Annotated in this window: 228 protein-coding genes, 3 pseudogenes and 1 riboswitch (2 of these 232 cut by a window edge); of the genes and pseudogenes, 123 read left to right on the top strand and 108 right to left on the bottom strand. The window is 67.7% G+C overall.

What is annotated here, in order from left to right; all coding sequences use genetic code 11:
- Positions 1-358, bottom strand: the beginning of a protein-coding gene (locus AB0H76_RS13330; protein WP_357322092.1) for an alpha/beta hydrolase fold domain-containing protein. The gene continues 611 nt to the left of window position 1, outside the view; 358 of the gene's 969 nt are visible here — the first part of the coding sequence; it begins with the start codon at positions 356-358; the stop codon falls past the left edge of the window.
- A 199-nt stretch (positions 359-557) separates the two neighbouring features.
- Between AB0H76_RS13330 and AB0H76_RS13325 the strand changes: the two genes are divergently transcribed.
- From AB0H76_RS13325 to AB0H76_RS13250, 16 genes are all read left to right on the top strand, one after another.
- Complete coding sequence (locus tag AB0H76_RS13325; protein WP_357322089.1) at positions 558-1163, top strand: TetR family transcriptional regulator; 606 nt, start codon at positions 558-560, stop codon at positions 1161-1163.
- Positions 1164-1179: 16 nt separating this feature from the next.
- Positions 1180-1809 (top strand): TetR/AcrR family transcriptional regulator, encoded by a 630-nt coding sequence (locus AB0H76_RS13320; protein ID WP_357322087.1) that lies wholly within the window; start codon positions 1180-1182, stop codon positions 1807-1809.
- Positions 1810-1900: 91 nt separating this feature from the next.
- Positions 1901-3415: an NAD(P)/FAD-dependent oxidoreductase gene (locus tag AB0H76_RS13315; protein ID WP_357322084.1), complete on the top strand. Its 1515-nt coding sequence runs from the start codon at positions 1901-1903 to the stop codon at positions 3413-3415.
- Between the two features lie 59 nt (positions 3416-3474).
- Entirely contained in the window at positions 3475-4269 is a 795-nt protein-coding gene (locus tag AB0H76_RS13310; protein WP_357326150.1) for an ABC transporter permease, read from the top strand.
- 11 nt (positions 4270-4280) lie between these two features.
- Positions 4281-5111, top strand: a complete 831-nt coding sequence (locus tag AB0H76_RS13305; RefSeq protein WP_357326147.1) for an ABC transporter permease — start codon at positions 4281-4283, stop codon at positions 5109-5111.
- 10 nt (positions 5112-5121) lie between these two features.
- Positions 5122-6162 carry an MlaD family protein gene (locus AB0H76_RS13300; RefSeq protein ID WP_357322081.1) on the top strand — a complete coding sequence of 347 codons (1041 nt, stop codon included), beginning with the start codon at positions 5122-5124 and terminating at the stop codon, positions 6160-6162.
- Complete coding sequence (locus AB0H76_RS13295; RefSeq protein WP_357322079.1) at positions 6159-7160, top strand: MCE family protein; 1002 nt, start codon at positions 6159-6161, stop codon at positions 7158-7160. Before AB0H76_RS13300 ends, AB0H76_RS13295 begins: the two co-directional genes overlap by 4 nt.
- Entirely contained in the window at positions 7157-8149 is a 993-nt protein-coding gene (locus AB0H76_RS13290) for an MCE family protein (RefSeq protein WP_357322076.1), read from the top strand. The genes AB0H76_RS13295 and AB0H76_RS13290 overlap by 4 nt, the downstream gene beginning before the upstream one ends.
- Position 8150: 1 nt before the next feature.
- Positions 8151-9194 carry an MCE family protein gene (locus tag AB0H76_RS13285; protein WP_357322074.1) on the top strand — a complete coding sequence of 348 codons (1044 nt, stop codon included), beginning with the start codon at positions 8151-8153 and terminating at the stop codon, positions 9192-9194.
- 5 nt (positions 9195-9199) lie between these two features.
- Positions 9200-10192 carry an MlaD family protein gene (locus tag AB0H76_RS13280; protein WP_357322071.1) on the top strand — a complete coding sequence of 331 codons (993 nt, stop codon included), beginning with the start codon at positions 9200-9202 and terminating at the stop codon, positions 10190-10192.
- Complete coding sequence (locus AB0H76_RS13275) at positions 10189-11133, top strand: MlaD family protein (protein ID WP_357322068.1); 945 nt, start codon at positions 10189-10191, stop codon at positions 11131-11133. The genes AB0H76_RS13280 and AB0H76_RS13275 overlap by 4 nt, the downstream gene beginning before the upstream one ends.
- 9 nt (positions 11134-11142) lie before the next feature.
- On the top strand, positions 11143-11685 hold the full coding sequence (locus AB0H76_RS13270) for a hypothetical protein (protein ID WP_357322065.1): 543 nt from the start codon (positions 11143-11145) through the stop codon (positions 11683-11685).
- A gap of 27 nt (positions 11686-11712) precedes the next feature.
- Positions 11713-13335 (top strand): alkaline phosphatase D family protein, encoded by a 1623-nt coding sequence (locus AB0H76_RS13265; RefSeq protein WP_357322062.1) that lies wholly within the window; start codon positions 11713-11715, stop codon positions 13333-13335.
- Between the two features lie 116 nt (positions 13336-13451).
- Entirely contained in the window at positions 13452-13931 is a 480-nt protein-coding gene (locus AB0H76_RS13260) for a hypothetical protein (RefSeq protein WP_357322060.1), read from the top strand.
- A 357-nt stretch (positions 13932-14288) separates the two neighbouring features.
- Positions 14289-14939 (top strand): class I SAM-dependent methyltransferase, encoded by a 651-nt coding sequence (locus AB0H76_RS13255; RefSeq protein WP_357322057.1) that lies wholly within the window; start codon positions 14289-14291, stop codon positions 14937-14939.
- 74 nt (positions 14940-15013) lie between these two features.
- On the top strand, positions 15014-16795 hold the full coding sequence (locus tag AB0H76_RS13250) for a BTAD domain-containing putative transcriptional regulator (protein WP_357322054.1): 1782 nt from the start codon (positions 15014-15016) through the stop codon (positions 16793-16795).
- On the opposite strand, the gene AB0H76_RS13245 is transcribed toward AB0H76_RS13250, so the two are convergent.
- From AB0H76_RS13245 to AB0H76_RS13200, 10 genes are all read right to left on the bottom strand, one after another.
- Positions 16768-18336, bottom strand: a complete 1569-nt coding sequence (locus AB0H76_RS13245) for an FAD-dependent monooxygenase (RefSeq protein WP_357322051.1) — start codon at positions 18334-18336, stop codon at positions 16768-16770. The genes AB0H76_RS13250 and AB0H76_RS13245 overlap by 28 nt on opposite strands.
- Positions 18333-18791, bottom strand: coding sequence for an SRPBCC family protein (locus AB0H76_RS13240; RefSeq protein WP_357322048.1), 459 nt, complete (start codon positions 18789-18791; stop codon positions 18333-18335). The genes AB0H76_RS13245 and AB0H76_RS13240 overlap by 4 nt, the downstream gene beginning before the upstream one ends.
- 21 nt (positions 18792-18812) lie before the next feature.
- Complete coding sequence (locus AB0H76_RS13235) at positions 18813-19571, bottom strand: cyclase family protein (protein WP_357322046.1); 759 nt, start codon at positions 19569-19571, stop codon at positions 18813-18815.
- Entirely contained in the window at positions 19568-19813 is a 246-nt protein-coding gene (locus tag AB0H76_RS13230) for an acyl carrier protein (RefSeq protein ID WP_357322044.1), read from the bottom strand. The genes AB0H76_RS13235 and AB0H76_RS13230 overlap by 4 nt, the downstream gene beginning before the upstream one ends.
- A gap of 15 nt (positions 19814-19828) precedes the next feature.
- A complete protein-coding gene (locus tag AB0H76_RS13225) occupies positions 19829-21037 on the bottom strand; it encodes a ketosynthase chain-length factor (RefSeq protein WP_357322041.1) in 1209 nt (402 codons plus the stop codon).
- Positions 21034-22287, bottom strand: a complete 1254-nt coding sequence (locus AB0H76_RS13220) for a beta-ketoacyl-[acyl-carrier-protein] synthase family protein (protein ID WP_357322038.1) — start codon at positions 22285-22287, stop codon at positions 21034-21036. The genes AB0H76_RS13225 and AB0H76_RS13220 overlap by 4 nt, the downstream gene beginning before the upstream one ends.
- A gap of 10 nt (positions 22288-22297) precedes the next feature.
- Positions 22298-23056: a glucose 1-dehydrogenase gene (locus AB0H76_RS13215; protein ID WP_357322035.1), complete on the bottom strand. Its 759-nt coding sequence runs from the start codon at positions 23054-23056 to the stop codon at positions 22298-22300.
- Position 23057: 1 nt separating this feature from the next.
- Positions 23058-24095: a methyltransferase gene (locus AB0H76_RS13210; protein ID WP_357322032.1), complete on the bottom strand. Its 1038-nt coding sequence runs from the start codon at positions 24093-24095 to the stop codon at positions 23058-23060.
- A gap of 128 nt (positions 24096-24223) precedes the next feature.
- A complete protein-coding gene (locus AB0H76_RS13205) occupies positions 24224-25015 on the bottom strand; it encodes a class I SAM-dependent methyltransferase (RefSeq protein ID WP_357322029.1) in 792 nt (263 codons plus the stop codon).
- A 3-nt stretch (positions 25016-25018) separates the two neighbouring features.
- On the bottom strand, positions 25019-25369 hold the full coding sequence (locus AB0H76_RS13200; RefSeq protein WP_357322027.1) for a DoxX family protein: 351 nt from the start codon (positions 25367-25369) through the stop codon (positions 25019-25021).
- Positions 25370-25511: 142 nt separating this feature from the next.
- Here AB0H76_RS13200 and AB0H76_RS13195 point away from each other — a divergent pair, with 142 nt between their 5' ends.
- Together AB0H76_RS13195 and AB0H76_RS13190 are read left to right on the top strand one after the other, a co-directional pair.
- Positions 25512-25976, top strand: a complete 465-nt coding sequence (locus tag AB0H76_RS13195; RefSeq protein WP_357322024.1) for a hypothetical protein — start codon at positions 25512-25514, stop codon at positions 25974-25976.
- Positions 25973-26290: a transcriptional regulator gene (locus AB0H76_RS13190; protein WP_357322021.1), complete on the top strand. Its 318-nt coding sequence runs from the start codon at positions 25973-25975 to the stop codon at positions 26288-26290. Before AB0H76_RS13195 ends, AB0H76_RS13190 begins: the two co-directional genes overlap by 4 nt.
- 34 nt (positions 26291-26324) lie before the next feature.
- Here the strand turns inward: AB0H76_RS13190 and AB0H76_RS13185 are convergent, their stop codons facing one another.
- A complete protein-coding gene (locus AB0H76_RS13185) occupies positions 26325-26738 on the bottom strand; it encodes a hypothetical protein (protein WP_357322018.1) in 414 nt (137 codons plus the stop codon).
- Between the two features lie 197 nt (positions 26739-26935).
- On the opposite strand from AB0H76_RS13185, the gene AB0H76_RS13180 reads away from it, so the two are divergent.
- The gene (locus AB0H76_RS13180; RefSeq protein ID WP_357322016.1) at positions 26936-27169 is read left to right on the top strand and encodes a hypothetical protein; all 234 of its coding nucleotides are present in this window, start codon (positions 26936-26938) and stop codon (positions 27167-27169) included.
- A 72-nt stretch (positions 27170-27241) separates the two neighbouring features.
- Positions 27242-27706 (top strand): hypothetical protein, encoded by a 465-nt coding sequence (locus AB0H76_RS13175; RefSeq protein ID WP_357322013.1) that lies wholly within the window; start codon positions 27242-27244, stop codon positions 27704-27706.
- A 57-nt stretch (positions 27707-27763) separates the two neighbouring features.
- Here AB0H76_RS13175 and AB0H76_RS13170 read toward each other — a convergent pair whose 3' ends face one another.
- Complete coding sequence (locus AB0H76_RS13170) at positions 27764-30247, bottom strand: arylsulfatase (RefSeq protein WP_357322011.1); 2484 nt, start codon at positions 30245-30247, stop codon at positions 27764-27766.
- 95 nt (positions 30248-30342) lie between these two features.
- Positions 30343-31254, bottom strand: coding sequence for a formylglycine-generating enzyme family protein (locus tag AB0H76_RS13165; protein WP_357322008.1), 912 nt, complete (start codon positions 31252-31254; stop codon positions 30343-30345).
- Positions 31255-31537: 283 nt separating this feature from the next.
- On the opposite strand from AB0H76_RS13165, the gene AB0H76_RS13160 reads away from it, so the two are divergent.
- Positions 31538-32389: a hypothetical protein gene (locus AB0H76_RS13160; RefSeq protein ID WP_357322005.1), complete on the top strand. Its 852-nt coding sequence runs from the start codon at positions 31538-31540 to the stop codon at positions 32387-32389.
- Here AB0H76_RS13160 and AB0H76_RS13155 read toward each other — a convergent pair.
- The 4 genes from AB0H76_RS13155 to AB0H76_RS13140 all read right to left on the bottom strand — a co-directional run bounded on the left by AB0H76_RS13155 (position 32380) and on the right by AB0H76_RS13140 (position 36743).
- A complete protein-coding gene (locus AB0H76_RS13155) occupies positions 32380-33627 on the bottom strand; it encodes a hypothetical protein (RefSeq protein ID WP_357322002.1) in 1248 nt (415 codons plus the stop codon). The two genes, AB0H76_RS13160 and AB0H76_RS13155, sit on opposite strands and share 10 nt — an antisense overlap.
- A gap of 24 nt (positions 33628-33651) precedes the next feature.
- A complete protein-coding gene (locus tag AB0H76_RS13150) occupies positions 33652-35541 on the bottom strand; it encodes an alkyl sulfatase dimerization domain-containing protein (protein ID WP_357322000.1) in 1890 nt (629 codons plus the stop codon).
- Positions 35542-35619: 78 nt separating this feature from the next.
- On the bottom strand, positions 35620-36264 hold the full coding sequence (locus AB0H76_RS13145) for a hypothetical protein (RefSeq protein WP_357321997.1): 645 nt from the start codon (positions 36262-36264) through the stop codon (positions 35620-35622).
- Positions 36265-36356: 92 nt separating this feature from the next.
- The gene (locus tag AB0H76_RS13140) at positions 36357-36743 is read right to left on the bottom strand and encodes a hypothetical protein (protein WP_357321994.1); all 387 of its coding nucleotides are present in this window, start codon (positions 36741-36743) and stop codon (positions 36357-36359) included.
- 193 nt (positions 36744-36936) lie between these two features.
- Between AB0H76_RS13140 and AB0H76_RS13135 the strand changes: the two genes are divergently transcribed.
- From AB0H76_RS13135 to AB0H76_RS13125, 3 genes are all read left to right on the top strand, one after another.
- Entirely contained in the window at positions 36937-37161 is a 225-nt protein-coding gene (locus AB0H76_RS13135; RefSeq protein WP_357321991.1) for a hypothetical protein, read from the top strand.
- Between the two features lie 734 nt (positions 37162-37895).
- Positions 37896-39167 (top strand): hypothetical protein, encoded by a 1272-nt coding sequence (locus tag AB0H76_RS13130; protein ID WP_357321988.1) that lies wholly within the window; start codon positions 37896-37898, stop codon positions 39165-39167.
- 208 nt (positions 39168-39375) lie between these two features.
- Complete coding sequence (locus AB0H76_RS13125) at positions 39376-40686, top strand: hypothetical protein (protein ID WP_357321985.1); 1311 nt, start codon at positions 39376-39378, stop codon at positions 40684-40686.
- Here the strand turns inward: AB0H76_RS13125 and AB0H76_RS13120 are convergent.
- The gene (locus AB0H76_RS13120; RefSeq protein WP_357321982.1) at positions 40683-41108 is read right to left on the bottom strand and encodes an anti-sigma factor antagonist; all 426 of its coding nucleotides are present in this window, start codon (positions 41106-41108) and stop codon (positions 40683-40685) included. The two genes, AB0H76_RS13125 and AB0H76_RS13120, sit on opposite strands and share 4 nt — an antisense overlap.
- 64 nt (positions 41109-41172) lie before the next feature.
- On the bottom strand, positions 41173-41850 hold the full coding sequence (locus AB0H76_RS13115) for a TetR/AcrR family transcriptional regulator (protein ID WP_357321980.1): 678 nt from the start codon (positions 41848-41850) through the stop codon (positions 41173-41175).
- A 342-nt stretch (positions 41851-42192) separates the two neighbouring features.
- On the opposite strand from AB0H76_RS13115, the pseudogene AB0H76_RS13110 reads away from it, so the two are divergent.
- The 9 genes and pseudogenes from AB0H76_RS13110 to AB0H76_RS13070 all read left to right on the top strand — a co-directional run.
- Positions 42193-42618, top strand: a pseudogene (locus AB0H76_RS13110) (TetR/AcrR family transcriptional regulator C-terminal domain-containing protein); the annotation flags it as partial.
- Positions 42619-42858: 240 nt separating this feature from the next.
- Positions 42859-44214, top strand: coding sequence for an MFS transporter (locus AB0H76_RS13105; protein ID WP_357321977.1), 1356 nt, complete (start codon positions 42859-42861; stop codon positions 44212-44214).
- Positions 44211-45245: a PHB depolymerase family esterase gene (locus AB0H76_RS13100; RefSeq protein ID WP_357321974.1), complete on the top strand. Its 1035-nt coding sequence runs from the start codon at positions 44211-44213 to the stop codon at positions 45243-45245. Before AB0H76_RS13105 ends, AB0H76_RS13100 begins: the two co-directional genes overlap by 4 nt.
- A gap of 44 nt (positions 45246-45289) precedes the next feature.
- Positions 45290-45919 carry a TetR/AcrR family transcriptional regulator gene (locus tag AB0H76_RS13095; protein WP_357321971.1) on the top strand — a complete coding sequence of 210 codons (630 nt, stop codon included), beginning with the start codon at positions 45290-45292 and terminating at the stop codon, positions 45917-45919.
- Positions 45916-47394 carry an AMP-binding protein gene (locus tag AB0H76_RS13090; RefSeq protein ID WP_357321968.1) on the top strand — a complete coding sequence of 493 codons (1479 nt, stop codon included), beginning with the start codon at positions 45916-45918 and terminating at the stop codon, positions 47392-47394. The genes AB0H76_RS13095 and AB0H76_RS13090 overlap by 4 nt, the downstream gene beginning before the upstream one ends.
- Complete coding sequence (locus AB0H76_RS13085; protein WP_357321965.1) at positions 47375-48199, top strand: alpha/beta fold hydrolase; 825 nt, start codon at positions 47375-47377, stop codon at positions 48197-48199. Before AB0H76_RS13090 ends, AB0H76_RS13085 begins: the two co-directional genes overlap by 20 nt.
- 153 nt (positions 48200-48352) lie before the next feature.
- Positions 48353-48571, top strand: a complete 219-nt coding sequence (locus AB0H76_RS13080; protein WP_357321963.1) for a hypothetical protein — start codon at positions 48353-48355, stop codon at positions 48569-48571.
- Positions 48572-48698: 127 nt separating this feature from the next.
- A complete protein-coding gene (locus tag AB0H76_RS13075) occupies positions 48699-49124 on the top strand; it encodes an STAS domain-containing protein (RefSeq protein ID WP_357321960.1) in 426 nt (141 codons plus the stop codon).
- A gap of 62 nt (positions 49125-49186) precedes the next feature.
- A complete protein-coding gene (locus tag AB0H76_RS13070) occupies positions 49187-49525 on the top strand; it encodes a hypothetical protein (RefSeq protein WP_357321957.1) in 339 nt (112 codons plus the stop codon).
- 20 nt (positions 49526-49545) lie between these two features.
- Here the strand turns inward: AB0H76_RS13070 and AB0H76_RS13065 are convergent, their stop codons facing one another.
- Positions 49546-49674, bottom strand: a complete 129-nt coding sequence (locus AB0H76_RS13065; RefSeq protein ID WP_357321955.1) for a hypothetical protein — start codon at positions 49672-49674, stop codon at positions 49546-49548.
- Positions 49675-49753: 79 nt separating this feature from the next.
- Here AB0H76_RS13065 and AB0H76_RS13060 point away from each other — a divergent pair, with 79 nt between their 5' ends.
- Positions 49754-50374: a QsdR family transcriptional regulator gene (locus AB0H76_RS13060; RefSeq protein WP_357321953.1), complete on the top strand. Its 621-nt coding sequence runs from the start codon at positions 49754-49756 to the stop codon at positions 50372-50374.
- 106 nt (positions 50375-50480) lie between these two features.
- Positions 50481-51353, top strand: a complete 873-nt coding sequence (locus AB0H76_RS13055; protein WP_357321950.1) for an alpha/beta fold hydrolase — start codon at positions 50481-50483, stop codon at positions 51351-51353.
- 88 nt (positions 51354-51441) lie between these two features.
- Here the strand turns inward: AB0H76_RS13055 and AB0H76_RS13050 are convergent, their stop codons facing one another.
- On the bottom strand, positions 51442-51828 hold the full coding sequence (locus AB0H76_RS13050; RefSeq protein ID WP_357321947.1) for a hypothetical protein: 387 nt from the start codon (positions 51826-51828) through the stop codon (positions 51442-51444).
- 63 nt (positions 51829-51891) lie between these two features.
- Positions 51892-52467, bottom strand: a complete 576-nt coding sequence (locus tag AB0H76_RS13045) for a GNAT family N-acetyltransferase (RefSeq protein ID WP_357321945.1) — start codon at positions 52465-52467, stop codon at positions 51892-51894.
- Between the two features lie 103 nt (positions 52468-52570).
- On the opposite strand from AB0H76_RS13045, the gene AB0H76_RS13040 reads away from it, so the two are divergent.
- The 3 genes from AB0H76_RS13040 (at position 52571) to AB0H76_RS13030 (ending at position 54658) form a co-directional block, all read left to right on the top strand.
- Positions 52571-52741: a hypothetical protein gene (locus AB0H76_RS13040; protein WP_357321942.1), complete on the top strand. Its 171-nt coding sequence runs from the start codon at positions 52571-52573 to the stop codon at positions 52739-52741.
- A 112-nt stretch (positions 52742-52853) separates the two neighbouring features.
- Positions 52854-53438 (top strand): hypothetical protein, encoded by a 585-nt coding sequence (locus tag AB0H76_RS13035; protein ID WP_357321939.1) that lies wholly within the window; start codon positions 52854-52856, stop codon positions 53436-53438.
- Positions 53439-53575: 137 nt separating this feature from the next.
- Positions 53576-54658, top strand: a complete 1083-nt coding sequence (locus tag AB0H76_RS13030) for an LLM class flavin-dependent oxidoreductase (RefSeq protein ID WP_357321937.1) — start codon at positions 53576-53578, stop codon at positions 54656-54658.
- Here AB0H76_RS13030 and AB0H76_RS13025 read toward each other — a convergent pair.
- Positions 54645-56897 carry a CocE/NonD family hydrolase gene (locus AB0H76_RS13025; RefSeq protein WP_357321934.1) on the bottom strand — a complete coding sequence of 751 codons (2253 nt, stop codon included), beginning with the start codon at positions 56895-56897 and terminating at the stop codon, positions 54645-54647. The genes AB0H76_RS13030 and AB0H76_RS13025 overlap by 14 nt on opposite strands.
- A gap of 217 nt (positions 56898-57114) precedes the next feature.
- Between AB0H76_RS13025 and AB0H76_RS13020 the strand changes: the two genes are divergently transcribed.
- The 3 genes from AB0H76_RS13020 (at position 57115) to AB0H76_RS13010 (ending at position 62247) form a co-directional block, all read left to right on the top strand.
- On the top strand, positions 57115-58437 hold the full coding sequence (locus tag AB0H76_RS13020; protein WP_357321931.1) for an MFS transporter: 1323 nt from the start codon (positions 57115-57117) through the stop codon (positions 58435-58437).
- 432 nt (positions 58438-58869) lie between these two features.
- Positions 58870-59997 carry a cytochrome P450 gene (locus AB0H76_RS13015; protein WP_357321928.1) on the top strand — a complete coding sequence of 376 codons (1128 nt, stop codon included), beginning with the start codon at positions 58870-58872 and terminating at the stop codon, positions 59995-59997.
- A 477-nt stretch (positions 59998-60474) separates the two neighbouring features.
- Positions 60475-62247, top strand: coding sequence for a hypothetical protein (locus tag AB0H76_RS13010; RefSeq protein ID WP_357321926.1), 1773 nt, complete (start codon positions 60475-60477; stop codon positions 62245-62247).
- A 7-nt stretch (positions 62248-62254) separates the two neighbouring features.
- Here the strand turns inward: AB0H76_RS13010 and AB0H76_RS13005 are convergent, their stop codons facing one another.
- From AB0H76_RS13005 to AB0H76_RS12985, 5 genes are all read right to left on the bottom strand, one after another.
- Complete coding sequence (locus AB0H76_RS13005) at positions 62255-63562, bottom strand: cytochrome P450 (protein WP_357321923.1); 1308 nt, start codon at positions 63560-63562, stop codon at positions 62255-62257.
- 310 nt (positions 63563-63872) lie between these two features.
- Positions 63873-64265, bottom strand: a complete 393-nt coding sequence (locus tag AB0H76_RS13000; protein WP_357321920.1) for a hypothetical protein — start codon at positions 64263-64265, stop codon at positions 63873-63875.
- A 77-nt stretch (positions 64266-64342) separates the two neighbouring features.
- Positions 64343-65029: a hypothetical protein gene (locus AB0H76_RS12995; RefSeq protein WP_357321917.1), complete on the bottom strand. Its 687-nt coding sequence runs from the start codon at positions 65027-65029 to the stop codon at positions 64343-64345.
- An 8-nt stretch (positions 65030-65037) separates the two neighbouring features.
- Complete coding sequence (locus tag AB0H76_RS12990) at positions 65038-66429, bottom strand: condensation domain-containing protein (protein WP_357321916.1); 1392 nt, start codon at positions 66427-66429, stop codon at positions 65038-65040.
- Between the two features lie 28 nt (positions 66430-66457).
- Complete coding sequence (locus AB0H76_RS12985; RefSeq protein WP_357321913.1) at positions 66458-72835, bottom strand: SDR family NAD(P)-dependent oxidoreductase; 6378 nt, start codon at positions 72833-72835, stop codon at positions 66458-66460.
- Between the two features lie 260 nt (positions 72836-73095).
- On the opposite strand from AB0H76_RS12985, the gene AB0H76_RS12980 reads away from it, so the two are divergent.
- Positions 73096-75300, top strand: coding sequence for an MMPL family transporter (locus AB0H76_RS12980; RefSeq protein WP_357321910.1), 2205 nt, complete (start codon positions 73096-73098; stop codon positions 75298-75300).
- Between the two features lie 9 nt (positions 75301-75309).
- Here the strand turns inward: AB0H76_RS12980 and AB0H76_RS12975 are convergent, their stop codons facing one another.
- Both AB0H76_RS12975 and AB0H76_RS12970 read right to left on the bottom strand, forming a co-directional pair.
- Positions 75310-76731 carry an MFS transporter gene (locus tag AB0H76_RS12975; RefSeq protein ID WP_357321907.1) on the bottom strand — a complete coding sequence of 474 codons (1422 nt, stop codon included), beginning with the start codon at positions 76729-76731 and terminating at the stop codon, positions 75310-75312.
- On the bottom strand, positions 76728-77720 hold the full coding sequence (locus AB0H76_RS12970; protein WP_357321904.1) for an alpha/beta hydrolase family protein: 993 nt from the start codon (positions 77718-77720) through the stop codon (positions 76728-76730). Before AB0H76_RS12970 ends, AB0H76_RS12975 begins: the two co-directional genes overlap by 4 nt.
- A 318-nt stretch (positions 77721-78038) precedes the next feature.
- Between AB0H76_RS12970 and AB0H76_RS12965 the strand changes: the two genes are divergently transcribed.
- Positions 78039-78752 carry a hypothetical protein gene (locus AB0H76_RS12965; RefSeq protein WP_357321901.1) on the top strand — a complete coding sequence of 238 codons (714 nt, stop codon included), beginning with the start codon at positions 78039-78041 and terminating at the stop codon, positions 78750-78752.
- Between the two features lie 70 nt (positions 78753-78822).
- Entirely contained in the window at positions 78823-79680 is an 858-nt protein-coding gene (locus AB0H76_RS12960) for a class I SAM-dependent methyltransferase (RefSeq protein ID WP_357321898.1), read from the top strand.
- Here the strand turns inward: AB0H76_RS12960 and AB0H76_RS12955 are convergent.
- Positions 79677-81620, bottom strand: a complete 1944-nt coding sequence (locus AB0H76_RS12955; protein WP_357321895.1) for an FAD-dependent oxidoreductase — start codon at positions 81618-81620, stop codon at positions 79677-79679. The two genes, AB0H76_RS12960 and AB0H76_RS12955, sit on opposite strands and share 4 nt — an antisense overlap.
- Positions 81621-81729: 109 nt before the next feature.
- Here AB0H76_RS12955 and AB0H76_RS12950 point away from each other — a divergent pair, with 109 nt between their 5' ends.
- The 4 genes from AB0H76_RS12950 (at position 81730) to AB0H76_RS12935 (ending at position 84148) form a co-directional block, all read left to right on the top strand.
- Positions 81730-82065, top strand: a complete 336-nt coding sequence (locus AB0H76_RS12950; protein WP_357321892.1) for a YciI family protein — start codon at positions 81730-81732, stop codon at positions 82063-82065.
- The gene (locus tag AB0H76_RS12945; protein ID WP_357321889.1) at positions 82062-83279 is read left to right on the top strand and encodes a DUF6596 domain-containing protein; all 1218 of its coding nucleotides are present in this window, start codon (positions 82062-82064) and stop codon (positions 83277-83279) included. Before AB0H76_RS12950 ends, AB0H76_RS12945 begins: the two co-directional genes overlap by 4 nt.
- A 98-nt stretch (positions 83280-83377) precedes the next feature.
- Positions 83378-83872 carry an SRPBCC domain-containing protein gene (locus AB0H76_RS12940; protein WP_357321886.1) on the top strand — a complete coding sequence of 165 codons (495 nt, stop codon included), beginning with the start codon at positions 83378-83380 and terminating at the stop codon, positions 83870-83872.
- A 24-nt stretch (positions 83873-83896) separates the two neighbouring features.
- Complete coding sequence (locus tag AB0H76_RS12935) at positions 83897-84148, top strand: hypothetical protein (protein ID WP_357321884.1); 252 nt, start codon at positions 83897-83899, stop codon at positions 84146-84148.
- A 55-nt stretch (positions 84149-84203) separates the two neighbouring features.
- On the opposite strand, the gene AB0H76_RS12930 is transcribed toward AB0H76_RS12935, so the two are convergent.
- Complete coding sequence (locus AB0H76_RS12930) at positions 84204-85025, bottom strand: NADPH-dependent oxidoreductase (protein WP_357321881.1); 822 nt, start codon at positions 85023-85025, stop codon at positions 84204-84206.
- Between the two features lie 222 nt (positions 85026-85247).
- On the opposite strand from AB0H76_RS12930, the gene AB0H76_RS12925 reads away from it, so the two are divergent.
- The 3 genes from AB0H76_RS12925 to AB0H76_RS12915 all read left to right on the top strand — a co-directional run bounded on the left by AB0H76_RS12925 (position 85248) and on the right by AB0H76_RS12915 (position 89464).
- Positions 85248-87443 (top strand): MMPL family transporter, encoded by a 2196-nt coding sequence (locus AB0H76_RS12925; RefSeq protein ID WP_357321878.1) that lies wholly within the window; start codon positions 85248-85250, stop codon positions 87441-87443.
- A gap of 96 nt (positions 87444-87539) precedes the next feature.
- Positions 87540-88775 carry a sensor histidine kinase gene (locus AB0H76_RS12920; protein WP_357321875.1) on the top strand — a complete coding sequence of 412 codons (1236 nt, stop codon included), beginning with the start codon at positions 87540-87542 and terminating at the stop codon, positions 88773-88775.
- Positions 88772-89464, top strand: a complete 693-nt coding sequence (locus AB0H76_RS12915) for a response regulator transcription factor (protein WP_357321872.1) — start codon at positions 88772-88774, stop codon at positions 89462-89464. Before AB0H76_RS12920 ends, AB0H76_RS12915 begins: the two co-directional genes overlap by 4 nt.
- A gap of 22 nt (positions 89465-89486) precedes the next feature.
- Here AB0H76_RS12915 and AB0H76_RS12910 read toward each other — a convergent pair whose 3' ends face one another.
- On the bottom strand, positions 89487-90689 hold the full coding sequence (locus AB0H76_RS12910; protein ID WP_357321869.1) for an NADH:flavin oxidoreductase: 1203 nt from the start codon (positions 90687-90689) through the stop codon (positions 89487-89489).
- The gene (locus AB0H76_RS12905; protein ID WP_357321866.1) at positions 90686-91264 is read right to left on the bottom strand and encodes a TetR/AcrR family transcriptional regulator; all 579 of its coding nucleotides are present in this window, start codon (positions 91262-91264) and stop codon (positions 90686-90688) included. The genes AB0H76_RS12910 and AB0H76_RS12905 overlap by 4 nt, the downstream gene beginning before the upstream one ends.
- A gap of 144 nt (positions 91265-91408) precedes the next feature.
- Between AB0H76_RS12905 and AB0H76_RS12900 the strand changes: the two genes are divergently transcribed.
- From AB0H76_RS12900 to AB0H76_RS12890, 3 genes are read left to right on the top strand one after another with little or no spacing between them, the layout of a single operon-like run.
- Positions 91409-91840: an SRPBCC domain-containing protein gene (locus AB0H76_RS12900; protein WP_357321863.1), complete on the top strand. Its 432-nt coding sequence runs from the start codon at positions 91409-91411 to the stop codon at positions 91838-91840.
- The gene (locus AB0H76_RS12895; protein ID WP_357321860.1) at positions 91830-92159 is read left to right on the top strand and encodes a metalloregulator ArsR/SmtB family transcription factor; all 330 of its coding nucleotides are present in this window, start codon (positions 91830-91832) and stop codon (positions 92157-92159) included. The genes AB0H76_RS12900 and AB0H76_RS12895 overlap by 11 nt, the downstream gene beginning before the upstream one ends.
- Positions 92160-92172: 13 nt before the next feature.
- Positions 92173-92685: an SRPBCC domain-containing protein gene (locus tag AB0H76_RS12890; RefSeq protein ID WP_357321857.1), complete on the top strand. Its 513-nt coding sequence runs from the start codon at positions 92173-92175 to the stop codon at positions 92683-92685.
- 9 nt (positions 92686-92694) lie between these two features.
- Here AB0H76_RS12890 and AB0H76_RS12885 read toward each other — a convergent pair whose 3' ends face one another.
- On the bottom strand, positions 92695-93297 hold the full coding sequence (locus AB0H76_RS12885) for a sensor domain-containing protein (RefSeq protein WP_357321855.1): 603 nt from the start codon (positions 93295-93297) through the stop codon (positions 92695-92697).
- A 150-nt stretch (positions 93298-93447) separates the two neighbouring features.
- Between AB0H76_RS12885 and AB0H76_RS12880 the strand changes: the two genes are divergently transcribed.
- The 6 genes from AB0H76_RS12880 (at position 93448) to AB0H76_RS12855 (ending at position 101112) form a co-directional block, all read left to right on the top strand.
- Positions 93448-93810, top strand: a complete 363-nt coding sequence (locus AB0H76_RS12880) for a PH domain-containing protein (protein ID WP_357321852.1) — start codon at positions 93448-93450, stop codon at positions 93808-93810.
- A 21-nt stretch (positions 93811-93831) separates the two neighbouring features.
- Complete coding sequence (locus AB0H76_RS12875) at positions 93832-94188, top strand: hypothetical protein (RefSeq protein WP_357321849.1); 357 nt, start codon at positions 93832-93834, stop codon at positions 94186-94188.
- Between the two features lie 94 nt (positions 94189-94282).
- Positions 94283-96436, top strand: coding sequence for a choline BCCT transporter BetT (betT, locus tag AB0H76_RS12870; RefSeq protein WP_357321846.1), 2154 nt, complete (start codon positions 94283-94285; stop codon positions 96434-96436).
- Positions 96429-97949 (top strand): aldehyde dehydrogenase family protein, encoded by a 1521-nt coding sequence (locus tag AB0H76_RS12865; RefSeq protein WP_357321843.1) that lies wholly within the window; start codon positions 96429-96431, stop codon positions 97947-97949. The genes betT and AB0H76_RS12865 overlap by 8 nt, the downstream gene beginning before the upstream one ends.
- Positions 97930-99483, top strand: a complete 1554-nt coding sequence (locus tag AB0H76_RS12860) for a GMC oxidoreductase (protein ID WP_357321840.1) — start codon at positions 97930-97932, stop codon at positions 99481-99483. The genes AB0H76_RS12865 and AB0H76_RS12860 overlap by 20 nt, the downstream gene beginning before the upstream one ends.
- A gap of 57 nt (positions 99484-99540) precedes the next feature.
- Positions 99541-101112 carry a Na+/H+ antiporter gene (locus AB0H76_RS12855; RefSeq protein ID WP_357321837.1) on the top strand — a complete coding sequence of 524 codons (1572 nt, stop codon included), beginning with the start codon at positions 99541-99543 and terminating at the stop codon, positions 101110-101112.
- A gap of 3 nt (positions 101113-101115) precedes the next feature.
- Here the strand turns inward: AB0H76_RS12855 and AB0H76_RS12850 are convergent, their stop codons facing one another.
- Positions 101116-101934, bottom strand: a complete 819-nt coding sequence (locus AB0H76_RS12850) for a response regulator transcription factor (RefSeq protein ID WP_357321835.1) — start codon at positions 101932-101934, stop codon at positions 101116-101118.
- 52 nt (positions 101935-101986) lie between these two features.
- Positions 101987-103297, bottom strand: coding sequence for a preprotein translocase subunit SecY (gene secY / locus AB0H76_RS12845; protein ID WP_357321832.1), 1311 nt, complete (start codon positions 103295-103297; stop codon positions 101987-101989).
- A gap of 206 nt (positions 103298-103503) precedes the next feature.
- Between secY and AB0H76_RS12840 the strand changes: the two genes are divergently transcribed.
- Positions 103504-104457 (top strand): NAD(P)-dependent alcohol dehydrogenase, encoded by a 954-nt coding sequence (locus tag AB0H76_RS12840; RefSeq protein ID WP_357321829.1) that lies wholly within the window; start codon positions 103504-103506, stop codon positions 104455-104457.
- Positions 104458-104466: 9 nt separating this feature from the next.
- Here the strand turns inward: AB0H76_RS12840 and AB0H76_RS12835 are convergent, their stop codons facing one another.
- Positions 104467-105348 (bottom strand): alpha/beta hydrolase, encoded by an 882-nt coding sequence (locus tag AB0H76_RS12835; protein WP_357321826.1) that lies wholly within the window; start codon positions 105346-105348, stop codon positions 104467-104469.
- Positions 105349-105454: 106 nt separating this feature from the next.
- Here AB0H76_RS12835 and AB0H76_RS12830 point away from each other — a divergent pair, with 106 nt between their 5' ends.
- From AB0H76_RS12830 to murQ, 6 genes are all read left to right on the top strand, one after another.
- Positions 105455-106057 carry a TetR/AcrR family transcriptional regulator gene (locus AB0H76_RS12830; RefSeq protein ID WP_357321823.1) on the top strand — a complete coding sequence of 201 codons (603 nt, stop codon included), beginning with the start codon at positions 105455-105457 and terminating at the stop codon, positions 106055-106057.
- 33 nt (positions 106058-106090) lie between these two features.
- Positions 106091-107014 (top strand): BadF/BadG/BcrA/BcrD ATPase family protein, encoded by a 924-nt coding sequence (locus AB0H76_RS12825; RefSeq protein WP_357321820.1) that lies wholly within the window; start codon positions 106091-106093, stop codon positions 107012-107014.
- Between the two features lie 73 nt (positions 107015-107087).
- Entirely contained in the window at positions 107088-108617 is a 1530-nt protein-coding gene (locus AB0H76_RS12820) for a sodium:solute symporter (RefSeq protein ID WP_357321817.1), read from the top strand.
- Positions 108617-109777 carry an anhydro-N-acetylmuramic acid kinase gene (locus tag AB0H76_RS12815; RefSeq protein WP_357321814.1) on the top strand — a complete coding sequence of 387 codons (1161 nt, stop codon included), beginning with the start codon at positions 108617-108619 and terminating at the stop codon, positions 109775-109777. Before AB0H76_RS12820 ends, AB0H76_RS12815 begins: the two co-directional genes overlap by 1 nt.
- Positions 109774-110646 carry a MurR/RpiR family transcriptional regulator gene (locus AB0H76_RS12810; RefSeq protein ID WP_357321811.1) on the top strand — a complete coding sequence of 291 codons (873 nt, stop codon included), beginning with the start codon at positions 109774-109776 and terminating at the stop codon, positions 110644-110646. The genes AB0H76_RS12815 and AB0H76_RS12810 overlap by 4 nt, the downstream gene beginning before the upstream one ends.
- Positions 110643-111560, top strand: coding sequence for an N-acetylmuramic acid 6-phosphate etherase (gene murQ, locus AB0H76_RS12805; protein ID WP_357321808.1), 918 nt, complete (start codon positions 110643-110645; stop codon positions 111558-111560). Before AB0H76_RS12810 ends, murQ begins: the two co-directional genes overlap by 4 nt.
- 10 nt (positions 111561-111570) lie before the next feature.
- On the opposite strand, the gene AB0H76_RS12800 is transcribed toward murQ, so the two are convergent.
- From AB0H76_RS12800 to AB0H76_RS12775, 6 genes are all read right to left on the bottom strand, one after another.
- A complete protein-coding gene (locus AB0H76_RS12800; RefSeq protein ID WP_357321806.1) occupies positions 111571-112200 on the bottom strand; it encodes a glyoxalase in 630 nt (209 codons plus the stop codon).
- A 158-nt stretch (positions 112201-112358) separates the two neighbouring features.
- Positions 112359-114059, bottom strand: a complete 1701-nt coding sequence (locus AB0H76_RS12795; protein ID WP_357321803.1) for a hypothetical protein — start codon at positions 114057-114059, stop codon at positions 112359-112361.
- Between the two features lie 129 nt (positions 114060-114188).
- Entirely contained in the window at positions 114189-115058 is an 870-nt protein-coding gene (locus tag AB0H76_RS12790; protein ID WP_357321800.1) for an alpha/beta hydrolase, read from the bottom strand.
- A 122-nt stretch (positions 115059-115180) separates the two neighbouring features.
- Positions 115181-115594, bottom strand: a complete 414-nt coding sequence (locus AB0H76_RS12785; RefSeq protein ID WP_357321798.1) for a hypothetical protein — start codon at positions 115592-115594, stop codon at positions 115181-115183.
- Between the two features lie 55 nt (positions 115595-115649).
- Complete coding sequence (locus AB0H76_RS12780) at positions 115650-116474, bottom strand: SAM-dependent methyltransferase (protein ID WP_357321795.1); 825 nt, start codon at positions 116472-116474, stop codon at positions 115650-115652.
- A 32-nt stretch (positions 116475-116506) separates the two neighbouring features.
- Positions 116507-117400: a helix-turn-helix transcriptional regulator gene (locus tag AB0H76_RS12775; protein WP_357321793.1), complete on the bottom strand. Its 894-nt coding sequence runs from the start codon at positions 117398-117400 to the stop codon at positions 116507-116509.
- Positions 117401-117556: 156 nt separating this feature from the next.
- Here AB0H76_RS12775 and AB0H76_RS12770 point away from each other — a divergent pair, with 156 nt between their 5' ends.
- The 3 genes from AB0H76_RS12770 to AB0H76_RS12760 all read left to right on the top strand — a co-directional run bounded on the left by AB0H76_RS12770 (position 117557) and on the right by AB0H76_RS12760 (position 120117).
- A complete protein-coding gene (locus AB0H76_RS12770; RefSeq protein ID WP_357321790.1) occupies positions 117557-119002 on the top strand; it encodes a helix-turn-helix transcriptional regulator in 1446 nt (481 codons plus the stop codon).
- A gap of 53 nt (positions 119003-119055) precedes the next feature.
- On the top strand, positions 119056-119664 hold the full coding sequence (locus AB0H76_RS12765; protein ID WP_357321787.1) for a hypothetical protein: 609 nt from the start codon (positions 119056-119058) through the stop codon (positions 119662-119664).
- 129 nt (positions 119665-119793) lie between these two features.
- Complete coding sequence (locus tag AB0H76_RS12760; protein WP_357321784.1) at positions 119794-120117, top strand: hypothetical protein; 324 nt, start codon at positions 119794-119796, stop codon at positions 120115-120117.
- A gap of 21 nt (positions 120118-120138) precedes the next feature.
- Here the strand turns inward: AB0H76_RS12760 and AB0H76_RS12755 are convergent, their stop codons facing one another.
- A complete protein-coding gene (locus AB0H76_RS12755; protein ID WP_357321781.1) occupies positions 120139-120678 on the bottom strand; it encodes a hypothetical protein in 540 nt (179 codons plus the stop codon).
- A gap of 152 nt (positions 120679-120830) precedes the next feature.
- Here AB0H76_RS12755 and xylA point away from each other — a divergent pair, with 152 nt between their 5' ends.
- Both xylA and AB0H76_RS12745 read left to right on the top strand, forming a co-directional pair.
- Positions 120831-122012: a xylose isomerase gene (xylA, locus tag AB0H76_RS12750; RefSeq protein ID WP_357321778.1), complete on the top strand. Its 1182-nt coding sequence runs from the start codon at positions 120831-120833 to the stop codon at positions 122010-122012.
- 83 nt (positions 122013-122095) lie between these two features.
- Positions 122096-122353: a hypothetical protein gene (locus AB0H76_RS12745; protein ID WP_357321776.1), complete on the top strand. Its 258-nt coding sequence runs from the start codon at positions 122096-122098 to the stop codon at positions 122351-122353.
- Between the two features lie 10 nt (positions 122354-122363).
- On the opposite strand, the gene AB0H76_RS12740 is transcribed toward AB0H76_RS12745, so the two are convergent.
- The 3 genes from AB0H76_RS12740 to AB0H76_RS12730 form a co-directional block, all read right to left on the bottom strand.
- Complete coding sequence (locus AB0H76_RS12740; protein ID WP_357321773.1) at positions 122364-122993, bottom strand: 3'-5' exonuclease; 630 nt, start codon at positions 122991-122993, stop codon at positions 122364-122366.
- A gap of 153 nt (positions 122994-123146) precedes the next feature.
- A complete protein-coding gene (locus tag AB0H76_RS12735) occupies positions 123147-123638 on the bottom strand; it encodes a hypothetical protein (RefSeq protein ID WP_357321770.1) in 492 nt (163 codons plus the stop codon).
- Between the two features lie 230 nt (positions 123639-123868).
- Positions 123869-124042 (bottom strand): CsbD family protein, encoded by a 174-nt coding sequence (locus AB0H76_RS12730; protein ID WP_357321767.1) that lies wholly within the window; start codon positions 124040-124042, stop codon positions 123869-123871.
- Positions 124043-124250: 208 nt separating this feature from the next.
- Between AB0H76_RS12730 and AB0H76_RS12725 the strand changes: the two genes are divergently transcribed.
- From AB0H76_RS12725 to AB0H76_RS12700, 6 genes and pseudogenes are all read left to right on the top strand, one after another.
- Entirely contained in the window at positions 124251-124673 is a 423-nt protein-coding gene (locus AB0H76_RS12725) for a hypothetical protein (protein ID WP_357321764.1), read from the top strand.
- A 226-nt stretch (positions 124674-124899) separates the two neighbouring features.
- A pseudogene (locus AB0H76_RS12720) lies at positions 124900-125238 on the top strand (hypothetical protein); the annotation flags it as partial.
- Positions 125239-125406: 168 nt separating this feature from the next.
- A complete protein-coding gene (locus AB0H76_RS12715) occupies positions 125407-126201 on the top strand; it encodes a hypothetical protein (RefSeq protein WP_357321762.1) in 795 nt (264 codons plus the stop codon).
- 42 nt (positions 126202-126243) lie between these two features.
- Positions 126244-127830, top strand: a complete 1587-nt coding sequence (locus AB0H76_RS12710; RefSeq protein ID WP_357326144.1) for an NAD(P)/FAD-dependent oxidoreductase — start codon at positions 126244-126246, stop codon at positions 127828-127830.
- Positions 127831-127871: 41 nt separating this feature from the next.
- Complete coding sequence (locus tag AB0H76_RS12705) at positions 127872-129473, top strand: NAD(P)/FAD-dependent oxidoreductase (RefSeq protein ID WP_357321759.1); 1602 nt, start codon at positions 127872-127874, stop codon at positions 129471-129473.
- 44 nt (positions 129474-129517) lie between these two features.
- Positions 129518-130399 (top strand): SDR family NAD(P)-dependent oxidoreductase, encoded by an 882-nt coding sequence (locus AB0H76_RS12700; RefSeq protein WP_357321757.1) that lies wholly within the window; start codon positions 129518-129520, stop codon positions 130397-130399.
- 28 nt (positions 130400-130427) lie between these two features.
- Here AB0H76_RS12700 and AB0H76_RS12695 read toward each other — a convergent pair whose 3' ends face one another.
- From AB0H76_RS12695 to AB0H76_RS12635, 13 genes are all read right to left on the bottom strand, one after another.
- The gene (locus tag AB0H76_RS12695) at positions 130428-131078 is read right to left on the bottom strand and encodes a TetR/AcrR family transcriptional regulator (RefSeq protein WP_357321755.1); all 651 of its coding nucleotides are present in this window, start codon (positions 131076-131078) and stop codon (positions 130428-130430) included.
- Between the two features lie 94 nt (positions 131079-131172).
- A complete protein-coding gene (locus tag AB0H76_RS12690; RefSeq protein WP_357321752.1) occupies positions 131173-132546 on the bottom strand; it encodes an AarF/ABC1/UbiB kinase family protein in 1374 nt (457 codons plus the stop codon).
- Between the two features lie 26 nt (positions 132547-132572).
- On the bottom strand, positions 132573-133523 hold the full coding sequence (locus tag AB0H76_RS12685) for a hypothetical protein (protein WP_357321749.1): 951 nt from the start codon (positions 133521-133523) through the stop codon (positions 132573-132575).
- 6 nt (positions 133524-133529) lie between these two features.
- Entirely contained in the window at positions 133530-133745 is a 216-nt protein-coding gene (locus AB0H76_RS12680) for a hypothetical protein (RefSeq protein ID WP_357321746.1), read from the bottom strand.
- Between the two features lie 57 nt (positions 133746-133802).
- Positions 133803-134858, bottom strand: coding sequence for an alpha/beta hydrolase (locus tag AB0H76_RS12675; protein ID WP_357321743.1), 1056 nt, complete (start codon positions 134856-134858; stop codon positions 133803-133805).
- A gap of 11 nt (positions 134859-134869) precedes the next feature.
- On the bottom strand, positions 134870-136411 hold the full coding sequence (locus AB0H76_RS12670; RefSeq protein WP_357321740.1) for an NAD(P)/FAD-dependent oxidoreductase: 1542 nt from the start codon (positions 136409-136411) through the stop codon (positions 134870-134872).
- Positions 136408-137286, bottom strand: a complete 879-nt coding sequence (locus AB0H76_RS12665) for an SDR family NAD(P)-dependent oxidoreductase (RefSeq protein WP_357321737.1) — start codon at positions 137284-137286, stop codon at positions 136408-136410. Before AB0H76_RS12665 ends, AB0H76_RS12670 begins: the two co-directional genes overlap by 4 nt.
- Positions 137283-138143: an SDR family NAD(P)-dependent oxidoreductase gene (locus AB0H76_RS12660; protein ID WP_357326141.1), complete on the bottom strand. Its 861-nt coding sequence runs from the start codon at positions 138141-138143 to the stop codon at positions 137283-137285. Before AB0H76_RS12660 ends, AB0H76_RS12665 begins: the two co-directional genes overlap by 4 nt.
- Before the next feature lie 48 nt (positions 138144-138191).
- On the bottom strand, positions 138192-139796 hold the full coding sequence (locus AB0H76_RS12655) for an NAD(P)/FAD-dependent oxidoreductase (protein ID WP_357321734.1): 1605 nt from the start codon (positions 139794-139796) through the stop codon (positions 138192-138194).
- Positions 139793-140422, bottom strand: coding sequence for an SRPBCC family protein (locus AB0H76_RS12650; RefSeq protein ID WP_357321732.1), 630 nt, complete (start codon positions 140420-140422; stop codon positions 139793-139795). Before AB0H76_RS12650 ends, AB0H76_RS12655 begins: the two co-directional genes overlap by 4 nt.
- A 101-nt stretch (positions 140423-140523) precedes the next feature.
- Positions 140524-141537, bottom strand: coding sequence for an alpha/beta hydrolase (locus AB0H76_RS12645; RefSeq protein ID WP_357321730.1), 1014 nt, complete (start codon positions 141535-141537; stop codon positions 140524-140526).
- 115 nt (positions 141538-141652) lie between these two features.
- Positions 141653-143605 carry a hypothetical protein gene (locus AB0H76_RS12640; RefSeq protein ID WP_357321726.1) on the bottom strand — a complete coding sequence of 651 codons (1953 nt, stop codon included), beginning with the start codon at positions 143603-143605 and terminating at the stop codon, positions 141653-141655.
- A gap of 37 nt (positions 143606-143642) precedes the next feature.
- Positions 143643-144683, bottom strand: coding sequence for a carboxylate--amine ligase (locus AB0H76_RS12635; RefSeq protein WP_357326138.1), 1041 nt, complete (start codon positions 144681-144683; stop codon positions 143643-143645).
- 470 nt (positions 144684-145153) lie between these two features.
- Here AB0H76_RS12635 and AB0H76_RS12630 point away from each other — a divergent pair, with 470 nt between their 5' ends.
- Complete coding sequence (locus AB0H76_RS12630; protein ID WP_357321724.1) at positions 145154-146014, top strand: 3-hydroxyacyl-CoA dehydrogenase; 861 nt, start codon at positions 145154-145156, stop codon at positions 146012-146014.
- Positions 146015-146036: 22 nt separating this feature from the next.
- Here AB0H76_RS12630 and AB0H76_RS12625 read toward each other — a convergent pair whose 3' ends face one another.
- Genes AB0H76_RS12625 through AB0H76_RS12615 form a run of 3 tightly spaced genes read right to left on the bottom strand, consistent with a single transcriptional unit; the run spans position 146037 to position 149648 of the window.
- A complete protein-coding gene (locus AB0H76_RS12625) occupies positions 146037-146480 on the bottom strand; it encodes a transcriptional regulator (protein ID WP_357321721.1) in 444 nt (147 codons plus the stop codon).
- Positions 146477-147268, bottom strand: a complete 792-nt coding sequence (locus tag AB0H76_RS12620; RefSeq protein ID WP_357321718.1) for an alpha/beta hydrolase — start codon at positions 147266-147268, stop codon at positions 146477-146479. The genes AB0H76_RS12625 and AB0H76_RS12620 overlap by 4 nt, the downstream gene beginning before the upstream one ends.
- A 49-nt stretch (positions 147269-147317) precedes the next feature.
- On the bottom strand, positions 147318-149648 hold the full coding sequence (locus tag AB0H76_RS12615) for a pyruvate dehydrogenase (RefSeq protein ID WP_357321716.1): 2331 nt from the start codon (positions 149646-149648) through the stop codon (positions 147318-147320).
- Between the two features lie 284 nt (positions 149649-149932).
- On the opposite strand from AB0H76_RS12615, the gene AB0H76_RS12610 reads away from it, so the two are divergent.
- Complete coding sequence (locus tag AB0H76_RS12610) at positions 149933-150373, top strand: DoxX family membrane protein (protein WP_357321713.1); 441 nt, start codon at positions 149933-149935, stop codon at positions 150371-150373.
- On the opposite strand, the gene AB0H76_RS12605 is transcribed toward AB0H76_RS12610, so the two are convergent.
- Entirely contained in the window at positions 150361-151011 is a 651-nt protein-coding gene (locus AB0H76_RS12605) for a GntR family transcriptional regulator (RefSeq protein ID WP_357321710.1), read from the bottom strand. The genes AB0H76_RS12610 and AB0H76_RS12605 overlap by 13 nt on opposite strands.
- A gap of 316 nt (positions 151012-151327) precedes the next feature.
- Here AB0H76_RS12605 and AB0H76_RS12600 point away from each other — a divergent pair, with 316 nt between their 5' ends.
- The 5 genes from AB0H76_RS12600 to AB0H76_RS12580 all read left to right on the top strand — a co-directional run bounded on the left by AB0H76_RS12600 (position 151328) and on the right by AB0H76_RS12580 (position 155966).
- On the top strand, positions 151328-152179 hold the full coding sequence (locus tag AB0H76_RS12600; RefSeq protein ID WP_357321707.1) for a fumarylacetoacetate hydrolase family protein: 852 nt from the start codon (positions 151328-151330) through the stop codon (positions 152177-152179).
- A 61-nt stretch (positions 152180-152240) separates the two neighbouring features.
- Positions 152241-152813 (top strand): VOC family protein, encoded by a 573-nt coding sequence (locus tag AB0H76_RS12595; protein WP_357321705.1) that lies wholly within the window; start codon positions 152241-152243, stop codon positions 152811-152813.
- 6 nt (positions 152814-152819) lie between these two features.
- Positions 152820-153266 (top strand): hypothetical protein, encoded by a 447-nt coding sequence (locus tag AB0H76_RS12590; RefSeq protein ID WP_357321702.1) that lies wholly within the window; start codon positions 152820-152822, stop codon positions 153264-153266.
- A 10-nt stretch (positions 153267-153276) separates the two neighbouring features.
- The gene (locus tag AB0H76_RS12585) at positions 153277-154284 is read left to right on the top strand and encodes an alpha/beta hydrolase (RefSeq protein ID WP_357321700.1); all 1008 of its coding nucleotides are present in this window, start codon (positions 153277-153279) and stop codon (positions 154282-154284) included.
- Complete coding sequence (locus AB0H76_RS12580) at positions 154281-155966, top strand: FAD-dependent monooxygenase (protein ID WP_357321697.1); 1686 nt, start codon at positions 154281-154283, stop codon at positions 155964-155966. Before AB0H76_RS12585 ends, AB0H76_RS12580 begins: the two co-directional genes overlap by 4 nt.
- Before the next feature lie 18 nt (positions 155967-155984).
- Here the strand turns inward: AB0H76_RS12580 and AB0H76_RS12575 are convergent, their stop codons facing one another.
- Positions 155985-156512 carry a GNAT family N-acetyltransferase gene (locus AB0H76_RS12575; protein ID WP_357321694.1) on the bottom strand — a complete coding sequence of 176 codons (528 nt, stop codon included), beginning with the start codon at positions 156510-156512 and terminating at the stop codon, positions 155985-155987.
- A 55-nt stretch (positions 156513-156567) separates the two neighbouring features.
- On the opposite strand from AB0H76_RS12575, the gene AB0H76_RS12570 reads away from it, so the two are divergent.
- Together AB0H76_RS12570 and AB0H76_RS12565 are read left to right on the top strand one after the other, a co-directional pair.
- Positions 156568-157071 carry an adenylate kinase gene (locus tag AB0H76_RS12570; protein WP_357321692.1) on the top strand — a complete coding sequence of 168 codons (504 nt, stop codon included), beginning with the start codon at positions 156568-156570 and terminating at the stop codon, positions 157069-157071.
- 149 nt (positions 157072-157220) lie between these two features.
- On the top strand, positions 157221-158216 hold the full coding sequence (locus AB0H76_RS12565; protein ID WP_357321691.1) for a diiron oxygenase: 996 nt from the start codon (positions 157221-157223) through the stop codon (positions 158214-158216).
- Here AB0H76_RS12565 and AB0H76_RS12560 read toward each other — a convergent pair whose 3' ends face one another.
- Genes AB0H76_RS12560 through AB0H76_RS12550 form a run of 3 tightly spaced genes read right to left on the bottom strand, consistent with a single transcriptional unit; the run spans position 158217 to position 161419 of the window.
- The gene (locus AB0H76_RS12560; RefSeq protein ID WP_357321688.1) at positions 158217-158942 is read right to left on the bottom strand and encodes a TetR/AcrR family transcriptional regulator; all 726 of its coding nucleotides are present in this window, start codon (positions 158940-158942) and stop codon (positions 158217-158219) included.
- A 35-nt stretch (positions 158943-158977) separates the two neighbouring features.
- Positions 158978-160306, bottom strand: a complete 1329-nt coding sequence (locus AB0H76_RS12555) for an acyl-CoA desaturase (protein ID WP_357321685.1) — start codon at positions 160304-160306, stop codon at positions 158978-158980.
- A 15-nt stretch (positions 160307-160321) separates the two neighbouring features.
- Positions 160322-161419 carry a ferredoxin reductase gene (locus AB0H76_RS12550; protein WP_357321683.1) on the bottom strand — a complete coding sequence of 366 codons (1098 nt, stop codon included), beginning with the start codon at positions 161417-161419 and terminating at the stop codon, positions 160322-160324.
- Positions 161420-161792: 373 nt separating this feature from the next.
- Here AB0H76_RS12550 and AB0H76_RS12545 point away from each other — a divergent pair, with 373 nt between their 5' ends.
- Complete coding sequence (locus AB0H76_RS12545) at positions 161793-162968, top strand: cytochrome P450 (protein ID WP_357326135.1); 1176 nt, start codon at positions 161793-161795, stop codon at positions 162966-162968.
- 10 nt (positions 162969-162978) lie between these two features.
- Positions 162979-164196: a cytochrome P450 gene (locus AB0H76_RS12540; protein ID WP_357321681.1), complete on the top strand. Its 1218-nt coding sequence runs from the start codon at positions 162979-162981 to the stop codon at positions 164194-164196.
- Between the two features lie 55 nt (positions 164197-164251).
- Here the strand turns inward: AB0H76_RS12540 and AB0H76_RS12535 are convergent, their stop codons facing one another.
- The 3 genes from AB0H76_RS12535 to AB0H76_RS12525 all read right to left on the bottom strand — a co-directional run bounded on the left by AB0H76_RS12535 (position 164252) and on the right by AB0H76_RS12525 (position 167297).
- Complete coding sequence (locus AB0H76_RS12535) at positions 164252-165424, bottom strand: lipase family protein (protein WP_357321678.1); 1173 nt, start codon at positions 165422-165424, stop codon at positions 164252-164254.
- A gap of 83 nt (positions 165425-165507) precedes the next feature.
- On the bottom strand, positions 165508-166272 hold the full coding sequence (locus tag AB0H76_RS12530) for an AAC(3) family N-acetyltransferase (RefSeq protein ID WP_357321676.1): 765 nt from the start codon (positions 166270-166272) through the stop codon (positions 165508-165510).
- An 83-nt stretch (positions 166273-166355) separates the two neighbouring features.
- Complete coding sequence (locus AB0H76_RS12525; RefSeq protein ID WP_357321673.1) at positions 166356-167297, bottom strand: alpha/beta hydrolase; 942 nt, start codon at positions 167295-167297, stop codon at positions 166356-166358.
- A gap of 105 nt (positions 167298-167402) precedes the next feature.
- Here AB0H76_RS12525 and AB0H76_RS12520 point away from each other — a divergent pair, with 105 nt between their 5' ends.
- From AB0H76_RS12520 to AB0H76_RS12505, 4 genes are all read left to right on the top strand, one after another.
- The gene (locus AB0H76_RS12520; protein ID WP_357321671.1) at positions 167403-168056 is read left to right on the top strand and encodes a helix-turn-helix domain-containing protein; all 654 of its coding nucleotides are present in this window, start codon (positions 167403-167405) and stop codon (positions 168054-168056) included.
- Positions 168057-168181: 125 nt separating this feature from the next.
- Positions 168182-168469, top strand: a complete 288-nt coding sequence (locus AB0H76_RS12515) for an antibiotic biosynthesis monooxygenase (protein ID WP_357321668.1) — start codon at positions 168182-168184, stop codon at positions 168467-168469.
- A 104-nt stretch (positions 168470-168573) separates the two neighbouring features.
- Positions 168574-168927, top strand: coding sequence for an HNH endonuclease signature motif containing protein (locus tag AB0H76_RS12510; RefSeq protein ID WP_357321665.1), 354 nt, complete (start codon positions 168574-168576; stop codon positions 168925-168927).
- A 107-nt stretch (positions 168928-169034) separates the two neighbouring features.
- Positions 169035-169976 carry an alpha/beta hydrolase family protein gene (locus tag AB0H76_RS12505; RefSeq protein WP_357321662.1) on the top strand — a complete coding sequence of 314 codons (942 nt, stop codon included), beginning with the start codon at positions 169035-169037 and terminating at the stop codon, positions 169974-169976.
- Between the two features lie 63 nt (positions 169977-170039).
- Here the strand turns inward: AB0H76_RS12505 and AB0H76_RS12500 are convergent, their stop codons facing one another.
- On the bottom strand, positions 170040-170438 hold the full coding sequence (locus AB0H76_RS12500; RefSeq protein ID WP_357321659.1) for a DUF4870 domain-containing protein: 399 nt from the start codon (positions 170436-170438) through the stop codon (positions 170040-170042).
- A gap of 62 nt (positions 170439-170500) precedes the next feature.
- On the bottom strand, positions 170501-171733 hold the full coding sequence (locus AB0H76_RS12495; protein ID WP_357321656.1) for a PQQ-binding-like beta-propeller repeat protein: 1233 nt from the start codon (positions 171731-171733) through the stop codon (positions 170501-170503).
- A gap of 286 nt (positions 171734-172019) precedes the next feature.
- Positions 172020-172083: riboswitch (guanidine-III (ykkC-III) riboswitch) on the top strand.
- Between the two features lie 9 nt (positions 172084-172092).
- On the opposite strand from AB0H76_RS12495, the gene AB0H76_RS12490 reads away from it, so the two are divergent.
- Together AB0H76_RS12490 and AB0H76_RS12485 are read left to right on the top strand one after the other, a co-directional pair.
- Positions 172093-172407, top strand: a complete 315-nt coding sequence (locus AB0H76_RS12490; RefSeq protein ID WP_357321653.1) for a multidrug efflux SMR transporter — start codon at positions 172093-172095, stop codon at positions 172405-172407.
- Positions 172408-172614: 207 nt separating this feature from the next.
- On the top strand, positions 172615-172995 hold the full coding sequence (locus tag AB0H76_RS12485) for a DUF393 domain-containing protein (protein ID WP_357326132.1): 381 nt from the start codon (positions 172615-172617) through the stop codon (positions 172993-172995).
- 33 nt (positions 172996-173028) lie between these two features.
- Here the strand turns inward: AB0H76_RS12485 and AB0H76_RS12480 are convergent, their stop codons facing one another.
- From AB0H76_RS12480 to AB0H76_RS12465, 4 genes are all read right to left on the bottom strand, one after another.
- Positions 173029-173754 (bottom strand): SDR family oxidoreductase, encoded by a 726-nt coding sequence (locus tag AB0H76_RS12480; protein WP_357321650.1) that lies wholly within the window; start codon positions 173752-173754, stop codon positions 173029-173031.
- A 108-nt stretch (positions 173755-173862) separates the two neighbouring features.
- Positions 173863-174075: a hypothetical protein gene (locus AB0H76_RS12475; RefSeq protein ID WP_357321647.1), complete on the bottom strand. Its 213-nt coding sequence runs from the start codon at positions 174073-174075 to the stop codon at positions 173863-173865.
- Between the two features lie 61 nt (positions 174076-174136).
- Positions 174137-174679 (bottom strand): hypothetical protein, encoded by a 543-nt coding sequence (locus AB0H76_RS12470; RefSeq protein WP_357321645.1) that lies wholly within the window; start codon positions 174677-174679, stop codon positions 174137-174139.
- A gap of 57 nt (positions 174680-174736) precedes the next feature.
- Entirely contained in the window at positions 174737-175171 is a 435-nt protein-coding gene (locus AB0H76_RS12465) for a hypothetical protein (RefSeq protein ID WP_357321642.1), read from the bottom strand.
- A 131-nt stretch (positions 175172-175302) separates the two neighbouring features.
- On the opposite strand from AB0H76_RS12465, the gene AB0H76_RS12460 reads away from it, so the two are divergent.
- Entirely contained in the window at positions 175303-175935 is a 633-nt protein-coding gene (locus tag AB0H76_RS12460; protein ID WP_357321639.1) for a TetR family transcriptional regulator, read from the top strand.
- Between the two features lie 30 nt (positions 175936-175965).
- Here AB0H76_RS12460 and AB0H76_RS12455 read toward each other — a convergent pair whose 3' ends face one another.
- Positions 175966-176577 carry a YdeI/OmpD-associated family protein gene (locus AB0H76_RS12455; protein WP_357321638.1) on the bottom strand — a complete coding sequence of 204 codons (612 nt, stop codon included), beginning with the start codon at positions 176575-176577 and terminating at the stop codon, positions 175966-175968.
- 178 nt (positions 176578-176755) lie between these two features.
- Here AB0H76_RS12455 and AB0H76_RS12450 point away from each other — a divergent pair, with 178 nt between their 5' ends.
- Positions 176756-177223 (top strand): hypothetical protein, encoded by a 468-nt coding sequence (locus AB0H76_RS12450; protein ID WP_357321635.1) that lies wholly within the window; start codon positions 176756-176758, stop codon positions 177221-177223.
- Positions 177224-177315: 92 nt separating this feature from the next.
- On the top strand, positions 177316-177516 hold the full coding sequence (locus AB0H76_RS12445; protein ID WP_357321634.1) for a DUF664 domain-containing protein: 201 nt from the start codon (positions 177316-177318) through the stop codon (positions 177514-177516).
- Positions 177517-177731: 215 nt separating this feature from the next.
- Here AB0H76_RS12445 and AB0H76_RS12440 read toward each other — a convergent pair whose 3' ends face one another.
- Positions 177732-178079, bottom strand: coding sequence for a hypothetical protein (locus AB0H76_RS12440; RefSeq protein WP_357321631.1), 348 nt, complete (start codon positions 178077-178079; stop codon positions 177732-177734).
- 480 nt (positions 178080-178559) lie between these two features.
- On the opposite strand from AB0H76_RS12440, the gene AB0H76_RS12435 reads away from it, so the two are divergent.
- Together AB0H76_RS12435 and AB0H76_RS12430 are read left to right on the top strand one after the other, a co-directional pair.
- Positions 178560-179516: an NADP-dependent oxidoreductase gene (locus AB0H76_RS12435; RefSeq protein ID WP_357321628.1), complete on the top strand. Its 957-nt coding sequence runs from the start codon at positions 178560-178562 to the stop codon at positions 179514-179516.
- Between the two features lie 529 nt (positions 179517-180045).
- Positions 180046-180864, top strand: coding sequence for a PE-PPE domain-containing protein (locus AB0H76_RS12430; RefSeq protein WP_357321625.1), 819 nt, complete (start codon positions 180046-180048; stop codon positions 180862-180864).
- 55 nt (positions 180865-180919) lie between these two features.
- Here AB0H76_RS12430 and AB0H76_RS12425 read toward each other — a convergent pair whose 3' ends face one another.
- Positions 180920-181504, bottom strand: coding sequence for a hypothetical protein (locus AB0H76_RS12425; protein ID WP_357321623.1), 585 nt, complete (start codon positions 181502-181504; stop codon positions 180920-180922).
- A gap of 314 nt (positions 181505-181818) precedes the next feature.
- Here AB0H76_RS12425 and AB0H76_RS12420 point away from each other — a divergent pair, with 314 nt between their 5' ends.
- From AB0H76_RS12420 to AB0H76_RS12405, 4 genes are all read left to right on the top strand, one after another.
- A complete protein-coding gene (locus AB0H76_RS12420) occupies positions 181819-182175 on the top strand; it encodes a DoxX family protein (protein WP_357321620.1) in 357 nt (118 codons plus the stop codon).
- 151 nt (positions 182176-182326) lie between these two features.
- Entirely contained in the window at positions 182327-182503 is a 177-nt protein-coding gene (locus AB0H76_RS12415; RefSeq protein WP_357321618.1) for a hypothetical protein, read from the top strand.
- Positions 182504-182566: 63 nt separating this feature from the next.
- Positions 182567-183250 carry a PAS and ANTAR domain-containing protein gene (locus AB0H76_RS12410; protein WP_357321616.1) on the top strand — a complete coding sequence of 228 codons (684 nt, stop codon included), beginning with the start codon at positions 182567-182569 and terminating at the stop codon, positions 183248-183250.
- A gap of 165 nt (positions 183251-183415) precedes the next feature.
- Positions 183416-183832 (top strand): DoxX family protein, encoded by a 417-nt coding sequence (locus tag AB0H76_RS12405; RefSeq protein ID WP_357321614.1) that lies wholly within the window; start codon positions 183416-183418, stop codon positions 183830-183832.
- Positions 183833-184065: 233 nt separating this feature from the next.
- Here the strand turns inward: AB0H76_RS12405 and AB0H76_RS12400 are convergent, their stop codons facing one another.
- Positions 184066-184497: a MarR family winged helix-turn-helix transcriptional regulator gene (locus AB0H76_RS12400; RefSeq protein WP_357321611.1), complete on the bottom strand. Its 432-nt coding sequence runs from the start codon at positions 184495-184497 to the stop codon at positions 184066-184068.
- A 22-nt stretch (positions 184498-184519) separates the two neighbouring features.
- Between AB0H76_RS12400 and AB0H76_RS12395 the strand changes: the two genes are divergently transcribed.
- Positions 184520-185014, top strand: a complete 495-nt coding sequence (locus AB0H76_RS12395; protein WP_357321608.1) for a heme-binding protein — start codon at positions 184520-184522, stop codon at positions 185012-185014.
- 48 nt (positions 185015-185062) lie between these two features.
- Here AB0H76_RS12395 and AB0H76_RS12390 read toward each other — a convergent pair whose 3' ends face one another.
- On the bottom strand, positions 185063-185878 hold the full coding sequence (locus tag AB0H76_RS12390) for an NmrA family NAD(P)-binding protein (protein ID WP_357321605.1): 816 nt from the start codon (positions 185876-185878) through the stop codon (positions 185063-185065).
- Positions 185879-186007: 129 nt separating this feature from the next.
- On the bottom strand, positions 186008-186445 hold the full coding sequence (locus AB0H76_RS12385) for a nuclear transport factor 2 family protein (protein ID WP_357321603.1): 438 nt from the start codon (positions 186443-186445) through the stop codon (positions 186008-186010).
- Positions 186446-186626: 181 nt separating this feature from the next.
- Between AB0H76_RS12385 and AB0H76_RS12380 the strand changes: the two genes are divergently transcribed.
- On the top strand, positions 186627-187199 hold the full coding sequence (locus AB0H76_RS12380; protein WP_357321600.1) for a hypothetical protein: 573 nt from the start codon (positions 186627-186629) through the stop codon (positions 187197-187199).
- 233 nt (positions 187200-187432) lie between these two features.
- On the opposite strand, the gene AB0H76_RS12375 is transcribed toward AB0H76_RS12380, so the two are convergent.
- The gene (locus AB0H76_RS12375) at positions 187433-188236 is read right to left on the bottom strand and encodes a class I SAM-dependent methyltransferase (RefSeq protein WP_357321597.1); all 804 of its coding nucleotides are present in this window, start codon (positions 188234-188236) and stop codon (positions 187433-187435) included.
- A 153-nt stretch (positions 188237-188389) separates the two neighbouring features.
- On the opposite strand from AB0H76_RS12375, the gene AB0H76_RS12370 reads away from it, so the two are divergent.
- Positions 188390-189334 (top strand): oxidoreductase, encoded by a 945-nt coding sequence (locus tag AB0H76_RS12370; RefSeq protein ID WP_357321594.1) that lies wholly within the window; start codon positions 188390-188392, stop codon positions 189332-189334.
- A gap of 48 nt (positions 189335-189382) precedes the next feature.
- On the opposite strand, the gene AB0H76_RS12365 is transcribed toward AB0H76_RS12370, so the two are convergent.
- The 4 genes from AB0H76_RS12365 to AB0H76_RS12350 form a co-directional block, all read right to left on the bottom strand.
- Positions 189383-190207, bottom strand: coding sequence for a DUF1206 domain-containing protein (locus tag AB0H76_RS12365; RefSeq protein ID WP_357321592.1), 825 nt, complete (start codon positions 190205-190207; stop codon positions 189383-189385).
- 90 nt (positions 190208-190297) lie between these two features.
- On the bottom strand, positions 190298-191830 hold the full coding sequence (locus tag AB0H76_RS12360) for a PQQ-binding-like beta-propeller repeat protein (RefSeq protein ID WP_357321589.1): 1533 nt from the start codon (positions 191828-191830) through the stop codon (positions 190298-190300).
- 60 nt (positions 191831-191890) lie between these two features.
- Complete coding sequence (locus tag AB0H76_RS12355) at positions 191891-192208, bottom strand: DUF222 domain-containing protein (protein WP_357321587.1); 318 nt, start codon at positions 192206-192208, stop codon at positions 191891-191893.
- A gap of 9 nt (positions 192209-192217) precedes the next feature.
- Positions 192218-193138: a LysR family transcriptional regulator gene (locus tag AB0H76_RS12350; RefSeq protein WP_357321585.1), complete on the bottom strand. Its 921-nt coding sequence runs from the start codon at positions 193136-193138 to the stop codon at positions 192218-192220.
- Between the two features lie 111 nt (positions 193139-193249).
- Between AB0H76_RS12350 and AB0H76_RS12345 the strand changes: the two genes are divergently transcribed.
- Positions 193250-194464 carry an MFS transporter gene (locus AB0H76_RS12345; RefSeq protein WP_357321583.1) on the top strand — a complete coding sequence of 405 codons (1215 nt, stop codon included), beginning with the start codon at positions 193250-193252 and terminating at the stop codon, positions 194462-194464.
- Between the two features lie 7 nt (positions 194465-194471).
- Here the strand turns inward: AB0H76_RS12345 and AB0H76_RS12340 are convergent, their stop codons facing one another.
- Together AB0H76_RS12340 and AB0H76_RS12335 are read right to left on the bottom strand one after the other, a co-directional pair.
- A complete protein-coding gene (locus AB0H76_RS12340) occupies positions 194472-195431 on the bottom strand; it encodes a neutral zinc metallopeptidase (RefSeq protein ID WP_357321581.1) in 960 nt (319 codons plus the stop codon).
- A 62-nt stretch (positions 195432-195493) separates the two neighbouring features.
- A complete protein-coding gene (locus AB0H76_RS12335) occupies positions 195494-195871 on the bottom strand; it encodes a VOC family protein (RefSeq protein ID WP_357321579.1) in 378 nt (125 codons plus the stop codon).
- On the opposite strand from AB0H76_RS12335, the gene AB0H76_RS12330 reads away from it, so the two are divergent.
- Together AB0H76_RS12330 and AB0H76_RS12325 are read left to right on the top strand one after the other, a co-directional pair.
- On the top strand, positions 195870-196850 hold the full coding sequence (locus tag AB0H76_RS12330) for a LysR family transcriptional regulator (protein WP_357321577.1): 981 nt from the start codon (positions 195870-195872) through the stop codon (positions 196848-196850). The two genes, AB0H76_RS12335 and AB0H76_RS12330, sit on opposite strands and share 2 nt — an antisense overlap.
- A 178-nt stretch (positions 196851-197028) precedes the next feature.
- The gene (locus tag AB0H76_RS12325) at positions 197029-197430 is read left to right on the top strand and encodes a hypothetical protein (RefSeq protein WP_357321574.1); all 402 of its coding nucleotides are present in this window, start codon (positions 197029-197031) and stop codon (positions 197428-197430) included.
- Between the two features lie 98 nt (positions 197431-197528).
- Here the strand turns inward: AB0H76_RS12325 and AB0H76_RS12320 are convergent, their stop codons facing one another.
- Complete coding sequence (locus AB0H76_RS12320) at positions 197529-198158, bottom strand: class I SAM-dependent methyltransferase (RefSeq protein WP_357321572.1); 630 nt, start codon at positions 198156-198158, stop codon at positions 197529-197531.
- 149 nt (positions 198159-198307) lie between these two features.
- On the opposite strand from AB0H76_RS12320, the gene AB0H76_RS12315 reads away from it, so the two are divergent.
- The 3 genes from AB0H76_RS12315 to AB0H76_RS12305 are packed head-to-tail and all read left to right on the top strand — an operon-like array spanning position 198308 to position 199983.
- On the top strand, positions 198308-198643 hold the full coding sequence (locus tag AB0H76_RS12315) for a metalloregulator ArsR/SmtB family transcription factor (RefSeq protein ID WP_357321569.1): 336 nt from the start codon (positions 198308-198310) through the stop codon (positions 198641-198643).
- 11 nt (positions 198644-198654) lie between these two features.
- Positions 198655-199149: an SRPBCC domain-containing protein gene (locus AB0H76_RS12310; protein WP_357321566.1), complete on the top strand. Its 495-nt coding sequence runs from the start codon at positions 198655-198657 to the stop codon at positions 199147-199149.
- 12 nt (positions 199150-199161) lie between these two features.
- Complete coding sequence (locus AB0H76_RS12305; protein WP_357321564.1) at positions 199162-199983, top strand: alpha/beta hydrolase; 822 nt, start codon at positions 199162-199164, stop codon at positions 199981-199983.
- Here the strand turns inward: AB0H76_RS12305 and AB0H76_RS12300 are convergent.
- Together AB0H76_RS12300 and AB0H76_RS12295 are read right to left on the bottom strand one after the other, a co-directional pair.
- Positions 199973-201136: an epoxide hydrolase gene (locus AB0H76_RS12300; RefSeq protein WP_357321562.1), complete on the bottom strand. Its 1164-nt coding sequence runs from the start codon at positions 201134-201136 to the stop codon at positions 199973-199975. The genes AB0H76_RS12305 and AB0H76_RS12300 overlap by 11 nt on opposite strands.
- 164 nt (positions 201137-201300) lie before the next feature.
- Positions 201301-201858 (bottom strand): TetR/AcrR family transcriptional regulator, encoded by a 558-nt coding sequence (locus tag AB0H76_RS12295; RefSeq protein WP_357321559.1) that lies wholly within the window; start codon positions 201856-201858, stop codon positions 201301-201303.
- A gap of 86 nt (positions 201859-201944) precedes the next feature.
- Here AB0H76_RS12295 and AB0H76_RS12290 point away from each other — a divergent pair, with 86 nt between their 5' ends.
- Positions 201945-202541, top strand: coding sequence for a hypothetical protein (locus tag AB0H76_RS12290; protein ID WP_357321557.1), 597 nt, complete (start codon positions 201945-201947; stop codon positions 202539-202541).
- Positions 202538-203335 carry an SDR family oxidoreductase gene (locus AB0H76_RS12285; RefSeq protein ID WP_357321554.1) on the top strand — a complete coding sequence of 266 codons (798 nt, stop codon included), beginning with the start codon at positions 202538-202540 and terminating at the stop codon, positions 203333-203335. Before AB0H76_RS12290 ends, AB0H76_RS12285 begins: the two co-directional genes overlap by 4 nt.
- Positions 203336-203386: 51 nt before the next feature.
- Here AB0H76_RS12285 and AB0H76_RS12280 read toward each other — a convergent pair whose 3' ends face one another.
- Positions 203387-204037, bottom strand: a complete 651-nt coding sequence (locus tag AB0H76_RS12280) for an HIT family protein (RefSeq protein WP_357321551.1) — start codon at positions 204035-204037, stop codon at positions 203387-203389.
- 167 nt (positions 204038-204204) lie between these two features.
- Here AB0H76_RS12280 and AB0H76_RS12275 point away from each other — a divergent pair, with 167 nt between their 5' ends.
- The 3 genes from AB0H76_RS12275 (at position 204205) to AB0H76_RS12265 (ending at position 206358) form a co-directional block, all read left to right on the top strand.
- A complete protein-coding gene (locus AB0H76_RS12275; RefSeq protein WP_357326129.1) occupies positions 204205-204804 on the top strand; it encodes a cadmium resistance transporter in 600 nt (199 codons plus the stop codon).
- A 243-nt stretch (positions 204805-205047) separates the two neighbouring features.
- Positions 205048-205461, top strand: coding sequence for a hypothetical protein (locus AB0H76_RS12270; RefSeq protein WP_357321548.1), 414 nt, complete (start codon positions 205048-205050; stop codon positions 205459-205461).
- Positions 205462-205725: 264 nt separating this feature from the next.
- The gene (locus tag AB0H76_RS12265; RefSeq protein ID WP_357321546.1) at positions 205726-206358 is read left to right on the top strand and encodes a DUF3558 domain-containing protein; all 633 of its coding nucleotides are present in this window, start codon (positions 205726-205728) and stop codon (positions 206356-206358) included.
- On the opposite strand, the gene AB0H76_RS12260 is transcribed toward AB0H76_RS12265, so the two are convergent.
- Positions 206342-206518, bottom strand: coding sequence for a hypothetical protein (locus tag AB0H76_RS12260; protein ID WP_357321544.1), 177 nt, complete (start codon positions 206516-206518; stop codon positions 206342-206344). The two genes, AB0H76_RS12265 and AB0H76_RS12260, sit on opposite strands and share 17 nt — an antisense overlap.
- Positions 206515-207285 (bottom strand): MerR family transcriptional regulator, encoded by a 771-nt coding sequence (locus AB0H76_RS12255; protein ID WP_357321541.1) that lies wholly within the window; start codon positions 207283-207285, stop codon positions 206515-206517. Before AB0H76_RS12255 ends, AB0H76_RS12260 begins: the two co-directional genes overlap by 4 nt.
- A 71-nt stretch (positions 207286-207356) precedes the next feature.
- Between AB0H76_RS12255 and AB0H76_RS12250 the strand changes: the two genes are divergently transcribed.
- Positions 207357-208661, top strand: a complete 1305-nt coding sequence (locus AB0H76_RS12250) for a QsdR family transcriptional regulator (RefSeq protein WP_357321538.1) — start codon at positions 207357-207359, stop codon at positions 208659-208661.
- Positions 208662-208705: 44 nt separating this feature from the next.
- Here the strand turns inward: AB0H76_RS12250 and AB0H76_RS12245 are convergent, their stop codons facing one another.
- The gene (locus AB0H76_RS12245) at positions 208706-210208 is read right to left on the bottom strand and encodes an AMP-binding protein (protein WP_357321535.1); all 1503 of its coding nucleotides are present in this window, start codon (positions 210206-210208) and stop codon (positions 208706-208708) included.
- A gap of 43 nt (positions 210209-210251) precedes the next feature.
- Positions 210252-211235, bottom strand: coding sequence for an NADPH:quinone oxidoreductase family protein (locus AB0H76_RS12240; RefSeq protein ID WP_357321532.1), 984 nt, complete (start codon positions 211233-211235; stop codon positions 210252-210254).
- A 248-nt stretch (positions 211236-211483) separates the two neighbouring features.
- Here AB0H76_RS12240 and AB0H76_RS12235 point away from each other — a divergent pair, with 248 nt between their 5' ends.
- The 3 genes from AB0H76_RS12235 to AB0H76_RS12225 all read left to right on the top strand — a co-directional run bounded on the left by AB0H76_RS12235 (position 211484) and on the right by AB0H76_RS12225 (position 215511).
- Positions 211484-212521, top strand: coding sequence for a phosphotransferase family protein (locus tag AB0H76_RS12235; protein WP_357326126.1), 1038 nt, complete (start codon positions 211484-211486; stop codon positions 212519-212521).
- 11 nt (positions 212522-212532) lie between these two features.
- On the top strand, positions 212533-213753 hold the full coding sequence (locus AB0H76_RS12230; protein ID WP_357326123.1) for an acyl-CoA dehydrogenase family protein: 1221 nt from the start codon (positions 212533-212535) through the stop codon (positions 213751-213753).
- A gap of 246 nt (positions 213754-213999) precedes the next feature.
- The gene (locus AB0H76_RS12225; RefSeq protein ID WP_357321530.1) at positions 214000-215511 is read left to right on the top strand and encodes a DEAD/DEAH box helicase; all 1512 of its coding nucleotides are present in this window, start codon (positions 214000-214002) and stop codon (positions 215509-215511) included.
- 48 nt (positions 215512-215559) lie between these two features.
- Here AB0H76_RS12225 and AB0H76_RS12220 read toward each other — a convergent pair whose 3' ends face one another.
- Positions 215560-216282 (bottom strand): GTP pyrophosphokinase family protein, encoded by a 723-nt coding sequence (locus tag AB0H76_RS12220; RefSeq protein WP_357326120.1) that lies wholly within the window; start codon positions 216280-216282, stop codon positions 215560-215562.
- 124 nt (positions 216283-216406) lie between these two features.
- Here AB0H76_RS12220 and AB0H76_RS12215 point away from each other — a divergent pair, with 124 nt between their 5' ends.
- Positions 216407-217123, top strand: coding sequence for an alpha/beta hydrolase-fold protein (locus AB0H76_RS12215; RefSeq protein WP_357321527.1), 717 nt, complete (start codon positions 216407-216409; stop codon positions 217121-217123).
- 97 nt (positions 217124-217220) lie between these two features.
- On the opposite strand, the pseudogene AB0H76_RS12210 reads toward AB0H76_RS12215, so the two are convergent.
- The 7 genes and pseudogenes from AB0H76_RS12210 to AB0H76_RS12180 form a co-directional block, all read right to left on the bottom strand.
- A pseudogene (locus AB0H76_RS12210) lies at positions 217221-217931 on the bottom strand (terpene synthase family protein); the annotation flags it as partial.
- 32 nt (positions 217932-217963) lie between these two features.
- On the bottom strand, positions 217964-219079 hold the full coding sequence (ispG, locus tag AB0H76_RS12205) for a flavodoxin-dependent (E)-4-hydroxy-3-methylbut-2-enyl-diphosphate synthase (protein WP_357321524.1): 1116 nt from the start codon (positions 219077-219079) through the stop codon (positions 217964-217966).
- On the bottom strand, positions 219076-220890 hold the full coding sequence (locus AB0H76_RS12200; protein WP_357321521.1) for a 1-deoxy-D-xylulose-5-phosphate synthase: 1815 nt from the start codon (positions 220888-220890) through the stop codon (positions 219076-219078). The genes ispG and AB0H76_RS12200 overlap by 4 nt, the downstream gene beginning before the upstream one ends.
- Positions 220887-221855: a 4-hydroxy-3-methylbut-2-enyl diphosphate reductase gene (gene ispH / locus AB0H76_RS12195; protein WP_357321518.1), complete on the bottom strand. Its 969-nt coding sequence runs from the start codon at positions 221853-221855 to the stop codon at positions 220887-220889. Before ispH ends, AB0H76_RS12200 begins: the two co-directional genes overlap by 4 nt.
- Positions 221856-221860: 5 nt before the next feature.
- Positions 221861-222880, bottom strand: a complete 1020-nt coding sequence (locus AB0H76_RS12190; protein WP_357321515.1) for a polyprenyl synthetase family protein — start codon at positions 222878-222880, stop codon at positions 221861-221863.
- A gap of 130 nt (positions 222881-223010) precedes the next feature.
- Entirely contained in the window at positions 223011-224420 is a 1410-nt protein-coding gene (locus AB0H76_RS12185) for a family 2B encapsulin nanocompartment shell protein (protein ID WP_357321512.1), read from the bottom strand.
- Between the two features lie 102 nt (positions 224421-224522).
- Positions 224523-225656, bottom strand: the 3' portion of a protein-coding gene (locus AB0H76_RS12180; protein ID WP_357321509.1) for a germacradienol/geosmin synthase. The gene runs 1092 nt beyond the window's last position; only the last 1134 of its 2226 coding nucleotides appear in the window; its start codon lies off the right edge, out of view; the stop codon is at positions 224523-224525.

Raw genomic sequence — 225656 nt, 5'->3', positions numbered from 1 at the left:
CCGCCATGCCGCGGAAGGTGCGCAATCCCCCGGCGGCGAACGCGCCGCCGTGAAAGTACAGCACCGCCCCGGCCGCCGATTCCGGCGTCGCCGCGGTCGAGTGCCATACCCATTCGAGATCGACATCCGCCAGGTGCACCGGCCGCTGCGACAGTCCCGCGGGTGCTCGTTGCAGGACTCCCGCGTAGTCGGTCATGGCGGCCAGTCCGACATTCCACGGGCGCGCGAGCACCGAGGAGATCTCGACGATCGTGCGCACGACCGGCCGCAGGACCGTGGTCGCCACCCGGGTTCGCCGGCTTGCGGGGCCGAACCGCTCGATCACCAGGCTGTCCAACGAAGTGCTGTCTACCGTCACGAAACGTGACAATATGACACTGCCGTAAGCAACACAAGAGTCCGCCGTTCAGAGGGCGAAGAAGCGCCGATGGCCGGGTGATAAGGTCGGGTTCGCCTGTTTGCAGGCGGTGGCCAGGAGGCACACTCGGAGTCGACCGGAAGAGGTGGCCGTGACGGCGGGGCGAAACACTCGCGCCAAACGGCGATACGCACCGCGGTTGACCCTCCCCGAGCGCCGCGAGCAACTGATGGACGCCACCATGCGCCAGATCGCCGAGTCCGGCTTCCAATCGGTGAACGTCATGGCCGTAACTCGCCGCGCCGAAGTAACCCGCCCGGTTTTCTACGACGCCTTCCAGGGCACCGACGACTTGCTGCGAGCTTTGCTGGAACGCGAGGGGCTGCGCGTCACCGCACAGATCGACTCGGTCTTCCCCGTCGAAATCGCCACCCGGGTAGCCGATTTCGATCTCGACAGCATCATCGGCAACTTCCTGGCACTGGTCGTGCGCCACCCCGATACCTGGCGCCTGGTGTTCTCCGGAGCGGCCGGCCTGCCGGACACCGTGCGGCAGTGGATCTCCGCGCACCGCGAGCGCCTGCGCACCCGGCTCGCGGCGGTACAGACCGAACTCGCCGCCACCGGCCGGGTGCCCGCCGACCTCGATGTCGAGGTCGCCTCCCACCTGGTGATCGGCTTCGCGGAGATGGCGAGCCGGCTGGTACTCGAAGACCCCGACCGCTATCCCCCGGAGCGGGTCGTGGACTTCTACTCGACGACCATCACCGCGGCGGGGAAGTTGCTCGCCGCCGATCCGGACTGAAAGGGGCGAATCAGCGATGCCACCCGCGGGCCGGACCGAGCGCCCCCGTTACACGGCGCGCCAGCGACGCGAGCAGATTCTCGATGCCGCGCTCGATCTCGTTGTGGCACAGGGATTTCCAGGCTGCACGATGCAGTCCATCGCGCGTAGTCTCGGCGTCACGCGCCCCGCCCTGTACGAGTACTACCGCGATCACGAGCAACTCCTCGCCGACCTGGTCGCCCGCGAGCACCAGAAGACGGTCGAGCTGGTCATGCGCTGCACCACCGCCGCCGCGGCGGACCACGACGATCCCGAGGGTTTGTTCGTGGCGTTCCTGCGCGAATATCTCGACAGTGTGGCCGGGGCGCCACGCACCTGGCAGTTCATGCTGACCTCGCCACTGGGTGCGCCGCTGCAGGTCCGCGACGATATCGACGCGTTGCGCCGCCTGGTCCTCGAGCAGGTGCGCTTCGCGGTGCGATCGCTGCCCGAACCCTACGGCGGAGCCGACCTCGACGCCGAGATGGCGGCGCTGTCGATCATCGCCGGCGCCGAGTCCGCGGCCCGGCTGGTGCTCGAGGACCCCGAGCGCTTCCCGCCCGAGCGGGTCGCCGCGGTGATCTCGGCGCTCGCCGGGCACGTCGCCCGGGCGTGGCCGCGCTGAGAGCGCGGCACTCCCAACCACATTCACCTGTTGACCTCCTCGACGGCGGCCTTTACTGTCCAATATGACACCGCCGTAAGTAGGAGCGTTCATGATCCCAACAGCTGCACCCGAGTACGAAGTCGCCGTTCTCGGCGCAGGACTCGGCGGGCTCGGTGCCGGCGCGATGCTCACCCGAGCGGGAATCGACGACTTCCTGATCGTCGAAGGCACCGGCGCCCTGGGCGGCACCTGGCGCGACAATGTCTATCCCCAGGTCGCGGTCGACGTGCCGTCCCTCGCCTACCAGTTCTCCTTCGACAAGTATTCGCAGTGGACGCGCGTCTACGCCCCCGGCGAGGAAATCCGCAGGTACATAGAGTATTTCGCCGACAAGTACGCACTGCGGGAACGCTGCCGGTTCGACACGACGGTCGAGCGCATCGAATACGACGAGGACAACCGGTGGTGGCGGGTGCGAACCTCGGGCGGTGTCATCACCGCGCGATACGTGATCTCGGCGCTGGGCGGGCTCACCGAGCCGAAACTGCCCGACATCCCCGGTCTCGACTCCTTCCAGGGTCCGGTGGTGCATTCCGCGCGCTGGCCGGCGGATCTGGAAGTTCCCGGTCGGCGCATCGCGGTGATCGGTACCGGCGCCAGCGCCGTGCAGATCGTGCCGTGGCTGGCCGAGCATGCCGCGGCCACCTACGTCTACCAGCGGACACCCATCTGGGTCATGCCGAAGGCGGACCTGCCGATCCCGCGACTCGCGCGCACCGCTCTCGACCGGGTTCCCGGCCTGCATACCGGCTTGTACCTGCTCATGTCGGCGGCTACGGAGGCGCTGATGACGTTGGGCGCGGTGTACAACCGGCAGTTGAAACCGCTGACCAACGCGGTCCAGGCGCTGGGCCGGCTCTACCTTCGGACGCAGGTGCCCGATCCACGGCTGCGGGCGCGGCTCACCCCGCACTACGGCTTCGGTTGCAAGCGACCGACGATGTCCAACAACTACTTCCGGGCTTTCGGTCGCGGTGGCGCCGAGCTGGTCACCGCGCCGATCGAGGGCGTGACGGCCACCGGCATTCGCACGGCCGACGGGGTGCACCGGGAGGTCGACGCGATCGTCTGCGCGACCGGTTTCCTGGTGACCGAGGCGGAGAACATGCCCAAGGTGCCGACCATCGGCCGCGGCGGGCAGGACCTCGGTAAATTCTGGGAAGAGCAGCGGTTGCAGGCCTACGAGGGCAATACGGTGCCGGGATTTCCCAACCTCTTCCAGACCTTCGCCCCGTACTCGGTGATCGGCACGTCGTGGCTGTTCATGATCGAATATCAAGTCACCCATGCGATCCGGGTGATCACTGAGACCCGGCAGCGCGGTGCGGTCAGCGCCGAGATCCGGCAGGAGCACCACGACGAGTACTTCCGGCGCACGCTGCGCCGGATGCGCAACACGGTGTTCTTCGCCAACGACTGCGCGGGCTCGCACAGCTACTACTTCGATCGGCACGGCGACGCCCCGCTGCTCCGCCCGTCGACCATGCTCGAAGCCTGGTGGCGAGCAAGGCATTTCGATCTCGATCACTATCGGTACCGCACCGATGAGCGGATCACCTCGTGAGCGGGGCCGGCGCGCCGCCGTCGTTCGCCGGGCCGGACCCGGACTGGTCGCCCGACCCGCTGACCGCCCTCCGCACACGCACTTTCGACGCGATTCGCACCCTGGGCCGGGCCCTGCAGATCGGTCTCGGCGCCCTGCGCTACCTCGCCGCCGACCTCCTCGGCCTACGGCATCCGATGCGCGAAACCCTCACCCAGGCCTGGTTCATCGTGAGCGTGACCGCGATTCCCGCGGTCTTGGTGTCGGTGCCGTTCGGGGTGATCGTGACGGTACAGGTCGGCAGCCTGACCCAGCAGATCGGGGCCACGTCGATGGCGGGCGCGGCCGGCGGCATGGGCGTGATCCGGCAGGGCGCGCCGATGGTGTCGGCCCTGCTGCTGGGCGGTGCCGCGGGCTCGGCCATCGCCGCCGACCTCGGCGCCCGCACCATTCGCGACGAGATCGACGCGCTGCGGGCCATGGGTATCGACCCGGTGCGCCGTCTGGTGGCGCCGCGGCTGGCGGCCATGGTGGCCGTCGCGCCCCTGCTGTGCGCGCTGGTCGTCTTCATGGGCCTGGCCACCGGATTCGTGATCAATGTCGAGTTCCAGGGCGGCACGCCCGGTAGCTACCTGAGCTCTTTCGCGGCCTTCGCGTCGCTGACCGATCTGGGCATCGCCGTGGCCAAGGCCGTGGTGTTCGGCGTGATCGTGGTGATCGTGGCCTGCCAGCGCGGACTCGAAGCCGCGCACGGACCCCGCGGGGTCGCCAACGCCGTCAACGCCGCGGTCGTCCTGGGCGTGATGGCGGTGTTCGGGGTCAATCTCGTGCTGACCGAACTGATTTCGGTGTTCCTGCCGACGAGGATCGGCTGATGTCCGGCGTGATGCGGCGCACGGCCGCCGCGACCGTGCGAACGCCGCTGTCGACAGTGGAAGCCCTCGGGCACCAGCTGGCCTTCTGCTGGCAGGTGCTGCTCGCGGTACCGCACACGCTGCGGCACTATCGGCGCCAGACGATGCTGGTGCTCACCGACATCACCTGGGGCAGTGGTTCACTCATCGTGGGCGGCGGCACGGTGGCGGTGCTGGCCTTTCTGGGCATCGCGGTCGGGGCTTCCATCGGCGTGGAGGGGTACACCGCGCTGAACATGGTTGGTATGGCGCCCCTGACCGGGTTCATCTCCGCCTACGCCAACACCCGGGAGATGGCGCCGATGGTCGCGGCGATCGGTTTCGCCGCCCAGGCCGGGTGCCGGATGACCGCCGAGATCGGCGCCATGCGCATCTCCGAGGAGATCGACGCCCTGGAAGCCGCCGCGGTGCGGCCGATTCCGTTCGTGGTGACCACGCGCGTGCTGGCCGGCGTGGCCACCATCGTCCCGCTGTATCTGCTCACCCTGATCCTGAGCTATCTGTCGTGCACGATCGTGCTCGACCTCGCGCACGGTCAGTCGGCGGGCACCTACGACCACTACTTCGACAGCTTCGTCCAGGTCTCGGATGTGCTGTGCTCGCTGATCAAAGCCGTGGTGTTCGTGGTGCTCGTCATCGTCGTGCACGGCTACCAGGGCTTCTACGCCACCGGCGGCCCGGAGGGAGTGGGCCGGGCGTCGGGGCGCGCGATCCGGGCCAGCCTCATCGGTGTCGTCGTCGCGGACATGGTGCTGACCCTGCTCTTCTGGGGTCTCGATGTCGGCGTCCGGATCTCGGGATAGGAAGCACGCGATGCCAGTCTTCATCGATCACTCCGGCCGCAGCGCCGGACCCCCGGCCCTGCGCTTACTCGGCGTGCTGGTCACGGTCGCGGTGGCGGCGACAGCGGTCGTCCTCACCGGGTACGGCCAGGGCCGCTTCTCCGACACCTTCACCCTGCGCGTCGACACCGCCGCGGTCGGTGAGGGGCTGGCGCCCGGAGCCGAAGTCAAGCTGCACGGGTACACCGTCGGCGCGGTGCGGCGCGTCGACACACTCGGGACGAACCATCAGCTGTTGCGGCTGGAACTCGAGCGCCGGGCGGCCGACCAGCTGACCGATCGAATCACCGCCCGCTACAGCTCCTCGAACCTGTTCGGCTCGACCGCCATCGAGCTGGTTCACCTCGGAGGCGGAAAGCCCCTGCGCGACAACATGATCCTGCCCATCGCCGCCGACAGTCCCAGCGCCACGGTCTCGGCGATCCTGCGCCGCGCCGGGCACCTCACCACGGTGCTCGACACCGAGTCCAGCCGGGCCCTGTTCGACCTGCTGACCAGCTTCGGCGGCGCCGTGGGCGGCACATTGCGGTCGGTCTTCGACATCGCGGCCATCCTCACCGAGGACCAGCGCGGATCCCTCGGCCACTACCTGGGCACCACGGCCGAACTCGGCGAGGGCGCCGCCGCGCTGACGCCGCCGGTCATCGATCTCATCGGCCAGATGCTGGACAGCAGTGCCTATTTCGGCGAACCGGGCAATCGCGAGCGCACCAACCGAGCCACCAACGGACTGGTCGAGGACATGCTCGCGCCGCTCGCCGGGATCCTCACCGAGCACAACGGGCAGCTGGCCACCGTGATCGCCACCACCATGGACCTCGCCGTGCCGATCGTGATCTCCCTCGGCAGTATCGCCCCGGCCTATCAGCGGCTGCCGCGCCTGTTCGACCACATCGAGCAGGCTTTCCCGATCGTGGGTGACCGGGTCCAACTGCAACTACAGCTCCAGCTGGTCGCCGACCGCTTTCCCTACCTACTCGATTCCGCTCTATCGCAAGGAGGTTCGCGATGATCGGGCCCCGTGCCGCCGCGCTGCGCTTGGCGCTCTTCGCCGTGATCGTGGCGCTGTGCACCGCCGTGGTGGTCACCGCGCTGCGCCCACCGGTAACCGGCCGGCAGGACAGCTACGACGCGATCTTCGCCGATGTCTCCGGGCTGTTCGCCGGTGACGACGTCCGCATGGCCGGGGTGCTGGTCGGCATCGTCGAATCGGTGGCGCTGGACGGCACCCGCGCCCGGGTTCGGCTGACCGTCCGGCGCGGCCACGACCTGTTCGACAACACCGGGGCCGCAGTGCGGTACCAGACGCTGATCGGCCAGCGCTATGTCGAGCTGATCCGGCCCGACCGGCCCGGGCGGGCACTGCCCGCCGGCGCGACGATCCCGCTCGAGCGGACCATCCCGAGTTTCGATGTGTCGAAACTGTTCAACGGTTTCAAGCCACTGTTCGACTCGCTGGAACCCGAGCAACTCGATCGCTTCGCCGAGCACGTCGTCCAGGTGCTCCAGGGCGATGGCGCCGGGATGGGCGCGGTCATGGCCGATCTCGACGTCTTGACCAGGTTCGCGCGCAGCCGCGAGGCGGTCGTCATCCTGCTGATCCGCAATCTCGGCGAGCTCTCGGCGCAGATCGGCGGCAAGTCGGCACAGGTCGGCGATCTGATAGCGCAGCTCGGCGGGGTGCTGGATCGGTTCGCGTCCCGGTCCGGCGACATCGCCGAGGCCACCGCCACCGCCAACACAGTCCTCGGTCCCGCCGTCGACTTGCTCGAGAGCCTCCGATCGACCTACGACACCGGCTATCTGCCCATGGACGCGCTGCTGCGGCGGCTCGTTCCGCAGACCGGGCAGCTGGTCGAGTTGCTCGGCCTGGTTCCGGCGCTGCTGCACAATCTCGACCAGCGCATTCCGGCCGGCGAGCAGACCTACGCCTGCTCGGCCGGAAGCCAGGACATTCCCGGTATCGGGCAGATCGTGCTCGGCAACCAGCGACTGGTGGTGTGCAAATGATCCGGCCACGCACCCAGCACACCGAGGAGGCCGGCCAATTACGGTGGGGCGCACTGGGAATTCTGGCCGCGGTCCTCGGGCTGCTCGTGTCCGCGGTGCTGTACGCCGCACCGTTCGGCAGCACCGTCTACGTCGCGGACCTGCGCAACTCCGGGGGCGTCCGCAGCGGAGACGAGGTACGGATCGCCGGAATCAAGGTCGGCACGGTCACCGCGGTCCGGCTTTCCGGTGACCATGTCGAACTCCACTTCCGGGTAGCCGACGACATCCCGGTGGGCGACACCTCCGAGGTGGAGGTCAAACTCCTCACCCCGATCGGCGGCCACTATCTCGCCCTGCGCCCCGCGGGCGCGAAACCCCTGGGCCGCGAACACATTCCCAGGGAGCGGACCATGACGCCGTTCGAACTGACCGACGTGCTGGAGCAATCCGTGCCCGCCCTCGAGGGTATCGACGGGACTGCGCTGCGCGCGACCATCACCGAGATCAACCGCGCCCTGCTCGGACAACCCGACGCCGTTCGCAATCTGCTCGGCAGTGTCAACGACCTGACCGGTCTGCTGGCCGACCGCACCGACCAGCTCGACCGCGCACTCGACGTCACCGACGAATACGTCGGCGCCATCGCCGCCGATGAAGCCGTGCTGCTGAACTTCGTCCGCAAACTGGGCGTGATCGCCGTGCAACTCGGCACGCAGAAGCACAGCGTGTCCGCCACCTTTCAGCTGCTGCGACGACTCGCGGCCGTCGTGCACCGCCCGATCACCGGTTTCGAGCAGGCGCTGGAACCGGCGATCACCGACCTCGACGACATCATCACCAAGGTGCTGGCCAGTCAGAACCACATCGACGAGGTCATCGTCACCATCAAGGACTTCCTCGGCGAACTCGCGACCCTGCTCGGCGCCGACGGCCTCGTTCTCGACCAGTCCCGCAGCGTCGTCACCGGCACCGCGATCTGCGTTCCCGCCCCTGGAAGGACCTGCTGAGATGCCCCTCGGACGAAGAGCCGGCTACCGGATCGCGGCCACCGCCGCCGTGGTCGTACTCGGTGGCGTCACCACCGCGGCCGCCGCGATACTGCCCGCGTCCGGTCGCGCGGCCTGCGCGGAATTCACCGACGCGGTCGGCCTGTATCCGGGCAACGACGTCAGCCTGCTGGGCGTTCGGATCGGCCGGGTCACCGCCATCGAGCCCCGCGGCGATCGCGTGCTGGTACGCATGACCCTCGACCGCGGCAGCACGCTGCCCGCCGACACCGGCGCGGTCACTCTCTCGACCTCCATCGTCACCGACCGTCGCGTCGAACTCACCACGCCGTACACCGGCGGGCCGCACCTGGGCGAGGACTGCATTCCGCTCGCGCGCACCAAGACTCCGCTCGGAGTGAGCCGGGCGCTGGAGTCCGTCGACCGGCTCAGCACCGCACTGGTCGGTCCCACCGAGCCGGACGGCACCATCCCCGGAGCGCAGCTGCTCGGTGACACGCTGCGCGCCGCCGACGCGGTCACCGCGGGCACCGGTGCGGAGTACAACCAGCTGTTGCACCGGACCGCTCTGCTCATGGCCGATCCGGCCGCCATCGATGGCCGAACGCGCCGCCTGGTCGACAATCTGAACCGCCTCACCGGATCCTTCGTCACCAACTGGCCCGATCTGCAGGCCGTCCTCGACCACCTGCGCGACACCATCGAGATGATCGCCGGCGTATCCCAGGGCCTCGGTCACGCCCTGGATCAAGCCAACGATCTGTTGCCGGTGCTGACCCGTACCGTCAGCCGATTCGACGACCGAGCCTATGCCCTGCTGGACCAAGCCGTGCCCCTGACTCAACACCTGCTCGCGCGCACCGGTGACATCCGCGAGGTCCTGGCCCTGCTTCCGCAGACCGCGCAGGCGATGCGCACCCTGCTCCCCCTGACCGGCGAGGGCCTGCACGTCCGATACCGGCCGCCACAGTTCGAAGTCACCGTCGACGGCACACCACAGCGCGTCGACCTGCTGGCGTGGCTGCTCGGCCTCCCGGAGCGGTGAGCGCGATGCGGCGAATCCTGTTGGCACTGCTGGTGACAGCGCTCGGCACGGCGACCGGGTGCAGCTTCGATGCCGCGGACTTCCCCCTGCCCGGAACCACCATCTCGGGGGCGAAGTACAGCGTCGGGATCGAGCTGTCGAGCGTGCTGAACCTGCCCGGCAAGGCGAAAGTCTTCGCGCACGGGGTGGACGTCGGCCGCCTGCAACGCGTCGACCTGAGCGACCGTGGCGCCCTGGCCACGGTCGACATCCGGGCCGGCGTCCAGCTGTCCACCGGGACGCGTGCCGAAATCCGCCAGGCGTCGTTGCTGGGCGAGACCTACATCGCGCTGCTGCCGCCCACCGCGGCCACGCGAGAATACTTGCGCGACGGCGACACGATCCCCCTGGCGCAGACCGCCGCCGCCACCAACATCGAGGACATGCTGCGCGGCATGGCCGAGGTGGTCAGCAGCGGCCGCGTCGGGCGCCTGGCCGAATTCGTACGCAGCGTCAACGCCGCATTCCCCGGCAGCACCGCGGATTTCGCGCGGATCGCCGCCGCCGGACGGGCCACCGCCACCGATCTGGCGGCACACACCGACGACATCGACCGCATCCTCGACGCCGCGGCGGCGATAACCAGCACGCTCAACGCCCATCGCGGCCTGGTCGACGAAACCCTGCAGTACGGGCCGCAGCGGGCCGTCGGGCAGAGCGAGGTGCTGTTCGGCGTCGTGAACCTGCTGATCGCGGTGCGCAACCTGACGGTCCCGATCGGTGGCCTGCTCCTGCCGGTCGCCCCCGAACTCCGCCAGATCGTCGCCACTTTCACCCCGGCGGTGCTGACCATCGCCGCCTCCGACAGCACGCTCCCGTACACCGTCGATCGCCTGAACACCCTGTTGCGCGATCGGCTGATCCCCTTCTTCGCCACCACCCCCAACGTGCGCGTCACAACTCCGGACGGGCCCGATCAACTGATCCGCACTCTCCGATCGATCGGAATGCTTCCATGAGAATCCCCGCCTGGGCCTCCCTGTCCATGCTGACAACAATGACGCTGGCCGGCGCCGGGTATCTCACGGTCACGGTGCTGGACATCGACCCGCGCACCGAATACGCCACCGTCACCGTGGTTTTGGCATCCTCCGGCGGTTTGATGAACACCTCCCCGGTGACACTGCGGGGCGTCGAGATCGGCGAGGTGACCGACATCGCGGCCACACCCGATGGGCTGATCGCCACACTGCGGCTCGACACCGGCTACCCGGTCCCCGTCGACAGCGCCGTCGAAATCGCCAACCTGTCCGCGGTCGGCGAGCAATACCTCGACTTCCGTCCCGTAAGCACCGCCGGACCGTATCTGCGCGACGGCGCGGTCATTCCGGTTGCTCAGGTCCATGTCCCGGCGACCGTGGGGCAGGCCCTCACCCGCGTCGACGCCTTGCTCGGCCAACTGGACCCGGATTCCCTTGCCCGTCTGCTGGACACGTTCGCCGTCGGCTATCACGGCAGTGCCGCCGATGTCGCCACCATCAGCCGCGCCCTGGAGCTCCTCGGCCATACCCTCGCCGACAAAAAGGACGCGATCCGGCTGCTCTACGTCAACGCCCAAACGCTGACCGCGAACTTCGAAGGCTACGGCGGCACGCTCGGCGACATCGCACCGGATATCCAGGCGGCGATCTCCGACCTGGTGCTGGTCAACACCGGATTCGAGGAATATTCCTACCTCGGCGACGGCAGTTGGGCAGACCCCTACGGCGTCATGAACGAGAAGATCGACCACTACCTGAAGGCGCTCGCCCCCGACCTGGCTCGGCTCGCGACGGCGCTCGCACCGACCACCGCACCATTGCGGTCGCTCCGCGTCGACGCCGGCTCGCTGATGGAGCTGCTCGAAACCGTTTTTCCCGGTGGCGCCGCCCGCGTCACCCTCGAACTGCCCCCCAAGTGAGGTCACAGCATGCTTTCTACCGAAAATCCCGACCCGGTCGTAACCGGTCTGCCGCACGGGCGACTGCACCGAGCCCGAGCAGCGGGCGTCGTCGTTCTATTCGCGATCGCGGCCTTCGGCGGATGGCAATGGCACAGCGCCGCAGCCGAATTGACCGCCCGCGAGACCCTTGACGCCGACCGGGACGCCGCGGTGGGGATCGCCCGGGACTACGCCACCCGCTCCCTCAGCTACGACTACCGCGACCTCGAAGCCTTCTTCCACGGCGTCACCGACGGTGTCGATCCCGCGCTGCGGAACCGCTACGCCCAGGTGCGTGACACGCTCTCCCAGATCATGACCCAGGCCCAGGTGGTCGCCACCGGCACCGTCGTCGCGTCCACCGCCACGCCCGACGGCCCGCTCCGCTACAAGGTCACCGTCTTCGCCACCCAGCAAACCCGCAACGCGCAATCCCCGGAACCGGGGACCGTGCCCAACCTGCTGACCGTCACCGTGTCCAAGCACGAGAACCGCTGGCAGGTAAGCGATTACGGAGCCGAGGCCGGATAGCTGTTCAGGAATCTCAGGAAGGAAGAAATGACATATTCACGCCGAGCCGTGCTCCGGGGCGGGCTCGCCGCAGCGGGTGCCTCCGTGCTCGCGGCCGCCCCGGCGCGAGCGGACCGAGGACCATTCCGCCACGGCGTGGCCTCCGGTGACCCCCTACCCACGGGAGTGATCCTCTGGACCCGCGTATCCCCCACCGCCGCAGCACTACCCGGCTCCGGCGTCGGTGATCCCCTCGCGGTCGGCTGGGAAATCAGCCTCGACGAGGACTTCGTCGAGATCCGTGCCGCCGGAACCGAACTCGCGACCAGCGCTACCGATCACACCGTGAAGGTCGACGTCGATGGACTGGAACCGTATCAGGACTACTTCTATCGCTTCACCGCCGACGGGCACACCTCGGCGATCGGGCGAACCCGTACCGCCGCCGCGACCGAACAGCACCTCGACCGGCTGCGCCTGGGTGTCGTCTCGTGCGCGAACTGGGAGGCCGGTTTCTTCAGCGCCTACCGGCACCTCGCCGCGCGCGACGACCTCGACGCGGTCGTGCACCTCGGTGACTACCTCTACGAATACCCGCGCGGACTGTACGGCGGCCGTAGCGGATCCGTGCGCTACCACGAACCGGCCCACGAGACGGTCACCCTGGCCGACTATCGGATCCGGCACGGCCAATACAAGACCGATCCCGATCTCGCGGCTCTGCACGCGCGTGTTCCGTTCATCTGCACCTGGGACGACCACGAGATCGCCGACAACGCCTGGTCCGGCGGGGCGGGCGTCCAGATCCCCTACCTCACGCCCGACTGGCAGCAGCGCCGCACCGCGGCGCTGCGCGCCTACCTCGAGTGGATGCCGGTGCGCGCCAACGGAACCAGCGCCGATCCTCGGCTCTATCGGCGACTGCGCTTCGGCGACCTCGCCGAACTGTCGATGCTCGACCTGCGCAGCTATCGCAGCCGGCAGGCTATCCCGGCGGTCGGATGGCGCACGGTCGAGGATCCCACCCGGTCGATCACCGGCAAGGCCCAGATGGAATGGCTGATCGCGGGCGTAGTGTCCAGCCCGGCCCGGTGGCAGCTCGTCGGCAATCCGGTCATGATCGCGCCGATCGTGCTGCCACCGATGAACCCCGACATCGCCGCCGCGCTGCACAGCGTCATCGGCCTGCCGACGGCCGGTATCCCCGCACTGGTCGATCAGTGGGACGGCTATGCCGCCGACCGCCGCCGCCTGTTCGAGGCGATCGACAACCATCCGAGCGACGTCGTCTTCCTCACCGGCGACATCCACAGCTCCTGGGCCGCGGACCTGCCACTGGACCTCACCCGCTACCCCGAGGGCCCGCGGGCCGGCGTCGAATTCGTCGTCCCTTCGATAACCGCCAAGGGTTTCGGCGAAGCGCTCCCGAGCGCACCCCGCACAGCGTCGGTGCCGCTGGAGGACGCGATCAGATCGGCCAACCCCCACCTGCGCTACGTCGAATTGGATTCCCACGGCTACGGCGTGCTGCACCTCGACCCCGATCGCGCCCAGATGGACTGGTTCTACGTCGCCGACGTGGCCGACCCCGGCACCGGCGTCCGCCGAGCCGCATCGTTCGCCGTCGACAGCACAGGTGCCCTGGCCCAGGTCCCGCACACAACAGAATGAGCCGCTCGCGGGTCGCGCCGCCGCCAGGGCTGCACTTCGAGGCGGGGTTGGCCAGCCCATGAAAGTGAGGGCTCGGGATGCGATAACGGCGTCCATACGTAGGACGACAGAGGGGCATGAGTCTGAAAAACGTTTCGCTACAACAGTTCACGTTCCGAACCGGTGTGGTCGTGGCGGCGACGGTGGCCGTGTGCGGCGGGTTCGCCGGGCCTGCCGCCGCCAGTCCTGCCGATCCGGTTGCCCAGTTCAGCCCCACCCTCACCAAGGTTCCCGGCCCCAACTGTGCCGCGATCATCAATGCCGAGACCGTGGCGCAGCCGCAGGCCGGTGTGTTCGGTGTCCGGGTGAAGACCACGCAGACCGGGGAGTTCTGCGGGGCCTACTACCTCACCGTGCATTGGCGCAACCTCGACACCGGCCTGACCAGCGGACAGTCACAGCGCGTCGAAGGCGCCACCGACACCGTGATCGTCGGCATGGGCATGGGGCCCGGGGTCGGGAAGGTGGAGGCGTGGATCGACACGTACTCCGAGGTGTACCCGCAGAATGTGGATCTGGAGCACATCGCGGGTCGCACGACGTTCACGCTGGGCTGAGCGCCCGGCGGTCGCGTGTGATGTAAGAACCGAATACTGATGATGTTGCCCGCCCCAGCACACGGGGCGGGCAACTTTTCTCGCCGCCGCGCCGATGACGTGTCGTCCATTGACGAACGCGGCCAAGATCCTGTTGAAACTGTTGTCCGGGACAGGAATTCGAATACCTCGTTTACGATGGATTCGGTGCTCGCGATATCTCCGGTATGAACCCCGGGGATCTGCGCACCATCGCCTGTCAGCCGAATCGCCTGGGGCGGTCTGCGTTTTCGGGAAGCGGGGGCCACAGTGGAGCGTGACGGCCGCGACCCGGCGGAGGCTCGGATACACGCCGGTATCGAGCCTTATCATCGCCGCATGCTGGCGGTCTACGACTGGCTGGTGCTGGGGCTGGTGTGCCGGTGGATCTGGCGGTGCCCGCGGTCGACGATGCTGGCGCACTACAACGCCCAGGTGGGGGCGCATCACCTCGACCTCGGCCCCGGTACCGGCTGGTTTCTGGACAACTGCCGCTTCCCCACCCCGGCCCCGTCGATCACGCTCGTCGACCTCAGCGATGTCGCCCTGGCGACCGCGGCGAAGCGCATCGCACGCTATCGACCGGCCACTCGCGGCGCTGATGTCTTCAAGCCGCTGAATCTCGGTGCGACGCAGTTCGACTCGGTGGGGCTGAATCTGCTGCTGCACTGCCTGCCCGGTTCGTTCCAGCAGAAGGCCGTCGTATTCGACCATGTGACACCGTATCTCGGTGCGAACGGCCGGGTCTTCGGCAGTACAATTCTCGGTATCGACAAGCGGCACACCGTGATATCCAGCGCGCTGGTGCGCCGGCTCAACGGCAGCGATTCCTTCGACAACGCCGCGGACCGTGTCGAAGACCTCGCCCGTGAACTGGAGGCCCGTTTCACGGAGGTCCGGATCGCGCGCGCGGGGGTCATCTGCCTGTTCTCGGCGCGACATCCGCGCCCGGCGGCTCCCGCGCAGGGAGGCCCCGGCACCCTCCGATAGTCGAACCACCCGGCGCTATCGACGCTGATGACAACGAGCTGAGTGGGCGGATTCCCTGTGAACAGAGGCACCACATGCAAGTCACGGTTCTCGGTGAGTTCTCGATAGCGCTCGACGATATCGACCTCACGCCACGGCAGTCGAAAATCCGGAGCATGCTGGCGCTGCTGACCATCGAGCACGGACGCACGGTGCCGATGGAGTGGATCGTCGACGAGCTCTGGCATCGTCCTACCTCGGCCAAGCCGATCAAGACGGTGCACACCTACATCTACGCGCTGCGAAAGGCCCTGGAACGCTACGGCGCGAACCCGATCGTGACCCAGCACGGCGGCTATTCGCTGGTCCTGACCGACGCCTATGTGGACTCCGACGAGTTCGAGACGCTCGCCGACAGCGGCGCAAACCTGTTGCGCGTGGGTATCAGCGAGGACTGCCCGGAGAAACTGTCCGAGGCCAGTGACAATCTCGGCCGGGCCATGTCGTGCTGGCGGGGCGAGCCGCTGCGCAACGTGATTCTGGGCAAGCGGCTACACACCCGGGTGGCGTGGCTGGAGGAACGCCACCGGCAGGTGGTCGACATGCGGCTGCGCGCCGAGATGCGGCTCGGCCGCTTCGATCAGGTGATCGGCGAACTGACCTCGCACATCGAACAGAATCCGTTCCACGAGGGTTTCCACGAGACGCTCATGGCCGCGCTGGCGCAGTCGGGCCGGCGCGCGGACGCGCTGAATGTCTACCGGGACTTACGCGCCCGGCTCGCCGACGAGATGGGGATCGAGCCGGGCAAGTCGGTACAGCGACTCCATCTCGACATTCTGCACGGCATGGGCTCGACCCGCACCGCGCCCGCCGGCGCCGGCGAGTCGGTCAAGCTGGCTCAATTGCCGCCGCTGGTACCGGATTTCGTCGGGCGCGGGCAGACCATCGACACGGCGGTCGACTTCCTGACCAGGAAGGCCAAGCCCGCGACGATCTGCGTGCACGGCATGCCCGGGGTGGGCAAGAGCGCGGCGGCGCTGACCATCGCGCACGCGGTGGCCGAGTCGTTTCCCGACGGCCAGCTGCATATCGACCTCGACGGCGCGGACCGCTCCGGCCTCGCCGCGTTCACCGACCTGCTGCGCGCCCTGGGCATCGGCGCGCGCGAACTGCCGACCACCCTGGCGGGCGCGGTGGCGCTGTTCCGCTCGATCACCCGGGGCCGCCGCATCCTCGTCGTCCTGGACAACATGCCCCGCACCGCCGACATCGTGGGCCACCTGCCGCTGGGCTCGGCGACGATCATCACCGCCCGCCGCCCGCCGACCGGCCTGTTCGGTGTCGAGAAGTATCTGCTGGACCCGCTGAGCACTCCCGAAGCCCTGCGGCTGCTCGCCGCCATCGTGGGCAGCACCCGCATCGAGCGGGAGGAGCGCGCGGCCGAGCAGCTCGTCGAAACCGTCGGCGCGCTGCCCCTGGCCATCCGCTTCATCGGCGATCGCCTCACCTGCTCACCCTGGTACCCGCTCGACCTGCTCTCCCGCCGGATAGCCAATCCCGTTGACGCCGTTGCCCTTTCCGACCTCGCGAATCTGGGATTCGACCTGTTCTATCGCATCGACGCGGTCTATCGGGATCTGGATACCGTCGAGCGCATCGTCTTCCGGAGCATGGCCGCGCTCCGCGATCGCCCCTTCGGCGTCGGCGACGTGGTCGCGCTCGCGCCGACCACGCCCGCGCAAACCGAGGTCGCGCTGTTGAGCCTGATCGATACGGGCATGCTGACCGTGCTCGGCCCGTGCACCGTGCTGTCCAATCCAATCGTGGTGCACCCCATGGTCTCGCGCTATCTGACCGAGCTGGAGACCGGTTGAAGGAGTGCTCGCAGCACGGCGGTCAGGGTGTCCTGGTTGTCCGCCGAACGGCTGCGCCAGGCGATGAAGCCGTCGGGGCGGACCAGTACCGCCCCCGCCTCGGTGACCCCGTACGCCGCGGCCCAGCGCGCCGCGGCGCTCGCGCCGATCCGGTGCACCACCACGCCCGCGTCCGCGCCCGCCCGCTCCCAGCCGTCCTCGCCCGTGAGCAGCACGAAGCCCTTGCCGAAGAGGTCGATGGTGGAGCCGCCGTCGACGAGGACGTGCGCCGCCCGCGTCCCCGGACGGCCGGTCGGAGTCCGTGGATCCTCGGTAGGCCCGCCGGTCTCGGGCTCCTCGGCGATCAGCGCACCCGCGCGATATCGGTAGCCCAGGCAGATGGCGGCCTTGCTCGGCCGGTCGGCGGGCTGGTGGGAGCCGCCCTCCGCGGCGCCGGCCAGCAGCAGACCCGCGCGCACCACCGAGTCTTCGATGAGCAACTGCGCGACCGGTTTTCGTTCCTGCTCATAGCTGTCGAGCAGGCCCGGCCCGGCGGTGCCTCCCAGCACGGCCGCGATCTTCCACGCCAGATTGTGGGCGTCCTCGATGCCGGAGTTGCCGCCGTAACCGCCGGTGGGCGGCAGGGTTTTGGCCGCGTCGCCGACCAGGAACACCGGACCGCGCCGGAACGAGTCGGCCAGCAGCGCCCGCATCTGCCAGATGTCCACGCCGAGCATTTCGACGTCGAGGTCGGGCACACCCACCGCGCGGCGGATCAGCTCGGTGCAGCGGGTCACCGAAAGTTCCACGTCGAGTTCGGGATCGTGCGGGATGCTGAGCGTCCAGCGGCCCAGATTGCGGCGCAGCAGCACATTCAGGCGCATGCCCGGGGCGGCGTCCTGAAGTTCGTCGACCATGCACAGCACGAAACTGCGGCCGCGCAACGCCGCGGTCAGGTCGGCGCGGAACAGGATGCCGGCCTGCAAGGCCAGCAATCCCGGTCCGGCAAAGCCGATTCCGAGCCGCTCGCGCACGGGGCTACCCGACCCGTCGCAGGCGATCAGGTAATCCGCGAGTACGGTGCCGGGCTGCCCGGTCGCCGTGTCGCGTAAGTCGGCCCGCACCAGCCGGTCCGACTGCTCGAACCCCGTCAGCTCCACCCCGAATCGCAGGTCCGCGCCCAACTCGGCGGCGCGATCCCGCAGGATCGGTTCGAGCTGATCCTGATCGCACCACACCTGCCGCTCCGGCGTGATGCCGCCGAATTCCTCCGGACCGCCCATCGGGAGCCGGTCGTGTTCCCGCCCGGCGAGGCTGTCGACGCGCAGGATCATGCTGTCGCGGTCTTCGTCACACCGTCGCACCCGGTCCTGAATTCCCAAGCCGCGCAGCAGTTCCATCGCGCGCGGCCCGATATCGTTCATCCGCGGATGCGCCGAGTGGTGCGCGCGCCGCTCGACGAGGCGGCACTCGATGCCGTGCTGGGCCAGGAAGGCGGCCATGGTCAATCCGCTCACCGCGCCGCCGACGATCAGCACCGGCACCCGCTCCACGGCGTTCACCGCACACCCGGCGCATACGGCTGCGCGACAAGGGATTCGATGTATTCGCGCATCGCTTCCTGGTTGGCGGCGGTGTGCTCGGCCATGCGCTCACGCCACTGCGGCTCCTCGTCGCGCTTGTCCTCGGCCAGCTCGAAACACATGTCCCAGGTCATCTGGCTGCGATATCCGGGCAGCGGCTGATACACCCAGGTGAGGTGATTGAACGTGAACGGCGCCAGCGGGTCGAAGCGCTCCGCGTAGGAGATCAGCGGCGGGTACAGCATCCGCCACGACACCCAGGAGGCGTTGTCCGCGTTGGTCAATCGGAACCAGATCTTGCGGCCTTCGCGGCGCAGGATCTCCGCCTTCAGATATTCGGGGATCATCTCGGGCCACTGATCGATGCGGTTGGAGATCTCGTAGACCAGGTCGACCGGAGCGTCGATGATGACCGAGCGCGTGATGACTTGCATGGTGATACCTCAGATCAGGGACTAGACGAGGGCGATCGCGCGGGTCCACGCTGCCGTGGCGCCCGCGATCAGGACGGGGAGCGCGATGACGAAGAACCCGGTGGCCGGGAGCCGGTCCAGATTCGCCAGGCGCTCGATTTGGTAGTACGGCCGTCGGCGCCCGAGGACGTGCGCCGGCCACAGCGCGTCCCGGTCGCCCGCTGCCAGGAAGCGTTCGATCATCGGCTCGAAGGGGCCGTCGAAACTGGCTCCGTCGGTGCCGATCACGTCGATGCCCGCGTCCAGCAGGTATTCGATGACCTCCGCCGCGATCGCCTTGTCACCGCCGGTGCGGATCAGGACGATGGTGCCTGGCTCGGTCCCCTCGGGCAGGACGATGTCGGCCCGCGTGACCACCCCGCCGTCCAGCGCCGCGACGTCGAAGAACAGCCCGGGTCCGAGGAAGGAACGCAGTGGCGCGCTGTTGATTTCGCGCTGCACGCCGTCGGCGGCGGGGCCGTAGTGTCCCGGCGCGTCGATGTGCGAGCCGGCGTGCACCGAAGCGTGCACCATCTCGTGCCGGAGGAACGCCCCGTCCGGAAAGTCCGCCGCCCGCATCCGGCCCACCGCGTGCGCGGCGATCTTGGGCAGCACGTTCTCGCAGAAGAACGCGGCGCCGGGCTCGGGCTCGAGGGCATCGATGCGGGTGGTGAAGGGGCCCTCGGCGTGGTTGCCGATATCGCTGGAGATGTCGACCAATTCCGCGTCCCCGAGCAGCCGGGCCCAGTCGCCGGGCTTCACTTCGCGCCGCCGCGGTCGGCTACCAGGCTCAGCACCTCGCGCGGGGTGCTGGTGGCGTCGATGGCGTCGTCACCGAGCTTGATGCCGTAGGTGCGCTCGAGATCCGAGGTCACTTCGAGCAGTGCGACCGAGTCGTAGCCGAGGGCGTCGAATTCGGTGTCGATGATGGTGTCGTCGAGCACCACCTCGTCGTCGACGCCGGCGCAGCGGCGCAGAACCGCGATGAGTTCGTTGAGTCCCATGGGTTTCTCCTGTTTCTAACGGTGGGTCGGGCGGCGCACGACCATCGCGGAGTTGAATCCGCCGTGGCCGCGCGCCAGAATCAGCGCCGCGCGCAGCGCCGAGGGCCGGGCCGCGCCGACGACCAGGTCGATGCCGTGTTCCGGCGCGGGCGTGACGTGCGGGGTGGGCGGAACGACGTTGTCCCGCAACGACAACAGCGCGGTGGCCAGGTCGAGCGCCGCCCCGCCCGCCCCGAGCCGGCCGGTCAGGGTCTTGGGTGCGGTCACCGGAACCCCACGGGGGCCGAAGATTTCGCCGATCGCCCGCGCTTCCGCGGCGTCCAGCGGCGTCGACGCCGCGGCGTCGGCGAAGACCACGTCGATCTCCCCCGGGTCCGCATCGGCGGTCGCGATCGCGGTTTCGATCGCACGGCGCAGGCCGCCGGCGTCCGCCGCCTCCGGGTCGAATGTCGCGCCGTACCCGGCGATCTCGCCGTAGCAGCGCGCCGCACCGCGCCGGGCCGCATGGTCGGCGTCCTCGAGGATCAGCAGTGCGCCGCCCTCCCCCGGCACGTAGCCGCCGGCTCGGGCGTCGAAGGGCAGATAGGCGGCACCGGGATCGACGGCATCGCTGAGCTGACCGCGCGCGAGGTGACCGGCCCAGCCCCACGGGCAGACGATGCCGTCCACGCCGCCGCACACGACCACCGGTGTGCCCCGGCCGACCAGGCGGCGGCCCTGGGCGACCGCCTCCAGTCCGCCCGCGTCCTCGGCGACCAGCACGCCGCCGGGTCCGCGCAGGCCGCGCCGGATCGAGATCTGCCCGGTGTTGACGGCGTAGAACCACGCAAATGACTGGTAGGCACTGACATACGAGCTGCCCTTGCTCCAGAGGTTCTGCAATTCGCGCTGCCCGAACTCGAAGCCGCCCGCCGAACTCGCGGTGACCACACCGACGTCGAACCCGTCACCGGTGATCTCGATCCCGGCATCGGCGAACGCCCAGTCGGCCGCGCTCAGGGCGAGCCGCGTCATATGGTCGGTCTGCGGCAGCAGGCGGCCCGAAAGCTGCTCCTCGGCAACGTAATCGAGGACCTCACCGGCCAGCCGCGCCGGATATCGGGCCGGGTCGAACCGGCGCACCGGCCGAATTCCGCTGGCTCCGGACAAGATCGCCGACCAGTACCGTTCGACGCCGAGGCCGTTGGGCGCCACCACACCGAGTCCCGTCACGACCACGCTCACGGCGCTACACCCGGCGCGCACAGCACCATCGCCGATTGGAACCCGCCGAAGCCGCTGCCGACGGTCAGCACGCGATCGGTCCGCCACTCACGCGCGGTGTGCGGCACGTAGTCCAGATCGCAGGCCGGGTCGAGCTCGTGCAGATTCGCCGTCGGCGGGATCACGTTGTCGCCGATCGCCAGCACGCACGCCGCGATCTCCAGCGAGCCGATCGCGCCGAGGGAGTGACCGATCATCGACTTGATCGAGCTCATCGGCACCGCCGGCGCGCGGACGCCGAAAACCCGCTTCACCGCGTTGGTTTCGTGCAGGTCGTTCTGCTTCGTGCCGGAACCGTGCGCGCTGATGTAGTCGATGTCCTGCGTGGCGACCCGCGCCTGGTCGAGCGCGGCCCGGATCGCCGCCGCCATTTCCCGCCCATCCGGGCGCAGACCGGTCATATGGAAGGCATTGCAGCGCGTCCCGTGCCCGGCGATCTCGGCGAGGATCTCGGCGCCGCGCGCCGCGGCGGCGGTGTACTCCTCGAGAACGAAGACGGCGGCCCCTTCACCGAGCACGAATCCGTCACGGGTCCGGTCGAACGGCCGCGAGGCGTGCTCGGGATCGTCGTTGCGCCGGGTGGTGGCCTTGATCGCGTCGAAGCAGGCCGAGGTGATCGGGGAGATCGGCGCGTCGGTCGCGCCGGCGATCATCACCTCGGCGGTGCCCTCCCGGATCAGTTCGGCCGCGTGCGCGACCGCGTCGATACCGGAGGTGCAGCCGGTCGACACCACCGCGACCGGCCCCTGCGCGCCCACCCGGCGGGCCACCTCCGCCGCGATCGAGCTGGGCACGAAGTAGTCGTAGAGGTGCTCGGCCGCCAGCCGGTGATCGACCAGCCAGTCCCGGCCCTGCGTGCTGACGATCCGGTATTCCCGTTCCAGGCCCATCGTCGCGCCCACCGCCGTGCCGATCGTCACGCCGGTGCGGTGCGGATCGAACGGGAAGCCCGGCCCCAGCGCTTCACCGACCGCGGCCAGCGCCAACTGGGTCGCCCGATCGAGCCGGTTCGCCTCCTCCGGGCCGATACCGTGTTCGGCTGGGCTGAAGTCGATTTCGGCGGCGACCTGGGAGCGGAAGGGGGCCGGGTCGAACAGCGAGATCCGCCGGGTCGCGGTGCGCCCGTCGCCGAGCAGCTTCCAGAACTCCCCGACCCCGACGCCGCCGGGCGCCATTACTCCCATACCGGTGATCACCACACGCCGTCGCATGCCGGCCGCCTTACCGAGCCACCAGGCCGCCGTCGACCACCAACGGATGACCGGTCACATAGGAGGACTCCGGCGCGAGCAGCCACAGCACCGCCTGCGCGACCTCCTCCGGCGCGGCCATCCGGGCCATCGGCACGATCGCGGTGTAGCGGGCCTCCACCTCGGGGACGCCGCCGGTGAAGCGCTCGAGGAAGGGGGTCCGTACGACGCCGGGGCAGACGGCGTTGACCCGGATCCCGTGTTCGGCGTACTCCAGGGCCGCGGTCTTCGTCAGCCCCAGAACCGCGTGTTTGCTCGCCACATAGGAGCCGTTCTTGTCGAAGGCGACCAGTGCGGCGACCGAGGCGCCGTTCACGATCGTCCCGCCGCCCGCCGCCAGCATGGCCGGAATCTCGTATTTCATGCTGAGCCAGACGCCCTTGAGGTTGACCGCGAGCGCATCGTCCCAGGCCTGCTCGTCGGCCTGGTGGATCTCGCGTTCGGCCATGCCCTCGATGCCCGCGTTGTTGAACGCGCAGTCGAGGCGCCCGAAGTGGGTCACCGCGCGATCCACCATGGCCTGTGCGTCGGCGGTGCGCGACACGTCGGCGTGCACCGTGATCGCTTCGCCGCCAGCGTCTTTCACCGCCCGTTCGACCTCGGCGCAGTCCGCCACGTCGGCGAGGACCACCCGCGCGCCCGCCGTGGCGAGCGCGACGGCCGCGGCCGCGCCGATCCCGGAGGCCGCGCCGGTGACCAGCGCCACCCGATCATCGAGTCGAATTCCCATGTCACCGCTCCGTTTCCGAGACGGTGCCCGCGGCCAAGGCGAGGAATGTCCCGGTCTGGCGGACGCCGTCGAAGGTGATGCCCGCGCGCTCGAACAGGTCGGCCACATGGCGCGAATCATGTTTACGGCCACCGACATTGAGCAGCAGCAGGAGATCGAGCGCGGAGGTCACGGCCGGTTCGGGGGTGTGGTCGGTGAGTGTCTCCACGACCAGCACGCGCGCCCCGGGCCCGGCGTTGCGCCGCACGTTCTCGAGCGTGCGCAGGGTGCTCGCGTCGTCCCATTCGAGGATGTTCTTCAGCACGTAGACATCCGCGCGGATGGGAATGTCCTCGCGGCAGTCCCCGGCAAGGACCGTGGCCCGTTCCGCCAGCGCACCCCCTGCCCGAAGCTCGGGAAGCGCCTGAGACACAACCCCTTCCAGGTCCAGCAGGTAACCGCGCACCCTCGGGTGGGTTTCCAGGACGGTGCGGAGCAGCCGCCCCTGGCCGCCGCCGATGTCGGCCACCGTCTCCGTTCCGGTCAACCCCAGCGCCTCCACGACCGCACTCGCGGTGTGCGCGCTCGCCTGGGTCATCGCCGCGGTGAACACCGACACCGCCTCGGGTTCCCGGGTGTGGATGTAGTCGAAGAATTCGCCGCCGAGCACCGCGGCGGACTGGGCTTTGCCCTCCCGCACGGCCCCGAGCAGGTGCGGCCAGAGCCGCCAGAAGATCGGATGCCCGATCCAGCGCACCAGGTAGGTGAGACTGTTGGGATCGTCCTCGCGCAGCAGTCTCGACAGGGAGTTGTTGCGATAGGCGCCATCCGGGTCCTGCTCGAAGACCCCGTGGGTGGCCAGCGCGTTCAGCAGCTGCGCCAGCGCGACGGGATCGGCGTCGAGCTCCTTGGCCAGAACCGCCGCCGAACGGGGTCCCGATTCCAGTGCGCCGGCGATGCCCAGGTCGACGGCCGCGACCAGCGCCGCCGTCGAAACCAGGCCCCAGGCCACCTCTTTGAGACGAGAAATATCGGATTGCACTGCGGATCTGCGCGTCATGCTTGGCCTTCCTCACGGTCGATCAGCCAATCCTGACGACGGCGGCTCCAGCCGGAATCAACCTCTGCTCGAGTGGAACTCAGCCGGGCGCAGGCGCACTCGAGCGAAAGATGAGCGGTGTCAGTGGTTTAGGAGGTGCGTGTGTAGACCACGGTCAGCAGGAATCCGAACAGCGCTGCACTACGCGGGAATTCGACGCTCAAGCCTGGGTGAGCGGCGCGGCCGAGGGCGCGGAAGGCCGATCGGCTGTAGGAACGCAGCAGGCTGATGACGGCGTCGTGCACGATCGCGGGCACGGCCGACCGGGGTGCGAAACACAGGGCCAGCGTGGTCATCATCAGCACGATCAGCGGAAAACACAGCAGCAGCACGGCGGTCGGCGGCCGTTGCGCGTCGACGACGAGGAACCTGCGGCCGACGCGGGTGGCCTCCGCGATGGCCCGGCAGGCCGCCTGCGGGGGCAGATGATGGAAGCCGTCGACGAAGACGACCAGGTCATAGCTCTGGTCCGGGGCGTCGATCGCCGTCGCGTCGACGACATCGGTGCGGACGCGCGGATCGCCGCCGAGCGCACCCGCCGCGATCCGGTCCACCGAGACGGGGTCGAGGTCGGTCACGGTGAGCAGTGCGCCCGGATGGCTTCGCAGGATCTGCTCGGACACCCGGCCGTGGCCGGCTCCGATCTCCATGATTCGCGGGCGCTCGAGCCCCGCGACCAGGCTCAGCGCCAATCCCGCACTTCTGGAATGGATTCCGAGCCGCGCGCCGCCGCGGTCCAGGGCCGCGATCACCTGCTGACGCAGGTCGTCGGGCACGTCACGGCGATCGGTGTACTCGAGCCGGTCGGTGGCGAACAGCCGATTCAACCGCGAGGCCGCCGGGCCGCCGCGCGGCATCGCACCGATCCCGTCGAACACCATGCGTCACATGGACAGCAGGCGCAACGTCAGCGCGGCCGCCGCCAGCAGCAGCACCACCAACGGCACCGGAAGATTCTTCCAGTCCTTGTCCTTGATGTGGAATCCGCAGGCGGCGATGAAGTACAGGACGAGCCCCACCGCGGCGGCCACCCCGAGCGGCGCCCACCACAGCCCCACGACCAGCCCGGCCCCGCCCGCCAGCAGCACCGCCGCGAGTGGATTGAGCCAACTCTCCGGCACCCCGGCCGCGGTCATCGACTCCACGATCTGCGGCTTGCGGGTGATCTTGAAAATGCCGGACATGCAGACGAAAGCGGCCAGCAGAATCGAAACGACAACAGTGGCGATGAACATGACGCCTCCTCGGGTGCCCTCCCGGACAACCCAATAACTGTATGTCACCGGCGGACAGCTCGGCCAGGGTCCGCAACCGGCCCCTTGACTTTCCCGGTAGGAAAGTGGAGTCTTACTTTCCAAGTAGGAAAGTGAGGACATCATGGACAACGTAGCTCCGGATCAGGCCCGCGCCGCCCTGGACGCGGTCGAACGGGCCCGTCAGCGAGTAGCCGAGGAAGTCGGCCTGCCGCGCGGATACTGGTGGGCGATGGCCGCCGGCTGGGTCGCGCTCGGCGTGATCGGGGATCTCGGGCCGCAATGGCTGGTCATCGCCGCGACGCTGCTCTTCGGCGCCGGGCACGCGTTCGTCGCGTCACGGCTGCTCAACGGGCGCCGGCGCACCGATCAGGTACGAGTGAGCGCGGACGTGGCAGGGCGGCGCACGCCGATCGTGGTGGTGGGCATGCTGGTCGCGCTGGTCGTGCTCACCATCGGCGTGGCGATGGCGCTGCACGCCGACGGCGACCGCAACCCCGGCATCTGGGCGGCCGTGCTGGTCGCGGCCGTCATCGGCTTCGGCGGCCCGGAAATCCTGCGCGTGCTGCGGCGTTGGTCACGGGCATGAGCCGGGCCCGCTTCGATGAGCTCATTCATCCGAGCACCCGGCTCGCCCTGGTCGCGACGCTGGCCGCCGCGGACTGGGCAGAGTTCGCCTTCCTCAAAGACCGTCTGGGGCTGTCGGATTCAGCGCTGTCCAAACAGCTCGCCACGCTCGAGGACGCCGGCTACGTCACCACCGAACGTCGCCTCGAGGGCAGCCGCCGCAAGGTCCGTGCCCGGTTGACCGAGCACGGACGGGACGCCTTCACCGGCCATGTCGCCGCCCTGCAAGAAATCGTCGCCACCGCGGCCCCGGCGGACCCGGCCACGCCGGCCTGACCCGAACGGCGCATGACCTCGGGAGGCCTCCCGTTCAAGTGGTCTTCTCCCGGTCGGCAAGGAACCTGTCGAGCAGGTCGAACAGGACCTCGAGGACGTGAAGCTCCTGCTCCGATGTGAGGACGGCCTCGAAGTCCCTGTCCGGCAACGCGATCTGAGTAATCATGGCCGACCAGGCGAAGCTGCTCTGACCAACATAGTTGTCTATCAACCACTCCGGAAAGCCCTGGAGACCTGGCCCGCCATGCCGCTGTGCCGCGAGGTCGTAGCCGTTCAGGAAACTCGTGACACCGCGGAGGTCGGTGTAGCCGAGGTACAAGCCGGGCCGGGCGGCGAACAGGCGCAGGTACTCGCGCTCGGTGAGGTCGGCCGGATCAGCCGCGACGGGAGTGCCTGCCTTCGCGCGCTCGGCGAAGTACTTATCGAGGTCGGCTCGAGATCTGCTCACGCCGCCACTTCATCACGGCACTCCCGCCGTGCACAGCCGGTGCGGCTTCCTTGTCGCCACGGCCACCCGGCGGTGGCCGCTCTCGACAGAGCAGTTCGAAACAGTCCCATTGTTGGTCGCTGGGACGATGCTGGCTTGGTCAGTCGAATCTTTTCCGAGCGTCTTGCCGTGGTTCTCGATTCGAAGGAGTGGATCTCATGTTCGCAGGATTGGCCCGCTCGGCAGCAGTCACTGCGATTGCTGTGCCGCTCGTCGTCTTCGCCGCACCGGCCGCCTTCGCGGACGAGCCGGCAGCAACTCCCGGCCGGCATGCGGTATCCAAGGCCGACCAGCCGTTGCGAAAGAACGTGGACGCGCCCTACATCTGGGTGAACATCTGTGTCCACATCCCGACACCCGGATCGGCGACGCTGGACTGGTGCTGGCCCTGAGCGCGATTCGAACCTCCGATGCATTTCGGCCGGGCACCGCCGGGCCGAACCTCGACGCGGAAGGAGCAATACATGAAGCATTTCGCACGCGTGGTTGCCGGTGCGGCACTTGTGGGCGGCACGCTGCTGTCCAGCGGTGTGGGCAGCGCCGATCCGGATCAGCCGCTCCCGCAGTGCACGGTGCCCGACCAGGTGGTGGGCAAGTTCCTGATTCTGCGCGGCACCACCCCGCCCACTCCGCTGGCCCCACCGGGTGACTCGATGGTGGTGGTCCGGTTCCCCACCGCGGAATCCCTGCAGTACATGGTGGTCGGCACCGGCGTCTGGCACGACGGCAACTACACCTACACCGTGCCCGAACCGGGGCAAGCCGTCATCGACAGCACCCAGACCGACACTCCCGAACCGATCACCTATTCGCTGGCACTGCGATGCCGCGACCACGTCTCCGGCGACTATCGGTACACCCTCGGCGACTCACCCGATCCCGGTCCGGAGCATCAGGCGACGTACCGGTTCCAGAACTCCAGGCCCTAGCGGCTCGCGACCGGTGCGAGGCCGCCCCCGCCCCCGCACCGGTCGCGGCAACGAACCCTAGTTCCGCGACATAGCCGCGCCGGCCTCCTTCTGGAGGTCGGCGTAGGAGTCCTTACCGGTGTCGATGGTGACGCTGTTGATGGTGCCGCCGGAGAACGTGCCCGGCGTCTTGTACTGCGAAGACACCGCATCTCCGCTGTCGTAGCCGACGCACAGCCCGTCACCGGCCAGCGTGAACTTGCCGGTCTGCGCGTGCATCGGCCCCTCGCCCACCGGCTTTCCGTCGAGATAGAGCTTGGTGGTACCGACGGATTCGCCGTTCTCCCCGGCCTTCTCGCGGGTGAACTCCATCCCGAGGGTGTGCTTGCCGGGCGTCAATGGAGCCGACGCCGTGAAGTCCTGCTCGGGGGCGATACCCAGGAAGTTGTAGACGTAGTGCATCTGCCCGTCCTTGACGAACAGGCTGTGTCCGCCGAAGCGGGACCCGTGTGCGAAGACCACGCCTTGGGCGTTGTCGGCGACGTCGATATCGGCCAGGACCTTGTAGGACTTGCCGCGAATGTTGACCGCGACCCCTTCCGGGACCGGCGAGGTGCCGGGGTAGTAGACGTAGCGGTCCCGCGGCGGTTCGGCCTGCGGGCGTTCGTTGCCCAACTGCTCGACCGCGGTGCGATCATCCAGTGGGAGCACGTAATTGTTCTTTGCTTCGGTGTTCCACGCGTCGATCAGCTCTTTGAGCTTGTCGGGGTTGTCCTCGGCGAGGTTCTTGGATTCCGAGCGATCCTCGTCGACGTGGTACAGCTCCCACTTGTCGTCGTCGAAGTGTCCCTTGTCCGACAGCGCGGCGTGCACCGAGGACGCTTTCCAGCCGTCGACCCAGATGCCGCGGGTGCCCAGCATCGCGTAATACTGGCGTTCCTTCTTGGTCGCCGCTTCGGAGTCGTCGAAGCTGTAGCGCATCGAAACCCCGTTGAGCGGATACTGTTTCACCCCGCGATAGGTCTCGGGCATCTGCACGCCGGTGACGTCGTAGATGGTCGGCACGATGTCGGTGCAGTGGTGGTATTGGTGGCGCAGTTCGCCTTTGGCCTTGATGCCCTTGGGCCACGAGATCACCAGCGAGTCGCAGGTGCCGCCGGAGAACTGGGCGTAACGCTTGAACATCTGGAACGGGGTGGAGAACGCCGCCGCCCAGCCGGTCGGGTAGTGGTTGTAGGTATCTGGAGTACCGAGGGTGTCGATGTATTTCATGTTCTCGGCCAGATCGTCCGGGTAGCCGTTGAAGAATTTGTTCTCGTTCACCGACCCGTTCGGTGACCCTTCACCGGACGCTCCGTTGTCGGCGGCGAACATCACCACGGTGTTGTCGAGTTGCCCGGTTTCATCCAGGAAGTCGATGATCCGGCCTACCTGGGCGTCGGTGTATTCGGAGAACCCGGCGAATACCTCGGCCATTCGCGCGAACAGCCGCTTCTCGTCGGCGTTGAGCGAATCCCAGGGACGCACCGTATCGGCCTCCACCGCAACATCTTTCGGCAGCGGATTCAGCGGAGTCAGCTCGGTGCCCTTGGGCATGATGCCCTTGTCGATCATCCGTTTCAGCGCCCAGTCACGATAGGCGTCGTAGCCGTCGTCGAACTGGCCCTTGTACTTGTCGGCGTACTCCTTGGGGCTGTGGTGCGGAGCATGATTGGCGCCGGGACAGAACCACATGTACCAGGGCTTGGACGGGTTCGACGAGCGCTGATCGCGGATCATCTTGATGGCGTTGTCGGCCAGGTCCTTCGACAGGTGGTAGCCGTCCTCGGGACTGGCGGGCTGTTCGATGAAGCGGTTGTCCTCGACCAGGTCGGGGTACCAGTTGTTGGTTTCCCCGCCGAGGAAGCCGTAGAAGCGGTCGAAACCCTTCGCCAGCGGCCATTCCGATTTCGCGCCACCGCTGGAAACGTCTTCTTCGGGGACGTTGTGGTTCTTGCCGACCCAGAACGTGCTGTAGCCGTTGTCCTGAAGGATCTGACCCACCGTTGCGCACTGGGTCGGCAGGCGACCCGCCGCGCCGGGAAAACCGTTGGTGCCCTCGGTAATCGCGGCGAAGCGATTCACGTGATGATTGCGCCCGGTCAGCATGGTGGAGCGGGTCGGTGAGCAGAGCGCGGTGGTGTGCCACTGGGTGTAGGTCAGCCCGTTGTCGGCCAGGCGCTGCAACGTCGGCATGTTGATCCGCCCACCGTAGGGCGACCAGGATGCCAAGCCGGTGTCGTCGAAGAGCACCACCAGCACATTCGGTGCCCCGTCCGGAGCCTTCTTGACCTCGAAAGGCTTCCAGTCCGGCTTCGAATCACGGATATCGAGTTCGATATCGCCGTCGAAACCGTCGTTGATGCCCGTGCCGTAGCCGGGCGGACCGTTCTTGTCGTCGCTGCCGCACGCACCGAGTAAAGGCAGTGCGGCGGCGCCGACACCTGCTGCGGCGAAGCCACCCAAGAGCGAGCGACGTGACCATCGCTCCTTCTGCGAATCCCGCTCATCAGACGAAGTCATAGCCGCAGACTATGACTCCGAGGGCGGCGTCGGGCGGCGCCACTCCGGCACCCTCTTCGACCGCGAACCGGGACATAGATGCTGCTCAGCGCCTATCAGTCGCGGATGCAACGGAAGCCGAGGTGGCACGTCGCGGTGTCCTCGGACTGGCTTTGCCGGGCGGCGGGCCGGTAGCGCAGGCAGTAGTTCGGTGCGCACAGGTACGAGCCGCCCTTGATCACCCGGCGTGGAAAACGCTCACCCGGCTCCGGTGCGACCGGGGCGCAGCACGAGCCGGCGGGGCCGTGCTGTCCGGTCCGGTAGTAGTCCGTCGTCCATTCCCAGACGTTGCCGGTCATATCGAAGAGCCCGTACCCGTTGGGCGGGTATGCGCCGGCTTTCGTCGTGCCCGGGCGCGCGGATTGATTTTTGCCGGGCAGAAACTCCCACGGGAACCGGCCCATCCAAGTATTGGCCATCCGGCGGCCCCGTGGCGCGAACTCCGCACCCCAGCTGTAGGTCGCCGCTACCAGCCCGCCCCGGGCGGCGAATTCCCATTGCGCCTCACTCGGCAAGGCCTTGCCCGCCCACTCGGCATAGGCCGCCGCGTCGGAGTAGGCCACGTGGGTCACCGGATGGCGGTCGCGCCCGTCCAGATTCGTTCCCGGCCCGCCGGGACGGCGCCAGGAGGCGCCCGGAACATAGGACCACCACTGCCGCCAATCATCGAGCGGAACAGGGCCATTCGTGCCACGGAACACCAACGCGCCCGGCTCGAGATCGGCCGGATCAGCATCGGGAAAGTCGTCGGGGTCGAGTTCGCGTTCCGCGACGGTTATATACCCCGTGTCGCGAACGAAGCGGCCGAACGCGGCGTTGGTGACCGGGGAACTGTCCATCCAGAACGGCTCTACCACGACTCGGCGGACCGGTTGCTCCTCGGGAAAGAAATCCCGCGAGCCCATCGCCAGCTCACCACCAGGAATCGCCACCATGCCCTTGCGTGCCGTGATTACCGCACCCGCCATTACCCACCTCTCGAATGATCGATCGAACCTCGAGAACACCGCGCGGATACCGCCGCGGCGAGATCGGAACACCGTAAACGACAGGTGTGCTCCGCTCGGCACGGACTACGCCATTCCCCCCGCCAGCAGGTTCGCTCGTCGGCGGTTCACCCGTTGCGGGTGAGGCGCGCGGAACGGTCAGCAGGGAAGAGTCGATCGAATACCCGCTTCACCAGAAAGGCTGCGCCATGACAGACGCACCATTCGATGTCGCGACGCTGCTCGTCGAGTTTCTGTCGCGCGGATGAAAGCGGTCCGCGTGGCGCCGACGATCGCCCGGCTCCGCGGCACGCCCGCCGGCCGGACGCTGTGGCGCGTTGTCGACGGCCTCGTCGAGATCCAGGTCGTCGATCGCGCACTCGCGTTGGCCGCGCAGATCTTCACCTCGGTCTTGCCGGTGATCATCGCCGCGTCGGTGTTCAGCGGCTGGCACACCGCCGCCGATGTCATCAGCGATCAATTCGGCTTCGATACCCGGACTTTGGAACTGGGTGACGCGGCTACCTCCTCGGATCCGTCGCTGGCCGCTTTCGGCGTGGCCGGATTCGTGATGGTCGTGCTCAGCGGGACCTCGTTCGCGCGGGCGCTCGGCCGGGTCTACGGCGCGGCCTGGCAGGTGCCCTCGATGGGGCCGCGGGACGCATGGCGGTGGCTCGCGACGCTCTTGGCGGTCGCGCTGGCGGTCGGGCTGGTCGGGCAGACCCGCGATCTCGCGGGCCTCGACTACGCGGGGCGTCCGCTCGCGCTGCTCGGCGAGACCGCGATTTGGACGCTGGTCTGGACGCTCGTCCCCTTCCTGCTGACCAAGGGCGCGCTGTCCGGACGCGTGCTCTGGGCGACCGGACTTCTCAGCGCCGCCGGTTTGACCGTGGTGCATGTCGCGGGCCGCATCGTGCTGCCGCGGACCACGGCCAGCGCCCAGCAGCACTTCGGTCCCCTGGGCCTGGCTTTCACCTCGGTGAGTTGGCTTTTCGTGATGTCGGTGGTGATCGTGGGCGCGGCGTCGGTCGTCGGGGCGCTGGCGGCGGACGAGTCGGCGATCGGTCGTTTCCTGCGTGGCCCGGATCGGATCGACGGAACTCCGGCTCAGGGGTGAACTTCCGGCGGTCTGGCCACCCGTTCCACGGCAATCAAGGCGACGACCGCGGCCAGGACGGTAAGGACGATCACCAGCCCCGTCGGATATCGCCAGAACACGACGACGACCGCCGCGGCGAGGACGATGCCGACCCGCAGCGGGCCACGAACCCGCCAGACGGCGGCTCCTACCGACTGCGCGATGTGGCCGGCGCTCCGGGACCGCGCCCGACCGAACATCCCACTGATGGATCCGCGGATGGCGACCGCAAGCCTGGCGGGACCGAGCAGGAAGCCGACGAGCGCGGTGACCACGGCGAGCACGAACACCGCCCGCAGCGTGTTCCGCAGCGGCACGAGCAGCGCGTCGATCACCACCGTCGCCGATTCCCGGGACAGCACACCGGCAGGCAGCGCCTGCAAATATGCCGAGCGCGCGACGGCGATCGCCACGGCCAGCAGTGCCATCGCAGCCACCATTACGACGCCCACCCACGAAAGAGCGCGCAGGCGGCGACCTTTCGGCGCGACCAGCACAGCACCCACCGCGGCGAGCAGGGTGACCCAGGGCAGCACGCCGGCGACCCGATCGCCGAGTGCCACCCAGCGCCGCGCTTCGACGAGTTCAGGTGATCGGAACACGACGAACGATTTGTCGATGGCCGGTACCTGCTCGGCGAGGGTGAAACCCCGCGCGAGCAAAGCCGTCCGCACGCGTTCGATCATCGGAGCGAGGGACACGCTCACCGCTCCGCTGTCATCGGCGCTGAGGGCCGCGGGAGCGTCGCCGGCCAGGACCGCGGCCAAGCGGCGGTGTGCCTGCCGGTTGACCTGCACCCACAGGTCACCGAATTGCTCCGAGGTCACCACCGATTCCGCGGTGTCGTGCACGAAGTCGCGTGCCTGCGTCCCGATCACCGGGGCCAGGCCGATGACGGCGGGTGGGATGCGCGGGCGGTCCGCGGCCAGCTCGGCCAAGGCCTGAGCGGCCAGGGTTTCGACGTCGAGACGTTCCATGATCGCGTCGGTGATCCGGTCGGCCAGCCCGGCTTGCACAGCGGGATCGGTCGCCAGCGGCGCGACGGTCTGGACATAACGATCGGTATCGAGCAGCTCGCCGCGGGCGAACCGTGCGAGGACAGCGGCCGTTCCCAGGATCGCCACCAGGACCAGCAGAACCGCGGTGGCGGTCCAGCGCAGCCGTGCGCCGCCCGTCGCCCGAGACGCAGCGAGGTCGCTCGGGGACTCGGGGTCCATGCCGCCTCCGATTCTTCCGACGCGTCAGGGGGTGACGATCGAGAAGTCCTTGTCGCCGGGATCCAAGAGCGCCACCAGGCGCTGGAAGGTGGAGTTATCGCCCGTGAGAGTGCTTCCGGTGTCGGCGAGCCTGCTCTCGGAGAGTCCACCCAGCAGCAGCGCGGACAGGTTCGTGCTGGTCGTGGTCAACGTCGCCTCGGCTTCGCCCGGCTGCGGGCGGGCGCTGTAGGTGAGCACGCCGTTGGCCAGCGTTACCCGGTAGCGCTCGTCGGTATCGGTGAGCACGATGTCGATCGCGAGCTTCTCGTCCCACGCCTTGGGCCCGTCGATCTGGATGGCGAAGGCGTCGAACAGCATGGCCGGGGTGAGCTGGGCGAGCACGTCGGGTGCGTTGGTCTCGGTGGGCGTGCCGAACTGGCCGTCCCGCAATTCGGTCGCACCGGAGAGATAGAAGTTGCGCCAGGGCCCGTTCTCGGCACCGTAGCCGAGCTGTTCGTAGGTGTCGGCCAAGAGCTCCCGGGCCTGGGCGTGGTCCGGGTCGGCGAAAATGACATGGTTGATCACTTGGGCGACCCACCGGTAGTCGCCGGCGTCGAAGGATTCGCGAGCCTTGGTGACCACCGCGTCGGCGCCACCCATGAAATCGACGTAGCGCTTGGACTGTTCGACCGGGGTGTGCTCCCACAGGCTGGCCGGGTTGCCGTCGAACCAGCCGAGGTAGCGCTGGTAGATCGCCTTGACGTTGTGGCTCAGCGATCCGTAGTAACCGTGTGCGCACCAAGCGTTTTCGAGCGCGGGCGGCAGCTTGATCTCCTCGGCGATTTCGGGGCCGGTCAGGCCTTTGTTCATCAGCCGCAGCGTCTGGTCGTGCACGTAGGCGTACAGGTCGCGCTGGGTGGCGAGGAAGGCGCGTACCCGGTCGTTGTCCCAGACCGGCCAGTGGTGCGAGGCGAAGACGACTTCGGCGTCCCCGAACAGGTCGATGGTCTCGGTGATGTAGCCGGCCCAGCCGTGCGGGTCACGTACGACCGCGCCGCGCAGGGTCAGCAGGTTGTGGAACGTGTGGGTAGCGTCCTCGGCCGCGCACAGCGCTTTGAAATCCGGGAAGTAGACCAGCATTTCCGACGGCGCCTCGGTGTCGGGGGCCATCTGGAAGATCATCCGGACACCGTCGACGGTTTCCTCGTGCCCGGTGGTGGTGATGAAATCGGTCGGCGCGATGAGCGAGACCGTGCCCGTGGAGATCGTCTGGCCCAGTCCCCCGCCGACCTGTCCCTGCGGGCCGCGAGCGAGCGCGGCGCCGTACATGTACGCGGCGCGCCGGTTCATCGCCGTTCCGGCGTAGACGTTCTCGGCCACCGAATGCTCGACGAACCCTTCGGGTGCGAAGATCTTTACCGTGCCGTCGTCCACTTCCTGCTGGGAGACAAAACCTTTCACGCCGCCGAAGTGGTCGGCGTGGGAATGGGTGTAGATGATCGCCTTCACCGGGCGATCGCCCCGGTGCTGCCGATACAGTTCCAGCGCCGCCCGGCCGGTCTCGACCGAAAGCAGGGTATCGACCACGACAACACCCTCATCGCCTTCGATGAACGAGGTGTTCGACAGATCCAGGCCGCGCACCTGATAGATGCCGGGCACGACCTCGAAGAGCCCCTCGATCGCGGCGAGGGTGGACTGCCGCCACAGACTCGGGTTGACCGTGTCGGGCGCCTCGCCTTCGAGGAACGAGTAGGTGTCGTTGTCCCAGAGGACGGTGCCGTCCCCATCGGTGACCGCGTTGGGGGAACGCCGGGCGATCAACCCTCGGGTGGCATCGTCGAAGTCCTGGGTGTCGGCGAACGGCAGCTGCCGCAGCAGCGCCTTGTTCTGGCGGACGATGGACTCGGATGCCGGTTTCGGTGTCGCAGCCATATCCACAGCTTGCGGGGCCGGCGAGTCGCTTTCCTCACCCGAAAAGGATGAAATGGGTCCGGGCCGCGGCTCGGGGCTTCAGCCGCCGGCGTGGAGCTGGGGATGAGCGCCCTCGGGGGTGTCATCGTGCGCGAAATGGTTGATGATCGCGTAGAGGGAGTAGGCCACTGTCGCGCTGGCCGCCAACGGCCAGGCCAGATTCGCGTACCAATCGGCGATATGGCGGCTGTCGAGGAATGGATAGGCGATCCGCTGCAGTCCGCAGCCGGTACCCACCGCTGCGGCGAACAGCAGCACGGACAGCGCGATGTGGTCCGAACGGCTGATGTCGTCGAACCTGAGTGTGCTTGCGGTAGCGACGAATACGACCACGTTGGCGACGATCATGGCCGCGGCCGCCACCATCACATAGATGGCGGTGGTGCCCCCCATGTGCGCGACGAAGTGAACAGGCACACCCCGGGCCGGTGATACGGCGTAGGCGCTGTACATCACGATCGCGGCCGCGGCTCCGCCGCCGACGATCCACGGCAGGTATCGCCTCCGAACGCCGTACGCGGTGGCTACATGCAGGCACAGACAGCAGGCCGAGAAAAGCAAGAACGCATCCGCGACCAGAAGACCGAGGTTGGCAATCGGCATGCGACCCTGCAACGCGTCCGCCACCGGCTTGCAGCGCAGGATCCCATACGCGAACGCGATCGATGCGAGCGCCAAAGTCATAGGGCGAGACGAGGCCTCGCGCCACCGCCTGGCCCTCAGGATGACGGCTGTCCCCGCGAAGGCAAGGGCGATCGGCGGATAGACGTAGGCGTTCAGGCTCGCATTCCCTTCGCTATGCGGCGGTGTTGACGGCCGCTCGGGCTGTCCAGCGTCTCCTGTTGTCCGGTGGGGTAGATAACGTCGACATCTGCTGCAACTCTGTTGCCGAGCTCAGCGAGAAGCTGCATCGTGGTGGCTCCGGTCAGCGCGTCGCTATCATAGCTGCGCCGCTGCTCTTCCTTGGTGATCCAACCCGCCGCTACCAGGCCTGTTATCGGATTCGCACCGTAGGCTCGGGCTATTGCGATGATCGTCGCGGGGTTGTTCGCGGACAGATGGCGGGCGAGGGTGTTCCGGTCCATGCCCATTTTCGCAGCAATGGCCACATCAGCATCTCCGCTGGTCGTGACATCTTTCCATTGCCTCAAGCGGTCATCCATGCGATCGAGTGTGCGTTATATCTGAGCGGGTGTCAAACAGGTATATACGCAGCTCAGTTGGACAAAACCCTTCGCATACCAGTCATGTTCTGCTCACAATTCGAGCAGTTTTGCTTGCTTTGTGCAGCATCCAGTGGTCTACTTGTAGGGAGCGAAGCACACGGGGCATCCACACAAGCAAAGGAAGCGAGACATGAACAAGCGCCTCAGGCTCAGCTTCAGACCGGGCCTGCTCGACCTACTGAAGAGCCATTACGGCTACTGCTCGGATTCCGCCTTCAGCGCATACATAGGCGTCGATCGCAACAAGCTGAGTCGCGTACGCAAAGGGCAGCAGCCACCGTGCGCCTACATGATCACACAGGTCGCCAAGCTGCACGGCAGCCCGGATCTGAACGCCATCCTTGTCATAAAGTGATGCGCCACAATTGCCCCGAGGATTGTGAACCGGTTCGACTCCGGTAAGGGCAGCCACACCACCGGCTTCCGCGGCACCGCCACTCGTCGATCCGAGCGTGCCGCAGCGAGTTCCCCTGCCTATGCCAAAGAATGCCGCCCGTTCGAGTCGGGCCATGGGCGCGCGCAATAGACAGCAATCATCACTCCCAGAAATTTGCTCATCATGGATGCAAACGAAGCCGCTGTATGGACTCTCTACATTCAGAGTTCACCGAGGCCGGCGTCATGCAGTGGGCAGCCATTACAACGCTGGCAGCCCGCTCACAAAATAGATCGAAATGTCATGAAATCCCCGCGGACAACCCTCGATACTCTGTATTGGATGCAGTTCTTGGGTTCGCGATACGGCGCCGAACCTTGCCGATGCGGCTGCACTCACCGCCGCACAATCTACCGATCATGAGGTAATCACCATGAGTAACGACCTTTTTCGCGCAGCGATGCGGGCGCGTCGACACCAGCAGAGATTCGCCATCTCATCCGAGAGCGGAACACGGAATCGCAACTGGCTCAACCACTCTCATCGCTATCCGCCGCCGGTCAACGATCACATTCGGCAGACATACAGCGAATTGTCGGAAGACCGAGAAAGGTTGCTGAGCCCACGGCACAAATTCGACAAAAGACTACTCGATCGCCGGAGTCCCAATGAATAAGTGCCGTCTTCTTATCAGCGACCCCACGGCCTGACCGATGGCAGTCACGACAATCCAGACCTTGCTCGCGCGCCGCATCTCGACCATCACGATCTTCCTGTCGACCGCGGTCGCGGCCATCGCACTGATGGTGCCCGCCGACGCCCGCCGGGTCACCTCAGGATCCGCTTTGGAATTGCAGCTACTGGTGAACAACGCTTCCTGGGCGGTCACCTCCGGCGCACTGGCGGCCGCGGTCTGTGCGGTGCTGGTCAGCGTGTTCGGTCAACGTGGCGGCTGGCTGATCGCAGTGGTGGGCATGTCCACGACCGCGGTAGCGCACACCGTGTCCCGAGTGCTGCCCACCTTCTCGTTGACGGACTTGAACTACATCGATTCCGTGGCGGCCGGTGCGGTGATCGGGGCGCTGGGCGCCGTGACGATCTCCCGGCGGGACGCGCCCTTCGGCTTCCTCTTGGGCCTCACATCCGGCGTGCTTCTCGCCGACTTCACCCGACTGCCGGTCAGGATCGTCGACGGCGCACCGGCGGTCAATTGGTCATCGATGTCCATGCCCCCGACACTGCTGGTCATGGGCTGTGTCGCGCTCCTCGCAGTGTGCTTTCACAGAGCTCCCCGCAACCAGAAACTGGCCGACATCACACCCTGCGAAGTCCCGGTCCCGCCCGTCGCCGCAGCCCTGATCGCCACGGTGACTTTGCTCTTCGCGACCGAGCACCTCTCGAACAACGCCAACGGAATCACTCACATCGTTCTAGCGGTGGCGGTGCTGATCCCGACGCTGCTGGTCGCCGCATTGATGTTGCCGAACCGCGACGGCAGCGCCCTCTTGATCGCGATCATGGTCTCGACCGCGGGGACCGCCGTCAACGTCGCACGGCAATCGCTGTGGGCGACGCCCGTAATCATCGCGGCCGTGGCGCTCGGACTGTTCGCGGGCCGCGGCCGATCGATCTGGACCGCTGCCGCCGCCGCCACGACAGCGGCCCTCTACGCGGCGCTGACCGCCGATTCCACCGAGTCGTGGTGGCCGATCGCCGGCATCATCCTCGTCGCCACTCTCACCGGCCTGTGTTTCGGCTCGGCCATCACGACGGTCACCCCAGGCGCCCTGGTGGCGTCGGCCATGTTCTTCGTCCCCTCGCTGGCGATCGCGGCATACTGCCCCTCCGGCAAACTCATGGAAGGGCCGGTCCTGGGCCTCGATGACCGCTTCCGGCTCGACTCGAGCACCCCGGGACTGGTCGCCCTCGCCGTGTGCGCCGCATGCGCCTCGAATCTGCTCCTGCTCAGGCGGATTCGCACCTGAGCGGAAGGGCACGGCTGATGTGCGCGCGTCTTGTCGTCCGTCGGCGATCAGAATCGGCGAAACGTCCAGCTCCATCAGGAGGTGAGCGGCCAAGCGGTGTGAGATCCCCGCCCGCCGCGAGTTCGATTGCCGGAAATTAGCCACGTGTCGTAGGGTCGGCGCAGGCAGTTTCTGGGATCGAGGCCAGCCGATGACCTGGAGGCCACGGATGCGGGTGGATCGCCGAATCGTCGCGAAAAGCGGCGGCACGGACTGGCGCGGGCCGGCGCGGATTGCCGCGCAGTACGCGGCGGTCACCACCGCGGGTCTGGCACTCATGATGCCGATCAGCTACGGCTGGTTCGGGTTGGCGCCCTACAAGATCGACCTCATGGTTCGCGAAGTGCCGCGCGCGATGGAGGCGGGCGCCATGGTCGCGGTGCTGACCGCGGCGATGGTGATCACCGCGGGCAGTGGCCGCGCGGCCTGGTACCTGGCGGCGCTGGCGTTGCTGGGCATGCTGGCCAATCACACCGGCCTGCCGTGGATCGAAGTCGACTCACTGACGACGATCAACTACATCGACTCGCTGTGGGCCGGGGTCGTCATCGGCAGTCTCGCCCCCGTCGCCTGGACGAGTGCGGTCACCACGAGCGTCTTTCTGTTCGCCTGCCTCAGCGCCGCGATTCTGGGCGACATCGTCCAGCGGCCGACCGGCGGCCGAGCGGCCAACCCGCTGGAACGACTGCTCGGTGGCGCACCGCCGATCTGGCTGATCCTGACGGCTTTGGTCTTGGTCGGCCTCTGTGTGGTCGCGCGGTCGGTCGACGTCCCGGTCGCCGAGATCGACCACCAGTTCCCGCTGCGCAAAGTGCTGTCCGGTGTCGTGCTCATCATGACCGTCGCGTCGATATCGCGCTGGCTCGCACACAGCACCGGCACCTTCCTGATCGTCGCCGCCGCGATAACCCTGACAGTCCTGGGTTGCACCGTCGCCGCCCTGCTCCTGCCCGGGCGCGACGGCGTCGCGGTGCTGTTGCTGGTGGCGTTCGCCGCGTCGTCCAGCGCGGTGATCACAGTTCCGCGACCGTGGTGGGCCGACCTGCTCGCGGTGGCGGCGGTCGGGTTCGGTGTCGTCGCGGGGCGGCGATGGCCGTTGCCGGGCGTGGCGATCGGGTTCTCGCTGGCTTTGGCCGCCGTCGCGGCGCTGCTCGCGCTGCATACGACACCGAACCAGTTCGCTTCCGTGCTCGGCGTGTGCGCTATCGGCCTGGTCGGCGGCTACAGCGCCGCCGCCGCCGTGCCGCCCCGCGCGGCCAGTGCCGTGGTGGCCATCGCCGCGCTGTTCGTGCCCTCGGCCGCGGTAGCCCTGCGCGGCCGCTCCTTCGGGCAGGTCGCCTACTCCACCGAGTGGTATCGCTTCGCTCCGGACACCCACGACGCGGTGCCTGCCTACGCCGCGCTGGGCATAGGTGTGGGCGCCGGTGCGGCGATCTGGCTGATCCGGCGGCTTCGACAGCCGGAAAGAGCTGATTCCTAAGCGGTTTCGCTGCGGGCCGTCCGCAGTTCGGCACACGCTTCGGCGACGGTCGGGCACACGGTCAGCAGATCGACCAGCCCGGTCAGTTGCATCGGACGCAGCACCGCCGAGTGGTTCGCGACGATCACGATCCGGCGGTCCTGAGGGTTGGGCCGGGCCTCTGCCCCCAGCACCGAAAGCCCGGAGGAAGCCAGAAACGTCACTGCCTGTAAATCGACGGCGATGCCGCGGGCAGACCTGTCGTCGTTGCCGGCCAGCGCGTCATCGATGGCCGCACGAAGCTGCGGGGCGGTGAGCACGTCGACCTCGCCACTGACGCGCAAGACAGTCACGTCATCCAGTGCGGTCGATTCGATCGAGAGCAATGTCCCGGCTGTACGAAGGTCTCGCTCATCCTTCTGTTCAGCGCTTTTATCGGTCACCACGGGGAGTTTACATTGTATCCGCGACCGTGACGGTCGTCCTCGCGTGAGGTTCGGTACACCGTCAATCGGTGGGGAGCGAGTGCTCGAGCCGGTCGAGCAGGGCTTCGAGCGACTCTTCGAACTCGAGGGCGCTGTGATCCTCGGCCAGCTTCGATTCCAGACGGGACAGATTCGGGAACTCGGACAATTGATCGCCCCCCGATCGTTCCGGCTCCGCCGCCACGACAGTGCCACGGGCGGCGACCTCGAGCAGCAACTGCCCCAGCAGGAAGGTCGTGTACGTCCGGTAAGCGGAGACCGCGGCGTCGTCGCCGAACCCGTAGGACAGCAACGTGTCCAGAAAGGTCTCCATCCAGCGCAGGCTTCGCAGCGGCGGGCGAACCCAAGGCGCCTCCGGTGCGCGGGTCGCCACCAGCGGAAACAGCTCGGGATGGTCCAGTGCGATCTGACGGACACCGTGCGCGAGCCGAACCAGGAAGTCCTGCCACCCGTCTTCCTGGCGCCGCGCGGCGAGTTGATCGGCGTGCAGGTCGTCGACCAGGAGGGCAACCATGCCGCTGAGCAGGTCTTCGCGACTGTGCACGTAACGGTAGAGCGCCATGGCTTCGACACCGCAGGCCGACCCGAGTCGGCGCATGGTCAGCTTGCGCAGGCCTTCCTGGTCGACGAGGTCGATGGCCACCTCCAGGATGAAGCGGCGGCTCAACGGGGCGCGCGACTCGTCGTGATGTTCGTCCACCGAAACATCCCCTCACTACACGCGTTGAAGCAAGACCAACGGTCAGACTATTTCACTGCCAGCGCAGTCCCTAAACCGACGACCTCGCGATCTTGTCTCCCTGTACTACCCGAGCGGCGCGCGGCGGACACCACACCTGCGCACGGCGCGCCGACACGGTCGCCCAGGCCCACCTCGCCGCCTGCGTTCCTTGTCGAGAACAACCGGTGAGCTGTGAAGTTTACAAGGTAAACGCAGGCCGCTAGATTGTGTCGAATGTACGGTGAGGGTTCCGTCGGCGAACGTGACACCGAGGCCGACGATGCGATCGGCAAATGCCTGCTGGAAGCGTCATCGTCCGCCGGCTGGCAGGACTTCCTGGTTCGATTGGCGCACGGAATTCGTCGCCGGGTCGCCCTGGCCGAACCGAGCCTGTTTTCGCTGGCGGTAGCGCCGGCCCCGGAGGCGCCGTGGGCGCGGCCGCCGCTGGGCAATCTGCGATGGACGGAAAACTTCCTCGACGCGCTGCTGTCCTACGGCTTCGACGACGACGAGGCGGTCGCGGTATACCGCTCGTACACCACATTTCTGCTGGGGCAGTTGCTGCTCGAAGTCGCGGGCCGCGCCTCGGCTCCGGGCGCCGAGCCGACTCCTACCGGCGCGCTGTCGCAGTACCCGAACCTGTATCGGCTGCAGACCAAGCTGTCCCGAGACCACGGCGCGGCCGAGTTCGAGGACGCCCTGGAGGCGCTGCTGGACCGGATCGAACGCATGCGCGCGACACGCTGAATTCGACCGTGGCGCACGTTCGCCGGTAATTCACTCCGCCCCAAAGGAACCCACACTTCGGTAAGCGTCAGCCTGTTCCGGCTGCCGGCCGTCGCCTGATCGCGCGACGTCCGATCTCGAAACATTTCTCCAGCATCTGCCTGGGCGCGGCATGCCGTCCCTTGACGGTTACAGCTCGTATACTTATAGTTACGCGCTGTAAAGTTACAGTGACGGCAGTCACGCAGCTCGAAGGACGCCATGCCGATCAGCAGGACCGTTCCCCCGCCCGACCCGACCGCCGGCGACACCGTGCCGCCCGCTATTCCGCCCTACGCCTGGCGCCTCGTGGGCCTGCTGGCGGTGGCCAATGTGCTGAACTTCTACGACCGCGCCCTCCCGACGATCGTGGCCGAGGACATCAAGGCCGAGTTCGCGCTCAGCGATACCCGGCTCGGGGTGCTGATGAGCGGCTTCACCGTCGTGTACGCCCTCGCGGGCATCGTGCTCGGACGGATGGCGGATCGCCGGTCGCGGCGGGTGATCATGGCCGGCGGCCTCGTACTGTGGAGCATCCTCACGGCAGCCAGCGGTGGGGCGTGGAGTTTCGCGTCGCTGCTGATCTTCCGGCTGGGCGTCGGCGTCGGCGAGGCGTCGTATGCCCCGGCCGCCAACGCCACCGTCTTCGACATGTTCCCGGTCGAGAAGCGTTCGCGGGCAACGGCGGTGCTGCAACTCGGCCTGCCGCTGGGTCTGCTGCTGGCCTTCTTCACCACCGGCCCGCTGGTCGAGGCGTTCGACTCCTGGCGGACGCCGTTCTATCTGGCCGCGATCCCCGGCCTCGTGGTCGCCGGACTGCTGCTCGTCGTGCCGATGCCCGAGCGACCGCAGGCGACCGCCCAGCAGCTCGAGCAGGAACGTGGCGGTCGAGCGGTCTGGTCGCTGCTGCGCATCCCGACGATGTGGTGGCTGATCCTGGCCGGCATCGGCCTGCAGATCAGTAGCTATTCGGTGGCGACCTTCCTGGTTCCCCTGTTGCAGCGCTACTTCGGATTGAGCCTGTCCGCGGCCGGGATGGGCGCCGGCCTCGTCATGGGTGTCGCGGGCCTGGTCGGCCTGCTGATCGCGGGACCGATCGCCGACCGGGCCCGCCGCCGCTCCTCGGTCGCCCGCCTCGCCGTGGCCGCCATCGGCATGGCCGCCGCGGCCCCGCTCGCCTGGGCGGCATTCGGCCTGTCGCCGGGCAGCGCTGTCGCCTTCATCGTCCTGCTGTCGCTCGCCTCGGTCTTGATCAACATGGTGCAGCCGGTCGCGCTGCCCGCGGTCTCGGAGATCGTCGAGGCGCGTCGGCGCGCCTCCGCCGTCGCGATCTACTTCGGCGCCTTCTATTTACTCGGCGGCGCTTTCGGCCCGGTACTGACCGGCGCACTGTCGGAGCACTTCGCCGACGGAGCCAGCGCCACCGCCGAGATCACCGCCTCGGCGATCGGCCTGCACACCAGCATGGGATGGCTGATTCCCCTGTCCTGCTTGACCTGTGCGCTCGGCGTCGCCGGCGCGATGACCACTATCGAGCGCGACCGCCGCAAGGCCGCGCAACCGGAGGTAACCCGATGAAGAACCGGCACACCATCCGAGCCGTCCTGGCTCGGACCGGCCTCACGGCCGCACTCGCCGTCATGCTCACCGGCGTGAGTACCGCGCACGCGGCACCCAGCGCACCGGGATACGACCGCACCGCGGTCTTTCTCGGGGACGCGGGCGCGGTGAGCTATCAAGTCCATGTTCCGCCCGCACACTCCCCCGATCGCGCCCTGCCCTTGGTGGTCGCGGTGCACGGGTGCGGGATGACGGGCTACAGCCTGAACTCGATGAAGGACATGACCGCTCTCAACGCGGTGGCCGACCGCGAAGGTTTCCTGGTGGTCTACCCCTCCCAGGATCTGTCCCGCGGCATGCGCCTGAACTGCTGGAACGGCGACAACGCTGCCCATCAACGGCGTGGGGAGGGCGAGCCCGCGCTGATCGCGGGCCTCACCGAGCGGGTGATCACCGAGTACGGGGCCGACCGCGCCCGCGTGCACGTGCTCGGCGCCTCGTCGGGTGCGGGCGTCGCGGTGATCATGGGCGTCACCTACCCCGATGTCTACGCCACCGTGATGTCGATGGCCGGAGCGGAGTACAAGATCAACGAGGCCGGCACGAACGCGGCCGGTCAGCTCGACCCGGTCGATCTCGGACCCGTGGACACCGCGAAGCGAGCCATCGACGAAATGGGCCCGCGGGCCCGCCCGGTACCGGTCATGGTGGTCCAGGGTGACCGCGACACCACCGTGCCGCCCCTTTTCGCCACGCGTCTCGTCACCCACTGGGCGGCCATCGACGACCTCGCGATGAGCGGCAACCTCGACGGGCCGGTCGATGATGTCCCGGAATCGGTGGTGACGGTGAACGACCCGAACCAGCACTCGTACACGTACTCGAAGTACTACGCGCGCGGCGGCGACACCTCCCTGATCGACTACGTACTGGTGGCCGGAATGGCACACCGCTGGCCCGGCACCGGCTCCGGACCGCTCGTCGACAACCAGGGCCCCGATCTCGCCACCCTGTGGTGGGACTGGGCGAAAACCCGGAGCATGGCGTGATCACCGGCCTCGAGTGCCTGCCACTGTCGGGCAGACTGACCGGCGTGGACACTCCGGCACCCCAGCGACGCACCCGCATGTCTCGCGAAGCCCGCGCGGCCCAGCTGCTCGACATCGCCGAGCATCTGTTCGCCACCCGCGGCTTCGAGAACACCTCGATCGAAGACATCGCCCGCGAGGCGGGGGTGACCCGCCCGATCGTCTACTCGCACTACCAGAGCAAAGACGCGATCTTTCTCGAGTGCGCACGCCGGGCCCGCGCGGAACTCGAGTACCGAGTCCGCGAGCCCGAGGTACTCATCGAGGCCGGAGCCAGCATCGAGGTCGTGATGCAGCGCGCGGGCGAGATCTTCTTCGACCTGCTCGAGCGCGACCCGCGCCGCTGGATGGTGCTGTTCAACCCCAGTACCGCACTCGCACCCGAGTTCACCGAGCAGCTGGGCGAGCTGCGTAAGCACACCATCGAGCGCATCGCCGAGATGGTCGCGCACTTCTCGGGCGGCGACGCGATCGATACCCCCTTCGCCTACGCCATCAGCGGCGTCGGCGAACAGCTCGGGCGCTGGTGGCTGGCCAACCCCGACATTTCCAAGGCCCACGTCGTCGCGCTCTATCGCGATTTCATCACCGGCGGCCTGGCCACCCGGCTCGGCGCGGAAAGAAGCGGGAAATGACCTCTACCGCACTAACATTCGGCGAAGTGCTCGCCGCCCACGCGGCGGTGCGCCCGGACTCCCCCGCCGTCACCTGCGGCGCGGAAACCCGCACCTGGGCCGAACTGGATCGCGACAGCAATCGACTGGCCCGCACCTGGACTCGGCTGGGTGTCGCCCCCGGCTCCTACGTCTCCATCATGCTCGACAACTCCCCGGCATTCATGACGGCGGCGTTCGCGGCATGGAAGCTCGGCGCCGTGCCGCAGCCCCTGTCTTCGCGGATCACGTCGACAGAACTGCATGCGATCCTCGAGGTGGTAGATCCGGCCGGCGTGGTGGGGCTGCCCGACGGCACCGCGGACCGGGTGCGATTGCCTTCGGCGGCCGAACCGGCCGAGTCCGCGGACCCGCTGCCGCGGCACGTCTCGCCCGCGTGGAAGGCCCCCGCCTCGGGCGGCAGCACCGGCCGTCCCAAGGTGGTCGTGGCCGGCAATGCCGCGCTGCTCGACGAGGTGATCGGGTTCGCCGACGTGCTCGGCATACCCACCGAAGGCACCGTGGCCGTACCCGGGCCGCTACATCACAACGCGCCCTTCATGTTTGCGGCACTGGCGCTGCTGCGCGGCTCGCACGTGGTGCTGCAAGGTCGCTTCGACGCCCCAACGCTGTTGGCCGACATCGCCGCTCACAAAGTTCAGTGGCTCTACGCCGTGCCCACGATGATGCAGCGCATCTGGCGTCTCGACCCCGAAGTGCGTGCCGCGCACGACCTCTCGGCGCTGGACCTGGTGGTGCACATGGCCGCACCCTGCCCGGCCTGGCTCAAGCGCGCCTGGATCGACTGGCTCGGCGGCGAACGGATCCTCGAGGTCTACGCCGGCACCGAGGCGCAGGCGGCCACCGCGATCACCGGTGACGACTGGCTCGAGCACCCCGGATCGGTCGGCCCCGCGGTGCTCGGGGAGATCACGGTGCTCGGTCCCGATGGCGCCCCGCTCCGGCCCGGCGAGGTGGGCGAGGTGTGGGTACGCCGCAGCGCGAGCGCTCCGGCCGCCTACACCTATCTCGGCGGCGAGGCCCGCACCCGCGAGGGCGGCTGGGAATCGCTCGGTGACCTCGGCAGTCTCGATGAGGAGGGCTACCTCTACCTCACCGACCGCAATACCGATGTCATTCTCGTGGGCGGATCCAACGTCTATCCCGCCGAGGTCGAGGCCGCGCTCGCCGAACACCCCGACATCGACGACGCGTGCGTCGTCGGGCTGCCCCACGAGGATCTCGGGGCGGTGCCGCACGCCATCGTGCACTCGGCCGCGCGACTCGAACTCGACTCCGTTGTCGCGTTCCTGCGCGAGCGGCTCTCGCCCTACAAACTGCCGCGGAGCCTCGAGGTCGTCGACCATCCGCTTCGCGACGATGCCGGGAAGGTGCGCCGCTCGGCGCTGCGTGCGCAAAGACTCGAGGGAGCGAACAATGCCGTACACGATCAGTGACACCCCCACCGGGCGAGTGCGCCTGCACTGGGAAGAACGGGGTTCGGGCGAGCCGGTAGTGCTCGTCATGGGCCACCTCTTCTCCAGTGACATGTGGTACCCGGTGCTTCCGGCGCTGGCCGAGCACTACCGCGTGATCTACTTCGACAACCGCGGCACCGGCAGCAGCGGCGCGACCAGCACCGCGACCGTCGCCGACCTCGCCGCCGATGTCCGCGCGGTGATGGACGCCGCCGGTGTCGGCAGCGCGCACCTCTACGGCGTGAGCATGGGCGGCGGGGTCGTCCTGCAACTCGCCCACGACTCCCCCGAGCGGGTGCGCTCCATGGTGCTGGGCTGCACGGCGATGCGCAGCCCCGAGCATCCGTTGCCCCGGCCTCCGGGTTTCCTGGCCCGGCAGCTGAAGTATCGCGTCCCGGTACGTCTGCTGAAACCCCTGCTGCGCAAGCGTTTCTACGGTCCGCTGGCCACACCGGAGGCGATCGAGCGCGACCTCGCCGTGCTCAGCCGGATGCGTTTCTCCGCGCGCGGCGTCTACGCCCAGGACCTCGCCATCGCCGGCTACGACCTGACCCCCGACAAGGTCGCCGGTCTGGCGGCGCCCGCGCTCGTGCTGCACGGCACCGCGGACGAGGCGGTGCCGTACGCCGCGGCGGTGCGGCTGACCGAGACGTTGCCCGAGGCGCGGCTCATCACCTACGAAGGAGCCGGTCACAACTATCCGGTCGACGTCGGCGCGCGCGCCAACGCTGATGTGCTGGCGTTCTTGGCTGATCGAACTCAGGAGATGCACGACAGAACGTGAAGCTCACGTCGAACCCAGCGGAGATCTTGTCTAAGAATCGCATCGACTGCATAGATGCGCATATCTCATTATGGATATGGGTTGACTCGCTACTAAGGTTCGGTTGCTCCGCCGAACCGCTAATTGTCAGTACGCCCGGGGAGACTCACCGGCATGAGTCAGCCCGACCGTCGCGTGCGCCCTCCCCGACTGCCCGGCGCTCTGATCGTCCAACTGGTCGAAGCACACCAGCGTGGCGCCCTGCACCTGCCGATATTCCACGCCGAGGACGTCCTGCCACTGCTGGACGGGCACGACCGCGAAATCGCCGCCGCCGCAGTGCTACTGGAAGCAAACCGCGTCTTCTACCCGGCGGCGCCGGACGGCTCTTGACCGCCTCGTAGACCGCGAAGCGCTACCCGACGCGCCGCCCCCGGGGTGCCGCCGGAGCCTTGCCCCGCGGCGGGCCGACACCAACGGGGGAACAGCCATCGCACGCTGTGGCAGCAACACTCGAACGATGAGGAAACTACCGACGTTGCGTCCTGATCCGGCCGAGGGAGTTCTCCGAGTGCAGCACGGGCCGGGCTGCCTGCTGACAGTCCAGGTCGTGGACCGGCACGAGTACGGGCAGATCATCGCCGCGGCCGGTGAAGTGGACGCGACGACGGCACCTCAGCTGGCCGAGGCGCTGCGACGAGTCCTGGCCGAGCAACCCTCGCGGGTCGTAGTGGATCTGAGCGAGGTGACATTCATGGACGCCGCCGGCACCACGGTTCTGCTGCAGGCCAACACCGCGGCCTGGCCGGATATGGTCTTCGTCGTGATCGCCTGTGGCGCCGCCGCACGACCGCTGCAGCTGGCCGGCCTGGAATCCACGATGGCGGTCTATCCGCACCGGGCCCTGGCATTGGCGTGCACCGCGGATCTGCTGCCCGCCTACTGACTTTCGTCACCGCCGGGCCGCGCTTCCTCGAAAGAACCGTCTTTGTCTGGCACTGTCAGGGTGTGGGCGACTTCGGCACGGACATCCAGCTGACCTATTCGGTGCAGATCTCCGTTCCGGGCGCCTACGAGAGCTGCTGGTGGCAGGTCAGCAACTCCGGGTCCCCGGCCCAGGTCGCCGCGGCGATGAACGAACTGGCCGCCCGCCTCGCGCGCGATCTGCACTACCCCATCCGCCGAGATCGCCGCTTGCGGAGCCTGTTCCGATGCGAGCTCCGCACACCCGACGGCGTCATGATCGAATGCCCCCAAGGACCCGCGCCTATCCACCACCTGCCCGCGGTTCTACGCGGACTGGCTTTGAGCGTTGGCTCGATGCCATTCCGTGCTTGCACTCTTTGATCGCACCCGAAAGGGTGGGGTCAGATCTTGTCGTCGCCCTTGTTGGCCGACGGATTGCCGGTCGAGATGTCCCGCTTGCCGGATCGCTTCCGATTCAGCAGGACCACGGCGACGACTACGACCAGGGCGATGATCAGGATTATTTCCATGACCCCGCAGTACCCAGCAAATTTACTGCTACACGCCGGGCTGCCAGGAACCGGGCATAGCGAGACTATTGTGCGGTTCATGCGTGCTTCGACCGAGGAGATCGTTCAGTTCGCCGCCGGGTTGATCGTCGACGGGGTGCGGCTGGACACCCGGGAGCTCGCACTCCGGTTCGAGATGTCGCGCACCACGCTGTTCCGGCGAGTGGGCAACCGCGAGGAGCTGATGGGCAAGGCGCTGTGGTGGCTGGCGGATCGGGCCCTCGAACGTGCTGTCGCCCGCTGGGACGAGCAGTACGGGCAGGCACTGCACGATGAACGAGACGTGCTGCGCTGCTTGCGCATTCTGGAATTCTACGGCGAAGTCGCGGTCAACGACGCGGGCTTCGTGGGGTTGCTGGAGAACGAGCCGGTGGTGGCGATGCGGGTGCTGACCGACCCGCACGGGCAGGTGCAACCGCGCGTGGTGGCCGCGCACGTGGCGCTGTTCGAGCGTGATGCCGCCGACGGCGGATTCGTGCCGCTGGTCGATCTGCCAACCCTGGGATACGCGGCCGTGCGCCTGCAGGAGGCGATCCTGTACTCCGACGTATTAACTGGTCACACCGCGAATTTCCCCACGGCGGTCCTGCTGGTCCGCAAACTCGTGGAAGGTGTCCTGCGGGGACCGAGTGGCGATATCGCCCGGTCAACCCTTGTGTAACACTTCGCCTGGGTGTTTCATATGAGTGTCACAGACCACATGCCGTAGGGCCCACGGCGCGGTCCCCCAGCGGCCAATTCCCTGGCCCGATCCATCGGAGACGCCCATGAGACCCCCTCGCTGGCTCCTCACCACGCTCACCGCCGCCTGCCTGACGGGAACCGCGATGAGCGCCGCCCCCGCACACGCCGACACCGCCCCGCCGGCCGCCAACGACTGGAACTGCAAACCCAGTGCCGCCCACCCCAATCCGGTCGTGCTCGTCCACGGCACCACCGCCAACTCCGCCCTCAACTGGTGGACGCTCTCCCCCGAGCTCGCCGGCGCCGGATACTGCGTGTTCACTTTCGACTACGGCATGACCCTGTTGTCGTGGGGCTTGATCGGCGGACTCGGCGACATCCCCCGATCCGCCGAGACCATGCGCGTCTTCGTCGACAAGGTCCTGGCCGCCACCGGCGCGGCCGAGGTCGACGTCGTCGGGCACTCCCAGGGCGGCATGATGCCCAACTACTACCTCAAACGCCTCGGCGGCGCCGCCAAGGTCGGCACGCTCATCGGCCTGGCGCCCAGCAACCACGGCACCACCGCCGGCGGCTTGGTCGAACTCACCGACGCCGCCCGGCTCAGCGGTTGGATCAACGGCTTCTACACCTTGCTGGGCTACCCCGCCTTCACTCAGCAGGCAGCCGGGTCGGACTTCCAGAAGGCCCTGTTCGCCGACGGGGACACCGTGCCCGGCGTCCGATACGTCGTCATCCAGACCCGCAACGACCGCGTCGTGACCCCCTACACCAATGCCTTCCTGCAAGGCGACGACGTCACCAACATCCTGATCCAGGACCACTGCCCCAGCGATCCGGTCGGCCACGTCGGCCTCGCCCTCGACAGCCCCACCCACCAGCACATCCTGAATCTCCTGGGCCCCAACACTTCCGATTTCAAGCCCGCCTGCACCGGATACGGACCGGGCTTCTAGCCCGCTGACCGGCCCGGACGTTACGCCCACCGTGCGCGAGACGTCCGGGTTCGTCAGGGTGTTCGGTCCTCGCGCGGCCGCCGAATGCTCAGAAGATCTCGACCGACAGCGTGGCGGCGTCACCGATCGCGAAGGCGTCCCGCAGCACGGAGACGACGACCTCGACGGCCTGGTCGCGGACATACACCGCGTCCCGCAATTCGTAGTTCGACCTTCCCGCGGTGAAACCGGCACCGACGAGGGCGGCGATCTGGGTATCGACCAGTAGCGGATCTGGTTGCTGACCACGCAGCCGCTGCCGCAGCGACCGACTGGTCCGCGGAGTGGGCACCCCCGCCTCGACGCTGTAGATCCGCTCCGCGGACGCGAGCCATTGCACATACCGGCCGGAGCCCGCGTCGATCACCGCTGTCCCGTCGGTAAGGGCGAGCGAGCGATCCACGGCCTCGCTCACGAATTGCCGCACTGAGTCCATTGCTACTCCCAACCCCGGCGCGCAGTCACCTCCCACCCTCGGACATCGAGCGCGCTGCCGGGCCTATACGCCCAAATCAGTAGTGGGCGCGACGATCTCATAGCGGACCTCGCCGTGCTCGGAGCCTTCGATCGGAGGTAGATCGGGCCAGTACGTCTGCACGTGGGTCATCCCGAGCTTCTCCATGACGTTGCGCGAACCGCGATTGACGAACATCGTCTCGGCCCAGACCATCCGGACCCCGAGCTCGGTAAATGCTTTGTGCAGCAACGCCGCCGAGCCCTCGGTCGCATAACCCTTACCCCAAGCCGCCTTACGCAACCGGTAGCCGAGTTCGACCTCGTCCGTAGGCCCATCTGCCTTCGGGCGCAGGATGAACCAGCCGATGAACTCACCACCGGCCCGCTCGTGCGCCGCGACGAGGCCGAAGCGGCCGTCCCACTTCTCGTACTGGCCCAGCAGTCGAGGCAACACCTCACGGTGAATCCGCTCCGGCGGCGTCGGGACGCCACCGGAAAGGTAGCGCATGACCTCGGAGTCGCTGTCGAGCTCGACGAGCAACTCGGCGTCGTTCTCGGTGAAGTGCCGCAGCAGTAATCGATCGGTTTCGAGGTATTCGGCCATACGCGATGGTGACACGGAGCGGATCACACCCTCCACAGAACTGACGAGCGGGTCCGTAGAGTGAGTTCTCGTGGAATCAGGCATGGAGCTCGAAAACTTACGGTCCACACTCTCGTGCGTGCACGAAAAGCTCACCGCCGAGAGTCTCACCGAGCCCGACCGAGTCGAGCTGGTATCCCGCGCCGAGGTCGTCCAAGACCAGATCGACGCGATCCAAGATGCCACCGGCAACGACGAGCCCGCGCGTCCGCGGCCCTGGACCGCACCTTCGATCGATCCGCTGTTCTGAATCACCCCTGCGCGTCGTTGCAGTGCCGTCGTGCGGAGGTGTCGTGGAGATATCGAGCCGTCCTCATGTGCCCGGACGGCAGCGCACGCTATCGCGGCCACAATTGACGCTCATGAACGCACATCCACTTCTGGCCCAACCGATTCCGACGGCGTGGAAGCTGGGAGTGGTGGCGACGACTACGCTCGCGGGAGCCTTCTCTCTCTGGGTGCTGTGGACGCACCTGACCCGATTCGACGATCCCGAAGCCTTGATCGCCGGCGGCATCATGGTCTTGATACCGAGCGCGGCATGGTTGACGCTGGCCGTGCTGGGTGGCCTGAACTATCGCACCTGGTGGCGACTGGGTCTGCTCATGCCCGCGATCGTCGCGATCACGACCGCACTGAGCCTGCTTCAAGTGCCGGGCCAGATCGGGTGGGCGATGTCGCGCGGCGCGATGAACCGGGCGGCGGCCACGTGCGACGCGCCCGAATACAGCGCGGGCCGCGACTTTACCTATAAGCGCGAAAAGATCGGCATGTACGACTTCCACCACATCGAACGAGAATCCCATGGCGGCTGCGAATTCGTCCTCATGGGATATCCGACGTCTCGCACCGGTTTCCTTTTCCTGCCTCACGACGAGCGCCGAGACGGTGCGTACGGCCACCGCTACCAGTATCTCGGCGACCACTGGTACTACTACGAGCTTTGAATCGCCGTGGTCTCGAACCCCGCTCCCATTCGGATCACCCCAGCCATAAACCTCTGGGCCGGCACCCCGGCATGGAACTGTGTAGGTGCCGCGGCCGCAACGAGTCTCGCCGGCCGGTCATGAAGGAGAGTTGTCGTATGGGTGAGCCGCACTTCCACTGGTACCTACCGACGTCGGGTGATGGGCGGGAAGTGATCGGGGCGCTGCAGTCGGCGGGCGTCATCGGCACCGCGTCGGCGCATCGGGCGCCGAGTCTGGAGTATCTGACGCTGGTGGCGAAGACGGCGGAGCAGCTGGGGTTCGAGGCGGTGCTGACGCCGACGGGGACGTGGTGCGCGGATGCGTGGATCACGACGGCGGCGCTGATTCCGCAGACTTCGCGGCTGAAGTTTCTCGTCGCGTTCCGGCCCGGCCTGATCACTCCGACGCTCGCCGCGCAGCAGGCGGCCACCTTCGCTCAATTGTCCGGTGGCCGGGTCGCTCTGAATGTGGTGACCGGCGGTGACGCGGAGGAGCAGGCCCGGTTCGGTGACCGGCTCTCCAAGACCGAGCGGTACGCCCGGACCGACGAGTTCCTCCAGGTGATCCGGAAGGCGTGGACCGGGCAGCCGAGTGATTTCGCGGGCAAGTACTACGACGTGACCGGCGCGATGGTGCTGCCTGCCCCGTCGCCGGTTCCGGAGGTCTTCTTCGGTGGGGCGAGCGAGGCGGCGCGGGAGGTCGCCGCCAAGAACGTCGACACCTATCTCACCTGGACCGAACCACCCGCCGCGGTAGGCGAATTGATCGATGATCTGCGAGCCCGTGCCGACAAGTACGGCCGGAAGCTGACTTTCGGTATCCGGGCACACGTGATCACCCGGGATACCCACGAACAGGCCTGGGCCGAGGCGCGAAACCTGCTGTCCCGCATGGATCCGGCGATCATCGACCTGGCGCGGGCGCGCCTGGCGCAGGGGGAATCGGAGGGACAGCGCCGGCAGCTCGAGCTGAATGCCGACCGGGACAACCTCGAGGTGTACCCCGGGCTGTGGGCCGGTTACGGCCTGGTGCGACCCGGTGCGGGGACCGCGCTGGTGGGCAGCCACGCCGAGGTCGCCGACCTCATCGAGCAGTACCGGGCCGTCGGCGTCGACCATTTCATCCTCTCCGGTCAGCCGCATATCGAGGAGGCGTACTGGTTCGGCGAAGGTGTCCTTCCACTGGTCAGCCGCCGTTGAAGGCAGGCTCGTAGGCCCGGCACGGCGCGCCGCGCAGCCCGGCGCACGAGGGCGGCAGCGGTGCACCCGCGGTGGCCGCGGCGATCACCGGCAATACCAGCGATGAACCACCGGCGCCCAACAGGATCGTGTCGACCACGAGCCCGTCCGTCGCGGGGGTGTCGAATCGCCACGACGTGCGGTCCCCGCCCGGCGCGGTCAGGGTGACGCGAATGCGTGAGCCCGCGCGGAACGCATACACCAGCGGGTCGATCGAGATACGTACCGCACTGAATCCGGGTGGCAGGTCGGCGGGATCGCGGTACGACCGAATCGGTTGCAGCGCTGTCGCATTCGCGTCGACCGCCCGATAGGACGACCGGAGGTAGCCGGTGGCGACGTAGGTCTCCTGGCCGTCCGGACGCACCTCACTGACCGTCGCCTGCAGATCGGTCACCGGGGCGGTGCTGGCCAATTGCAGGTCCAGGCTGGCGGGTCCGGCCGTCACCACGTCCTGGTCCAGCACCGGTGAGGTGAACCCGACACCGGTCTGGCCCGGCAGCGGTGCCCAGTGATACGGCGGAATCGGCTGCCAGGGCAGGTCGGAGGGGCCGACTACATCGAGTGTTCCCGCCGGGCGGGCGGCCGGGTCGGGCCGAAAGGCAAGGCTTTCCGACGACCCGGGCGCGGCCGACAGGCTGCCGCCGGCACCCAGATGCCAGGTGGTGGGCGCGATCCGCGCCGATGGCCAGCCATCCAGCCCCAAGGACCAGGGGGCCGCGAGTCCGCCCGCCCCGGCGGCTCCGGCGCCGTTGTCGTAGAAGACCTCGACACGCGGCCTGCTCGCGAACGCGGCCTTGGCCGCCTGCACCGACGGCGCCCCCGCCAAGCGGGCGCTCTCGACTCGGACCGCCGGCGACCGGGTGATAGCGGCGTACATGACGGTACTGAGCGCTTCCAGCGCCGGTGACGGTGGCGGAACACGGTCCGCCACAAAGATGTTCAGAAACTCCCACCACTGACTCAAGATCTGCGGGCCGAGCGAATCGAAGTGCGCGCCGTTGATCATCCGCACCCAGACATCGGGATTCGCGTCGAACTCGTCGATGACGCGGGTCCACTGCGGGCCGACCTGCTCGTCTTGCAGCGCGCCCGTCAGGAAGACCGGCACCCGCACCTTCGGCGCCCACGACACCGGGGCGCGGTGGTCGAACACCGCGGGCGTCCGTTCGGGATTGTCGGCGACCAGCTGCCGGAGACTCGGAGTCTGCAGTCGCAGTGCCTGATTCGCCGCGCAGTCCCGATCGCCGCGCTGAATCAACTGCCGCACATAGGGTTGGCCGCCGGACGGGCCGGGCGCGGCATCGGATTGCCGCTCGGTGAGCCAGGTGTCGGCGAAACCGGTGTTGAAGATCCCGCCGGGAAAACCGGTGGAGTGCAGATCGTCGGTGAGACTCATGGGGGCGATGGCCGCCAGGCTCGGTGGCGTGGTGCCGGCGACGGCGATCTGCGAGATTCCCGAGTACGAGATGCCCACCAGTCCGACCTTGTGCCCGGCGACCCAGCGCTGGGCGGCAACGGTTTCCACCGTGTCGTACCCGTCGTAGACGGTCGGATAGTCGAATAGGTCGTACGCTCCCCCGGAGCATCCGCTGCCGCGCATCTGCACGCTCACCGAGGCGAAGCCGATATCCGGGGCGAGTTCGGCACCGAGGACCAGACCGTTCGCCGGGGCCAGTGGATCCCGGGCTTTGAGCAGCCCGGTGGCCGCACCCACGACCAGGGGATTCGGTGCGGCGGTCTGGTAGCCGGAATACTCGATGACGGTGGGAAAAGGCCCGTCCGCGAAGGTCTTTCCGACGGGCAGCCGGACGAACGCCGCGAGCGTGATGCCGTCACGCATGCGCACGTAGTTCATGCCGGGCCGCAACTGCTGGCCGTCGTAGAGCGACTGCGCCGGCGCGGTCCCGTCCAGCACGCGAAAACTGTTGCCGCGCAGGCCGTCGACGAGGAACCGGTAGCCGTCGCCCGGCCGGAGGTCGCGCACCAGGAACGATCCGAGCTGATCGATGCTGCCCCGGCCGACAACCCGCTCGGACGCGTCGAGCAACGCCACCTCGGCCCCGGGTGTGGCGCCTCGCACATACGCCGCGGTCACCGAGCCGTAGCCGGTGCCTACCTCGGGTGCCGCCTGTGCCGGGGTGGTGCCCAGTGCGACGAGGACGAACGCCAGCAATGCGGTGATCAAGCGTGGGGGCACCGGGTAAACGCTAGAAGCCGACCGGCCTCGAAGCGCCGGTTATGGTCAGCGCGGTTCTTATCCGGTTGAGCCATAGGCTGTTTCGGACGGTGCGGGCAACCGAAACAATCAAGCTGAGCGAATCCGGCCGGGTGACGTCGAGACCGGCATACAGTTCGGCGTCAACGCGGGTGTTCGACGTCTTGGAGTGGGAGCCGCACGATGATCGGACGTCGGCATGACACTCGATAGCCTTACCCGCCGCAGGATCGCCGTCTACGGTGTCGGCTCGGTCGGGACCGCGGTGTTCGCGACGGTGCCCGGTCTACTGCTGCTGTATTACCTGACCGACATTCTGGGTGTGGCCGCGGGCCTGGCCGGGCTGGTCGTGGTGCTTCCGAAGCTGTGGGACGTGGTGTTCAATCCCCTCGTCGGGGCGGCGAGCGATCGCGAAGCGGTCCGCACCGGCCGCCGGACCGGGTTGATGCTGCGCGGCGCGATAGCGCTGCCCGTTCTCTTCGCGGTGATGTTCATGTCGCCGTTCACCGGTGGCGGCGGCACGGTGTGGGTCGCGGCCGTCTTCGTGCTGGCCGCCACCGCCTACGCGCTGTTCCAGGTGCCCTATGTCGGGCTGCCCGCGGAGATGGCCGCGGATCCGGCCGCCCGGACCGCGGTGACCGCGCGGCGCGTCATCTACCTGACCGTCGGCATTCTGCTCGGCGGTGGGCTCGCACCGGCGCTGGTGGCGGCGGGCGGCGCGGGGCGTGGTGGTTATCTACTGATGGGCGTGGTCGTCGGCGCGCTCATGCTGGGTGTGCTGGTCGGCGCCGCGCTCGGTACCCGGTGGGTGCCGTCGAGTCCGGGCCGGGCGCTCGGGCTGGTTGCCGCCGTGCGTTCCGCCCGGGGTAACCGGGCCTTTTTCGCGCTGCTGACCGTGTACGTCATCCAGGCTGTCGCGGTGGCCGCGATGCTGGCCGCCGCGCCCTATATCGCCACCTATTGGCTCGGCGGTCACGGACTGACTTCGGTGCTGTTCGTCTGCCTGGTCGCGCCGAGCGCGCTGGCCGTCCCGGTCTGGGAAAAGCTCGCACGACGCTTCGGCCGGCTGCGCTGCCTGGCCGTCGCGACGGCCGGCTACGCCGCAGGCGCGCTGCTGCTGTTGCCGGGCATCGCCCTGGGCGGGCCCGGTCCGGCGCTGGCGCTGATCGCCTTCCTCGGAATCTGCTATGCCGCACTGCAATTGCTGCCGCTGGCCCTGCTGCCCGACACTGTCCTGGCGGACGCCGAACGCACCGGGCAGGCGCAGGCGGGAACATTCACCGGGCTGTGGACCGCGGGTGAGACCGCGGGCATGGCGCTCGGACCCGGCCTCTTCTCCGTGGCGCTCGCCGTCTCCGGATACACCCCGACCACCTGGGACGTCCCGCTGGACCAGGCCGCCGGCGCGAAACTGGGCATCCTGCTCGGATTCACCGTCGCGCCCGCGGCGCTCATGCTGGCCTCGCTCCCCGCGCTGCGCGCGTTCGGCCGCAGGCGTACGCCCGGGGCGGACCCGGCGTAAGGCGCCGCGAGAGCGTACGGATTCCGCTGCGACCGAATGCACTCCGAAACACCGGCGTGTCCCGCCCGCTGCCGCAGTACCGTTCTTGCAGCGCAACTGGCGATGCACCGCGGCCCCAGGTCGTCGGACTCGACAGGCCCGGACGGCGTAGCCACCGGCCACGTCGAACGCCTCGGGTGACCGATCTCCTGCGGCCCCACACCAGGTGCGGCGCGTTACCCACGAACGTCGCTCGACCGCTCGCAGCATCTGTTCTCAGCTCAACCTTGGGTACCATTGTGCCCCAACCGATTTCAAGGAGACCACGTGTATCCGCACCAGGCGTACCAGGGTGCTAGTCCCATTCCCCCGCTGCCGGACGAGGGCAGAGGCCCTCGGATCGCGATTCACAGTCCCGAGTTCGCGGCCGATCCCCACGGGTTCTATCGGTGGATGCGCGGCCAGCACGGATCGCTGGTGCCGGTCGAGATCTGGCCCGGGGTCCCCGCGACCCTGGTCGTCAACTACGGGACCGCGGTACGCATCCTCGGCGACCCCGATCATTTTCCGGCCGATCCCAGCACCTGGCAGAAGACCGTGCCCTCGGGGTGCCCGATCATGCCGATGGTCGAGGCCAGACCCAATGCGATTCGAACCAGCGGCGTAGCCCACACCCGCTACCGGGCATCGATCAACGACGCGCTGGCCGGGATCGACCTACACGCGGTGCGGTCGATGGTGGATCGATCGGCTATCCCGCTGGTCAACGCGTTCTGCGCGGACGGAAAAGCCGATCTGCTGAGCCAATACGCGCTGCCCCTGGTCTTCTCGGTCTTCTGCCAGATGCTCGGTTGCCCGCCGGACATCGGCGCGCGGGTCGCGGCGGCCTCCGCGGCGATGTTCGACGGCGTCGACACGGACACGGTCAACGCGCAGATGGGGGAAGCCTTGCTCGACCTCACCGCGCTCAAGCGCGCCCACCCGGGCAACGACATCGCCACCAGGCTGGTCCAGCACCCCGCGGCGCTCTCGGATGAGGAGATGGTGCATCAGCTGGTGCTGCTGTTCGCCGCGGGAGTCGAGCCGCCACTGAACCTGGTCGCCAACACCCTGGTGTTGATGATGACCGACGCTCGCTTCACCAGCAGCGTGCACGACACCCCGTTGTCCACGCGGACAGCCATCGACGAAAGGCTGGCCACCGACCCGCCGATGGCGAATTACTGCATCACTTATCCACGCCAGCCGACGCTGGTCGACGGTGTGTGGCTGCCGGCGCATCAGCCGGTGGTGATCAGCATGGCCGCGTGTAATACCGATCCTCAATTGAACACGGGCGTATTCGTCGACAATGGCTGGAATCTGGCGTTCAGTTCCGGCGATCACGCCTGTCCCGATCCCGCCCGGCCCTACGGAATTCTGCTCGCGCAGGACGTCATCGATCAGCTTCTCGACCTCCTGCCCGACATCGAGCTGGCGGTTGCCCAGCAAGACCTCGTATGGCGTCCCGGTCCGTTCCACCGCGCATTGACGGAGTTGCCCGTGGTGTTCGGCCCGGCCGGACCATTTGCCACCGTGTAGCCTTCCCGCTCAGTCACCGGGCCCGGAGCCCGGCCATCACGATCACGCCCCGGTGTGGCTACCCGAGGGCGGGATCGTTTCGACCTGTCCCATGGGATGATTTGTGCAACAATATAATTCGTGACTCAGCCAATGGTGATCGTGTGGCAACCCAGTTGCCGCCCGATCGCATGGCTGCAGCGTCGACCCAGCAGTCTCGATGATCTGCTGAACCACCTGTCCACCCAGACCGGATCGATCGGCCATGACGCGTGCGCACCATTCCCGGTGCCCAGCGCCAGGGCCTCGACGTGAAGGTGTGTGGTGCGTCGAATTTTTGACAGGTGATCGCCCGGCGTTGTTCTCCGGTTCCTGCGGTGTCCGCGTACGCGGGGCCACTCAGCGGGCTCGGTGCGGCAAATGTCGCAGCGATCTCCTCATATGCCCAGCGGCGCAGCCATAGCTCCGCTGGGACTGAGTGAGTAGGAGGCAGGCGTTATGAACACCCGCGGATACAAGACAGGAACAGCGCTGGCAGATATTCTCCGGCACGGCAGCCTGGAATTCCACCGGCAACTCCAGCACGTGCTGAGCAGTCCGGATTATGCCGTGACCGAGAAGATGAGCCAGCAGCAGCGCCGGGAAAACGCCTATAACCATCTCAGATACCTGGTCAAGGAAATCGGCAGCACGCACGCTGTCGCAACTGATCTGCCGGCGCTGTTCGCGGTCTTCGACTGGTCGGCGGTGCTGGCGACGGATCTGATCCCGCTGATCTCCGGGCACTACAACCTGGCCTCCGGCAGCCTGGCCACGCTCACGGATGCCCACTCCGCGGGCCCGTATCTGGAGGATCTCGACGACGCCTCGGCCATCGGGGTCATGCTGCTGACCGAATTCGGCTGCGGCAGCAACATTCAATTCATGCAGACCACCGCGACCTTCGATCCGGCGACCCAGGAATTCGTGCTCGACACCCCGCACCCGCGGGCCCGGAAATTCATGCCCAGCGTGGGCATTCCGGTCTCCCGGGTCTGCGTCGTCGGCGCCCGCTACCTCGACGCCAACGGCGTCGACCAGGGTGTGCACCTATTCGCGGCGCGACTACGCGGCGCCGACGGCACAGCGGCACCCGGCGTGCGGATCACCCAGCTCGATCATCAACCGCTGGTCATCATGGACAACTCGGTCATCAGCTTCGACGGCCTGCGGGTCAAGCGCAATGCGTGGCTGAGCAACAACCTGGCCACCATCGACGACAACGGCGTGCTGACCTGGCGGGACGAGAGCAGCCGGAAGCGGGGGTTCGCCTCGGCGATCAGCCAGCTCACCGTTGGACGCCTCGCACTGTCCTCCTGCCTGAACGCCGCGGCGCGCAGCTCGCTCTATATCGCGCTGCGCTACGCGAGCCGGCGCGCGGTGCCGCTGTCACCGAACCAGACCCCGCTCATGCTCGACCTCCCGCATGTCCGCGACACGCTGCTGACCGATCTCGCCGGCACCCTGGCCCGCACGATCTATGGCAACGCGGTCAAAACCACCCTCGCCACCAGCGATCTCACCGACCGTGACACCGTGGTGTCGGTGATGCTGGCCAAGCATTTCATCCAGTTGCACGCCCTGGCCACGGTGACCGACGCGCGCCTGAAACTGGCCGCGCAGGGCATGTTCTCGGCCAACCGGGTCGCCGACTACCTCGGCGTCTGTCACGCGGCGATCACCGGCGAGGGCGACTGCTACGTCCTCGGCTCCGTCGCCGGACGTGTGCTGGCCAAACATCTGGCCGGCAAGCCCACACCCGAGCACGTGGTGCACGATCCCGCCGATCCCGGCGACCGCTTGGGCCTGTTCCAGGCGCGCACGCTGACGATCGTGAGCGAGGCACAGCGCTACATGGCCACCTCGGATCTGGCCGACCGGCTGGCCGTCATCCCGGACGCGCTCGAACTCGCCGAGGCGTACTGCGCCGAAGAGGCGTTGCAACTGCTGCACCAGTACGCCGACCATCCCGAAATCGTCGCTGTCCGTGATGTTTTCGCGCTGCACCTGCTCGATCAGAACGCCGCCTGGTACCTGACGCGCGGTCTGCTCGACATCGCCGGCGCCAGCACGATCAAGCGCGAGCTCCGGCGCGCCATCGACACGCTCGTGGAGCACCTGCCCGCGATCCTGGACGCCTTCGAGCTCGACGACGAAATCCTCGGCGCGCCGGCGCTTGCCGAGGATCTGCCCGCGGCCTGGGACGCGCGCTGCGCCCCGACCGGCGGTTGAGCCCGCGTCACCCGCCGGGTCTGACCGGCAGGGGCGCGGTTCCGGGGAAGGTGACCGGTAGCGACTCCAGGGCGCGGTGGAACGGCCCTGGCCGCCAGAGGAGTTCGTCGAGCGGCACGGCGAGGGACAGCTCGGGCAGGGCGTCGAGCAGGTAGTCGATGGCGTCTTGCGCGATCTGGTAGCCGAGGAGCCGGGCCGGGCATTGGTGGGGGCCCAGGCTCCAGGCCAGATGCGACCGGTTGCCCGTCGGCGTGAAGCGGTCACCCTGGATGGCCGGATCCGCGTTGGATCCGGCCATGCTGATCACCACCGGCTGGTGCGCGGGCAACCACACGCCCTCGACCAGGGTCGGCTGACGCGGGTAGGTCACGGCGTAGTTCGCCAGCGGGGGGTTGGTGAACAGCACCTCGTCCAGGGCGTCGCGGGTGGACAGGCTGCCGCCGAGCAGGTCGCCGGCGAATCGGGCGTCGGTCATCATCAGCAACAGCGTGTTCGCGATCAGGTGCACCTGCGGTTCGCTGCCGCTGCCGTGCAGGGTTACCAGTTGATGGATGAGTTCCTCGGTGCTCAGATCGGTCGCGTTGATCAGGTGGGAGGTGACATCGCGGCCGGGCCGCGCCCGTTTGCGCGCGAGGTGTTCATCCAGCGCGGCGTGCAGCAGTTCGTTGCCGATGTTGGCGTCGCCGGAGGCGTCGAAGATCGCGGCCATGCCGGCGCCGACCTTCGCGCTGGTGTCGGCGTCGAAACCCAGCACGTAGTCCAGCACCGAATACACCAGCGGATAGATGTACTGCGACAGCAGATCCGCAGCGGCCGTCGTCTGGGGCCCGGTGCTGTCGTCACCGTCTCCGCTGCAGAAGCCGTTGATCAGCGGAGCCGCGAACTCCTCGACGACGGTGTGCATGCCGCTGAGGTTGACGGTGGCGATCGCCGTGACATTGGCCGCGCGATAGCGGGCGTGTTCCGGCCCGGTACTGCGCTCCGCGTTGGGCCGCCACTCCATCATCGGCAGGATCGGACAGCCCTTGGGCACGCCGGTCTGCCACTGGCGCGGATCGGCCGGGAAGCGATCCGGGTCGTTGAGGATCTGCACCGCGGTCTGATATCCGAGCACCAGGGTGGCGGGCACGCCCGGCGCCAATTCGACCGGTGCGAGCGCCCCGTACTGCTGACGTAACGCCGTGTACGCCGAGTGCGGGTCGTCAGCGAACTCCGGGCTGTACAGCGCGAAGCGGGGTTCGTCGTCGCCGATCCCGGGGCCGGCCGGGTAGGCCGGCGCCAGGTGGGGCATGTCGGGTGGATGCGAGGCGGTCACGGATCTCCCAGATCGGTGCGTCTAGCGGCGGAAGGACAGGTCCGCGCCGGGCACGGACGCGTCCTGCCGCTCGACACATTCAGAAGAAGAGAAAGCCGTGATCCCCAAGGTGCTGCCGGCTTCGAAACGCGGGACCCTGACTCCTGCACCGATGTTGCCGTCGGCCTAGCAGACCATAACCATTGCCACAGAGCGGTTTTCAGAACACTAGCTCACTTTATACCGCATCCACTCCGAGGCTCGTGCCACATTGTGAAAGGTCTCGCGCCGGAGGATTCGCTAACCTCGCAAGCCCCTCGGCCGGGGAAATCTACGCCGAGAGCGGCCGGGGCAGCAGTATCGAGCGCCCGGCCGCCAGCAACAGGCGCAAGCTCTGACGATCGGCCGATTCGAGGTAGGCGGGCCGGGCGTGACGGAAGCGGGCGCGCGCGGGCTGGTCGGCCATCGCGGCGATCCGGCCGCTGGTGGTCACCACCGTCACGCATTCGGGGCCGCAGCCCCGCCGGTACCCGCGGCAGCCTTCCAGGCTCCATCCGACGAGAGCGATGGATTGCGACCGGCCGGGGGCCAGGGACCGCGAATGCTCGGCCGGCCGTAAGCCCGAGTGGACCAGCTCGGCGATGAAGGCGGCGATGTCGCCGCCGGTGGCGGCGCGCCGGCGACTCGAGCGAGCGGGTCGTGGTACTGCGAGATCGCCTGGCATAGTTCACCTTCTCGGCTTCGAACAGGAGTAATGAATAATTGCCCGCCACGGGGCAAGTCCAAACAGCCGACGACGGGCTAGATCGCCAATTCCATCAGGCCGCGCGGGTCCCCGGGCATCGGGCCGGTCGGAAAGCCGAAGCGAACCAGCCGGTGCGGCGGTTCGGCCGCCACGTACGCGACCGCCGAGGGCAGGAATCCGCTGAGCATCTTGCCGACAAGGGGATTCAAGCCGGCCAGCCGTGGACGCAACCGGACCTGCCAGCAGTCGAACCGGCCGGCCGGGACCTCGGTGTCCATCCGCTGTTCGACCGTCGCGGTCACCGGAATATGCACCGAGAAGGCCAGCCACAGCGCGATGGCCGTTTCGGCGCCCTCGGTGAAATCGAGGCCGCGCAACAGGGTCAGACCGCCGACCAGCGGCATGATCTCGGCGGGAAACCGGGCTATACCGCCGCCGATCTGGAGGTGCGCCGTATCCAGAAAGCTGGCCTCTTCGCGACTCACTATGGTTGCGCCGGAACGGGTTTCGGCGCGATAGTCGGCGGCCCGCAGGCGATCACCGACTCGCTGGAACCGCTGTTCGACGGTGATCGCGAAGGTGCCGTCACCCGTGCCGGCCTGCACGATCGAGCGGTAGCCGGCGGTATCGTGGCCGATCATGCTGACCACATCGAAGGCGGGCGGCTGATCCGCGATGCCGACGGTGTAGACGGACTTCTCGCCATCGGGAATGCCCGGATCGCGAAAGACGAAGACGCTCAACGGTTCTCCTACTGTGCGGCGGCGGCGAAGATCGCCCCGAGCCGGGTGACATAGCGTTCCACGGAGTCGTGTGCCACCGAGGTATCCGGGTAGATGACGCTGAGGGTGGTTCGTGTCGCGAGCCGGTTGATCCAGATCAGCACATGCTCGGAGGCGGCGCGATTGGCGTACACCCCGCACGAGGCGCTGTCGAAGAACTCGTTGCCGAGGAGCTCCCGGGCGTCGACGTAGGAGATCATCGGGCAGGCCCAGCCCGGGCTCAGGTCGAGATCGGAATCGGCGGGCAGCAGTTCGACCACCCGCTGGAAGGACGTGGTCGTGAGCCGGAGCCCGTTCTCGTAGGCGTGTTGAGCCAGCTTGACGACCCGGTCGAAGGAGCCGGACCGGCCCAGCGGGAAGGCCACCGGCAGCAGCGTCACATACCAGCCGACCGAGGCCCGCTCCGCGGTGCTGCTGCGGGTGGTCACCGGTGTCATGCCGAAGTAGTAGTCGTTGTCGGCGAGTTCGCGTTCGGCCAGCGCCGCCGCGGCGAAGATGCCGCCGATGAACTCCGCGCCGTTCGCCCGGCATCGCCGCTCGAAGCGCGCGGCGCTGTCCTCGTCGAACAGGGTCACCGTGCGGTGCGCGCTGCGGTTGTAGATGTCGGTGCGCTTGCCCAGATCCAGCGGGAAGGCGGGCAGCCCGCCGCCGTTGCCACGGATCAGTTCCAGCCATTTCCGCACGCCGGGCGAGGTGAGCGACATGCTCGCCGTGTACGACCGCTCGGCCGTGCAGTAGTCCAGATAACTGGCCGCGGGGGTCAGCAGATCCGGTGTCTCGTCCCACACTTCGCGGGTGTAGAGCAGCGCGAGGTCGAACCCGGACAGATATTGCCCGAATCCATCGGTGTGCAGGTGGTCGACCGCGAGGTAGAGCGTGGTCGACTCCTCGCGCTCGATCACCCCGAAGGTGAAGCAGTCCCAGTCGAAGGGCCCGGGCGTGGTCTTCTGCACGTGGTCGCGCACGGTGTGCGGATCGTCGACCCACCCGCTGTCGATCGGCACGAAGTCGACGTCCGCCTCGGGCACCAGGTGCCGCTCGAGCGCGCCGCCGGCGCCGATCCGGAACCAGGTCCGGAAGGTGTCGTGCCGCAACAGGAATTTGTTGACCGCGCGGGTCATCGCGTCCCGGTTCAGCTCGCCGGTCGGTATCTCGGCCGTGACGAGGCACAGACCGGAGTAGCGGAACTCCGCCGCGGCGTGCTGGTCGGCCAGCCGCAGGTACTGCTCCTGCTGGTGCGAGGGCGGGGCCGGGTGGACCGGAGCCAGCCGGGCACGCGCCGCCGATTCCGGCGACGCCACCCAGCTGATCAACCGGCCCGGCGCCGGTTCCCATTCGTCGATCAGGCCGAAATCGACCATGGCACACCTTCTTTTCGACGATTGCCGATCACGCCGGAGCCCCAACCGGCACCGGAACCGCCTCGGCGGGCGCCGCGACCGGGCTCGGCGCCGAGTGCGCCTTCGCGGACTCCGCGGCCAGGATCAGCTCGGCCACCTTCGGGCCGGCCTGCTCCAGGCTGAACGACCTGCCCATCTGCAGTGACATCAGGTCGATACCAAGGGTTTTGGTGACCCGCGCGCCGAGTTCCACCGCCATCAGCGAATCCAGGCCCAGTTCGGGCACCGGCACCGTCATGTCGATGGATTCGACCGGCACGCCCATCACCACGGCGAGTTCGTCGGCCATCTTGCGGGCGACGAAGGCGCCGCGTTTGCCCTCCTCGATGGCGGCCACCTCGGCGCGCAGCTGGGCCAGCTCCGAGGTGTCCTTGGCCGAGACCTGGGCGAGCGCGATCGTGCGTCCGGTGCGGGTGAGCTGCGGGAAGGTGCCGGTCAGCTTGCCCCAGTCGGTCGGGATGATGCCCGCCCGCGAAATACCCAGGCGCAGTGTCTGTTCCAGGTAGGCCGTGGCGTCGGCCATGTCGATCGGGTCGAAGCCGACCAGGTCCAGATACTTGACCGCCGTCTCGTCGGCGGCCATGCCGCCGGTCGCGCCGGAGAGGTGGCCCCAGCCGACGCACAGCGCCCGCTCCCCCGCCTTCGCCCATTCCTGGGCCATGGTCTCCACCGCGAGATTGGCCGCGCAGTAATTGTACTGGCCGTAGATGCCGTACATCGAACCGCCGGAGGAGCACAGGACGAACATGTCCAGGTCGATCCCGGCGTCGGCCACCGCCTGGTGCAGCACCCGGGCGCCGTGCACCTTGGGCCGGTACACGATGTCCAGTTCCTGTGATGTCATGGCGTCCAGGCGGTTGTCGGCGACCGAGCCGGCCGCGTGGAACACACCGCGCAGCGGTCGGTCGGCGACGTCGGCCCGGCCCAGGATCGCGGCGATCGCCTCGGGATCGGTGACGTCGGCCTGCTCCTGGAGCACCTCGAGGCCCGCCGCCTGCCACGCCTCGAGCTGACGTTGCGCCTCCTCGGTGCGCGCGCCGCCGCGGCCGATCAGTACCAGGCGCCGCGCCCCGCGCAGGGACAGCCAGCGTCCGATGGCGATACCGAAACCGCCGAAACCGCCGGTGATCAAATAGGTTCCGGCCGGATCGATGTCGACCTGCGGCAGGTACGGCCGCACGGCGGGCAACGCCGAATCCATCCGCAGGGCGATGCGGGTCAGGCCGGTCGAGCGGATGGTCTCCTCGAAAGCACTTGCCACGTCGTCGGTTTCGAAGAGCCGGTAGGCCAGCGGTGTGTAGGTGCCGGCGAGCACCTTCTCGTAGACCCGCCGCAACAGCTTGATCAACCGTTCCGCGTCGGCCGCGACCAGGCGGTCCAGATCCATCGAGTAGTAGGCCACGTTCTTGTCGAAGTTGGCCAGCTCGAGCAGGCCGCCGGTGTAGATGTCGGCCTTGCCGACCTCGACGATGCGGCCGAATTCGGCGAGGGCGTTGAAGTTCTGGCGCAGGATCTCACCGGGCGCGCTGCTCAGCACCACCTGCACGCCCTTGCCGTCGGTCAGCGCGAGCACATCGTCGACGAAGTTCAGCGAGCGCGAGTCGAGCGCGTGATCGGCGCCGAGCGACAGCACGTGTGCCCGGCGTTCGTCGGTACTGGCGGTGCCGATGATCCGCGCGCCCCGGTCCTTGGCGACCTGGATGGCGGCCGTGCCGACACCGCCCGCGGCACCGTGGATGAGCACGGTCTCCCCCGGTTCCAGCCGGGCCAGATCGTGCAGGGCGTATTCGGCGGTGCCGAACGCGATGGTGCTGGTGCAGTAGGCGGGGTCCACATCGGCCGGAAGCGGAATGGCCCGGGCCCGCTCGACCAGCACGTACCGCTGCATCATGCCCTTGGCCGCGACCGCGACCTGGTCACCCGGCGCGAGATCGGTGATGCCGGGTCCGACCCGCACCACCTCCCCGACGCCTTCCATACCGGGCACGGTGCCGAAGTAGGTGGGCGCGAGCTCGCGCTCGCCGAGCAGCCCGATGACTTTCAGCGGGTCCTTGTAGTTCAGGCCGATGACCTTCATCCGGACCTCGAGCTGCCCCGGTCCCGGCTCCGGGCGCGGGCACTGCCGCCACGCCAGCGCGGACAGCATCCGGGTCCGCGGCAGTTCCAGCGCGAAGTTGGCCTGCGGGTCGGTCAGCGGTTCCGCGGTGTCCAGCGCTTCCAGGCGGTCCGGCAGCGGCTTGGTCACCAGCGGCGTCCAGCGGGTGCCGGAGCGCAACGCGACCTCGTCGGTGTTGTCGCTCCAGAACGCCCCGGGCACCGCGAGTTCGGTGAGCAGGTCGGCCGTCTCGGTCTCGGGTTCCACATCGATCAACCGCCAGCGCAGCGCGGTCTGCTCGTTGAGCAGCACGCGGTGCGCGCCGGCGAGCGCGGCCTGACTCGAATCGGCGAACGCGGGATCCTCCGGCACCGCGAACGCGCGCTCGGTCACCAGGGTGGCGTGGCACTGACCGTCGGCGAAACGCTCGGCCGCCTGCTCGGCATTCTCCGGGTAGGCGAACGCATTGACCGCGACGGCGATTCGCTTCAATTGCCACAGTTCGTCGATGTCGTTCGCGGTGGTGTCCGCGACGACCACGACATGCAGGCGCTCCGTGCTGTCGGCCCGCGCGGACGCCAGCAGGTCGGTCAGGCCGGCCTCCGGCTCGTCCCCCGGTGCGCCCCGGTGCAGTCGCGCACCGGGGATCGCCTCGGTCAGCGCTCGCGCGCGCCGGTCCGCGTCGCCCAGCGCGACGACCACCGTGCTGACCGAATCCTGCGGCAGCACAGTGGGATCCAGCGGATCGCGCTGCTGCATCGTCTCGGTGTAGAAGAAGTCGGCCATCCGGCGCATCGGATCCTGGCCCGGGGTGAGCGCGCCGATCTGCAGGCCGCTCAATCGCATCACCAGGTTGTGCTCGTCATCGAGCAGGTCCACGTCGGCCCGCAGCCGCGCGTGCGGATCGCGGCGCGCGACCACGGTAATCCGCTCCGGCAGCGGCGCGACCACTCGTACGGCCGCGACGCCGACCGGCACCAGGGTGCCCTCGTCGACCCGGGACTCGGCGAACAACAGGGCGGCGGTCTGCATCGCGGCGTCGACGACTGCGGGGTGCGCGAAATGGCCCGAGTCCGTGGCGATGCCGCCGTCCACGATCGCGGTCACGGTGTCGGTCCCGACCCGCGCGGTCCGTACCCGCTGGAAGGCGGGACCGTACTGCAAGCCCGCCGCCGCCAGGCCGCTGTAGAACAGCTTCGGGTCGACGTCGACGCCCACCTCGATCTCCGGGACCTCGACTCGGGTCTGCCGGTGGCTGCCGGTCAGCATGCGACCGGTCGCGTGCAGGGTCCAGGCCGTGCCGGTGGCCGAGCGCGAGCGGATCAGAAAGCGGCCGCTGGCCTCCTCCACGGTCAGCGCGACCAGCGGGACATCCGGGGCGCCCATGATCAGCGGTGCCACGAACCGGACCTGTTCCAGCGCAACGCGTTCGACGCCGAGGCGCTTCGCGGTGGCGCTGAGGGCCGCGTCCAGATAGGCGGCCCCGGGCATGATCTTGACGCCGTTGACCACGTGATCGGCCAGCCACGGCAGCAGTTCGGTGCCGACCTGGAGCAGCCAATCCGGCCGCCCCTCGACATCCGGGTCGCCGAGCATGGCGTAGCTGCCGGGGCTGCCCAGGCGGGCCTGTTCGAACAGCGGCAACGCCGAGTGCAGCCGGGTCCGCTGCCACGGATACCGCGGCAGCGGCACGTGCGGTGCGCGCGGGCCATCGGCGGGGAACAACCGGTCGAGATCTAGCACACCCGCGCCGTAGAGACCGATCAGGGTGCGCCGCAGGCTTTCCGAGTCCGGTTGCTTGCGGTCCAGCGTCGGCACCGTGGTGCCGTTGACGTCCGCGCCCAGCAGCGTCTCGCGGATGTTGCCGGACAGGACCGGGTGCGGTCCGACCTCGAGGAAGACCCGGCGCTGGCCGAGCAGCGCGGTGATCGCGTCGGCGAAGCGGACCGGCTCGCGCACGTTGGCGGCCCAGTAGTCGGCGTCCCAGTCGGGTCCGGTGACCTCCGCGCCGGTGACCGAGGAGATCAGCGGAATGCTCGGCGCCTGCGGCCGCAATCCCGCCAGCACCGCGCGCAACTCGTCCAGGATGGGGTCCATCAGGCGACTGTGGTACGGCACCTCGACCCGCAGGGGACGCGCGAAAACCCCGTCCTCGGTGAGCTTTTCGCCGATCTCGTCGAGCCGGTCGACGTCGCCGGACAGGGTCAGCGAGGTGGCGCTGTTGATCGCGGCGATATCGACCCGGGGGTCGTCGGCGACGAGTTCGCGGGCCTGGTCGTAGGACATGCCCACGGCGAGCATGCCGCCGGAACCGGCGGTGCTCGCCTGGAGCCGGGCGCGATGGTAGGCCACCAGCACCGCCTCGCGCAGGGTGAGCATGCCGCTGACGTAGGCCGCGGACACCTCGCCGACACTGTGGCCGACGATGGCCGCCGGTTCGATGCCGTACCGCGCGAGTTCGCCCACCAGCGCCACCTGCACCAGGAAGTTGGCCGGCTGCGCGACCTCGGTGCTGGTGACCCGGGACTCCGCCTCGGGCCGCCGCAGTTCCTCGATGATCGACCAGCCCGCGATCGCGCGGAACTCGGCGTCGACCTGCTCGGCGATCTCGGCGAAAGTCCCTGCGGTGGAAAGCAGCTCGCGTGCCATGCCCCACCACTGCGGACCCATACCGGAGAACACGAATACCGGTTCGGTGGTCCGCGCCACGATGGTGCGGACCGCGTCGCGACCTTCGCCGCCGGCGAAGGCGCGCAGCTCGTGCACCAGCTCATCGGTGCCGCCGAGCAGCATGCCGGTGCGGAACTGGTGGTGCGCCAGGCGCGTCCACGCGGCCTTGGCCAGCCGCTGCGGCTCCGCGCCGGCGGTGATCAGTTCGGCGAACCGCCCGGCCAGGGCCCGGGCGGCCCCGGTGCTGCGCGCCGAGATCGGCAGCACACCATAGTGTTTCGGCTCCGGCGCCGGATCGACGACAGCGGCAGGCCGGTATTCGCGCAGGATGGCGTGCGCGTTGGTGCCGCCGTAGCCGAAGCCGTTGACCGCGACCGACATCGGCGGGGCGTCCGCGGGCAGCGGTTCGGCCTCCGTCTGGACGTGCAGGCCCAGTTCGTCGAAGGGAATATCGGGGTTGGGCTTGTCGATCCAGCCCTGCGGCGGAATGGTGCGGTGCCGGATCGCCAGCGCCGCCTTGATCACACTGGCAACCCCGGCGGCGGCCTCGGTGTGCCCGAGCGTGGACTTCACCGAGCCGACGCCCAGCGTCCGGGTCCGCTTGTCCGGCATGCCGAAAACCCGTCCCAGCGCCCGCAATTCGACCGGATCGCCGACCAGGGTGCCGGTGCCGTGCGCCTCGACATAGGTGATCGACTCCGGCGCCAGCCCGGCCCGGGTGCAGACCGCGCGGGCCAGCGACTCCTGGGAGTCGGCGTTCGGCACGGTGATCGCGGTGGTGCGCCCGTCCTGGTTGGCGCCGGTCGCCTTGACCACCGCGTAGATCCGGTCGCCGTCGCGCACCGCGTCGTCGAGTTTCTTCAGCGCCACCATGCCCGCGCCTTCGCCGCGGCCGTAACCGTCCGCGGCGGCGTCGAAGGACTTGCAGCGGCCGTCCGCGGCGAGGAAACCGCCCTTGCACATCAGCACGAAGGTCTCCGGCTGCAGCATCACGTTGACGCCGCCCGCCAGCGCCACCGAGCAGTCCCCGTTCTGCAGCGCCTGGCAGGCCAGATGGAAAGCCACCAGCGAGGACGAGCACGCGGTGTCGACGGTGATCGCGGGTCCGACCAGGTTGAGCGCGTACGCGATCCGGTTCGACAGCATGGTGTAGGACGCGCTGGCCGGGGTGTGCATATCGGTGTGGAACAGGGCCGGGCCGACGACGCCGATCACCGACTGGTCGACCACGAAACCACCGACGTAGACGCCGACCGAACCACCGGAGGCGTGCCGGGCGATGCCCGCGTCGTCGAGCGCCTCCCAGGTGACCTCCAGCATCAGGCGTTGCTGCGGGTCGAGCACGGTGGCTTCACGCGGCGAGATGCCGAAGAAGTCCGGATCGAACGCCCAGGGATCGGCGGTCATGAACGCACCGCGCTTGGTGTAACTGCGGCCCGGGGTCCGGGGTTCGGGGTCGTAATAGCGGCGGTAGTCCCAGCGATCGGCGGGCATCTCCACGACACCGTCACGCTTATCCAGGACGAAATCCCAGAATGTGTCCGGCGAGTCGATTCCTCCCGCGAAACGGCACCCTATGCCGACAATTGCGATATCCGACATGCACATCCTCCAGGGGCGGATCGTGGTGAGCGCCAACGATTCCGGCGACCTGTGATCGAGCCCGCTGGCGATGGCCTCACATTAACTGCCCGCACAGCGGCATTCGCGCCTTCAGGGACAGTTCACAATTCGATCACGACGAAACTGTGGAATTTCGAATGTGCCCGGCCGGGAGCGCTGAAACGCATTGCGGCTACATATATTTCCAGTACCCGACTACTGTGCCGGACCAGGATGGCCTGGTCGGAAAGGCTGCGAAGTTGAGCGAGCTCACCCGGTGGACAGACCTGCTCGTTCGGCGGCGGTTCAGCGTCATCGCCCTCGTGGCCGGCGGCCTGCTGGCACTCGGCGTCTACGGCCTCGGACTGCACGATCACCTCAGCGTCAGCGGCTGGGACGACCCCGGCTCGGAGTCGGCGCAGGCCGCGCGGCTGCGCGATCACGCGTTCGGCAACGATCACGTCGCCGACGTGCTGCTGCTGTTCCATGCCCCGCCGGGCGCCACCGTCGACGAGCCGGACTTCGCCGCCACCGTGACCGCCCACCTCGACAGTCTGCCGCAACGATTTCCGGGCGAGATAATCAAGATCAACGGTGCCTACTGGCCGACCGAGACCGGTGTGGCCGTGCCGGAGATCTTCGGTACCGAGCAGCGTGAGCACGCCTTCGCCTCGATCGCCATCCGCGGCGACGACGACACCACGGTGCTGAACAACTACCGCGAGATCGCCGGCGAGCTGGCGCTACCGGGCATCGACATGGAGGTGGCCGGCGGGCAGCCGGTCGCGCTCGCCCTCAACGACACCATGGCCCACGACCAGCTCCGCATGGAACTGATCGCCATCCCGGCGGTCGCGGTGCTGCTGTTCTTCCTGTTCGGCGGGGTGGTCGCCGCGGCGCTGCCGCTGGCTGTCGGCGGGCTGACAGTGCTCGGCGCCTGGGGCGTCGTCCGCTTCCTGACCACCTTCATGGAAGTGAATTCCTTTGTTTCCCCCGTTGTTTCGATGATCGGTCTCGGTCTGGCCATCGACTACGGCCTGTTCATCGTCAGCCGATTCCGGGAGGAACTGGCCGCGGGTCGCGAGGTGCCGGCGGCGGTGCGGGGCGCGGTGGCCACCGCCGGTCGCACCGTGGTGCTCTCGGCGACCATCGTGGTGGCCGCGGCGGGCGCGATCCTGTTGCTGCCACACGGCTTCCTGCGTTCGTTCGCCCTGGGCGCGATGGTGACGGTGGCGCTGGCGGCGGCCGTCTCGGTCACCCTGCTGCCCGCCGTGCTGGCCGTGCTCGGCCGGCGGGTGGACTGGCTGGGGTTCAACCGCTTCCACTCCCGCCGAGCCGATGCCGACCAGCGGAACAATCCGTGGGGCCGGGTCGCCGGCTGGGTCATGCGCCGGCCGCTCGCGGTGGCGGTGCCGGTGGTGGCGATCCTCGTCCTGCTCATCGTCCCGGTACGCGATGTCGCGTTCGGCGGCATCTCCGAGCGCTTCCTGCCGCCCGAGCATCCCGTGCGCACGGCGCAGCAGCATTTCGACGAACTCTTCCCCCTGCGTCAGATCAATCCCGTCGAACTCGTGGTGATCACGCGCGGCGACGCCGATATGGACACTGTGCTGGACACGGCGAACCAGGCGCCGGGGCTGAAGGCCCCGTTCCCCTCACCCCTGCACGCGTCCTCCCAGCTCGGCGTCTTCACCACCTCGACCGTCGTGCGGGACGCGCGCGCCGCCGACGAAACCATCGACTACCTGCGGGCCATGCCGCTGCCGCAGGGCACCATCATGCTGGTGGGCGGGCAATCCGCGATCGAACGTGACAGCGTGGACGCGCTGCTGCACCGGATGCCGTGGGTCATCGTGCTCGTCTTCCTGCTCACCACAGCGCTGATGGTGCTGGCCTTCCGCTCGCTGGTGCTGCCGTTGCAGGCCGGGTTGCTGAACCTGCTCGGGCTCGGCACCACGCTCGGCGTTCTCACCTGGATCTTCGTCGACGGCAACGGCTCCGGCGTGCTGAACTTCACGCCCCAGCCGATCATGGCGCTGGTGCTGGTGCTGATCATCTCGGTGATCTACGGCTTGTCCACCGACTATCAGGTGTTCCTCCTGGCCCGGATCCACGAGGCGCGCACCGACGGGGCGGCGAACTCCGAGGCGGTGCGCGTCGGCATCGCCCGCACCGGCTGGATCATCAGCGCCGCCGCGCTCATCCTGGTCGTGGTGTGCGGCGCCTTCGCGCTCTCGGATCTGGTGATGATGCAGTACATCGCGATCGGCATGGTCACCGCGCTGGTCGTCGACGCGACCGTGCTGCGGCTGCTGCTGGTGCCGGCGACCATGAAGCTGCTCGGCGAGTTCTACTGGTGGGCGCCTAAGCCGCTGCGGCGCAGGGAATCGGCCGCGGCTGTCGCCGCCGAGACCGTCGTCCGACCCGAGGAACTGCCCGCCGAACCGGTGGCAGCGCGCCGGTGAGCGCGTGGATCACGGGGTCGCGACCCGGCTCCACGGTGTCGACCCCAGGGTGGCACGGCGATCGGGCAGCGCCAGCGTGAGTACGCCGAGGCCGAGAGCCGTGACGGCGATCGCGGAAAGCATGGCCATGCTGCCGGTCAAGGTGTGCGAACGGAAGAAGAGCGCGCTGAGCACGGCCAGCCCGACCGAGTTCCCGATCTGCTCGACGGTGGGCAGCAGACCGGACGCCTCGCCCATGTCGCGGTCGTCCAGCCCGGCGAGCATGATCGGCTGCAACGGGACACCGAACACCCCGACCCCGAAACCGGACAGGAACACCGGTGCGGTGACCAGCGCCAGATTCACCGCGCCGCCGCCCACGTACAGATACCCGACACCCACCGCGACCCAGAACCCGAAGAACGCGACGCCCGCGGCGAGCACGCGAATACCGAAGCGGTGCACCAGGATCGGCGATACCAGCGCACCGGCGCCGGCGCCGATGGCGAAGGGCGTCATGGCGATTCCGGTCCGCAGCACCGAGAAGCGCAGCACCTCCTGCAGCAGGATCGACACGGTGAACACGAACGCGGTGAACAAACCGAAGAAGATGGTCACCAGCACCGAACCGACCGCGAAACCCTTGTCGGCGAACAGATCCAATCGGACGAGCGCGATTCCGCCGCGCCGCCTGGTGGCTCGTTCGTAGGCGACGAACAGTCCGCCGAGCGCCAATGCCGCTGTCAGGTAGGCACCGTGCGCCGGCCGCCAGCCGCCGTGCTGACTGTCCGCGAGCGCGAACAGCAGCAGGAACAGCGCTGCTGCCGCGATCACCGAGCCGCGCAGATCCAGTGGGGGTCGCTCCGGCGCGGGACCGATCTTCAAGTACTTCAGCGCCAAGCCGATGGCGAGCACACCGAGCGGCAGGTTCATCAAGAAGATGACGTGCCACCCCAGGCCGAAGGGATTCAGGGTCACCAGCGCGCCACCCACGATCGGGCCGAGCATCCCCGCGAACCCGGCCGTCGCGCCGTAGGCGGCGAAGGCGTAGGGCTGATGGTCGCGCCGGAAGGAGGCGGTGATGACCGCGATGGTCTGCGCCGCCATGCCCGCCCCCGCCACGCCCTGGACGATCCGGGCCGCCACCAGTTCCAGGGCGCTGGCGGACATTCCGCACCACAGCGAAGCGAGGGTGAAGGCCGCCGCCGACCACAGGAACATCCGGCGCCGGCCGAGGATCGCCCCGAGGCGGGCCGCGGTGAGCAGCACGCAGGCGAAGGCCAGCGAGTAACCCGCCACCATCCACAATTGCTGCGACTGCGACGCGCCCAGGTCGCCGGTGATCACCGGCAGCGCGGTGGTGACGATGGTGACGTCGATCATCTGCATGAACACCGAGATCAGGCAGGCACCGAACGAGCCGAGGGCCACCGCCGCTTCGCCGCGAGTCATTTCAGCGCCTCCTCGAACATCGGCCACGAGTTGTGCAGGTCGTCTTGCCAGTAGCCCCACGAGTGCGTGCCGGTGGGCCGCAGATCGAACGTCGCGGGCACGTTCGCCGCCCGCAGCCGCTCTTGCAGCTGGCGGGTGCACAGGTAGGCGACCACCTCCATCGGCGCTCCGAACATCAGCTGGTAGAGCAGCATCACCACGTCACCGCCCGCGCCCTCGAAGTTCTCCCGCGGCCCCGGCATCCCGGTTCCGGTCGCGACGTAGACGGCGGTGCCGCGCAGTTTGTCCGCGTGCAGATAGGGGTCGTGTGCGCGCCAGGCCGGGTCGCTCGGCGGTCCCCACATATTGACCGCGGTGCCGCGCTGGGTGGTGACCACGGCCTGGACAATGGCCTGCCCCTTGGGATCACTGGTCTGCACACACCCGCTGTACGAGCCGATCGCGCGATAGAAACCCGGTGCGGCAAGCGCCAATTGGAACACCGAGGTGCCCGCCATCGACACGCCCGCGATGGCGTTCGCGCCGGTCCCGTGGAACTCCCGATCCACCAGCGGCGGCAACTCCGCGGTCAGGAAGGTGGCCCAGCGCTGTTTACCGAGGATCGGATCGTCGGCCCGCCAGTCGGTGAAATAGCTGCCCGCGCCGTCCAGCAGCACGACGACGTTCACCTGCTTGCCGGCGAAGAATTCGGCGACATCGGTGCGGTCCAGCCAGTTCCCGTCCGTGCCGCCGCTGGAGCCATTCAGTAAATACAGTGTCGGCGCCGGTGTGTCCGGGTCGGCGGCGCGCAGCAATGTCATCCGCACCGCCCGATTCATCGCCGCCGAATACACCGTGAGCCGGGTCTGCCGCCCCGGCTCCTGGCGCAATTCGACAATCCTCGAGGTAGCCGCGAATTCCGGATCAGCACGCGCGACCGTCCATCCGCCGGCGAGAAAAAGCGACACCACCAGCAGCGCTGTGCCCATTCGCCACGAATGTCCCGGCATGTCGGCCTCCTGCCCGGGTGCGATGTCTCCGATTCGAAGTCAAGACAATCGAGCGCGGCCGCGCCAGCCGATCGGGTAATGCTGTGGCGGTTACTAATTCACCGAGGATTTCATCTGGTCGATTCCCAAATTCTGGGCATCGAGCCGCGTCTCGTCACCTGCCGGGCGACGTCCACTACGCGGCGCAGCAGTACTCCCGACTCTCGGAGCACCACGAATGCCCCAGGGATTGCCCGTGATACGTTGTGCCCCAGGTCAATTCGCTGAGGGCACGCAGCGCAGTCGAGTAGCAGGGCCGTTCGAGAGGGGATTTCAGCTTTGAGCCGCCGCACCGTGAGGGAAACATCGTTCAGAGCCAAGCTGGCCGCGTCGGTGGTTGGCCTGAGCCTGCTGGCAATCACAGTGATTTCGGCGCTTGTCGTCGCCACGGCGGCGCCCGCCGACCGCGCCGGCGTCGCCCAGCTCGTATTCTCCTCGGTGCTTCCGCTGCTCGGCACGTGGGTGGGCACCGTGCTCGCGTTCTACTTCGCCCGCGAAAACCTCGAAGCGGCAACACAGTCGACGTTGCGGCTGTCGGGCGGATACAAGAAGGACGACTCGGTCACCACCGTCATGATCCGCCGAGACCAGATGATCGTCCGGACTCCCGCAGGTGGCGAAAGAATCGGCGCCATCACCTTGGATTCCATCGCGACGATCATCGCCGTGACCGGCAAGAAGCGTGTCCCCATCCTCGATGACAGCGGCAGCGTCGAATTCGTCATCCACGAATCGCTGCTGGACTCCTACGCACGCACCGTGACACCCGAGCGGTACGCGCGGGCCTCGCTCGACGATCTACTGTCCAGCCCCGAGAACTCCAGACTCGCAAGGGCTATCGGCTTCGTATCGATCACCGCGACCATGGGAGAAGCACGCGATCAGATGCAACGCGTCAACGACTCCAACGACATCTTCGTGACCTCGTCGGGATATCCCGCCGAACCCGTCCTGGGGTGGCTGACCAATAACCTCCTGGCCACGGTGCAATAGCGCCCGCGGATCGAGGAGGACTGGTCACCGGAGCGATGTGGGCACCGCCCGCGCGAGTAGGTTCGGGGCCATGGACAACGGGGAACCCAGCCGGACAGCATTCGCGACCGCCTACGCCCGGGCCTATCATCAGGTCGCCGACCGGCCGCGCATCCTGACCGATCCGCTCGCGGCGCGTCTGCTCGGGGTCGCGGCGGGGGAACTGTCGGAGTCGAGCGACCCGACGAGGTCCGGCACTGTCGTCATGGATCGCCCGCGGCGCTTGTTCTTCGCTGCTCGTGCGCGTTTCGCGGAGGATCGGGTGGCCGCGGCCGCCGCGGCGGGGGTGCGGCAGGTGGTGATCCTGGGCGCGGGGCTGGATACCTTCGCCTACCGCAACCCGCACCCGGAGCTGCGGGTTTTCGAGGTCGACCATCCGGCGACCCAGGCGTGGAAGCATCAGCGCCTCGCCGCGGCGGGTATCGAGCGGCCCGGCACACTGACCTTCGTGCCGGTCGACTTCGAAACCCAGGAACTGGCAACAGAATTGGAGTCGGCCGGTTTCCAGCGCAGTGAGCCGGCCGTGTTCGTGTGGCTGGGTGTCATTTTCTATCTGACGCGGGAAGCCGCCTTCCGCACCCTGGAATATGTTGCTGGTCAGGCCCCGCCGGTCGAGGTGATCTTCGACTACTTGCAGCCGCCGGGCACCGACGAGGAGCGGGCGCGGGCGCAGGAGCGCGCCCGCCGATTGGCCGCCGCGGGGGAACCCTGGCTCAGCACCTTCACTCCCGCCGATATCGACGCCCAGTTGCGGGCGCTCGGTTTCACCGACATCGAAGACCGCTCCGGTACCGAGGTCATCGCCGGATATCTCGAGAACGATCCCGAATTCCAGGGCGAAGCGCCCCAGGCCCTGCGCCCGAGCCACATCCTCCGAGCGAGCCGCTAGAAACCGCTGTCGTTCGGCAAAATCCGCCGCACCGGGAGCGAGGTGCTCTGCCCGATGGCCTCCTCCAGATTCTCCCAGCGGGTCACCAGATCGGCGATCATCAGCATCATGACGTCGGGGAACGCATAGAGAAAGGTCTTGTAGCGGTAGTGGTCCAGGTAGTAGGCCCGGACAGCGGTGACCGCCGACGCCGTGGTGGTCCGGGCGTCGAAGAAGAGGTCGTGACTACCCAGCACCGTGCCCGCCGACATGGTCGTGCGCTCATAGATTCCGCCGAAATCGACCTCCACGGCGCCTTCCGCGACCACGAAGATGCCGTTCGCGCAGTCGTCTTCCTTGCAAACGAGATCACCTGGGGAATAACGGATCTCGTCGAACATCGACGCCAGCGTCTCCAGGTCCGCAGCCACGAGAGAGCGGAACAGCTGAACCCCGAAGGTGTCCGCGCTCGCGGACAGCACCGCCATCCGCCGCTGCAGTTCCCGGGGATCGATGTGGTTCATCCGCATTCGAGCGAACCGCTTCATACGATCGATGTCGCGGCGCTGCCGGCGTGAGGTCTCGGTGGCGGGTGGCGCGTAGATCGAGCCGTCGCCACTGATCCGCGCCGCTTCACGCAACCCGGACTCGTAGGCGCTGTGCACGCAGCCCCAGTGGTAGCTGTTCGTTCCTTCCCCGGCGAAATACACGCGGTCGTCGATGGGTTCGGCCAGGATGTCGAGGTCCTTCGAGGAGCCGTGCACGCCGATACAGGTGTAGGAGCCGCGGGCGAACGGGTCCGCGGACCAGGCGGTGCGCGAGATATGTTCGGCCGCAGGGGCATCGGGGCCGAAGATGTCGCGGACGACCGTCCCCGCGTACTCCGCGACCGCCTGGTCCGACCAGCTCTCCATCGCGCGCCCCAGCGAGGCGCCCAACAGCATCACCAGGATCGGCTTGCCGTGCGACTTCCACAGATTGATGACCACGGTGGGGTACTTCTCGGTGTCCCGGCACAGATAACCGAAGACGTACTGTTCCGCCGGCCAGAAGCAGGTGTCGTAGTGCAGCGCGATCTTGTTGAGGGTGCCGAACCCCAGATGATCCAAGGCGGTGCGCTTGGCAGCCGGCAGCGCGGGATCGAACACGACCGAACCGGCCTTGAGAACGCCGACCGGCAGCGTGACCAGCACCTTCTCGGCCTCGAACGTGGCCTGCTCGGTGACCACCCGCACCGCCGCGCCGTACTCGATCCTGGTCACGATCTGCCCGGTTTCGATCCGCAGCCCCGCGGCCAGCGCGTCGACCAGTGCCCGGTAGCCACCCCGCAACACACTGTCGCCGTAGCCGTAGACGCGGTAGCCGTCTTCCCAGTACTTGAACGACAGCCGGCCCGGATCCTCGGCGACATCCTCGCGCAGAATGATGTTCAGGTGATAGCGGACGGCCTGTTCCTCTTCGCCCGAAAGGCAAGTGTCGGTGAGGATTCCGTCGAGCGCCTCCTGCAGCGAGGTATCGGGTTCGTCCCGTCGACGAGCGAGTTCCGCCCGCTTCTCCAACTCGTGCAGGATTCCGTCGGCGAGTTCGAGCGTGCGCCCCTTCACGGCCGCGCTGGCCGCGCAGCGGTCCGAGCCGAACAGGTTCAGACTGTCGAACCCACCCGTGTAGGCGCTGTCCCCGCCGACGTAGCTGAACGGGAGTTCGAGGTTCTCCACGACTTCGGTCAGCGGGTTCCCCTCGGTCCCGTGGATCCAGTGGGCACCGAGGTCGACCCCGTCGTCGTCCGTCCAGATCCGGCCGCCGAGGCGATCACGAGCTTCCAGCACGACGACGGTGTAGCCACGGTCCTGTAGCGCGCGGGCGGCCGACAATCCGGCGATCCCGGCTCCGACAACGAGCACTCGCGGCGGCGAAAACGATCCAGAAAAGCCATACGACAGATGGTCATTCGAATCGGTCATGGCGCGAGTATGACGATCCCGCCGGCCGCACAGGCCGAGAATCCTGGCAAGAGCTAACTGTCAGCACCAAGTCCAGCGTGTCGCGGCGGCCGTCGGGCATATTGGAGGGATGAAGTATGTCTTGCTGATCTGCGATGACGAGGCTTCCATCCCGAGCCCCGCCGAGATCGCGGCGGATCCCGCTCATATCGACTACGCGCGGGAGGTCGACCGGCGGCAAGCCGGCCGGGGCGGCGCGCGCCTCCGACCCGTTGCCGAGGCGACAACCATCCGGGTGCGCGCGGGCGAAACCCTGATCACCGACGGCCCGTTCGCCGAAACCAAAGATTTCATCGGCGGCATCGACATCCTCGAATGCGCCGACCTGAACGAAGCCATCGAGATCGCTTCGCGCCATCCCTACGCGCTGCACGGGTCGATCGAGATCCGGCCGGTGTGGGAGTGAATGCGCCCCACGTCGTCCGGGACGCGGTGGACGCGGCCTATCGCACGGAATGGGGTCAGATAGTCGCCACGCTGATCGGCGCGACCGGGGACTGGGACCTGGCCGAGGACTGCGCGCAGGACGCCTTCGCCACCGCCTTGTCGGCCTGGGACCGCGACGGCGTCCCCGACCGGCCGGGCGCATGGCTCACCACGACCGCGCGCAATCGCGCCATCGACCGGCTGCGCCGCGAGACGGTCGCCGGTGCGAAACTGCGCCAGCTCGCCGTGCTCGGCCGCGACCAGGCCGGGCCGGCGTCCGAGGCGATCCCCGATGACCGGTTGCGGCTGATCTTCACCTGCTGTCATCCGGCGCTGGCGTTGCCGAACCAGGTCGCTTTGACCTTGCGCACGCTGACGGGCCTGAGCACAGCGGAAATCGCAGCGGCGTTTCTGACCGCGGAATCCACCATGGCACAGCGGCTGGTGCGCGCCAAGCGCAAGATCGTCGACGCCGGTATCCCCTATCGCGTGCCGACGCCGGAACAACTCCCGGAACGATTGCCCGCGGTCTCGGCGGTGTTGTATCTGATCTTCAACCAGGGCTACAGCGTGACCGACGACCAGCGCGGGCTGGCGCCGGAAGCGATCTTCCTCGCCCGGCTGGTGGCGACGCTGCTACCCACCGAGCCGGAAACCGAAGGTCTGCTGGCGCTGATGTTGCTCCTGGAAGCGCGCCGCCCGCAGCGCGTCACCGACGGCGTCTTGATACCGCTCGAGGATCAGGACCGGTCGCTGTGGGATCACGCGGTGATCGCCGAGGGGATCGGAATACTCGATCGAGCATTGGCGTCCCAGCGCCCCGGCCCGTACCAGGTCCAGGCCGCGATCGCGGCCTGCCACGCGACCGCGTCCGACGCCGCGGAGACCGACTGGCCCCAGATCGCGGCCCTCTATCGCGAGCTCTCGCGGATGACGCCCTCACCCGTGGTCGAGCTCAATCGGGCGGTAGCGGTCGCGATGGCCGAAGGTATTCCGGCCGGGCTCGAACTCGTCGACGCACTCGCCGACTCCGGGCACCTGCACGGCTATCACCTGCTGGCCGCCACCCGAGCCGATCTGCTGCGCCGAGCCGGGCGCGCCGAGGAGGCGGCCGCGGAGTACGCCACCGCGGTGGAGCTGGCGCCCACCGACGCCGAGCGGCGGTATCTGGCCGGGCGGCTGCGCGGGCTCTGACCTCCGCGTCACGTCTTTTCAAAAGAATTTCGGCGGCACTGTCGATCCGGCCGACCCCGGTTCGTCGGTGGGGTAAACCACCGAGGAAAGGAATGACGATGAGCAACTCCGAGCATCTGACCGCCACGATGTCCGTGCCCCGAACCCCGGACGAGGTGATGGCGGCAGTCATCGATGTGCGTGGCTGGTGGAACGCGAACATCATCGGCGAGACAGCCGCCGTCGGTGACGAGTTCGTCTTCACCGACGACAGCAAATACGCCGGCGAGACGGCCAAGGAGAAGCAAGGCATCCGCTTTGCCCGCTTCCAGCTCACCGAGGTCGTGCCCGGCGCCCGAATGGTCTGGCAGGTCATCGATTCGGAGCTGACCTTCATCGACGACCACTCCGAATGGACCGGCACCACCGTCGTCTTCGACATCAGCGCGACCGCAGACGGCACCGTCCTGCGTTTCACGCACGTGGGCTTGACCGCGGGCGAGTCCGAATGCTTCGAGGAATGCTCGCGCGGGTGGACGTTCTACATCACCAAGAGCCTGCCGCAATTGATCACCACCGGAACCGGCGACCCCATCCCGAGCTACCGCGCCTGACTCATTCCACCTGGAATTGGGGGCATGACCGCGGCAACAAGCCTTGTTACTCTCACGGCTCATCGCATCAACGTGGAGGAACTCTTGTACCGTCCCATGCTGAATGTCATTGTCGGCGGCGCGTTTGCCGCCGCACTCGCCCTGCAGCCAGCGTTCGCCGCGGCCGCGCCGAACGAACTCCCGGCGGCGCCGTCGACCCAGATCACCGCGCCGTTCGACCCCATCTGCCCGCTCTGCTTCGTTCGGGAATTCCTCGAAAGCGGTTCCGCGCGCTGATAATACGACCGGACCGGGCGAGCAGAACCTGCTCGCCCGGTCCGGTCACCCAGCCTCAAACCAAGCGGAACCCGTGGTTCGCCAGGGCTTCACGCAACCGGTGACGCCCGTTGAGGCTGGCCGCGGAGGTGAGGCGATTCAGGACCCGCTCGGTCCAGGAGTGCGCGAGGCGCTCCTCGGCGTAGAACTGGGCGATGCGCTGCTCGTAGACCGCGACGTGTTTGCGCTGCTCGGTCAGTTTGTAGGTTTCGTGGTGCAGGACCGCGGCCTGTGGGAGGCGCGGTTTGATCCGGGCCGACTCGGCGGGGTCGGGATGGCCGACGACCAGTCCGAACACCGCGAAGACCTGCTGCGGCAGATTCAGTTCCGCGGCAACGAGTTCGGGGTGATTGCGCAAGGCGCCGATGTACACGGTGCCCAGCCCGACGGACTCCGCGGCCACGACCGCGTTCTGCGCGGCCAGCGCGGCGTCGATGAAGCCCACATAACTGGATTCGAGGTAGTCGGCGCCCTCCAGCGGGGTGTCGTGGTCGGCCGCCAACTGCCGGAGCCGGGCGAAGTCGGCGGTCCAGACCAGCAGCACCGGGGCCTGCAGGATGTGCTTCTGCCCGCCGGCCAGTTCCGCCAGCCGCGCCTTGCGCGCCGGGTCACGCACCGCGATGACACTCCACACCTGCAGATTCGAAGAGGTGGCCGCGGACTGCGCCGCCGAAATCAGCAGGTGCAGCGTCTCATCCGAGACCGGGGTGTCGAGATAGGTGCGAACCGAACGATGCTCGTGCAATACCTGCAGCACGGGATTCCAGTGCGCCGGCGTCGCCGAATCCACCTCTCGATACCGTTGCCGCAGCGCGTCTGCCAGCACTTCCTGTGTCATACAGGTCATCTCCTCTTTCGCCGCGTCCAGGCTGTACTCGGTAGTGCAGTGCGGGTACAGCGAGACTGGAGTACTACCCGCCCCCAGTCCAGCATTGCGTTCGGCCAGATTTCATAACACCTGCCGCAGTACCGCCCCGTCCGCCGTACTGCATCCGCAGTACACCCAACGGCCGTCACCTGCACGATGCCGACTACGGACCCCCCCGACGACCATGGCGCCATGGCGAAATATCTGTACCGGCTCGGTCGGTTCGCGTTCGAGAAGCGGCGGCTCGTGGTCCTGCTCTGGCTGGGGGTGATGGCCGCGCTGGTGGCCGGGGCGGCCAACGCGCCGACGGCGCCGCCGGACAAGTTCTCCATCCCGGGCACCGAATCCCAGCAGGCGTTCGACCTGCTGGGTGAACGGTTCCCGGGCACCAAATCCGATGGGGCACAGGCACGTATCGTGTTCGTCGCCCCTGATGGACAGCAGATCGGCGCCGAGCCGAACAGGGCGGCGGTGGAGCAGATCGTCGCGAAGGTGGCGGGCGGCGGGCAGGTGACGGGCGTGCTCGACCCGTTCCAGACCGGCGCGATCAGCGCGAACGGCACGACCGCCTACGCCACCGTCAACTACGGCGAGACCAGCGAGAATCTCACCGATGCCACCAAGGCGACGCTGACGGCGGCGGCCGAGAACAGTGCGCCCGGCGGCGTGACCGTGGAAATCGGCGGGTCGGCGTTGCAGGCGGAACCGGAAATGGGCGCCGCCACCGAGATCATCGGCATCGTCATCGCGGCCATCGTCCTGATGATCACCTTCGGCGCCTTCGCGGCCGCGGGCCTGCCGCTGCTCACCGCGCTGATCGGCATCGGCGTCGGTATCGCCGCGATCGTGGCGATCGGCATGTCCACCACGACCACGACGCTCGCCATGATGCTCGGGCTCGCGGTCGGCATCGACTACGCGCTGTTCATCGTCTCCCGGTATCGGACCGAACGCGCCGCCGGGCACAGTGCCGAGGAGGCGGCGGGCCGGGCCGTCGGAACCGCCGGTTCCGCCGTGGTTTTCGCCGGTCTGACCGTGGTCATCGCCCTGGCGGGGCTGGCCGTGGTCGGCATTCCGGTGCTCACCCAGATGGGATTGGCCGCGGCGGGCACGGTCGCCGTCGCCGTCGTGATCGCCTTGACCCTGCTGCCCGCGCTGCTCGGGTTCTTCCAGCGGGCGGTAATGCCGCGGGCATTCCGCAAGGCGTCGATCGAGAACCCCGCACCGGCGGCCGCGAAACCCACCATGGGCACCCGATGGGCCGGTTTCGTCGTGCGTCGCCCGGTGGCGGTGCTCGTCCTGGGCTTGATCGGCATGGGCGTGCTGGCCTTGCCGGTGCAGAGTCTGGAACTCGGCATGCCCGGCGACGAATCGCAGCCGACCTCGACGACGCAGCGCCGCGCCTACGACGCGCTCGCGGCCGGCTTCGGCCCCGGATTCAACGGGCCGCTCACCGTCGCCGTCGACCTGCGCGACGCCGCCGATCCGAAGGCCGCGCTGGCGCAGGTGTCCGGCACGCTGGCCGCGACCGAGGGCGTGGTGTCGGTCTCGCCCGCGATACCCAACGAGGCCGGCGACGCCGCCATGCTCACCGTCGTCCCGGCCACCGGTCCGTCGACGACCGAGACCAAGGATCTCGTGCACACGCTGCGCGGCGAGGCGGGCGAGCTGAAATCGGCGACCGGGGCGACCGTGCTGGTCACCGGCGCGACCGCGATGAATATCGACGTCTCGCAGAAGATGGCCGACGCCCTGCTGCCCTATATCGCCGTGGTGGTCGGGCTGGCGATCCTGTTGCTGATGATCGTGTTCCGCTCGATCGCGGTCCCGATCAAGGCGGCGCTGGGCTTCCTTTTGTCGGTCGGCGCGGCCTTCGGCGTGATCGTCGCGGTGTTCCAGTGGGGCTGGCTGGCGGAGCTGCTCGGTGTGCACCAGACCGGACCCGTGATGAGCATGATGCCGATCTTCCTGATCGGCGTGGTGTTCGGACTCGCGATGGATTACGAGGTCTTCCTCGTTACCCGGATGCGGGAGGCCTTCGCGCACGGTGAGAGCGCCCGCGACGCCATCATCACCGGATTCCGGCACAGCGGGCGGGTCGTGGTGGCCGCGGCCGCCATCATGATCGCGGTGTTCGCCGGATTCATCGGCGGCGGCGAACCGATGATCAAGATGATGGGGCTCGGACTCGCGGCGGCGGTCTTCTTCGACGCCTTCGTCGTCCGGATGACCCTGGTCCCGGCCGTGCTCGCCCTGCTCGGCGACCGAGCCTGGTGGCTGCCCCGCTGGCTGGCGAGGATCCTGCCGAACGTGGACGTGGAAGGGGAAAGCCTGAATCGCCACGAGACCGTCGAACCGGTCCGGGAATTGGCTTCCACCTGGTCCTAAGCAGCACCGCACGGGTAGGCCGCCTCGGATCGGGGCGGCCTACCCGCCCGTGCGGAGCCTGCCGATTAGGGTTCTCGAGGACAAGGAGGAACGCCGATGACCACCGAATGGTCGCAGTGGCCGCGCCGGCACAGCCGCGCCGTCGATGTGATCATCGCCGTTCTGCTGTGCGCGCTGGCCACCTACGCGAGCCGGGTGACCGACCTCGGCAACGGGCAGGGCCCGATCGTGGCGCGCCCGGCCTCGCTGGCCGTGTTCGGTCTCTCGGCGACAGCCTCACTCGCCCTGCTCGCTCGTCGCCGCTTTCCGTGCGCGGTGCTGACGATCACCACCGTGTGCGGAATCGTCATCGGCGCTTTGGGTTTCGAGGTGTCGGTGGCCACCACCGGCGCCGCCTTCGTCGCCGCGTACTCGCTCGGATTGTGGTCGGCGGATCTGCGCACGGCCAAGATCGCGCCGGCGATCTCGGGCGGCGCACTGCTGATCACCTCCCTCTTCCACCATTTCACCCCGATCCTGACCGGCGGCCGCGTCAGCCTGATCGCCGCGATCCTGGTGGCGGGCGCGTTCGCCGAGGCCGGGCGCAACCGGCGCAACTATCTCGCGGCCCTGCACGCGCGCGCGGAGCTCGCCGAACGCACCCGGGAGGAGGAGGCACGGCAGCGGGTCGGCGAGGAGCGGCTCCGGATCGCGCGGGAGCTCCACGACATCGTCGCGCACCATATGGCCCTGGCCCATGCCCAAGCCTCCACGGCCGCATACCTTTTGCGCAGTCAGCCGGACCGGGCACAGGAGATGCTGGATCAGCTCGCGGGCACCACCTCGGCGGCGCTGCGGGAGCTCAAAGCCACCGTGGGGCTGCTGCGCGAGGACGATTCCGACGCGCCGCTGGAACCGACCCCGGGCTTGGCGCAGCTGCCCGAACTGCTCACCTCGTTCGAGCGGACCGGACTCACCCTGTCGCTGTCGATCACCGGGGTGCCGCGCCCGCTGTCCTCCGGCGTGGATCTGACGGCGTACCGAATCATTCAGGAGGCACTGACCAACGTCACCAAGCACGCGGTCACTGCGACGGCGACGGTACGCCTGGTCTACTCCCGGCAGTTGCTGACGATCAGCGTGCTCGACGACGGCACCGAGGCCGCGGAACATGGTGGCGGCGAACAGGATTCGGACAGTCAAGGCTACGGCCTGATCGGCATGAACGAACGGGCCGTCTCGGTCGGCGGTCATCTGCACGCCGGGCACCGGCCCGACGGCGGGTTCGAGGTCACCACCGAGCTGCCCCTCGAACCACCGCACACCCCTGACCGCGAGGACGACCCATCATGACGATCCGGGTACTGCTGGCCGACGATCAAGCCCTCCTCGCCGGCACCTTCCGGCTGCTGATCGATTCGGCCGAGGACATGGCCGTGGTCGGCATCGCGGGCAACGGCCGCGAAGCGGTCGAACAAGCCCGGGCCACCACACCGGATGTGGTGGTCATGGACATCCGCATGCCCGGCGTCGACGGCCTGACCGCGACCGAGGAGATCTGTGCCGACCCGGCGCTGCGCGAGACCCGCGTCCTGATCCTGACCACCTTCGAACTCGACGAGTACGTGGCGCAGGCGCTGCGCGCCGGGGCCAGTGGGTTCCTCGGCAAGGACGTGGGCCCGGAAGAACTCCTGCGCTCCATCCGTGCCGTCGCCGCGGGTGACGCCCTGCTCTCCCCCACCGCCACCCGCTCGCTGATCGCCCGCTATCTCGCCCGCCCCGAAAGCCGGGTCGGCGCGGCCGAATCCCTCGAAGTCCTCACCGCGCGCGAGCGCGAGGTCCTCGCCATGGTCGCGGAGGGGCTCTCCAACGAGGAGATCGCCGAGCAGGCCTACGTCAGCCCACTGACCGTGCGCACGCACGTGCAACGGGCCATGTCGAAACTGGGCGTCCAGAACCGCGCGCAACTCGTCGTCATCGCCTTCCAGTCCGGGCTGGTGCGGGTCGAACCGCGGCGACCGGACGGCAACCGCCACCTCTGACGTATTCCGGCACCCGCGATCGTCAGCGTGGCGGCGGCCGGAGTGGGAGCGGTTCGGGAGTTCGGTCCGGGCGGAACACGCACCGGGTGCCGGTGTAGATGGTCGGCATGCACTCGTTGCAGTGCACGCACGCGGAGCGGGTGGCGGCGTCGGATCGGATGCGGTGCAACAGGTCCGGCTCCCGGAGCAGGGCCCGGCCCATGGCGACGAATTCGAAGCCCTCGGCCATGGCCCGCGTCATGGTGTCCATGTTGGTGATGCCGCCCAGCAGGATCAGCGGCATGGTCAGTTCGCGGCGGAACTGGCGGGCGCGCTCCAGCAGGTAGGCCTCCTGGTACGGATACTCCTTCAGAAAGGCCCGTCCGACCAGGCGGAAGCCCCAACGCGCCGGTCCTGGAAGCACTTTCGCGAAGGAGCGGCGCGGGGCGGTGCCGTGGAACAGCAGCATGGGATTCAACAGTGAACTGCCCGCGGTCAATTCGAGCGCGTCCAGCGCACCGTCTGCCTCGAGCCAGGCGGCCACCTGCAGTGATTCCGGCACGGTGAGCCCGCCACGGCGGCCGTCCTCCATATTGAGTTTCGCCGTGACCGCGAGCCGGTCGCCCACGGCATCGCGGACCGCACAGGCGATTTCCCGCGCCAGCCGGGCCCGATTGGCCGGCGAGCCGCCGTACCCGTCGCCGCGCCGGTTCAGCAGCGGACTCAGGAACGAGCTGACCAGGTAGTTGTGCCCGAAATGAATCTCCACCGCGTCGAACCCGGCCTGTTCGGCCAGGAGTGCCGCCCTGACGTGCGCCGCGACCAGCTCCGGAATCTCCGACTCGGCGGGAACCCGCATCGCGCGCATGCTCAACGGGCTGAACATCGGGCTGGGCGCCAGCGCCGGAGCACGGTTGGAGGCCGCGTTGGCCACCGGGCCGGCGTGCCCGATCTGCGCGCAGATCGCCGCGCCCTCCGCGTGCACCGCCTCGGTCAATTTCCGCAGTCCCGCAACGGCTTCCGGGCGCATCCAGATCTGTTTGCGATCGGTGCGCCCACCCGGCGCGACCGCGCAGTAGGCGACCGTGGTCATCCCGACCCCGCCCGCGGCCACCTCTCGGTGGAATGCGATCAGTTCGTCGGTCACGAGCGCGTCGGGGGTACGCCCCTCGAAGGTCGCGGCCTTGATCACCCGGTTGCGCAGGGTGAGCGGGCCCAGCCGCGCCGGTGCGAATATCTCTGTCATTGCCGCTCTCCCGTCGGCGCGGTCAATCCGGCCACCACGAAATCTCGCAGCGTGACCAGCGACCTGGCCGACATTCCATGTTCGTCGATCTCAGGACTGCCGAAACGCATGATGATCAGGTCGAAGGACAGCATCCACCGGCGCTCGGCCTCGGCCGCGGGCAATTCCGGCAGCAATGCCGCCCAGGCAGCCATCCGAAACCACTGCCCCCGCCAGACCCGCCGGTGCCGACCGATGACGAAGCGGGACAGCAGCTGAAGGTGCAAGCGCCCCAGCGGATTCGCCGACAGGTCGCGAAACGGCGCGAGAATCGCCTCGACCAGATTCGGCACCGAATCCCAGCCCGCGGACGCCTTCGCCAGCCCCTCGGCCCACAACGGCGCCAGCCGGTCTTCGATCAGCGCACCGATCAGCTCCTCTTTGGAACCGAAGTGATAGTGCACCGCGGCGGGATTGGCCCCCGCCTCGGCACAGATCTGCCGCACCGAGACCTCGTCGTAGGCGCTGGTCAACAGCAACCGCTCCGCGGCGGCCAGCAGGCGTTCCGGCGTGCCCACCATGACCTTGTCGCCCATGCCGACGAGTGAAACACGTTCCCGTCAGGAATTCAATCACTGATTGAAACACTGCTTGGGCCGCTCGCCGACCCGAGCCTTGACGCAACCGATGGGTTGCAATACATTTATCGCAACCCAGTGATTGCAATAAAGGAGCAGGTAATGGGATTCCCCGATCAGATCGTTCGCACGCTCGACCTCGCACACCCGCCCGCCCAGGTCTGGGCCGCGATCACCACTGCCGAAGGGCTCGGGTCCTGGTTCGGCAACACCGCGACCATCGACCTGCGCCCCGGCGGTGCGGCACAGATGACCTTCGACGGCGGGCACACCGCGAACATGCGGGTGGAACGGGTCGAGGAGCCCAGCATCTTCGGGTTCACCTGGCATATCCACGGCCTGCCCGACGAGGACCCGCGCCGCACCTACGTCGAGTTCACCCTCGAACCCGTCGGCGCGGGTACCCGGCTCACCGTCGTCGAGGCCGGTTTCGCGCAGCTTCCCGACGACGCGCACCAGACCGCGTTCGGCGGCAACACCGACGGCTGGCGCAGCGAGCTCGGTGAGCTGGTCGAGTACCTCGATGCGGCCTGAGCTGGAAGCCACCGCCGAACGGGTCTTCGTCGCACTCGCCGACCCGAGCCGGCGCGCGGTCCTGGCCACCCTCGCCGCGGACGGCCCGGCCACCGCGACCGACCTCGCTGATCGACTGCCCATCACCCGGCAGGCGATCACCAAACACCTCGGCCTGCTGTCGGACGCGGGCCTGGTGATCGCCGAACCCGGGGAACGGCGGCGCATCCGCTACCGCCTGGATTCCGCCCCGATGCAAGTGGCGCAACAGTTCCTGGCCGCGCTGGCCCGGGACTGGGACGGCCCGCTCGACGCACTGCGCAGACATTTGGACAGCTAGAAAGGGAAAAGCAATGAGCACAAGCGATTTCACCGCGACCATCACCGTCGCGGCCACCCCCGAGGCGGCCTTCGCCGCGATCACCGATGTGCGCGGCTGGTGGTCGGAGACCATCGTGGGTAGCACCGGCACCGTGGGCGACAGCTATTTCTTCGAGGTGCCCGACGCCCACCGCTGCACCATGACCACCACCGAGTCGATCCCCGGTAAGCGCCTGGTCTGGCACGTCACCGACGCCTACCTGTCCTTCGTCGCGGACACCGCCGAATGGGAGGGCACCGACGTCGTGTTCGACCTCACCGAACACGACGACCGCACCGAAATCCGTTTCACCCATGTCGGTTTGCGTCCCTCGGGCGAGTGCTACGAGGTGTGCTCGAACGCCTGGGGCTCGTACGTCAGGTCCAGCCTGTTCGACCTGATCACCACCGGCACGGGCGACCCGTTCCGGCGCGGCACCACCCTCGCGATGGAGGCGTCCAAGCACGGCAACACCGAACTCCTCGGCCTGCCCGAATCGGCGTGAGGCCGGCGCCTACCGCCGGGTGAGCAGGGTCCGGGCGAGGGCGGCGTGCAGCGCGGCACTGCCGCGCTGCACGAAATACACGGTGACCAGCGCTACGACACCGATGATCGTGTACAGGACCGTCCGATTGTGGTCGGTGTCCGCGCCCATGATCGTCTCGATGAAGACGTCGTTGCTGTCGCCGTACGGAATGAACCGGCCCCAGAACCAGTAGGTCAAGCCACCCAGCGCCAGCGCCCACCAGACGATCGGCAGCACGAACGTGATGATCGCGATCGGCAGGTTGACCACGGCGTACAGCAGATCCAGCCAGCTCTGCCCCTGCCGGATCGGCGCGGTGAGCCGGCGGAACCAGCCCGCCCCCTCCGGCGCTGCGGCGTAGAGCGGACGTGCTGTGGCCGGGCCCGCCACTTGCCGAAGGCGTACGCGTTCGATGTCGGCGAAGCCGCGTGCGATCAGCAGGGTCAGGGCGAGCAGCGGAATCCCGGCGAAGACCACCGCCGTGCCGATGCTCGCCGCGAAGAGTGGCACAAGAAGGGCGAAGCTGACCACTGCGAGCGGCAGTCCCAAGAAGGTGTAAGCGAAGTCGTGGCCCAGGCGCCGGATCATCATGCAGACGACGCTAGGACCGCGCCCAGCAGGAGGCCATCCCGCCTCGGTAGGGGTCGGGATGCCCCCGGGGAGGGATGACAGCGGTGTCCGAATCGGATAGTTCGCGCTAGCACCCTGCCCTCGGAGGCGATCCCGAATACGCTGATACACATGGCTATTCCGTACGACAAGCGCGACCAGTTCGACAAGATCCAGGAGGGCCTGCTACCCGGGGAGACGATCCTCGCCGTGTACGACGCGATCGGTGTCGGCACCGGATTTCTGGGGCTCACCGACCGCCGCGTGGTCATCCAGGACAACTCTTTCGCCGGCAAGAAGATCGCGATTACCAGCATTCCGTTTTCCCGGATCAGCAGTGTGAGCATCCTGACCAACAAGTCTTTCGCCGGCCAGTTCTTCTCTTCGGGCCATATCGCCATCAGCACCGGCCACCACACCTACGAAGTCGAATTCCGCGGTGACGAGAAAACCCAGCACGTCCACAACGTGATCCTGCACTACATCACGCACTGAACGGGCCCGTAGACTGCGGGTGTGGGTCGTCTGCTGTTCTTCCTGGTCATCGCGGTTGTGCTTGCTGTCGCCGCCTGGTGGATATCCCGGGAGTGGTCCGGCAACCCCGAGCGCGTCGCCGCCGCGAAAGCCGAGGTCAACGGCCATCTCGACCGCATGAGCCGGGAACTGTTCACGCTCGACTCCGAGGAAGGCGCCGCCCTGGCCGCCCTCGCCGAAGCGGTGGACCGCATGAACACGGCCCGCGCTCAGCTGTCCGCCGCGACCACTCTCGGCCAGGTCCGGGTCGCCCGCGAAACCGCCCGCGGCGGAATCTATTTCATCCGCAAAGCGCGCACCACAATGGGCCTGGACCCCGGCCCGCCAATTCCCAAATAGCGAAATGCCGATCGATAGCCGAGCCGAGAAAAAGGGCGCGGACACGAAGCCGACCTGACTCACCGCGCCACCTCTCGCCACTACCATTCATCGGATGAGTGGCGCCGGCGATCCACTGCAGAACGACCACACCAAAAGCACGCCGAGCGCGGATCACGGCGAAACAATAGAGCCCGCTGACCGGGTATCGGTCAACAAACCGGTGTACTTCACGGCCGCCGGGCTGGTTCTCGCGTTCGCGATCTGGGCACTCGTCGCACCCGCCAGCGCGGAAACCGTCGTGGGTGACGTGAAGACCTTCATCTCCACCTGGTTCGGCTGGTGGTATTTCGTCCTCGCGACGGCGATCGTCGGCCTGGTCGTTTTCATCGGCGCCAGCCGGTACGGCAACTACCGGCTGGGGCCGGAGGAGTCCCGCCCGGAGTACAGCCTGTTCACCTGGACGGCGATGCTGTTCGGCGCCGGGATCGGCATCGACCTGATGTTCTTCTCGGTCGCCGAGCCGGTCTACAACTACCTGCGCCCGCCCACCGGTGCGGCCGAGACCAACGAGGCCGCGCGCCAAGCGGTGACCTGGACGCTGTTCCACTACGGCATCTCCGGCTGGGCGATGTACGCGCTGATGGGTAGCGCGCTCGGCTACTACGCCTTCCGGCACAACCTGCCGCTCACGATCCGGGCGGCGCTGTCCCCGATCTTCGGCAAGCGGGTGCACGGCCGGTGGGGTGACGCCATCGACGTCGCCGCGGTGCTCGGCACCATCTTCGGTGTCGCGACCTCGCTCGGCATCGGCATCGTGCAGCTCAACTACGGCCTGCACGAGATGTTCGGTATCCCACAGGGCAAGGCCGCGCAGATCGGGCTGATCGCGCTGTCGGTCCTGGTCACGGTGATCTCCGCGCTGTCGGGCGTCGACAAGGGTATCCGGCGGTTGTCGGAGGCCAACATCATTCTCGCGATCGCGCTGCTGGTCTACATCCTGCTGGCGGGGCGCTCGGACTTCCTGCTCAACGGGCTCGCGCAGAACGCCGGCGACTACATCGCGACGTTCCTCGACCGGACGCTGGACACCTTCGCCTGGGAACGCAACCCGGAAACCGCCAACGAGCCGACCACCTGGCTCGACGCCTGGACGCTGTTCTTCTGGGCCTGGTGGGTGGCCTGGTGCCCGTTCGTCGGCCTGTTCCTGGCGCGCATCTCGCGCGGGCGCACGCTGCGCCAATTCATCTTCGGCGTGCTCGCGGTGCCGTTCAGCTTCATCCTGCTGTGGATCTCGATCTTCGGCAACAGCGCCCTCGAAATCGCCCGGACCGACAAGGAATTCGCCGAGGCGACGGCCGCGCACCCCGAGGTCGGCTTCTATTCCATGCTCCAGCAGTATCCCGGCGCGACGCTGCTGCTCGGCGTCGCGACCATCACCGGCCTGCTGTTCTATGTGACGAGCGCCGACTCGGGTTCGCTCGTCATGGGCAATTTCACCTCGCGCCTGCCCGATCCGATGTCGGACTGCGCGAGCAGCACCCGCATCTCCTGGTCCTTCGCCATCGGGCTGCTCACGCTGTCGATGCTGTTCGCCGGCGCGGGCGGGTCGATCATGACGTTGCAGAACGCCACCATCATCATGGGGTTGCCGTTCTCGTTCGTGCTCGGCCTGATCGCCCTCGGGCTGCTGCGTTCGCTGCACGAGGAGTCCTACAAGCTGGACAGCTATCGCACCGCGTTGCCGAAGGCGATCGCGACCGGACGCGGGAAGTCCGGAGACAATTGGCGTCGCCGAATGCTGGGCACCATGTCCTACCCCGGGGCCGCGGCGACCCGGAAGTTCATCACGAGCACCGTCCTGCCGGCGATGCGGGACGTCACCGACGAGTTCGGCCGGATGGGCGTCACGGCGACCATCGACGATTCCGGCGACAACGAGGGCCTGCCGTATCCGCGCCTGATCGTCGATCAGGCCAGCGATCCCCGGTTCGAGTACGGCGTCTGGCCGGTGTCGGCGCCGACACCGACGTACGCGGTGCTCGCGCAGCGTTCCGGCGACCGCTACTTCCGGTGCGAGGTCTATCTCGCCGAGGGCTCGCAGGGCTACTCGCTGACCGGATACAGCCGGGAGCAGATCATCGGCGACATTCTCGACCAGTACGAACGGCACCTCGGCTACCTGCACCTGCGACGCACCGAGCACGACGAATACGAGTACGAGCCCGACCCGGACAGCCATCCCGAAGGGACCCCCGCGCATGAGTAAGACGCTCTACATCGATGGCGCCTGGCGCGCCGCCGAGTCCGGTGAGACTCGGGAAATACGTTGTCCCGCGGACAATTCCCTGGTCGGCGTCGTCGCCGAGGCGGCGGCGTCCGACACCGAGGCCGCCATCGCCGCGGCCCGCCGGGCCTTCGACAGCGGCCCCTGGCGAGAGACTTCCGCCGGGGAACGCGGCGACCTGCTGCTGCGGGTCGCCGACGCGATCGACACCCGGCGCGACGAGTTCGTCCGCGCCGAGACGCTCGACACCGGCAAACGGCCGTACGAGTCGGACATCGATATGACCGACATCGCCAACTGCTTCCGGTATTTCGGCAAGCTGGCCGCCGAGGACGCCGGGCGGGTCGTCGACGCCGGCTCCCGTGATGTCGACTCCCGGATCGTCTACGAGCCGGTCGGCGTCTGCGGACTCATCACCCCGTGGAACTACCCGCTGTTGCAGGCGGCGTGGAAGGTCGCACCGGCGCTGGCTGCGGGCAACACCTTCGTCCTCAAACCGGCCGAGCTCACGCCGCACACCGCGATTCTGCTGCTGTCGGTGCTGCACGACCTCGAGCTGCCCCCGGGCGTGGCCAACCTCGTGCTGGGCGCGGGCGCCACCGCCGGTGCGCCGCTGTCGGTACACCCCGATGTCGACCTCGTGTCCTTCACCGGCGGCCTCGTCACCGGCAAGGTCATCGCGCGCGAGGCGGCCGCGACCGTGAAGAAGATCGCGCTCGAGCTCGGCGGCAAGAACCCGAATGTCATCTTCGCCGACGCCTGCGATACCGACGAACGACTGGCCGCCGCCGTCGACAATGCCCTGAACGCGGCATTCCTGCATTCCGGCCAGGTGTGCTCGGCCGGCGCGCGGCTCGTCATCGAGGCGTCGGCGCACGACCGCTTCGTCGACGAACTGGTCCGGCGGGCCGAGCAGATCCGGCTCGGGCTGCCCTTCGCCGAGGGCACCGAGTCCGCCCCGCTGATCTCCGCCGCGCACCGCGACAAGGTGCACGCCTATGTCGAGAAGGCCCGCGCCGAGGGCGCCGTCATCCGCACCGGCGGCGAGTTCGCCACCGGCGATCAGGGCTCCGGCAGTCTCGACGACGGCTGGTTCTACCTGCCGACGGTGATCGACGGCGCGACCCGCGAGATGGCGTGCGTGCACGACGAGGCGTTCGGGCCGACCGTCACGGTCGAGACGTTCCGCACCGAGGACGAAGCCGTCGCCATCGCCAACGACACCGAATACGGTCTGGCCGGCGCGGTGTGGTCCTCCGATGCCGCGCGCGCCCGCCGTGTCGGCGCCCGGATCCGCTGCGGCACGTTGTGGATCAACGACTTCGGGCCCTACCTGCCGCAGGCCGAGTGGGGCGGGTTCGGCCGCTCCGGCGTCGGCCGCGAGCTGGGGCCCTCCGGTCTGGCCGAATATCGCGAGCCCAAGCACGTCTACGAGAATCTCCGGCCGGGCGTCACCGGCTGGTTCGCCGAATCCGATGGGAGCCACAGTGTCTGACTACGACTTCGTGATCATCGGCGGCGGATCCGCCGGCGCGGCGGTCGCGTCCCGATTGTCGGAGGACCCGTCGGTGACGGTCTGCCTGCTCGAGGCCGGGCCGAGCGACGTCGGCGACGACGCGATCCTGCGTCTGGACCGCTGGATGGAGCTGCTCGAGTCGGGCTACGACTGGGACTACCCCATCGAGCCGCAGGAGAACGGCAACTCGTTCATGCGGCACGCGCGGGCGAAGGTGCTCGGCGGGTGCTCGTCGCACAACAGCTGTATCGCGTTCTGGGCCCCGCGCGAGGACCTCGATTCCTGGGAACGCGACCACGGTTGCGCCGGTTGGGGTTCGGAGTCGGTGTACCGGCTGTACCCCCAGATCGAAACCAACGACGCACCGGGTGACCACCACGGCCGCAGCGGCCCGGTCCACATCATGACGGTGCCGCCCAACGACCCGTGCGGTGTCGCCCTGCTGGACGCCTGCGAGACCGTCGGCATTCCGCGCACCGAATTCAATTCGGGGCACACCGTCGTCAACGGCGCCAACTTCTTCCAGATCAACTCCCGCGCCGACGGCGTGCGCGCGTCCTCGTCGGTGAGCTACCTGCATCCGAACCTGGAACGGCCCAACCTCACGGTCCGCACCGGTTCGTGGGCGAAGAAGATCGTGATCGAGAACGGGCGGGCCGTCGCCGTCGAGTTCACCGACAACGCGTTCGGGCGCACCAGCCGGGTCACGGCCGGGCGCGAGGTCATCCTTTCCGCCGGTGCCATCGACTCGCCGAAGCTGCTCATGCTCTCCGGCATCGGACCGGCGGATCACCTGCGCGAGATCGGGATCGACGTGCTCGTCGACTCCCCCGGCGTCGGCGCCCACCTGCAGGATCACCCGGAGGGCGTGATCGGCTTCGAGACCAAGCAGCCGATGGTGCGCAGCTCGACCCAGTGGTGGGAGATCGGCATCTTCACCCCGACCGCCGACGGCCTGGACCGGCCCGACCTGATGATGCACTACGGCAGCGTGCCCTTCGATATGCACACCCTGCGCCAGGGATACCCGACCGCCGAGAACACCTTCTGCCTCACCCCGAACGTCACCCAGGCCCGCTCCCGCGGCACCGTCCGGCTGCGCTCCCGCGACTTCCGCGACAAGCCGCGCGTGGACCCGCGCTACTTCACCGACCCCGAAGGCCACGACCTGCGCGTAATGATCGCCGGCTTGCGCAAGGCCCGCGAGATCGCCTCGGCGGCACCGCTTTCCGACTGGGTGGCCCGCGAACTGTATCCGGGACCGGACACCCGATCCGACACCGAGCTGGCCGACTACGTCCGCCGGACCCACAACACCGTCTACCACCCGGTGGGGACGGTCCGGATGGGCGCCGCCGACGACCCGATGAGCCCGCTGGATCCAGAACTGCGGGTCAAGGGTGTCGAGGGCCTGCGCGTCGCCGACGCCTCGGTGTTCCCCGCGCACACGACCGTGAACCCGAACATCACCGTCATGCTCGTCGGTGAGCGCTGCGCCGAACTCGTCCGATAGTTCCGTAGTCACCGTGCGGCTGGACCCGCAGTCGTCACCAGCCAGGAGGGTCCAGCTGTGCTGGCATTGGAACTGATTGTGCTGCTCGGCCTTTCGATAATCCTGTGCGCGCGGCTCGGGGCGCGGATCGGGATCGCGCCCCCGATCCTGCTGCTCGCGGCCGGGGTGCTGCTGTGGTTCGTGCCGCCGATGCGGTCGGTGCACCTGCCGCCGGAGACCATGCTGCTGCTGTTCCTTCCCGCCCTGCTGTATTGGGAGGCGATCACGACCTCCCTGCGCGGGATCCGGCGCGACCTGCGCGGCATCATCCTCTCCAGCACGGTATTGGTGATCGTGAGCGCCGCGGCGGTGGCCGCGGTCGCGCACGCGTTCGGGCTGCCGTGGGGTCCGGCGTGGGTGCTCGGGGCGGCCCTGGCACCCACCGACGCGACCGCGGTCGGCGTCATGGGGCGCATCCTGCCCCGGCGCGACATCACCGTGCTGCGCGCGGAAAGCCTGGTCAACGACGGCACCGCTCTGGTCGTCTACGGCGTTGCCGTGGCGATCACCGTCGGCGCCGAGGACTTCAGTGCCCCGCATATCGGCTGGCTGTTCCTGCTCGCCTACGCCGGCGGGGCCATTGCCGGAGCGGCGGTGGCGTGGCTCGCGGTCCGCATCCGCCGCCGGCTCGACGATCCCGTGCTGATCAACGTGGCCATCCTCGTGACGCCGTTCGCCGCGTTCTGGCTCGCCGAGGAAGTCGGCGCGTCGGGAGTGCTCGCGGTCGTGGTGGCCGGACTGATCATCAGCCAGATCGCGCCGCGGATGGGGCGGGCCGACGCGCGGCGAATGACCGAAACCTCCTGGACCTTGGCCGCCTTCGTGCTCAACGGCAGCCTGTTCGTCCTCATCGGCCTGGAGGCGCAGGCCGCGGCCCGCAATCTGACCAGCGTGACCGTGCTGACCGCGGTGCTGCTGGTCGTGGTCGTGGCGCTCGTGCTCGTGGCGGTCCGTGTGGGATTCCTGTTCGTGTCCGCGTACACGATCCGGCTGCTCGACCGCCGCCCCGAGCAGCGCCTGCGACGGGTGCCGAACCGGGCCCGGGTGGTCAGCGGATTCGCCGGTTTCCGCGGCGCGGTATCGCTCGCCGCGGCCCTCGCCATCCCGGAAAAGCTGTCCTCGGGGCAGGGTTTTCCCGATCGCGACGCGATCATCTTCGTCGCCGCCGGTGTCATCGCCTTCACCCTGGTCGTCCAGGGAGCGCTGCTGCCGGTGGTCGTCCGGTGGGCCCGGCTGCCGGTCGACAACGCCCCGGAGCAGGAACGGCGCTTCGCCGAAACCCACGCCACCGAGGTCGCACTCGACGAACTCCCCGCGCTGGCAGCAGAACTCGGCACCGACCCCGATGTCGCCGAGCGGCTGCGCAACGACTACGACGAGCACCTCCAAGCACTCGCCACCGAGTGCGAGGAGTCGAGCGAGCGCGCCGCGCAGCACGAACAGCAGTACACCGCACTACGTTTGGCCTTGCTGGCGCGCAAACGGGCGGTCGTGGTCGGACTCCGCGACGAGCACCGCATCGATGACGCCGTGCTGCTCGAGCTGCAAACCGCCTTCGACACCGAAGAAGTCCGCCTCACCCGGTACTGAGCACTACACCTCGAGGTGCCCGATCCGGCGGTTGTGCGCGTACACCGCGGCATGGACGCGATCACGGACACCGAGTTTGGTGAGCACATGGGAGACATGGGTTTTCACGGTCTGCTCGCCGATGCCCAGGGCGACGGCGATCTCGGGATTCGTGTAGCCCTTCGCGAGGCACCGCAGCACCTGATGTTCCCGCGGAGTGAGGGTTTCGACTTCCGGGGTGGCGCGGAACGGCTCGAATCCGGCGGACAGGCGGGTGACCAGTTGCCTGGTGAGGTTCGGGTCGATCAGGGCGGTGCCGTGCACCGCCGTGCGGATGGCGGCGAGCAGGTCGGGGCCGGGCGCGGAGCGCGCGAGGAATCCGGCGGCACCGAGATGTAATGCGCGGTACAGATTTTCGTCGGTGTGCTCGGTAGCGAGGGCGAGGATCCTGGTGCCGTCGACGTCGATCGGCCCGGCATCGCCCAAGCCGGGCAGGTCGAGATCGATGAGGGCCACGTCCGGGCGCAGGCGCTGGATCTCCCGGACGGCGGCGTGAGCGTCACCGACTTCCGCGACGCAGGTCATATCCGTTTGGCCCGCGATCGCCGCCCGCATACCCAGCCGGAAGAACACCTGCCCGTCGGCCAGCAGCACCGAAATCGACTGCCCGGACGCGCTCGCCGACCGATCGGGCCGCGGGGCGTCGGGCCGCTGGTCCACCGTGAAGCTGTTCGATCGCGTGTCCGCGTGCGCGGTCGCCACCGACAGGGTCATCGCGGTGATCGCGAGAACCAGCGTGGACACCACGCGCAGCAGCGGGTGGGTCGAGGAGTTCGGAGCCATGGTTTCAGACCGTAGGCTCATCGGCCGCCGATGCCCAGAGACCGGAGCGGGTTCACCGCAGGAACCCCTCGTAATTCCGGTTCAGCACTTGCCCTTCGAGCTGTTTGACCGTGTCCAGGGCGACGCTCACCATGATCAGCGCGGAGGTGCCGCCGAAGGCCAGACTCGCCGCCGAACCGGAAGCGCCGCGACCGAGAATCAGGTTCGGCAGCACCACCACGGCACCGAGATACAGGGATCCGGGCAGGGTGATCCGGTTCAGGACATAGCTCAGATGATCGGCGGTCGGCTTGCCGGGCCGATAGCCGGGGAGGAAGCCGCCGAATTTCTTCATCTCCTCGGCGCGCTCCTGCGGGTTGACGGTGATCGCGACGTAGAAGTAGGAGAAGAAAACGATCAGGGTGAAGTAGCCGGCGATGTGGACCGGATGATTCGGGTCGACCAGATATTTCTGGATGAATTCCTGCACGGCGCCCGAACTCCCCTGCGCGAACTGCGCGAGGAGCGTCGGGATGTAGAGCAGCGACGAGGCGAAGATGACGGGAATGACACCGGCCTGGTTCACCTTCAACGGCAGGTAGGTCGAGGAACCGCCATACATCTTCCGGCCCACCACGCGCTTGGCGTACTGCACCGGAATCCGGCGCTGCCCCTGCTCGATGAAGACCACGCCGACGACGATCGTGGCCATCGCGAGGCAGACCCCGGTGAAGACGAGGCCGCCCTGGCTGTCCAGAATCGACATGCCCTGATCAGGAATCTGCGCGGCGATACCGGCGAGAATGAGCAGCGACATCCCGTTGCCGACACCGCGTTCGGTGATCAGCTCACCGAACCACATGACCAGCGCCGCGCCCGCGGTCATGACGAGCACCGCGGTGATCGCGGCGAAGAGCGAACTGTCGGTGAAGATGGCTTCGGGACACCCGCGTAAGAGCTGGCCGCGCGCGGCCAACGCGACCAGCGTCGAGGCTTGCAGCAATGCCAAGGCCATAGCCAGGTAGCGGGTGTACTGCGCGACTTTCGCCTGACCGGATTGCCCTTCCTGGCGGAGATCCTCGAAACGCGGGATGACGACGGTCAGCAGCTGCGTGATGATGCTCGCGGTGATGAACGGCATGATGCCGACCGCGAACACCGAGAGGTGCAGCATCGAGCCGCCGGAGAAAAGGTTGATGAGCTGATAGATGCCGCCGGATTCACCGCCGGAGTTCAACTCGACGCAGGTGCGGACGGCCCCGAAATCCACACCGGGCGACGGCAGTGTCGTGCCGAGTCGAAATACCGCGAGCAGGCCGAGCGTCCACAGCGCCTTCCGCCGCAATTCCGGGGTTCGGGCAGCCGACACGACGGTGGAAAGCACACGGGCTCCTGAGGGAATCGGCTCGGCGGGGACCGTTCGACGGTAGGGAAATCCGGTGGCCGTCGACGTCGGCCGGAAGACCGATTTCCGGCTCCCCCGATCGGGGGAGGTATGCGCGAGCCACAGAAATCCAAGGGGCGCATCGACTCTCGGCATAGACTGTGCCGTATGTCAGTCCCGCGCTCGACCCTGCGTGCCGAAATCGCATGAGGGCCGTCGTTTACGACCGCTACGGCGGCACCGAGGTGCTCTCGATCACGGACGTCCCGCCACCCTCCCCCGGGCCGAAACAGGTCCTCGTCCAAGTACACGCGACGTCGATCAATCTCTCCGACTGGGAGACGCTGCTGGGCACACCGGTGTATTCGCGCCTCGGTGGGCTCCGGACACCCCGGCGGCCGATTCTCGGATCCGACATCGCCGGACGAGTCGAAGCCGTCGGCTCGGAAGTCACACTGTTCGCACCGGGTGACGAGGTCTACGGCGACAACCTCATGCTCAAGGGCGGATTCGCGGAATACGCCGCCGTCCCCGCATCCGCGCTTGCCCATAAACCGGCGGAGCTGTCCTTCGCCGAGGCGTCGGCCCTCCCGCAGGCGGGCGCGATCGCCCTACAGGGCACCGCCGACATCGCCTCCGGCATGTCGGTCCTGATCAACGGCGCGGGCGGCGGATCCGGAGCCTTCGCGATCCAGTTGGCCAAGCAGGCCGGCGCACACGTGACCGGCGTCGACAACGCCGCCAAACTCGCGTTCATGCGCTCCCTGGGCGCCGACGAGGTCATCGACTACCGCACCCAGGACTTCACCCGGACCGGCCCCTACGACCGAGTACTCGACCTCGTCGCCCACCGCTCGGTCTTCGCCTACCGCAGATCGCTCACGCGCGGCGGGCGATACCGCTGCGTCGGCGGCACCACCCGCGCACTACTGCGGACAGCCACACTCGGCGTCGCCGCCGGACTGGTGACCGGCCGCAGGCTCGGAGTCCTCGCGGTCAAGGAAGGACCCGCGCACTTCACACCCCTCGCCGAGTCCTGTGTAGCGGGCCGGATCGGCATCCACATCGACCGCACCTTCCCCCTCGAGGAGACCGCCGACGCACTCGCCTACGTCGGTGCGGGACGCGCCCTCGGCAAAGTGGTGGTCCAGATCCGCTGAGCGTTCGGTTCACGCCCGCACTTGATCGTGACTGTCGGCGAAGTCCAAGAAGCGCGGAATGACCTGGTCCGGGTTCGCCCACATCAGATCGTGGCCGATGCCCGGGTAGGTTTCGACTTCTACCGATCGGATGTGGGTGCGGGCGCGGGATGCTCCGAGGTCGGGATCGCTGACCACTGTCTCGGCGCCGAAAAGGATCAGGCTCGGGGTGGTGATGGCCTCCAGTTGTTCGTCGGTGAACGGGCGGTCCCAGGGCACTCCCGAGCGGAACTTCAAGGTCGCCATGGCTACGGCGAATTCTTCCTCGGTGAGCTCGAGGCCGGGCATCAGCCACTTGTTCAGCTTTCGCATGCGCTCGGGGGTCGGCCGCATGCCCGCCTTCAGGAACTTGAACAGCAGCCCCCAGCTCGGCTTGGCGAAGGTGGCCCCGCTCGGCTCGATCATGGTCATACTCGCCAGCCGGTCGGAGTGATACACCGCGACCACTCCGGCCAGCCAGGCGCCGTAGGAGTTCCCGGCGAGGTGTACCCGAGCGGCGCCGAGGCCGTCGAACACCTCGACCATCCACTTGCCGATATCCGCGGCGTCACGCAGCGGTGCGGTCTGCACGCAGCGCCCGGCCCAGCCGATGACGTCCGGCGTGTAGACGACATGGTCGCGGGCCAGATCCGCGATGAACCGATGCCAGACCAGACCGTTGCCGCCGATGCCCGGCAGCACCACGATCGGCGCACCCTCCCCACTCCCCGATCTGCGCACTCGCGTTGTCCCGAAGGATGTTTCGACATCGAGATCCGTCGACGGCACCGGCCAGTTCGCCGCGGCGGCGTCGTACAGGCGCAGGAATTCGGTCTTCGCTTCGGCGCTGGTGAATCGCCCCAACTTCGGCATGAGCCTCCCCTTCATCGTTTTATGATATGAATGTATCACGGATGCGATACGTGCGTACCATATAGATCCGAAAGGGTTCCCCACACGAAAGAAGGCAGCAGGTCACGTGCCCCGATTGGTCGACCACGAGGTGCGGCGACGCCAGATCACCGCTGCCGTAAGACAAGTCATCGTCAGCGGCGGCCTGGAAGCCGTGACCTTTCAAACCGTCGCCGCCGAAGCCGGAATCTCGGTACGGCTCGTGCAGTACTACTTCGGCACCAAGAAGGACTTCCTCCTGGCGACCCACCGCTCGGTCATGGAGGACGCCGGCGCGCGGTTCCTGCAACGGTGGACCGCCCTCGGCCCGGACGCGTCACCCCGCGAGACCATCCGCGCGGTACTGACCGAACTCCTGCCGCTCGACGACCAACGCCGCGAGGAGACATTCGTGCTCGGCGCCTTCGGCTGGGCCGCGATCGTCGACCGGGGCATCACCGCCGAGGAAACCTTCGCGGCACCGAGAGCTCTGGTCGCGATCGTCGCCGATCAACTCCGCCGCCTCCAGCGCACCGCCCCGAGCAACCCCGAACTCGACGCCCAGCTCATCGGCATGGCGATCGGCGGCCTCGCCCAGGGCATGCTCCAGGGGTTCAGCAGCCCGGCAGCCGCGGTCGAACTGGTCGACCACCTCCTCGATCGCCTACTCGGCGCGGATACACCCGGGTGACGCGGCGGGTTTCAGGTGCGACGATGTTCGCCCATGAGCAGCTACGTCCTCGCGATTGACCTCGGAAAGACCGGCTGCCGGGGCTCCCTGCGGGCCGGCGGGCAGCAGACTCGGTTCGCGGAAGGCGCGGGCGCGCCCGGGCTGGCGAACGCGGGCGGGGTCGTTGCGGCGGAGCGGGCGATTCTGGCCGTTGTCGAGAAGCTTTCGACAACAACGGATTTCGCGCTGTCCATCGGTGCCGCGGGAGCCGCCTCCGCCCCGGAGGCCGCCGCGCTCCTGGCACGGCAACTGGCCGAACGTACCGGCGCGACCGCGGTCGCCGTGGCTTCCGACGCCGTGACCGCCCACGCCGGGGCGCTCGGCGGATCACCCGGTGTCGTGCTGGCCGCGGGCACCGGCGCCGTCGCGACCGCGGTCGACGACGCGGGATGCTTCACCCGCGTCGACGGGTGGGGCCCACTGCTGGGCGACGAGGGCAGCGGCGGCTGGATCGGCCTCGAAGGCCTGCGGGCCGCACTGCGTGCGTACGACGGCCGTGGACCACGCACGACACTGGTCGACGCCGTCGGCGAACGCTATGACATCACCCTGGCCGACCTGCCGAGATTCCTCGGCCAGCAGGACAATCCGGCGCTGACCGCCGCGCGATTCGCACCCGCCGTCGCCGCGGCCGCCGCCACCGACGAGACCGCCGCGGCCATCATGACGGCCGCGGGCCACGCCCTGGGCCGGTCCGTTCGCACCGCGATCGAGGTGTCCGGCCTGCGCCCGCCGGTGCCGTGCGCGATCACCGGCGGCCTGGTCAATCTCGGTGCGGCACTGCTGGAGCCACTGGAACGCACGATCGAGTCGGTCATCGACCGTCGCGCTCCCCTCGGCCAGCCGATCGACGGTGCCGCTCTCTTGGCCACCGACACCACTACCGCCCTGGAGGCATTGGTCCTCCGAATCCTCTGACAAATATTGACAGAGTTGCTGTGACGGCTGACACTTACTTGCAATCGATCCACTGCGTCACCGGGGAGCTGCGATGAACGCACTCAATCTCGCCGTCATCGTCATCTACCTCGTCACCGTCGCGTGGATCGGCCTACGGCTGTCCGGCAAACAGAAATCGAGCACCGACTACTTCGTCGTCGACGGCCGAATGCCTTGGTGGACAGTCTGTTTCTCGGTCGTGGCCACCGAGACCAGCGTGCTCACCGTCATCTCCATCCCCGGCGGCGCGTACACCGACCAGGGCTTCGGCAACGTCGAACTGGCGATCGGCTACATCATCGGCCGCACGGTCGTCGCCGTCGTGCTGATCCCGCTGTACAAGCGCGGTGGTTTCGTCAGCGCGTATCAGTACCTCGAACTGCGCTTCGGCCGCTATCTCCAGGGTGTCGCGTCGGTGACGTTCGTCTTCACCCGGCTGCTCGCCGAGGGCGTGCGGCTGTTCGCCTCCGCCATCCCGATCAAGTTGCTGCTCAGCGAGTTCGGCCTCACCATCGGCTACGACGTCATCATCGTCGCGCTGACGCTGCTGACCGTGGTCTACACCTACCTCGGCGGCATCAAGGCGGTCATCTGGACCGACGCACTACAGATGGGCCTCTATCTGCTCGGTGCGATCATCGCGATCTGCGTCCTCACCGGCCGCGTCGGCGCCGACGGCTACTCGGATGCGCTGGCCGCGGGCAAGTTCCGCGTCTTCGACACCGACTTCGATCTCGCGCACATCCTCACCAGCAGCTTCGCGCTGCCGACCGCGATCCTGGGCGGCGCGATCTTCGCCATGGCCTCGCACGGCTCCGACCAGCTGATCGTGCAGCGCATCCTGGCGACGCGGTCGCTCCGGGACAGCCAGAAGGCGATGATCGCCTCCGGCGTCTTCGTCGCCGTGCAGTTCGCGGCCTTCTCCCTGGTCGGTGCGCTGCTGTGGTCCTACAACGACGGCAAGACGCCCAAGGAGCTCGGCCTGTCCAGCGCGGACAGCCTCTACCCCGACTTCATCCTGCACGGGCTGCCGGTGGTGGTCTCCGGCCTGCTGGTCGCCGGAATCCTCGGCGCGGCGATGGGATCACTGTCCTCGGCCCTGAACTCGATGGCGAATTCGACTGTCGCGGACATCATTCGAAGTTTCAGTCGCCGGACGCTGCCCGATGAGGCGATGCTGCGGCTGGCGCGCATCATGACGCTGGTGTGGGCCGTGCTGATGGCGTTGTGCGCGATGGGTTTCAGCGCGACGACCGGCAATGTGTACCTCACCGCGCTGACGATCGCCGGCTACACCTACGGCGCCCTGCTCGGCGCGTTCCTGCTCGGCCGGCTCGTCAAGCGCGCCAACCAGTTCGACGCGGTCGTCGCCTTCGTCGTCACCGTGATCGTGATGACCTTCGTGGTGCGGGTGATCAAGATCGACGTGACGGTGGCGGGCAAGGTGACCGAAAAGGGCATCGCCGCCCAGTGGTTGGTGCCGATCGGCGTAATCGTCACCCTCGTCGTCGGCGGGATCACCTCGCGCTTCCATCCCGCGCCCGCCGCTCCCGAGCCGGACCCGGTGGCGGCGGTGGCGTGATGCGGGTCATCGGACTGATGTCGGGCACTTCGCACGATGCGATCGACGCCGTCGGCGCGGAGATCGATCTGCGGGACGACACCCTGCACATCCGCATCGCCGGGCTGCTCAGCCGGCCCTATCCCGAACCGCTGCGCGCCGAGCTGATCGCCGCCTTGCCGCCGGGATCGATCGACATGGCGGCGGTGTGCCGCCTGGACACCGCGATCGGCCAGGAATTCGCGGCGGTCGCCGTCGCCGCGAACACCGAATTGTTCGACGGCGCAGCTGATCTCGTCGCCTCGCACGGCCAGACGGTGTACCACTGGGTGTCGCAGGGCACAACGCACGGCACCCTCCAGCTCGGTCAGCCCGCGTGGATCGCCGAGCGGACCGGCCTGCCGGTCGTCAGCGATTTCCGGGCGCGCGATATCGCCGCGGGCGGACAGGGTGCGCCGCTGGTCGGCCTGTTCGACGTGCTGTGGCTGGCGGGGCGTCCCGGCCGCGCGGCCGCGCTCAATATCGGCGGGATCGCGAACGTGACCGTCACCGGCGACTCCCCAGCGGCGTTCGACACCGGACCGGGAAACGCGCTGATCGATGCCGCCGTCGCGATGGCCACCGACGGTACCGAGCACTTCGACCGCGCGGGGGCGCGGGCCGCGCGCGGTTCGGTCGATCACGAACTGCTGAAACACCTTCTCGCAGAACCGTATTACTCCGCGCCGCCACCCAAATCCACCGGCAAGGAACTGTTCAACCGCGCCTACCTGGAGCGCGTGTTGCGCGGCGGGCCGCTCGCGCCCAACGATATCGTCGCCACTGTGACCGCCCTGACCGCACACACCATCGCCGACGCGCTCGGACCGCACGCGCCCACCGAGGTCATCGCCTCGGGCGGCGGAACCCGCAACCCGACCCTGCTGGCGATGCTGCGGCAACGACTGGGCACCGCGCGGTTGCGCACCTCCGACGAACTGGGCCTGCCTTCGGCGGCGAAGGAGGCCACCGCCTTCGCCGTGCTCGGTTTCCTCACCGCGCACGGCCTGACCGGCAGCTACGCCGCGTGCACCGGGGCGGCGCACGCCACCGTGCTCGGTTCGGTCACCCCCGGGGCCGCCGGATTCGCGTTCCCCGCGACACCGTCCACACCGCCCCGGCGACTAACGGTGACGGGATGAGCGCCATGGCCGCCGGTGACGACGTCCGCACCCGGCTTCTCACGGCGATCCCGCGGCTGACCCCGAGCGGGCTGAAGGTCGCGCGCGTGATCCAGCACGATCCCTCCGGTGTCGCGCAGCTGACGGTGAACCAGCTCGCGGAGCGGTCCGACACCAGTACCTCCGCGGTCGTCCGGCTGGCCAAAACGCTCGGTTACGACGGCTACCCCCAACTGCGGCTCGCGCTCGCCGCCGCCGGTACCGAGGACGGCTCACCGGTGTTCGCCACCGATATCGACGCCGGTGACGAACTGTCGAAGGTGCTGCACAAGCTGACAGCCTTCGAGACCGAGGGGATGCTGGCCACCGCGGATCTCGCCGACCCCGCGACGATCGAGGCGGTCGTCGACGCGCTGGTCGGGGCGCGGCGCGTGCAACTCATCGGCATCGGCGCCTCCGGGCTCGTCGCGATGGATATGGCGCAGAAGCTCACCCGGATCGGAATGTGGTGCGGTGCCTGCACCTCCGAGGACGACGCGCTCGTGCAGGCGAGCCTGCTGGAGGCCGGGGATGTGATCGTCGCCTTCTCCCACTCCGGCGAGACCGCCGGAATCATCGAGGCGGTCGAGCACGCGGCCGACCGACACGCCACGACGGTGGCCGTGACGGCCGGAGCCCAGTCGAAACTGGCCCGGGTTGCGCGGCATACCGTGCTCGTGGCCGGACGGGAGGACGGTTTCCGGTCCGCGGCCCTGGCGAGTCGAATGAGTCAGCTACTGATCGTCGACACCCTCTACGTCGGTGTCCTGCAACGTACTCCGTCCGCGCACGCCGCGCTCCGCCGCACCTACGACGCTGTCGTGGATCGCCGAAAGAAGGAGGGCCGGTGAATTCTCGGCCGCACCGGATCGCAGCCCTGACCACCGAACTCGCCAACCCGCGCACCGCCACGCTCGACTCGATGCCGGTCGAGGAGTTGCTGCGCGCCATGAACGCCGAGGACGCGGGGGTGGCTGCCGCTGTGGCGCAGGCGATTCCAGCGATCACCCGGGCCGTCGAGCACCTCGTCGAGGCCCGGCGGGGCGGCGGCAGACTGATCTACATCGGGGCCGGCACCAGCGGCAGGCTCGGCGTCCTGGACGCGGTCGAATGCCCGCCCACCTTCGGCATCGATCCCCGCGAGGTGCTCGGCCTCATCGCGGGCGGCCCCGACGCTTTCACGCAGGCGGTCGAAGGCGCGGAAGACGATCCGGCCCGCGCCGAACAGGACCTGTCCGCGGTGCATCTCACCGCCGCCGACGCTGTCGTGGCGCTGGCGGCGAGCGGCCGAACCCCCTATGCCATCGGGGCTTTGCGTTACGGACGCGCGGTCGGCGCCACCACGATCGCGATCTCCTGCAACCGCAACGCCGAAACCAGCGCGCACGCCGACGTGGCCATCGAGATCGAGACCGGCCCGGAGGTCCTGACCGGTTCCACCCGCCTCAAAGCCGGTACCGCGCAGAAGATGGTGTGCAACATGCTCACGACCGCGACCATGGTTCAGGACGGCAAGGTCTACGGCAATCTGATGGTGGACGTGCACCCCACCAACGCCAAACTCGTCGACCGCGCCCGCCGCATCGTCGCCGAGGCCACGGGCATCGATCTGCGCACTGCCGCAGCACTTCTCGACGCCGCGGACGGGCACCCGAAGACCGCGATCGTCATGCAATTGGCCGGGGTCGACGCGGCGGCTGCCCGCGCACTGCTGGTGCGGTCGAATGGATTCGTGCGGGCGGCCACGTCGCCTACAGGAGCGTGAATCCATCGGCTCAGGCCGACGCTTCCCACACATACCCATCCAGATCGGTGAACGACCCCAAGCTGCTGTCCAAGACCAGACGATGCGACCCGCTGCCCTCCAGCGACACCCCAGCCTCCTTGGCCGCGGCCTTACGCGGATACAACGCCAGAGTGACCGGCGAGCCCGGGTTCGAGAACTCGGCATACTTACCACCGAAACTCTTCGACACCGTCATGCCGCGCTCGACCAGGAACGCCTTGCTGGCCTTCACATCCGCCACCCCCTGCAACAGCACCAGGTCCTCGATCTCCCGGGTGAAGGGGCCCTCGTCCTTCTTCTTCGAGGTCGCGATCTTCCAGATCGTGCCCTCCGGCGCCTGGACCACCGCGCTGTAACCCCACAGGCTCTTCTTCGCGGGCTTGAGAATCGCGAATCCGGCCTCGACCGCGGTCCCGACGAGGCTGTCGACGGTGGAGGGCTGTGCAACAACCAGGGACAGAATGAATCCCCGGAACCCGGACGTCGGTGCCTGGGAGGCCCGGAACCCGAGCCGCTCCCCCAACCCGAACGCGGTCTCGTAGATCGCGGCGGACGCTTCGGGGTCGGTCACCTCGAGGTGAATGTTGATATCGGTGCTGTTCTTCGTGTTGATTTCCATGCTCATAACGGTAGGCACGGGACCTGCTGGTCACATCCGTGCCGACCACCGAACCCACCACTGAGAACCGGTCGGTAGCTCACCACCCGACCACGCAGAAACTCGGCCCTGCCCGCCCTGATCCTGCTCTGAGTTGCGAGCACCGCTACACCGTCGCCTCACCCGATAGCGAATTCCGCGAGCCTGCTGGACACCACCTCCGGTTGTCCGTTGTTCTGCCGGGGCGCGGCGGTGAGCACATCGAGGTGGTTGTAACCGGGCAGGTGGATCACCTCGTCCTGCGGACTGCCGGAATCGGCGACCGGGATGCCGCCACTGCCGCGGAAGGTCAGGATCGGGTTGCGGTTCACCCCGTCGAGGTGGCGGTGATGGTGCGCGAACGACGGCGCCGAGGTCTGCTGAACATCGAGGGCCAAGCGCGTTGGGAAATACCATTCGGTGAAGTCGAGCGGCGGTTCGCAGAGGCTGCGGGCGAGTTCGGCGATGGCGGTGACTTCGCTGGCCGGGCCGGTGTAGGGGCCCGCGGTCAGTTCTGCGGTGTCGTCGTAGTCCAGCCACCGGTAGACCGTGTTCTGGTTGTATACCGTCGGCGCGGCTTTCGGCGCGTCGCCGAACATCCCCATCGCCAGTGGGCTCAGCCCGACGGCGTCGGGCACGGGGAAAGTCTTGGGCCCGACCGGTCCGCCGCTGGGGAAACCCACACTGGCTTGCAGGAAGCCGAGCGGCTGCGAGTTGTCGTCGAGTATTGCCCCGAGCACCGCCTCATTGGTCGCGTTCAGCTGACGAACATCCGGATATCCGGTCGCGAACATGGCAGCGTCCTGCGAGAGCAGGGTCCGGAGTGTCGCCGTGATATTCGCATTCTCCGGTAGCCGGCGGACGAGATCGTTGACGCCCTCCGGGCGCAGCCGCGCCGCGAGACCGGCCAAGGCGAGCAGATTGGTGGTTTCGGGATTGATCACCGCGGGCAAGCGGAGCACCGGCAACGCGGTATCGAGTTGCAGCGAAAGGTTTTCCGCTGATCCGCCGATCGGTTCGGGCAGCTCTGGAACCTGCAGCCCCCGCAGGCTGAGGCCCGCCTGGATGGTGGTGTCGAGCGCGAAATAGGCGGAGCACTGGTTGTATCCGGCGTCGTCCAGAGTTCCCGGGTCGCCGTCGAAGTCCCACTCGGCGAAGTAGCCGGTGATGAAGCCGCCCAGCGAATGTCCGCCGCACATGACCTTCTGCTTGCGTACCGCCTGATCCGGGAACTCGATTCGCAGCACCTCGTATTCGTCGCGCAGCGTCTGTGCGATGCCCTGCTCCCGCAGCCACGCCGTGGCTTCTCCCTCTGCGAAACCGCCGAACCGGCGACCGTCCACCTCCGCACCGTGAAAGTAGTAACCGGTCGCGGTGTCCAGCGAGCCGGTCCGCAGCGCGGATCGCAGTCCGGTGTGGTCCTCGAGACAGTTCGACCGCCGGTCGAGCGCCCAGAATTCGATGTACTTCCCCAGCTCCGCTGCCCGCGAAACAGTGTTGCGCGCAACGCTGTCGAAGGCGCCGGCTCCTTCGAAGATGCCGGGTTGCGCCACCAGCACCCGATCGGCGTCGGCCGCGGACCGCGGGCCGTCGGCCGACCGCCACCGCAGATAGGACAGTGTGTCGCAGGCGGCGGGGTGGGACGGAGTGCCCGCCGGCAACGGCACCGTGAGCGTGACCTTCGACGAGACCACAGCGGTGATCGGAGAGGACGTCGAATAGACCGCCTCGGTGCGCCCCGGTACCTCGCCACTCGCGACCGGGGCCGCCGCGGACGCGGCCAGCAGACCCGCCGCCACCGCGGTCGCCAACGCGGAGAGGCCATTCCGCCGAACTCGCATCCGCCCATCCTTGCTTCGAGAGACAACGCGGCTATCGAACCGCGCTGCGGCGCAGAGACTGCGGGATCGGACCAGTCTTTGGCACACTTCACAACCCGGTGGGCTCCCACCGGTCAGGATCGGACGTACTCAACCGATCCTGTCGAGAACTTCGCGCAGGACATGGGCGAAGGCCTCCGGCTGGCCCGGATAGCCGGACTCCGGGCCGGTGAAGCCGCCGTGATGACTGGGAAAGCGGACCGGCTTCTGACCGAGCTGCTCGGCGAGCGCTATCGAAGTGCGCTCGGTGACCGTGCCTGCCGACTCCACGCCGTATCCGATGACGATCCGGGTCGAGGCCGCGGCGAGAGCGTCGATGTCGGCGACATAGTCGAGGATCGGCCGGGACCGCTGCGACAGCAGCGGGTGGTCGCGGGAGCCGTCGTCCTCGGTCGGCAGGCCGAACAACGTGGGATCCGCGGCGGGCGCGGCGAAATAGTCGTCGGTGAATTCGCCCTGCCAGGATGTCATCGCGATGAAGGCCGCCATTCCCGCGCCGAAGCCTTTCGCCGCATAGGCATCGCGATACCCGGCCGCGGCACGTTCGGCCGCCGCGGCATCGGGGAGCACCGAAAGCAGCGGCGGTTCATGGGCTACCACTGTGGTCACGGCATCGGGGTGGTCGGTCACGAGCGCTAGCGCGACGATGGCCCCGCCGCTGCTGGCGAAGATCTCGACCGGGCCGGAGTCGAGGGCAGCGATGACGGCGCACACGTCCGCCGCGTGGACGGGAGCGAGGTTGTCGACCTGCCCGTCGGTGCGGACACTGCGGCCGAGACCGCGCGGGTCGTAGGTGACGACCGTGCGCTCGGGAAAATGCGAGGCGAGCGCGGTGAAACCACCGGCATCCATCGGGAGACCGATCATGAGCAGCGGCGGCCGCCCCTCGGCAGTCGGGCGTGGCCCGTGGACATCGTAGGTCAGTGTTGCACCGGGGATTTCGAGCTTGTGCGTCGTCATGCCGGTATTGACGTGTCCGGAGGTGAGAACTCATCGGCGGGTGCTGGAACTCGCCCCGAACGATTGAGCGCGCCGTTTTGTTACCAAGTGGTGGGTGGAGTCCACCCACCACCGCGAGTCGATCAGATGCTGGATAAGAGGAAGGCGGATTGCTCGAATTCCCGGTGTCGCACCGCGTGGACGAACGCGGTGTACTCGAGGTGGTCGAACAGGAGCCGGGCGGTTCCGGCGGCGGCGCGGCATTCCGGTGCGGCGCTGAATTCGTAGAAACCGCCGGGCTTTTCGGTGATGATCAGGGCACCATAATCCGGGGAGCCCGATCGTATCGCCTGTTGCAGGTCCTCGAACTGGGCGTGCTCGAGGACCAGGCATTCGCGGAGCGGGACAGGTTGTGCCGCGCTACCGCCGGGGTCGGTGAGTTTGTCGTCCCAGATGAGCGTCCGGTGGTTGTCGCGATAGACCATCACGCACGCCTGCTGTGGGGAGCTGGCGGTCGCTTTGTGGAACTGGGCGGCGGTCGGTGTCGGCAACAACATGGTGGATCCTTTCGAACTGCGCTGCCGGCGTCGGTGCCGGCAGCACGGGTGCGCGCTACGGAAGGCCTCCGATAGCGGCGAAATTGCACGGACGGGCGTAGTTGTCCAGATCGACCGGTTGGTCGGGGTGCCAGTCCGTGGCGTAGGTGATGCCGGGGTCGGCAATGGTCCACCCGTCGAAGAAGGTCTGGAACTGCTGACGGGTGCGCAGGGTGACCGGCGTGCTGGCGCCGGCGAAAATGGCGGCGCCCGCGGCCACCTGCGATTTGATCTCCGCGCCCGCGTCTTCGAGAGACACATGCGTCATCGCGATGTGACTACCGGGCGCGAGGGCATCGCGCAGCTGTGCGACGAGCTTGCCGGGTTCGCTGGCGTCGGTGATCCAGGGCAGTACCGAAACCAGCAGCAGTCCAACGGGTTCGGTGAAGTCGATCAGGCGCTGGGTGTCGGGGTGCGCGAGGATGCGGGCCGGGTCGCGCAGATCGGCGTCGACCATCGCCGCGGTGTCCCCCACGCCTTGTTCACGCAGCAGGTCGCGGGCGCGGTTGATCGCTTCCTCGTCGTTGTCGACGTACACGACGCGACTGCCGGGCGCGAGCTCCTGCGCGACCTCGTGGGTGTTGCCGCCGGTCGGCAGACCCGACCCGATGTCGAGGAACTGGCGAATTCCGTTGCCCACCATGTACTTGACGGCACGGGCGAGAAACGCGCGATTGTGCTGCGCCCACATCGGGTAGAAGGGGATGTCGGCGTAGAGCCGGTGAATGAACGGCAGATCCGATTCGAAGATCACCTCGCCGGTGACCATGTGGTGATAGATGCGCGCGGAGCTGGGCTTGTGGGTGTCGATCTGGCGGGGCTCGAAGTCACTGTCGGACATCGTGTTTCCTATGCGGTTGAAGTGGTGCCGGGTTATCGCTGAATGGTCGGTCGGCTGCGCAGCCCACGGACCAGGTGTTCCATGAACTGACGGGAGTCGTGCGGGCTCAGGGCGGTCATCGTCAGGCGGCTGAAGATCTTGTCGCGGATCGCGACCGCGGGTTTGTCGTCGATGTAGCGGATCTCGCCCTGTGCTTCGATGACGGCCATCTCGAGATCGCCCGCGGCACCCGGGGAGGGCACTCGAACCAGGATGTAGCGGTCCTCCATCCCCGCGCCGGGCGCTTGGTGGGTGAACGGCATGACCTGGATCTGGATGTTGGGGCGCTTGGACAGCTCGAGGAGGTGGGCGATCTGGTCGAGCATCACCGCGTCGCCGCCGTAGGCGCGGCGCAGGCAGGACTCGGACAGGATCGTGTGGAACTCGGGCGCTCCCCGCTTCAGCAGGATGCGCTGGCGCGCGACTCGGGCTTGCACGTAGTCGTCGACGGTGACCGCGTCCGGATCCTCGGGATCGGGTTGCAGGGGTTCGTGCAGCGCGCGGATGTAGTTTTCGTGCTGGAGCAGGCCGGGAACGATCTCGGATCCGGTCTCGCGTAGTCGATCCGCCACGTCCTCCAGGTCGACGAGCAGTCGCAGTTCCTCGATGTAGGCGCGGCGGTAACCGGTGTTCCAGAATCCGCGGCGGTGGCTGTCCTCGCGCAGATCGAGCAGGATCCCGATGTAGCCGCCGTCGGTGACCCCGAGCTCTCTGACCAGCTCGTCGAGCGCTTGCGCGCTCAGGTTGCCGGTGCCGGCGATCACCGCCGCGATGCGCGACTGGCTGACCCCGATCATCTTGCCCGCCTCGGCCTGGGTGGTGCGGGCCCGGCGCAGGATCGCGTCAATTTCTCGACCTAGCAGCACTTTTCGTGCGGTTCGTGCCATGGTTCCCACCGTATCGGGATGCTGTGTGGCGGATGCCATCAGTTTCGCAATCCTGATTATCAGGTTAGATTATCAACCACGATTATTTGGCGAACAAGTCGAAGGGTGAGTCCACACTGTGACCCACCTTGCGGCGCAAGAAGAGTGGGCCCACTCATGGACGTCACCGAGCTCGACACCGCGCACGGCACCCCCGATACCGAGACCGCGACCGGCTGGGGCGAGCGCCTGCGGATCTATCGCCGCGCGGAATTAGGGCTCAGTCGTGCGGATTTCGCCGAGCTGGTCAACGATCGGGCCCGGCGCGACGGCATCAACGTCGCCTGCTCGGAACGTCATGTCGCGCGCTGGGAACTCGGCGAGGTGCGCAGGCCGAGCAAGGTCTACCGCGCGCTGCTGACCGCACTCGGCGCGCCGGTTCCGGAGGCGCTCCTGTCCTCCTCGGCCTCGAATGTCAGGTTCGCGCGCGACGAAGTGCCCGCCGCGCCCCGATCCCGCAGTGCCGGTACAGGTCACAGCCCGGATTCGACCTTGCTGGAAGCGCTCGCGTCCGCCGTGGTCGGCGCGCCTGACATCCTGACACCGTGGTTGCCCGTCCTCGATGACTCCGAGATGTCAGGTGACACAGCCACACTCGATCTCGATACCGTGTGCAGCACCACGGTGGGATTGCGCGAACTCGACCAGCGGCACGGTGGTGGTGCGATCGCCTACGCGGCGGTCGGCCTGCTGAAATCGGCGACCGCGCTTTTGGCCCGACATCGTGGGCACGCACTCGCGCACGCGCTGCTGGTCGCCACCGCCGACCTGGCCCGCCTGATCGGGTGGGCCTACCACGACATCGGTGATCAACATCGCGCCCGCCAATACGCCGTCATGGCACTGATTTCCGCGCGGCGGGCCGGGGCGGACAGCCTCGTCGCGTCGACGCTCTACGTGCTGGGGCGGATCAGCTTGATCGAGCGCGACCCGCGCGCCGCGCTGCGCATGTTCCAACTCGGGCAACTGCCCGCGCAGGACGCCCCCGGCGGCGGGGAATCCGCCCGCTTGTACGCCAACGAGGCGTGGGCGCACGCCATGATGGGCGACGCTGCCCGGATGCGGACCGCGCTCGCGCGCGCCGAAGAGGAGGTGGCCCGGGCCGGCGACCTCATCGACCCGTGGACCCAGGTGTTCTTCACCCCCGGCGAATTCACCGGGATGCAGTCGGTCATCTACAACGAGTTCGCCCTGACAGCACGCGGTCAGACCGCGGAGCACTACACATCCGCCGCCATCGATGCCGCCCGGGCCTCGCTGGCCGGGCCCGCGCCGGAACGGCCGGCCCGCAGCATCCTGTTCGACAACATCACCATCGCCACCGGCATGTTCCGGCTCGGCCAGATCGACGAGGCCATGTCCTTCGCGACCAGCGCCCTGGCCTTGACGAACCAGGTCGACAGCGGACGCGTCGGCGACCGGCTGCGGCAGATGGTGCACGCCGCGACCCTGGCGTCCTCGCGCTCCGATGTCCGGGACATGTGTCATGCGATCCGCCGGACGGCCCGAACCGCCCGGCGCACGCCACGTCCGATGTCCGAATACCGGCTCGCGACCGCATAGCAATCTGCCCTGTCGAATGTCATTGTCGCAGAGATCATTTGAGGTTCTACTCGTTGTATGACTCGCACTATCCCGAGAAGTGGCTGCCCGGACCGGGCCAGGCGTCGACGCGCGGCATGTGTGTGATGGGCAGCCCGAGGCAAGCCGGCATCTCCACGACGCCGGGGAACCGCACCCTGGACGGGGCACGAGACCGAACCGCAGAGGGATTGCTGGAGGCGCGCCAGCTCCTGCTCGCCGTCGCCGGAAATCTACAGGGCGGCTCGCCGCTGATCGACTGGGCCCGCGAACTGGCCGATCTGCACTCGACCTTGGTCACCGCCGCGGTGTCGACCATCCGCCGGCCGGCCGACTTCGATGCCACCGCCACCTACGGTCTGGTCGACACCGTCATCGGACTGATCGACGAGTGGTCGGCCTACCATCTCCCGCGCCCCGCCTTCGGCCGCCGCCACACCCATTCCCTCGGCGAGGTGATCAGCCACGTAGCCGGCACCTACGCGCACGTGCAGTGGACGCTGCGCCACGCCGAGAGCGCCGAACAGCAGCACCACGCCACCCTGCGCTTCGCTCAAGTCCAGGAGGGCTATGCCGATCTCGTCGACGAGATCCGGGCACTACGTGTCGTACTACCGCTGGGGCAGGGCGCCCGGCCCACCTGAACTCCGAGCGGTTTTCGGGGCCCGCGGCGCCTCGTTCGCGGCGGGTGTTCCCGCGCCGTTTCGAAATTCGACGCGGCGCGGGAATCGATGGTCCGCTCCTGCGGGCCGTTGGCGTGAGAGGCTGGGTGGGTGTCCGATTCCCAGGAGTTAGTGCTGTGGACGTACCTGGTGGAGATCACTCATCCGGGTGATCTGCATAGATTGTGGTGGGCTGTCGCCAGCACCGGCCACCGCGCTCAGGTAGCCGCGGCGCTGGACGAGCTCGCCACCCGGGTGAGCCGGGAGCCGGATTCGTCGCAGGCGCAGTGGTGCCGCTACCGCTGCGAGATTCGCGACGACACCGGGGTTCTGGTGCACGAGCACACCGCGCTGCTACCCGTGCAGGCGCTGGCGGCCACGCTGGCCGCCACCGCGAGCCGGGCCGCCGACCCCGATCCGGTCCCCAAGGCCTGAGACCGCGGCCGGCGTGCGAAGCTATGCGGCGCAGCCGATCGCGCGGCCGGCGGCCGCGGGAACACCGTGCCGGTTGACGCAGTCGAGTCCCTCACCGACGTCGATCACACGCCAGTGCGTGTTCCCGTTCACCTCGGAGTACTTGAACAGGTACATGACGGGATGGAGCGTGCCCTCCGGCTGGCTCGTCGCCGACGCGTAGTTGCCGCTACAGCGGGCGTTCTGGAGGTCGGCCAGGGGATATTTGGGCGTGCCCGTCATTCGCAGTGTGGTGATCAGATATTCACGGGTGACATCGGCGCACGGATTCGCCTGCGCCGGCGGGTCGGTAGGTGCGGTCGGCACCAGCGTCGTCTTGGTGGCGGGAATCTCGGCGGGCGCGGTGGCCTCGGGACTCGAGGTTCCGGGCTCGGTCTCGACAGTGGTCACGGTGGCAGGCGCGGTTACGGAAACGGTGCTCGATGCCGAGGGTCCGGCCTCCGAGGCGCCCTCGCCGCCACACGCCGTGAGAGCCACCCCGAGGGTGGCCGTCGCGGCCGCGAGCAGAACAGATCGGGTCACTTTTCCTCCGCGGTAGAGGCCGCCCAGTTGGCGGCCGCTTCCAGAACATCTGAGCGAGTACGAATTTCATTACATAGGCGAACTATGAGCGCCGCCGGACGTACGCTGGCACTGTCCCAATGGTTCAGTCGTTGAACACAATTGAGGTAGCCATGCGTCAGCCGACCCGCGCGGACAAGTTCTCCTTCGGACTGTGGACGGTGGGGTGGCGCGGCGTCGACCCCTTCGGCGCCGCCACCCGGCCCGCGCTGGAACCGGCCGAGGCGGTCCATCGACTCGCCGAGCTCGGCGCCTACGGCATCACCTTCCACGACGACGATCTCTTTCCCATCGACGCCACCGAAACTCAGCGCCGCGCCCACATCGACCGATTCCGCGCGGCCCTGACCGAGACCGGGCTGGTGGTGCCGATGGTGACCACGAACCTGTTCAGCCACCCTGTCTTCAAAGAGGGCGGCCTGACCGCCAACGACCGCGGCATCCGGCGCTTCGCCCTGCACAAGGTCCTTCGCAATATCGAACTCGCGGCCGAACTCGGCGCGCGCACCTTCGTGATGTGGGGCGGACGCGAGGGCTCGGAATACGACAGCGCCAAGGACGTGCGCGCGGCCCTGGACCGCTACCGCGAAAGCCTCGACCTGCTCACGCGCTTCGTGCTCGACCGGGGTTACGACATCCGGTTCGCGCTGGAGCCCAAACCCAATGAGCCGCGCGGCGATATCTTGCTGCCCACCGTCGGTCACGCGCTCGCTTTCATCGCCACCCTCGAACACGAGGAACTCGTCGGCGTGAATCCCGAAGTGGGACACGAGCAAATGGCGGGCCTGAATTTCACCCACGGCATCGCCCAGGCGCTGTGGCACGGCAAGCTGTTCCACATCGACCTCAACGGCCAGCGCGGCATCAAATACGACCAGGACCTGGTCTTCGCCCATGGCGATCTGATGAACGCCTTCAGCCTTGTCGACCTGCTCGAGCACGGCGGCCCGAACGACTCCCCCGCCTACGACGGCCCCCGCCACTTCGATTTCAAACCCAGCCGGACCGAGAATATCGACGGCGTCTGGGAATCCGCCGCGGCCAATATGCGCAATTACTTGCTCCTCGCGGACCGGGCCCGGGCCTTCCGCGCGGATCCGGCGGTCCGGGAGGCTCTCGACACCGCGGGCGTCGGCGAACTACGCACGCCGACATTGCGTCCCGGGGAGAGCTACGACGAATTGCTCGGCGACCAGGCGGCGGCCCACTTCGACATCGAGAAAGCGGGCGATCGCGGCCACGGACTCGTCCGCCTGAATCAACTCGCCCTGGAACATCTGATTGGTGCGCGATGAGGTTTGCCCTTGCGTAACTTGGCTATTCCGCTAGCGGTGCCATCGGCGGCGAGGCCGGTGCCATCGCCGGAAACGAGGTCGGGATGGCACACGCAAGAATTCCGCTGGCGGCGATACAGGTGCGCTGGTGCGCGCGCGACTCGATGTTCGTGGCCTGGTCCGATCGCTGCCCCGATCTCGAGCACGCCGATCCCTGGTCTTCGCTGGCCGCGGTCGAGGGCTTGCTCGACGCGATCGGCCGGCACCCGGCGCGGCTAGCTCCCCCGCGAGTCCCGGCACACCCGGAAACCGGCCGGCCCTGCGACGTTCACCATCGCGGCGAGACCGCGCGCGGCACTTGAGAACCGGAACTCACCACGAACGCGGCTCGGGCATGGCGGGTCTCACGATTTCGGGCAACGCGGCAGCCGCGACCAGACCATTCCAATCGAGCCCGCTCTCCTCGACCAGGCGGCGCAGCAGCAGCCATGCCGACCAGGCGTCGCAGCCGGCGTGGTGGTGCCGATACTCGGGGGGCAGGGGCTCGTTCAACGAGGCGTAGTCGAGCAGGGCGCCGAGTGCGTAGCTGGGCCGGTCGGGCCACACGGCTCTGGCCAAGCGCAGGGTGTCGAGCACCATGGGTGGCTTCCAGTCGGGCAGGTGCCGGGCCAGGGTCTGGTATTCGACAGTCGCGTTGTGCGCCACCAGGATCCGGTCGAACAGCGCGCGGCCGACAGTGGGCGCGACCGTGATCCAGGTGGGGCAGCCGATGACGTCTTTGTTCCTGATGCCGTGCACCTGGTGCGTCGCGAACGGAACGATCGGATGCTGGGGGCGGACACGGCAGGAGTTGATGGTCTCGGGGGTGACCGTGGCGCCGTCGACCGGAATGATGGCGATCTCGACGATCTCCTGCGGGTGATAGCCATTGCCCTCGACGTCGACCACGACGATATCGCGCCCCCGCAGCACAGCGGGGACCCCGGTGTCCGTGGTGGTCACAGCGATGCCTCCGGCGGGCTCCGCACCGGCCGTACTGCGTTCAACAGGCGGGCCATCCTCTCCTCGAGTCTCCCTCTATTACACCCCAATCCGGAGGTGGGTGTCGGGCGGACTCGGCAAGCACGGTTGATCACCGAGATCGAGGGCCCGCTCTCACCGGAAGAGGGCGTCGATAATGATCACCGAGCCGGCGCCGCCGCTGCCACCGCCTACCGATCCGGAGTTGGCGATCTGGCGCGTGCCGAACACGATCTGCTGACCCGCGCCGGGGCCGCTCATGACGCCGAGGGTGCTGATGGCGTTCTGGCCCACCGGTGAAGTGACCCAGTTGCCCGAGACGACGCTGACCGATCCGTCGGACCAGGCGATGGTGCCGCCGGCCGGGTTGCCGCCCGCGCCGGTACCGGACGAACTGCCGGTGACGACATTGAATGGATAACTGATGTTCAGCATGCCGCCGGTGATGCCGGGCAGCTGTGGGCTGCCACAGTCACTGAGTCCGCCGGTGACGTTGGTGTTCATCCCGGCGCTGCCGCTACCCGGGACGTTGGTGGTGGTGAGCTGGCCGCCGAAGCAACCGCCGGTGACGGGATCGGCTGTCGCGGTGCCGGCTAGACCGGTCAGCACCGGGAGCGCGAATGTCACACCGAACAACACTGCTGTCAAGCGCTGGTATCGCATTTTTGTACCTTTCGCCGTGATGCGAACCCGTCGCATCTCGAGGGCAGTACGAACGACAAAATCCATCGTAGGCCCGTATTTCGGGGGCATACGACGGAGAATGTGCCCCAGCGGGGGCCATATTCCAGCGGCGAGAAACAGCTGAGTGGGCGGCGCCCAGTCCGGGCGCGCACCCACTCAGCGGGAAGAGCCGATCAGTTGCGGAAGGCGTCCTTGACCTTCTCGCCGGCGTCCTTGAGGTTGGACTTCACCTGGTCGCCCTTGCCCTCGTTCTTCAGGTCCTGGTCGTCGGTGGCCTCGCCGAACTTTTCCTTCGCCTTACCGGCGAGGTCGTCAGCTTTGTTCTGGGCCTTGTCAGCTGTGCTCATTGTCTAACCCCTTTCGTCGGGTTCGACCGACCATGCCTTGTTCGGGCCGATCGTGTGGCGGGTAACCCGTCTGCGCCGTCGCAAACACCGAGAGGGCCACACAGTGGGATACCCGACATTCCCCTCGACCCGAGGCCGTCTATCCGGAGTATTCAGCCGCGATTGCCACATGATAGCTACGTAACCGACTCCGAGGAGAGGCACTGCGATGAAACGTCTGGTGAGGACAGCTACCGCCGTAGCGGGGATGGCCGTGGCGGTGGTCTCGATGACCGGTGCCGCGGCCGCGGCGCCCGAGGGATCGGCCTATTTCAATTACGGCGGCAAGAATTGCGCGATCACTCCCGACGGGGTCATCGGGTGTGACGGGTGGCAGCAGGTCCAGGTGTTCTCGGTACCCATCGGCGGCGGCATTCCGATTTCGGTGCCCGCGCCGCAGTCGATTCAGGACGCGGGCGGCATGCGGCCCAGCTACGACTTCGGTCAGCCCTTCACCCAGCCCGGCGGCAATCCCGACTTCTTCGCCGTCGCCAACGACAGCGGCCCCTTCGGGCCGCGCCTGTCCCATGCCGGGGCGTTCTGCGAGATCAGCTTCCGCGGCTGGTTCCGGTGCGTCCCGCGCGGGGCGTGATCCCTTTCAGCGCAGAGAAATCCGACAACAGAAGGAGAGCCCGTTGAAACGCTCGCTGACAGTTCTCGCCGGCATCGCCCTGCTCTTCGGCGCCGCGGCATGCTCGGACGATTCCACGCCCTCCCCCGCACCCAGCAGCACGACCCGCCCGAGCACCACCACCGCCGCGTCGACCACCCCGGCGACCACCACGCCCGCGCCGGCGACCACGACCAGCGGCCAGCCCGGCGCCGACGGCTCGACCGGTAACAATCTCGGCGCGGAATACTGTGCGAAGAACCAGGATCCGGGCTGTCCGCCGGGCAGCTACATCGGCCCGGACGCCATTCAGAACCCGAACGGCGACGGTACCTGGGTGCCGTGCGAAGGCACGATCTGCACCAACCCCAACCACGGCGCCGGCCCGGAAACCACACCGGTACCGACCAGCCCGCCGGTCGAAACAACCTCCCCGCAGAACTCCGCGCCGGTCGAAGGCGCGGCCTGCGAGGGTGACGGGCGCTGGGTCCACCTGGATGGGGACAACGCCGCGCACTACGGCACCGAATGGCTCTGCCGGCACTGACCGACCTACCGGTACCTCGAGACCGAACCGGGCCCGCGCGACTTCCGCGCGGGCCCTTTCTCGTCAGCACCCCCGAGTATTGACTCAGACACTGCGATAATGCCACTATCTGAATAGCACTCAGATCCAGAGCGGGCCAGAATTGCTCCCGCAGAAGGAGACTCTTCGATGTCGCAGGTCTTCGGTCGCCAGGATGCACCCACCACGGCGGCACAACCGCCACCCGATCGACTCGACAAGCTCGCGGTCGCGCTGACTCGGCCCGGCAACATCAGACGCTGGTACGCGCTGGTCATCGCCTTCTGCACGGCGTTGATGGCCGTGGCCTACGTGGTGATCGCGCATATCCTGCCGGAGGGCTCGGACATCGCGGGCACCGTGGAGTTCTACGAGAAATACAACACGCTGCTCCGCGTCGTCTCGGCCGGGCTCGCCCTGTTGTTCCTGGTGGGCGCGATGTGGTCGGCGGCGTTCATCGGGACGCTGTGGGCCGCCGATACCAGCCGGAATCGGGTCTACACCTGGACTGCGATCTTCAGCGAGATCCTGGTCCTCTGCTTGTTTTTCGCCGAATCCGGCATCTTGGCGAGCACCGTCCTGCTTTCCGGCAACGCACCGGACTCGGTCATCCACGCCCTCCACATCACCGTGGCTGTCTCGGCCGCCCTGCTGGGCCCGGTCTGGGTTCCCTTCGCGCTGGCGGCACTGCTGATCTCCCGGCGTTCGGGCCTATTCCCGACCTGGTTCAACAAGCTGTGCGTCGTCGTCATCGTGATCGACCTGTGCACCATCACCGGCGTCTTCACGCTGTCCGGGCCGCTGAACGGAGCGAACGGCATGGTCGGCGCCTTCGCCGGCGTCCTCAGCCCGGTCGTCTGGGTCGGCGGCGCCATCGCCTGGGAGGTCGTGGAGTGGGCGCAGCATCGCACCCGGCAACTCGGCACCGCACCCGCCGGCAACTGAGCACTCCCCGGTACCCACCGGAATCCGACTCGGAGGAAACGCATTATGACCGAAGGTCCGCAGTACGAGGTCGCCGTGATCGGCGCCGGCCCGGGCGGGATCGCCGCCGCGGCGAAACTCCGGATGGCCGGAATCGACGACATCATCGTCATCGAACGCGCCGACGACGTCGGCGGCAGCTGGCACGAGAACAACTATCCGGGAATCAGCGTCGACGTGCCGTCGACCACATACCAGTACTCGTTCGCACGAAATCCGCACTGGTCCAGGTTCTTCGCGCCCGGGGCCGAGGTGCAGAAGTACCACGCGGACGTCGCGCGGGAATACGGCCTCTACGAACGGATCCGGTTCGACAGCAACGTCGAACGCGAGATCTGGGATGACGAAAAACGTTTCTGGGCACTGCATCTCGACGACGGCTCGGTAGTCACCGCGCGGTTCCTGATCAGCGCCATCGGCTCGTTCGTGCGCCCTCGGGAAGACGTCGGGATTCCCGGAGCGAAGTCGTTCCGCGGCAAGGTCCAGCGGCCGTCCTCCTGGGACAACGACTTCGACCTGGCCGGGAAGTCGGTGGGCATCATCGGCACCGGCGCGAGCGCGGTCCAGATCATCCCGGCGATCGCACCCGAGGTGGCCGCGCTGACCGTCTTCCAGCGCACCCCGGTCTGGTCGGTGCCGAAGCCCGACTTCACGGTGCCGAAGGCGATGCAGGCCGCGCTCGCGGTGCCGGGTGTGTCGGCGGGTCTCAACGGCGCCGCCTTCGTCCTGGTCGACGTGCTGCTGCGCTTCGTCAGCAAGACGCCGATCGACACCTTCCGCCCGCTCGCGGACAAGTTCGACGCGTTGATGATCGCCGGCTATCGCCGATACGTCCGGCTCGTCGTCAAAGACCCCGCTACCGCTGAGAAACTGACCCCCGACTTCGGGGTGCTCACCAAGCGCCCGACGATGTCCACGGGTTACCTGCCCGCCTACAACCGTGACAACGTCACGCTGATCACCGACCCGATCGAGAAGATCACCCCGACCGGCATCAAGACCCGCGACGGCGTGCTGCACAAGCTCGACGTCCTCATCCTGGCCACCGGCTACGAGGTGTTCTCCGACCCCGAAACCTACCGTCCGGGAACGATTGTCGGCCGCGACGGCTTCGACCTCGCCGAGTTCTACCGCACCGCGGGTCTGCAGGCCTACCAGAGTGTCTCCGTGCCGGGTCTGCCGAACCGGTGGACGCTGGTCGGCCCCTACTCCTGGAGCGGCACCAGCTGGCATGCCTTCGTGGAGACGACCTCCGACCACGCCGTGCGCGCGATCACCGAGACCCGCCGCCGCGGCGCGGCGGTCTGCGAGGTGCGCAAGGAGGTGGCCGAGGAATACCACCGCACGGTGCACCAGCGTGCCGAGGGCGTGCGCTACTACCTGTGCGAGCTCAACGGCCATGTGCCGACCTACTACCGGAACTCGCAGGGCGACAGCACCTATATCCGCCCGGCGGGGTTCTTCGAGGCCCGTCGCCAGACCCGGAAATTCCCGCTCGACGACTACCGCTACGAGGTGGTGCCGAGCATCGAATCCGGTATCGGCGCAACGGTTCCGGACGCTCCGGAACACAGCGCGGCCCAGGCCTGACGGCCTGTCCCCGAACAGTCGAATCAAGAACGGAACAAACAGTGAGTTCGAATGCAACGGAGCACTCGGCGGCCCCCGCAACGCCCCAGTTCGAAGCCGTGGTGATCGGCGCGGGCGTCGGCGGTATCGCGGCGGGCTGCCAGCTGACGCGCGCCGGTATCGAGGATTTCGTGATTCTCGACCGCCGCGCCGACTTCAGCGGGACCTGGATCGCGAACACCTATCCCGGTGTCGCGCTGGATGTCCCGTCCACCTCCTACGAATTCACCTTCGCGCCGAACCAGTGGTCGCGGGTGTTCGCCGAGGGCGCCGAGGTGCAGCAGTACTGCCAGCGGGTCGCGCGCGAGCACGGCCTCTACGAGCGGGCCCGCTTCGGGGTCTCCGTCGAGCGCGAGGTGTGGGACGACGACAATGGTTACTGGACAGTGCATCTCGTCGGCGGCGAGACGCTGACCGCACGGTACGTACTCAGCGCGACGGGCTTCTTCCTCGAACCCCGATCGAACGCGGGAATTCCCGGCGTGGACGAGTACACCGGGAAGCTGATGCACTCCGCGGGCTGGGACCACTCCTTCGACTACCGGGGCAAACGCGTCGCGGTCATCGGCACCGGCGCCAGCTCGATGCAGATCGTGCCGTCGATCGTGGCCGAGGTCGACCATCTCGATGTCTATCAGCGCACCGCCACGTGGTGTTTTCCCAAGCCGGACTTCGCATTCGGCTTGCTCGGCCGCCGATTGATGCGCTCGCGGCGGTTCCACCACCTCGCCTACATGGCGAACTGGTACGTCTATCAGGCGATCGTGGTGGCCGCCGAAAAGCTGCCGAAGCGAGCGGCTTTGGCGGTCGTGGCGGCTCTGGAGAACACCCTGCGGGCCGCCTACCGGCTCTATCTGCGGTTCCAGGTCACCGATCGGCAGGCGCGCCGCGCCCTGGTGCCGCGGCACGGCTTGATGGCGAACATGCCGACCTTCGGGCGCGGGTTCCTGCAAACCTTCAGCCGGCCCAACGGGCACCTGGTGACCACGCCGATCGAGCGTTTCACCGCCGACGGCATCCGCACGGCGGACGGCGCGGACCACCCGTACGACATGATCGTCCTGGCCACCGGCTTCGAACCCGCCTCCGAGCCCGAGTCCTTCCCGATCGGCACGGTGCTCGGCCGGGACGGCTTCGATCTCGGAGAGTTCTACCGCGCCAACGGAATGCAGGCCTACGCGGGTGTCACCATCCCCAAGATGCCCAACCGCTGGTTCCTCTACGGCCCGTACGGCTGGAACGGCGTGACCTGGGTCAGCATGATGGAGAACGCCGCGCTGCACGTGGCCCGGGTCATCGCCGCGGCCAAGGCGAACAACGCCGAGGTCGTCGAGGTCACCCCGCGGGCGCACGACGCCTGGCACCGGGCGATGGCGACGAACCCGTTCACGCTGGTCGCCCAGGAGTATCTGGTCGAACGTCAGGTCAAGCGGCACAACGTGCGCAGCTACTTCTCCAACAGTCGCGGTGAGGCACCGATTCTGCGCCCCTCGCTCGGCTTCCGCGATTCCCTGTGGGATCACAGCGAACGGTTCGACCCGCGCGCCGACTACGGCTTCCGCGCGGCCGGGCAGCAGAAGCTCGAAAACCACGACGCCGCTTGACAACCCGGATCGGACAGCTGATGAGAATTCCCTTTGTAGGACCGGTGGCGAACCAGCGCGGGCGGGTCGTCCTGGTGACCGGCGCGGGCAGCGGCATCGGCCGGGCGATCGCGCTGCGCCAAGCCGCCGCGGGCGACATCGTGCTCGCCACCGACATCGATCTCGGCGCGGCCGAGCAGACGGCGAAGCTCGCCGACGGCGCCTGCCACGCCTTCACACTCGATGTGCGCTCCCCCGAGCAGTGGACGGAGCTGACGGACGCGGTGATCGCCGAGTTCGGGGTGCCCGACATCCTGGTCAACAACGCGGGCATCGCCCTGGGCGGGGCGTTTCTCGACCAGACCGCGCAGGACTGGGAGAAGATCCTGTCGATCAACGTGTACGGCATCATCCACGGCTGCAAGATCGTCGGTTCGAAGATGGTGCAGCGCGGCCGGCCCGGCCACATCGTCGTGATCGCCTCCGGCGCCGCATGGACGCCGAACCGGGTCGCGCCCTCTTACTCGACGTCCAAGGCTGCGGCCTTGATGATCGCGGAGTCGCTGCGCACCGAACTGGCGCCGAAGAATATCGGGGTCAGCGCGATCTGCCCCGGCGCGACCCGGACCCAGCTCGCGGCGAACGCCACCCTGATCGCCACGGATGGCGCGGCGACCGAGGATGTCCGGGCGGACTTCATGGATGTGCAGTCGCGGTATGCCTTCGCCACACCGGACATGGTCGCGCGCGCGGTGCAGTACGCGATCCGTTTCAATCTCGGCATCGTGCCGGTGAATTTCGACGCGACCCTGGCCTGGGTGCTGCACCGGATCTCGCCCGCGCTGATGCGGGCGATCTGCTCGATCCCCACCATGAAAATGGCGGAGGGGGTCGCGCGGGTCGCGACCGATCGCCTTCCGGCAAACGTCAAATTCCACCGGGATTAGGCCGTTCGCCGCCGAGGGATGTCGTGCGTCAGCCGGCCGCCGGCGCTTCGGTCAGCCCGGCGGACGCGCCGAGGCGTTGCAGCCAGAATTCGATGGTCGTGACGAGGATGTCGGTGGAGCGGTCGTTCTCGACGCCGCTCACCGCGCCGACAGCCAGCCCGACGGCGGTACCGAGCACACCGTAGACCGCGTCCTCGAGCACCTGTTCGCTGTGCGGAGCTCCTTCGGGCAGGTGATCGAGGATCAGCACCCGCCCCGCCTCCACGAAGCGCTCACAGGCTTCGACCGTCGCCGCCCGCTGCTCCGGGTCACGCAGCACGCTGATGCCGTACTCGGCGGCCAGCACCAAGGGCGCTTCCTCGCTGCGCAACTGGGTGTCCCACCAGGTCGCGATCGTCGCGAGCCGCTGGTCCAGCGATCCGTCGGTGGCCGCGATGGCGCCGGCCAGCCGCGACATCCGCGTGCTGCCCCAGCTGCGCAGCACCTCGAGGCAGAGATCTTCCTTGCCGTCGAAGTTGCTGTAGACCGCGCCGATAGTGCGTCCGGCCTCGGCGGCGATGGCGGCCAGGGAGGTGGCGTGATAACCGTTGGCGTAGAACAATCGCTCCGCGGCCTCGATCAATTCTTCCCGCGTCAGTGCCTGGCTTTCGGCCCGGGTCAGCACCTTACGAGCGGCCACTGCTTCCTCCATGGTCGATGATCGACATTCCAGGTACCGACACTATCCAGATTTGTGCAGATTACCAACGAACGGCCGCCGACCGGGATCGCCATCACAGCTTGGCGGAACCAGTTGCCAGCGTCCGTCCGATTTCGGTGACCGGCGGATCGCCATAGATCCATTCCCGGGCGATGCGGTGCCAGTTGCCGGTGGCGACGAGTTGTCCCAGCACTCCGAAGGTCAGAAAATCGGCACGGCGTGAGAAGACATGTTCCGGCGGTAGCTTCTGGTGGCGCATGGCGCTGAATTCCGTCGCGCGCGGATCGATCGCCGAAACCAAGGCGCCGGTAGCCAATTCGGGCGTGACGGTGATTTCCTCGTCGGCCAGATGCCAGGCGGACGCCGCCCAGACATACTCCAGGCAGTCGGCCGGACCTACCGCTGATTCGGGGTCGAGGATGCCGCGCTCCAGCAGCAGCGCGTACAGATCCTCCGCCCGCCGCTCGGCCGCGGCACGGCCGATCCGCCGCTCGAATTCGAGATCGTCGGGGCTCATCCGGTTGTACAGGCCGAAATCGATGAAACCGACCCGGCCGTCGTCGGTGAGCAGAATATTGCCGGGGTGCGGGTCACCGCAGAATTCGCCGCGCTCGAACAGCGACCCGATATAGAACCGGTAGATCAGCTCCCCGATTCGATCACGGTCGGCATCGGCCAGGGTTTGCATGTGCGCGAAGGGTTTCGACGGCAGGAACTCGGTCACCAGGACCCGATCCGTGCAGTGCTCGAGCACGCTGTCCGGCACCACGATGAACGGATGCCCGCGATAGTGCGCCGCGACCAAGTGCTGAGTGTGCGCCTCGCGGCGATAGTCGAGTTCGGATTCGAGGTTCCGGCGCACCTCCTCGATAATGGCGCCCCCGCTGAGCGCCGGCCACATCGAGGCGCCCAGTTTCGCGAACAGGGCCAGATTGCGCAGATCGGATTGGATCGCCTTCTGCACGCCGGGATACTGCACCTTCACCGCGACCGCACGGCCGTCCCGCAGCACGGCCCGATAAACCTGACCGATGGACGCGGCGGCGATGGGCTCCTCGTCGAAATCCCGGAATACCGAACCCAGCGCACCCAATTCGGCCTCGAGCGTGGCGCGCATGGTGGCGAACTCCAGCACCGGGGCCTGGTCTTGCAGTACCGCGAGCTTCGCGCGGAATCGCTCGCGGCGCGCCTCGGGGACCAGTTCCAGATCGATGACCGACAGCATCTGGCCCAGCTTCATCGCCGCGCCCTTCATATTGCCGAGCACGTCCACCAGTTGCTCGGCCGCGTCCAGGGTCGAGCGCTGGCCGAGGACCTCGCGGGCCTGCTCCGAACGGCCGATCATGGCCAGGCGCGCGGTCGCGCCGCGAGCCGCCTGCCCGGCCGCGAGCATGCCGAGTTTGCGGCCCCGGGCAACCCGGCCCTTCGGAATCCGTTCGGCTGCCATCGGCGTCTCCAACCCCTGTCGATCTGCTAGCGGGCGGCCGGATCCCGCACCGTCGCCGCCGCGGCCACACGCTGCCGTCCGGCCCGGCGGCGGTTCGTGGTCGCGGCCCCCTCGAGCGCTACCGTATCCGACAGGTGCCCGGTGGCAACCAGCCCGCGCACCGTGGCATCGGACAGATAGCCGAGGACATCCAGCAATTCCGGGACCGCCCTGCCCTCGATGATCAGCGCACAGACGCGCGCGAGTTCACGCTCGTCGAGGCCCTCGAACACCGCACTGCTCATCGGTCCGGCGAATTCGGCGTCGATCCGGCCCAGCAACGACAACGCCGCGGCGACGGTCTCGGGCTCGCCGGCCGCCACCGTGGCCGCCAGGCGCGTCCGCCGCGCCGGCGGAGCCGCCCGCAGGATCCGGTTCAGCACCTCGGTGCGCGACACCATCGCCGCGGTGCGCACGATGGCCACGTCGTCCTGGACGTGCCGCTCGAACTCCCGGATGTGCTCGTCGGTGGCGTACTCGACGAACCGGGCGGCGGTGAGATAGTCCCGGCGGCGCAGCAGCTCGTCGGCGGTCGGAACCAGCAGGGTGAAGGGCAGTTTCGGCGCGAAGAACGGGATCACCCGCGGGTCGACGTAGGGCGCCGCGTCCGCCAGATACCCGGAGGACATCCGGACCATCAAGGTCGCCGCCCGATGCTGGTGGTCCATGCCCACCGCGCCCCCGGCCCGCCCGGCCACTTCGGACGGCACCGCTTTCATCGCCACGGTGGCGGCCAGCGCGTCCGGAATCAGCGGGGCGAGCTTACTGACCCGGGTGAAAACCGTTGCCAGCGCGTCGAACAGCGCGCTGGATAGACCAATGCGCAGCTCTTCGACCGTGTCCGCGCCGAGCCGCTCGAGGCCGCGCAACTGCTCGGCGTCGACCTCGAGCAGCTGTGCCAGCATCGTGATCTGCGCGCGAGTTACCAAGTCGGACATGCTCTCTCACTTCCCGAACAGAATCGCACGCGCCGGGATGCGCAGCAGGCGCGGCAGGATCTTCAGCGTCTCGTCGATCGCCGCGTCGAGGCTGCGGCGCTGGGCGCTCTCGGCGCGGCGGAGGAGACCGAGGAGCTGCTCGGCCTCCGCCGCCGTCAGCTCCGCCGCCGCGTCGCCCGACGCGCCCAGGGCGGCCCGCAATGCCGCTCGATGGTCGGTCACCGCGGCACCTTCCTCTCCGAACCGTCTCGGTTCACGTTGTGGCCCAGTGTTTTCCGGTCAGGCCGAGGTCTTCTCGGCCCAGGCCGCCGCATCCTTCGCCGCCGCGCGCGCGAGTTCGCCGCGCATGAACGCGCCGATGTCGGCGATCGCGTCCCGCGCGTCCGGCAGGATGTCGGCGGCGACCTGGAAGACGTGTACCGCCTGTTCCCAGAGCTGCAATCTCAGCGGAATGCCGGCCGCGGCGTAGCGCTGGGCCAGCAGTTCGGCATCGGCGAGCAGTACCTCGCCCGCGCCCACCTGGATCAGCGCCGGCGGCAGTCCGGCGAAGTCGTGGTTGACCGGCGACAAGAGCGGGTCGAGCAGGCCGTCCACCGCGATGCCCCACTGCGCCGGCATGCCGAACACCGCGCCGCGCAGGATCGCCTCGGTGTGATCGTTGGCGTGGGCGATCTTGCCGGTGACGTCGTAGTCGGCCCACGGCGCGAGCGCCACGATCGCCGCGGGCATGGGCAGGGCCTGTTCGCGCAGGACGAGCGCCAGCGAGAACGCCAGTCCACCGCCCGCCGAGTCACCGGCGAGGATAATGCGCTGCGCGGGAATGCCCTGCTCGAGCAGATGCCGGTAGCCGGTGAGACAGTCCTGCACCGACTCGCGCACGTGGGCCCGCGGGATCTGGCGATAGTCCACATTGAGCAGCGGCACACCCGCCGCCGCGGCGATCCGCGCGACCATCCGACGGTGCGTGTTCAGTCCGCAGGAGACCAGCCCGCCGCCGTGCAGGTACAGGATGGCCGCCGGCTCGGCCATCTCCGCCGGGGCGGAAACCGACGCGGGCAGTACCCATTCGGCCCGGCAGTGCTCGAATCGCACCGGCTCGATCCGGGTGCCCCGCGCCGGGCGCAGCGGCACGGCGAGCAGATCGAAGTTGTTGGCGATGAACAACATCTGGCGCGGCGTGAGCCAGCCGCGCTCGTTCACCTGAATGCACAATTCGAAGAAGCGGCGCAGCGTCGCGTACGCCAGGGCATGCACGGCGCGTTGCCGGCGGCTGGCCCGACGCGGCAATTCGGCCATGATCACTCGATCGGCGGCGGTGACGGTGTCGACGGTCATGTCCTTCCCTTTCAGACCGAGGCCAGCGGGCGGTCGCCGGTCTCGGCGGGCGCGAGGCTGCGCGAGTAGCGGTAATGGTCGAGGGGGAAATGTTTGTTGCCCCACCACATTTCGAGGTGGGTGCTGGGCCGGATCGCTGCGGCGTCACCCTGGTAGTTCACGTAGTAGGTGTTGGAGCCCGCACAGGCGTCCGACAGCCACAGCGTTTTGGCCGCGCGCAGCCGGTACTTCTCGTAGTAGGCGTCGTGCGCCTCCTGCTTGATCTCCACCCGGGTCGCCCCGCGACGGCGGGACTCGGCGATGGCGCGGGCAGCGTGGCGGCTCGTGCATTCGATCATCGCGAGATAACTGCCCGCGGCGAAGCCGTAGGGCCCGGTGATCAGGAAGGCATTCGGGAAGCCCGGGCACGAAACACCTTGGTAGGCCTGGAATTTGTGTTCATCCCAGAACTCGTTGAGGTCGACGCCGCCGACGCCCTCGGTGCGGAACGGCGGTGTCGTGCCTTTGCCCATGACCTTGAAGCCGGTGGCGCACACCAGGACATCGACCTCGTGTTCGGTGCCGTCTTCGGTCCGCACTCCTTTCTCGGTGATCTCGACGATCGGCGTCGTCACCAGCCGCACGTGCGGCTGCGTGAAGGTCCCGAGGTACCGATTCGACACCGAGGGCCGTTTGCAGCCCGGCGCGTAGTGCGGCGTCAGCTGTTCGGCGAGTTCGGGATTGCCGCGCAGCCAGGCGCGATATCCCGCCGCGCCACCACGCTCGAGCGCCTTGGCCAGGAACGGCACCCGCTCGTGGAATACGCCGATGCCGGTGATGCCGAAGTCGATGCCCACGGTGACCGCCGCGCGCACGGTCCGGCGCAGCGCCGGGATGTTCAGCAGGGCCGTGCGCACCGCGTCCGGGATCGGGAAATCGGGTTTCGGCGCGACCCAGATCGGGGTGCGCTGGAAGACGGTCAGCCGCGCGGCGACATCCGCCAGCTCCGGAATCAGTTGCAGCGCGGTGGCCCCCGTCCCGATGACCGCGATCCGCTTCCCGGCGTAGTCGAAGTCGTGATCCCAGCGCGCGGTGTGCACGACTTTGCCGCCGTAGCTGTCGAAGCCGGCGATATCGGGCAGCGAGGGTACTTCCAGCGCGCCGATCGCACCGATCATGTAGCGGGCCACCAGCGTCTCACCGCCCGCGAGTTCGATGCGCCAGACCTGCTGCTGTTCGTCCCAGGCGGCGCCGACGACGGTGGCCCCCAGCCGGATTCGGGACCGCAGCTCGAAGGAGTCCACCATCTGCTCGGCATACTGCTGCACCTCCGCGCCGGGTGCGAACATCCGCGACCAGCGCTGCGGCGGGGCGTAGGAGAAGCTGTAGTAGATCGACGGGATGTCCACGGCCACACCGGGATAGGTATTCGCCCACCAGGTGCCGCCGACGCCGTCGTTCTTGTCGAGGATCAGGAAATCCTCGATGCCCGCCTTGCGCAGCTCCACGGCGGCCCCGATGCCGCCGAAACCCGCTCCGACGATGAGTACTTCATGATCCAGGCGCACACTCACGAGCCGACCTTTCCTTTGACGAGCTGGTCCAGCAGCGGTTTGCCGAGTTCGAGCAGCTTGTCGGCGCGCTCGAAGGACAGGACCGAGGGGATGACGCGGGCCAGCGTCGGCGAGAGCCGGAGCAGGCCGTAGATGAACCAGGCCTCCGGATTGACCGGCACCACGGCCCAGTTGTGGCGGACCGAACGCTCGATGACGCGGGCCACCTTGTCCGGGCCCGCGTAGGCGATATCGGCCTGCAGGCTGCCCACCTGCTCGCGCCACTGCTCCTGCTCCGCCGCGCTGACACCGTTGCGTTCACCGTGCGCCAGCAGGTTGGTCTGGATGACGCCCGGGCAGATGGCGGTGACGCCGATATCGTGCCGGCGCAATTCGATGCGCAGCGACTGGGTCGCCATCAGCACCGCGGCCTTGACGACGCCATAGGCGGGATCGAGTTTCGAGGGCAGGAACGCGGCGGCCGAGGCCAGGTTGACGATGTGGCCCCGCACCCCGGCATCGATCATCAGCCGGGCGAAGACCCGGGAACCGTAGACGACGCTCATCAGGTCGATGTCCACCATGCGCTGCCACTGCGCGACCGTGGTCTCGACGAAGCCACCCAGATCCATGACGCCGGCGTTGTTGACCAGTACGTCGGCCCAGCCGAATTCCGCGCGGACCCACCGCCCGAAGCTCTCCCATTCCGCTTCGCTGCGCACATCCAGCCGGTAAGCGCGAGCCTGCCCGCCGGCCGCCTCGAGCTCGCGCACCACCGCCTCCGCGCCGAGTTCGTCGATGTCGGCGACGATCACCCGATTTCCCTTGCGGGCGAACAGCTTCGCGGTCTCGCGGCCGATGCCGGCCGCCGCGCCGGTGATGACGATCGTTCTCATCGCAGACCTCCGAGGACCTTGCCGGACAGTTCGACCGCCTTGTCGGCCAGCGGCATCCGCACCAGCCCGCTCAATCGGCGGACCAGGCCGGGCGAGAGCCGATAGCCGTACCAGGCCGCCCAGGCCTCGACACCGACCGGCACGGTGGACAGATTCCAGCGCACCGCGCGCTCGATGGCGGCGGCCACCCGGTCGGGCGAGCGGGGCGAGAAGAATTGCTGCCCGGCGTCCAAGCGGCGTGCCCAGCCGGCACTGGATTCGGAGTCGACACCGGCCCGAGATCCGTTGGCCGCCAAGCTGGTCCGGATCAATCCGGGACAGATGGCGCTGACCCCGATGCCCTGCGGGCCGAACTCCGCCCGCAGCGCCTGGGTGCCGAGCCATACGCCCGCCTTGGCCGTCACGTACGAGGGCGCGACCGCGTTGGGCAGAAACGCGCCACAGGACGCGACATTGACGATGTGACCGGGCTTACCGGCCGCGACCATCCGCTGCACGAAGGTGCGCGAGCCGATCAGCGGGCTCATCATGTTGACCTGGATCATCCGGCGCCAGTCCGCGCCGGACTGCTCCAGGAAGCCCCCGCCGATCAGAATGCCCGCGTTGTTCACCAGGATGTCCGGAACTCCGAACTCGCCACACACCGAGTCCGCGAAGGTTTCCCATTCCTCGGCGTCGGCCACGTCGAGCCGACGGAACACGGCCTGGCCGCCCGCGGCGCGGATCAGCGCGACGGTTTCCTCGCCGGTCGTCTCGTTGATGTCGGACACGATCACCGTGAAACCCTGCCGGGCGAACCGCTGTGCGGTCGCCCGGCCGATGCCACTGCCGGCACCGGTCACCACCGTCACTCTCACCTGCGGATAGGCCATCTTCGACTCCCTTGTCGCTATCGAACGCCTAGTTCAGATAGTATTGCTATTTGAATATCCGCGCAATCCCGAAGTCTGGTCCGCAGGATCGGCCGTGCGGTAGCTGTAGTCCTCGCGATCGAAGCGAATGGCCTTGCGGTAGGTCTTCCACAGCGACCACGGGCGGATATAGGGCGACTTACCCTGCGAATTGACGAAGTAGGTGTTGGAGCCCTCGCACCGGGTTTCCAGGTAATACGACAGATTCCGGCCGCTGCGCAACATGTCCTGATGGAACCGCTCCTGCGCCTCGGGCCGGACCTCTACCGCGACCGCGCCCCGGCGGCGGGTTTCGTCGATGACCACGGCGATGTGGCGCATGGCGTTCTCGACGAAGTAGTGGAACGCGGTGCCGGTCCAGGAGTACGGGCCGACCATGATGAACCGGTTCGGGATGCCCGCGACCGCGGTGCTGTAGTAGGCCTTCAGTTCCTCGGTGTTGTAGAACTTGCCGAGGTCGAATCCGTTGCGGCCGATGACCGTTCCGGGTTGATAGCTCTCCGGATCGGAGAACACCTCGTAGCCGGTGGCCAGCACGAGCGCGTCGATCTCGCGCTCGACGCCGTCGACGCCGCGGATGCCGTTCGGGGTGATCTCGGCAATGCCGGCGGTGATCAGCTCGACGTTGTCGCGGTTGAGTGTCGGCAGGTAGTCGCCACCCGCGCCGCCGCGGATGCACACGATGCCGAAGTCGGGGCGCAGGTGCTCGCGAGTCTGCTTGTCGCGCACCTTGTATCGCACCCAGCCCCGGTAGGCATTGCGGCCGAGGGCATCGACGCCCCGCGCGGCCGCCTTCCAGACCGGTGGCGGGGTGAAGACCGCGACGCGCAGCAGCGAGTCGATCACCCCCTGGGCGACGCCGTTGACGAGCGCCGAGCCGCCGGGCAGCGCCAGGAACCGCTGCATCCAGGGCCGCAGCACGAAATCCGGCTTCGGCAGGTAGACCTGTGGCGTGCGCTGATAGATGTCCAGGTGCTGCGCCTGCTGGGCCAGCTCGGGCGCGATCTGCATCGTGCTCGCGCCGACACCGACGATGCCCACCCGCTTACCGGTGAAGTCGTAGTCGTGATTCCACTCCGCCGGGTGCATCGAGACACCCGTGTAGGAGTCCAGGCCCGGGATGTTCGGGCGCGTCTTCGGATTGATGTAGGCGCCCACCGCGCTGATCACGAAGCGGGCGGTGATCGGCTCCCCTGATTCCAGATGTAGTCGCCACAGGGCGTTGTCGTCGTCCCATTCCTCGCGCATGACGGCGGTGTGGAAGCGCATCCGGCGCGGCAGGTCGTAGTCGCCGGCGACCTGCTCCAGATATTCCAGGATCTGGTCGCGCTTGGCGAAGAAGCGATCCCAGTCGGGTTTGCGGGCGAAGGAGAACTGATAGGTGGTGCTCGGAATATCACATCCGGCGTCGGGGTAGCTGTGGGTGTACCAGGTGCCGCCGAGGCCGCCGACCCGGTCGATGATCAGGAAATTCTCGATCCCGATCTCCTGAAGTTTCACCCCGGCGCAGATCCCGCCGATACCCGCGCCGATCACCACGACCTCGTGCTGCGGCTGCTCGGCCGCTGTCGCGCTGCGCTGTCCGGTGTTTCGTGTCATTCGGCACCGTGCCCGGCCCGTTCGCTGCTCGGCACCGCCGAGACATTTCCGTTGGTTGCGACGACTCGCGGCGATGGCGTCGAACTCGCGACGGCGCCGACCCGCCGGCCGAACAGCGGGCCGATCCCGACGAGCCGGTAGGCCGCCCGCCAGACCGGCGGCACCCAGGTGGCGAAGCGCAGGGGCAGGCGCGGCGTGACCGCGATGGTCCAGGTGACCTTCGTCCGGTCCGCGCCGAGGGCGGCGAATCGCATGTCCTCGGCGTACTGGCGCACGAGCAGGTATTGCAGCCAATTCCCGCTCACCACACCGAAAGTGATGCGCTGCTCCGGTTCGTACCGCCAGAACCGCTCGCGTTCGACCCACAGGACGCGCCACGGCCCGAAGACCGAGCCCATTTCACGCACGACACCGCTGCCGCGCACCGGCGAGCCGTAGCGCACGCCGACGCCCGGGAAAGGCAACCAGCTCCAGGCACGATCGTCGTCCACCGCGGTCCACACCGCGGGCAGCGGTGCGTCGAGGTCGCGCTCGATCGTGAACACCAGTGCGGCCGTGTCGAAGACGGTGTCATCGACCGGATGGATCGCCTCGTGTTGAGAATGCAGGACGGAGAGAATGCTCATGCTCGACTCCGGGTCGGGAGGGATGGCAGCACTCGCGAATACGAGCGCTGTGCGGTTCCGGCGCTGCGCCGGTCCTGGCGTGTCGGTTGATGTTCGGCAGATCACGCGCGGACGCGCGGCGCGGTCTCGGCGAGCTGCTGACGGTGCGCGGGCAGGACAGCACGGAGGAACGCGCCGACCTCGGCGATGGCCGCGCGGGCGTCGGGCAGCACGTCCGCGCCCGCATGGAAGACGTGGATGGCGCGATCCCAGATCTGTAGCGTGTGCGCGACCCCGGCTTCCGCGCACCGGCGCGCCAGCGCTTCCGAATCCGCCAGCAGCACTTCGGTATTGCCGACCTGGATCAGCACCGGCGGCAGGCCGGTGAAGTCGTGATTGACCGGCGACCACGCGGGGTCGAGCACGCCGTCGCGGGCGAACCCGCGTTGGACCGGGACCGCCAGCGCTCGTGCCGAGAGCATCGCATCACGGCGATCATTCGGGTGCGCGCGCTTGCCTGCGGGGTCGAAGTCGGCGAACGGCGCGATGGCCGCGATCGCCCCGGGCAGCGGCAGCGCCGCGGCACGGGCGGCCAGCGCCGCCGCGAACGCCAGGCCGCCGCCGGCCGAATCACCGGCGAAGACAATGTGTTCGGCGCGGAAGCCGCGATCCAGGAGCGACCGATAGGCGGTCAGCGTGTCGGCGACGGTGTCGGTGATGTGCCCTTCCGGCAGCTGCCGATAGGCCACGTTGAGCAACGGCAGGCGCGCCGAACGGCCGATGCGGGCCGCGAGGCGGCGGTGGCTGTGCAGTCCCCCGGCGATGAACGCCCCGCCGTGGAAGTAGAGGATCGCGCCCCGTTCGATGTCATCGGGACCGGGATCGTCTCGGTGCCACAGCCATTCGGCGCGGAACCCGGGGAACCGCACCGGCCTGCGCCGGGTGCCGCGCGCCGGCCGCAACGGCACAGCCAGCAGTTCCGCGCGGTTGGCGAGGGCGAAGGCCCGCTGGGGAGCCCACTCGCCGAGCACACACAGACCATCGATCGCGGGCCGCAACGTCACCCGCAGCAAGCCGTGTGCGAGGCGCAGCCGAAGACTGGCACGACTGGCGAGTTCGACAGTCGACCGTTCCATTCGAATCAGCTCCTCGCAGCCGCTGCCACAATCCCACTTTCAGGATTACGACGCTATCTGAATACTGTAAGTATCCTGATGCGGCTTGTCGAGAGGCAGGACAGGAGATGAGGGGTTACCCGGCCAGGCGGTCGGCGCCCCAGCTGCGGTGGACGTAGCCGATCACCCGGTCGAGCTCGGCTCGATCGACCGACGCCAATTCGCCCGGCTCCAAGGGGTCGAAGTGGAAAATGTAGAGGCGAGAAGCGAATTGCTCGAAGGGCAGGGAAGCTTCGCCGAACCGCTCACCGTGGCCGGCGGTGCCCACCACTACGCCGTCGCCCCAATCCTGACCGCTGTCGTTGTTGGGGTTGTAGAAGTAGACCCGCATCTTCTCCTGCGGATCGAGGCCGACTCGCAGCACGGTGATCGCGTGCCAGCCCACGAACCGGGCCGCGCTGTCGGTGACGGCGATCCCGGCGGGCTGCGGGTGGATCAGCGGCTGGTTGCCGTTGTGCATCGGGTGATAGCTGGCGTAGAAGTGGCGGAGGAACTCGTCGACGTCGGTCAGCGCGCCGGTCGCCACCTCGACATTGATGCGGAAACCGCGCCCCGACCACCAGCCGTGGAACTCGGGATTGATCCACCGGTGCGGATCGCCCTCGCGCCCGACGCACCGGCGGCCCATCTCCGCGTAGATGCGATCCAGGTGCGGCACCAACAACAAGGACACCGGGTCCAGATCGTGCGGAAGCGCGGTGGCCATTCCTGGATCGCTGTCGCGCGACGAGATCGGCTGGCCCTCGAAATGCATCACGATCTCGTCGTCGCGGGCGGCCCACGCCAGGGTTTGCAGCAGATAGTCGGGATCGTTGTAGGCCCACATCGACAGGGCCCGAGCCGATTGACAGGTGGGGTTGTCGCCTTGGCCGACACCCAGCGGCAGGCCGAGGATCGACAGCATGCCCGCCAGCAGCCGGGCCCGCGGCTCGGGCGCCGGCCCGAAGACATCGGTCATGCGCTGTCGCGACGAGGGCGACAGACGCAATCCCAGTTGCCGCCACAGCGCGGGCGCGACCGGGGGCTGATAGAGAATGCCGCGTTCCAGCATCAAGGTGAGCCCGTAGATGCACTGGGCCGTCTCGACGTGCACGGCCGCCTCGATCAGGCTGCGCGTCAGTTCGTGGTAGCAGAGCAGGCAATCGCGGCCGGTGTTGGACAACCCCAGCGCCTCGGCGAGCAGGTACTCCCCTTTGCCGAGCAGGAAGCGCAGCAGGACAGCGTGATACGGCGAGACCAGCCCGGTGTCATGCATCGAACGCGCGAACCCCGCCGCCTCGAACTGCAAGGTGCTGTCGTCCATCGTTTCCAGGCGCACGCGGTAGACCTCGACACCCGGATCCTCCCGGCAGGCGTCCGTGGTGCCGTAGAGGCTGCTGATCAGCCGATCCGCGCCGAGCCCGCTGGCGCCCAGATCGATATCGGGATTGCTGCGCGCGACCGCGATCTGGGTGATCATCCGCTTCACCGCTTCGACCTGAATGGGCCGCTGCCGCAGGATTCGCCAGATCTCGTCGACGAGATTCTCCAGCACCTTCTCGTAGCCGACCTCCTCGACCAGGTAGCCGAGCAGATGGCGGGACACCTGGGCCACTCGCCCCTGCTGCGCGCGCTCGGCTTCGTTCGGCGGGCTGAGCAGCATCGGCAGGTTGACCGCCAGCACCTGGGAAAGATGGCCGTGTGCCTGTTCCGCGGAGATCATCGGATGCGCGTAATCGCCTTTGGCGACGGCGAGCAGGCGCAGGTTGCTGACGGTCTCGAGCACGACGGTGTCCGCGTTCGGGCTGCGCAGCGAGCCGGTGCTCAACGACGGGATCAGAATCTGCGGGGACGCCCAATCCGTGCCGAGGAACAGGCCGGCCGCCTCAAGGTCCTGGGCCCGCGACCGCACCGCCGCGCAACCCTCCGGGAGTAGCAGCACCCGGCGCAGTGCGTCGAACACCCGCGCCAGGGTGACCTGCTTGCCGAAATCGCTGGCCTCCGCCAGTGATCGCGTGGCGTCGTCCAGAGTGGCGAGCCGCTTGTCCAAGAAAAGATCCTCCCGCGAGCCGTTCCTGTCGAACGGATCAGATGTAGAAGTCGAGTTCTTCCTGTCGCTTCAGCAGATCCCGCATAGCGTAGGGATCGTCACCGAAGAAGTACAGCAGACCCCAGTGATTACCGAATGCCGTGCGTTTGGACACCTTTTCGGCCTGCGGCGCCGTGAGTTCGTGCGAATCGTAGTATTCGTGATCCTCGGTTTCCGGCGGGAGCACCAATTGGCTGACCACACGCCGTCGCGGATAGACGCCGAAACTTCCGGCATGCCCTTTCGCGTCCACGACCTCGCGCGGGAAGAACGCCGTGATTTCCTCTTCGGTCGTCTTCGGATCGAAGGCCAGCACCAGCGCATGGTAGGCGTTGAATCCGTACGCCCGCTCCAGCAGTTCGAAGACCTTGAAGCCCGGCGGCCGGTACGCGACCTCGCCGAAATACATTTCACCGTCACTGGTGACGAAGTATTCGGGGTGCACGAATCCGAACTCGATATCGAAGGCTTTGATCAGCTTTTCGACCTGCCGGGTGATCTCCGGCCGGTACCGCTCGAGTTCCGGCGTCGCCGGCACGAAGACGGAGTAGCCGAGCCGCACGTACTCGGAGATGTTCAGGAACCGGATCTTGCCCTGGTGCACCCACGCCTCCACCGCGAACTCCCACCCGTCCAGGTGGGATTCCATCAGCACCGGGAACTCCTCGTCCGGGATCGAGTCGATTTCGTCCGCGGTACGAATGACCCGGTGCCCGAGGCATCCGGCCTTGTCGAAGGCCTTGACGTGGATGGGATCGTTGGGATCGCCGTCGAGTTTCAGCAGCGTTTGATTGACCCGCTTCAGGAAACGGACCACGTCGTCGCGATCGTGCGCCTCTTCGAAGATGCCCACCCGGATGCCGCCGAGTTGCGCGCGGCGTTTCATCAACGACTTGTCGCGCAGCAGCATCGCCTGCCCCAGCAGGCGCGGATTGCCGAGCAGGACCGAGTTGATCGCCCCGGCCCATTCCACGGTCTCCTCGAAGATCGGGATCGCGACGTCGACGCCGAGTTCCTTCAGCGTCTCCGCGATTTCCATCGACCGATCGTTGAGCCGCTCGAAATCCCATGGGATATAAGGAATGCCGTGCTCTTCGCAATAATCTTTCGCCCACTCCGGAGCCACCACGATATAGCGGCGATCGAAACGATCGACCGCCTCGACGGCATTCAGACTCCAGCCCAGCAGGGCCACGTAACCTTTATCGGTGTTCCGAACCGGTGATTTCCGCCCTGCAATCGGCAAACCGTTTCCCTTCTCACAACCTCTGGTTCCAGTTCACTGATTCCGAGGCAATTGTTCCCACATCGTCAGGCTTATCGGATACCCATGAAATCCCATAGTCAAACAGGCGTGTTTCCACATGGCTATCGAGATGCTTTGCGACCGAGCCCGATTCGCCGAGGCGGCCGATAGCACATGACATGGCCGCGGACCTTCGGCCGCGGATCGCGCCTGGCGTGGCAGGGTTTCACTGCAGGTCAAGCCCCTACAACGAAGGAGCAGCGATGTCCGCGATCAAGAAGGTTACGGTGCTGGGGACCGGCGTGCTGGGCGCGCAGATCGCCTTCCAGACCGCCTACAGCGGGTTCGACGTCACCGCGTACGACATCAACGACGAAGCCCTGAAAAAGGCCGAGGGCACGCTCGACGGATTGGTCCAGGCCTACAAGGACGACCAGGTCGCCGGCGCGGCCGAGGGCAAGGCGGACCAGGCGCGCACCAGCATCGCCCTGTCCTCGGACCTGGCCGCGGCCGTGGCCGACGCCGATCTGGTGATCGAGGCCATCCCGGAGGTGCTGAGCCTCAAGCAGGACACCTACCGCCGGCTCGGTGAGCTCGCGCCCGCGAAGACGATCTTCGCGACGAACTCCTCGACCCTGCTGCCCAGCGACATGAAGGACGCCACCGGGCGCCCGGACCGCTTCCTCGCCCTGCACTTCGCCAACAAGGTGTGGCAGTTCAACACCGCCGAAGTCATGGGGACCGCCGACACCGACCCCGCGGTGTTCGACACGGTCGTGGCTTTCGCCGGTGATATCGGGATGGTGCCCATCCCGGTCCATAAGGAAAAGGCCGGCTATGTGCTCAATTCGCTGCTGGTGCCGTTCCTGAACGCCGCGGCCGGGCTGGCGGCGGGCGGGTACGCCGAACCGCACGATGTCGACAAGGTGTGGCGGATCGGCACCGGCGCGCCGGTGGGGCCGTTCCAGATGTTCGACATCATCGGCCTCAACACCCCGTACAACATCATGTCCCACGGCGATGCCGAGACGCAGAAGCTGGCGGCGTGGCTGAAGGAGAACTATATCGACAAGGGCAAGCTCGGTGTCAGCAGCGGTGAGGGCTTCTACACCTACGGCAAGTGAGCGCCGCCCGCGGCACGGCGAGTCACTTCTCGCTCTGCCGCGGGCGCAGGATCTCGTCTCCCGCTTCGACATACCGCTCGAACAACTTCGCGACGTCGGCCAGCCGGGACCGGGCCCGCGGGGTGTCGGTGAGGTCGATGCCGTGGTGCAGGACCTCGACGAACCGCCGGGCCCGGCGCTGGCTGGCGGCGAGCAGATTCTCCAGTCCCCCAGTGGCTTCCACGAGCAGACGACGGCTGCCGGGCTGCGGGATCGTGTGGGCCAGGCCCCAGGACACGAGCTCGCGCACCCCGGTGCTGACCGCGCCCGCGCTGGACTCGCTGATCTCGGCCAGGTGATCGAGCCCGACCGGTTCGGTCTCGAGCAGCAGGTGGCCGTAGATGCGGCCGGTGGCGCGGGCCAGATTCCAGGTGGCGAACAGATCGCCGAGCTCGCGGGCGAAGTCGGCGCGCTCGATTCCGCTCATCGCCGGACCTCGGCGAGGAACTCCAGCAGGACCGCGGTGGTCGCGTCGGGGGCGTCCATGGTCACGAGGTGTCCGCCTGCCGGGATGACGTGCTCGGTGACCTGCTCCGCCGTCGCCCAGCGCGGCATCGCGGCGGCGATATTGCCGGTGCGATCGAGCGCGCCGCGAATCAGGCACAGCGGCAATGGAGTTCGGTAGGCGGGATCGGGCCGCACCAGGGTCGCGGCGGCACGCCAGACGTCGAGAAATTCGGGTTTCCCGATCCGGGTGAACGCGTCGGCGGCGTAGGCGCGGGCGGCGGGGGTCGTGGCCGAAGCGTCGGCCATGATTCGGGGCAGTCTGCCTGCCGGGATCGTCCGCAGCATCGGTGCGGCCAGCCGCAAAAGCGCTCGCTCCCAGGTTGAGAGCGGGCCGTAGTTCCAGGTCGAGTCGATCACGACCAGTGCGCTGTAGCGGTCCGGGTCAGCCCTGACAGCAGCCTGGGCGAGGTTTCCGCCGATCGAGTGCCCGACCAGCACCGGCCGCTGGAGGCCTAGGTGGTCGATCAGTGCGTTCAGATCCGACAGCGCACGCTCCGCGGTGAATCCGACCGCGCTCGGCCGGGACGCACCGTGCCCGCGCATATCCCAACCGACAGTGCGGATTCCGGCATCTCGCAACGCCGCCACTTGCGGGTCGAACATGCCGGAATCCAGTCCCGCGCCATGGGTGAACACCACGGCGGGCCCGGGGCCACCGCTGTCGGCGTACCGGATGCCACAGCCTGAAATCTCCACCACTTCAGCCATATTCACAATAATCAGAATATAACAAAGACTGCTGGAGCCGCTCCTCCGATCAGTCGGCGAGATCGAGGGCAGCGCCGACAATGGCATCGTCGTCGATACCGTGATGGCGGTAGACATCCGCGAGCGATCCCGCCTGACCGAACGTGCTGACGCCCAGCGACACGGTGTGCACCTGGTTGATGGTGGACAGGAAGGTCAGGGTGTGCGGATGTCCGTCCAGCACGGTCACCATCGGCGCGGCGCGCTGCGGCGCGAACACCTGATCGAGAATCCATGAGGGCCCGGCGTGCAGGCCACGCCTGGCCTGCGACGCTTCGAACAACAGCCCCGGACTCGTCACACACACGACATCGACATCCACGCCGAGATCCGCGAGCCGGTCTGCGGCAGAAAGGGATTCGGTGACCATCGCACCCATCGCCACCAGCGTGACCATGGGCCGCTCGGCCTTGCGCAGCAGGTACGCCCCGGCGAGCACCTGGCGACGGCGGCGCTGCCGGGCGCTCGGATCCCGCGGCACCGCGGCCAGCGTCTGGTCGACCGGCCGGGTCGACAGGCGGAGATAGGACGAGCTGCCATCGGGTCTGCCCAGCCGCGAAATGGCATCGAGCAGTGTCCATTCGACCTCGATCGCGAACGCCGGCTCGTAGCTGACACAGCCCGGCTGTTCCAGCCCGATCGAGGGCGTCTTGATCGATTGATGCGCGCCGCCCTCGGCGGCCAGGCTCACTCCGGACGGGGTGCCGACCAGAATCGACTGTCCGCCCGCGTAGATGCCGTAGGACCAGGGTTCGAGGGCGCGTTCGACGAACGGGTCGTAGAGCACGCCGATCGGGAACAGCGGTTGCCCCCACCGGCTCCAGGTGGCGCCGAGTTCACCCATCAGGCCGACGAGATTGGTTTCCGCGATACCGAGTTCCATGTGCTGGCCGGTGGGCTTCTCGCGCCAGTGCATGATCGTCTCGGCGTCGTCGTCGAACCAGTCGCGGCGTTCCCGCGGCGACCAGACCCCGACCTTGTTGAGCCAGCCCGCCAGATTCGTGCTGGAACTGACGTCCGGGCTGACGGTAACGATGCGCTTGGCGGCTTCGGGCGCCTGGCGCGTCAGGTCGAGCAGTGCGCGACCGAGCGCGGCCTGCGTGGTGGCGGTGCCCGCGGGGGTTCGGCCGAAGTCGGTAGGCACGGAAGGCGGTGCGACAGCGTCGATCTCGGGGCGACGCAGCCGCTGCGCGGTCGCCCGGCACAGCGCGCCGGCCGCGGACTGCTCGCCGAACCCGGCCCAGGGTGCTTCGGGATTCATCCCCAGGGTCGCGGCCAGCTCGGCGAACTGTTCGACCGTCAGCAGCGAGGAGTGGTTTTGCGGATGCCCCTGCGTCGGAAGGCCGTAACCCTTGATGGTGTAGGCGATGATCACCGTCGGCCGGGTGTCGTCGATCTGCGCGTAGGCGGCGCGCAGCGCGTCCAGATCGTGGCCGCCCAGGTTGCCGATGGCGCGGCGCAGCGTCTCGTCGTCGAGCCCCGCGATCAATTCCGCGATCGCCGATGCACCAGAACCGTTGCCGGGCAGACGGTTCCGCAGCTCACCGGCGTCGCAGCGCAGCAGCCGCTGGAATTCCGGATTCGACATCTCCAGGATCCTGGTGCGCAGTTCGTCGCCACCGGCGCGCGCGAACAACTCCTCGAGCAGCTTGCCGAACCGGACGGTCAGCACCTGCCAGCCGGCCGCGTCGAACATCTTCGCCAGGCGGGACGCGGTGATATTCGGGACCACACGATCCAGTGACTGACGATTCAGGTCGACGATCCAGACGATCTCCCCGAGGTCGGCGACCGAGGAGTCGAGAACGGCCTCCCACACCGCGCCCTCGTCGAGTTCGGCGTCGCCGACCAGCGAGTACTGCCGCCCGGTCCCGGTGCCGCCGATCGCGGCGTTCACGTAGCGGCGGGCGATCGCGCCCCAGATCGGCGCGCTGGCGCCGATGCCGACCGATCCGGTCGAATAGTCCACCGGGTCCGGATCTTTGGCGCGGCTGGGATAGGACTGCAGGCCGCCGAATTCGCGCAGCGTCGTCAGATACCGCTCATCGAGTTCACCGAGCAGATAGTTGATCGCGTGCAGCACCGGCGAGGCGTGCGGCTTGACCGACACCCGGTCGCCGGGCTCGAGCTGTTCGAACCACAGCGAGGTCATGATCGACACCATCGACGCGCACGAGGCCTGATGCCCACCGACCTTGAGCCCGGTCGGGTTCGGGCGTACCCGGTTGGCGTGGTGCACGATTCCGGTCGACAGCCACAGCACGCGGCGCTGGATCTCGTCGAGCGCGTCGAGGCGGATCCGATCGGGGCCGGGCGGTGGCGCCGCGGTGGCTGCGGTCATGGCGACTTCCTGGGAGACGATCACGACGAGGCGTCCTGGGCGGCGACCGGGGTCTCCGGTGGCGCTGGAACAGTCCGCTGGTGTCGAACTGTCGGAAAAGCTCACCACCGACGGCAGCTTTGCGCAATCACTTCGGAATAATTTGAGCAAAATGCACGGGGCTCACCGGCCCGGGTCGATGAAAGCTCAGCGATATGACAACCGGGGCCGGTGGCGCAGGAACCTGGGCGGCCGGGCTGGACGTTGATCGGTAGATAGCTATCACCGACTGGACAGGGAGCACGATGACCGCGAATCCGCTCCGGGTAGCAGCCCGAGTTCTCTCCGGCTCCACCTACGCGATACTCGGCTACGACGCGCTGCGCACACCGGGTGGGCGGACCGACCTGGCCGCACCGACGCTGGCCGCGCTGCGCAAAACCGTGCCGCTGCCCGAAGACGACGAGCTGCTCGTCCGGGGCAACGCCGCGGTGCAGGCCGGTGCCGGCGCGCTGCTGGCCCTGGGCAAATTCCCGCGACTATCCGCGGTCGCGTTGATCGCCTCGATGGTTCCGACGACCGCGGCGGGTCACGCGTTCTGGAAGATCGAGGATCCGGCGGCCCGGAAGTTGCAACGGGTGCAGTTCCAGAAGAACCTCGCCATGATCGGCGGCCTGCTCTTCGCCGTCATCGATACGAAGCCGAAGGCCACCGCACCGGATCCCGCGCCGGATCAGCCGCGATGACCTGCTGATCCAGCTACGCCTGCGGCGAGTGTCCGCCGCGCCGTCTGCTCGTTGTGGGTGAGGTGGTCCTCGACCGCGCGCGCGGCGACTTCGGGGTCGCGCGTGCGGAATGCCGCGATCAGATCCTCGTGGGCGCGCTCGCGACGCGCGTGCTCGCTCGGATCCGGATCGAGAAGCCCGAACCCGATGCGCACGTAGCGTTCCGCGGCGCGCCACAGGGTGGTGAGGACGCGAATGTCCCACACCGTGGCGGCGGGCTCGAGCAGAGCGAGATGGAAAGCGTGATGGCGTTCGTAGATCGCGTCCATACTCTGCTGCTCGTCGCCGAATTCGGCCGCTTGGCGTTCCAGCCGATCGAGCTCGGCATCCGGCAGCAGCAGGCAGGAGCGCCGCGCGATTTCCGGCTCGAGGACACGCCGCAGCCGGTAGACGGCGTGCAGATCATCGAGATCCAAGGGGGCCACGGTCACGCTGCGGCCCGGCCGGATGACGACCAGACCTTCACTGTCGAGGCTGCGCAGCGCTTCGCGAATGGGAATGAAGCTGACGCCGAGCATCGCGGCCAGCTCACGCAACGAGAACTCCTGCCCCGGGGCGAGAGCTCCCGACAGGATCGAGCGCCGCAGCTCGTCGGTCACCTGGGCGACGACCGAACGAGCTTCGATGGGGCGAACCGATGCATTCGAGGGCGCCACAGCGGGATGCCTCACTCTCCAGGTGTGCGAGTCGGACGCCGCACCACCGGCTGAGACCCGCGCTGCGATCGATATCAACTATAACGGAGCACTCGTCACGACTCCGGACCTCTTGCTGTTATCACATATAATTGATAGCGTGTGGCGCAGACCACAGTCACTCCTGCCAGTGCGGTGGCCCTCCTCCCACCCCCCTCCCGCGCCGAGTCGTCCCGGAGACGGATTCCGCCGCGAGCCGGCACACAGAAGGAAGCATCGAATGCGCATCGTCAACGCCGACGACCGGTTGAGCCTGGTCGTCGCCGACGGCATCCTCGACGTCGAGACCGCGAGCGCCGGGCAGTTCTCCCCCGATATCCAAGCCGTCTATCCCCGCTGGGCGGAGTTCCGCGAATGGGCGGCGAGCGATCCGACCGGCACGGTCCGGCCGCTGCCGCAGGACCGGACGATCGGAGCCCCGGCGCCGCGACCACGGCAGGTATTCGCCATCGGGCTGAACTACCGCGACCACGCCGAGGAATCGGGGATGGCCATCCCTGCGGAGTCGATGGTCGTTTTCACCAAGTTCCCATCGGCGATCACCGGGCCGTACACCGCCATCGAGTTGCCGCGCGGGTCGGTCGATTTCGAGGCCGAACTGGTGGCGGTGCTCGGCCGCGACGGACATCGCGTTCCGGCCGCCCGAGCCTGGGACCACGTCGCGGGATTGACTGTCGGACAAGACCTTTCCGAGCGTGAGCTGCAACTCGCGCCGCCGAGTCCACAATTCAGCCTCGGCAAGTCCTATCCGGGATTCGCCCCGATGGGCCCGGCGCTGGTCACCCCGGAGGAGCTCGCCGATCGCGACGACCTCGGGATCGGCTGCCTGCTCAACGGCGAGCAGATGCAGAAGTCGCGCACCGCGAACATGATCTTCTCGATCGCCGACATCATCGCCTACCTGTCCGCGATCGTGCCGCTGTACGCGGGCGACGTCATCTTCACCGGGACCCCGGCCGGCGTCGGATGGGCGCAGGACCCGAAGCGGCTCCTGCAGCCGGGTGACGTACTCACCACCCATATCGACGGCATCGGATCGATGCGTCACCTGCTGACAGCGGGCACCGCGTGAATTCGGCAGCACCCCAACATCTTCGACTCAGCACCACAATTCGATCAGGAGAGTGATCCGGATGCCGGCCAAGCCGAAATTCGCCCACGTCGTATTCCAGACCGGGCAGCCCCAGCAGATGCGCGATTGGTACTGCACGGTGCTCGACGGCCACGTGGTCTATCAGGACCAGGCGCTGTGCTTCATCACCTTCGACGACGAGCACCACCGCGTCGCCCTGCTGACACCGCCGGTGCCGCAGCAGCGCAAGAGCCCGACCACCGCAAGCGTGCACCACGTCGCCTACACCTTCGAACACCTCGACGACCTGTTGAGCCGCTACGAACTCCTGCGCGACCAGGGCGTTACGCCCGCGGTCTGCATCGCGCACGGCGTGACGACATCGCTGTACTACCAGGACCCCGACGGCAATTTCGTCGAGATGCAGATCGACAACTTCGCCGCACCCGAGGACGCCACGGCCTACATGCTCGGCCCGGAGTACGCGGGCGACTCGGTCGGGCCCGGGTTCGACCCCGAGGCGATGCTGACCGCGCGTCGTGGCGGCGCCACGGTGGACGAGCTCACGAATCGGGCCTGGTCGTTGCCGGCCGGGTTGCCGGATCCGCTGTCGGTCCTGCTCGGCACGCCCTGAAACCCCATGAGCGACACCGCATGCCTACTGTGCGCCATGGAGCGGGCAGCCGACGCCTCGATCGTGTTCCGGGACGAACTCTGGGCCGGTGAGGTGGTGCCGGGCATGGAGGTGCCCGGCTGGATCGTGCTGCGGGCGCGCCGCCACGCGGAACGCATCACCGGACTGAGCGCGGCCGAACTGGACTCCCTCGGCCACCGCGCCCGCGACCTGGTCGCCGCCGTCACCGAGGTCACCGGCGCACCCGCCACCTACCTGCTCGTCTTCGGCGAGAACCACGCCCACTTCCACGCGCTCATCGCCGCACGCGGCGAACACATTCCGGCCGACCGGCGCAACGGCGACATCCTGAAACTGCGTGCCGACCACGCCGATCCGGCCGCCGCGGCCGAGTTGGTCCCGGCGATCCGGCGCGCATACCTGAGGCACGCGAATTCCGCGGCGCTACGTTAGGAGCAAGACCATGACCTACCTCGAAGCCGGCGATCGAGCCGCCACCTTCGTCTCGCACGCCTACGCCGAGCACCTCGTCGACCTCGGCGAAGTACGGCTCAACTACAGCGTTCTCGGCGATGCCGCCAACCCGCCGATCTTGCTGATCCCGGGCCAATCCGAATCGTGGTGGGGCTACGAGAGCGCTATGCCGTTGCTGGCCGAGCACTTTCACGTCTTCGCCGTCGACCTGCGCGGCCAAGGACGATCGACCTGGACGCCGGGGCGCTACACCGTCGACAACATGGGCAACGATCTGGTCCGGTTCATCGACCTCGTCATCGGCCGGCCCACCCTGGTGAGCGGGCTGTCCTCGGGTGGAGTGCTCGCCGCCTGGCTGGCGGCCTACGCCAAGCCCGGCCAGGTTCGCGCGGTGGTCTGTGAAGACGCACCCTTGTTCGCGTCCGAGGCCCGCACCTCCTGTGGTCAACCGATCAATCAGGGGCTGGGCCCGCTGTTCACGCTGTGGAGCAAATGGCTCGGCGACCAGTGGTCGATCGGCGATTGGCAGGGCTTCCAGGCCGCCGTGCCGAGCATGATTCCGCTCCCCCTGTTGCAGGCGCTCCCCGCGATGATGCCGCCGGAGCCGGGCGCTGCCCCGGCGGACGGGCCGCCGCAGAACCTGCGCGAGTACGACCCCGAGTGGGCACGCTCCTTCGTCAGCGGCCGCGCCACCGAAAGCTGCGACCAGGCAACAATGTTGGCGAACATCAAGGTGCCGATGCTGTTCACCCATCACTTCCACCGGCGCGACGAGCAGAGCGGGATGGAGGTCGGGGCGATCTCCGATATCCAGGTCGACCGCGTGCGCTCCTTGGTGACCGCGGCCGGGCAGGACTTCACCTACCGGTCCTTCCCGGAGATGCCGCACTCGATGCACACACATCAGCCGGAGCTGTATACCGCGACGGTCACCGAATGGGTTGCGGGCCTGGGCCAGTCGGCGGTCGAGTACTCCGAATCCGTGGCACATTCATGACCGAATCCCGATCGCGGACGTCGCGCGCCCCGGTTCTCATCGTGGGCGGTGGCCCCACCGGTTTGGCCACCGCACTCGAATTGGCCCACCACGGCATCGGTTCCATCGTCATCGAGCCGCGCACCGAAGTCTCCTGGCTGCGCCCGCGGGCGAAGACGACCTCGACGCGCACGATGGAGCACTTCCGCCGCTGGGGCATCGCCGGCACCGTGCGGACGCGGGCGCCGCTGCCCCAATCCTGGTCCGACGAAGTGGTTTTCTGCACGACGCTGCTCGGGCGGGAGATCACCCGATTCGATCGCTGCTTGGCGCTGGATCTGATCCATGACGATCTCGTCGCCGAAGGCGGACAGCAAGTTCCGCAACCCCTGGTCGAGCTGGTCATGCGGGAGAAGATCGCGACACTCCCCCCGATCCGATTGCGCACCGGCTGGACGGTTGTCGCCGTCGCGCAGGATCAGGACGGCGTGACCGCCCGAATCCAGGATGGCTCAGGCGGTGCCGAGACGATCTCGGCCGCCTACCTCGTCGGGTGTGATGGTCCGCGAAGCCTGGTCCGCGACAGTATCGGCGCGAAACTCGAAGGCGGCGCCGACAACCGGCCGAACTTCAACGTCGTCTTCCGTTCGGAAACCCTGGCCGGTCGCATGGGTTACGGCAACGCTGTCCACTACTGGGTTCTGAACCCTGAGCAGCCCGGTCTCGTGGGGCGGCTGGATTTGCGAGACCAGTGGTGGTGCGTGCTCATGGGAGTCGATCCCGAGCAGGGCAACGCCGACCCGGCTCGCCTGGTACGCAACCTGATCGGAGACGATCGGTTCCCGCTCGAGGTGCTGGCCACCGACCCCTGGCGGGCGCGAATGCAGAACGCCGACCGCTATCGATCCGGTCGGATATTCCTGGCCGGCGATGCGGCACACCAGAATCCGCCCTGGGGCGGCCACGGATTCAACACCGGAATCGGTGACGCGGTCAACCTCGGCTGGAAACTGGCGGCGGTACTGCACGGCTGGAGTCCCGAAGCACTGCTGGACACCTACGAACTCGAGCGCCGCCCGGTCGCGGCCGAAACCATCGCGGTGGCCGCGCGGAACATGGCGACCCTGGGGCCCGAACTGTCGGACCCGCGACTCCTCGGCACCGACGAAGAATTCGCCGCGGCCCTGTCGGCCGTGCGGGACGCGACGCAGCGCTCCAAGTCCGGCGAATTCCACAGTCTCAGGTTGGTATTGGGTACGTCCTACGCCGACTCCCCGATCGTCGCCGAAGACGAACTCGACTGCCCCCGTATGGATCCCGATGCCGACTATCTGCCCAGCGCGGCCCCCGGGCATCGCCTCCCCCATGTCTGGTTGCGTGCCGATCAATCCTTATACGACCTGCTCGGAACCGAATTCAGCCTGGTCGGTTCGATGGATGCGGCAGCTGGACGAGCGTTGGTCACCGCCGCCGAGAGTCTCGGCGTCCCGCTGACCGTCGTCGAACTGCACCGCGACCTGGCCTTGCGCCTCTTCCAGGCACCGCTCGTGCTGGTGCGTCCGGACCAGCACGTCGCGTGGCGCGGATCCAGCATCACCGATCCGGCGAGTCTGCTCAAACGCCTGGTCGGCGAATTACGCACTGCCGCCGATTCATTCGATCGCCGCGCAGCGCCGTTGGATGCGGTGGCCTCGGACGGGTGATCGCATACGCCCGGCGACTCAGGTGAAGCGCAGCAGCATGGTCTTGCTGGTGCTCCCGGGCGCGTCGATGAGGCCGGCGCGGGCGACCTCGATGAAACCCATCCGTTCGTACAGGTGCCGGGCGGGATTGCCGGCGTCGACGCTCAGGCAGATGCCCGGGTAACGCGTTGCGGCGTCGGCGAGCAGGCGAGTGAGCAGAGCCGTGCCCAGCCCGGTGCCACGAGCGGCGGGAATCGTCGCGATCGCCAGTTCGGGGATGTCGTCGGCGACGTACCCATAGCCCGCGTTCGCCTTGTCCAGCAACCGAACCCAAGCCGCACCCCGCAACTCTTCGCCGTCGCCGCCCACCACACCGAGATCCCCGGCCTCCGCCCAACCTTCGAGATACCGCGACAGTTCCGGAACGGCCCGCAGCTGATCGGGTTCGAGCAACCCGCGCTTCGACGCGTGGGACGCCTCGTACAGCATCGCCCACAGGAACGGCTCGTCGTGCGGTTCGGCCCCGCGCAGGACCAGCACCATGATGACCGCCTTCCTCGAATCCACTGCTGAGTACACTCTGCCGGATGCTGTCGTCCACAAACCATTTCGGTCGAGCAGCGTGAAACGGGTCGTCGTCCTCGGGCGCGGTGGTGCGGGCAAATCGACCTTCGCCCGCCGCCTCGCCGCGCTGAGCGGACTGCCGGTCATCGAACTCGACAAACAGTTCTGGCCACCGGATCTGACACCGCTACCAGCGCAGCAGTGGCGAGCGATCCAGCACCGGCTCATCGCTTCGAACGAATGGATACTCGACGGCGACCTCGGCCCGTTCGACGTGCTCGATGTGCGACTGCGAGCCGCCGACACCATCATCGTGCTCGACTTCGCCTTCACGATCTGCGCTTGGCGCGCACTACGCCGCTCCCGCGAGAACCTCACCTTCTGGCGCTGGCTGATCGGCTACCGCCGGCACAGCCTTCCCCTGATCACCTCCGCGATCGCACAGCACGCCCCCGAGGCGACCGTGCGCCTGCTCCGGCACCCCCGCGACGTCGAGCGCTTCCTCAGCGGAAACCGGCCGCCTCCTGACGGCGCGCCCGCCCCTGACCGGAGATTCACGTAGCAGGCGCTCGGCGGCATCCAGCGAGCGGCATCGTCGCGCGGCGGACGTGATGCGAGAAGACTGTTGTATGGGACTCGGGGTCCCATATATCCTCGAAGTGAGACACCGGCCACTTGCTACGCCTGGTCGGCCCGAACGAGGAGATATCGATGACGCTGTCGCGATCGGTTGGGGAACTGTTCGACCAGGACTACCGGGACGCGCTGGCGACCCTGTCCGAGGGTTCGGTTCACCGCAGCTTCGATCCCTACCGGGACATCGACTGGGACGCACCGGAATTCGCCATCGATCCCGACGATCCGCGCTGGGTGCTGTCACCGGAATACGATCCGCTCGGCGCGACGGCCTGGTATCAGGCGCTGCCGCTGGACCGGCAGATCGAGATCGGCAAATGGCGGATCGCCAATGTCATCAAGGTCGGCGCGGCCTTCGAGAGCGTGCTCATTCGCGGAATGATGCAGTACATCATGAAGTTGCCCAACGGTTCTCCCGAGTTCCGGTACTGCCTGCACGAGATGACCGAAGAGTGCAACCACATCCAGATGTTCCAGGAGCTGGTCAATCGCATCGGCGTCGACGTGCCCGGTATGCGGCGGGCGTTCAAGGCCCTCTCGCCCTTTATCGGAGTGGCGGGCGGGTACGCGCACGTCATCCTGTTCATCGGCATTCTCGGCGGCGAGGAGCCGATCGACCACTACCAGAAGGCGCTCATCCGCGATGGCGACGCGGTGCCGCCCGCGGTGCTGCGCACCATGGAGATCCACATCGCCGAGGAGGCGCGGCACATCTCCTTCGCGGGCGAGTTCCTCGCGGCGCATCTGGCGCGGATGAGTGCCCCGTCGAAAGCTGTGTGCGCCTTGGCCTTCCCGCTCGCGATGCGCTGGCTGGCCGGGGAGATCATGTCCCCGCCGCGCTCGTTCGCGCGGCAGTTCGAGATCCCCGAGGAGGTCATACGCGACGCGTTCTGGGGCGCGCCGCAGTCGCGCCGCATCCTGTCGGGCTATTTCGCCGATATGCGCAAGCTCGCCACCGATCTGGGGCTGATGAACCCGGTCACCAAACCGCTGTGGTCGCTGCTGCACATCGGCGGCGCGCCGTCGCGATACCGCAGCGAGCCCGAACGGGGGACCCGGCGCACGGCGTGATCACAAGGCCGCGGCGAGGTCCCTGAGCACTTCGAGCAGGGGCCGGTCCGGGTCCAGGGCGAGATCGTGCTCGCGGGCGACGGCATCGACCACGCTCCACGCGTATCCGGCCACGGTGACGATCAGGGCGGCCCGGCTCAGGGCCGGGGCGGGGTCGCGGGTCCACCGGGTCACGGTGGCCTCGACCATGGACACGATGGCGAAAGTCATGGTGTCGACGGCCGGTTCGTCGACGACGCCGACCACCCCGGCCAGGCCCGAGACCAGCTCGCGCGTGCGCGCCGCGGTGGCGGTGGCGAGACTGGTGGCCGCGTCGATGTCGTCCGGATCGCCGACCGCCGGACCCTTGCGCAGGAAATCGTGCAGGCGCTGGTGGTTCTCGAACCAGTCCACCACCGCGTCCACCACGCGGGTGAGGATGTCGCGAATCGACCCGAGCGCCACGTTCAGCGCTTCGTCGAGGGTGTCGGTGAACTGCTCACCGATGGCCGTCCGCACCCGCCGATCCAGGTCGTCGCGGCCGGAGAACTGCCGGTACACCACCGATTTGGCCAAACCGGCCCGTTCCGCGATCTGCTGCATCGAGATCTCGCCGCCACCCGGCGTCTCCTCCAGCAGCGCGATGGTCGCCGCGACTATCTGGCCCTGCCGGGTCTCGTTGTGCGGCTGCCACCGGGCCTGCCGCCCACCCGGGGCGGTCGACGCGGCTGATCCGGCGCTCGGCACCGTCCGAGTCTAATCGCCCGCACGGCCGCCGGCGCCTACCGGCCGCCTGCGGGAACCCGGGCGCGGAAGCGGGCCGCCTCACTGTCGGCCGCCCGCACGGCCCGGTCCGCCTCGCCGCGGTACGGCCCCGGCTTCGGGCGCGGTTCGCCGCCGGGAAAGGCCAGGCGCGCCAGACTGCGGTGCACCATCCACCACTGCTGGAGCAGCGGCCCGGCGTTGTAGGGCAGCTGGTAGCGCTCGCAGATCTCTTTGACCTTCGGCGCGATCTCGGCGTAGCGACTGCTCGGCATATCCGGGAAGAGGTGGTGTTCGACCTGGTAGCCGAGGTTTCCGCTGAGGATGTGGAACAGCGGGCCGCCTTCGATGTTGGCCGCGCCGACCAGCTGCCGTCCGTACCAGCTGCCCCGGCTCTCGTTCTCGGCCTCTTCCTGGCTGAAGGTGTAGGCCTGGTCGGGGAAATGCCCGCAGAAGATGATGCCGTGCGCCCACACGTTGCGGATGATGTTGGCGGTGAAGTCGGCTGCCGCCGTCGCCAAGAAGGTGCGCTCGGCGCCGGGCAGCGCCCGATCCAGCACGTTCGCGACCGCGCCGGCCCGCCGCCCGCCCAGCGCGCGCAGGCGCCGGCCGACCCTCGAGGTGCCCGGCTGCGGCAGACGGCCACGCGCCACCAGTTGGGCCGCGCCGAACGCCGCCGCGCTGACCAGCGGCCAGCCCACGTAGTCCTTGATCACCTGGGCCCGCGCCTTGACTCCGATGCCCTTCAGGTCGCGCAGCATCTCGGCGCGCGACTTCTCACCCCGGCGTATGGCCTCGAGGTCCAGGTCGTGCAGCGCCACACCCCATTCGAAGAACGCCATGAGCAGCACGTTGTAGAGCGGCTGGGCGAGATAGACCGGACTCCATTTCTGGTTCGGGTCGATCCGCATGATCTCGTAGCCGAGATCCTTGTCCTTGCCGAGGATGTTGGTGAAGGTGTGGTGGACGAAATTGTGTGAGTGCTTCCAGGATTCCGCGGTGGAGGCGGTATCCCAGTCCCACACCGCCGAGTGGATGGCGGGATCGTTCATCCAATCCCATTGGCCGTGCATGATGTTGTGGCCGATTTCCATGTTCTCCAGAATCTTGGCCAGACCCAGGCAGGCCGTGCCGGCCAGCCACGCCGGTTTGGACGCCGAGGCGAGCAACAGCGCCCGCCCCGCCGCGGCCAGCTGGCGTTGCGCCGAGATCACCGAGGTGATGTAGCGGCGGTCGCGATCGCCCAGATCGGCGTAGACCTCGGCGTGGATGGCGTCGAATTCCTTTGCCAGTTCCGCCAATTGCTCGTCGCTCAGGTGTGCGAGCGGGCTCTGCGCTGATGTCGTCATGGAGTGTCCTTTCGATCAGAGTTCGATTTCGATGTCCCCCTCGGCGGTATGCACGCAGATGCGGACCGCCTGCTCGGTGGGTTCGCTGACCTCGCCCGTGCGCAGGTCGCGGAGCCGCCCGGAGCGCAGCACGCCGACACAGGTGTGACAGATGCCGATCCGGCAGCCGTGCTGCAGTGTCAATCCGGCCGCTTCGCCGGCGGCGAGAATCGGTGTGCCGGGGTCACATTCGGCCTCGGTCTCGCTCGCGACAAACCGCACCAGCCCGCCCCCGCCGATGCCGCTGTCACCACCGATGACCGGCTGGAACCGCTCCATGTGGAGCTTGGCGGGATCGCCGTGGGTGTCCCAGTGTTCGGCGAAGGCGTCGAGCATGCCCTCCGGGCCCGAACAGAAGGCCTCCCGGTCGCGCCAGTCCGGGCAGAGCTCGTCCAGCGCGGCGGGGGTGATCCGGTCGTGTTCGCCGGTCAGGCGCAGTTCCAAGCGCAGGCCCGGATGGCGAGCGTCCAGGTCGCGCAGGGTGTCGGCGAACATCACCTGCTCGGCGGTGCGCGCCGAGTGCGCGACGAACACGTCACCGATCGCGCCGCGGTGATCGAGGCTGCGCAGCATGCTGGCGATCGGGGTGATGCCGCTGCCGGCGCTGACGAACAGCAGCTTCTCCGGGAGCGGATCGGGCAGGGTGAACATGCCCTCCACCTCGCCGAGCCGTACCACCTCGCCCTGTTGGATGCCCTGCACCAGATACGGTGACACCGCGCCGTTCTCGACGAGCTTCGGGGTGATGCTGACCAGCCCGTCGGGTGCGTCGGGATCGGAGGTCAGCGAGTAGGCGCGCCAGCGGTAGATCCCGTCGACGAGCACTCCGAGCCGTACGTATTGGCCGGGCTCGTGCCCGCCCCATTCGTAGCCGGGACGGATGTACACCGAGGCCGCCATCGAGCCTTCCGGCACCACCTTCTCCACCCGGCCGCGCAGCTCCTCGGTGGTCCACAGGGGGTTGATGAGTTCGAGGTAGTCGTCGGGCCGCAAGGGTGTGAACAGGTGCCGGACCGCTCGCAGCACCAGCCGCCGAATCGGCGACACCTTCGGTCGTGCACCACGTTCCGCCATGTCATTCGACAGTAAACGGTCGTGCACTGAAATGTGCGAAATCTACCGAAATTGGCTGAACAGGAATGTTTCGCGAGAATAGATCAGCAGTACAACTGTGCACTAGCGGATTCCGGCGTGAATAGGGCGATGATATTGCGCGTCGCCACCGAACTCGGGCCCTGGCCAGCAGTTTTGGAGAGTTCCCAATTTTCGGAGGCCTCAGTTGGTTGGCCGCACAGTCGAGATAGTGTGTCAGGCACGAAGGCAGCACGCCGATCGCCGTCGTACAGTTCGTATTTCGTTCGTGTCAGGAGTTACACCTGTGACCAGCTCGCCTGTCGTTCCCTGGGCGGTCGGTCCGTCCTCCGCCCTACCCGGGCCGCGGTTCCCGATGTACTCCGAGGAATTCGCCGCCGATCCACACGGCAGCTACCGCGAATTACGCCGCACCTATGGTGCTTTAGCGCCGGTGGAACTGGCGCCGGGCGTCCCGGCGACGCTCGTGATCGGCTATCACGAGGCCGTGCGGATCCTGAACGACCCCGAGCACTTCCCGGCCGATCCCCGGGCCTGGCAGGACACGATTCCCGACGACTGCCCGGTGAAGCCGATGATGATGTGGTACCCGAATGTGCTGCGCAACAGCGGTGTTACGCATCTGCGCTACCGGCAGGCCAACGTCAGCGCCATCGAGGGTGTCGACCTGCACGGCCTGCACGCCATCGTCGAACGCGATGCCATCCCGCTGATCAACACCTTCTGCGAGAGCGGCGCGGCGGACCTGGTCACGCAGTACGCCTTTCCCCTGGTCTTCGCCGGACTCAACCAAATGCTGGGCTGCCCCGCGGATATCGGGCAGCGCGTGGCCACCGGCATGGCCATGCTGTTCGATTCGGTCGACGACAACGCCGTGCGCGGCATGACCATGCTCAGCGCCGCCCTGATGGACCTGATCGCGCTGAAGCGGCGCGAACCCGGTGACGACATGGTGACCCGCCTGCTGCAGCACAGCGCCGGACTCGACGACACCGAGATGCTCTACAACATCATCAGCATCTACGGCGCGGGGATCGAACCGCAGCAGAACCTGATCATCAACACCCTGCGGCTGATCCTGACCGACGACCGGTTCGCCGGTGACGTGCTCGGCGGAAGTCTGTCCACCCGAGACGCTTTGGACGAGGTGCTGTTCAACGACCCGCCGATGGCCAACTTCGCCATCTCCTACCCGCGCCAGCCGATTCCGGTCGGCGACGTGTGGCTGCCCGCCAACCAGCCGGTCATGATCAGCTTCGCCGGGTGCAACAACGACCCCTCGATCAGCGGCGGCGAACGCATCGGCAACCGCTCGCATCTGGCATGGAGCATCGGACCGCACGCCTGCCCGGCCCGATCGGTCGCCTCGCTGGTGGCCCAGGAGGCCGTCGATCAGCTGCTGGATGCGCTGCCTGAGTTGCGATTGGCCGTGCGAGCAGATGAACTGTCTTGGCGCCCTGGGCCTTTCCATCGGGCGTTGGCAGCGCTGCCGGTGGTCTTCCCGGCGAGCCCGCCACTGAATGCGATGTAGGAGAACTTCTGTGAGCCTCGAGCCTCTTGCGCTGGACTTGACCGGCATCGACATTCAAGGCGAGAACGAGCGCATCCGTGCGCGCGGACCGGTGGCCTTGGTCGAACTCATGGGTGTACCCGCCTGGTCGGTGACCGACGCCGGCCTGCTCAAGCGCCTGCTCGCCGATCCCCGGGTGTCGAAAGACGCGGCCCAGCACTGGGGTTCGTTCATCAACGGCGAGATCACGCCGGAATGGCCGCTGTTCGCCTGGGTGGCGGTGGACAGCATGTTCACCGCCTACGGGGCCGACCACCGCCGACTACGCAAGCTGGTCTCCCCCGCCTTCACCCACCGCAGGACCGCGGCGCTGCGTCCGCGCGTCGAGGAGCTGGTGACCACGCTGCTCGACGACATCGCCAAGACGCCGGAGGGCGAAAGCGTCGACCTGCGTGAGAGTTTCGCCTACCCGGTGCCGATCCAGGTGATCTGCGAGCTGATGGGCGTGCCCGACGAGATGGAGCCCGCGTTGCGCACCTGCGTGGCCCGCTTCTTCGACACCGAGATCACCCCGGAGGCCGCGCAGGCCAACTACCTCGAAATGTTCGGCCTGGTAGGCGAACTCGTCGCCCTGCGCCGGGTGCAGCCGGGTGACGACATCACCAGCGTGCTGATCTCCACCCCCAGCGAGGACGGTGAGCTGCTGACCGAGAAGGAGCTGCTGGACACGCTGATGCTGGTCATCAACGCCGGCCACGAGACCACCGTCAATCTCCTCGACCAGGCCATCTTCAACCTGCTCACGCACCCCGAGCAGCTGGCCGCGGTCCGCGAGGGCCGGGCCACCTGGGAGGACGTCATCGAGGAAACCCTGCGTTTCGAGTCCCCGGTCGCGCACCTGCCGCTGCGCTACGCCATCGAGGACATCGAGATCGACGGCATCCGCATCGCCAAGGGCGAGGCCATCCTCGCCTCCTACGCCGCCGCGGGTCGTGACCCCGAAATCCACGGCGGCACCGCGTCCACCTTCGACATCACCCGAACCAAGAAGGACCACTTGGCTTTCGGTCACGGTGCGCACCACTGCATCGGCGCTCCCCTGGCTCGCCTGGAAGCCCGGATCGCCCTGCCCGCCCTGTTCGAGCGCTTCCCCGCCCTGCGCTTCGCGGTGGATCCGGCGGAGGTGCCGCCGGTGATCGGCTTCATTTCCAACGGTCACCAGGGACTTCCGGTGCACGTGCACCCGTAGCGGTCGGCGAGGAGCTACCCGCGGGTGCGCGATCGCACCCGCGGATACTCGGGGCTTATCGACAGGTAGTGGGCGCGGGCGCGCCGGCGAAGCGGTCGGACAGATAGTTCACGGCTGTGAATATTCCCAAAGCGCCCTCGGTGACGTGCTCGCCGATCGGATTCTCCGCCAGTCGCACCGGAACTCCGGCGGCGCAATACTTCTCAGCCAGTGCGCGGGCGGAGCCGATGGGCGCGAACTCGTCGCCGACGGCGTGATAGACCAGCACCGGAGCGGTCGGCGTGCCCGCGCGGAAGAGCGGGCTGGCCTGGCGGACGACCTTGCTCAACTCGGCGTTGTTCGTGAGTGAACCCGGCCAGGCCTCCAGCTCCGCGATGCTGAGGAAGGGGTGCGCGATAGCTGCGTCGAGCAAGCAATCCGCCTGGGCGGCAGCCAGCATCCCGCGGCCGGACTCATTGAGATACTGGAGCACATCGGCCTCGGGATAGGAGCGATTCAGGCCGGCCAGGCCGAGAACCGCCGCACCACCGGCGATTCCGCCGCTGAAGCCCGTCAGAGCAGACTCCAGATCCGCTGTAATTCCGCCCAGCGCCACACCGGCAAAGCGCAGTTCCGGCGCGTAGGAGTCATGCGCTTGCGCGGCGATCGCAGTCGCCTGCGCGCCACCGGAATACCCCCACAAACCGATCGGGGCGGCCGGATCGATAGCCGCCGGCGCGAACGCCTTGGCCGCGCGAATGCCATCCAGGACGCCGTGGACATAACCCTCGGCACCGAACAAATCGGAGTCGGGCCCCTGATAGTCCGGCACCACCACGGCCCACCCCTGCTGGAGCGCGAAGCGCACCTGCCCCGTCTCGGTGTACGCGTTACTGGTACCGCGACCGAGGCCGCCACGCAGCGCGTAGGAGGGCGCGCACTTCGAGCCGACACCGTCCTCGGCCATCTGATACGACACCAGCGGACGCGGGGCCGCCCCGGTCCATTCCTGCTGCGGCACAAGCACTGTGGCGACATAGCCGCGGGCCCGCCCGTGATTGTCGACCGTCTTGTACTGCACCTGCCAAGCCTGTGCCGCCAGCGGTTGCGTGAACGACTCGGCTTCGATCGGCCGAGACGCGAGCACCGAGCCGTTGGGCAGGTTTTCGATACCGGGCCGCTCCGCGTAGAACGAGTCCTGTTCCGGCAGCGGCACAGCTGTGGCCCCGCCCGCGCACAACGTCGTCATCGCTACAACCGCGGCGACCACCGTGGCCCGCAAAGTCGTTGTCCCCCTTGAACGCATCACAAACCTCTCCCCGAGAACCTGTTCTAGTTCCCCTTGCGCGGGAGTGTAATACAGCCCTGATGTTTCACGCGGCGGTCCGCGTCCAGCAATTCAGCAAGCCGTGGAATCGCGAACGCGACCAGCGGCCGCACCGGAATCAATCGGCATCGTGCGGAACCGACTGTCACTTCCGCGATGTCGGCGTGCTCCTCGAATTCACGACCGATCAAGGGGAAGTACCTCCCATTGTCGTCGGCGACGTCGAGCGTCTCGACCCATGCTCGCTCTCCGTCGAGGTCCTGCGGAAAGCGGCGAATTTTCAGGCGCGGGTCGGGCGTAAGGCTTTCGGCATAGTGCAGGAAAGTATTTCGATCGTGCCCCACCCCGGCGAGGAGGATGTGGCCGCCCAGGTCGTGCAGCCGACCGAACGGTGAAGCACGCCCGACCGCGAATCCGAGCGTTTGACGTCGAACGATCTCTGCCGCCCGAGCGCCGATCGCGGCAACGGATACCTGCGGATGCGCACTGCGCACACTGCCCGGCATGCGACGCAGCGATTCCGGAATAGCGCCCATGCCGGTGGACGGCAGGCCGGGATGGAAGGCTGGCACGGCCGCGCGACGAGCGATCACCGCCGCGTCGGGAATGCCGGGGCAATCGCGATCGGGGTCGGTGACCTGCGAGGTGAAGGCGGGAGCGACGAGCGTTCCGTCCGGGCCGAGGACGGACCGCAGACTTCCGATCACGGTGTCGGCTCCGCCGTCGACGCGGCCGAAGCTGGACAGCGACGAGTGCACGAGCACCGACATGCCCGCCCGGAGTCCGACCCGGCGCCATCCGTGCACGAGGTCGGTGTGGGTCAGCACATCGGGGCGTGGTTCCGTCGAAGGCGTCACGACTTCGCCAAGACTGCTCGAAGATACGCGAAGATCTCCGCCCTGGCAGCTTCGGCCTGAGGTTCCACGCCCGGCAAGGTGAGGAACGCGTGGCGTGCGCCTGGATACTCGGTGAGTCGCACCGGCGTGCCGGCCGCACGCAGCCGCTCGGCGTAGCGACGGCCGTGGTCGGCCACCGCGTCCCGGGTGGGCACGACCAAGAGTGCGGGAGCGAGCCCGCCGAGATCCGCGCAATACAGCGGCGAGAGCACCTGCGGATCGTGACCCTCCGGAATGGCCAGCCGCTGGAAGAACCGCAGTTGCGGCCGGGCCCGGCTCGGGCGGTACGCGTACTCGGCCATGGTGGGGTAATCGAACATCGTCGCCGTCACGTCGACCGCCGGATTGACCAGCACCTGCGCTCTGAGCTCCAGGCCGCGATCCCGGGCCCGGATCGCCGTCAGCGCGGTGATCAGCGCGCCACAGCTCTCGCCGAAGACGGCCGTGCGGGTGGCGTCGACGCCCCACTCCGCCGCGTTTCGCACCACGTGGTCGAGCACCTCCCACCCGTCGGCGGCCGCGTCCGCGAGTGAGGCGGGGCCGAGGAGGCGGTGCTCGACCGAGACGACGACGGCGGCCAGCCGGGCGGCGAGATGGCTGTTGGTCCAATCGCACTGGGCGGCCGTGCCGACGAATCCGCCGCCGTGCACATGGACCACGAGCGGCAAGGCGGCTTCCGCCCTCTCCGGGCGGTACACGCGGACCGGTAGGTCCCGGCCGGGCAGCCCTACCTGATGCCACGCGATCGTGGCGCCGGGATCCGGTGTTCCGAGCACCTGCCGCGCCGCGGCGGATGCCCGCCAACGGTTCTCCGCAGCACGGTAGGCCAGGAGTTCCTCGGTCGTGATCGCTGCGAAGTCTGGTTCCAACGGTCTTGTCGCGGTGGCGATCTCGTTCATTTTTTCTACCTCCAAAGGGGCGCGAACACTTCCGAACCCATTATGCACGCGGTGCGTGCAACAGCAAGTGCATAAGATATGCTGGACTCGAACGAGAGGAGCGAGATGACTGGCCGCAGGCGCTGGACGACCGATGAAATCTTGGATACGGCAGCGGAATTGCTGCGCACGAGCGACGCGGAGTCGTTCAGCGTGCGTAAGCTCGCCGCGGCGCTGGGCACCGACTCCTCCAGCCTGTACCGGCATTTCCGCAACAAGACCGAACTGCTCCGCGCGGTCGTGGACCGAGTCGTGCTGGCCGCCATGGAGGGCTACCACCCCGAGGGCAACTGGGAGCAGCGCATCACCGGTCTGGCCCTGCGGCTCCGGGAGGCATTCGCCGAGCAACCCCAACTGGCTACGGTGTGGGGCCGCTATGCCTCGAGCGGCACCGGATCGCGCCTGCTCATGGAAGAGCTCCTTCAGGCCCTGCGTATCTCCGGCCTGCCCGACGAGGAGATCCCGATGCGGTATCACCGCCTCGTGGTCCTGCTCGCCGCATTGATCTCCGCTGACGGCGGCATCGGCGCCACCGCCCCCGAAGAGTACGAGCAGGGAATGGAGCTCTTTCGTGTAGCGGTGCTGGGCGCCGATCCCGAGCGATTCCCCGCCCTATCCCACTTCGCTCGCGACATCCGCCCACTCGGAGCAGATCGGGGCGCCGCGTTCGAAGAGATACTTGCCGCCCAGCTCTCCTACCTTGCGACCCAGATCCCGTGAGCGATGTGGTGATTCGCTGCCAGGTTCGTCGCGGAAGCCCGTCCAACCGGGGCAGCCACCGATGAGTTCCGCTGCCGCGGGCGGTCATACTTTGCGACCGGTTCGAACTCAGACGGAGGTAACTGATGGTGATCGTCGCAGGGCATATCGTGGTGGACCCGCACCAGCGGGCGTCCTACCTGGCCGACTGTGTCGGCGTCGTCGAGCAAGCTCGTCGCGCGGCCGGTTGCCTCGACTTCTCGATCGCGGCCGACCTGGTCGATGCCGGCCGCATCGTCATCTTCGAGCGCTGGGAGTCGCGGGCGGCCGTCGAGGCCTTCCGCGGCAGTGGCCCTTCCGACGCGCAGAATGCCGAGATCCGCGCCGCGTCGGTGGCCGAGTACGACATCGCCGAGGTGCGTTCGCTGAGCTGAACCCGACGCCACTATCGGTGGACTCCGAGGCGCATCACCGGCTGGAGCCGCAAACGCCCCGGCCTCCGGCATATCGACCATCACGACGCGTATTCTTACCCTTCGTGCCGACTGGTGGGAGCAAACAGGTTCGCGCCGCGCGCAAGCGCAAGAAGCGGATGCTGGCCGTCAGCCACGACCTCACCGACGTCCAGTGGGAGGCGCTCAGGACGTCCTGGGGCGGGTGCGCCTACTGCGGCTCCCCCGGCACCGCGCTCCAGAAGGACTGCGTACAGGCCATTTCGCGGGGCGGCCGATACACCCTCGGCAACGTCGTACCCGCGTGCGCGTCCTGCAACGCCAGCAAGTGCAACGCCGAAGTGACCGGCTGGCTGCGGCGCAAGAAACTCGACGAACGCGCGTTCCTCGTGCGCCACTACGAGATCTCGGCCGAGCTCACTATCCGGTTCGCGGAGTGAGATAACCCGGCTCCGAACACCGAGTGCGACAACGGGCGGGGATCGGTCCTGGAACACGTTTCGGTGCACAGGGTTTCACCATGATCACCCGGCGGTATAGCTGAAGTATGGCGTTTTCGAAGTCTTGGACCTCGTTCGCGGCGGTGCTGGTGGCCGCTTTCGTGTTGTCCCTCATGACCGTTCGTCCGGCCGCGGCGCAACCCCGGCTGGTGGAGGACGTGCCGCTGGCCGACAACATCTCCCGGATCGATGTCTACTCCCCCGCGATGGATCGGGTGATCACCAATCGGGTGATCCACGCGGTCGACGGTCCCGCACCGACGCTGTACCTGCTCACCGGCATCGGCGGCGGTGAGGACGGCATTTCCTGGTGGGACAACACCGACGTGCGAGAGTTCTTCGCGGACAAGCACGTCAACGTGGTGATGCCGGTGGGCGGCAAATTCAGCCTGTACACCGATTGGGTGGCCGACGATCCCGCGATCGGCCGGAACCGCTGGGAGACCTACCTCACCCGGGAGCTGCCCGGCGTGCTCGACGCGCGCCTGGGCAGCACCGGGCGCAACGCGATCGCCGGGGTGTCGATGAGCGCGGCTTCGGCGGTGAATCTGGCGATTCAGTCGGGCACTCTGTACAGCGCGGTCGCGGCGTACAGCGGCTGCCCGTGGACCGCGGACGCACTCGGCACCGCGATGATCAACGCCCAGGTCGGGCGTGGCGGCGGCAACACGGCGAACATGTGGGGTGCGCCGGGTGACACGATCTGGCGGGCGCACGACGCCTTCGCCAACGCGGGGGCGCTGGCCGGGAAGACCATCTACCTGTCCGCGGCGACCGGCACACCGGGCGCTATCGACGAGGGCGGGTTGGCGCTCCCGCCCCTGGAGGCCATCGCGGGCTCCTGCACCGCGGCGTTCGCGGACCGGCTGACCCAGCTCGGACTGCCCGTCACCCACGTGAACCGCCCGGAGGGCGCGCACACCTGGGGGCAGTTCGAGACCGACCTGCACGACTCCTGGCCGCACCTGGCCCGCGCCATCGGCGCCTGACCCCGAAAACTCGAACGGCCCGAGATCATCTCGGGCCGTTGGTTTTTGGGAACTTCGATGCTGCTAGTCGACCGAGGCGGCCAGCCGATCCGCATACGGGGCAACGAATTTGCCCACGATGGGTAGCTCGGCGCGGACGCCACCGGTGTTGTTCGCCTGGACCATGGCCATGATCCAGACCACGACGGCCAGAATCACGACCGCGAATGCGGCGAGGCTGAAGATGATGCCCAGGGTGCCGAGCAGCGAGCCGAGGATGCCCAGGACGAAGTTGACCACCGAGACCGCGCCGAAGAAGACGATCGACTGCGCGGCATGGAATTTCACATCGGGATCGTTCTTCCCGACGAACAGGAAGATGATGCCGGTGAGCCACCCCAGCACGTAGGACAGGATCGCGCTGGTCTTCTTGTCCAGACCGGCGGACTGCGGCTGGTTCATGGGGTGTTGAGGAGATGTCATGAGGTAAGTAAATACCGTAGATGACACCTACCGATCCCAGGTTTGTGAACAACCAGTTTTATTCAGCGTTCCAACGGGCGAAGTCCGATCATTGCCCGGGCGCTGGCGTAGGTATAGCGCCCGTTTCCGTGGGCGGCGAGCCGGCCGGATCCGGTGAGGGCAGTGCGGTCGACGTTCACGGCCAGAAACGGAATGTCCCACGCGATAGCGCCGTTTCGCGGGTCGACCGCCCAGAGTCCGGTGCCGTCGGACAGGACAACGGTGTCCCCATCCCATGCCTGGATCGTGCCGAAGCGGTTGTCGTCGGCCCGCCACAGTCGGTGTCCGGTGCGCAGGTCGAGCCCGGATATCGTGTGCGCGTCCAGGTCTCGCAATAGCGCGAGGTCGCCGAGAATCGCTGCCGCGGTGCCGTTCGCGGAAACGGGATTGTCTGGGCTGGTCTGCGCGGGCACGGAAATCAGGTCGGGGCTGCGCCACATCAGACTGCCGGTGCGGCGGTTGTAGGCGCTGTCGCCGAGCAGGACGGGAATGGTTTCGTCGGTGGGGCGATCGATCGAAAGGCTCTGGGCGACTGCGCTATCCGTGGTGGCGATGGCGTGGCCCGTGCGGTCGAGCAGGGCACTGCCCGTGATCCTGTCACCGCCGCAACCGGATCGGGTGTGCACCACCAGCGTGCCGCTGGTCCCGGCGGCGTCGGAACAGCCGTCCAGGTCCGCACTCCAGGTCTGCTTCCCGTTGGCGAGGTCGAATCCGGCGATATCGGCGCCGAGGGTGAATATGCCCTGGCCGTGCGACACATCCAAGGCGTCGAAGGGCAGGTCTTCCCAGGAGGTGCCCATGCCGAACGCCTGGGACCAGTACGCATCCGGATCGGCCAGGGTTCCGGAATGAACACGCACGTCATCGGATTCGACGTCACCCTCGGCGACGTACAGGCGATCGTCGAGGGTCGCGAGGGCGAAGGGGTACCAATCGGTCGGCGTGCGCGTGAGCTGCCCGGTGGCGACATCGAAGGCGATCAGCGCTTTGTCGTGGCCGAAACACACGATCTGGCCGTCGACCGCGGTGGGTCCGCAACCACGCAGGTTCGGGGCGGGGGTCTGCCAGCGTCGCGCGCCGGTGCGGGCGTCGAAGCCGGTCAGCACAGGATCGCGCAGGTACATGTCGTCGTCCGGGACCCCGACAACGGTCACCAACGTGGCCCCGGCGTCGACGAATCCCGGTTCGCCGGTGTCGAATTCGGTGCCGGCCCGGGGGTCGCGGAATTCCGCGCCTGGCCCGTCCGTACGCGGCACCGACCGACCACGCGAGGCCCGGAGCGGCGTCCGCGGTGCCGGTGATCTTGCGCGTCCCGTCCGCGGGCTGGGAGAGGACCACCACCGCACCGGCGGTGGTGAGGACAGCCGCCGCGGCGGCCAGCACAAGGTTGCGCCGCCCGGACCGGCGGGTGACGGTGGCAGCACCATTGTCCATGTCCAGCATTGTGTATTGCCGCACCGACATGGACCCACCCGCCGGTGTGGAGAGCAAGGTCACCAGCCTCGAAGTTGCCCCGCCACGCCTGGATTTGCCATGGTGGAAGCCGGTCCCTCGATGGGACTCCGGACGAGGGAGCCGTACCCGGCACGCGACAAGACGGCCCTGGAGGTCCGTCATGTCATGGTTGATTCTGGTGCTGTCCGGTGCGTTCGAGGCGGTCTGGGCGACCGCGCTCGGCAAGTCCGAGGGATTCAGCCGGCCACTGCCGACCGTCATCTTCCTCGTTGCGTTGGTCATCAGCATGGCGGGTCTGGCTGTCGCGATGCGTGGGTTGCCGGTGGGTACCGCCTACGCGGTCTGGGTCGGAATCGGTGCGGTGCTGACGATCGCGTTCGCCATGGTGACCGGGTCGGAATCGGTTTCGGTGCTGAAGATCGCGTTTCTGGTGGGGATCGTGGGCTGCGTGATCGGGCTCAAAGTCCTGCACTAGGCCGCGTCGCCTGCTCGAGGTAATGCCGATCAAGACTATTGCGACGCAGGGACATCACCGTCCATGCGGCGGCTCCGGGTGATTTCACTCTCAGGGAACGTTCGCGGGAGGCATGGGAAAACTATGCTCGACGATGAAGATCCCAACGGAGGGAGCTCGAGGATGAGATCAGCATCCACGACGCCAGGGGCGACCGCACGGCCCGTGATGATATTCGATGGTGACTGTGCGTTCTGTACCTCCAGCGTCGATTTCATCCGCGCCCGCATCAGACCGGACATCGATTTCTCACCGTGGCAGCGACTCGACCTTGCCGCCCTGGGACTGACCGAACAGCAAGCCCAGACAGCCGTCCAGTGGATCGACGGTACCGATGGCCGAGCCTCTGGGGCGCGCGCCTTCGCGTTGCTTCTGCGGCGGGCTTCGCTGCCTTGGCGCGCAGTGGGCACGATCATGCTGGTCCCGCCGATCAACTGGCTTGCGGCTGCGCTCTACCGCCTCGTCGCTGATCACCGGCACCGCCTGCCCGGGGGCACACCCGCATGTGCGCTCCCCACCCCGAAGCACGATCCGGGGCGCACCGCGTAGGTTCGCGCAGTCGAGAGAGGTCCGTGATTCCGCTCAGTCGACCAGGGCGCCACAGGTCAGGTTGAGGATCGCGCCCGTCATGGCGCCTGCCCCCTCGGAAGCGGCGAAGACCGCCGCCTCCGATACCTCGGCAAGGCGGGGAAGACGCCCCAGGCGGGTGTCACGGATCAATGGCTGAAGGTGTTGGTCGTCTTCGAGCAGACCGGGGACGGTCTCCGGGGTGAAGTTGGGGCGGATGCACACGACCCGGACGCCTTGGCGGCCGACCTCGCCCGCGAGGCTGCGATTGAGGGCTTCGATTCCAGCGCAGGCGATGTTGAAACCTCCCATGCGGTGGCGGGATTCGCCGGCGGCCGAGGCGGAGAGCAGGACGATGACGCCGGAGCCCTGTGCGGTCATCCGGCGGGCCGCCGCTGTCGTGGTGATGAAGTGCGAACGCGCCGACTCCACGATCGGCGTCATGAAGTCTTCCAGCTTCAGATCCACGAGTGACACGTCTTGGACCGCGCTCATGCCCACAGCGTTGAAGGAAACGTCCAGACTGCCGGCCTGCTCGACGACACGACCGGCGTGCGCCTCCACGGCGTCCTGATCGAACACGTCGATCCGGGAGGCCGTAGCGCGGCCACCCAGATCCACGATCTCCGTGGCCACCGCCTCGAGCGTCGCCTGGGTCCGGCCGACCAGGTGCACGTAGGCGCCTTCGCGTGCGAACGCCCGCGCCACCGCGCCGCCCATCATTCCGGCCGCGCCGTACACCACCGCATTCTTACCGTTCAATCGCATATCAGAATTGACGGTCCGCGGCCCCGCAATTCATCGCAACAGCGCTCGATTCCAGTGCGTGCTCTCGATAACGCGCCGCGGTCACGTGGGTATGACGATGGGGCAGGACATGTTGCCTACCGCGCAAGCGAACGCCTCGATGAGGTTCTGCGCCAACTCGGCGGAACCGGTACCGAGCGAACTACTCCCCGTACCGGCAGGTTCCGCGGCGGCCGTGCCGGCCGCAGTGACAATTCCGGTGGCGACGGCAATAGCGGCGACACTGCTGCGCAGTGTTCGATTCTGGAAGTTCATGGCCGAATCGTATAGTCGGGCAGATGATTTCGGCTGCCCCCGAATGCAGGGGCGCGGCAATTCAGCCGTGGGCCAATTCCTCGGCCATGCGGGCGGTGATGGTGGCCAGGACGCGGGCCGCGGTGGCCAGGTCTTCAGCGGGCACCGTGCCGTAGGCGGCGTCCACGATCGCGCCGGACTCGGCACGAACCTTGCTCACCACGGCCTTGCCTTCGGCGGTGGACTCGAGTCGGCCGTGGGGTGTGTTCGCCAGTAAGCCCTTGTCCAGTAGTGCGTTCAGGGCGGCTTCGACGTCGGCGGAGGTCCACTGGGTCAATCCGGCGATCCGGTTGATATGCGCACCCCGCTCGACCGGCTCGCCAGTGGCCTGATTCAGCACGATCCACTGCTTCTCATCCAGAGTGGTACCGGTCAGCGCGCGGGATAGCACTGCGGTGTGGTGCTTTTCGGCTTGGCCGATGATCGAGGGAGTCAAAGTGGCAGGGGCCGATTGGGTCGCGGTGGTACTGCTTCGCGCCTCGGCGGTTGTTCCGCCGCAACCGGTAAGCAATGCCGCGCCGATTGCCGAGACCGCGATCCAGGCAACGGTAGTTCTGCTGTTCATTTCGTGAAGCCTCTTCTGTGGATGAACGAACCCCGCGGCGGTGCTCGCGAATTCGATTCAGGCCCTGGTCAATTCCTGGGCCATACGGGCAGTGATGATGGCCAGGACGCGGGCCGCGGTGGCCAAATCCTCGGCGGGGACCGCGCCGTAGGCGGCGTTCACGATCGCGCCGGACTCGGCACGAACCTTGCCCACCACGGCCTTGCCTTCGGTGGTGGGCTCGAGCAGGCCCTGAGGTGTGGCGGTCAATAGAGCACTGGCCAGCAGTGCGTTCACGGCGGCCTCGACCTCGGCGCGGGCCCACTGGGTCATTGCGGCGATCCGGTTGATGTGAGCAACCCGCTCGACCGGCTCGCCACCGGCTTGATTCAGCACGATCCACTGCTTCTCATCCAGGGTCGTGCCGGCGAGCGCGCGGGCCAGGACCGCGGTGTGGTGCTTCTCGGCCTGGCCGATGATCGAGGGATTCAGGGTGGTCGGGGCGGCGCTCATTTGCGATCTCCTTGTTCCGGCGAGGTGTAGTGACGTGCTCCATTTTGACACTGAGTACCAGAAGTGCACAAGTATCAATTTGAACTTAGTTTCTTTCGTGCCTGAGGTTCTTCGAGCGCTAGGATCTCGGCATGCCTTCAGACGACCGCGCCCTGCCGCTGCGGGAGCGCAAACGGCTCCGCACCCGCCGCGCCTTGGCCGACGCCGCCCTGGCGTTGTTCACCGAGAAGGGTTTCGCCGCAACCACTGTGGAGGAACTGGTCGAGGCGGCAGAGGTCTCGCGCAGCACGTTCTTCCGGGCATTCCCCACCAAGGAGGCCGTGGCCGTCGAGGCCGAGACCGAGCTCTGGACCGGCTATCTCCAAGCCCTCGCCGTGCGCGAACTCGCCGGGCCGACCCTCACCGCGTTACGCGACGTCCTCACCGACGCGGCCACCGCGCTTCCCGACGACTGGGACGAGCGCTACATCGCCACCCGCGGCCTCATCCTGACCGCCCCCAGCCTGCTCGGCTACATCGAGTACGCCCGGTCAGGGGTGGAAACCGAAGTGACAGCACATCTTTCATCGAGACTCGCGCTTTCCCCCGGCGATCTGCGCCCCCGCATCCTCGCCGAACTGACCACCACGGCCTGGAGCATCGCCGGGCGCGGCTGGGTCGCCGCCGACGGCGCCGGCGGCCGATCCGCGCTTCTCACCCGCCTGCACGAGGCCTTCGCCGCCATCCCCGACGCCTTGTGCACGGAAGCACCACCGACCCGTTGATTTTCCAGTTCTACACAGGCGCGAAGATGGTCAGCCGCGAGCCCGTCGCCCGTCGCGTGCCTCGGTGACGATCTGCGCGATCCGATCCGCACGGGTGGTGTCTCGCGCGGCGCTGACGATCCACCACAGCATCTGCTTGCGCGCGCTGGGCGGGAATCCGTCCCAGTTGGCGCGAGCCGGCGGGTCCAGGTCGAGGGCTGCCGCCAGTTCGGGCGGCTCCTGCAGGTCTTCGACTTGGTCGGCGATGGTCCACCAGCCGTTGGACTTCGCCGCCGCGATGGCGCGGCGGCCCGCGTCGGTCATCAGGCCTCGGTCCGCCATGTCCGCGGCGCGTCGGCGGTTGAGCCGGGTCCACGCGCTCTTGCTTCGACGTGGCGTGTACAGCTGCAGGCCGCGCTCGTCGTCGAGGATGGTGTTGGTGGAATCGATCCACCCGAAGCAGATGGCTTCCTCGACGGCGTCGGGGTACGGGCAACGTGGGCGTTCGGTTCCGGAGCGCCAGGAGCACAACCACACCCCGCGCGCGGACGTGTGGTTCTGCTCGAGCCAGGTCCGCCACTGCGGGCGGGTCTCGGCGTGGAAGATCGGGTAGTCGAACTTCCCGGTGGCGGCATGGGCGGATGCCGATCGCGGCGCGGTCATGTGCCGAACGTACGTGCTCAGGGTCTCGCATGTCGCGGCGAGCCTGTCCGCGGTGTTTCTTCGCTCGCGCCACGCGCGGCGCCGGGGTAACAACGGCAACCCGTTAGCCGATGGAACAATGAATTCGAAGCCATCTCATGCCATCGCCCCTTGCCGCAATAGCAGTTGAAAGGCTGAAATGCCCCATCACAAACTTGCCAAAATCTCTCTCGCCGCCGGCGCGGTAGTAGCCGCCCTCATCGCCACCAGCGCCCCCGCCGCGGCCTCGAACTACATCCCCGTCGAGTTGCCCATGACCACCACGGGCGCCTACGGCCCGGGCTGCTCCGGCGACGTCTGGGCAGTAGGCAACGTCTATCCGGACGGCGATGTCCCCGGCACCGTAGACCTCCAGCTCAAAGGCTGGCTGAAGGTCTTCGGCGTCCCCGCCCCGTGGTGCGGCCTGGCGCCCACAGTCCAATGGCGCAACCTCGACACCGGCGCCACCGGCCAGGCCTCCACCGCTCTCGGCGCCTGGCAACCCTTCTTCTGGTCCGCCCCCGTCGTAGGTAACCTCCGCCTCGTAACCGGCCCTGGCCAAGTCGAATTCACCCTCACCACCGACCTCCCCCACACCCCGAGCGTCACCAACTTCCGGGTGTACTGATAAATACCTCGACACCGGTCGCGGTGATCGAGGATGCTCCCGGCGATGACCAGAATCGACGACACTCCGCCCGCGTGGGACGAACGCACCAAATGCGAGGGCGTCTCCGCCGGGAACGCCCGCAAGGCACTCCTCGCTGGAACAGCCTGGACAGCAAGGCCGAGCGCACCATCCGCAACGGCGTCCGCGTCGACCTGCGCTGGATTCTGCTGCACCTCACCGAGGAAACGGCCCGGCACAACGGCCACCTGGACATCCTGCGCGAGTTGCTCGACGGCGCTACCGGCAAATGAATCCCGCCCGTCGCTTAGGTGGGGCGTCGGAAACGTTGCGGGAGTTGTCCTTCGAGCACAAGCGTCTGTCCTACGACGCGCTTGGGATTCCGGCGAAGGAGTTGGCGCGGTTTCGAGAAGGCTGGTCTTCGACTGCCCTCGCGCCGCGCGGGTCGGTTGCTCTCATCCGACCCGCGCGGCGCGGTTCTCTGCGCTACACCTCGAGGGGGACGTGTTCAGCCCGCGCTACCAGTAGATGGGCGCGCCCGGCGCAGTTCGCAGGCCGCCCGGTCGGCGTCAGGCCGGTCCGGACCGGAACGGGCGCAGCCCTGCCAGGTGTAGCCCTGCGCGTTGTAACCCTGTCGGTCATAGCCCCACCGGTCGTAACCCCAGCGGTCGAAACCCCAGCGGTCGTAGCCCCAGACATCGAAGCCGTCGGGGCCGTAGGGATCTTCCGGCTCAACAGGTTTCGGAAATGACGGGGTCTTCACGGGCGGTTCGATCGTTACCGGCGGAACAGTGGTGCGGGTCGGCGGAGTCGTGGTCACCGGCGGCGCGGTAGTCACCGGCGGCGCAGTGGTCACAGGTGTGGTGGTAGCCGGGTTCTGATCAGGGCTCGCGAATGCCGGTATGACAAGCGCGGCCGGAGCAAGTGCCACCGTCCCGGCGACCGCGGCCAGCAAGACCGACCGCCGAACCGGGCGCGAACTTCTCCTCCACTGCGACATGATTGACCTCCAACTCGAGACGAGTGCGCCCTCCGCACCCGAGTCCGTATCGGTCAAATGTCCATTTTTGCTACACAGCAGCTACTTTCGTGTGGAAACGATGAACGTAGGCCGCCAACTATCCGGCTGTCGTGGGACCTGAGATCCTCCGACACCCGGTAGCCGTCTCGCCGCCGCGATCCCGTTGCGCACCGATTGCCGTGTCGTCGACCGGTGACTGGTCGATCCTGCGATGATCGACCGGCCCGGTGCCGTCGATAACCCCCAGCTACCACCGGACGCCGCGAAGCTTTGTCAGCATAGGAATGGCTCCACGATCACGAGGAGACGGCAAGCATGCAGCAGCACAACGGTGGACCAGGATCCGGCCCGAGCAGGGCGGTCCGACTCGAATCATTCGGCGGTCCGGAGGTTTTGACCGTCCAGGACGTGCCCGAACCGCAGGCGGGCGACGGGCAGATCCGGGTTCGAGTCACAGCGGCCGGCTTGAACCCCATGGACTGGGTCATGACCGCCGACGCCGCGACCGCGGCCAGGTTCGGCCTGAGCCTGCCGGCCGGATTCGGGACCGACTACGCGGGGGTCGTCGACCAGGTCGGTGCGGGCGCGAACGGCTACACGGTCGGCGACCGGGTGTTCGGGGCCGCCTTGTCCCGGGCTGTCGCCGATTTCGTCGTCGTCGACACGGATGGAAACATCGCGAGCGGCGTCGCCCATCACACTCCGGACGGCGTCGATGATCGCACCGCCGCCACGCTCTCGATCGCGGGCAGTACCGCGGCCGCCGCGCTCGATGTCCTCGACCTCGGTCCGCAGGACACGGTGCTGGTCGGTGGTGCGGGCGGTGGGGTCGGCGTCTTCGCCGTCCAATTGGCTCGCATCGCGGGCGCCCGAGTCATCGGGACCGGCTCGCCGTCCACAGCGGAGTATCTGCGCAGCCTCGGCGTCGAACCGGTCGCGTACGGCGACGGGCTGACCACCAGGATCCGTGACCTCGATGTGGGCCCGGTCACCGCGGCACTGGACCTGCACGGAACAGACACGGTGCATGCCGCCCGTGAGCTGGGAGTTCCGGACAGTCGCATCTGCACTATCGCGACCGTGATCGAAGGCATCCCGGCAGCCAACGGGGCCAACGCCGCACCTGACGCGCTCGAACACATCGCGCGACTGGTCGCGTCCGACCGTCTGCGCGTACCCATCGCCGCGACCTTTCCCGTCGAAGACATCCGCGCGGCAGTCGAGCTCCAGGCGGGCCGACACGTGCGCGGCAAGGTCGTGATCGTCCTTTGACCGTGACAATGGATGCGGCCGATAGAGCGGGGTGCGGGACCGACTGCTCTGGCGCAGCACATCGTACGGAAATCGGCATTTGCGGGCGTGACGGGCGAGAGTCGCTGGGTCCGTTGTTTTTCCGCAGGTCGGCCGTATCGAGTTGCCGCTGATCACTCGGACCAGATATCGGCTGCGGCCACCTATTCGTCAGACTCTGCTATCTCGTGACCGGCGCGGCGCAGCAGGCTCCCACGCGGCCCCTCCGGCGTTCGCGATGACCACGACCTCGGAATATGGGAGGCCGATAGTCGCGGCGACGGCTGTCGAGCCATCATGGAGTGTGGAGCTGTAGTCATCCGCGGCCAGCGTCGCTGCCAACAACTGAATCGAAGTTGTCGGTAATCAGTAAAGGCCACACCGAATCAAAGGCGACCTCTGCCAGTTCGACAGCAAGGGAGTTCGCCGGTAATCACCGAATATCGCTCGAGGCATCGCAGACGTGTCCACCACTTCGAATTTCCGGCATCTAGCCGGAGGAAGGAGTCACATGAGCCGTATCACGGTGCTCGCTGTCGGCGGTACGGGCGAGTCCTATCCCGGTGACACCCGGACCGATGTGTCCGGGATGCTGGCCGCCGTCACCGACCACCTGGACGACCGGTTCGCGACCCGCTGGATCCCCTACCCCGCCTCCTACGGTCCCGTGCCGAAGCTGGACGGCGTCGCCTTCCGCCATTCCGTCGAAGCCGGAGTGCGCGCACTGGCCGCCGCGGTCGAGGATGCCGACGGGCCGATCATTCTTCTCGGCTACAGCCAAGGCTGCACCGTCGTGCGCGAGCTACTCGCCGATACCGCGATCACCGCCCGCGATCACGTTCTCGGGACGGGGCTGGTCGCCGACCCGCAGATGCCGCACGGTCTCGCGGTGGGAAAGCCGCACCTGGCCGGCTCCGGCGTCGCCGGCCCGGGCGGTGACGTGGCGGTGCCCACCTGGTGGATCGCCAACGACCACGACCCCATCTGCAACGCCTCGCCCGACTCCCTGCTGCGGGACCTCGCGGACCTCACCGAATTCATGTCCGGTGACGGTATCCGCTGGGGCACAGCGGTTATGGATCGCCTGCGCCACCGTTCCCGGCAAAATGCCTGGGGCGCAAGCGAACCGGGGAACCCGGCCGCGGTCCAGCGGGCGAAACGCCGAGTCGACACCGCCATCCAGGAGGCGCGCGCCTACCTGCCGTTCCACCCGCGCCTGAACGCGACCGGCGGCCAGCACACCTCGTACTCGACAGTGCCCTACAACGGCGACGGGGAGACCGGATGCGAGCTGCTGGCCCGGAAGATCACGGAGCAGTTCGGCGACTGAGCGGTGCTTCGCTACTACCCACCGGCGCTGCCGGCCAACGTCGCCCCGGACCCCCTCAGCGATGCAGCACGGCGTCGCGCAGGGCGCGCGCCGCGTTGTCCTGCCCTTGTTTCATCAGGCCCTCGATCGCCCGTTCCAGCGGATCCGCGGTGGATTTCGGCCCAGCCTTCAGGATCGCGACGCCGAGCAGGCGTTGATCGGCGAAACCGGTGACCCCGCGTTCGCCGACGCTGCGCACCTTCACCGGAGGCAACCGCACCGCAGTCGGTTTCGCAGCCGCGATCAGCATGTACCCGCCCGTCGAGAAGCCATCCAGGGTGCCCAGTGACCACTCCTCCAGCCGCCCCTGACTCGTCATCTTGACGCCGTAACCGGTCTGCACGCCCGCCTCCTCCTCGGTCGGCTTGTCCGCGCGCTCCGGACCGGCGAGCAGACCACCGAAGGTTTCGTAGATCATGATGTTCAGCGCCTGCGTCGGATCGGTGCCGCGGGTGAACACCACGAACTTGCTCTGCTCGAGGGTGGCGAGCCGGGTGTCCTGTTCCTTCTGGATGCGGCCCAGCCAGGTCGCACGCCGGCCGTTCTCTTTGTCCGCCAAGAACTTCTCACACTCGATGGCGTCGACTTCCCTTTTCAGCACCCGTGCCTTGGTCTGGCGAAGTCCTTCTGCGGAAAGGTCTCTGTGCTGTCGGATTTGGTGGGATCCGTAAGAACGAGCATGGCGTACTCCAGTACCGATTCGTCAAGGGATACAACCATTTTGCGCCTGAATCCCAACGGATGCAGGCACTTTGGACCCCGATGACACCGCGTGCGTATGGACCGATAGGTCCGTTTGCCGGAGGACGGTGTTATCGTCTCGGCAGGTGCCCGTTAGAGGATCTTGACCGTTTACGGGACACGAATCGATACCGACAGCGGCGCTGAATTGCCAGCCCAATGTTCGGAGAGAACGTGTTTATCGCCTTCGTTACGGTCAGCATCCTCGGCGTGCTCTTCAACGGCGCCGCCGCCGTCACGTATCTGATCGGCCACGAATACCCCAAAACCCAAGCGGACATGAAGGGTATCCCCCGCAAGTACGTGCCCGTGCTCGGCACCTTGCTGGCCGCGGGCGCCGTCGGCCTGCTTGCCGGGCTGGCCGTGCCGATACTCGGAACGCTGGCCGCCACCGGCCTGGTGCTGTACTTCATCGGCGCGATCGCCGCGCACCTGCGGGTCGGCTCTCGCGACATAGTCGGCGGAATCGCCTTTCTGGTCACCGCGGTAGCTGCCCTCGTGTTAGGCGTGATCTATCACGGCGCCTGGTGACATGACGCCGAGTGCGGCTGTCGGCCACCTCTTCTGATCTTCGGTCGGCGCATGCCCTCACCTACGCCAGCACCGCACGCTTCGCATTGGACGAGGCAGAGATCAGCGTGCTGCTCGATCGTGCCCGCGAACTCAACGCCGCCGCCCGATCGTGGTGGACCACGGCCCGATCGTTGCGCGCGGCTACGAGGGCTGGTCGATGAAGTTCGCCCGCATGCAGCCCGCGGCGCTGGCACCGATCCTGGCCGAATCCACCGCGACCGAGACGATAAATCCGCTCGCCGATACACGCACCGCCCAGCAGGTACTCGCCGCCGTCCAGGCTTGATCGACCCTGATTTGTTCCTCGCTGCCGCCCCCTGGATCGGCCTCCTGTGCCCATACTGGTTCAGTGCACACGCCTGTACCGTCGCCCTCCGGCGAGCAACCGCCGTCGCAGCGCGAGGCCCAGATGAGCCCGAACAACACGGGGAAGTTCCGATTCTGGTTCGCCGAAGAGCGGTGGGAATGGTCAGACCAGATCCTCAGCCTCTACGGGTACGCACCGGGCGCGATCGAACCGAGCACCGAACTGCTGCTCTCGCATAAGCATCCCGACGACCGGGATACCGTCGCCACGACCCTGGCCGCCGCGGTCACCGACGGTGAACCGTTCAGCTCGCGTCACCGCATCATCGATGCCGCGGGCGCCACCCGCGATGTCATCGTCGTCGGGGACCGTCTCCACGACGACACCGGCACCATGGTCGGCACCACCGGCTACTTCGTCGACCTCACCGAACTCCTCGAGCAGCACCGGCAGCACACCCTCGAACAGCACCTACCCGCCATCGTCGACGCGCGCGCACCCATCGAGCAAGCCAAAGGCACGCTGATGCTCACCTATGGAATCGATGCCGAACAAGCTTTCGCCGTCCTGCGGTGGCGTTCCCAGGAAACCAACATCAAATTGCGTGAGTTCGCCGCTCGACTCCTGGACGCGCTCACCGCCCTGGGCAGCAGCCCGGTCGGCCAACGCACCCAATTCGATCACCTTCTGCTCACCGTGCACGAGGACCCACCGACCTCGGACTGACATTTCGTTCGGGACGCCATACCTGTTGGCCTTCAGCTATTTCCGGAACCCCGACCTGCGGTGAAAGAATCTTTTCGACTGCGGCGATGAGTTTTCCGAACCACCCCCGTCCTTACTGACGAACACGCCACCAACCCGGCGCGACCAACCCAGAAGGAACACCCCATGGCCACCATCACCGCCACCCCCACCAGCACCGGCAAGATCCGCAACCGCGTCCTGTGGACCCTGCAGATCGTGCTCGGCCTGTTCTTCCTCATCGCCTCCGGCGGCCCGAAACTCCTCATCCCCCACACCCTGATGGAAAACAACACCACCGCCTTCTCCATCCCCTTGGCGCTGCTGATCTTCATCGGCCTCGCCGAGGTCGCCGGCGGCATCGGACTCATGGTGCCCCGACTGACCGCCGCCGCCGCGACCGGCCTGGCGATCCTCACCTTCCTCGCCGCCGGCTACAACGCCTTCCTGGCCGGAAGCCCGGAACTGGCCCCGTTCGCGCTGGTGCTCACCGCGATCTTCGCCTGGATCGCCTACGAACGCCGGGCCACGCTCACCGACCTGCGCACGCTGATCCAGCGATGACCCACGCATAACACCCGGCTACCGGCGGCACCCCAGCCGCCGGTAGCCGCGTTGTGCGTTACAGGGGGCGGTCCGGTCGGGTTGGTCGGACTGCCCCCATCGGAGTCGCGGGGCGGGCGTCATGGGGTCGGGCCGCCCACCCCGCGACCCTCCGACAGTGGTTGTTTCGCGCGCGGAGGTGTTGAACCGCCGCCGATCTCATGACGTAAGAGCGCATTGCCCCGGTCGGGTATCTACCCGAGAACTCGGGTGAGCAGTGCGGCAAGATGATCTCGCTCGGTGGACGACAGCCCGGTGAGCAGGTCGCTTTGGACACTAGAGAGTGCTGAGTCCAGCTTCTCGAGCCGGCGACGACCCGAGCGGGTCAACGTGATCAGATTCCGGCGTCGATCGCCGGGGTCCGGGGCGCGGGCGACGTGTCCCTGCTCGATCAATTCCTTGACCATGGCGTGCATATCGCTCTGGTCGATTCCGCACCGTTGGCCGATCCGAACCTGGCTGCCCGGGCCGAATTCGTCGAGTGCGGCCAGGATCGCGAAGTGGTAGGCGCGGCCGTCGACCGCGGTCATCGCTTCGGCGATGAGCCGGTGCGCCTGCACCGCGGTCTTACTGATCAGCCACGTCGGTTTGCTGCGCAGGCGGGTGGGCGTTTCCTCCAGCTCCATGGACCAAAGGATAACCAAACCCTTGGACTCCCCCACGAATATGGATATCCTTGGTTCGACCAAGTTTGGCTGGTCCAAGATATTTGAAGGTGGAGCGATGTCACTCACTTCGGAGCAGGCGCGGGCCGTCAGTGCCCGCGTACGGGAACACGCCACCACGCTCGGTGCGCGAGTCACAGTCGCGATCGTCGATTGCGGTGGGCACGTGCTGGTGGTCGATCGCATGGACGGCGCGCCGCCGCTGTCGGCGCGCATCGCCCCGGCGAAAGCGTCGAGCGTGGCACTGTTCCAGCGTGACGGCGGTGAGCTGGTGCGCATGCAGCAGGCATGGCCCGCACTGTTCGCGCAGATGGATCAGCTCGCCGGCACACCCATCGTCGCGGGTGCGGGTTCTCGACTGATGCGGCGCGACGATGTCGTTATCGGTGCGATCGCTGTCAGTGGCGGAATCCCGGAACAAGACGACGCATGCGCGGAGATCGGGCTCGCTTCGCTGCTGCCCGGTGCGTCGGCGTAGCGAGGTCCGACCCGGGGTCTCCCCGGGTCGGGTAGATGTACCTCGTGCTCAGGAGAAGGCGGCGGCGTGGACGGCGGCCCACTGGGCGAAGGTGCGCGGCGGGCGGCCGAGGATCTCCCGCACCGTCGGGCGGACGATGGATTCATCGATGGCACCGTTGACGTAGAAGTCGAAGAAGGCATCGACGTATTCGGCGGGAGTGGTTTCGAGCAGCTCGATGCGGGCCTCGTCGTCGGTGAGCCCCTGGCAGGTGAGCGAACGACCGAGGACCACAGCGAGAACCGCGACCTGATCGGCCGGTGTCAGCGCCTCCGGCCCGGTGGGCCAGAGGATCTCGCCGTGATGGCTGTTCGCTCGCAGTACGGCCGCGGCCACGTCACCCAGGTCTCGCGGGTCCAAGACGGCGGTGCGCACCTGCGGGAACGGCGCGCGAACAACGTCGCCCGCGCGTAGTTGCGGCAGCCAGCGCAGCGCGTTGGCGGCGAAAGCGCTGGGCCGCAGAATGGTCGCCGCCGCACCGCATTCCGTGGCCTCCAGTTCCGAAGCCATCATGTAACGCGTAACTGCGTTCGTGGCATCGCCGGTAGCGGCGGAAACACCGGAGAGTTGCACGATGTGCTCGACGCCGGACTTCGCGGCCGCCTGCGCCACACCCGGATAGCCGGGCAGCAGAAACAGCGCGCGCACGCCGTCGAAGTCCAGCGACTCGGGAGCGCCGAGATCACCTGCGACGAGTTCCGCACCCTGCGGCGCAGTCGCACGCCGGGGATCGCGCACCAGCCCCCGCACCGATTCGCCGCTCTCGGCCAGCGCCCGCACCACTTCCGCACCGACATTGCCGGTCGCCCCTGTCACCAGAATCATTGGACCGATCCTAAGCGGGACGGCCCATGGCGACAGGTCCTAGCTCCGGACGACTACGGTGAATCGGACTCCAGCGTGCTCATTGGCGGAACCGCGCATCCTGCAAGCCATCTCGTACCACTCGGCGATCTACCGTGCCACCGGCCGCCGCAAATGCCGGCCGACATCCCCCACGAGATCGAGGGTGAACCGCCGCTCGGCAAACCGCCACTGCGCATTCCGGCGTAGAAACCGATCCTCGTATCGCCCGGCGACAACAGGCTGCAGTGAAAGCCCGTCCACTGCCTGCAACACGGTCACATACGACTGCGAACGCGCGGTCCCCGCATCCTCGTCCACCTCGAGGATCACGTTGGTCGTGATGTGTTTGGTCTTCGGTGTCCCATCGTCGTAGACGATCACCAGAGCCCGGAACATATCCTCGATCGCCTTGCACCCCTTCAACTCTCCCCCGCCGCCGAAGAAAGTGGCATCGGCAAGCAACTCCCCCAGCCCCGCGAAGTCGCCGCGATCCACGAGATCGGCGTAGCGATAGATCAGGTTCTCCAGTATGCGATGCGTCGACATGGAAATACGCTACAGATGCCGCTCACCGGGAATGCGGGCTCGACGCCAGTGGTCTACCCGAATACGCTTCGGAGATCAGGGCGAAACCAACTCGAGTTGCGGGTCAGGCTGTTTGGCTATCCTTGTATTCAGGCAGGGAGTGAGCACGAACTCCCGCTGCGGTCACAGGGGGCGGTGGGCGGTGCAGATCACCGAGTTCAGTGTCGACGGGCTGCGGTCGGCGATCATCGATCTACGGGCACGAGGAAAGCCTTTGACCTTTCGGCTCTTTCCGATGATCCATATCGGTCAGCCGCAGTTCTACCGGGAGGTGACGGACCGTCTGCGTGAGTGCGACCTGATTGTCTCGGAAGGTACCGACGCTCCCAGTTCCACCGGTCTCTCCGTCGTCCTCGCGATGCGACTGACCTTCCAGCGTTCCGCACGGCATCTGGTGCATCAGGACATCGACCATGCGGCGCTCGGTATCCCCATCGTGTGGCCGGACGCCCCCGCACGCCGCAATCGACGGCGGCGGATGTTGGTTCTGTCCCTTCTCGACCTCCTGCTGCTGACACCCTTCTATGTGGTGGTAATGGCTCTCGGCGGTCGTGGCTGGCTATTGCGAAGTCGGTTCGATGTCCACGACAACACCGAGGTGCGGCTCCGGTTCATGAACAAGATGTTCATCCAGGACCGGGACACAGCTCTGGTGTCGGCCCTCGGCAAGAAGTCGTGGCGGTCGTCTACGGTGCGGGGCATATGCCCGCGGTGATCGAGGCGTTGCATACCCGTTTCGGCTACCGGGCGGTCGGTGCCGAATGGGTGACGGTCTTCGATGAGGCCCTGCTCCACCGCCCGATCGAGTAACGGTGCGCGCCGGGCAGCTTCTACCGGGGGCCAATTGGGCAATACAGAACGTTGAGATGTACTCGGCTCGTTGTCTTTTCGGGCGCGCCGCATTGACGCCTCGAATCGCCCGCCCAGGGGCATGAGCGGATGACCTGATCACAGCCCTCGGCGGGCCCATGCACGGACCGTGGGCGGGGCGTAGAGCCATCGCTGCTCGTCTTCCAGCTCGGCCCGCGCGGCGGCAACCACCTCGGGCCGGACACCGAGACCGACCAGGGTGTCGTGCGCTTGCGCCCAGGTCAGGTTCCACATGCGCGCCATCGGTGAGCCTCCGCGAAACATCGGGATGTCCGCTTCGGCGTGAACATCGACGAGCCCGAGTCCCGCCAACTCCGTCGGCAGGTTGCGGGCCCACGATTGACTCGCGCCCGCGATCTCGGTCGAGCGTGCGAAAGCGCGCCAGACTTCGCCGAAAGCACCCGGCATTTCATCGAGTACGCCGAGCCCATCGCCTTCTTCGAGCACGAGCACGCCGCCAGGTGCCAGCGCCCGGGCCAATCGCCGCACAACGATGTCCCGATCGGCGATATGCAGCAGGACGAATCGGGTGTGGACGAAATCGAACGCGCCTTCAGGGAGGTCGTGGGCGACGAGGTCGAGTTGGGCGACTTCACCACCGCGGCCCGGTAGGTCGGCGAGATGGCGCGGGTCGGCATCGACGGCAAGCACTCGACCACCGGGCAATACGGCACTACACAGCCATCGCGCGAAGGACCCGCCGCCTGCTCCGGCTTCCAGGCACCGCCATCCCGCACGCACACCAAGCCGTTGCGCGAGCGCGATACTTGCTGGGTCATAGGCCGCGCCGAGCAGGGCAAGGCGTTCGTCGGCGAAATCCCATTCGTTCGGCAGCGTGTAGTGCGGGTCGTCCGGCGCGGAGATCGGTGAAGACGAGCTCATGTCCAGACGCTAGGCCTGGTCTCGTGAGCCGAGCGCGGTTTTGTGGTCTTCTGCGGTGCGAAGTGATCGAATCCACACCGCCAGAACAGCTTCGCCGGCATGGGCGGCCGGGCCTTCTAGAATTGTGGAGCCAGCTAACGCTTTCGGGTAGCAGTGAGGAATCGAGTGCGTAGAACGACGCCGTGGACCGCCGACGATATTCCCGATTTACCGGGATGCACCGCCGTCGTCACCGGCGCTACCGCGGGGCTCGGGCTGGCCACCGCGCGGATGCTCGCCGAACGCGGCGCACGGGTGATTTTGGCCTGTCGCAACATCGAAAAAGCCATCAAGGCGGCACAACTCATCCGCCGAAGCGCCCCTGCCGCCGACTTGCCGATCGTGCCATTGGATCTGGCCTCACAGCAGTCGGTGCGCACGGCGGCAGCGAGAGTCCGCACCGAATGCGACCGTGTCGATCTGCTGATCAACAACGCCGGCACGCTGATCCGGCACCGCACCCGCACCGAAGACGGATTCGAAACCACCTTCGCCACCAACCATCTCGGACCCTTCGCGTTCACCGGACTACTGCTGGACCTGCTGCGCGCGGCTCCGGCCGGGCGCGTAGTCACTGTCAGTAGCGGCTCAGCGACGTTCAAAACGGCCCTCGACCTCGAGGATCTGTCCTACCAGCATCGCGAATATCGGCCGCTGCGCGTGTATGGGGCCTCGAAGCTGGCAAACCTGTTGTTCACCTTCGAATTACAGCGTCGCCTCAACGGCACCGCTGTGCGGTCACTGGCCGCGCAACCAGGGCTGGCGCGCACCGACTTCGGCTACAACATGGGTGCGGTGCTGCGGTTTCTCAACCAGCCCCGCAACCGGTGGCTGACCGACTGGATGATGCAATCCCCCGACATGGGTGCCCTGCCCACCTTGCGTGCAGCCGTCGACCCCACCGCATGCGGCGGCGACTTCTACGGTCCCCCCAACGGCAGACTCCGCGGCTACCCCACCCACAACCAACCGACCGCCACCGCCGACGACCCCCACCTCGCCGCAGCTCTGTGGGCGAGATCCCAAGAACTGACCGGTGTCACCTACACCTTCGACTGAAAGGCATCAGCAACGAGACAGGACACCGGCGCAACCTCTTTCATCCGCTCAGTGGACCTTGCGGAACCTGGCGTCGAGAAACGTGAAGACCGCGAACGCGGCCAGGCCGGCCGCGACGATGAGCAGCAGCACGGTGCCGTACGGCTGGGTCGCCAGGGTTCTGAGCGCCACGTCCAGCCCGGTCGCCTTCTCCGGCCGGCTCTGCACGGCGGCCACGATGACGAGCACCCCCGCGCCGGCGTACACCGCACCGAGCGCCACGTAACCGACCTGCCCGAGCCGGATCACGACCCGTTCCGTCGACCGACTCACCTTGCGGAAGTCCTGCTCTCCGTGGAACTGCTTCGACCAGCCGTGGTGGGCGACGAACAGGCCCGCGGCGACGATGGCGAGCCCGATGAAGATCACCACCGGCTTGCCCCACTCCTTGCTGAGCAGGCTGCCGATGAGACCGAGCTGCGCCTCGTCGGTCGACGAGGCGGGCTTCCCTTTCGCGAGTTTGGCCGCGCTGTAGGCGAGGTAGCCGAACAGGATCGCCTCACCGAAGTTCATCACGCGAAGCAGCTTCTCCTTCCGGCTGTTTCGCGCGCCGGTGCCGGCTTCGAGCAACTGCCACAGCACGGCGAACCCGAGCCCGACGGCGATCAGCCAGAGCACGAACCCGCCGCCGGAGTTCTCCGCGAGGTTCTGCAGCGCACCGGTCTTGTCAGCTTTCCCGACCCCGTCACCGTCCAGGTCGCCGAGCGCGACCTGCACGCAGACCCAGGCCACCAGAAGATGGACTACGCCATACGCCACCAAGCCCACCCGCGCCGCCAACTGGAACGGCGCACTCCTGGCCACCTCGTGATGAACCTGATTCGACTTACTCATAACCACACCATGGGAAAACCGTAACCGCGCGAGCCCCGCACCGCGCCGGTCGCGGAATTATCGGATGTCCGAAATCGGCGGTTTCAGGCGCTATCCGATCGAGCACCGCAGAATTCGGCCGTCGTCGGAGCCGATGAGGAGTCGGCCGGGACCGACGACGGTCAAGGCTGTCGGTATGACGGGAATCTTTGCGACGGCGAGGTGTCGGCGCCAAAGGACTGCGCCGGAACGGAGTTCGAGTGCTACGAGCTCACCGTCGTCGTAGGCGATGTACACGCTCTCGTCGTCGGCATCGAGGGAGGTTGCCTCGCGATCGGCCCGCAAAATCCAGGTCGGCTCGCCGGTCGTTGCGCTGCGCCGCACGACGAACGAACCGCCGGGCTGTAGCCCGCGGCTGTTGTAGACGGTCCCCGCATGGACCAGGTCGCCGTCGGATGTCTCCACGCCCGGACCGGCGGAATGGGTCTCGCCCGGCGCCCACGAGAAGGGGAACACCCGTGTGAAGTCCGCCAGCTTCGGCGCTCGCGGAGGATGGACCACCTGCGATGGTTCGAAATCGGCTGTAGCAAGCCATGTTTCGCGCCCGCCGCTGCCCAAAGCGCCTTCGTTGCGCAGGATATCGTAGAAATAGATACGGGTACCGCGCCGGATACGGAGCCTGCTGTGTTCGTAATTGGATCCCTCCGGGGCAAATGCGGGCACGCCGTCAGCGCAGCGCACCAGAGACCCCGGAGCGGGTGGACTGAGCTGGTCGAGCTGCGCCCCGTCTTCGAGCGACAGCCGGACCACCGACTGCGGCTCGTTCCGCCATCCGCGTCGGATCAGAGCGATCCAGGCCGAACGCTCATCGGCGGCCACGACGATGTCGCGCCCACCCAGGTGATCCGGGACAGTCCAGAGCAGGTCGCCCGACGGCGACCAGGCTTCCAACCCGACGCCGTCGAGGGCGGCGATGATCCTGCCGTCGGACAGCTCTTCGAGCGCGCTAATGTTGCGCCGCGGCTGCCATTTCGGGGCCAGCTCGCAGATCCGCCGGCGCGCCCGGTCTCGGCCATCAGGACGCGGAAGTGGTATCCGAGGGCCGTCCAGGTCGTCTTCGGTGAGCGAGTTCGCCGGCACGGACCTCCAGTCCGGGCGATGTATCACCGCGACATACCCCTCGACCAGCGCGCTGTCGTCTTTGTGATCGTGCGGCGGCGCCATCCGCACGCGCAGCCGATGGTCGTCGAGCCATTCCAGACCCAGGACTTGGCGGCCGGAGTAGCTCTCGAAGCTGGAGTAGCTCTTCAACAGAGAGGTGGCCGCGCCCGTCTCCAAGTCCAGCAGGAGTAGCTGGCCTCTGAAGGCAAAGCCGCCGTCATAAGAACCCGAGCCGACTGCCAGAAGCGGAAGGCCGGGATGGAAAGCCATGGCGTGCACGGGAAACCGCGCACGCAGCAACCCGCGGCACGTTAGGTCGTCGGCACCGTAAACACCGACCGGCGCAGTGCGAGTGGAAAAGTCGCATGCACCCGCCACAGCCAGCACACGCTGACGTTCGTCCTCCACGACGAGGACCGGATCACCTACTTCGGCGAAGAGGCGATCCCCGATGATCCGGTCAATTCGGAACGAGACGGACATGCAGGCATCCTGCCCGGAACGCCGGCTCATCACACGGCGAGCTGCGATCGGCGGCCGAGCTCAACTGGCTGCCGCCAGCACCCGCCATACCTTCCGGGAACGCGAGCGGGGTTGCGGCGCTGCGTATTCGATCCGCCGGCGCGCTTCAGGGGCACTGATGCGCAGCAGATCGGCGAGTAGCTCCACCGTGTCCCGATAGCCGGTATCCGCGGCGAGGCCACGCCGCTCGGCTTCGGCGACCGCCGCGCGCATGGCGGCATCCAGTCGCCGCCGGCGGCGTTCGGTTTCGACGAGTATGCGCAGCAGGTCGACATCGGCCAGATCTGGCCATCCCGGCGCTGGAGCATCCGGTGCCAGCGCGGTCGAATGTATGGTCACCCGGACAGGCTACCTCAGGATAGAACGTATGTTCGATAAACTTGCTGGCGAGTTCGAGACGGCTTGGGCGAAGGCGGTGACACGGGCGGTCTCGCGATTGCGATGCCAGACGAGGCCCAGGCGTGAGCTCTCGACGCCGGTGACCGGGATGAAGGTGACCGAGCGGCGGCCGTGCTCCTGCGCCGCGGCATTGCACAGCAGCATTGCGCCTTGCCCGGTAGCGACCATGGCCAGCCCCTCGGCCAGGGTGCCCACGGTAGGGCCCGCCGGAACGGGCCGACCGCCGGGCGTGACGTCCAGGGATTGGGCGCGTCGCCAATAATGCGGCGCGGGGCCGCGCACACCGATCAGCGTGCATTCGGCGAGGTCCTCGGCCGACAGCACGGTGCGGCGCGCGAAGGGATGGTCGCTCGCGACGGCCAGGGTCTGCGGCTCTTCGGAAAAGACCTGCCCGAGAACGAGATCCTCCTCGGCGATCGGCAACAGGACGACCGCGACGTCGACCTCGTCGCGCTGCAACGCGCCGAACGGATCGGCGAGCGGGACCTCCACCAATTGCGTCGAGCACTCGGGATATCGGCGGTGGAACACCGCGATCGCGGCCATCAGCCGATCGTTGGAAGAACCCTGAAAACCTATGCGCAGCAAGCCTTGTACGCCGCGGGCCGCGCTGCGCACGCCCTCCATGGTGGCCTGGAGCGCGGTGTAGGCGGGGCGCAGTTCGGCAAGGAAGCCCTCACCGAGTGGCGTGAGCCGGACCCGGCGACTGGTGCGTTCCACGAGTGGAGCACCGACCCGGTGCTCGAGGGTCCGCAGCAGCTGACTCACCCGGCTCTGCGACAGATACAGCCGCTCGCCCGCCCGGCCGAAGTGCAGCTCGTCGGCCACCGCCAGAAACGCCTCCATCTCCCGAACTTCCAGACTGCCCATCCCGCATCCCTTCGCCAGGGGCTCCGCCGATCCCGATCCATGAGCCCAGCTAATGGAACGACGAGCACTTCGTCGTTGTTTCCTGGACGGTTGCCCATTTGAGTGGATGACATGACACAGGCAGAGGAAATCGCGGGCCCGCCACCGGCACAAGAGGATTCGACGGTGCGTGGATGGTCGGGCGTGGCTGTACTGGCGGCCGCGACCTTCACGGTGGTCACCGCGGAGATGCTCCCGGTCGGACTGCTCACTCCCATGGGTGCCGCATTGCAGGTCAGCGAGGGCCGGGCCGGGCTTTCGCTGACCATCACCGGGGTGGTCGCCGCGATCGCCGCGCCCCTGCTGACCTCCGCGCTCGGGCGGTTCGATCGGCGCCGGGTATTCGGCTGGCTGCTGGCGGTGGTGGCGCTGGGCAACCTCGGCGCGGCGTGGTCACCGAACTTCGGCGTGCTGGCCGCGGCCCGCGTGCTGGTCGGCATCGGGATGGGCGGCGTCTGGGCGATGGCCGCGGCGATGGCCGTGCGCCTGGTGCCGGTGAAGTCGGCGGGGCCGGCCACCGCACTGGTGTTCAGCGGCGTGGCGGTCGCCTCGGTGCTCGGCATTCCCGCGGGCGCGTTCCTCGGCGCGCTCGCCGGATGGCGGGTGGCCTTCCTGGCCACCGCGGCCCTGGCCGTCCTGGTGCTGCTCGCGGTCGCCGCGGTGCTCCCGAGAATGACTGCCGGACAGGCAGTTTCGCTGGGCGGCGTGCTGCGGCTCTTCGGCTACCCCCAGGTGCGGACCGGGCTGCTCATCGTCGCGTTCCTGGTGACCGGGCATTTCGCGGCCTACACCTACGTGCGACCGGTGCTGGAGCGGGTATCCGGCGCGGGCCCGGCGACCATCGGCACGCTGCTGCTCGTTTACGGAATCGCCGGAGTCATCGGCAATTTCGTCGCGGGCAACGCGGTCGTCCGCGCGCCGCGCGCCACCCTGATCGTCCTCAGCACGGTGCTGGCGCTCACAGTGCTGGCACTCCCCGCGCTCGGCGGGTCCCTGGTGGTGGCCGGAACGCTGATGGCCATCTGGGGGCTTACCTACGGCGGTGTCTCCATCAGCAGCCTGACCTGGGTCGTAGCCTCCGCCCCCAGGTTCCGCGAGGGTGCTTCCGCCCTGCTCACCAGTATTTTCAATGCGGCGATCGCGGTGGGCGCACTGGTCGGCGGCTTGGCCGCCGACGTCGTCGACGTCACCTCGGCGATGTGGCTCGGTGGCGTACTCGCCGCAGCAGCCCTGCTCACCGCCGCCCTCGGCCCGGCCCCGGTCGACGGACGAGTTCGAGATTCCTAGTCGTCAGCTACTCGAGCCACCCGGCATCACGGGCCGCCCACGGGTTGCACTCGTACATGGAGGGCGTGACGGAGGCGTTCGGGTCGAGCGACGGGTGCTGGCCCCAGCCGAACCAATTGGCGACATTTTTGGAGGTGCCATGGAAGCGACGTTCACCCGGGCGGTCCCCCGCGCCGCTGTTGTTGTCGTTGGCCTGCTTGGTAAGGCTGGCGGTGATCGAGCCGCGACCGGTGTTGGTGCCGTAGAACATTCCGGAGAAACACCATGCCTGCAGTTCGAGCCTGCGGTTGAGCAGGTCTACGGCCGGGTCCGAATAATCGAGGGCTGCGACGCGGGCCTGGAATGCGGTCATGAGGCCGGTGACCCGCTGAAGGTGGTGCCCGTACTCGTGGGACAGCACCGCGAGCGCATAGCCGACACCGTATTCGGTGATGGGTTTCATCGTGTCGTAGGGCATCACGATCTCCCCGCCCTGGGAACAGTAGAACGCTTCGCGCCCAGACGCATTGGCGCCGCACGCGCCGTTGTAGTCGGCACCGCGGGCGCCTGCCCATAACGACGGCGCAGTGAGAGTGATGCCGAATCCGGCGAGAGCGGGTCGCCACGAATCGTTGTGACATTCGATGGCGGCCCGGTAAAAGGCTTCGGCCGCAGCCTGATTCGCGCTCCAGGCGGGCAGGCGGCAGTTCACGGCACTGATTCCGGCGCCTTCGCGGGTGAGGATGGGGTTGTACCCGAGGTCGGGATCGCTTTGGACCGGTCCGCTGGTGCTGGGGGTTCGCGGGGGCGAGGTCCGCGTGGTGGAGGTCGTCGTGGTCGGACTGAGCGAGCTGCTCGTCGGCAGCGGACTCGAGGAAGTTGTCGCCGACGCCGCCGTGGCGTGGCCCGCCGTGGTGCGGTCAGCGACACCGCAACCGGAAATCAAACTGACAGCGACCACGACAAGAGCCCCCCACACGCACTTCATCGGCTCTGTCTACCACAGCAAGATCGTCCGCACCGCCCCGCCGGGTGTGGGTCAGCCGACGGTCAGGATCGCGTGCGGGACGGTGCAATCCACTGAACCAGTTCGACCACCACTCCATTCGGATCGATGAGCTGGAAATGCCGTTCGCCCCAAGACTCTTCACACAATTCCACCGCGATGGGCGCACCCTCACCACACAGCCGGTCGTACTCGGCAGTGACATCGGGAACAGTGAGGGACACCACGAAGCCGGCCGGCCGTTCGTCCTCCAGCCAGCCGGAGCGGGTTCGTGGCTGCAGCACGATCGCGGTGGCGGCATCCGAACGGGCCAGCCGCACATAGTCGTCGGCGGCGGCGGACTCGTGATATCCGAGGTAGGTGGTGAAGAAGACACTGGACGCCGGCGGGTCATCCACCGTCAGGGACAAGGTGGAATTCATGACGATCATGGTTTCACTTTCACGTGGCCGGATGATCCGAACAACGGCCGATTCGATAATCTGCCATAACTCAGCGGTTATGAAAGCAGGTCGGGTGGAGCTTCGGGATGTCGAGATCTTCCTGGCCTTGGCCGAGGAGCTGCATTTCGGCCGGACCGCCGAGCGACTGCACGTGACCCAGGCACGGGTCAGCCAGGCGATCAAGAAGCAGGAGCGGCACATCGGCGGCGCCTTGTTCGAGCGATCCAGTCGCAGAGTCACTCTGACCCCGATCGGCAAGCAACTCTACGAGGATCTGGCCCCCCTGTATCGCGGCTTCCAGGAAAGCTTGCGGCGGGCTACCGCCGCGGCGCGCGGCAAGACCACCACACTGCGGCTCGGCATGATCAGCACCAACCAGGCCGAACTGAAACCCCTCTTCGATCTGTTCACCGCCCGGCATCCCGAATGCGAGACGCAGGTCCGCGTCATCGGTTTCGATGACCCATTCGGCCCGCTCCGGCGCGACGAAGTCGATGTGAGCATCCTCTGGTTACCGGTGCGGGAGCCGGATCTCACGACGGGCCCGGTTGCCTTCACCGAACCCGTGGTCCTCGCCCTGGCCATCGACCATCCGCTGGCCGCACGCGGTTGGGCCACCCGCGAAGATCTCGGTGACACGACGGTGATAGGCGGAGCGCGTCCGGACTACTGGCGCGAGGGACTGGTCCCCGCCCACACGCCCCGGGGGCGGCCGATTCGGATCGGTCCGGTCGCCGCGAATCTCCTCGAGATGACACCGTTCCTGGCCGCGGGAGAAGCAGTGTCGCCCATGCATTCCCACGCCTCGCGCTACTATCCGCACCCGCAGATCACCTACATACCGATCACCGACGCCCCACCTGCTCAGTGGGCACTGATCTGGCGAACGGCCACCGAGACAAGCCTCACTCGCGACTTCGCACGGGCGGTCCGGGATGTCGGCCCGCTCGCCCTGTAGGTCGATCCACTCCTGCAGCGAATCAATGATCGGCTGAGTCGCAACAGCGCCGAAGCTCTCGGATGGACGGTCGGTGGGATCGGCATCGGCATCGGCATCAACGCCGTAAACGTGCTGATCTTCGAGTCGGCCTGAACCGAACGCGCCGGTCGCGGTGGCGCGGTGGTTCAATCGCTCGATGCATGGTGACGAGATCATCGGTCAGTGGAGTGCGGAGGCCGGGTATCACAGCTCGATGGAGGACGAGCAGTTCGTCTTCTGGGGTGACGGTGTGGGGTTGGTGGAGTACGCGCGGCCGGGAGCGAGTGAGTGCGTGCTGTTCCGGTGGGCGCGGACGGCGATTCGGACGGTGCGCCTCGAACCGTATCGGAGCGTCCGGGGCGATGCGGTTGTGGATGATGTGCCCGAGGTGGTCGAGATCGGTTATCGGATCACGCGGGAGGAGCGGCCGCTGATCGGTGAGGTGCTGCCGGTGCTGTATCTGCCCGCTCCGTTCGCGGCGACTCCGGATCGCGGGTACGGGCTGATCACGCGGGAACCGGCGGTGTATTTCACGAAGATGCGGCGTGCGAGGTCGTAAATCGGTTACATCGGCATAGCCTGCTCACCCACTGCCGGAGTTCGGCTGGGCGCAACTCCGTTGTCCTGCTGTTGATCTCACGGCCTGCGGTGTTTTGTTCAGTCTCGGCGTAGAACCGCCCACTGGTAGTGCCAGCTCTCCGCACCTGACCAAGTCCGCCACTGTTCGAGGGTGCCGTGCCGTTTCAGCACCGCCTGCAACGCGGCGTCGGTGCGGATGCTGAAGAACCGGGCCGGGCCGTGCCCGCTGTCGTTGTCCCACTGCTGTTCGCTGCCGTGCTGGTCGCCCCACAGGCCGATCGCCAGCGGCGCTCCCGGCCGCAGGACGCGCAGGATCTCGGATAGCGCCTCGTCCAGGTCGGTGTCGGCGATATGCAGCAGGGTGCTCATGGTCCAGCCGGCGCCGAAGCTCGCGTCCTCGAACGGAAGCTGCAGGACGGAAGCCTGGCGCGCGTCCAGCCCCAGCGCCCGGGCGGTCGCGACGCTCTCAGGGGCGAGGTCGACGCCGGTGTAGGCGAGACCCGCGTCGGCGAACGCGATGCCATCGCGGCCCGGGCCGCAGCCGATTTCCAGCATGTCCGCGATGTCTTCCCGCCGGAGGAGCTCGAGGTATTCGGCACGGCGCAGTAGCCGTGGCGGTGGCAGTTCGCGTGCCGCGCGTTCGCGAATTTCGTTGTCGTAGTAGGCGATCAGGTCAGCCTCGCGCTGAGCCCGTGACGGTAGGTGCATGCAGACATCATGAGATAGGGCGTGCACCAGTCTGCCGGATCGCGGCATGAGCGGGTGTTGAACCAGGAGTGGGAGTTCCGTCGTCCCGGCAGGAACGAGAAGGCTTACATCTAATTGCGCACATATACATAAAGGCGTATATTCGGAGCATGGTCGTTACCGTGCAGCAGCGACTAGCTGCGATCTCCGAGCCGAACCGGTTCCGGATCGTCGAGTTGCTGAAGGACGGGCCGCAGCCGGTCGGCGGCATCGTCGAGGCGCTCGGATTGGGCCAGCCGCAGGTGTCCCGGCACCTGCGGCTGCTCGCGGAGGCGGGCGTGGTCGAGGTGACCAAGCGGGCACAGCAGCGGATCTATCACCTACATCCCGAGGCGATGCAGGTGATCAGCGACTGGACGCAGGGCTTCGCGGTGCTGTGGGCGGAACGAATGGATCGCCTCGGGTCCTTCCTCGACGACGACCGCGCACCCGAGCCGAACCAGTGAGGAGGTCGACCGTGCCCGACGGCATCGTGATCGACAGGACGAACAACACCATCCACCTCCGCCGCACCTACGGCGCCGGCGTCGACCGCGCCTGGTGGGCCTGGACCGATCCGGAGGCGATCAGTCGCTGGTGGGGGCCGCAGGGCTGGGTGGCGACCGTGTACGAGATGGACGTGCGACCAGGCGGTCGCTGGCGCTTCCAGATCGCGCCGGCGGACGGCTCGGCAGCCGCGGTACGCGGTGTCGCCACCTACACCGTGGTCGTTCCGCACGCCGAGTTGGCCTACGACGACGCGTTCGCCGACGAGGCATGGCGGCCCGACGGCACGGGCACCTTCCCCACCACGGTCACCTTCGCCGCGGCCGGCACCGGGTGCACCGTCGAGGTCGTGGCGAGCTTTCCCGACCGCGCGGCGTTGCAGCGGGCGGTCGCGCAGCAGATGGCCGAGGGCTACGCCGAGGCGCTCGACCGACTCGGCAACGTCATGAACACCGAGAACCACTGAAGGAGAAGGACTATGCGCACGCTCACCTCTGCCGATGGCACCACGATCGCCTACGAGCTGACCGGGTCGGGCCCCGCGATCATCGTGGTCAGCAACGTCGCGGAAGACCACTCCAGTGTCGCGGGGCTGACCACGGCATTGGCGAAGGACTTCACCGTGATCAGTTTCGATCGGCGCGGCCGCGGCGCCAGCGGTGACCCGCAGCCCTACGACCCGGCCCGCGAGATCGACGACATCGCCGCACTGATCGACATCCTCGGCGGATCCGCAGCCCTGACCAGCGGATCCGGCGGCTGCGGGCTCGTACTGGATGCGGCCGGCGCGCTGGGCGACAAGGTCAGCGGTCTCTACCTCTACGAGCCTCCGTTCATCGTCGACGGCTCCCGGCCGCCGGTCCCCGCCGACTCCGTCGAGCATCTGGAAGCGCTGGTCGCGGCGGGCCGGCGCAGCGAGGCGAGCGAGTACTTCATGACCGAGGTGGTCGGTGTCCCCGGCGAATACATCCCGATGATGAAGGCGGACCCGTCGTGGGCGCAGATGGCGGCCTATGCCCACACCTACGCCTACGACGGTCGAATCTGGCGCGGCCTCCAGGACGGCACACCCCTGCCCACCGACCGCTGGACCATCGACGCGCCGATCGCCGTCGCCGTGGGCGCCAACAGCGAGGCTTTCATGCGCACGGGCGCCGAGGCGCTGGCCGCGATCCTGTCGAACGTCACCGTGCTGACGCTGGCCGACCAGGACCACTCCGCGTTCTGGGCCGCTCCCGAGCCGGTGGCGGAACAGCTCCGCACGTTCCTTCTCGACAATGGGACGACAGTCAGCGGATGAGGCGGAAGAACCCGCGCACCTGCTCGACCAGCGACTCCGGCTGCTCCAGCGCGGCGAAGTGACCACCGTGCGGTAGTTCCTCGAACCAGCGCAGGTCGGTGAACCGCAGCTCGGCCTCCCGCCGCGACGGACGAGTGATGTCGCGCGGGTAGATCGACAGCCCGGACGGCGCGGTCACCTTGTCCCGGAAGTGGGCGAAGCTCTCCCAGTACAGGCGCGCCGAGGACGTGGCCGACGCGGTGAACCAATAGACCGAGATCTCATCGAGGATCGTCCGGCGCGACAACGCGTCCTCGGGATGGCCGTCGTTGTCCGTCCATGCCCAGAACTTCTCGGCGATCCAGGCGGCCTGGCCCGCCGGGGAGTCCGTGAGGCCGTACCCGAGGGTCTGGGGCCGGGTCGCCTGGATCGCCGAGTACCCGCGGCCGGTCCGCTGGAAGTCCTTCTCGGCCTTCAGGTTCGCCAGCTCCGCAGGCGTCGGATCCTCGAACGTGCCCGCCGCCACGGACCCCAGGTTGAGGTGCACGCCGGCGACTCGCTCGGGTGCCACCTCGCCCAGCGCGCCGGACACCGCCGAACCCCAGTCGCCGCCCTGCGCGCCGTAGCGTTCGTAACCCAGCGAAACCATCAACGTGTCCCAGGCGCGCGCGGTGCGAGTGACGCCCCACCCGGTCGTCGACGGCTTGTCACTCCAGCCGTATCCGGGCAGCGACGGCGCGACGACGTGGAACGCGTCCGCCGGGTCGCCGCCGTGTGCGCGCGGGTCGGTCAGCGGGCCGAGGACTTCGAGGAACTCGAGCACCGAACCCGGCCACCCGTGGGTGAGCACGAGCGGGAACGCGTCCGGCTCGGGCGAACGGACGTGCAGGAAATGGATGCCCAGTCCGTCGATCGTGTCGCGGTACTGCGGGAACACGTTGAGCCGCTCGGCGAACCCGAAGTCGTAGTCCTCGGCCCAACTGCGGCACAGCTCCTGCGCGTACGCCAGCGGCACACCCTGTGACCAGTCGTCGACCGGCTCGGGCTCGGGCCACCGCGTCCGTCGCAATCGTTCACGTAGATCCGCGATCTCGGCGTCGGTGATCCTGACTTCGAATGGCTCGGCGGCCACAGCGGGGCTCCTTTCTCGACAAGAAGCCTCAACTCCTCGCATAGCCGTACAGGAAAGCGCGCACGCCGTTGCCGACGGCACGAGTGCGGTTGCGTCGCGTAGCTCAGCGTAATTCCAGCGCTCGCGCTCGGCCGTAACGGACGGTTCCGTACCGGGCGCCCGCATTGCCACGCGCGTCATCGCGGGCACTGCCCGCTCGGCACTGATCAGTTCGGCCCGGATGCGGCGGTGAGACTGCGGACGAGCAGGTCGATGACCGCTCGCTTGTCCGCGTCGCCGCGCTGGTGGGTAAGGAGACCTTCGATGACGAAGGTACCGATGGCGGACATAGCGGCCAGGTCGGTTGCGGCCACACCCGCGGCACGGAGGCTATCGGCGAACAGCGCATCGGCCAGCTGGTGGAAACCTTCGTGCCAGGCGTCGATGGCGGGAGATGTCGCCGCGCGTGCGTGCACGGTGTTGACCAGCCCGTGCAGCTCTTCGAGCTGGTCGACCACCCAGAGCAACCGGTCGTTCAACGACTGGTCGTCGATCTCCGCGTAGGTGGCGAGTGCCCCGGCCAGGACGCGGTCCAGAACCGCGATGAGCAACTCGTCCTTGTCCTGGAAGTACCAGTAGATCGTATTGACAGTGACGCCTGCGCTTTTGGCGATTCGCCCCGTGGACGCGGACTCGAAGCCGTCTTCGATGAGCAGGCGTTGCGCGGCGGCGATGATCTCCTCGCGCTTCTCCTCGCGGTTCCGCGGGCCTCGATTCCTGGGCACCGCACCACCTTATCTTGAGCGTCGCTCAAGAAGGCGCTACCCTTCTTGAGCGACGTTCAAGAGATCATGAGATGAGGTCGTTTCCCATGGACCCCGACAACGCGGCGGCCGAGCTGCGCCGGCTCGACACCAGCAGCCTGCTCGCCCTGTTCACCACACTGGAAGCCCCCACCATCGCCGAGATCGACGGCGAGTACACCGCCGCTCTGCTGGCCCAGCCGAATCTGTTCGCTGTGACGACCGGAAAGGCGGCCGTGGCCAATCCGCTCGGGCCGTGGCTGTGCAAGGCTTTTCGGCCCGTCGACGAGCACGGCGGGCGCGGTTACAACACTTTCAGCGAGTTCGGCCGGGTCCGGCAGCGCTATCCGATGCGCACGCTCGTGGCCCCGTCCCGCTACGACGGCGCTCCGGCCTACACGCTCATCTATCGGGCCTACACCTCGCTATGCGGCTCGATCCACATGGTGGACGAAGTGCGCAGGGCCGCCCCCGGGGTCCACCTGGGCATGGGCACCTGGGGATTCACCGACGCCCAGCGCCGCGTCCCCCGTCCCTTCCTGCTGACCGGCCCCGTCGGTCCGTATCGCGGCGACATCGGCACAGCCCGGCCCGACTTCACACCCGGCCACCGCGAGCTTCCCGGCCTCACGCCGACCGCCCCCACCCGAGCGAAGGAACTATGACCAACTCCCCCCGCACCGCACTGATCACCGGCGCGTCCGCCGGCATCGGCACCGCGTTTGCTCACCACCTGGCCGCCGGCGGCTACCAGTTGCTCTTGGTCGCCCGCCGCGGCGACCGGCTGAAGGAACTCGCCGCGCAACTGGCCGAACGGCACGAGGTGCGCTGCGAGGTCTTCGCGGCCGACCTCACCGACCCCGCCGCGCCCACCGCGGTCCTTGACCACGCCGACCAGCAGGGCCTGAACATCGACATCCTGATCAACAACGCGGGACTGTCCGGCAAAACCGCCTTCGCCGACACCCCGTGGGAGGTCTTGGCCGGCGAGATCCAGCTGATGGTGACCGCCCAGACCCAACTCGCCCACCTGGTCATCCCCGGCATGAAAGAACGTCGCTGGGGCCGCATCGTCAACCTGTCCTCGGTCGCCGCGTTCGCTCCACCCGCGGCCAGCCTGCTCTACACCGGCATCAAGTCCTACGTCCTGAACACCTCACAGGCCCTCGACATGGAACTCAAACCCCACGGCATCCACGTCACCGCCCTGTGCCCCGGCTTCACCCGCACCGAGTTCCACGATGTGATGGGCACCCGCGGCCGAGCCGACCACCTACCCGGAATCCTCTGGCAGCAGCCCGACGCCGTCGTCGCCGAGGGCTGGGCAGCCGTGATGAAAGGCAAACCCGTGTGCGTCCCGGGCACCGTCAACAAGATCTCCGCTGCCGCCATGAAGCCCCTGCCCATCCGCTTGGGTTACCTCGCCGGGAAGACCTTCAACCCGTTCAAGAACAGCTGAAGCCGCTCACCCGAACCCGATCCGACCACGCCCGGCGCAGGATATTCGGTATCACAATGCGTTCGGCGAGGTCGCGTCGTCACCGGTGCTCGATCCGCTCGATCGGTCGCGGTCCTGCTCCGCGAGAGCAGTCATACCGGCTCCAACCCGCGCTGCCAGTTCGTCGCGCTCGGCAGCGGCGATTACGAGGTACTCGAGTTTGCCGACGGCGGCCAGCTGTTGTTCGCGAAAAGGCGTCCCCGGAGGCAGCGGCGCGACGTGCCAGTGCACATGTGCGACACCTTGCATGCTGCCGAAGCTGAACACGTAAAGGCGCTCGGTGGGCGTGATCTCGGAGAGGACGCGACCGAGGCGATGGACGCGTAGTTGCAACGCGAGGTAGTCGTCCTCGGTGAAGTCCGACACGACCTGCGTCGCGTGGCGCCGGGGTGCGAGCAGGCAGTAGCCGTAGAGGCGAGGGTAGGGCGGAAAAAACACGACGCAGTGTTCGTCACGATAGGCGACGGTTTCGCGCTCGCGAGTTGTCTGCTCCTCGGCCAGTTCGCAGATGAAGCATTGACCGGCGGCGTTCTCGGCCAGGACCCGGTCTATGTAGGCATCGGCATCGATCGTCGCGGTCGATACGGCGAACGCCGCATCGACACTGCGTGTTTCACTGTGTTGCGCCGACGTGCTCCGCGGATCGATACCGCTCCCCACCATGCGGCCATCCTATCCAGTTCGATCGTCGTTGCCCTTCCGCCCGTTGGACTTCCGTGCACTCGAGCTGGTTCGAGAAGCGCGGCTATGTGCGGATGTTCGTCGAGCCGTCATGCACTCCGTGTCCGGTACGGTCGGCCGAACGTGTTGATGGAGAGGACGGAACCTCGGTGGATCTGCGCACCATCGGGCAGGCGGGCGGACTGTTCGCAGTCACCAACATCGATGACATCCTGGTGCTGGCGCTCTTCTTCGCCCAGGGCGCCGGCCATCGCCACTCGACGCGACGGATCGTGCTCGGGCAGTTCCTCGGCTTCGCCGCGATCCTGGTCGCCGCCGTCGCGGCTGCCTTCGGCGCTACCTTCCTTCCCGAGTCAGCCATCCCGTATCTGGGATTGCTGCCCCTGGCTCTCGGGCTCAAAGCTGCCTGGCAGACATGGCAGCACCGCGGCGACGAGCAAGATGCGCGGGAGACCGGGAAAGAAGGCGGCCCGAAAATCCTGGAGGTCGCCGCGGTCACCTTCGCCAACGGCGGAGACAACATCGGCGTCTACGTACCGGTATTCGCCACCGCCGGTGTCGGGGCGATGAGCGTGTACACGATCGTGTTCCTGATCCTGGTAGGGCTCTGGTGCCTGGCGGGCAAGTACTTCGCCACCCGCCCGGTCATCGCCGCAGCACTGAGCCGGTGGGGTCACATCCTGATGCCGGTGGTGCTGATAGCGATCGGTTCGCTGATCCTCATCGAGGGTGGCGCGTTCGGGCTGTAATCGGCACGAACGGATATTCGGTCGCGTGCGCGTTCGATGGCATTTTAGGGTCGGGGGCATGGTCGGGATGTGGATGCATGGCCTGCCGCAATCTATCTCGCGCCGCCTGGCGTTCTATACGCCACCGATGGCCGCTCGCGTGGAACAGGGTCGGCCATACGCGTTGTGAGGTTGCCGCCGATCCTGCCAAGGATTCTCGCTTACCCGGCTGCATAGGATAGGCAGCTCGCGAAGGGGGTAGGGATGTCAGCCGATCAGGCCGTTGGCTTGGGTATGTGCGCCTTGAAAGGTGATGAGGATGACGAACATTGGGGGGAGGTCCACGATGTTCGCGGACTCTTCGCGGCACGGGCGGCGGAAGACCTGCTCGCGGTAGAGCTTCTGGGTTGCCAACCGCAGGGCAGCCTGCGCAAGTGCCTGGACTCCCTGCCTGCTGGTGCAGTTCAGCTCGGTGGTGCTTGGCTCGACGTCCTCGACTGCGACGGCGTATCGATGGGCTCCTATTTCGTTTACAAGATGACGGTCACCGCGGCTCGCCCGTCGAGCCTGGATTCACATTTGGTCGATCTCAGCACTGCCTGCGCGGAGGGTGGGGCGCTTCCAGCCCGTTCACGCTGGAATGGCTGCACTCCGATGTGGCGCGGGAGCATCTGCTGACACACCCTGCCGTGGGTGCCGGGCAAACCCTGTTCGATCTGCTCTTGGAGATCTTCGAGGAGGAGGGCGTCGAGGTCATCCTGCGATAGCACCCTGCATCCGATTGCACCAGCTGAGCCCAGAACTATTCTGCTGCTACGGATTTTGGTACCGGACCGTCCCTGCCGTGTTCGATGCCGCAATTTTACTGTGTAACAACCTGTTCCGATTCACGAATAAGCATTCATGAGTCGTACGACAACGCGATCGATCAACGTCGCAACGATGGCACTCGGTGCCGCACTGCTGCTTGCCGGATGTGGTACCGCTTCGAACGACAGCACGTCCGTGCCGAGCACACCGCACCACACGGTCACCTCGGCCGGTTCCGGTACCGAGACCACAGCGGTGCCGACAGCGGCTCCCGCCCCGGTGACGACCGTCGGATCCGAGCCCACGACGGCGGCGCCGGGCACCGACACGGATCGGCCCGCCGGCAGCTGGAACCCTTGTGACACTCCGGATCCCGCGCTCGCGGCCGCGGGCTTGAATGTCGCCAGCGAGCAATCGGTCTCGAATCCGGGTATCCCCGGCGAGAAGTCGTGCAAATGGAAGACCACCGACAACGCGCTCGAGTTCTACGTCACGGCGTACAGCTTGCCGGTAAGTGAGCTACGCCAGACCGGTAAATACGTCGACTTCAGTTCGGTCACGGTGGCGGGGCGTAAATCCCAGCAATTCCGTGCCGCGCAAGACACTCACAAACTCGGGTGCTATATCGCGGTACCGGCGTCGTTCGGTGGTGACATTTTGCTCTTGGCGTCACGAATCTGGAACCCGCAGGGCGGCACCGACGGATTCAACTCCTGCGACGATGCCCAGCGCATCGCCAACTCCCTGGTCAACCACATCCCCTGACGTAGGTGAACAGCCCCATCACCACGACCGCGATCGCCAGCGCGGGCAGTAGGTATCCGGGTGCCAATCCGGCGGCGACCAGGATCGCGTAGAGAACGACAGCCAGTGCTGTCGGCACTGCGGCGGCGACGGCGATACGACGCCGGGTTCGGCGATTCACGAGGGCTTCCCCCTTTCGCGGGCCTGGTCGACGAACTCGGCCAGTTCCCGCCACTGGTCAGACGACGGGTTGCCCGATACCGCGGCCGGGTCGTCGCGCCAGGCTTCGCGCACACCGGTCGAGATCGCGGCGTCGCCACCAGTGAACAGTGCGCTGAGTTCGTCCATGCGGCGCACCAGCCGCTGGACGCGCTCGTCCGCGGGCGGAACTCCGCTGCGGCGTAACCGTTCGGCCCTGCGGTACAACTCCGGCCATTCGATCTCGAGCAGATAGTGGCCGGTCGGGCCGAATGCCGCTGCGTGCGTGCCGAGTTGGTGGATCTGCTCCGGGTCCAGGTGGCGTCGCAGCACCTGTTCGCCGTCCGGGCCTGCGCTGCCGATCGCTTGCAGTGCGTCCAGCAGCGTCGCCGAAGCCGGACCGCTCTCTTCCGCTGTGAGTTCGTCCTCGAGCCGGACCAGCCGTTGCCGCACCGCATCGAGCGCGGCGAGGGACGCCTCGATGCCTTGTAGGTGGTCGCGTACGACCCGCGCCGGGTCGACACCGGCGTCCAGACAGGTCGCGATCGTCTGGAGGCTCGAGCCCAGGCTGCGCAGCGCCAGCACCTGGTACAGGCGAACGAGATCGGTTTCGGTGTATTCGCGGTGGCCGCTCACCGTCCGCCGTGACGGACTGAGCAGGCCGATCTCGTCCCAATGGTGCAACGTTCGCACGGTCACCCCGCTCGCCTCGGCGAGCGGGCCCACCTTCCAGGTTCGCGAGCCGGTCATTCCACCACCATGCCTCCTGACGTCGCGTGAGGTGCAAGTTCGGTGCGGTCCTGGCGGTAACGTAGCCCGGTATGACCGTCTCGAACCGTCAGCCGGACGTCCGGCCCTCGACGACGGTGCGTCCGACCGACGACGCCCTGCTGGACGGGGTGGTCGCGGTCTTCGGCGAGCACGGTTTCGACCGGGCGACGGTGGCGGAGTTGTCGGTGGCCGCGGGGGTTTCCAAGCCGACGCTGTATTCGCGTTTCGGCGGCAAGGAGCAGTTGTTCGCGGCGTGTGTGCGCCGCGAATCCGAGCGGCTGTGCCGGTGGATGCTCGAAAGCTACCGGGGCGCGGAGGGTTTCGGTCTGCGGCGGAATACCGACATCACCACCCGTGCGTTGTTCGATTACGCGGCGCGCCACCTCCAGGGATTCCGGCTGCTGTACGGATCGGCGAACCGGCCGCACGCCCGCCGGATCTCCGACGAGGTCATGGCGCCGGTGCGGGCCACCATCGCGGCGCTGATCCGGATCGAGCACGAGGACGACGATCGGGCCTGGACCGTGAGCGCCGAGTTCTGCGCGGCGGTGGTCGGCGATATCGCCGTGCGCGGGGTGAGCCAGGCGGTCGAGCGGGATCTGGACTTCACCGCCGCCGCCGAGCTGACGATCTCGATGATCGTCGCGGCGTTGCGCGAACTCGACCCGGCGGCGGCGCGAGCCCTGGACAGTGCGGCCGGACCGCCGGGGTCAGCGCGGCGCGAGGACGTACCCGAGGGCAGTTACCCGGCGTTGACGGTTTCGCGTCCGATACCGGCGGAACGGCCCGGTGGCCGACCGCCCGCGGCGACGGCCGACGAGGTGCTGGCGGCGACGATCCAGATCTTCCAGACGATGGACCGCTTCGAAGCCGGTGCCGTCGCCACCCGGCTCGGGATCAGCCGCACCACCCTGTATCGCTGGTTCGGTTCCCGCGAAGGGCTGCTGGGCGCGGCGTTCGCGCGGCAGTTCGAGCAGCTCGTCCTCCGGATCGATGGCCGGAGCCGGAGCCGCGGCGCGCTGCGCGTCGCCGAGGTGCTCAACCGGGCGACCCGGGCGATCGCGGGCGACCCGGCGCTGCGGCGGTTTCTCGAGAACGAGTCCGGCGCGGCACTGCGGTTGGTCACCCGCGCCGACGGTCCGGTGCACGCCGGCAGCGTCGCGGTGATCGCGGCGCTGCTCGAGCGCGCCCGCGCGCAGGACGGATATCGCCCGCCGGTGGCGGCGACGGCGCTGGCCTACGCCCTGACCCGGGTGGGCGAGGCGTTCCTCTACGACGACACCGCGGCCGACATCGGGGGCCGTCTAGACGACCTGCACCAGGTGACGCGAACGCTGCTCGGCCTCGAGCACTAGCCGTTGCGCGGGCGCGTAGGCGACCGAGTCCGTTGCTACAACCGCTACCCTTCGGAATTTGTTGCGAGCAAACCGGTTCGGTCGACCGCGCGTTTGAGGACCTTGCCGGTCGGCCCGAGCGGAAGTTCGTCGACGAACACGAACCGGTGCGGCACCTTGTACGCCGACAGCCGCTCCTTCGCCCAGGCGCGGATCTCCTCGGCGGTCAGGCTGCCGCCGGGCCGGGTCACGACGGCCGCGGCGACCTCCTCCCCGTACCGCTCGTCGGGGACGCCGAGCACCGCGACCGCGGCGATGTCGGGGTGACCGTAGAGCACCTCCTCGACTTCGCTCGGGTAGACGTTGTACCCGCCGCGGATGATCAGGTCCTTGAGCCGGTCGACGATGAACAGGCAGCCGTCGAGATCGAGCAGGCCGAGATCTCCGGTTTTGAGCCAACCCTGGTACAGGTCAACGGCATTCGCGTCCGGACGCCGCCAGTACCCCTTCATGACGCTGGGCCCGCGCAGGAAGATCTCCCCGACGGCCCCGACCGGCAGTGCCGCCCCGTCGGTGGCCCGGACCTCGATGTCGGTGTCCGGCAGCGCCTGTCCCACCGATCCGGGGGGATATTGCCGATCCAGCGCCATATAGGTTGCCGCGCCGGTGGATTCGGTCAGCCCGTACCCCTGCACGAGCCGGCATCCGAACCGTTCGGAGAAGGCCTGCACCAGATCCTGGCGCAGCACCGCTCCCCCGGACGCGGCCAGGCGCAGACTCCGCAGATCGTCCGGGCCGTAGTCGCCGTCGGCGTGCAGCATGGCGCTCCACATGGTCGGCACCCCGGCCACGACGGTCAGCCGGTGATCGCGGATCAGATCCAGCATCGACGCCGGGGTGAACCCCTCGAGCAGGGAGAACGGGCAGCCGAGGTTGAGCGCGGTCAGCAGGGCCACCGCCTGCCCGAAGACGTGGAACAGCGGCAGGCCGGTGCCCATCCGGTCGTCGAGCCGCAGCTCGAGTTGTTCGATGTAGACCTCGGCGGTGTGGGTGAGATTGGCGATGGTCAGCTCCACGCCCTTGGGTTTGCCGGTCGTGCCCGAGGTGTAGAGCAGCACCGCGGTGTCGCCGAGCGCCCGCGAGACCGGCTCCGGCAGTGGATCTTCCGCGGCGAGGCCGACGCCCGGCGCCAGCACCTCGTGGCGGATACCGCGCGCGCCGGCCGCGGTCGCCGCCGCCGTGCCGGTATGCCACTCGATGATCAGCGCCGCCTCCGAATCGGCTAGCACCCAGTCGATTTCGGGCACGGTGGCCATGGTGTTCATGGTGACCACGATGGCCCCGGCGAGATGCGCGCCGAGGTAGGCGATGACGAACTCCGGCCGGGTCGGCGCGATCAGGACGACCCGGTCGCCGACGGCGACGCCGGACCGGCGTAGCTGTCCACCGAAAATGGCTGCCCGCCGGGCGAGTTCGCCGTAGGTCAGGTCCTCGGTAGTGGTGCGCAGGGCGATGCGATCTGGATCGGTGCCGGCGTGCCGCCAGATCCGGTCGACGATATTGGCCATGGCTGGGAGTACTCCTCGGGTGTGACGCGACGGATCGGAGGGTTCACGGCTGCAGGACGACGCGCCCGACGGTCGCACCGGCGGCCAGGCGCGTGAGCCCGCCCGGCAGATCGACCAGGGGCAGCAGGCTGTCGATGACCGGGGCGATCAGGCCGCGGTCGGCGAGATCGGTGAGCGCGGCGTGCGCTTCGCGGACCGCGGGGTCGCGCCGCTGCGCGTACAACCCCCAGTGCAGGCCGAGGATCGAATAGTTCTTCACCAGGGCATGATTGAGCGCGGGCGCCTGAACGGTGCCGCCGGAGAAGCCGACGACGACGATCCGTCCCTCGAAAGCGACGCATTTGGCTGAGCGCGTGTAGGTTTCACCGCCCACCGGGTCATAGATCACCTCGGCGCCGCGGCCTTCGGTGGCGGCGCGCACGACCGCGACGAAGTCCTCCGCGGTGCGGTCCACGACGATGTCGGCGCCTTGCGCGCGGGCCAGCTCCGCCTTCGCCGCACCGCCGACCACGGCGATGACGCGCGCGCCCGCCGCTTTGCCCAATTGCACTGCCGCACTGCCGACCCCGCCCGCGGCGGCGTGCACCACGAGGGTCTCGCCACGCCGCAGGGCGGCCCGCCGGTGCAGGCCGAACCATCCCGTCTGATAGGCGATGTGGAACGCGGCGGCCTGCGCGTCCTCGAGCACGGCCGGCGCGGGGACCACCTCGTGCGCGTTCACGACGGCGAGTTCCGCGAACGCGCCGTGCGGCATCACCGTCACCCCGATCACGCGGTCACCGACCGCGAAATCGGTGACCCCGGCACCCACGGCGAGCACCTCACCGCAGAGCTCGACCCCGGGCGTGAACGGCAACTCCGGGCTCACCTGGTACTCGCCGCGGCACATCAGGACGTCCGGAAAGTTCGCCGCGGCCGCGCGAACTCGGACGAGCAACTGCCCCGCGCCGGCCACCGGATCGTCGAGCTCGGTCCACCGCAACGCCTCCGCGGGCGCTGCGAGCCGGGTTACCTGCCAAGCCTTCACCTGTGTCTCCGATCGTGGCGTCCCAACGATTCGTTTGGAACATTTGCTTGCGAACGTTCCATACCATCTGAGATGGTGTCAACATCAAATCGCGATCACGCGCACGGCAACGACAGACTGTGACTTCGGGCCTTTACCAACCGGTAAAGCCGCGGCTCGGCCTGCCGCCGATTCCGGTCAACAATGCCGTTGCCCTGCGCGACAATTCGATGTTCGAGCCGACCGACGAGGACTGGGGCACCGCCACGATGACCGATGAGCAATTCAGCACGGAGCTACCGGGTCTCGACTTGGATCGCCTGACCGCATGGCTGTCGGAGACGCATCCGGAACAGGCTGCCGGCAAGCTGCGCGGGCGGCTCATCGCCGGTGGCCGGTCCAATCTGACCTACGAGATCACCGATGACACAAGCTCTTTCGTGCTGCGCCGGCCACCACTGGGGCATGTGCTGGCGACCGCGCACGACATGGGCCGCGAACACCGGGTGATCAGCGCCCTGGCCCCGACCGACGTTCCGGTGCCCGCCGCCTATGCGCTGTGCCTGGACGACACGGTCATCGGCGCGCCCTTCTACCTGATGGAACACGTCGTCGGCACGCCGTACCGCGCTGCGGGCGAACTCGACGCACTGGGCCCGGAGCGCACACACGCCATCTCGACCGCCATGGTCGATACGCTCGCGGCTTTGCACGCGGTCGCACCGAACGATGTGGGGCTGAACGACTTCGGCCGCCCCGAGGGCTTCCTGGAACGTCAGGTGCGGCGCTGGAAGCGGCAGCTCGACGCCTCCTCGTCGCGCGAGCTGCCGAGCGCCGTCGAACTGCACGAGCGGCTGGCCGGCTATCAGCCACCGCAGGCCGCGACCCGCATCGTGCATGGCGACTATCGACTGGACAACGTCCTGGTCGACGCGCACGACGCGGTGGCCGCCGTCATCGATTGGGAGATGGCCACCCTCGGTGACCCGCTCACCGACATCGGACTGCTCGTCGTCTACCAGCGCATCGGCGAACTGCGGGTGCCCGGGGTCACCGACGTCGCGGCGGCTCCCGGCTTCCTGACCGAAGCGCAGATCCTGGAGCGCTACGCCCGCCACACCGGCCAGGACCTCGACCACATCGGCTTCTACATCGCACTGGCCTCGTTCAAACTCGCGGTCATCATCGAGGGCATCCACTATCGCTATCTGCAGGGCCAGACTGTCGGCACCGGCTTCGAGGCCATCGGCGACGTCGTCGAGCCGCTATTGCGCGCCGGAACAACCGCACTGGAGGAGCACCGATGACCCACGACACGATGTTCGCGCTCTCGGATCGGGCCCGCGCCTACCGCACCGATCTGCTCGCCTTCATGGACGAGCACGTCTATCCGGCGGAATCGATCTACACCGAGCAGATGGCCCACGCGGGCGATCCGCATGCGCAACCGGCGGTGCTCGAGGAGCTGAAAACCGAAGCGCGCAAACGCGGTCTGTGGAATCTGTTCCATCCGCATCCGGACCGGGGGCCGGGCCTGTCCAACTCGGAGTACGCGCCGCTCGCCGAAATCATGGGCCGCAGTCCACATCTGGCCCCGGAGGCCACCAACTGCAGCGCACCCGACACCGGCAACATGGAGGTGCTGACCCTGTTCGGCACCGCGCAGCACCACCAGGACTGGCTGGCGCCGCTACTGTCCGGCGACATCCGCTCGGCTTTCGCCATGACCGAACCGGAAGTGGCCAGCTCCGACGCGACCAATATCCGGCTGCGCATGGAGCGCGACGGCGAGGACTACGTCCTCAACGGCCGAAAGTGGTGGACCTCCAACGCCTTGCACGCGCACTGCAAGGTGCTCATCGTGATGGGCAAGACCGATCCCGCGGCCCCCGTGCACCGCCAGCAGAGCATGATGGTCGTCCCGATCGACACCCCCGGCGTCACGGTTCTGCGCAACCTGCCGGTCTTCGGCTATCACGATCGCGAAGGCCACGCCGAAGTCGTCTTCGACGATGTCCGGGTGCCGCGCACCGCCCTGCTGGCCGGCGAAGGCGACGGCTTCATGATCGGTCAGGCCCGGCTGGGCCCCGGCCGCATCCATCACTGCATGCGCGCGATCGGCATGGCCGAACGCGCCCTGGACGCCATGATCGACCGCGCCCAGACCCGCACCACGTTCGGCGAGCCGCTCGCCGACCGCGCCAATATCCAGGACTGGATCGCCGAATCCCGCATCGAGATCGATATGGCGCGGCTGCTGACCTTGCAGGCCGCGTATCTCATGGACACGGTCGGCAACAAGTCCGCTCGGACCGAGATCGCCGCGATCAAGGTGGCGGCGCCGCAGGTCGCCCTGAAAGTGATCGATCGCGCGATCCAGGTGCACGGCGGCGGCGGTGTCTCCGATGATTTCCCGCTGGCGAGCATGTACGCGCATGCCCGGACCCTGCGACTCGCCGACGGGCCCGACGAGGTTCACAAGCGCACCATTGCCCGGATGGAGCTGCGCCGACGCGACCCGTCCTGGGGACGGCAGTAGGGCGATATACCTCACCCGATGGGTACGAACAGCCGTCGAACGGCTATTGTTGATCAAGTGCGCGATCCGTCGCGCCAAGCGTCGTAGATCGCATTCGCTTCGCAACACGCGTTTGCCGCATCCGCTCTTCTTACGGCGATCGATTTTGCCCATCGGCAATCTCGCCATTCGTGCCCCCGGCGCGGACCCGGAAGGTCCGCAGACGGCTCGGGCACCACCTGATGCCCGAAAGGCACCGCTACACCTATGACCTCTGCTGACATCTCCTTTGCCACGCTCGGCGTGAGCGCACCCCTGGTGAAGGCGCTGACCCGCGCCGGAATCACCGAGCCCTTCCCGATCCAGACCGACACCCTGCCCGATTCGCTGGCCGGGCGCGACGTGCTCGGCCGCGGCCGGACCGGCAGCGGCAAGACCCTCGCCTTCGCCATCCCGATGGTCAACCGGCTCGGCGGCGGTCTCGCCGGCCGGCGCGCCCCGAGCCGCCCGACCGGCCTGGTGCTGGCACCGACCCGCGAACTGGCCACCCAGATCGCCGCCGCGCTCGAGCCCCTGGCCGCGGCCTACCGCATGACCGTCACCACGATCTTCGGTGGCGTCCCGCAGAACCGGCAGGTCCGGGCACTGCGCGACGGTGTCGACATCGTCGTCGCCTGCCCCGGCCGGCTCGAGGACCTGATGAACCAGCGCCTGATCTCGCTGGACGCCGTCGAGGTCACCGTGATCGACGAGGCCGACCACATGGCCGACCTCGGCTTCCTGCCCGGCGTGACCCGCATCCTCGCGGCCACCCCGAACGATGGTCAGCGCCTGCTGTTCTCGGCCACCCTGGACAACGGCGTCAACAAGCTGGTCAACCGCTTCCTGCCGGACGCCAAGCTGCACTCGGTCGACGAGGCGAACTCCCCCGTCGCCGCGATGACCCACCACGTTTTCGAGACCGCGAGCGTCGAGGTCAAGCGCGAGGTGATCCACCAGCTCGCCTCCGGCTCGGGCCGGCGAATCCTGTTCATGCGCACCAAGCATCAGGCCCGGAAACTGGCCAAGCAGCTGACGCTCGCCGGGATTCCGGCCGTCGACCTGCACGGCAACCTGTCGCAGGGCGCTCGTGACCGCAACCTCGCGGTCTTCGCCGCCGGTGAGGCGCGCGTGCTGGTGGCCACCGATGTGGCCGCGCGCGGCGTGCACGTCGATGACGTGGAGCTGGTTGTGCACGTGGATCCGCCCGCCGAGCACAAGGCCTACCTGCATCGTTCGGGCCGGACCGCGCGGGCCGGCAACGCCGGTGACGTGATCACCCTGGTGCTGCCCGGCGAACGCCGTGACCTGGCCGATCTCATGCGCCGGGCCAAGATCAACGTGACCCCGCAGCGGGTCACCGCCGATTCGCCCGCGGTGAGCGAGCTCGTCGGCACGGTGGCCGCGTTCGTCGCGCCGTCGTACAGCGAGCGGGCCGCTCGTGACGACGATCGTCGTAGTAGCGCTGGAGCGCACCGCAGTGGTGGCGGAGCGCGCCGGGGCGGTGGCGCAGGGCGTCAGAGCAGTGGTGGCGCCGCACGTCAGGGCTCCGGTGCCGCGCGCCAGAGCAGTGGTGGCGCACCGCGCCAAGGCAGTGGTACTCCGCGTCAGGGCTCCGGCGCGCCGCGTCAGGGCGCCGCCGCAGCGCACCAGGGTGGCGGCCGTCGCACCGGTGGTGCGGCACAGGGTCAGTCACGCTCCAAGCCGCGCGCTCAGTCCACGCGCGGCCGGGCCGCCTAAAAGCTTGATCCGCAATGGCCGGGGTGATATTCACCCCGGCCATTGCGCTCAGCCGGTAAAACGGTGGTTCTGCGCGAGCGCCTCGAACAGTTCCTGCGCCGCGGTGGTCATCGAGACCCCGTTCCCGGCCGGGTCCGTGCCCCGCGAGCGCGCCACCTGCTCGTGCAGATGTTCCATCCGCATATCGAGTCGGTTCGCCGCGTCGGCCGCGTCGGTCAGTTCCGCCAGCAATTCCGGGGGGACATCGCCGCCGTACCGGTAGAAGATCTTGTGCTCGAGGCTGGCCCAGAAATCCATCGCGATCGTGCGGATCTGGAGCTCCACCGGCACGTGCTCGACCCGGTCGCTCATGAAGACCGGCAGTTCGAGCAGCAGGTGCAAACTCTTGTAGCCGTTGGGTTTCGGGTCGGCGATGTAATCGCGCACCTCGGTCACGGTGACGTCGGATTGGCTGGTGAGCATCTCCGCGATCCGGTAGGTGTCCTGAATGAAGCTGCACGTGATCCGCACGCCGGCGATGTCGACGATGTTCTTCCGAATATCGTGCAATGTGGCGGGGATGTCTTTGCGCTGTAGCTTCCGCAAGATGCTTTCCGGCGACTTCAGCCGGGACCGCACATGCTCGATCGGGCTGTAGTCGTGGATATAGGTGAACTCGTCGGCCAGGATGTTGATCTTTGTCATCAACTCGGAGGTGACGAAGCGGTAGGACATCATGAACCGCGTGAACTCGCCCTGTAAGGGCGCGAGATCGCTGTCAGGGCTGCTCATCGATGAATTCGTCACCTTCGTTTTCCGCGGATACACACTGCCAGCATTTCCAGACAGTCTGTCACTGCGATCTGAGATCAGGCTGAGGCGCTCGCTCCGCATGACTTCTGGAACTATCGGCACCGTGGATGACCAAAGGATCGACCCGCCGGTCGCCGGGGAGTTCGTGTCCGAGACCTTCGACTACGACGGCGGACGCCAGGTCACGGTGTACGTTCCGCCGGACCCGCCGGCGGCGGTCGTGTTCGCCGGTGACGGTCGGTTGATCGCGCGGTGGGGTGCGCGCCTCGAAGCGGCCGACGTCCCCGCGACGATGATCGTCGGCGTGCACCGAGCCGCCGACGAGACAACACGGCTCCACGAATACTCGCCGAGCTTCGACCCGGACAGGTTCGCGGCCCACGAGAGGTTCTTCGTCGACGAGGTCCACCGATGGACGTCGACACGGTTCGGGCCAGCGCTACCGGCCGAACGCACCGCCGTGTTCGGCGTCTCCGCGGGCGCGGAGCTGGCGCTCGCCCTCGGGCTCCGGCATCCCGACCGATACGGTGCGATCTTCTGCGCCTCGCCCGGCGCGGGTTACCAGCCGCCCGCCGCGCTGCCGCGTTCGCTTCCGCGCGCGTACCTCGTCGCCGGCACGCAGGAGCCGTTCTTCCTGGAGAACGCGACCCGATGGGCAACCGCGTTGCGCGAGGCCGGTGCGGACACCGTCATGAGCGAGCGCGCCGGATCGCACGGCGACGCCTTCTGGCAGGAAGAATTCCCGCTGATGGTGGCGTGGGCATTCGGGCGCCCAGGTAGCAGTCGAAGTTCCCCCGGATCAGCGCCCGGTAGCCGTTGAGCACGACCGAGAGCGCGCGAAAATCGCATCCGCGCAGATCGGCGTCGATCAGCGCGATCCGGCAGGAACGCTCGAACTCGAGCAGGGTCGCGGTCAGCAAGACGTTGGCGGCCTCGACGGCCTCCTGTGCTGTGCAACCGTCGCGATTCCGCAGCACGCCCAGGGCGCCGCGCGTATAACCGGCCGACGATTCGTCGGCCGCGGACAGCACGTCCCGGCACAGTCCGGCGTGCCTGGCCATCGTCAACCTGGCCCGGTGGACGTGCGGGTGGCTGCGGAGTTGATCGCCGAGGGTGGATGCCGATGCGAATTCCTGGAAATACCCTTGGATCTCCATATTGCTGGTGTACTGGCGATAATGCTTGAGCTCCGCGATGGTCGGAATTCCCGTGTGGACCTGATCCGAATACGTTAGTAGCCAACGACGTTGGCTTGTCAGGGCATCTCGGCGCAGCCCTTCGGGCATCTCGCCGGTGATTTCCTGAAGAGATTCGGCATAGGCGCTTTCCACGGGATCATCGAACGATCCGAGCGGATTTCGCGTGACGGACAAAAGCCCCTGAATTGTTCGCTGTACGAATTCGGGCCGCTCCAGGATCTGGTCGATGACGCAGGCGACAGTCAGGTATCTCGCGAGCGCGAACACAGGGCCGGGCCGCTCGACAAAGGCGCAATATCGCACGGCCAGCTCGGCGGACTCGCGCACTACTTCTGCCCGGCCCGAGCCCCCGAGCCGCTCGGCCCATTCGAATGTCGCAGCCTCGATCCGCTCCCGCGACTCGGCACCTCCGTACTCGGGGTAGGGCATGTAGAACTCGGGCAGCCGGCTGAAGTCCATCGCTATCGGGTGAGCGCCAGTGCTTCTTCGATCAACGCTTCGACGATCTGATGCTCGGGAACGGTGCGCACGACACGACCTTTCACGAAGATCTGCCCCTTCCCATGCCCACTCGAGACGCCGATGTCCGCCTCCCGGGCCTCCCCCGGGCCGTTGACGATGCAGCCCATCACCGCGACCCGCAGGGGAATCGGGAAGTCGGCGAACGCGGCTTGGACCTGGGCCGTGAGGGTGTAGAGGTCGACCTGCAATCGACCGCAGCCCGGGCAGGAGACGATATCGAGTTTCCGTTCGCGCAGCCCGAGCGATTCCAGAATCCCGATCCCGACCTTCACCTCCTCCGCGGGCGGCGCGGACAGCGACACCCGGATGGTGTCGCCGATCCCCTCGGCCAGCAGCAACGCGAAGGCGACCGCCGACTTGATGGTGCCCTGCATCAACGGCCCGGCCTCGGTCACACCGAGGTGCAGCGGATAGTCGCAGCGCGCCGCGAGTTCGCGATAGGCCGCGACCATCACCGTCGGATCATGGTGTTTGACACTGATTTTGATATCGCGGAAACCGTGTTCCTCGAACAGCGCGCACTCCATCAACGCCGACTCCACCAGCGCGGCCGGGGTCGCGGAGCCGTGCTTGTCCAGCAGGCGCTGATCCAGCGAGCCGGCGTTGACGCCGATCCGGATCGGGATCCCGGCGGCGCCCGCCCGCTCCGAGATCTCGCGCACCCGGTCGTCGAACTTGCGGATATTGCCCGGATTGACCCGCACCGCGGCGCAGCCCGCGTCGATGGCGGCGAAGACGTACTGCGGCTGGAAGTGGATGTCCGCGATCACCGGCAGCGGCGACTTCGCGACGATGGCGGCGAGAGCGTTCGCGTCGTCGCGGGTCGGCACCGCGACCCGGACGATCTCGCAGCCCGCGGCGGTCAGTTCCGCGATCTGCCGCAGGGTCGCGTCCACCTCGGAGGTGACGGTGTTGCACATCGACTGCACCGAGACCGGCGCGCTACCCCCGACCGCGACCGAGCCGACGCGCAATTGCCGGGACACGCGGCGCGGCCGCAGCAGCGGTCCGCCCCCCGCACCGCGGTTCGGCAGACCGAGTTCGACGATGCTCATGGCTGCTCCTTCGCCGGAACCGGGACCCCGGCCGGGGTTGACGCGATCAGGGTTCGTGCGGTCTCGGTCAGGGCCGCGGCGTCTATTCCGCACTCCCGCAACAGATCCGGTCGAGACGCGTGCCGCAGGAACTGGCGCGGCAGTCCCACCGCCCGCAGGCGAGTGCCGACGTTCTCCTGGGCGCAGGCCAGCGCGACCCGCGCGCCGACGCCGGTGGAGACGCACGCGTCCTCGACGGTCAGGGCCGCGCGGTGACGGGCGATGAGGTGCACGAGCGCCGGGTCGACGGGGTCGATCCAGCGCGGGTCGACCACGGTGACGCCGAAGCCCGCCTGGTCCAACGCGCTCGCGGCCGCCATGCAGGGCTGCGCGGTGGTGCCGACGGCGACCAGCAGGACGTCCAGCGGCAAGGATCGGCTGCGGAACAGGATGTCCATCCCGCTGATCCGCGAGATGGCTGGAAGCGGCGGGCTCACACCCGATTTCGGGAATCGCACGACGGTCGGCCCGGTCGTGTGATCCAGGGCCTCGCCGAGCAGTTCACGCAGGCGTTCCGGATCGCGGGGCGCGGCCACGCGGATACCGGGGATGGTGCCGAGGATGCCCAGATCCCACATGCCGTGGTGCGACGGCCCATCCGGCCCGGTGATCCCGGCCCGGTCCAGAACGAAGGTGACCGGCAGGCCGTGCAGGGCGACATCCAGCAGCACCTGGTCGAAGGCGCGGTTGAGGAAGGTCGAGTAGACGGCGACGACCGGATGCAGGCCGGCCATGGCCAGGCCCGCCGCGGAACAGACGGCGTGCTGTTCGGCGATACCGGTGTCGAAGACGCGATCGGGGAAGGCTTCGGCGAAGCCGCGCAGCCCGACCGGCTGCGTCATCGCCGCGGTGACGCACACGACCTCCGGTCGTTGCTCACCGATCCGCAGCATTTCCGCGGCGAAGGTGTCGGTCCAAGTCGGAGCCGCTGTGCCGGTGGGCTTTCCGGTGCCCGGGTCGATGACTCCGATGGCGTGCATGCGATCGGCGGGATCCTGCTCGGCGGGGAGGTATCCGCGCCCCTTCTCGGTGACGACGTGCACGACCACCGTGCGGCCGCGCGAGCGCGCCTGACGTAGCGCGTCCTGCACGGCCGGTAGGTCGTGGCCGTCGACCGGCCCGAGATAACTCAATCCGAGCTGGCCGAAGATCGACTGTCCGCCACCGGCGCGCAATTCGGCCAGGTGATGTCCGATGCCGCCGATCGTGGGGTCGTAGGAGCGCCCGTTGTCGTTCAGGACGACGACCAGGGGGCGGTCCGGTCGCGCCGCCAGGTTGTTGAGCCCCTCCCAGGCGAGCCCACCGGTGCAGGCGCCGTCACCGATCACCGCGGCGACGACGCGATCGGTCTGCCCGGTGAGCGCGAAGGCTTTGGTCAGCCCGTCGGCGTAGGCCAATGCCGTTGACGCGTGCGAGTTTTCGACCCAGTCGTGGTCGGACTCGACGGCGCTGGGATATCCGGCGAGCCCACCGTCGCGGCGCAGGCCGTCGAAGTCACCGGCCCGGCCGGTGAGAATCTTGTGCACATAGGACTGATGCCCGGTGTCGAACAGGATCGGATCGTGCGGGGAATCGAAGACCCGGTGCAGCGCGATGGTCACTTCGACGACGCCGAGATTGACACCGAGATGACCGCCGGTGGCGCACACCTTGTCGATGAGAAACGTCCGGATCCGGCCGGCGAGGTCGACCGATTCGGCGTCGGACAGTGCGCGCAGGTCGCGCGGATTCGCCGGGATCCCCAGGATCCCGGGGTGCTGATCGGCGGTCACGGCTCTTCCGCCTTCCTGGCGGCAGTGGGGTCGACCGGGGCGCGCACCGGCAGCGGCAGCATGAATCGAATTGTCTCCGTGGTGGTTTCCCGCTCGACCACGTAGTCCGCCCCGGCTTCGGCCAGCAGTGCGAGCACATCGTCGACCAGGCGCGGCGGCGCGGAGGCGCCCGCGGTGACGCCCACCGCCGTCGCGTCTTCCAGCCACCGCGGATCGATGTCCTGCGGGCCGTCGATCAGGTACGCGGCCGTGCCGGCGCGGACCGCGATGTCCACCAATCGGCGCGAGTTCGAGGAATTCACCGAACCGATCACGAGCAGCAGGTCGATGTCGTCCAGGATCGCGCGCACGGCGTTCTGCCGATTCGTGGTGGCGTAGCAGATGTCGTCGCTGGGTGGATCTTTCAGCTGCGGGAAGCGCCGGCGCAGCACCGCCACGATCTCGGCGGTCTCGTCGACGGCGAGCGTGGTCTGGGTCAGATACGACAGCTGGGCGCCCTCGGGAATCTCGACCCGGGCCGCATCCTCGACGTTCTGCACCAGAATCGTGGAATCCGGTGCGACGCCGAGGGTTCCCTCGGTTTCCTCGTGCCCGGCGTGCCCGATCAACAGGATCGTGTCGCCGTGCGCGGCGAAGCGCGTGGCCTCGGCGTGCACCTTGGCGACCAGGGGGCACGTCGCGTCCACCACCTGCAAGCCGCGTGCGGCGGCCGCCGCACGCACCGCCGGTGCGACGCCGTGCGCCGAGAAGACCACCCGCGAGCCGGCCGGCACCTCGTCCAGCTCGTCGACGAAAATCGCACCGCGCGCGTGCAATTCGTTGACGACGAAGGTGTTGTGCACGATCTGCTTGCGCACGTAGATCGGTGCGCCGTGCTGCGCCAGCAGGCGTTCGACCGTTTCGATCGCACGCTCCACCCCGGCGCAGAACGACCGTGGCGCGGCCAGGACGACGGTGGAATCCATCGCCCTCACCGATCCCGGTGCGCGACCACGCCGGCCAGCGTGATCAGGTCGGTCGTGGCGAGCTCGCCCGGGAGCGCCGCCAATGCCTGCGCCAGCAGCCGCTCCGCCAATTCCTGGGCGGCCCGCCGCCCGCCGGACTCCTCGACGAGCTCGGCGGCCAGCGAAACCTCCTCCGGCGTCAGCGCTCTGGGCAGCTCATACAGCTTCTGCAAGCGCGTACCCGCCGGGGTCCCGGAGCGTAGCGCGACGACGATCGGCATCGTCTGCTTGCGGTTGACGAGATCATTGCCGACCGGCTTGCCGGTGACGGCGGGATCGCCCCAGATCCCGATCAGGTCGTCGACGATCTGGAAGGAGACCCCGACCTGGCGGCCGAAGGTGTCCATCGCCGCCACGACATGCTGGTCGCCGTCGGCGAGTTCGGCTCCGAGGGCGCAGGCCGCGCCCATCAGTGCGCCGGTTTTGCCCATCGCCATCCTGGAGTATTCCTCCCCGTTCGCGGGCGGGATCGACTCGAACGCGCAATCCTCCTGCTGCCCGCGGCACAGTTCGATCACCGCGTCTTCCAGACGGACCAGGCCGATGGCGGTACGCGGGGACGTGACGAGGCACTTACCGGCCGCGGCGTGCATCGCGTCGCCGAGCAGGATCGCGTCGGGGATTCCCCATAAGCTCCAGACGGTTTCGCGGCCGCGCCGGGTGCGGTCGCGATCCATGACGTCGTCGTGCAGCAGGGTGAAATTGTGCACGAGTTCGATCGCCGCGGCGGCCGTCGCCAGGCTTTGCGGCGCCGCGCCGCACGCGGACGCCGCGGCGAAGAACAGCGCCGCCCGGATCGACTTCCCGCTGGAGGCCGCGGTCGGGGTGCCCTCGCTGTCCCACCAGCCGAAGTGGTAGCCGCCCATGTGCCGTAACGGCTCGGGAAGCTCACCGACCACGGCGCGCAGCGAGGGCTCGGTCATGACCCGGGCGGCGCCGAGCAGTTCGTTCGGAGTTCGAATTGTCTGTCCATCGGTCGATGACACTGTGCAGGACCGGGTCTTGGTGTGATTCACCACGTCGTCTACCTAACATCGGAAGGTCGAGTCACTGTCCGGATGGGCATGCCGCCGGCGGCGGCATGCCCATCAGCGCCCTGCGTGCCCAGGCGGCCTGCTACTCCGGATGCCGTGCGATCGAGACGTTGTCCAGGATCCCGAGCGCATCGGGTACCAGCACAGCCGCCGAGTAGTACGAGGAGACGAGGTAGGAAATGATCGACTGATCGTCGATGCCCTTGAACCGGACGTTGAGGCCGGGTTCGATCTCGTCGGGGATGCCGGTCTGGTGCAGCCCCACCACGCCCTGGTCCTTTTCGCCGATCCGCATCGCGATGATCGAGGTCGTATGGGTATCGCTGATCGGGATCTTCCCGCAGGGCAGGATCGGAACCCCGCGCCAGGCCATCACCCGCTTGCCCTCGAGTTCGGTCTGATCGGGATAGAGGCCCAGGCGCGTGCACTCCCGGCCGAAGGCCGCGATGGCCTTGGGGTGGGCCAGGAAGAAGGCGGTGCTGCGCCGCATGCTGAGCAGTTCGTCCATGTCGTCGGGCGTCGGCAGCCCGGCCTCGCTGTAGATGCGCTGCTTCAGATCGCAGTTGTTGAGCAGCCCGAAATCGGGATTGTTGACGAGGTCGTACTCGCGCCGTTCGTGCAGCGCCTCGATCGTCAGGCGCAACTGCTGCTGGATCTGATCCATCGGATCGTTGAACAGGTCCGCGACCCGGGAGTGCACGCGCAGCACGCTCTGCGCCAGGCTGAGCTCGTACTCGCGCGGCTGCGTCTCGTAGTCGACGAAGGTACCCGCCAGGAACGGCTCCCCCGCATGCCCCGAGGCGACCGAGATCTCGGCCTCGCCGTACTTGTTCTGCGGGCTCGCGTGCTGGGCGGACACCTCCTCCAGGTGCTGGCGCAGCTCGGGCATGTTCTCCAGCAGCGAGCGGAATTCCGCGCGGCCCAGGGTGAGCACGGTCGTCGGGGTGACGGTCTTGACCGTCACCGGCCAGATCGCCGCCTCGTCGTCGACCAGGGCGCGGTCACCGAGGAAATCGCCGCTGGACAGCACGCCCAGCTTGTGGTGCTCGCCGTACTCGCCGTTCCCGATCTTGGTCAGCTTGCCGTGCACGATCAGGATCAATTGATCGACCGGATTGCCGAACTCCGCGACCACGGTGCCGGCCGGATACTCCCGCTGGTCGAAGCGCTCCGCGAGGGCGGACAGGGCATCCTGGTCGTCGAAGTCGCGCAGGAGCGGAATCTCGCGCAGCTCCTGCGGAATGACCCGCGCCTGCGGGCCGTCGGTGATGAACTCCACCGCACCGTTGCCCAGGGTGTGCGACAGCCGGCGATTGACGCGGTAGACACCGCCGCGTACCTCGACCCAGGGCAGCGAACGGGTCAGCCAGCGCGAGCTGATCCCCTGCATCTGAGGTTCCGACTTGGTGGTGTGCGCCAGCTTCTTGGCAGCGGCGGTACTGAGCGACCGGCGGTCGTCGGAATCGGTGCCGAGGGGCATTTCGATGGTCATAGTCAACTCCTGAGAATGCGGATGAAGCGCCGTCTTTGTCGAAATCCACTGGGAGTGGTGGTCTTTGGTTGCAGCGGGCCGGCGTGCGGCTCCCTTCGTCGGTTACCTCGCAGCGTCGAACAGCATCGTCACCGCACTGCTGCCCAGGCCGTGCGGCAGGAATGGTGTTCTGCCGGGGGACATTCGATATCGCTGACGCAGGTCCGCTTCGCCGTAGCGGCGGCATTCCCGGTGCCAGTTGAGAATCGCGGCCATCCAATCCTGGAGTTCGCGACCGCGGCGCTCGAGCACGTGCCGCTCGGCTTTATCGAGCTGATACTCCTCGAAGACGCGCGGCAGCCCCTCGGCGATAACGCTTTCGAACTGTTGCAGCCGAGCGGTGATCAGATCGTTGGCCAGCAGCACGGCATTCTCGCGATCAATGCCGAGATGATGCTCGAAGACGCGGATAATGTTGTGCAGTTCGTCCTCGAACTCTGTTTCCTTTTGATAGGAGAACAGGTCGTTGAGCAAGGTCGCGACGTCCATCGCCGTATTCTCGAGATCGGCTAGCACGCGATGCCCGGCCACTTTCTCCGGAATCCGCTCACCGTGGGCGAGCCGGGACATGGCCGAGGTCAGGTCCGAACCGAAGGTCTGCCGGCGCATTTCGACATAGTCGATGGGGTCGGGCAATCGGCTGTAGGTCTGATTCGCCACCTCCCAGGTCCAGGCGTCGACCATGTTCATCAGGGCGGCCCGCAGTTCGGTGCGCTGCGCGGCGCTCATCGACTCGGTGGTCCGGCGCCACAAATCGGCAAGGGACGCCTCGAGTGGATTCAGGTCGGGGGGCAGCGCTTCCGCGCTGTCGGTCGGGACGCAGCCGGACAGGCGGCGGGTCTGGAGGTGAGCGGCCGCCAGGTCTTTGCGGGCCCCGAACAGCATCGAATACAGATCGTCGCCGTATGTTCCCCAGGTCAGCCACTGCGAACTGAGGATCAGCTCGCGCTCTTCCGCGTCGGGATCCATGCCGGCCGCGCACAGGGGGAAGTCGAACTTCTCCAGTTCGGCCGCGGACCACCGCACCGCCGGGTCGAGCAGGCCGAACTCCTTGGACCAGGCGAGCACCGCACTGCGGGCGGCGCTCAGGTGGGTGTTCACCGCGAGTTCGTACGGCATGTAGATCGGCGGCATGGTGATCGGGCCGACCCGCTGATAGGGCATATGCGAAAAGGCCCGTGCCCGTTGCATTCCGCC

This window comes from Nocardia sp. NPDC050712 (genome assembly GCF_040654295.1).
Lineage (GTDB): Bacteria > Actinomycetota > Actinomycetes > Mycobacteriales > Mycobacteriaceae > Nocardia.
This window is presented reverse-complemented; position numbering and strand designations above follow the sequence as displayed.

Coding starts and splice junctions, on each gene's coding strand:
- AB0H76_RS13320 (WP_357322087.1), top strand. CDS start 1,180: ATGCCACCCGCGGGCCGGACCGAGCGCCCCCGTTACACGGCGCGCCAG.
- AB0H76_RS13315 (WP_357322084.1), top strand. CDS start 1,901: ATGATCCCAACAGCTGCACCCGAGTACGAAGTCGCCGTTCTCGGCGCA.
- AB0H76_RS13305 (WP_357326147.1), top strand. CDS start 4,281: ATGCGGCGCACGGCCGCCGCGACCGTGCGAACGCCGCTGTCGACAGTG.
- AB0H76_RS13300 (WP_357322081.1), top strand. CDS start 5,122: ATGCCAGTCTTCATCGATCACTCCGGCCGCAGCGCCGGACCCCCGGCC.
- AB0H76_RS13295 (WP_357322079.1), top strand. CDS start 6,159: ATGATCGGGCCCCGTGCCGCCGCGCTGCGCTTGGCGCTCTTCGCCGTG.
- AB0H76_RS13290 (WP_357322076.1), top strand. CDS start 7,157: ATGATCCGGCCACGCACCCAGCACACCGAGGAGGCCGGCCAATTACGG.
- AB0H76_RS13285 (WP_357322074.1), top strand. CDS start 8,151: ATGCCCCTCGGACGAAGAGCCGGCTACCGGATCGCGGCCACCGCCGCC.
- AB0H76_RS13280 (WP_357322071.1), top strand. CDS start 9,200: ATGCGGCGAATCCTGTTGGCACTGCTGGTGACAGCGCTCGGCACGGCG.
- AB0H76_RS13275 (WP_357322068.1), top strand. CDS start 10,189: ATGAGAATCCCCGCCTGGGCCTCCCTGTCCATGCTGACAACAATGACG.
- AB0H76_RS13270 (WP_357322065.1), top strand. CDS start 11,143: ATGCTTTCTACCGAAAATCCCGACCCGGTCGTAACCGGTCTGCCGCAC.
- AB0H76_RS13265 (WP_357322062.1), top strand. CDS start 11,713: ATGACATATTCACGCCGAGCCGTGCTCCGGGGCGGGCTCGCCGCAGCG.
- AB0H76_RS13260 (WP_357322060.1), top strand. CDS start 13,452: ATGAGTCTGAAAAACGTTTCGCTACAACAGTTCACGTTCCGAACCGGT.
- AB0H76_RS13255 (WP_357322057.1), top strand. CDS start 14,289: ATGCTGGCGGTCTACGACTGGCTGGTGCTGGGGCTGGTGTGCCGGTGG.
- AB0H76_RS13250 (WP_357322054.1), top strand. CDS start 15,014: ATGCAAGTCACGGTTCTCGGTGAGTTCTCGATAGCGCTCGACGATATC.
- AB0H76_RS13240 (WP_357322048.1), bottom strand. CDS start 18,791: ATGCAAGTCATCACGCGCTCGGTCATCATCGACGCTCCGGTCGACCTG.
- AB0H76_RS13230 (WP_357322044.1), bottom strand. CDS start 19,813: ATGGGACTCAACGAACTCATCGCGGTTCTGCGCCGCTGCGCCGGCGTC.
- AB0H76_RS13220 (WP_357322038.1), bottom strand. CDS start 22,287: ATGCGACGGCGTGTGGTGATCACCGGTATGGGAGTAATGGCGCCCGGC.
- AB0H76_RS13215 (WP_357322035.1), bottom strand. CDS start 23,056: ATGGGAATTCGACTCGATGATCGGGTGGCGCTGGTCACCGGCGCGGCC.
- AB0H76_RS13210 (WP_357322032.1), bottom strand. CDS start 24,095: ATGACGCGCAGATCCGCAGTGCAATCCGATATTTCTCGTCTCAAAGAG.
- AB0H76_RS13205 (WP_357322029.1), bottom strand. CDS start 25,015: ATGGTGTTCGACGGGATCGGTGCGATGCCGCGCGGCGGCCCGGCGGCC.
- AB0H76_RS13200 (WP_357322027.1), bottom strand. CDS start 25,369: ATGTTCATCGCCACTGTTGTCGTTTCGATTCTGCTGGCCGCTTTCGTC.
- AB0H76_RS13195 (WP_357322024.1), top strand. CDS start 25,512: ATGGACAACGTAGCTCCGGATCAGGCCCGCGCCGCCCTGGACGCGGTC.
- AB0H76_RS13190 (WP_357322021.1), top strand. CDS start 25,973: ATGAGCCGGGCCCGCTTCGATGAGCTCATTCATCCGAGCACCCGGCTC.
- AB0H76_RS13180 (WP_357322016.1), top strand. CDS start 26,936: ATGTTCGCAGGATTGGCCCGCTCGGCAGCAGTCACTGCGATTGCTGTG.
- AB0H76_RS13175 (WP_357322013.1), top strand. CDS start 27,242: ATGAAGCATTTCGCACGCGTGGTTGCCGGTGCGGCACTTGTGGGCGGC.
- AB0H76_RS13170 (WP_357322011.1), bottom strand. CDS start 30,247: ATGACTTCGTCTGATGAGCGGGATTCGCAGAAGGAGCGATGGTCACGT.
- AB0H76_RS13165 (WP_357322008.1), bottom strand. CDS start 31,254: ATGGCGGGTGCGGTAATCACGGCACGCAAGGGCATGGTGGCGATTCCT.
- AB0H76_RS13160 (WP_357322005.1), top strand. CDS start 31,538: ATGAAAGCGGTCCGCGTGGCGCCGACGATCGCCCGGCTCCGCGGCACG.
- AB0H76_RS13155 (WP_357322002.1), bottom strand. CDS start 33,627: ATGGACCCCGAGTCCCCGAGCGACCTCGCTGCGTCTCGGGCGACGGGC.
- AB0H76_RS13150 (WP_357322000.1), bottom strand. CDS start 35,541: ATGGCTGCGACACCGAAACCGGCATCCGAGTCCATCGTCCGCCAGAAC.
- AB0H76_RS13145 (WP_357321997.1), bottom strand. CDS start 36,264: ATGACTTTGGCGCTCGCATCGATCGCGTTCGCGTATGGGATCCTGCGC.
- AB0H76_RS13140 (WP_357321994.1), bottom strand. CDS start 36,743: ATGGATGACCGCTTGAGGCAATGGAAAGATGTCACGACCAGCGGAGAT.
- AB0H76_RS13135 (WP_357321991.1), top strand. CDS start 36,937: ATGAACAAGCGCCTCAGGCTCAGCTTCAGACCGGGCCTGCTCGACCTA.
- AB0H76_RS13130 (WP_357321988.1), top strand. CDS start 37,896: ATGGCAGTCACGACAATCCAGACCTTGCTCGCGCGCCGCATCTCGACC.
- AB0H76_RS13125 (WP_357321985.1), top strand. CDS start 39,376: ATGCGGGTGGATCGCCGAATCGTCGCGAAAAGCGGCGGCACGGACTGG.
- AB0H76_RS13105 (WP_357321977.1), top strand. CDS start 42,859: ATGCCGATCAGCAGGACCGTTCCCCCGCCCGACCCGACCGCCGGCGAC.
- AB0H76_RS13100 (WP_357321974.1), top strand. CDS start 44,211: ATGAAGAACCGGCACACCATCCGAGCCGTCCTGGCTCGGACCGGCCTC.
- AB0H76_RS13090 (WP_357321968.1), top strand. CDS start 45,916: ATGACCTCTACCGCACTAACATTCGGCGAAGTGCTCGCCGCCCACGCG.
- AB0H76_RS13085 (WP_357321965.1), top strand. CDS start 47,375: ATGCCGTACACGATCAGTGACACCCCCACCGGGCGAGTGCGCCTGCAC.
- AB0H76_RS13080 (WP_357321963.1), top strand. CDS start 48,353: ATGAGTCAGCCCGACCGTCGCGTGCGCCCTCCCCGACTGCCCGGCGCT.
- AB0H76_RS13075 (WP_357321960.1), top strand. CDS start 48,699: ATGAGGAAACTACCGACGTTGCGTCCTGATCCGGCCGAGGGAGTTCTC.
- AB0H76_RS13065 (WP_357321955.1), bottom strand. CDS start 49,674: ATGGAAATAATCCTGATCATCGCCCTGGTCGTAGTCGTCGCCGTGGTC.
- AB0H76_RS13060 (WP_357321953.1), top strand. CDS start 49,754: ATGCGTGCTTCGACCGAGGAGATCGTTCAGTTCGCCGCCGGGTTGATC.
- AB0H76_RS13055 (WP_357321950.1), top strand. CDS start 50,481: ATGAGACCCCCTCGCTGGCTCCTCACCACGCTCACCGCCGCCTGCCTG.
- AB0H76_RS13050 (WP_357321947.1), bottom strand. CDS start 51,828: ATGGACTCAGTGCGGCAATTCGTGAGCGAGGCCGTGGATCGCTCGCTC.
- AB0H76_RS13035 (WP_357321939.1), top strand. CDS start 52,854: ATGAACGCACATCCACTTCTGGCCCAACCGATTCCGACGGCGTGGAAG.
- AB0H76_RS13030 (WP_357321937.1), top strand. CDS start 53,576: ATGGGTGAGCCGCACTTCCACTGGTACCTACCGACGTCGGGTGATGGG.
- AB0H76_RS13020 (WP_357321931.1), top strand. CDS start 57,115: ATGACACTCGATAGCCTTACCCGCCGCAGGATCGCCGTCTACGGTGTC.
- AB0H76_RS13015 (WP_357321928.1), top strand. CDS start 58,870: ATGCGCGGCCAGCACGGATCGCTGGTGCCGGTCGAGATCTGGCCCGGG.
- AB0H76_RS13010 (WP_357321926.1), top strand. CDS start 60,475: ATGAACACCCGCGGATACAAGACAGGAACAGCGCTGGCAGATATTCTC.
- AB0H76_RS13000 (WP_357321920.1), bottom strand. CDS start 64,265: ATGCCAGGCGATCTCGCAGTACCACGACCCGCTCGCTCGAGTCGCCGG.
- AB0H76_RS12990 (WP_357321916.1), bottom strand. CDS start 66,429: ATGGTCGATTTCGGCCTGATCGACGAATGGGAACCGGCGCCGGGCCGG.
- AB0H76_RS12985 (WP_357321913.1), bottom strand. CDS start 72,835: ATGTCGGATATCGCAATTGTCGGCATAGGGTGCCGTTTCGCGGGAGGA.
- AB0H76_RS12975 (WP_357321907.1), bottom strand. CDS start 76,731: ATGACTCGCGGCGAAGCGGCGGTGGCCCTCGGCTCGTTCGGTGCCTGC.
- AB0H76_RS12970 (WP_357321904.1), bottom strand. CDS start 77,720: ATGCCGGGACATTCGTGGCGAATGGGCACAGCGCTGCTGGTGGTGTCG.
- AB0H76_RS12960 (WP_357321898.1), top strand. CDS start 78,823: ATGGACAACGGGGAACCCAGCCGGACAGCATTCGCGACCGCCTACGCC.
- AB0H76_RS12955 (WP_357321895.1), bottom strand. CDS start 81,620: ATGACCGATTCGAATGACCATCTGTCGTATGGCTTTTCTGGATCGTTT.
- AB0H76_RS12950 (WP_357321892.1), top strand. CDS start 81,730: ATGAAGTATGTCTTGCTGATCTGCGATGACGAGGCTTCCATCCCGAGC.
- AB0H76_RS12940 (WP_357321886.1), top strand. CDS start 83,378: ATGAGCAACTCCGAGCATCTGACCGCCACGATGTCCGTGCCCCGAACC.
- AB0H76_RS12935 (WP_357321884.1), top strand. CDS start 83,897: ATGACCGCGGCAACAAGCCTTGTTACTCTCACGGCTCATCGCATCAAC.
- AB0H76_RS12930 (WP_357321881.1), bottom strand. CDS start 85,025: ATGACACAGGAAGTGCTGGCAGACGCGCTGCGGCAACGGTATCGAGAG.
- AB0H76_RS12925 (WP_357321878.1), top strand. CDS start 85,248: ATGGCGAAATATCTGTACCGGCTCGGTCGGTTCGCGTTCGAGAAGCGG.
- AB0H76_RS12920 (WP_357321875.1), top strand. CDS start 87,540: ATGACCACCGAATGGTCGCAGTGGCCGCGCCGGCACAGCCGCGCCGTC.
- AB0H76_RS12915 (WP_357321872.1), top strand. CDS start 88,772: ATGACGATCCGGGTACTGCTGGCCGACGATCAAGCCCTCCTCGCCGGC.
- AB0H76_RS12910 (WP_357321869.1), bottom strand. CDS start 90,689: ATGACAGAGATATTCGCACCGGCGCGGCTGGGCCCGCTCACCCTGCGC.
- AB0H76_RS12905 (WP_357321866.1), bottom strand. CDS start 91,264: ATGGGCGACAAGGTCATGGTGGGCACGCCGGAACGCCTGCTGGCCGCC.
- AB0H76_RS12900 (WP_357321863.1), top strand. CDS start 91,409: ATGGGATTCCCCGATCAGATCGTTCGCACGCTCGACCTCGCACACCCG.
- AB0H76_RS12895 (WP_357321860.1), top strand. CDS start 91,830: ATGCGGCCTGAGCTGGAAGCCACCGCCGAACGGGTCTTCGTCGCACTC.
- AB0H76_RS12890 (WP_357321857.1), top strand. CDS start 92,173: ATGAGCACAAGCGATTTCACCGCGACCATCACCGTCGCGGCCACCCCC.
- AB0H76_RS12885 (WP_357321855.1), bottom strand. CDS start 93,297: ATGATGATCCGGCGCCTGGGCCACGACTTCGCTTACACCTTCTTGGGA.
- AB0H76_RS12880 (WP_357321852.1), top strand. CDS start 93,448: ATGGCTATTCCGTACGACAAGCGCGACCAGTTCGACAAGATCCAGGAG.
- betT (WP_357321846.1), top strand. CDS start 94,283: ATGAGTGGCGCCGGCGATCCACTGCAGAACGACCACACCAAAAGCACG.
- AB0H76_RS12865 (WP_357321843.1), top strand. CDS start 96,429: ATGAGTAAGACGCTCTACATCGATGGCGCCTGGCGCGCCGCCGAGTCC.
- AB0H76_RS12860 (WP_357321840.1), top strand. CDS start 97,930: ATGGGAGCCACAGTGTCTGACTACGACTTCGTGATCATCGGCGGCGGA.
- AB0H76_RS12850 (WP_357321835.1), bottom strand. CDS start 101,934: ATGGCTCCGAACTCCTCGACCCACCCGCTGCTGCGCGTGGTGTCCACG.
- AB0H76_RS12840 (WP_357321829.1), top strand. CDS start 103,504: ATGAGGGCCGTCGTTTACGACCGCTACGGCGGCACCGAGGTGCTCTCG.
- AB0H76_RS12835 (WP_357321826.1), bottom strand. CDS start 105,348: ATGCCGAAGTTGGGGCGATTCACCAGCGCCGAAGCGAAGACCGAATTC.
- AB0H76_RS12825 (WP_357321820.1), top strand. CDS start 106,091: ATGAGCAGCTACGTCCTCGCGATTGACCTCGGAAAGACCGGCTGCCGG.
- AB0H76_RS12820 (WP_357321817.1), top strand. CDS start 107,088: ATGAACGCACTCAATCTCGCCGTCATCGTCATCTACCTCGTCACCGTC.
- AB0H76_RS12815 (WP_357321814.1), top strand. CDS start 108,617: ATGCGGGTCATCGGACTGATGTCGGGCACTTCGCACGATGCGATCGAC.
- AB0H76_RS12810 (WP_357321811.1), top strand. CDS start 109,774: ATGAGCGCCATGGCCGCCGGTGACGACGTCCGCACCCGGCTTCTCACG.
- AB0H76_RS12800 (WP_357321806.1), bottom strand. CDS start 112,200: ATGGAAATCAACACGAAGAACAGCACCGATATCAACATTCACCTCGAG.
- AB0H76_RS12795 (WP_357321803.1), bottom strand. CDS start 114,059: ATGCGAGTTCGGCGGAATGGCCTCTCCGCGTTGGCGACCGCGGTGGCG.
- AB0H76_RS12790 (WP_357321800.1), bottom strand. CDS start 115,058: ATGACGACGCACAAGCTCGAAATCCCCGGTGCAACACTGACCTACGAT.
- AB0H76_RS12785 (WP_357321798.1), bottom strand. CDS start 115,594: ATGTTGTTGCCGACACCGACCGCCGCCCAGTTCCACAAAGCGACCGCC.
- AB0H76_RS12780 (WP_357321795.1), bottom strand. CDS start 116,474: ATGTCCGACAGTGACTTCGAGCCCCGCCAGATCGACACCCACAAGCCC.
- AB0H76_RS12775 (WP_357321793.1), bottom strand. CDS start 117,400: ATGGCACGAACCGCACGAAAAGTGCTGCTAGGTCGAGAAATTGACGCG.
- AB0H76_RS12770 (WP_357321790.1), top strand. CDS start 117,557: ATGGACGTCACCGAGCTCGACACCGCGCACGGCACCCCCGATACCGAG.
- xylA (WP_357321778.1), top strand. CDS start 120,831: ATGCGTCAGCCGACCCGCGCGGACAAGTTCTCCTTCGGACTGTGGACG.
- AB0H76_RS12745 (WP_357321776.1), top strand. CDS start 122,096: ATGGCACACGCAAGAATTCCGCTGGCGGCGATACAGGTGCGCTGGTGC.
- AB0H76_RS12730 (WP_357321767.1), bottom strand. CDS start 124,042: ATGAGCACAGCTGACAAGGCCCAGAACAAAGCTGACGACCTCGCCGGT.
- AB0H76_RS12725 (WP_357321764.1), top strand. CDS start 124,251: ATGAAACGTCTGGTGAGGACAGCTACCGCCGTAGCGGGGATGGCCGTG.
- AB0H76_RS12715 (WP_357321762.1), top strand. CDS start 125,407: ATGTCGCAGGTCTTCGGTCGCCAGGATGCACCCACCACGGCGGCACAA.
- AB0H76_RS12690 (WP_357321752.1), bottom strand. CDS start 132,546: ATGGCAGCCGAACGGATTCCGAAGGGCCGGGTTGCCCGGGGCCGCAAA.
- AB0H76_RS12685 (WP_357321749.1), bottom strand. CDS start 133,523: ATGTCCGACTTGGTAACTCGCGCGCAGATCACGATGCTGGCACAGCTG.
- AB0H76_RS12675 (WP_357321743.1), bottom strand. CDS start 134,858: ATGACCGTCGACACCGTCACCGCCGCCGATCGAGTGATCATGGCCGAA.
- AB0H76_RS12665 (WP_357321737.1), bottom strand. CDS start 137,286: ATGAGAACGATCGTCATCACCGGCGCGGCGGCCGGCATCGGCCGCGAG.
- AB0H76_RS12655 (WP_357321734.1), bottom strand. CDS start 139,796: ATGACACGAAACACCGGACAGCGCAGCGCGACAGCGGCCGAGCAGCCG.
- AB0H76_RS12650 (WP_357321732.1), bottom strand. CDS start 140,422: ATGAGCATTCTCTCCGTCCTGCATTCTCAACACGAGGCGATCCATCCG.
- AB0H76_RS12645 (WP_357321730.1), bottom strand. CDS start 141,537: ATGGAACGGTCGACTGTCGAACTCGCCAGTCGTGCCAGTCTTCGGCTG.
- AB0H76_RS12635 (WP_357326138.1), bottom strand. CDS start 144,683: ATGGAAATCGCGGAGACGCTGAAGGAACTCGGCGTCGACGTCGCGATC.
- AB0H76_RS12630 (WP_357321724.1), top strand. CDS start 145,154: ATGTCCGCGATCAAGAAGGTTACGGTGCTGGGGACCGGCGTGCTGGGC.
- AB0H76_RS12625 (WP_357321721.1), bottom strand. CDS start 146,480: ATGAGCGGAATCGAGCGCGCCGACTTCGCCCGCGAGCTCGGCGATCTG.
- AB0H76_RS12620 (WP_357321718.1), bottom strand. CDS start 147,268: ATGGCTGAAGTGGTGGAGATTTCAGGCTGTGGCATCCGGTACGCCGAC.
- AB0H76_RS12615 (WP_357321716.1), bottom strand. CDS start 149,648: ATGACCGCAGCCACCGCGGCGCCACCGCCCGGCCCCGATCGGATCCGC.
- AB0H76_RS12610 (WP_357321713.1), top strand. CDS start 149,933: ATGACCGCGAATCCGCTCCGGGTAGCAGCCCGAGTTCTCTCCGGCTCC.
- AB0H76_RS12600 (WP_357321707.1), top strand. CDS start 151,328: ATGCGCATCGTCAACGCCGACGACCGGTTGAGCCTGGTCGTCGCCGAC.
- AB0H76_RS12595 (WP_357321705.1), top strand. CDS start 152,241: ATGCCGGCCAAGCCGAAATTCGCCCACGTCGTATTCCAGACCGGGCAG.
- AB0H76_RS12590 (WP_357321702.1), top strand. CDS start 152,820: ATGAGCGACACCGCATGCCTACTGTGCGCCATGGAGCGGGCAGCCGAC.
- AB0H76_RS12585 (WP_357321700.1), top strand. CDS start 153,277: ATGACCTACCTCGAAGCCGGCGATCGAGCCGCCACCTTCGTCTCGCAC.
- AB0H76_RS12580 (WP_357321697.1), top strand. CDS start 154,281: ATGACCGAATCCCGATCGCGGACGTCGCGCGCCCCGGTTCTCATCGTG.
- AB0H76_RS12565 (WP_357321691.1), top strand. CDS start 157,221: ATGACGCTGTCGCGATCGGTTGGGGAACTGTTCGACCAGGACTACCGG.
- AB0H76_RS12555 (WP_357321685.1), bottom strand. CDS start 160,306: ATGACGACATCAGCGCAGAGCCCGCTCGCACACCTGAGCGACGAGCAA.
- AB0H76_RS12550 (WP_357321683.1), bottom strand. CDS start 161,419: ATGGCGGAACGTGGTGCACGACCGAAGGTGTCGCCGATTCGGCGGCTG.
- AB0H76_RS12545 (WP_357326135.1), top strand. CDS start 161,793: ATGTACTCCGAGGAATTCGCCGCCGATCCACACGGCAGCTACCGCGAA.
- AB0H76_RS12535 (WP_357321678.1), bottom strand. CDS start 165,424: ATGACGACGTTGTGCGCGGGCGGGGCCACAGCTGTGCCGCTGCCGGAA.
- AB0H76_RS12530 (WP_357321676.1), bottom strand. CDS start 166,272: ATGTCGGTGCTCGTGCACTCGTCGCTGTCCAGCTTCGGCCGCGTCGAC.
- AB0H76_RS12525 (WP_357321673.1), bottom strand. CDS start 167,297: ATGAACGAGATCGCCACCGCGACAAGACCGTTGGAACCAGACTTCGCA.
- AB0H76_RS12520 (WP_357321671.1), top strand. CDS start 167,403: ATGACTGGCCGCAGGCGCTGGACGACCGATGAAATCTTGGATACGGCA.
- AB0H76_RS12515 (WP_357321668.1), top strand. CDS start 168,182: ATGGTGATCGTCGCAGGGCATATCGTGGTGGACCCGCACCAGCGGGCG.
- AB0H76_RS12505 (WP_357321662.1), top strand. CDS start 169,035: ATGGCGTTTTCGAAGTCTTGGACCTCGTTCGCGGCGGTGCTGGTGGCC.
- AB0H76_RS12500 (WP_357321659.1), bottom strand. CDS start 170,438: ATGACATCTCCTCAACACCCCATGAACCAGCCGCAGTCCGCCGGTCTG.
- AB0H76_RS12490 (WP_357321653.1), top strand. CDS start 172,093: ATGTCATGGTTGATTCTGGTGCTGTCCGGTGCGTTCGAGGCGGTCTGG.
- AB0H76_RS12485 (WP_357326132.1), top strand. CDS start 172,615: ATGATATTCGATGGTGACTGTGCGTTCTGTACCTCCAGCGTCGATTTC.
- AB0H76_RS12475 (WP_357321647.1), bottom strand. CDS start 174,075: ATGAACTTCCAGAATCGAACACTGCGCAGCAGTGTCGCCGCTATTGCC.
- AB0H76_RS12470 (WP_357321645.1), bottom strand. CDS start 174,679: ATGAACAGCAGAACTACCGTTGCCTGGATCGCGGTCTCGGCAATCGGC.
- AB0H76_RS12465 (WP_357321642.1), bottom strand. CDS start 175,171: ATGAGCGCCGCCCCGACCACCCTGAATCCCTCGATCATCGGCCAGGCC.
- AB0H76_RS12460 (WP_357321639.1), top strand. CDS start 175,303: ATGCCTTCAGACGACCGCGCCCTGCCGCTGCGGGAGCGCAAACGGCTC.
- AB0H76_RS12455 (WP_357321638.1), bottom strand. CDS start 176,577: ATGACCGCGCCGCGATCGGCATCCGCCCATGCCGCCACCGGGAAGTTC.
- AB0H76_RS12450 (WP_357321635.1), top strand. CDS start 176,756: ATGCCCCATCACAAACTTGCCAAAATCTCTCTCGCCGCCGGCGCGGTA.
- AB0H76_RS12445 (WP_357321634.1), top strand. CDS start 177,316: ATGCGAGGGCGTCTCCGCCGGGAACGCCCGCAAGGCACTCCTCGCTGG.
- AB0H76_RS12435 (WP_357321628.1), top strand. CDS start 178,560: ATGCAGCAGCACAACGGTGGACCAGGATCCGGCCCGAGCAGGGCGGTC.
- AB0H76_RS12430 (WP_357321625.1), top strand. CDS start 180,046: ATGAGCCGTATCACGGTGCTCGCTGTCGGCGGTACGGGCGAGTCCTAT.
- AB0H76_RS12405 (WP_357321614.1), top strand. CDS start 183,416: ATGGCCACCATCACCGCCACCCCCACCAGCACCGGCAAGATCCGCAAC.
- AB0H76_RS12400 (WP_357321611.1), bottom strand. CDS start 184,497: ATGGAGCTGGAGGAAACGCCCACCCGCCTGCGCAGCAAACCGACGTGG.
- AB0H76_RS12390 (WP_357321605.1), bottom strand. CDS start 185,878: ATGATTCTGGTGACAGGGGCGACCGGCAATGTCGGTGCGGAAGTGGTG.
- AB0H76_RS12385 (WP_357321603.1), bottom strand. CDS start 186,445: ATGTCGACGCATCGCATACTGGAGAACCTGATCTATCGCTACGCCGAT.
- AB0H76_RS12375 (WP_357321597.1), bottom strand. CDS start 188,236: ATGAGCTCGTCTTCACCGATCTCCGCGCCGGACGACCCGCACTACACG.
- AB0H76_RS12365 (WP_357321592.1), bottom strand. CDS start 190,207: ATGAGTAAGTCGAATCAGGTTCATCACGAGGTGGCCAGGAGTGCGCCG.
- AB0H76_RS12360 (WP_357321589.1), bottom strand. CDS start 191,830: ATGTCCGTCTCGTTCCGAATTGACCGGATCATCGGGGATCGCCTCTTC.
- AB0H76_RS12350 (WP_357321585.1), bottom strand. CDS start 193,138: ATGGGCAGTCTGGAAGTTCGGGAGATGGAGGCGTTTCTGGCGGTGGCC.
- AB0H76_RS12345 (WP_357321583.1), top strand. CDS start 193,250: ATGACACAGGCAGAGGAAATCGCGGGCCCGCCACCGGCACAAGAGGAT.
- AB0H76_RS12340 (WP_357321581.1), bottom strand. CDS start 195,431: ATGAAGTGCGTGTGGGGGGCTCTTGTCGTGGTCGCTGTCAGTTTGATT.
- AB0H76_RS12330 (WP_357321577.1), top strand. CDS start 195,870: ATGACGATCATGGTTTCACTTTCACGTGGCCGGATGATCCGAACAACG.
- AB0H76_RS12335 (WP_357321579.1), bottom strand. CDS start 195,871: ATGAATTCCACCTTGTCCCTGACGGTGGATGACCCGCCGGCGTCCAGT.
- AB0H76_RS12325 (WP_357321574.1), top strand. CDS start 197,029: ATGCATGGTGACGAGATCATCGGTCAGTGGAGTGCGGAGGCCGGGTAT.
- AB0H76_RS12320 (WP_357321572.1), bottom strand. CDS start 198,158: ATGCACCTACCGTCACGGGCTCAGCGCGAGGCTGACCTGATCGCCTAC.
- AB0H76_RS12315 (WP_357321569.1), top strand. CDS start 198,308: ATGGTCGTTACCGTGCAGCAGCGACTAGCTGCGATCTCCGAGCCGAAC.
- AB0H76_RS12305 (WP_357321564.1), top strand. CDS start 199,162: ATGCGCACGCTCACCTCTGCCGATGGCACCACGATCGCCTACGAGCTG.
- AB0H76_RS12300 (WP_357321562.1), bottom strand. CDS start 201,136: ATGCGAGGAGTTGAGGCTTCTTGTCGAGAAAGGAGCCCCGCTGTGGCC.
- AB0H76_RS12290 (WP_357321557.1), top strand. CDS start 201,945: ATGGACCCCGACAACGCGGCGGCCGAGCTGCGCCGGCTCGACACCAGC.
- AB0H76_RS12285 (WP_357321554.1), top strand. CDS start 202,538: ATGACCAACTCCCCCCGCACCGCACTGATCACCGGCGCGTCCGCCGGC.
- AB0H76_RS12280 (WP_357321551.1), bottom strand. CDS start 204,037: ATGGTGGGGAGCGGTATCGATCCGCGGAGCACGTCGGCGCAACACAGT.
- AB0H76_RS12270 (WP_357321548.1), top strand. CDS start 205,048: ATGTCAGCCGATCAGGCCGTTGGCTTGGGTATGTGCGCCTTGAAAGGT.
- AB0H76_RS12265 (WP_357321546.1), top strand. CDS start 205,726: ATGGCACTCGGTGCCGCACTGCTGCTTGCCGGATGTGGTACCGCTTCG.
- AB0H76_RS12255 (WP_357321541.1), bottom strand. CDS start 207,285: ATGACCGGCTCGCGAACCTGGAAGGTGGGCCCGCTCGCCGAGGCGAGC.
- AB0H76_RS12250 (WP_357321538.1), top strand. CDS start 207,357: ATGACCGTCTCGAACCGTCAGCCGGACGTCCGGCCCTCGACGACGGTG.
- AB0H76_RS12245 (WP_357321535.1), bottom strand. CDS start 210,208: ATGGCCAATATCGTCGACCGGATCTGGCGGCACGCCGGCACCGATCCA.
- AB0H76_RS12235 (WP_357326126.1), top strand. CDS start 211,484: ATGACCGATGAGCAATTCAGCACGGAGCTACCGGGTCTCGACTTGGAT.
- AB0H76_RS12230 (WP_357326123.1), top strand. CDS start 212,533: ATGTTCGCGCTCTCGGATCGGGCCCGCGCCTACCGCACCGATCTGCTC.
- AB0H76_RS12225 (WP_357321530.1), top strand. CDS start 214,000: ATGACCTCTGCTGACATCTCCTTTGCCACGCTCGGCGTGAGCGCACCC.
- AB0H76_RS12220 (WP_357326120.1), bottom strand. CDS start 216,282: ATGAGCAGCCCTGACAGCGATCTCGCGCCCTTACAGGGCGAGTTCACG.
- ispG (WP_357321524.1), bottom strand. CDS start 219,079: ATGAGCATCGTCGAACTCGGTCTGCCGAACCGCGGTGCGGGGGGCGGA.
- ispH (WP_357321518.1), bottom strand. CDS start 221,855: ATGGATTCCACCGTCGTCCTGGCCGCGCCACGGTCGTTCTGCGCCGGG.
- AB0H76_RS12185 (WP_357321512.1), bottom strand. CDS start 224,420: ATGACCATCGAAATGCCCCTCGGCACCGATTCCGACGACCGCCGGTCG.